Genomic DNA, 200616 nt, shown 5'->3' with positions numbered 1-200616 from the left:
GAATCTGAAATAAGTAGGCTTGACTCACGTCGCGCCCGGATTTCCGTTATTTCATGACCAACATGCTGAAATCATTGGAATTTCTACTAACATTACAGACGCGTTACAACGCGACTCGTGTAATTCTGCCGCTTTGCCGATTCGGCATTGTCCAAGTGCTTGGACGCAAAGAAAAACCCCGCCGGAATCGCCCGGCGGGGTCGTCCAAACGGTGGATTTCGTCGATCAGCCGAGCGCGAGGACGCGCTTGGTAAGCCGCGAGAACTTCCGCGACGCGGTGTTCTTGTGCAGAACGCCCTTGGCCACGCCGCGTGCCAATTCCGGCTGCATCGCCTTCAGCGCCGTTTCGGCCGCCGACTTGTCGCCCGATTCGAGCGCGCTCTCGACGCGCTTCACGAAGGTACGGATGCGGCTGACGCGCGCACCGTTGATTTCGGCGCGGCGGTCGTTGCGGCGGATGCGCTTCTTGGCTTGCGGCGTGTTCGCCATGAATCTTCGTTCCTGTTTTCAATGCGAAAAGAGGCGCGGATTTCCGTCCCACGCCTCGGGAAAGCGCGGCCCATAGCGAGGGCGAGCGATTCGGTCAACTCGAACCCGCGCAAAACGGCCCGTTCAGCGCTGACAGGCGGCGCAATAAAAGGTCGACCGACCGCCATCGACCCGCCGCAGCACGGGCGCACCGCACTGGCAGGCCAGCCCTTCCCGCCCATAGACCCGCCATTCCTTCGAGAAATACCCAAGTTCTCCATCGGGGCGCGCATAATCGCGCAGGGTCGATCCCCCGGCGCGAATCGCCGCCTCCAGCACCTCGCGGATCGCATCCACCAGCCGGGCAATCCGGGCGATCACAACACGGCCCGCCGCGCGGGTCGGTGCGATCCCGGCCATATGAAGCGCCTCGCACACATAGATATTGCCCAAGCCCGCCACGACGCGCTGGTCGAGCAACAAGGTCTTCACCGTCGCAACTCGCCCCGCAAACGCTGTGGCGAGATGCGCGGGGGTGAAATCGGAGCCGAGCGGCTCCGGCCCCAGCGCGGCAAAGGCTGGCCAGACCTCAATTTCCGCGCTGGGGACCAGATCAACCGAGCCGAAACGGCGCGGATCGTTGAGCGCGAGTCGCCGCCCGGCTCCGGTCTCGATCAGGAGATGATCGTGGGTCAGCAATTCCGACGGATCGATGCGCCAGCGCCCCGACATGCCGAGGTGAAAGATCATCGTGTCGCCCCGATCAGTGTCGATCAGGCCATATTTGGCGCGGCGCCCCAGCGCGGTCACGGTCGCGCCGGTCAACCGCTGCCCCAGATCGACGGGCATCGGGCGGCGCAAATCCGGTCGGCGTAGCTGGACGCGCGCGATTCGCTGCCCCAGCAAGGCGGGGGTCAGGCCGCGCACGGTCGTCTCGACTTCGGGAAGTTCGGGCATTTTGTCCCGCTAAGCGGGCTTTGCCCCGTCCACAAGGGCGGCTAAGGGCGTGGGCATGACCGACACTGTTTCCTTCGGCTATGAAGAGGTTGCCCCCGACGAGAAGACCCGCCGCGTCGGCGGCGTCTTTTCCAGCGTCGCCGCGCGCTATGACGTGATGAACGACGCCATGTCCGGCGGGCTGCACCGCATCTGGAAGGATGTGTTCGTCCGCCGGGTGAAACCGCGCGAGGGCGAGGCGATCCTCGACATGGCGGGCGGCACCGGCGACATCGCCTTCCGCATGGCCGAGCATGGCGCCGCAGTGACGGTAGCCGACATCAATCCGGACATGCTGGCGGTCGGCATCGAGCGCGCGGCCAAGCGCGGGATCGACGGTCTGGTCTGGAGCGAGGCGAATGCGGAAGTGCTGCAATGGCCCGACCGCTTCTTCGACGCCTATACGATCGCGTTCGGCATCCGCAACGTGACCGATATTCCCCAGGCGTTGCGCGAGGCGCATCGCGTGCTGCGGCGGGGCGGACGGTTCTTCTGCCTCGAATTCTCGACGACCTTGTGGCCGGGATTCGCGGACGTGTACGACGCCTATTCGCATCATCTCGTGCCGAAGCTCGGCCAGGCGCTGGCGGGCGACGCCGACAGCTATCGCTACCTCGTCGAATCGATCCGCCGCTTTCCCGACATGCCGACGTTTGAGGGGATGATCCGCGACGCGGGCTTCGTCCAGACGCGGGTCGAACCGATGCTGGGCGGACTGGTGGCGATCCATAGCGGCTGGAAGATTTGACCGCTCCCGCCGTTCATCTCTGGCGCCTGCTCAAATGGGGCCGCACGCTGGCGCGCCATGGCGCGCTGCGGGGTATCGAGCGCGACCGCAACACGCCCGCCCCGGTGCGTCGCCTCGCACGGGTCGCCCGGTTCGGCGCGCGCGTGCCCACCGTGCCGCGCTATGCCGATGCGCTTCAGGCAATCGGCCCGGCGGCGATCAAGCTCGGTCAGACGCTCGCCACCCGCCCCGATCTGATCGGCGAGGAGGCGACGCATGACCTGATGCGATTGCAGGACGCGCTGCCGCCGGTGCCGTTCGCGATCATCCGCGACGCGATGGAAGCGAGCTTCGGTCGCCCGCTCGACACCCTGTTCAGCGAAATCGAGGAGGTGCCGATCGGCGCAGCCTCGATCGCGCAGGTCCACCGTGCCACCACGCTCGACGGCAAGCGCGTCGCGGTGAAGGTGCTGCGCCCGGGGATCGAGGCCGAATTTGCGCGCGCCATCGACACCTATGAATGGGCGGCGGCGCAGGTCGAGGGGATGGGCGGCGAAGCGTCGCGCCTGCGCCCGCGCCTCGTCATCGAAACCTTCAAACGCTGGACCGCGCGCGAGCTGGACTTGCGGCGCGAGGCGGCGTCGGCGTCGGAACTTTCCGAATCGATGGAGGCGGAGCCCGATTTCACGATCCCAGCGATCGACTGGCAACGGACCACGGGCCGGGTCATGACGCTGGAATGGATCGACGGAATCAAGCTGTCGGATCGCGACGCGCTGATCGCAGCGGGGCATGATACCGAGAAGCTGGCGCACACATTGGTCCGCGCGTTCCTGCGCCAGGCGATCTCGGAAGGATTCTTCCACGCCGACATGCATCAGGGCAATTTGTTCGCGCTGCCCGGCGACCGGATCGCGGCGATCGATTTCGGCATCATGGGGCGGATCGACAGGCGTGCGCGGGTGTGGCTGGCGGAGATCCTCTACGGCCTGATCACCGGCAATTACCGCCGTGTTGCCGAGATTCATTTCGAGGCGGGATATGTCCCTCCGCACCATAATGTCGCCGAGTTCGCGACGGCATTGCGCGCCGTGGGCGAGCCCATGCGCGGCCTGCCGGTAAAAGACATGTCGGTCGGCATGATGCTCGACAGCCTGTTCAACATCACCCGCGATTTCGACATGCAGACCCAGCCGCATCTGTTGCTGCTGCAAAAGACGATGGTGATGGTCGAGGGCGTCGCGACGCGGCTGCACCCCGACATCAATCTATGGGACAGCGCCGCGCCGTTCGTGCGCGAGTGGATCCGCACCGAATTGGGGCCGGAGGCGTTCCTCGCTGACCGGATATCCGAGGACCTCAAGACGATCGCGCGCCTGCCCAAGTTGCTGCGCAATATCGAGCGGCACTTCCCCGATCCGGGCGGCGCCCCCCCAGCCCCGCCGCTGCGCGAGATTCAGGTGGTGCGCGTGGGCGGCGGCTGGCGCTATGGGGTCGTGGCGATACTGGCCGCAGGTGCGGGCATCGCGGCAACACTTTTGCTTGCCTGACAACCAAGCAGGGCAGCGCTAGGGAGGCAGGATGACGCGCACCCCGCTCTGGCTTGCCGCCCCCAGCCGGTTCGCGGCATCCTCGCCCAGCCACGCGCGGATCGCGCTTGGCATGGTCGCGCTGCTGATCCTGGGCGCGCTGACCGTGTTGTTCCTGCCACTGCCCGCCCCCGACGCCACCGGCGCGGGCGCGGATCGGCAGACCGATGTCGCGCTGTACGAATCGATCGTCGCGGCGGTCGCGCATGGCGAGGATTATTATCGTGCCGCCGCCGACGCGCTGCGCATGGGGGGCTATCCGCTGCGCCCGTTCCTCACCTTCCGTCTACCCGGCCTCGCGACCGTTCAGGGGGCGGTGCCGCCCGCCGCGATGCTGGCGTTGCTCTATGCACTCGCGGCGATGGCCGCATGGCTGTGGTACCGCCGCATCGCGGAGGCATTGCCGCGTTGGCCAGCGCGGGTTGCGGCACTGATCCTGCTGGCGGCGGGAATGCTGGCTTTCATCCAACCCGGGCTGATCGCGTTTCACGAGATCTGGGCGGGGCTGCTGGTCGCGATCAGCCTGGCATTGCGCCGCCCCGGGCGTTGGGTGGAAGCCGCCGCGATCGGCGCCATCGCGATGCTGATCCGCGAAACCGCCGCGCTCTATGCGGTGGTGATGGCGGCGTTGGCCTTTGCCGAGGGGCATCGGCGCGAGGCGGCGGGCTGGGGCGCGGCGCTGGGGGTTTTCGCGCTCGCACTTCTCGCCCATGCGATGGCGGTGCATGGCGTCACCGGGCCGCTCGACGCTGCGTCGCCAGGCTGGGCTGGGCTGAACGGCTTCGGGTTGTTCGTGCGTGCCATGACGCTGGCGACTGGGCTTCAACTGCTGCCGCCCGCGCTCGCGGCGATCCTGGTGGCACTGGCGCTGCTCGGCTGGGCGAGCTGGCGCGATCCGCTGGCGCTGCGCGCGCTCGCCACCTTTTGCGCCTATGCGCTGGTCATCAGCCTGTTTGCACGGGTCGACACCTTCTACTGGGGGCTGATCATCGCCCCCGCGTTTCTGATCGGCCTCACCTTCGCGCCCGATGCCCTGCGCGACCTGTGGGTCCGCGCTCTCGACAGGCGGCGGGTGCGCGTGCAGAGGATCGAATCATGAAGCGCATCCTGCTCATCGTCGGTGGTGGCATTGCGGCCTATAAGGCGTGCGAGCTGATCCGCCTGATCCGCAACGCGGGGCATTCGGTTACCTGTGTGCTTACCGCAGGCGGCCAGCATTTCGTGACTCCGATGACGCTCGCAGCCCTTTCGGAGAACCAGGTCTATACAACGTTGTGGGACCTCAAGGACGAGGCGGAGATGGGCCATATCCAGCTCAGCCGCAACGCCGATCTGGTGGTCGTCGCGCCCGCGACGGCGGACCTGATCGCGAAGATGGCGGGGGGACAGGCGGACGATCTTGCCACCACATTGCTGCTCGCGACCGACAAGCCGGTGCTTGCCGCGCCCGCTATGAACGTGCGGATGTGGCATCACGCCGCGACGCAGCGCAATGTCGCGACGCTGCGGACCGACGGCGTCTCCGTGATGGCGCCCGACGAAGGGCCGATGGCCTGCGGCGAGTATGGCCCGGGCCGGTTGCCCGAACCCGAGGCGATCCTGCGCGCGATCGAGGAAGCGCTGGCACCTTCAGCGGGTCGTCTGAAGGGCAAGCACATTCTGGTCACCGCGGGGCCGACGCATGAGCCGATCGATCCGGTGCGCTACATCGCCAACCGGTCCTCGGGGAAACAGGGCTATGAAATCGCGCATGCGCTCGCGGCACTGGGCGCGCGGGTAACGTTGGTATCCGGCCCGGTCGCGCTGGCGCCTCCGGCCGGGGTGACGCGCGTCGCGGTCGAAACCGCGCGGGAGATGCAGGCGGCGGTCGATGCCGCGCTGCCCGCCGATGCGGCAGTGATGGTCGCCGCCGTGGCCGACTGGCGCCTGGGCGATGCGGCGGAGCAGAAGATCAAGAAAGGCGAGGCCGCACCGCAACTCGCATTGGTCGAGAACCCGGACATCCTCGCCGGACTCGCGAAGAGTTCGCAGCGTCCGCGCCTGCTGATCGGATTCGCCGCCGAAACCGAACGGGTGGTCGAACATGCCGTCGCGAAACGGACTCGCAAGGGCGCAGACTGGATTGTCGCCAATGATGTTTCGGGCGATGTGATGGGGGGCGATGCCAATACCATATATCTTGTCACCGCGACGGGGGTCGAAAGCTGGGAGACACTGCCCAAGCCGGACGTCGCCCGGCGCCTTGCGGAGCGGATCGCCGATGCGCTCTAGCCTGATCCTGCTCGGCGCGCTGCTGCTGGCCGGGTGCGCCGCCACCAGCGCTGCGCCCCCGGCCCCGCAGTTGTTCGCCGAAAGCTATGGCGCCAAACCGCGCAATGCGGAAACGCTGTACGTGATCGTTCATGGCGACGGCATGGCGGGAACCTCGACCGACCTTGCGGAATTCGCACGCGCGCTCGCCGCGTCGGAGCCGCGCAGCGCCGTCGTCCGCCTGCTGCGCCCCGGCTATGCCGACGAGCAGGGCAACCAGTCGCCGGGGCTGCGCGGCGCGGGGACCGGGGACGACTATACCCCCGACCGAATCGCGCAGGTCGCCCAGAGCATCGCCGCGCTCAAGGCCCGCCATCGCCGCGCCCGCGTCGTCGCGATCGGTGAGGGCGGCGGGGCGGCGGTGGTCGCCAATCTTGCCGGGCTGCGTCCCAATCTGATCGACGGGATGGTGCTCGTCTCCTGCCCCTGTTCCTTGCCCGAATGGCGCCGGTACATGGCCGGGCGCGCCAAGCCCGCGCAGCCGTGGCGCGAAAAGGTCGCCAGCCTCGATCCGCTCCAGACTGCGGGCGGCATTGCGCCGGATCTGCGCGCCGCGCTGGTCAGCGGGGCCGAGGACAAGACCGTGCCCGCCCGCTTCGCCCGCGCCTATGCCGAAGCGCTGAGCCTTCGCGGCATCGCCACCGATTTCCGCATCCTGCCGCAACAGGGCAGCCAGATCCTGGACGATCCGCAGGTGATCGAGGCGACCCGCCGCCTTGCCGCAGCATTGCCGAGGAAGGTGTCGTGAGCACCCCGATCACGATCCGCCTGATGCGCCTGCCCCATGGCGAGGGGCTGCCGCTGCCCGCCTATGCCACGGCGGGCGCGGCGGGGATGGATGTCGTCGCGGCTGAGGAACTGGTGCTCCTGCCGGGTGCGCGTCATGCCGTCGCCACCGGCTTCGCCATCGCGATTCCGCCCGGCTATGAAGTTCAGGTCCGCCCGCGATCGGGCCTTGCGCTCAAACATGGCATCACCTGTCTCAACACGCCGGGCACGATCGACGAAGACTATCGGGGCGAGGTGAAGGTAATCCTTGCCAATCTGGGCGACCAGCCCTTCGCAATCGCGCGCGGTGAGCGGATCGCGCAACTCGTCCCCGCCCCGGTCCAGCGTGCGGTGTTCGACACGGTCGCGACGCTGGACGAGACCGCGCGGGGTGCTGGCGGCTTCGGATCGACGGGGCGGTGATGCCGGGCGCATTGATCCCCCTGCTGCTGCTCGCCGGGCAGGCGGCCATCGAGCCGCAGGACTCACCCGAGCCGCCCGAGCCGCCGGCAAAGGCCGCTCCCGCGATAGACTGGACGACCTTGCCCGACCTCCCCTATCGCACGGCCCCGCAAATGACCCCCGCGATGCACGACTGGGCGCGCGGCCAGGTGCGTGCGCGCAAATGCCGCGCGCGGCGGCTGGTCGATGGACGTCCCGCCGTTCGGGTCGAGGTCGCGGTGCTGGTTCATTCGGAGGACGGGGTACGCGCCACCATTCCGCGCGCGATCGGTTGCCCCAGCATCGAACAATATGCCGCGGGGCTGGTCGCGGGATTCTCCCGCAATAACCTGACCCAGCGCACCGCCGCGCCCGGCGCCGCCTGGTACCGCGCCACGGTGACCTTCGCCTGGCGGCAATGAGTTTTTCCGACGAAGAACTCGAACGCTATGCCCGCCATATCGTGCTGCCCGAGATCGGCGGGGCGGGACAGGCGGCGCTGAAGGCGGCACGGGTGCTGGTGGTGGGGGCGGGCGGGATCGGGTCGCCTGCGCTGCAGTATCTGGCGGCGGCGGGGGTGGGGCAGATTGAGGTCGTGGACGACGACCGGGTGGACCTGTCCAACCTTCAACGGCAGACGATCTTCGGAACCGAAGATGCCGGACGGGCAAAAGCCGTGGCGGCATTGGCACGGGTCGAAGCGATCAATCCGCACATCAAGGTGATTGCGCGGCAGGTCCGGCTCGATGGCGGGAATGTCGACGACCATGTCGGCGGCAACGACGTCATTCTGGACGGCACCGATAATTTCGAGACCCGCCTGCGCGTCGCAGACGCAGCGTTGCGTCATCGCGTGCCGCTGGTCAGCGCGGCAGTCGGACGGTTCGAAGGGCAACTCGGCGTGTTCCGCGGGTGGGAGGCGGACAAGCCCTGCTACCGCTGCTTTGTCGGCGCCGATCCGGAAACCGCCGGGATCAATTGCGCCGAACAGGGCGTGTTGGGCGCGCTCACCGGGATCATGGGCAGCCTCGCAGCGCTGGAAGTGATCCGCGCGATCCATCCGTTCGGGGAGGACAGCGCGGGCAAGTTGCTGCTCGTTGACACGCTGGCGCTGCGCTTCCGCACGCTGACCCTGCCCAAGGACCCGGGATGCACCACATGCGCGGGCTGACGCTGATCGTCGCGACAAGCAATGTCGAGCGGTTCCGCGCCGCCGTCGCACTCGCCTGCGCCCATGCGGCGCTGGGCGGGCGGACGCGGGTCTATGCGCATGAGGGAGCGGTGCCCTTGCTGATCTCCGGCGCCGATCCCGGCGATGCCGCCCTGTCCGCACGCGGCCTCGCCACCCGCGTGCAGCTGCTCGCCGAAGCGCGCGAGGCAGGAGTCGCGCTGATCGCCTGCCAGACCGGGCTTGCGGCGAGCGGCGTTCCGTTCGACCTGTTGCCCGCCGGGGTCGAGCCGGGCGGGCTGATCTCATTGCTTGCCGAACTGGGCGAAGATCGGCTGGTCGCCTTTTGACCGCTAGTCCGCGGGAAACGCCTGGCGCTTGCCACCGGCCTTGTGAACGACGCCGTGGCGCATCACGAACTCGACCTGCTCCATGCGCTTCACATCGTCGAGCGGGCTGCCCGAAACGGCAATGATATCGGCATCCTTGCCCGGTGCGATGCTTCCGATCGTCGATGCACGGCCCAGCGCCTCGGCGGCGCCGATGGTCGCCGCCTCCAACGCGCGGGCGGGGCTCATCCCCGCCTTCACCATCAGCGCAAATTCCTGCGCATTGTCGCCATGGGCCGAGACGCCGCTGTCGGTGCCGAATGCGACCTTCACCCCCGCCGCATACGCCTTGCTGTGGCTGGCAAAGGCGGCGGCGGCGGCTTCCTCAGCCTTGGGGATCACCGCGGGCGGCAGCAGCCCCTTGCGCGCCTGATCCAGCGCGGCGGCGGGCGCCATCATCGTCGGCACCAGCCAGGTCCCGTTGGCCTTCATCATGCGGATCGCCTCATCGTCGAGGAACGAGCCATGGTCGATCGTATCGACGCCCGCCGCGATCGCCGCCTTGGTGCCCGCCGCAGCATGGCTGTGCGTCGCGACCTTGCGACCGAGGCCGTGCGACGTCTCGACGATCGCCTTCATCTCGTCGTCGGTCATCGCGCGGCCAAGCCCGCCCGACACGTTGGAGAGCACGCCGCCGGTGGACATATATTTGATGACCTGCGCGCCCAGCGCGATCTGCTGTCGCACCGCGCGGCGGCAGTCGTCCGGGCCGTCGCAGGTGTTGATCTGATGCTTGTGGATTGCGTCGGCGAAAATCTCCGCAACGCCGTTGCTGCCATCGGCATGTCCGCCCGAGACCGAGATCGAATTGCCTGCATTGACGATGGTCGGCCCCGCAATCACCCCCCGCTCGACGCCCTCGCGCAGCGCCCGCATCCCGCGCGCGTTGCCGCCCAGATCGCGCACGGTGGTGAACCCCGCCTCCAGCGTGACGCGGGCATTGCCCACCGCGTGCATCATGTCGTCCGCGTCATCGGTGGTCAGTGCGGTCAGCCGCGCGCGCAGCGGATCGCCGCCAATGCCCCAGAGGTGGACGTGCATGTCGATCAGCCCCGGCATCACGAACCGGTCCCTGAGATCGATCAGTTCCGCCCCACCCTCCGGCACGATAAAGCCATCGCGCACCTCGACGATCTTGCCGTCACGCACGATGATCGTGCTCGCCCCGCGCGGAGCCTCGCCCGGCTTGGCGAGCAGGGTACCGGCGTGAATATATTTGACGCTCGCCGCGACCGCCGGCGCCGGTGAGGCGGTCTGTGCGGCAAGCGGCGTGGCGGCCAGCAACGCGATGGTGACGGCGGCGATTCGGCGCATGAAACTCTCCCCTGTTGGCCCCAGCCTATGCGGCAAATCGGGGGAACGCTAGCCGCCCGGCTGGGTGATCGAGGGTGGGTCGCTCGCGGGGAAGCTGTCCTCCAGCTCGGCGTCGAGCTCAGCCTCTTGGCGATTTCGCGCAACGCTGGCGTTCATCCGTTCGATCTGCTCGGGCGTCGCCTCGCTCTGGTGCTGCGCCTTCCAATGCGCATAAGGCATCCCATAAATCGCCTCACGCGCGGCATCGCGATCGAGCGACCCGCCGCTCGCCTCGCTCACCCAATCGGACAGACAGTTGCGGCAAAAGCCAGCAAGGCCCATGAGTTCGATATTCTCGGCATCGGTACGGTGCCGCAAATGGCGCACCAGCCGTCGGAACGCCTGTGCCGCGATGCGATCGTCGATTTTGTCCAGCGTTGTCACGATTGCGCCTCCACGGTTGAATAGCCAGCATTTGGCGTTAGTGACCAGCACGCACAAGGCATGGAGATTTCCGCGATGACAAAGGCAATGGCACCGCGATCGCGCAAGGTGCGCGTGCTGGCCACGCTCGGCCCCGCCAGCAATACGCCCGAGATGATCGCAGCGCTCCACAGCGCGGGTGCCGACGCCTTTCGCATCAACATGAGCCATGGCGATCAGGAGTCGAAAATCCCGGTGATCGAGGCGATCCGCGCACTCGAAAAATCCACCGGCCGCCCGATCACCATCCTCGCGGATCTTCAGGGGCCCAAGCTGCGCGTCGGCAAGTTCGCCGATGGCAAGGTGATGCTGGAGACGGGCGCAACCTTCCGGCTGGACCGGGACAAGACACCGGGAGACGCCACCCGCGTCGAACTCCCGCATCGCGAGATTTTCGAGGCGGTGACCGAGGGCGCCCGGCTGCTGCTCGACGACGGCAAGATGGTGCTGCGCGTCACCGGATATGGCGCCGACTGGATCGACACGCGGGTCGAGGTCGGTGGCGCGCTGTCCAACTCAAAGGGGCTGAACGTCCCCGACATGATTCTGCCGCTCGCGGCGCTCACCGAAAAGGATCGTAGCGACCTCGCCTTTGCCGTCGCCCAGAAGGTCGACTGGATTGCCCTCTCTTTCGTCCAACGGCCCGAGGATCTGGCCGAGGCGCGTCGCCTGATCGGCGGCCAGACGGCGTTGCTCGCCAAGATCGAGAAGCCGAGCGCGGTCGCCCGGCTGGAGGAGATCGTCGAGGCGTGCGACGGCGTGATGGTCGCGCGCGGCGATCTGGGCGTCGAACTGCCGCCGCAGAATGTGCCGCCGATGCAGAAGCGAATCGTGGAGACCGCGCGCCGCATGGGCCGCCCGGTGATCGTGGCGACGCAGATGCTCGAATCGATGATCACCTCGCCTTCCCCCACCCGCGCCGAGGTCTCCGACGTCGCCACGGCGGTTTATGACGGCGCCGATGCGATCATGCTGTCGGCGGAAAGCGCGGCGGGCCAATGGCCGGTCGAATCGGTGACGATGATGGACGCCATCGCCGATTCGGTGGAGCGCGATCCTGCCCATGGCGACCGCGTCCACTTCACCGTGATGCACCCCGACCCGACCACTGCCGACGCGCTGGCGGAGGCGGCCAAGTCGATTGCGGCGAACGTGTCGGCAAGCGGGATCATCTGCTTCACCATGTCCGGCTCCACCGCCCGCCGCATCGCCCGCGAGCGCCCGTCAGTGCCGATCCTGGTGCTGACCCCCAAGATCGAGACCGCGCGGCGCATGGGTCTGCTGTGGGGCACCCATGCCGTCCACACCCGCGACGTCGACTCGTTCGAGGACATGGTCGCCAAGGCCAAGCGCATGGCGATGCGCCACGGCATCGCCAAGGGCGGCGACCGGGTGGTCGTGTGCGCCGGTGTCCCCTTCGGCACGCCGGGATCCACCAACGTGCTGCATGTCGTGACGATCGTCGGGGATGAGCTTAAGGGGCGGAGTTAAGCGGGCAGGAGCCCGGCGTCGATCAGTGCGCGCCGGGTGTCGTCCACATCGCTGAACAGCACCGACCGAATCCCCAGCGCCTCCGCTCCCGCGACGTTCGCGGCATTGTCGTCGACGAACACCGCTTCGCCCGGCTCGAGTCCGAATCGGGCGAGCGCAAGATTGTAGATTGCGGGATCGGGCTTCACGCGTTTCTCGTCGCCCGACACCACGACGTCGCGAAAGCGGTCGAACAGCTGCGGCCATTCGGCGCGGAAGGGCGGCCAGAATTCATGGCTGAAATTGGTGATGGCGAACAGCGGCACACCCGCCGCGTCGAGATCCTCGACCAGCGCGTGCATCCCCGCCACCGGGCCGCCGACGCTATCGTTGAAGCGCGGCCCCCAGGCGGCGATCAGCTCTGCATGCTGGGGGTAGCGCGCGGTGAGTTCCGCCGAGGTCTCGGCGAAATCGCGCCCGGCATCATGCTGGAAATGCCAGTCGAGCGTGACGACTTCATCCAGAAACGCCGCGAGCGCCCGATCGTCTCCGATCAGGCGCTCGTAGAGAAACCGCGGATGCCAGTGGAACAGGACGTTGCCGATATCGAAGATAACGGCCCGAACGGCTCCCATGGTCGCCGAATCAGCCCTGGCGGGCCTTGAAGCGACGCTGGGTCTTGTTGATGACGTACACGCGTCCGCGACGGCGGATCACGCGATTGTCGCGGTGACGCCCCTTGAGCGACTTAAGGCTGTTCACGATCTTCATGACCGATTCTCTACTATCTCGAATTGTGGCGGGTGCCGGAAAAGAGGCGATCGCCTAGAGGGGAAGGGCCGCCAAGTCAAGGAATGCTTGGCAACGGAACCGACATCCCCGTAACGATGTTCAAACGTTGTGCCGTGGCGTCTGCACGGCAGGAGGATGTGTCCGATGAAGACCCGTGCGTTGCTTGCCCTCACCCTTTCCGCCGCCGCGCTGGCGGGTTGTTCGACCACCATGGGCGGCCGCGCCGCACCGGTCGATGTGACGCGATACCATTTGTCCCAGCCAATTCCCGCAGGAACGGTCGCCGTTCAGCCCGCGCCTTCCGGCGCATCTGGCCCTGAAGCGCAACTCTATATCGACGCGGTTGCGGCGACGATGGGCGGCATGGGGTTCACCCCGATCGACACCGCGGCAACCGCGGATTATCTCGCCACGGTCGAATTTCGCCGTACCGATCGCGGCCAGGTCCGCACCCGCCCCCCCGTCACCATCGGCCTTGGCGGAGGCAGCTATGGCGGCAATGTCGGCGTGGGTGGCGGCGCCAGCGTCGGCATCGGCAGCAAAACCAAGACCGTCTATGCCTCCGAATTGTCGGTCCAGTTGCGGCGTCGCGGCGACAATACCGTGATCTGGGAAGGCAAGGCGATGACCGAGACGCTCGGCGCCGCCGACGGAACCCAGCCGACCGACACCGCGACGCGCCTGTCCGATGCGCTGTTCAAGGGCTTTCCCGGCCAGTCGGGGATCACTATCACGGTGAAATGAGCATCCAACTGAACGCCGCATTCGACAGCGGCAATATTCGCCTGATCGACATCGACGGGGACACCGTCGATGTCGAGATCGTCGCCGATCACCAGTCAGATTTCTTCCAATGGTTTCACTTTCGCGTTTCGGGCGCGAAGGGGCGGACGCTGACCTTTCGGATCGTCAATGCGGGCAAGGCAGCCTATGCCTTCGGCTGGCCCGGCTATCGGGCGCGGGTCAGCACTGATCGCGCCGCATGGCGCCTGACCGATGGCAACTATGCCGATGGCGTATTCAGCTTCAGCCACAGCTTCGATGGCGATGTCGCATGGTTCGCCTATTTCGCGCCCTATTCGATGGAGCGCCACGCCGACCTGATCGCACGCATGGCGGCAAAGCCCGGGGTGAGCCACCGCGAGTTGGGCCAGACTCTCGACGGGCGGGCGATGGACCTGCTGACGCTGGGCGACGGACCCAAGCAGGTGTGGCTCTATGCCCGCCAGCATCCCGGCGAATCGATGGCGGAGTGGTGGGCAGAAGGGGCGCTGGAGAAGCTGACCGACCCGGACGACGCTGCGGCGCAAGCGCTGCGGGCCAAGGCGACCTTCCACGTCATTCCCAACATGAACCCGGACGGCAGCTTCCGTGGCCATCTGCGCACCAATGCAGCGGGGGTGAACCTCAACCGCGAATGGCACACGCCGACGATGGAGAGGAGCCCCGAAGTGTTCCTCGTCCGCGCGGCGATGGACGAGACTGGCGTCGATTTCGCGATGGACGTACATGGCGACGAGGCGATCCCGGCCAACTTCCTCGCCGGGTTCGAGGGGATTCCCGGTTGGACCGATGAACTGGGCGAGAAATACTACGCGTTCGGTCGCAAGCTCGCCGCGACGACGCCGCTGTTCCAGCTCGAAAAGGGCTATGAGAAATCAGCGCCTGGGCAGGCAAATCTGTCTATGTCAACCAACCAGCTCGCCGAGCGGTTCGGCGCAGTGTCGATGACGCTGGAAATGCCGTTCAAGGATCACGATCCCAGCCCGGAGCCCGAATTCGGCTGGTCGCCCGATCGCTGCAAGGCTCTGGCCCATGCGTGCCTGGACACGCTGGCGGGCATGATCGACGAGATTTGATGCGATGGTAATCCGCACCGGGGGCCTCGACGACCCTCAGGTGATCGCGCTGCTTGAACTTCACGCGCGCGAGATGTCGGACCATTCGCCCCCGGGTACTTGCCATTTCCTCGACCTGTCGGGACTCAAGACCCCCGACATCACGTTCCTCAGCGCCTGGGATGGCAATGCTCTGCTCGGCGTGGGCGCGCTCAAGCAACTCGATCCGCTGACCGGCGAGGTAAAGTCGATGCGAACCGTGAAGACGGCCCAGGGCCGGGGGGTTGGCGCGGCAATGCTCGATCATATCGCCATGCTTGCCCGACAGCGTGGCTATACCGCCCTCAAGCTCGAGACCGGCACCGGCCCGTTGTTCGAGGCGGCGCATGGGCTGTATCGCCGCTATGGATTCACGCCCTGCCCGCCCTTTGCGGGCTATGTCGAAACCGAGTTCAACCGCTTTTACGGGATGCCGCTGAACGTCGCTTGATCGGCGCCCGGCACTTCCGGTATTGCGCCGCAACATGAGCGATCCGCTGATTCCCGCGCCCACCGGCGAACCCGTCCGCCTGAAGCCGCTGCCGCTGCTGATCTTCAGTTCGCGCTGGCTGCAGCTGCCGCTCTATGTCGGGCTAATCGTCGCGCAGTGCGTGTATGTATTTCTGTTCATCAAGGAACTCACCCACCTCGTCCAGCACGCCTGGGAATTCACCGAGCAACAAATCATGCTCGTCGTGCTGGGGCTGATCGATGTGGTGATGATTTCCAACCTGCTCGTGATGGTGATCGTCGGCGGCTATGAGACGTTCGTATCGCGCCTCGGCCTCAAGGGCCATCCCGACCAGCCCGAATGGCTGAGTCACGTCAATGCGGGCGTGCTGAAGGTGAAGCTGGCGATGGCGATCATCGGCATTTCGTCGATCCACCTGCTGCGCACCTTCATCGAAGCGGGGGCACTGGGTACGCCGAGCGGTCGCGTCACCGAAGCGGGCGTGTTGTGGCAAACGATCATCCACATGGCATTCATCGCATCGGCGATCGGTATTGCCTGGGTCGATCGCATGACCCAGACGAGGCACTGAAGACCCTATTCCTCAGTTCCAATAGTCGAGCATGTCGGCGGTGATCCAGCCGAAGACATAGTTGAGATAGAAGAGCGCGAAGAACGTCGTTCCGACGACCGTAGTCCACAGCGCGATGCGCCCGGCCTGGAACCGCTGCGGCGCGCTCTCGGCCTGTCCCTTGACCAGCGTCTCCCCCGCCTCGACGCTGGTGCGTGCGTGGAAGGGGAGCACCAGAAACAGCGACAGGAACCAGAACAGGAAATAGATTGCGAGCGCACTGAACCAGTTCATTGCATCACACCTCGATCAGCATCACGTCCATGACCGGCTTCTTCCCGGTATAGCGCACCGCGACGCGCCGGGCGGCAAGCCGGATCGCCTCGCGCAGCTTGTCGCGGTCGCCGCCGCGTGCCTCGCCCATCACTTTGGCCACCGCGGCGCTGGCATCGGCGATCAGGCGATCGCGATCCTCTTCGGCTGGAACGCCCTGAATGGTCACCTCGGGTTGGCCCGCCAGCTTGCCGTTACCCTTGATCGCCACGGCGACCGACATCTGACCATAAAGGCCGAGCTTGCGCCGCTCGTTCATCGTGCTGCCGTCGGCGGGCAAGATCACGTCGCCATCGAGCACCAGCCGGCCTGCCGGCGCGTTGCCGATCTTTTTCGGCTTGCCCGGCGCCAGGCGGATGATCTCGCCGTTGTTCTGGACGACCGCATTGGGGATGCCATGCGCCCGCCCAAACCGCGCTTGCTCCGCGATATGGCGCATCTCGCCATGGACGGGGACGAGGATGTCGGGCCGGATCCAGTCATACATTGCCGCCAGTTCGGGGCGACCCGGATGGCCGGAGACATGGACGAACGCCTGACGATCGGTGATCATCTCGACCCCCTTGCCCGCCAATATGTTCATGATCCGGCCGATCGCCATTTCATTGCCGGGAATCTGCTTGGACGAGAAGACGACGGTGTCGCCCGATTCGAGTTTCAGCTGATGCGTGTCATCGGCGATGCGGGCGAGCGCGGCGCGCGGTTCGCCCTGCCCGCCGGTGGCGATGATCATCACCTTGTCGCGGGGCAGTTTCATCGCGGTTTCGAAATCGACCGTTTCGGGGAAATCGCGCAGATAACCGGTGGCCTTGGCAACACGCAGGATTCGGTCGAGCGAGCGGCCCGCGACGCACATCGCGCGGCCGGTGTCCTTCGCAACCTCACCCAGCGTCTGCAACCGCGCAGCGTTGGAGGCAAAGGTGGTGACGAGGACGCGGCCCTTAATGCCCGCAACGACTTCGTCCAGCCCCTCACGCACCGCAGATTCGGAGCCAGACGCCTCCGGGTTGAAGACGTTGGTCGAATCGCACACCAGTGCCAACACGCCTTCGTCACCGACTGCGGTGAGTTCCTCGGCGGTGGAGGCGGAGCCCATGACGGGCGTGTCGTCGATCTTCCAGTCACCGGTGTGGAACACGCGGCCATAAGGCGTGTCGATCAGCACCGCGTTACCCTCGGGAATCGAATGCGCGAGCGGAAGGTAGCGGATGCCGAACGGACCAACGTCGAACGGCTCCTCCTCGCGAACCACGTTCAGCTCGATGCGGTCGGCAATACCTTCCTCTTCCAGCTTGCCGTGGATCAGCCCCGCAGTGAACGGCGTGGCATAGAGCGGCACGCCCAGATCGCCCGCCAGATAGGGCAGCGCGCCGATATGATCCTCATGCCCATGGGTCAGCACGATGCCGAGCAGGTCATCCAGCCGCTCTTCGATAAACTGAAGGTCGGGCAGGATCAGGTCGATGCCGGGATAGTCGGGCGTGCCAAAGATCACGCCGCAATCGACCATGATCCACTTGCCGTGGCAGCCATAGAGATTGACGTTCATGCCAATTTCGCCCGAACCGCCGAGCGCGAGGAAGAGGAGTTCTTTACCGGGGGTCATCTGGTCTTTCGTCATAATATGCCGTCGTCACCCCGGCCTCGTGCCGGGGTCCACCGGGAGGCAAGCACAAGACAAGAGGCTTCAAGGGCCGGGCGTAGGGACAAGTGGACCCCGGCACAAGGCCGGGGTGACAGCCGGGGATCAGCGCAGCGACCGCTCCCACAGCATCGCCAGCCCCTGAATCGTCAGGTCCGGCTCGATCACGTCGAACACATCGGTCTGCTTTTCGAACAGCACCGCGAGGCCGCCAGTCGCGATCACCTTTACCGGACGGCCGATCTCTGCCTTCATGCGCGCGACCAGTCCCTCGATCATCGCGATATAGCCCCAGTAAATTCCGATATGCATCTGATCGACCGTGTTGCGGCCGATGACACTGGTATTGGCCGGAGCCTCGATCGCGATGCGCGGCAGCTTGGCTGCGGCCGTGACCAACGCGTCGAGTGACAGGTTGATGCCAGGCGCGATGATGCCGCCCTTGTAGGCGCCGGTATAGTCCGCAACATCGAAGGTAGCGGCCGTGCCGAAATCGATGATGATGAGATCACCGGGATGATTGGCGTGCGCGGCAATAATGTTGAGCGCTCGGTCGGCGCCGACGCTTTGGGGCTCTTCCACATCCAGCGCAATCGGCCAACCGTCGCGGCCGGCGACCAGCGGGGTGCAGCCGAAATATTTCTGCGAGAGCACTTCCAGATTGTGGAGGGCGCGCGGGACAACGGTGCCGATGACGACGCCGGTAACGACGCCGCGCTCATAGCCCTCAAGCGTCAGCAACTGGCTCAGCCAGACCGCATATTCGTCGGCGGTGCGGCGCGGATCGGTGGCGATGCGCCAGCGCGCCTTGACCTCGCGCCCTTCGACGAGCGCAAAGACGACGTTGGTGTTGCCGGCATCGATCGCGAGCAGCATGAGTTGGTCCTTCAGATCAGGAAGACGTCGCCGGCATGAATGACATGCCGCGACCCATCGGCCAAGCGCAGGATCAGTGCGCCATCGCCGGTCAGGCCGTCGAACAGACCTTCATGACGGGTTCCGTCGGGCAAGCGCGCGGTGAGTGCGGTGCCGCTCGGATGGGCGCGGTCGAGCCAGCGTTGGCGCACCGGCTCCAGCCCCTCGCCGCGCCAGCGTGAGAGCCAGCGCGCGAAGCTCTCCGCCAGCACGTCCGCGAAGGTCGCGACATTGACCGCAATCCCCTGCGCCGCAAGGCTGGTCGCCGGTCGATCGGGCAGCTCGGGATGGTGGGTCAGATTGACGCCAATGCCCACCACGACCGCATCCCCGGCGCGCTCGAGCAGCACGCCCGACAGCTTCGCGCCGTCGATCAGCAGATCGTTGGGCCATTTGATCGTCACCCCGCGTGGCAGAAACACGCGCACAGCCTCTTCCAGCGCTACGACCGTCATCAACGCCAATGTAGGCGCAGGCGGATCGGTTGGCCGCAAGCAGACGAGCGTGCTGCCGTAGAAATTGCCGGCCGGCGAGTCCCACGCCCTGCCCTGTCGTCCTTTGCCCGCCGTCTGGCGCTCGGCGCGCAGCCAGCTGCCCTCCGGGGCGCCCGCCACGGCGAGCGCAAGCATGTCGGCATTGGTCGAGCCCGTTTCCGGGATGGTGCGGATCAGAACAGAACCTGTGCTGCCGCCATCGACCATGCGCCCAGTGCCGGTATCAGCAGATAGCCGAGCGGCGAGACGAACACGGCGGCGGCGGCGATCAAACCGCCCTCGAGCGCGCTGCCGTCCCGGGCATATTCGGGTGCGGGCTCGTCGAAATACATCGTCTTGACGATCTTGAGATAATAATAGGCGCCAATGACCGACGCCGCGATACCGATCGCTGCCAGGGCGAACAGGTCGGCCTTTACCGCCGCCTCGAACACCGCGAACTTGGCCCAGAAGCCGAACAGCGGCGGGATGCCCGCGAGGCTGAACATGAAGATCGCGAGTGCTGCGGCCAGCGCCGGGCGGGTGCGGGACAGGCCCGACAGGCTGGCGATCGTCTCGACCGGCTGGCCATCCGCCCCCCGCATCTGGAGCACGACGATGAAGCTGCCCAGCGTCATGACGACATAGATCGTCATATAGGTCAGCACGCCGGCCACGCCCTCGGCAGTGCCGGCGGCAAGTCCGATCAGCGCGAAGCCGACATTGTTGATCGAGGAATAGGCGAGCAGCCGCTTGATATTGGTCTGCCCGATCGCCGCGACCGCGCCGAGCACGATCGAGGCGAGCGCGGCAAAGATCACGATCTGGCGCCAGTCGCTGGTCACCGGCCCCATCGCGTCGATCGCGACGCGCACCAAGAGCGCAACGGCCGCAACCTTGGGCGCGCTGGCGAAGAAGGTCGTGACCGGCGTCGGCGCACCTTCGTACACGTCGGGCGTCCACATGTGGAACGGCACCGCCGACATCTTGAACGCCAGCCCGGCGAAGACGAACACCAGGCCGAATAGCAGGCCGGTATTGCTGCCCGCCGCATAGGCCGCAGCGATATCGCCGAACACCGTGGTGCCGCTGAATCCGTACATTAGGCTGATACCGTAAAGCAGGATGCCCGACGCGAGCGAGCCGAGGATGAAGTATTTCAGGCCCGCTTCCGCCGAACGCTCGTCACGGCGCATGAAGCTCGCCAGCACATAGGCGGCAAGGCTCTGGAGCTCCAGGCCGACATAGAGCGTTAGCAGGTCGTTCGCCGACACCATCATCCCCATGCCCGCCGTCGCAAAGAGGATCAGGACTGGATATTCCGGGCGCAGATCCTCGCCGCTGGTCTTCGCGAAGAAGCGCGGGGCGATGACGATCGATACTGCCGCGGCGAAGAAGATCAGCACCTTGGCGAAAGCCGCGAACAGATCGGCGCGGTAGAGGCCGTCGAAGGCGGTGCCACCGGCCGAGGCCGGGCCGAGCAGCGCGATTCCGCCGCCGATCAGCACCGCGACCGAAACCCAGCTGATCGCGCGGGTCACGGCCTGACCGCCCCAGGCGGCGACCATCAGCAGCGCCAAACCGCCCAGCGAAAGGACGATCTCGGGCAGGACCATCGAAAGTTGTGCGGCGTAGTCCATCAGTGTGCCGCTCCGTGCTCGGCGGATTTATGCTCTTCGGCATGCGCGGCCTCGGCCGCTGCCGGATTGCCGGGGGTCGGCTGGCTATCACCCGCCGGACGTGCGCGCTCGATCCGGGCGAGCAGTGTCGCGACATCGGCGCGCATCGGGGCGAGGAAGCTCTCGGGGTACACGCCCATCCACAACACCACCGCCGCGATCGGCGCCAGCAGCGCCATTTCGCGCTTGCTGAGGTCCGGCATCGCCTTGACGTCGTCCTTGACGAGGTCGCCGAATACGACCCGACGATAGAGGTAGAGCATATAGCCCGCGCCCAGGATGATGCCGGTGGTCGCGATCAGCGTCGCCAGCGTCGAGACCTGATAGGTGCCCATCAGCGCCAGCAATTCGCCAACGAAGTTGCTGGTACCCGGAAGACCGATAGAGGCCATGGTGAACAGCATGAACAGGATCGCGTATTTGGGCATGTTGATCGCCAGGCCGCCATAGCGGTCAATCTCGCGGGTATGCAGGCGGTCGTAGATCACGCCGACACACAGGAACAGCGCGCCCGACACCAGGCCGTGACCCAGCATCACCATCATCGCGCCCTCGATCCCCTGCCGGTTGAAGGTGAACAGGCCGAGCGTCACGATCGCCATATGGGCGACGGACGAATAGGCGATCAGCTTCTTCATGTCGTTCTGCACCAGCGCGATCAGGCTGGTGACCACCACCGCGATGCAGGACAGGCCGAAGACGAGCCAGATCAGCTGCGCCGATGCTTCGGGGAACATCGGCAGGCTGAAGCGCAGGAAGCCATAGCCGCCGAGCTTCAGCAGCACGCCCGCCAGGATCACCGACCCTGCGGTCGGCGCCTGCACGTGCGCGTCGGGAAGCCAGGTGTGGACCGGCCACATCGGCATCTTGACCGCGAAGGAGGCGAAGAAGGCCAGCCACAGCCAGGTCTGCACCCCGTCAGGGAAGTCATATTCCATCAGTTCGGGGATGTAGGTCGTGCCTGCGGTGATGCTCATATACATCATCGCGATCAGCATCAGCAGCGAGCCGAGCAGCGTGTAGAGGAAGAATTTGTACGACGCGTAGATGCGGTTCGCCCCGCCCCAGATGCCGATGATCAGGAACATCGGGATCAGGCCGGCTTCGAAGAACATGTAGAACAGGAAGATATCCTGCGCCGCGAAGGTGCCGATCATCAGCACTTCGGTGATCAGGAACGCCGCCATATATTCGGGCACGCGCTTCTCGATCGCGGTCCAGCTGGCGCCGATGCAGATCGGCATCAGGAACACGCTGAGCAGGATCAGCAGCAGCGCGAACCCGTCGATGCCCAGCGCCCATGCGAAGCGGCCGAAGATCGGGGCATATTCGACGAACTGCCATTGCGGGCCGCCAATCTCGAAATTCGCCCACAGGACGCCGCCAAGGACGAGATCGACCAGCGTCGCGCCGAGCGCGATCCAGCGCGCCTGATTGGCACCGACGAACAGACAGGCCAGCGCCGCAACCAGCGGCACGATCAGCATGATGGAGAGAAGGCCGCTCATCGCGTGATCACCCAGGTAACGGCTGCGGTCAGGCCGATCAGCATGACGAACGCATAGCTATAGACATATCCCGACTGGAGCCTGCCCGAGAGGACGCTGCCGAATTTCACCGCCGCGGCGGAGCCGTTCGGGCCGAACCGGTCGATCAGCCCCTCGTCACCCCGCTTCCAGAACAGGCGGCCGAACCAGAAAGCGGGCTTCACGAACAGCACATTGTACAGCTCGTCGAAATACCATTTGTTCAGCAGGAACTTGTAGAGCAGCCCGAAGGTCGCGGTGAAGCGCGCGGGGATGGTCGGCTTCCAGATGTAGGCGACAAAGGCGCCGAACAGACCGAGCAGCATGACGATGGTCGCCGACAGTTTCACCCAATCCGGCACGTCGTGCATCGCATGGGCGAGATGCTCGTCGAACGCGACCGCGCCCTTCCAGAAGATTTCTCCCGCTTCGGGCTGGATGAAATAGTGGTTGAACGCGAAGCCCGCGAACACCGCGCCGATCGACAGGACGATCAGCGGGATCATCATCGGCAGCGGGCTTTCGTGCGGACGATAGCCGCCGGTGCCGTCCTGCACTTCATGCGCGCTCGCGCCATGGGTGTGCGGTTCGTGGCCCGCATCTTCCTGCGCAGGCGGGTTATCAGCATCCGCGACCGCATGGCCGTGCGCATCGTCGTGATGATGCGCGTCGTGGCCATGTGAATCGTGCAAAGCGTGCTGAATATGTTCCGACTGGGTCCAACGCGGCTTGCCCCAGAAGGTCAGGAACATCAGCCGCCACGAGTAGAAGCTGGTCAGCAGCGCGGCGAACACGCCGGTCCAGAAGGCCGCAACGCCTCCACCGCCAGCGGCATAGGCCGCCTCAAGAATCGCGTCCTTCGAGTGGAAGCCCGCAAACCCGGCATGGAACCAGTAGACGCCGACGCCGGTGATTGCGAGCGTGCCCGCCATCATCGTCCAGAAAGTGACCGGGATGTGCTTCCGCAGGCCGCCATAATAGCGCATGTCCTGCTCATGGTGCATCGCGTGGATCACCGAACCCGCGCCCAGGAACAGCAGGGCCTTGAAGAAGGCGTGGGTGAACAGGTGGAACATCGCCGCGCCGTACATGCCGACGCCCGCAGCGAAGAACATATAGCCGAGCTGCGAACAGGTCGAATAGGCGATGACGCGCTTGATGTCGGTCTGCGTCGTTCCAACGGTCGCCGCGAACAGGCAGGTCGCGGCGCCGACAAAAGTGACAAAACCGAGCGCGATCGGTGCCTGCTCGAACAGCGGCGACAGGCGGCACACCATGAACACGCCCGCGGTGACCATCGTCGCCGCATGGATCAGCGCCGACACCGGGGTCGGACCCTCCATCGCGTCCGGCAACCAGGTGTGCAGGCCGAGCTGCGCCGACTTGCCCATCGCGCCAACGAACAGCAGCAGGCACAGCACTGTCAGCGTGTCGACGCGATAGCCGAGGAAGCCGATCGTGCTGCCCGCATAGCCGGGCGCGGCTTCGAGGATGTCGGGGATCGAGATCGTCCCGAACACCAGGAACACGCCGAAAATGCCGAGCATAAAGCCGAGATCGCCGACGCGGTTGACCACAAACGCCTTGATCGCGGCGGCGTTGGCTGACGGCTTCTTGAACCAGAAACCGATGAGCAGATAGGACGCCAGGCCCACGCCTTCCCAGCCGAAGAACATCTGAAGCAGATTGTCGGCGGTCACCAGCATCAGCATGGCGAAGGTGAAGAGCGAGAGATACGCGAAGAAGCGCGGCTGGTCCGGATCCTCGTCCATATAGCCCCAGCTATAGAGGTGGACGAGCGCCGAAACGCTGGTGACCACGACGAGCATCACGGCAGTCAGGCTGTCGACACGCAGCGCCCAGCTGACGTCAAGGTCGCCCGAGCGCATCCATGTCAGCACCTGAATCACCTGCGGCTCGCTGGCACCGGTCATAAAGCCGATGAAGACCGGCCAGCTTAGCGCAGCAGCGATCAGCAGCGCCCCGGTGGTGGCGATCTTCGGGAAAGCGATCCCGAACGCGCGGTTGGAAAAGCCCGCGACGATCGCTGCCAGCAGCGGCAGGAAAACGATGAAATGGATCGAAGACATCAGCCCTTCATCCGATTGACGTCGTCGACCGAGATCGTGCCGCGGCCGCGGAAGTAGATGACGAGGATGGCGAGGCCGATCGCGGCCTCACCCGCCGCAACGGTCAGCACGAACATCGCGAACACCTGCCCCACCAGATCGCCGAGATAGGACGAGAAGGCGACGAGGTTGAGGTTCACGCTCAGCAGGATCAGTTCGATCGCCATCAGGATGACGATGATGTTCTTGCGGTTCATGAAGATGCCGAGCACCCCCATGGTGAACAGGATCGCGCTGACGACGAGGTAATGCGTGAGGCCGATCACAGTGCAACACTCCGAACAAGTTCGTCACCCCAGCGAACGCTGGGGTCTTGTGCGGCAGGCGCAGCCTTCAACATCTGGAGACCCCAGCTTTCGCTGGGGTGACGGCTGTTGTGGATCACAGCTCCACCCCCTGCCCGACGGGCTGATTGACGTTGCGGATGGCGTCCTTCTGACGCCGGTTGATCTGGCGCCAGACATTCTGGTTCTGGACGCCGCCGCGCTTGCGGTGGGTCAGCACGATCGCGCCGACCATGGCGACGAGCAGGATGAAGCCCGCCGCCTCGAACAGATAGAGATAGCGGCTGTAGAGCAGCAGCCCGATCGCCTCGACATTGGGGACCTGGCCCAGCGCGGTGTCGGTCGGAGCGATGCGGTTGGCAAGGTCGATCTTGCCTGCGCTCCAGGCGGCGACGCCGATGACGATCTCCGCCGCAAGCGCGATCGCGATGGCTAGGCCGAACAGCGCATAGCGCACGAACCCGGCGCGCAGCTCGGCAAAGTCGATGTCGAGCATCATCACGACGAACAGGAACAGCACCGCGACCGCGCCGACATAGACGATGACCAGCAGCATCGCGATGAACTCCGCCCCCGCCAGCACCATCAGGCCGGCGGCGTTGAAGAAGGCGAGGATCAGCCACAGCACCGAATGAACGGGATTGCGGGCGGTAATCGTCATCGCGGCGGAGAGGATCACCACCCCGGCGAAGAGATAGAAGGCGATTGCCTGGATCATGGCTTAGACTTTAGCCCCCAAACCCCGTTCGGGCTGAGCCTGTCGAAGCCCAGCCGCAGTCGCTGAAGATACCGCCCTTCGACAAGCTCAGGGCAAACGGAGGTGATTCCGAAATTCATGGCGCGCTTAACGATAGGGTGCATCGGCGGCAAGGTTCGCGGCGATCGCGCGTTCCCAGCGGTCGCCGTTCGCGAGCAGCTTTTCCTTGCTGTAGATCAGCTCCTCACGGGTTTCGGTCGCGAATTCGAAGTTCGGCCCCTCGACGATCGCATCGACCGGGCAAGCCTCGGCGCACAGGCCGCAATAGATGCACTTGGTCATGTCGATGTCGTAGCGGGTGGTACGGCGGCTGCCGTCCTCACGCGGCTCCGCCTCGATCGTGATCGCCAGCGCCGGGCAGATCGCCTCGCACAGCTTGCACGCGATGCAGCGCTCTTCGCCATTGGGATAACGGCGCAGCGCGTGCTCGCCGCGGAAGCGGGGCGAGATCGGGTTCTTCTCGTACGGATAGTTGATCGTCGCCTTGGGCTTGAAGAAATATTTCAGCGTGAGGGCATGCGCCTTCACGAATTCCCACAGGGTGAACGAACGGACGAGTTGGGCGACGCTCATTATTTCTGCTCTTTCAGCCATGGCAACATGGATGGGCTAAAACCGTTATACACCATGCACATTCCACCAAATTGGTCGCGTTCCATTTTCGATTGCGTGGGAATGAAAAAGACGGTCGATATCCAAATATCGCGATCACCTTCATACCACATCGCGAAGTGCACCTTTCGCGCATCCGCACTGGAAAGGTCTACGGTGACAAGTTTTTTCTTATCCCTTTCACTTACAGAAATCGCTGTCGGCGTAAGAGATCCAAAAACATTTGGAGTATTAAGCACCTCTACCGATCGGCCTTGGGCCCCTTCACCTTCAGCGACAGCGAGGTTTAATGTCAGAACCTGATTTTCGTCTTTCAGATTTTTCGCGCTGAAATCTTCGCTCGACCAGTAATGGCAAGAGAATAGCTTGCGCGGATCAATGTCCGCTTGGCCCGCAACCGCCGCGAGCGTGAGCGCGAGCATTGCGCTCACAGCCCCACCCGCTGAATCATCAGCCAGCCCGACACCGCGAACACGAAGAACAGCGACAGCGGCAGGAAGATCTTCCAGCCCAGGCGCATCAGCTGGTCGTAGCGGTAGCGCGGGACGGTCGCCTTGATCCACGAGAAGATGAAGAAGAAGACGAGGATCTTGATGAACAGCCAGATGATGCCCGGCACCGCATAGAGCGGCGCCCAGTCGATCGGGGGCAGGTAGCCGCCCCAGAACAGCACCGCGTTGAGCGTGCACATCAGGATCACGTTGGCATATTCGCCGAGCCAGTAGAGCGCGAACGCCATCGACGAATATTCGGTCTGATAGCCCGCGACCAGCTCGCTCTCCGCCTCGGTCAGGTCGAACGGCGCGCGCGCGGTTTCGGCGAGCGCGGAGATCAGGAACACCACCGCCATCGGGAACAGCAGCGGGTTGAAGCCGAACCCGTTGAAGATGCCGAGCACATGCCCCTGCTGCGCGTTGACGATGCCCGACAGGTTGAACGTCCCCGCCCAAAGCACCACCGCGATCAGCACGAAACCGATCGACACTTCATAACTGACCATCTGCGCCGCCGCGCGGATCGCCGAGTAGAAGGGGTATTTGGAGTTCGACGCCCAGCCGGCGAGGATCACGCCATACACGCCCAGCGACGACGCCGCGAGGATGTAGAGCAGGCCGACATTGATGTTCGACAGCACCACGCCCGCCTGGAACGGAATCACCGCCCACACGATCAGCGCGACGGTGAAGGTGATGATCGGCGCGAGCAGGAACAGCCCCTTGTTCGCGCTCGACGGGATGATGGTTTCCTGAAGGAAGACCTTCAGGCCGTCCGCGAACGACTGGAGCAGGCCGAGCGGGCCGACGACGTTGGGACCACGCCGCAGCGCGATCGCCGCCCAGATCTTGCGATCGGCATAGATGATCATGGCGACGGCCAGCATCAGCGGCAGCGCGATCAGCAGGATGCCCGCGATCGTCGCGACGAACCACGCCCATTCGAAGGACATGCCGAGGGATTGGAAGAAAGCGGTCACTCTGCAGCCCCCTGCGATTTCACATCGCGCCACTGGTCAATCCGCCAGAGCAGCGCAGCGCCGAACAACGGCCATGCCATGGCGAGGCACGCGTTACCGAACCCTACCAACAGCGAGAGCGGCTTCATTTCAGGATAGCTGCCCATCGCCCCAGCCTCCCCGAATAGCGGGAATGCTGCTGCCAATGTCGCTACGAATGCGATCAGCGCGACGACGAACAGGATCACCGATGCGGAGCGCATCGACCAGAGATACGGGCTCATTCCGCTGCCTCCGCGAAATCCTTGCCGTGGACCAGTTCCGCCGAGCAGCGCTGCATCGTCGGCGATGCGCGGCAGATGGCGTTGGTGAGGTAGAAGTCGGCGATCGGATACGCGACCTCCCCTTCCCCCTTGGCGTCCAGCGCGGGCGGGTTCCAGTCGAAGCTGGCGAGCCCTTCGCTACCCAGCGCCGGCACTTCGGCGGCCATCGCCGCGCGCAGTTCACCAAAGCTGTCGAACGGGAGCGTCTTGCCCATCACTTCGGACAGCGCGCGCAGGATCGTCCAGTCCTCACGCGCGTCGCCGGGGGCCGAAACTGCCTTCTCGCTGCGCTGGACCCGGCCTTCCAGATTGACATAGGTGCCATGCTTTTCGGCGTAGCTCGCGCCTGGCAGGATCACGTCCGCCGCATGCGCACCCTTATCGCCATGATGGCCGATATAGACGTTGAAGCTGTTGGCGAAGGTGGCGAAATCCACTTCGTCCGCACCGAGGAAGAAGGTCAGCTTCGGCTCTGCCGCAACGATGTCGGCAATGCCGCCCTTCGACGCAAAGCCCAGCATCAGCCCGCCCATGCGGCTCGCCGCCATGTGCAGCACGTTGAAGCCGTTCCAGCCCTCACGCACCAGATCGAGCGACTTGGCCAGCGCCAGTGCCGCGCCATGCCCGTTCTTGAGCGCCGCACCGCCGACGATGACCATCGGGCGCTTGGCATCCTTGAACGCATCCGCCGCCGCCTGCGGCAGCTTGCCGAGCAGGCCGAGGTCGTTGCCGAGCCAGGTGGTCTTGTAGGTCAGGTCGGTTTCCGGCCCGATCGCGAAGACCTTGGCGCCCTTCTTGATCGCCTTGCGCACGCGGGTGTTCACCAGCGGCGCTTCCCAGCGCAGGTTCGTGCCGACGAGCAGGATCACGTCCGCCGTCTCGACGCCCGCGATGGTGGTGTTGAAATTCACCGCCGACAGCGACGACGTGTCATACGCCATGCCGGTCTGGCGCCCTTCGAGCAGGGTCGAGCCGAACGACTGGACCAGCTTCTTGGCGGCAAAGATCGTCTCGCAATCGAGCAGGTCGCCATGGATCGCGGCGACCTTGTCCCCTGCGCCCTTGGCCGCGACGGCGATGGCGGCGAACGCCTCGTCCCAGGTCGATTCGACCAGCTTGCCGTCCTTGCGGACATAAGGCTTGTCGAGCCGACGGAAGCTGAGGCCGTCGACATGGTGGCGCGTCTTGTCGTGCGCCCATTCCTCGTTCACGTCTTCGTTGATGCGCGGCAGCACGCGCAGCACGCCGCGCCCGCGGCTGTCGATGCGGATGTTGGTGCCGACCGCGTCCATCACGTCGATCGCGAGCGTCTTCTTGAGCTCCCACGGACGCGCCTCGAACGCATAGGGCTTCGAGGTCAGCGCGCCGACCGGGCACAGGTCGACGACATTGCCCGACAGTTCGGACGTCACCGCCTGTTCGAGATAGCTGGTGATCTGCATATTCTCGCCGCGATAGATCGCGCCGATTTCCTCCACGCCCGCAACCTCTTCGGCGAAGCGGACGCAACGGGTGCACTGGATGCAGCGGGTCATCACCGTCTTGACGATGGGACCCATATATTTCTCGGTCACCGCACGCTTGTTCTCGGTGTAGCGGCTGTGCCCGCGACCATAGGCGATCGACTGGTCCTGCAGGTCGCACTCGCCGCCCTGATCGCAGATCGGGCAGTCGAGCGGGTGGTTGATCAGCAGGAACTCCATCACGCCTTCGCGCGCGGCCTTCACCATCGCGCTGTCGGTGCGGACCTCCTGATTGTCGGCGGCGGGCAGCGCACATGACGCTTGAGGCTTGGGGGGCCCGGGCTTCACCTCGACCAGACACATGCGGCAATTGCCGGCGATGCTGAGCCGCTCGTGATAGCAGAAACGCGGAATCTCCTTGCCCGCCGCCTCACACGCCTGAAGGACGGTGGCGCCAGCGGGGACTTCGACTTCGATCCCGTCAACGGTCAGTTTCGGCATTACGACGCAACCTTGTCGCTCGGATCATGGATCCGGTGAAAATAGGCCTCGGCGAAGCTCGCGCGAAGCGTAACGAGATTGGCACGAACCGTCGCGCCGTTAATGAGGCAGGTGCCGAGCACTTGGGCCAGCGCTTGGAAGGCGACCGTTTCCTCTTTCGATGTCGGCTTGGTCCGCAATAACTCCAGCACGGGCACCGGCTGAGTCTCGACCAGACACGTCGCCATCGTATCGACAGACGCCGACCGCCCGGTCATCGCGTACCAGGGGCGATCATAACCTTCGGCCATCGGCAACGCCACTGGGGGGGCGGCCTTTTTGTCGAGGAAGCCGTCCTTACGGAGCGATGCTTCGGCGACCGACCCACGCTGGAGAGCCCGGCTGGATGCGACGGCGAAAATGTCGGTCCAGGCATCCGCGAATCCCACATAGTCGCAATCGACCATGCGAAAGACCTCTTGCGCCGCCTTTTCCTCCTCGATCGGGTCGAGCGTCCTCAGCCAGCGTCGTACCGCGCGATCGCGCTTGAACACGATGCAACTGGCAAGCTTATGCTGCGCCCGGATCGCCTCGTCGATCGGCCCCTTCTCACCGGGTTGCGTCCGGCTTCCCAGCCGCGAACCCGTCGGCGGGTCCTGCGCCGCAGCTGCCGCGGCTGCCGTGGCTGCCGTGGCTGCCGCCATCGAGGCAGCGGAGATCGCGACGACAAGCGCCCGCGATGCACCGGTGCGCAGGCAGCTGCCAGCGCGCCGACGCGCGTCCAGATAGTTGGATCGGATCCAGACCAGTGCTCGCATCAACCCGGCCCAGCTCCGGCACCGACCGCTCCGTTACGATGCAGATACAACCCCTCGGCCATCAAGCCGCGGAGCAATTCGCGATCGAAGCCCAGTTTCGCGCCCTTGGGCGTGCAGCCGGCGATGGCGGGCATCACCTTGCGCAGCGCCTCGCGCTCGGCGTTCGAATTCAGATCGGCGCGTACCAGCATGTCGGCTCCCACTGGGTCGCGCATCGCGGCGCAGCGGGTGACATCGTAGCTCGCCAGCTTCTCGTCGCCACTCCCCTGGAACGCGGCGTGTTCGCCCTCCGGCGCAGCGGGTGCGGCGGAATATTCGGCGAGATACAGCTGCTCGGCCAGCGCGCCACGCAGCGACGCCGCCTTCATCTTCAGCTTGCCGCCGTCGCCCGCGGGGCCGCGCAGGCACGCGCTGCGCTCCTTCGCCATGCGGCGCATCGCCGCGTCGGCCTCCTTGCCTTCCGGTGCCATCGCCAGGAAGGCGCGAGCCTCCGCCTTGTCGCCCCGCACCACGCAGGCGGCGAATTGCTGCATGATGCGATAGGTGCGCGGATCGGTCGATTGCGCGGCGGGCGGGGCCGAAAGCGCGATGGCGAGTGCGAGAATCATCATCGGGTCTCCGTCAGGCCGGCCAAAGATCGGGGATCAGGCTGATCACGTCGCGATACAGCGCGCGGGCGATGCCGTCGCGCAGCTCCGTCCGGCTGGCGGTAAAGGCCGCACCCGCATCGACGCAACCCGGGACGAGCGGCAGGACGACATCCATCGCCTTCGCCTCGCTCTTCGTGCCCTTACGCGCCCGCACCAGCCGCACGGCGGCGTGCAGATCGCGTGCGACGACGCAGCGGCCGACCGCATCGGCGGCAGGCCAACCCGAAGTCTCACGCCGCAGCCCCTCTGCCTTCGCCTGGGTCAGCGAGGCGGCGGGCAGCGCGCGGAAGGGATATTTGGCATAGTCGGTGCGCAGCAGTTGCGACGACATGTCGGCGAGCAGCACGTCGAGCCCGGCACCATCGGTCGCAGCGCCGCACGCCGTCAGCACCGGCCGCGCGCGTTCGAGCGCAGGCTGGAACTCGGGCGAACCCGGCGCCGCCTTCATCAGGGCGCGCGTGGCGTCCCCGCCGCGTGCGAGTACGCAACCGGCGGGATCAGCCGGAGACGCCGCGAGCGCCATCGATGCCAATATGAGCAACATCATGAGTTGGTCTCCCCTGCCGATCGATACAGCGCTTCCGCCAGCAACCCGGTCAGCACCGGACGCGACACCGCGAACTGCTGACCGGCTCCAAGACAGTTCGCCATCCGGTCATTCATAGCCTGAAATGCGTCGAGCGACGCTTTACTCCCTGCGGGCGACAACACCACAAGGCGCGCTTCGTTCGAAGCCGAGCGCGTAACGCAGTTCGCAAACCGATATGCGGCGGCAAACCACTGCTGACGTGCCAATGGAGCACCAGTGCCATCCACCGATACGGGAGGAGCCTCACTGATACCAGGATCACGCGTCGCGAACTGCGCCCGATACAATGCAACGAACAGCGCGCCTCTCAGCGGCGGCACGCCGGTCTGACCGATTGGAACCGCGCCTGTTCGACGCTGTGGCTCGCACCGATGCTTCAACAGCGCGGCTATCGCCTGATCGGAACGCTTCAGGTTGAGGATTTGCGAAGCTGCGACGACATCTGTCGTTCGCTTCTGACGCAGACATTCGAAAACGCCGACCAAATACTCCTGAGCACGATCATCCGCCAAAGGTTGCGCGTCCTCGACCTTGCCGACAGCCCCACGCGGCGGAAGTTCTGGCAGGGTCGTACTGTCGAGCGGAGGAGGCGACGGCATAAAGTCGCCCGGCTCCTGCGCCATCGCGGCCAGAGATATCAAGGCGATCGAAAGGATCACTCGGCCGCTTCCTGCATCGGTTCCAGTCCGCCGCCTTGCTTCTCAAGGATGCGTCGCTCCATCTCCGGGCGGAAATGCTTGATCAGGCCCTGAATCGGCCAGGCCGCTGCGTCGCCGAGCGCGCAGATGGTGTGGCCTTCGACCTGCTTGGTGACGTTGTAGAGCGTGTCGATCTCGCTGATGTCCGCGTCGCCGGTGCGCATCCGCTCCATCACGCGCCACATCCAGCCGGTGCCCTCGCGGCACGGGGTGCACTGGCCGCAGCTTTCATGCTTGTAGAAATAGCTGATGCGGCTGATCGCGCCGACGATGTCGGTGGACTTGTCCATCACGATCACGGCAGCGGTGCCGAGGCCCGAGCCGAGCGACTTGAGCCCATCGAAATCCATCGGCGCGTCCATGATCTCCGCCGCCGGGACGAGGGGGACAGACGAGCCGCCGGGGATCACCGCGAGGAGGTTGTCCCAGCCGCCGCGGATGCCGCCGCAGTGCTTTTCGATCAGCTCGCGGAACGGGATCGACATGCTCTCCTCGACCACGCACGGCTTTTCGACATGGCCGCTGATCTGGAAGAGCTTGGTGCCCTTGTTGTTCTCACGGCCGAAGCTCGCGAACCATTCGGGCGAGCGGCGCAGGATCGTCGGCGCGACCGCGATCGATTCGACGTTGTTGACCGTGGTCGGGCAGCCATAAAGGCCCGCACCCGCCGGAAAGGGGGGCTTGAGCCGCGGCTGCCCCTTCTTGCCCTCCAGGCTCTCGATCATCGCGGTCTCTTCGCCGCAGATGTACGCGCCGGCACCGCGGTGGCAGAAGACGTCGAAATCATAGCCCGAGCCGCAGGCATTCTTGCCCAGCAGGCCCTTGGCGTAGGCCTCCTCGATCGCCGCGAACAGCGTCTGCGCCTCGCGGATATATTCGCCGCGAATGTAGATGTACGCCGCCCGTGCGCGCATCGCGAAGCCAGCGACCAGCGCGCCTTCGAGCAACAGATGCGGGTCGTGGCGGATGATCTCGCGGTCCTTACACGATCCGGGCTCGGATTCGTCGGCGTTGATCACCAGGAAGCTCGGCCGCTCGGGTGTCGGGTTCTTGGGCATGAACGACCATTTCATGCCGGTCGGGAACCCCGCCCCGCCGCGCCCGCGCAGGCCCGACGCCTTGATCTTCTCGATGATCGTGTCGGGGCCGAGGTCGAGCAGCGCCTTGGTGTTGTCCCACGCGCCGCGCGCAATCGCAGCGTCGAGGTTCCATGGCTGATAGCCGTAGAGGTTGGTGAAGATGCGGTCCTTGTCAGCGAGCATGACGGACTCCGCAGGAAGCCATCACCCCAGCGAAAGCTGGGGTCTGGTGCGGCAAGCGCGCAGTTTGAAACTGGGAGACCCCAGCTTTCGCTGGGGTAACGGAAATACGGGTCACTTCGGGCCCCCGATACGCTTGTTATCCTTGACCGCGAGATAGATCGCGACGCCCGCGCCGATGACGAGCAGCGGGACGAACAGCTTCGCGGCGAGCTTCAGCGCCCAGATCGCGACGACGATGCCACCGATGATGGCGAGGATCGTGAAGATCGTGTTCTTGCTCATGCCTTGTGCTCCGGATCAGAGGCGGTGGACTCACTCGACGGCAACAGGCGCATCGCGCCGAACAGGATCGCGAGGATCAGCCACACGATCCAATTCCCGCCCTGCACGAACTTCAGGATCGCGAGCAGGAGGAAGATGATGCCGATGACGGGCAGGCTTTTGCGGACGGGTTCAGGCATCACCATTCCCCCCGATAGTCGTGGTTCTCGGACACCATCGCGGTCAGCGTCGTCGGCCCGCCCAGCGGCTCGACGGTGTGACGGCCCGGCTCCTGCGTCCCCGCCTTGGGGCTCTCGCCCCGCGCCAGCGCATCGAGGATCGCGGCGGTGCGATCATAGTCGAGGTCTTCGAAATTATCGTCGTTGATCTGGACCATCGGCGCCGACGCGCAATTGCCCATGCACTCGACCTCGGTCAGCGTGAACAGCCCGTCAGGCGTCGTCTTGCCCCTGGCCATGCCGCGATTCTTGCACGCGGCGAACACCTCATCCGATCCGCGCAGCCAGCACGGCGTCGTGCCGCACACCTGCACATGATATTTGCCGACCGGATGCAGGTTGAACATGGTGTAGAAGGTCGCGACCTCGAGCACGCGGATCACCGCCAGGTCGAGTTCGCGCGCGACGAATTCGATCACCGGGATCGGCAGCCACCCCTGCGTATCCGTCTCCGCCCCGACCTGACGCTGCGCCAGGTCGAGATAGGGGATGGTGCAGCTCATCTGCCGCCCCTCGGGATAGCGCGCGCGGATGGTCGCGGCCTTGGCGGCATTCTCTGCCGTCCAGGCGAAATTGCCCCAGCGTGCGCGGAGTTCAGGAGTGTCTTCGATTGCTTGTGCGTCAGCCATTATTCACCGCTTCCAAGCTTTCTTCGCGAATTAACTTCTCATCGATCGATCGGATCAGTTCGTTCATTGCTCTAAATTCACTAGCCATATCGAGGAACTCTGGTCGAGAATTGTCTCGGCCCTCACGGCCGATCAATTTTGAAAATCCCTCACTAAAATAGAGCTCTTTAAAACGCTCTCCAAAAAAACTCAGAACGTCACGCGCTTCAAATGCCCCCGCCCTATAAAACGCATAGATGCTCTCAAATATTATGGCGTAGTCCCTCAATGCAACAAGTTGCTCTTCCCCGATTTTTGTGAAATCCGCGCCTTTCATAATGAGAACCCTAATTGAAGCATAGCGCTCCAAGTTCTCATTTATATCGTGTATGAACTCTGCCCGCCCGATCTTGATTGCGCGCCGCTGCTGGAAGATAAGCACGATAAGGGATCCCGCAGCCGCCACGGCGGTAACTAACGCTGCGATCACCGCGACACTCGACGCGCTCACCGGTCACACTCCCCGAACACGATATCCATCGCGCCAAGGATCGCCGTCGTGTCCGCCAGCATGTGCCCGCGCGACATGAAGTCCATTGCCTGGAGATGACTGAACGCGGTCGGGCGGATCTTGCAGCGATAGGGTTTGTTCGACCCGTCGCTAACCATGTAGATGCCAAACTCGCCCTTGGGGCTTTCGGTCGCGACATAGACTTCGCCCGCGGGGACGTGGAAGCCCTCGGTATAGAGTTTGAAATGATGGATCAGCGCTTCCATCGACTGCTTCATCTCGGCGCGCTTGGGCGGCACCACCTTGCGATCGAGCGAGGCGATCGGGCCGCCGGGCATCTCGTTCAGGCACTGTTTCATGATGCGCGCGGACTGATAGACTTCCTCGACGCGGACCATAAAGCGGTCATAGCAGTCGCCGCGCGTGCCGACCGGGATTTCGAAATCCATGCGGTCATACACGTCATAGGGCTGCGACTTGCGCAGGTCCCACGGGATGCCGGCGGCGCGGATCATCGGGCCGGAAAAGCCCCATTTCACCGCGTCGTCGCGGCTGACGATCGCGATGTCGACATTGCGCTGCTTGAAGATGCGGTTTTCCGCGACCAGGCTGATCGCGTCGCCGAACAGCTGCGGCAGGCGCGTGTCGAGCCAGTCGCCGATATCGGTCAGCAACTTGAGCGGCACATCCTGATGCACGCCGCCGGGACGCAGGTAATTATGGTGCATCCGCGCGCCGGACATGCGCTCGAAAAAGTTGAGGCAATCCTCGCGCAGCTCGAACATCCACAGGTTCGGCGTCATCGCGCCGACGTCCATGACGTGCGCGCCGAGGTTGAGCATGTGGTTGCAGATGCGGGTCAGCTCGGCGAAGAACACACGCAGATACTGCGCGCGCACCGGAACCTCCAGGTCGAGCAGCTTCTCCACCGCGAGCACGAAGCTGTGCTCCATCGCCAGCGGCGAGCAATAATCGAGGCGGTCCATATAGGGAAGCGCCTGAGTGTAAGTCTTGTATTCGATCAGCTTTTCGGTGCCGCGATGGAGCAGGCCGACATGCGGGTCGATCCGCTCGATGATCTCGCCGTCCAGCTCCATGACAAGGCGCAGCACGCCGTGCGCCGCGGGATGTTGGGGGCCGAAGTTGATCGTATAGTTGGCAATTTCGGTGTCGCCCACGCTGGGATCGCTCGCATCGGTGCGCCCGGCGATTTCTTCGAGATAGTCAGCCATTACGCTTCACCCTCCCCCTTCGGCTTGCGCGGGGCGCGGGGCTTGCGGGGCTTTTTCGCATCGGCCTGGGGCACGTCGGGATTGGCGGGCTCGGGCCCAGCCTCCGGCGTCGCCTTGCCGATACCGGTATCCTCGACGCTCTCGGTCGTCTTGGGCTTGCGGACGCGCGCCTTGACGGGTTTTACCGAGTCATCGGCTTCCTTGACCTCTTCGGCGCTCGCCGGCGTCGGGGCACCCTTTGCCTCGGGAACGGCGGGCTTTTCCTCAGCCTTGGGCGCAGGGGCCGGAGCGGGCGCTGGCGCCGGGGCCGGAGCCGCCTTCTCGTCGCCCGGCAGCACATATTGCGCGCCTTCCCACGGGCTCATGAAATCGAAATTGCGGAAATCCTGCGCCAGCTGAACCGGCTCATAGACGACGCGCTTGTCGGCTTCAGAATAGCGCAGCTCGACGAACCCGGAGAGCGGGAAATCCTTGCGCTGCGGATGCCCGCGAAAGCCGTAATCGGTGAGGATGCGACGCAGGTCCTCATTCCCCTCGAACAGTACCCCGTACATGTCGTACACCTCGCGCTCGAGCCAGCCGGCGACCGGCCAGATCGACGTTACCGACGGCACCGGCTGCACCTCGTCCGTGGTCACGCGCACGCGGATGCGGTGGTTGCGGGTATAGCTGAGCAGCATGTAGCAGACGTCGAACCGCTCGGCCCGCTCGGGATAATCGACCCCGGCGATCTCCATCAGCGCCTGATATTGCAGCATAGCGCCATCGCGCAGCGCGATCATCGCCTCCGGCAAACGCGCACGATCGACGGTCAGATTGACCTCGCCGACCAGATCGGTCGCCTCGACCAGCATGTCGCCGAGCGCCGCCTGCGCCGCCGCGATCACGCCGTCATTGGCGGCATATTTGGGAGCCGGGGCCTTCACCGGGTCACCGTGCCGATGCGGCGGATCTTCCGCTGGAGCTGCATCACGCCGTAGAGCAGCGCCTCGGCGGTCGGCGGGCACCCCGGGACATAGATGTCGACCGGCACGATCCGGTCGCACCCGCGCACGACGCTGTAGCTATAATGGTAATAGCCGCCGCCATTGGCGCAGCTGCCCATCGAGATGACGTATTTCGGCTCCGACATCTGGTCGTAGACGCGGCGGAGCGCCGGGGCCATCTTGTTACACAGCGTGCCGGCAACGATCATCACGTCGCTCTGACGCGGGGACGCGCGCGGGGCGGCACCGAACCGCTCCATGTCGTAGCGCGGCATGTTCACATGGATCATCTCGACCGCGCAGCAGGCAAGGCCGAAGGTCATCCACCACAGCGAGCCGGTGCGCGCCCACTGGAACAACTCCTCGGTCGAGGTGACGAGGAAGCCCTTGTCACCCAGCTCACCGTTGAGGTCGTTGAAGAACTGCTGGTCCGGCTGGACAACGGCACCCGCGCCAGGCGCCGCCATCGGCTGCCCCTGCGCATTCAGGATCGGAGAAGTCTGGTTCACGATACTCATTCCCAATCCAGCGCGCCGACCTTCCACGCATAGGCGAGGCCAAGGCCGAGTTCGGCGATGAAGATCATCATGCTGATCCACGCGGCCCATCCAAGGTCGAACACCGTGACGGCCCAGGGGAAGAGGAAGGCAGCCTCAAGATCGAAGATGATGAACAGGATCGCGACGAGGTAGAAGCGCACGTCAAACTGGCTGCGCGAATCCTCGAACGCGGGAAAGCCGCATTCATATTCGGTGAGCTTTTCCGGCGTCGGCTGATGCGCGCCGGTGAAGCGGGCCGCGATCATGGGCAGGAAGACAAAGGCGCTCGACAGCACCAGCGCCACCCCCAGGAACAGCAGGATCGGCAGATATTCGATAAGGTCGACCAAGACGGCCCCTCGCGGTTGCGGAATCTAGGGGTCGCTTTAGGCCGATGGCTGGGGGGCATCAAGGGCGGAAACCCTTGAGAATCACTCGCAACAAATAGCGCTTGAGTCATGCGTTCGGCCGATTGCCGACGGCGATCCGCCCCACTAACCTCATGCTTGATTCACACGGGGGATTTCATTGATGCTACGCACTTTCGCGCTCGCCGCGGCCCTGGCCCTAACGACGGTTGCCACAGCATCACCGGCAATCGCCCAGAACGTCACCGCCGACGCCAAGGTGATTTCCGCGATCCTGCGCGAGCAGAATTTCTGGGCGACGATCGAGGCGGACAAGCAGGGCGATCCGCTGATCCAGGCCACGTTCGAGCAGGGGACCAAGTTCAGGATCTATTTCTACGGGTGCGAGAAGAATGCGAACTGCACCTCGATCCAGTTTGTCGCCGCCTTCACCGACACCAAGGCGGGCGCGGCCGAGATGGTCAAATGGAACACCGAATACCGCTTCGCCCGCGCCTATCTCGATTCGGATGGCGACGCCGTGCTCGAGATGGACCTGAATCTGGACGAAGGCGGGATCAGCAAGGCACTGTTCGTCGATCACCTCGACCTATGGGACGCAATCCTGGGCCACTATAGCGACCTGCTGTATCCGGAAGAAACGAAAGACCCCGCGCCCGCAAAGATCTGACGTCGGCGCTACGGGACTAGCGCAGCGAACTCGCAAGCAGCTTGTGCAGCTTCGAATGCAGCCCGTCGTTCGCGGCGAGGATCTCGCCCTTGGCCTGCGCATTGTCGGTGCCGCGGAAATCGGTGACGAAGCCGCCCGATTCCTTGACCAGCAGGATGCCCGCCGCGGTATCCCACGGCTTGAGACCGCTTTCCCAGAAGCCGTCATAGCGCCCCGCCGCCACCCAGGCGAGGTCGAGCGCAGCCGATCCGAAGCGACGGATGCCGACAACTTCGGGCGCGATCGCGCCGAAGATGCGGCTCCATTCCGCGAAATTTCCATGGCCAAGAAACGGGATGCCGGTTGCGATCAGCGCATCGGCGAGGTCGCGGCGCGAAGAGACGCGCAGCCGCTGGTCCTGTACCCAGGCGCCGCGGCCCTTTTCGGCCCAGAAGCTCTCATCGGTCAGCGGCTGATAGACATAGCCATGGGTGATCTCGGGCTTGCCCTGGCTGCCGTGCGGGTCCTCGACGGCGATCGACATGCAGAAATGCGGAATGCCGTGAAGGAAGTTGGTGGTGCCGTCGAGCGGATCGATGATCCAGCGCGGCTTGTCCGGATCGCCCGCAATCTGCCCGCGCTCCTCGACCAGGAACCCCCAATCGGGCCGCGCCTTGCGCAGTTCCTCGATCAGCGTGTCCTCGGCGCGCTTGTCGGCCATCGACACGAAGTCGGCCGGCCCCTTGCGGCTGACCTGCAGCTGCTGGACCTCGTTGAAATCGCGCCGCAGCCGCGGCCCCGCCTTGCGCGCGGCACGCTCGATGACGGTGATGAGGCCGGAATGGGAAACCATATTTTTCTTTCTAGCCCTCTCCCCTCCGGGGAGAGGGTTGGGAGAGGGGCAATCACGAAGGCGGGGCCAGTTTTTCAGCCCCCTCTCCCCGACCCTCTCCCCGCAAGCGGGGAGAGGGAGAGCATCAATCTGCGCGCTTGACGTAGGTCTGCTCGTACACATCGACGACGATGCGGGTGCCCGCGCCGATATGTGGCGGAACCATGATGCGCACGCCATTGTCGAGGATCGCGGGCTTGTAGCTGGACGAGGCGGTCTGCCCCTTCACCACTGCGTCGGCCTCGACAATCGTCGCTTCGATCGTGTCGGGCAGCTGGACGCTGATCGCTTCCTCGTCATACAGCTCCATCACCACATCCATGCCGTCTTGGAGGAACGCGGCGGCGTCGCCCAGCAGATCGCGGGGGAGCGTGGTCTGATCATAGGTTTCCTTGTCCATGAAGACGAGCATGTCGCCCTCGGGATAGAGAAACTGGAAATCCTTGGTATCGAGACGAATGCGCTCGACCGTCTCGGCAGAGCGGAAGCGGACGTTGTTCTTGCGGCCGTCGCGCAGGTTCTTCATCTCGACCTGCATATAGGCGCCGCCCTTGCCCGGCTGGGTGTGCTGGATTTTCACCGCGCGCCAGATGCCGCCTTCATATTCGATGATGTTGCCGGGACGGATGTCCACGCCGCTGATCTTCATGGGGATCGCCTATCAGTGCTGAGAAAGAACAGGCGGCGCCCTTAGCGGGCTGCGCGCGATCCGGCAAGCAGCGGATACGGGTCGACCGGAGTACCCTGATGCCAGCGCTCGCCGGACGACATCCGCGCGACCCCGAAATGCAGGTGATAATTCCCCGGCCCGGCATTGCCGGTGTCGCCGACATAGCCAAGCGAGTCGCCCGCGCGGAGATCCCGCCCCTCGGCGATGCCCGGCGCATAGCCCGCGAGATGCGCGTAATAATAGATCCACGCCCCATCGACCGAGCGCTGATAGAGGGTGATCCCGCCCCCACCGTGCGAATAGAACAGCTTCTCGACCCGGCCGTCTGCTGCGGCGATCACCGGTGCGTTGGCGGGGGCGATGATGTCCAATCCCTGATGGGTGCGCATTCCGCCTCCGCGTGGCTCGCCCCAGTTGCGACGTAGTGCCCCGCGATCCACCCCGGCTACGGGCACGATCAACCGCGCAGCGGAGGCCGTGGCCACGGGGGTCGCGACAGGAGGGGGTTTCAGGGTCGGCTGGGCGGCGGCGGTGTTCGGCTCAACCACCCGGATCGTCGCGAGGAGAAAGGCAAGCGCCGCGACCGCGCAGCCCGCCAATGTCCACAGCGCGATTCGCAGCGTGTTCATTCCTGAAAGATCACCGGCGTTCCCGGCGCCACCATCAGCGCCAGCCGGGCCGCATCCCAGTTGGTCAGGCGGACACAGCCATGACTTTCGCTCCGACCGATATTCTGCGGCTCCGGCGTGCCATGGATGCCATAATGTTCCTTGCTGAGGTCGATCCAGACCACCCCGACCGGGCTGTTGGGGCCAGGGGGAAGCAGCGCATCGGGCTTCCTGTCGCTGACGTCCCAGAATAGCTTGGGATTGTAATGAAATTCGGGATTGGTCGCGACGCCATTCACCTTCCACCCGCCGATCGGCAGGGGATCGCGCTTGCTTCCTACCGTGACGTTGAACTGGGCGGCCAGTTTTCCGTCCTGCCCGAACACGCGCAGCACCTTGTCCGACTTGTCGACCACCACCCGGTTCGCCTTGGGCTGCACCGCGTTGACGTTCAGATCGGTCAGCGTCTTGCGCCATTCAGGCTTCAGATCGGCGGGATAAGCGCGCGATGCGGGCAGCGCATTGGGGAATTCTACCGGGACGCCTGGTGCCAACCGCGTGTCGGGGCTGTTCAGTTCGATCAGCACTTCGGGCGTAGTGTGGAACATCTCCGCCAGCTTCTCCAGCGCGCTGCGATATCCCATGGTCTTGAGCTTCGCCTGAGCCTGCACATCCTTGGGCCAGGGCCGGACAAACGGTCCGGACAGCGCGTCGGCGGTGAGACGCAGCGTGCGGGTCGGGCGGATCGCGCGATGCGGATGCAACGCCTGCAACGTCCGCGTATCGACCTTGCCGGTGACGGGAAGGCCCCGCGAAAGCTGAAATCCTTTCAGAGCGGAGGTGAGTCCGGCACCTTCGCGTCCGTCCAGCGGCCCGGGGGGAAAGCCAAGATGGTCCAGGATGACCTGAACATGGAGAATGTCGTTGCTGAGCGCCGGTTGCTTTGCCCCCTCCTTCTGCGAATCGGGCGCCTGCGCCTGCCCCGGCGCGATCATTCCCGCGGCCAGTATCGCTGCTCCAACCCAACCCACCACACTGCCACGCACACGCACTCTCCGCTTTGGTACAGAGGGACAACGAGCCAATGCGCTCACGGGTTGCGCGGTCAATACCGATCGCGCAACCGTGTCACCGTCGCAGCAGGGTGGTCCGCGGTGATCGGAACCCCATCCTCGCCGCATTCCTCCTCGATCGCGTGGCGGATTTTCTCGATCTCCGTATCGCTGCGATGCTCGATCCCAATGAATTCGTTGCGCGCCTCGGCGACGGCCCGGATTAGTTCGTCCAGTTTAGCCTGCATTGCTGCGGCATCGCGATTCTGCGAATTCTGGATCAGGAAAACCATCAGGAAGGTCACAATGGTGGTCGAGGTATTCACCACCAGTTGCCAGGTGTCGGAATAACCGAACAGCGGACCCGTGACGCCCCAGATCAGAATGGCGGCGAACGCGAGCACGAATGCCACCGGTTGCCCGACAAAAGCGGAGATGCGTCCTGCCACGATCGTGAATAGCCGATCCAGCACCGCCCGATCCCTACCCGCTCCTGGCCAGGACGCCGTGAAACCGTCGCACCGCTTCGGCCTCGTCATCGGACCAGATGCTGCCGCTTATCGCCAGGAAATCCGCGCCCGCGGCGACCAGTTCGGCAGCATTGGCCGGGGTGATCCCGCCGATCGCGACACAGGGGATTTCGAACACCGTCGTCCACCATGACAGGATCGCCGGGTCGGGAAGGTGATGCGTTTCCTTGGTCGCGGTCGGGAAAAAGGCGCCGAACGCGACATAATCTGCGCCCGCCTCACCCGCTTCCATCGCAAGATGGCGGCTGTCGTGACAGGTGACGCCGATCTGCGCTGCGGGGCCAAGCACAGCGCGGGCTTCGCGGGGATCACCATCGCCCTGCCCCAGATGCACGCCATCGGCGCCCAGCCGTTTGGCGAGGCTGATGCTGTCGTTGACGATGAACGCCACCTCGCGGTCGGCACAAATGCGCTGAAGCGGCTCGGCGAGCCGGGCCGCTTCATGCTGGTCGACGTCCTTGACCCGGAACTGGAAGGCGGCGACTGGTCCTGCATCAAGGGCGCGGGCCAGCCGGTCAGGAAAATCGCCTCCCATCGCGAGCGGCGAGATCAGATACAGTTGGCAGGGCGGCCGCTTGTCGTCGCGCTTGAACTGCGCGGCGAATTCGGGGCCGAGCGGGGGCAGGTCCTCTTCATCCATGCCGCGCTGATAGGACGGCTCGCGGCGAACGGGAAGCTTCTGCGTGCGCGACCTCAGCGCATCCCCGCCAGTATCTCCGCCTGTCGGGTCGCCACCGCGTCGAGCCGGATGCGCGTATCGCGCAACTGATTGATCAGCGGCTGGAGTTGGGGCAGCGTTACCGCTCCACCGGTCAGCCGCTTCGACGTGGCCCGCATTGCGCCCGCATAGCTGCGCGCGATGGCAAAGGATTCGCGATACAGGCTCTCCATCGCTACCGATTTGTCGAGCATCGCCCGCGCGCTCACGCCTTCGGCATCCGCGCCCAATTCGCTCCGCAGCGTCATCGCCGCGGCCTGACTCGCATCCACCGATGCAAGGCCGCGATCGATCACACCATCCATCTCCTCGGCCAGTTTAGCGAGATCGGTCGCAAGCGTGGCGTCGGGCTGCCCGCGCACCATGCGCTCGGTCGTCGTGAACAACCGCATCCCCGATCGATAGAAAATCTGGTCGAACATCAGCGAATGGCGCGCTGGGTCACCCGCTTCCATCGTCGCGACGAAGGCGCCGGTCATCGCCGCCTGCGCTCGAAACAGGGTGCGCGCCGAACCGAGCATCTTCATGACTGCCGCGTCTCCGGCCTCGGGATCCTTGCTGCCGATCGCGCGGATAAGCGGTCGGAAACTTGTCACGAGTTCCGTGACTTGATCGAGCATCCGGACCATTTCGGCGTGGACCCGCGCCGGTTGAGCCTCCGCGTCGAGTTCGATCCGTTCGAATCGAAACTCCGGCATCGCCGTCAGTCGTACCTTCGCTGCCGCAACCGCCCGCTCGGCGTCGTCCAAAAACGGGAGGAATTGCGCCTCGGCTGCGGCTGGCGTAGGTCGCGCCACCGCCGTCTGCCAAGCCGGTCCCAACTCCCGCAGCGCTCTCAGCGCGGGTTCGATCGCGCCGTCGAGTTCGAGCAGCCATTTGCCATAGGCGATCAGCTCGGCATGAGTAGCCTCGGCCTCGCCCCCGCCACCTTCAGGTGCGACGCTCTTCTCGTCGCCGCGATCTGCAGCCGCCGCCGACAGGGGCAGCGCCAGCAGGCACAGCCCTAGGATCAACTTCTTCAGCACGAGATCCCCGACTCGTCAATTCACGCGATACCCTGTTGCGTATGCTGTCGAAGGTCGAGCGAAATCTCAGGCCGTAACGGCGACCTTGTCGGTCGAGGCGCAGTGAATGTCGTCGATCGCCCGGGCAAGCGAAGCATCGAATTCGGCGTCGCTCATGCCGTGGCGCAGATCTTCGAGCAGGGCGCGGCTGAAGCTCGCGATCATGCCGCGGTTCTTCGCAAGCTCCGCGCAAGCCTCGGGACGCTTGTAGCCGCCGGAGAGCGCGACGACGCGCAGCACCTTCGGGTGGTCGACGAGCGGATCAAACAGGCCCGGAGTCGCGGGGATTGACAGCTTGAGCATGACCTGCTGCCCCTCGGGCAGTTCATCGAGCGCCTTGAGGATCTCGTCGCGCAGGATCGCATCGGCCTCGGCGCGTTCGGGCGACTTGATGTTCACCTCGGGCTCGATGATCGGCATCATGCCGTGACTGAGCACCTGAACCCCCACCTCGAACTGCTGCTTCACCACAGCGGCGATGCCGTCGCGGTTGGCGAGATTAACGACCGAACGTTCCTTGGTGCCGAAGACGCCCAGCGCCTTCGCCCTGGTCAGCAGCGCGTCGAGATCGGGCATCGGCTTCATCAACTGGACGCCGCTCGCCTCGTCCTCCAGCCCTTTGTCGATCTTGATGAACGGGACGACGCCGCGCTCGATCAGCGCCTGGGGCGTTGGCTTGCCGTCGACTTGTCCGTCCATCGTGCGTTCGAACAGGATCGCGCCGATCACCTTTTCGCCGGTGAAACAGGGCGAGGTGATGATGCGGCTGCGCATCTGGTGGATGAGGCCGAACATCTCCTCGTCAGTCGCCCAAGCATCGTCCGAGACACCATAGCCAGCGAGCGCCTTGGGGGTCGAACCGCCGGACTGGTCGAGTGCGGCGATGAAGCCGTTTCCGGCGGCGATCTTGGCGGTCATCTCGGCGGTGTTCATGGCTGACATCCCTGTTCCGACAGTTTGTTGCGCGGCCTATTGCAGTGCGGAAAGGCGCTGAAAAGCCTGACAACGCTGGCCAATCCGGCGAAAAAACGACGCGGCCAAGATTGACGATGGCAGGAGATTGGAAGAACCTCGGGACCAGGGGGACATATGACCATAAGACGCGATATCATCCTTCGCCTATTGGGGCTTCCACTCGCCTTGCTGTCGATCAGTGCTGCGCCATTGAAGGAGCCTGTGGTCGATCAGCCCGCCCCACCGTTTGAACTGACTCTGATCGACGGTACCAAGGTCGATCTCTCCGGGCTGCGCGGCCAGGTGGTCGTCATCAATTTCTGGGCGACCTGGTGCGTTCCGTGCAAACGCGAACTCCCGTTGCTCGACACCTATTACCGGCTGCAGAAAAAGAACGGACTGCGCGTCTTTGCGGTTACGACCGAGACGTCGCTCCCGCTCAGGAAGCTGAAGCCGGTCTTCGCGGTGATGACGATCGAGTCGGCGCGGCGGATCAAGGGGCCCTATGGTCCGATCAAAAATGCCGTTCCCAGCAATTTCGTGATCGATCGCGCCGGCCGGCTTCGGTACGCCAAGGCCGGATCGTTCGACCTCGACGATCTCAACCGCATCCTCATTCCGCTGCTGAACGAGCCCGCGCCGACCTCCTGACCGATCAGGCGGAGAGCGCGGCCACGCCCGGCAGCTCCTTGCCCTCCATCCATTCGAGGAACGCGCCACCGGCGGTCGAGACGAAGGTCATGTCGCCCGATACCCCGGCCTGGTTGAGCGCGGCGACGGTGTCCCCGCCGCCGGCGACCGAGACCAGCGAGCCTTCCTTGGTCAGCGCCGCGACGGTATGGGCGAGCGCCATGGTGGCGGTGTCGAACGGCTTGGTCTCGAACGCGCCGAGCGGGCCGTTCCACACAAGCGTGCGGCAATTCTTGAGCACGTCCGCCAGCGCCTCGCTCGCCGCCGGGCCGATGTCGAGGATCATCTCGTCGGCGGCGACTTCATGGACGTTGCAGGTGCGCAGGGACAGCGGGTTGGCGGCGAATTCCTTCGACACCACCACGTCATAGGGCAGGTGGATCGTGCAGTTCGCCTTTTCGGCGGCCTCGAAGATCTCCTCGGCAGTGCCGGTCAGCTCATGCTCGCACAGCGACTTGCCGACATTCACGCCGCGTGCGGCGAGAAAGGTGTTGGCCATGCCGCCGCCGATGATCAGGTGATCGACCTTGCCGACCATCGCCTTGAGCACATCGAGCTTGGTAGAGACCTTGGCCCCGCCGACGACTGCGGCGACGGGATGGTCGGGATTGCCCAGCGCCTTGTCGAGTGCGTCGAGTTCGGCCTCCATCTGGCGTCCGGCAAAGGCAGGGAGACGGTGGGCCAGTCCCTCGGTCGAGGCATGGGCGCGGTGCGCGGCGGAGAAGGCGTCGTTGACATAGAGGTCACCGAGCGCGGCGAAGCGGTCGATCGTCGCGGGATCGTTCTTTTCCTCACCGCCGAAGAAGCGGGTGTTTTCGAGCAGGCCGATATCGCCGGGCTGGAGCGTCGCCACCGACTCGGTGTCGCCCTCCCAGTCGATATAGCGGACCTCACGACCGAGGACCTGGCTGAACGGGCGGGCAAGCTGCGCGGTCGAATGCTCGGGGCTCGGCACCTTGGGACGGCCGAAATGGGCGAGGATCAGGACGATCGCGCCCCTGTCGGCCAGTTCGGCGACAGTCTGTACCGCGGCGCGGAAGCGGTTGTCGTCGGTGACGGCGCCGTCGGCCATCGGCACGTTCAGATCCTCGCGCACCAGAACGCGCTTGCCGGCGATGTCGCCCATATCGTCGAGGGTCTTCAAAGTTCGCGTCATTGTTCGATCCTGATTGGGTCACCCACGGCGATCTCGCCGGGCCGGATGACCATGGTGAGCACGCCGCCGCGCCAGTCGGGCGTCAGCGCGGCGCGGAGTCCTTCGGCGAGCGCTTCCATCCGCTCGCAGGGATTGGTTTCGTCGCGCACCTCGAGCACGACATCGGCGCCGATGTGCAGCCGGGCGCCGACGATCTGGGGCAGGTCCAGCCCCTCGACCAGCAAATTGGCGCGGCGCTGTTCCCACGGGATCGAATGGCCGATCTCGGCCATCGCGGCGTCCCAGTCGCCTGCTTCCATCAGGCTGACCTGGCGCTTGTACGGCTTGCCCTTCATCGCGCCGCGAAAGTCGCCGGCGATGCCGCCTTCGAGCGTTACGCGGACGTGGTCGATCGTCTCCATCGGGCCTTTGGAGAAGGCATGGCGGGCGATGCCTGCGATGCGGCCGGTCATGTGATCTCCCCGGTTGAGCGGGTAGTGAGATACCCGTTCCGGACAAGTCGGACGTTTTTGCGCATGTGTAAGGGCGTGTCCGGCTGATAGCCGAAGGTGCCGGTCGTGGTCGGAAAGGCGCGTGGGCTGTTCATCCCTTAATCCTAGCGCAGGCGGACGCCTGTAGGAAAGCCGGTCAGACCTCCCCCTTCGTCATTCCCGCGAAAGCGGGAATCCATCTCCTCGCCGCTCCGCCATGGCGACAGTGCGGGAGTTGGGCCCCCGCTTTCGCGGGGGTGACGACTTATGGGATTGGCTCAGCCCAGCTTCGCCATGACGCCGGCGGTGTCGACCATGCGGTTGGAGAAGCCCCATTCATTGTCGTACCAGCTGACCACGCGGACCAGCTTGCCGTCGATCACGGCGGTCTCGAGGCTGTCGATGGTCGAGGACGCAGGGGTGTGGACGATGTCGATCGAGACCAAAGGCTCGTCGGTATAGTCGAGCACGCCCTTGAGCGGACCGCTTTCCGACGCGGCCTTGAGGATCGAATTGACCTCTTCCTTGGTCGTGTCGCGCTTCGGCGTGAAGGTCAGGTCGATCAGCGAGCCGTCGGGCACGGGCACGCGCACCGATGAACCGTCGAGCTTGCCCTTGAGCTCGGGCAGCACCTCACCCACCGCGCGCGCGGCGCCGGTGGTGGTCGGGATCATGCTCATCGCCGCAGCGCGGGCGCGGCGCATGTCGCCATGAATCTGGTCGAGGATCTTCTGGTCGTTGGTATAGGCGTGGATCGTGGTCATCAGGCCACGTTCGATCCCGATGCTGTCGTTCAGCACCTTGGCGACGGGCGCGAGGCAGTTGGTGGTGCACGACGCGTTCGAGACGATCGTGTGCCCGGCCTCGAGCTTGTCATGGTTGACGCCATAGACGACGGTCAGGTCGACATTCTTGCCCGGCGCCGAGATCAGCACCTTCTTCGCGCCCGCATCGATATGCTTCTGCGCGCTTTCGCGATCGGTGAAGAAGCCGGTGCATTCGAGCACGAGATCGACGCCATTGGCGGCGTGGGGCAGGTTCGCGGGATCGCGCTCCTTGGTCACCTTGATGCGCTTGCCGTCGATGACGAGATCGTCGCCATCGGCGGAGACGTCACCGGGGTAGCGGCCATGGACGCTGTCGCGGCTGAACAGCCAGGCATTCGACTTGGCATCGGCCAGATCGTTGATCGTCACCAGTTCCAGCCCGCTGTCGGGACGCTCCAGGATGGCGCGCGCCACCAAGCGTCCGATGCGTCCGAACCCGTTGATCGCAACCTTCGTCATCAGTGTCTCCTAGGCGTTTAGCTGTTCGATGATCTGCGGGACGATCGCGTCGGCGGTCAGCCCGAAATGCTTGTAGAGATCCTCCGCCGGGCCCGACGCGCCGAAGCTGTCGAGGCCGAAGCGCAGGCCGTCGAGGCCGGTATAGCGTTCCCAGCCGAGCGTCGTGCCGGCCTCGATCGAGACCTTGAGGACGTTCGCGGGCAGCAGGTCGGCACGATAGGCGGCGTCCTGTGCATCGAAGCGTTCCCAGCTGGGCATGGAGACGACATCGGCACCGATGCCCTGTGCTTCAAGGGCATCGCGCACCTGTACCGCGATCTCGACTTCCGAGCCGGTCGCGACCAGCACGACGCGGCGCGCGGCGCCGGCCAAGCGCAGGCGATATGCGCCCTTGGCACACAGATTCTCCGACGCCTCGGTGCGCAGCTGGGGCAGGTTCTGGCGGGTCAGCGCGAGCAGCGACGGGCCGTCGGCGCGTTCCAGCGACAGCGCCCAGCATTCGGCGGTTTCGACCGCGTCGCACGGGCGATAGACGTCGAGTCCGGGGATCAGGCGCAGGCTGGTGACATGCTCGACCGGCTGGTGGGTCGGGCCGTCTTCGCCGAGGCCGATGCTGTCATGCGTCATCACATAGACGACGCGCGCCTGCTGCAGCGCCGACAGGCGGATCGCGGGGCGGCAATAATCGGAGAAGACGAGGAAGGTGCCGCCATAGGGGATCACGCCCCCGTGCAGCGCCATGCCGTTCATCGCCGCGGCCATGCCGAATTCGCGGATACCGTAATAGACGTAGCGGCCGCCATAATTGTCGGCGGTGAGCGCGCCCAGATCCTTGGTCAGCGTGTTGTTCGAGCCGGTGAGGTCGGCCGAACCGCCGATCGTGCCGGGGAGCGCGGCGTTGATCGCCTCCAGCGCCATTTCCGACGATTTGCGCGTCGCAACCTTGACGGGATTGGCGATCAGATTGGCGATATAGGCGTCGAGGAAGCCGGGGGTCACCGTGTCGAGCGCCTTGAACTGATCAGCGACCGGGGCGAAGCGGGCTTCCCAGGCGGTGCGGACGTCGCGGCCCTTGCCGCCGACGGCGCTCCACGCGTCGCGAATGTCCTGCGGGATCTCGAACGGGGCGTGCGGCCAGCCCAGCGCTTCGCGCGCGGCGGCGACCTCGTCCTTGCCCAGCGGCGAGCCATGGACCTTGCTGGTCCCGCCCTTGTTCGGGGCGCCCTTGCCGATCACGGTCTTGCAGCGGATCAGCGAGGGACGCGGATCGGCCAGCGCTGCGTCGATCGCCGCCTTGATGCTCGCCTCGTCATGCCCGTCGCACGCGGCGACGTGCCAGCCGGTGGCGGTGTAGCGCGCGGGGATGTCCTCGCTCGACGAGAGCGACACCTTGCCGTCGATGGTGATGTCGTTGTCGTCCCACAGCACGATCATGCGGCCGAGCTTGAGGTGCCCGGCAAGCCCGATCGCCTCATGGTTGATGCCCTCCATCAGGCAGCCATCGCCCGCGATCACCCAGGTGCGGTGATCGACGACATCGTCGCCGAAGCGCGCGTTGAGGTGGCGTTCGGCGATCGCCATGCCGACGGCCATCGCCAGCCCCTGACCCAGCGGGCCGGTGGTGCATTCGACGCCAGGAAGCTCGAAATTCTCGGGGTGGCCGGCGCACGGGCTGCCGACCTGGCGAAACGCCTTGATATCCTCGAGCGTCGGGCGGGCATAGCCGGTGAGGTGCAGCAGCGAATAGATCAGCATCGAGCCGTGGCCGGCCGACAGCACGAAGCGGTCGCGGTCGGCCCAGTGCGGATCGCTGGGATCGAATTTGAGATAGTCGCCGAACAGGACGGTGGCGACATCGGCCATGCCCATCGGCATGCCGGGATGCCCCGAATTGGCGGCCTCGACCGCGTCCATCGAGAGGGCGCGGATGGCGTTCGCGCGGTCGCTGAAAGAAACGGTCACGGCAGGTCCCCTTTCGGGCCTGTGCGCTGCGATCGAAATCCCGCCACGGCCCGGCGAATCGAATGTGGCGTGCCAATGGGGCGCGCTGGCGCGCACGTCAACCGGGCGGGGTTGCAGGTCGGGTAAAGCCACCCTATCCCCCCGCCATGGCGGATGCGGCACCTTCCGCGCTCGACCGGATCGAGCGCGCGCTTACGCGGATCGAGGCAGCGGCGGCGCGCCGTGCCTTTGATGCCGAACGGCTGGAACACAAACATGCGGCGCTGCGCGGCAAGGTCGAGGAGGCGATTGCCGCGCTCGATTCGCTGATCGCGCAGGAAGACACGGACTGATGGGCCAGGTGACACTGACGGTCGCGGGACGCAGCCACAGCATCGCCTGTCGCGACGGCGAGGAGCTGCATCTCGAACGGCTCGGCGCGCTGCTCGAACGCCATTCCGAGACCGCGGTGCGCGCGTCGGGCGGGCTGAGCGGGGAGCGGACGATGTTCTTTCTGGCGCTGATCCTGGCCGACCTGCTCGACGAGGCGGAGCGCAATCCGCCGGGCGGGGTGTCGCCGGTGCTGCTCGACAATTTGGCGGACCGGCTGGAGGCGGTGGCGGCGACGCTGGAGCAATAACGAAAATTGCGCAGTTCTTGTTATTGGGCTATATGCCCGGTGAGGAGAACGCACATGAATGTATCGATCGGTGAACGCTGGGAAGGCTTTGTCACGGATATCGTCAAATCGGGCCGCTATGGGTCGGCGAGCGAGGTCGTGCGCGAAGGATTAAGGCTGGTCGAGGAGCGCGAGTCGAGGCTCGCCGCGCTGCGCGATACGCTGAATGCGTCGATCGAACGGGGCGGCCAACATAGTCCCGACGATGTTCGTCAATCCGTCGAGGCGGCGCTGGATGAGTGGGAAACCAATCGCGCGGGCCGCTAGATGCGGCAGCTGACCTATACGAGCGCGGCCCGGCAGAATCTGCTGGAGATCGCTTTGGGCATCGCCGAACGCAGCGGTAGTCGAGAGACCGGAAACGCTTTCGTGGCCAAGTTGGAAGCGCGTTGCGAAAGGTTGGCCGCGTTACCTGGGTTCCTCGGCACTATGCGACCCGAATTACGCCACGGCATTCGGTCGATCGTTTACAATAACTATCTGATCTTTTTTCATTATGTCGGTGAGAGGATCGAGGTGGTCAATGTCCTGCCCGGACGCCGCAATCTAGACCTGCTGTTTCAGGTCGACGACCCTGAACCCCATTGATCCATCGGCACCGCGCGCCTAGATTGAGGACGGCGGGTACTGCCCGGTGCGAGCTTTAGCGATTATCCCTGAGGCGATTCATCATCCATGGGGGCTGTCCCTGCTCAGACCCTGGTCTGTAGCACATGGTCCCCACCTGACGTAAACGGCGTCAGAGGATATTCAAGCAACGGCCCATGGTGGTCCCGCCAACGAATTTTGTCAGCGAGGCTGAAGCGGCACCGGCCCGCAACCGCTTCGCACAATGCGAAGCGGATATGGCTGACGACAAACGGACCCTGCGCGCCCGGATGCGCGCGCTGCGCGACGAGTTCGCGATGACGATCGGCGGCACGATCGAGCCGCCGCCCGCCCTGCTGGCGCGCTTCCGACCGGGCGTGACCGTCTCGACCTATGTCCCCCTGGGCAGCGAAGCCGATCCCACTGCGATCGCTTGGGCGGCGCGCGAGGCGGGGTGCACCATCGTCCTCCCGCACGTGACAAGCCGCGAATCGCCGGTCCGTTTCTTCGCCTGGGAGCCCGACCATGCCCTGATCGATGGGCCGCTCGGCCTGCGCCAGCCCGCCGATGACGGGCCGGAAAGCGACCCCGACATCGTGCTCACCCCCCTGCTCGCCTTTGACGATGCGTTGAACCGGCTCGGCCAGGGTGCCGGCCATTATGACCGGGTGTTCGAGCGGCTGCCCGATGCCTGGCGGATCGGAATCGCCTGGTCGGTCCAGCGTGTCGAAGGGCTGGCGACCGATCCCTGGGACGTGCCGCTGCACGGCGTCGTCACCGAAGCGGGTGCGATCGGCGAGGCTGCGGAATGACCCCCTCCTGGCGCAAGCCCGTCGGCGCGTTCGCGATCATCGCGCTGATCGTCATCTGGTGCGTCGCGGTGGCGAGCCTTTCAGCCATCGTCGGCGAGTGGCCGGTGCTCGTTCAGCTCGTCTTTTACGTCGTTGCGGGGATCGTCTGGATTTTCCCGCTCAAGCCGTTGCTGCGCTGGATGGAGACCGGCCGCTGGTGGTTGCCGCGCGACTGACACGCTTCGCACACCGCTCCGACCTCGGCCCGGAGCGCCACGCACTACGGGCCCCGAACCCCGAGCGGGGGTCGAGGCCCGCCAGGATCAGGAGTCGACCCGAACCTGCCGCTTGAGGCACTCGAAATAGCGATTATCGGCTGCGTCGCCGCACGCGCTGTCGCCATTGCAGGCGGCGATTTCCATCGTGTGGATCGCTTCGCACTGGCCGTAGAACGCGCTCGCGGAGGTGGTTCCCACGGCCAGGCTTCCGAACGCTGCCAATGCCAGAATAGCCATCTTCTTCATTGCGTGTCTCCTCGTCCCGAAAAAGCTCGGGAACGAGAGACAAACAAGTCAGGCGAAGACAGTCAATTTGGGTAAGGCCCATAACCGAGCAGATTTCGGGATCGGCATTACAGGTACGGGACCCCGTAGTAGGCGTAGACTTCCTGCCCATAAGCGCGGTCGTAACTCGGCTCGCCGCCTTCATTGTCGTAATAGGGTGCGTTTTCGAGCTTTTCCTTGCTCAGCGCGACCACATAGCCGCCCTTGTCCGGATCATAGGTCAGCGCCTTCCACGGCACCGGATAATGGCGGTGGCCAAGGCCGAACAGGCCGCCGAACGCCATCACGGCATATTCGGCATGGCCCGATACCTTGTCGACCATGAAGCGCTCGACCGAACCCAGCTTCTCGCCTGACGGGTCATAGACGGTCGTGCCTTCGACCCGGTCGGAGGCGATCAGGGGGTTGGGGCTGTCCACTGTCGTGTTCATCGCATCTCTCCTTATTTGGGGTGATAGCTGGTCAACGCATGAGCGCCGCGCTTGTGCCGAACCGGATCGGGCCGTAGCAGTTGAGACCATGCGTATTCTGTCCCTCGCAGCCTTGCTGCTCGCCACCGCCGCCCCTGCCCCGCTGCTCGCCCAGCAGGCCAAGGTCGCTCCGATCCTCACCTCGCCCGAGGCCAGGGACGCATGGACCTATGCCCGACCGGCCGAGGCGCGGGTGACCCATGTCGACCTCGACCTGAATGTCGATTTCGAGACGAAGACGATCGACGGCACCGCGACACTCGACGTGCTCGCCGCGAAGGGTGTCAGGGAGATCGTGCTCGACACGCTCGACCTCGACATCAAGAGCGTGAGCGATCAGGCTTACCGGCCGCTGCCCTTTACGGTTGGCAAGAAGGACCCGCAGCTCGGCAGCCCGCTGACGATCCAGCTGAACGGTGCGCAGAAGGTCCGCATCCGCTATGTTTCCGCGCCGGGCGCGCGTGCGCTGCAATGGCTGACGCCCGAGCAGACGCTGGGCAAGAAGATGCCGTTCCTGTTCAGCCAGGGGCAGGCGATCAACAACCGCAGCTGGATCCCGACGCAGGACAGCCCGGGCATCCGCCAGACCTGGTCGGCGGCAATCACCGTGCCGGACGGCTTCGTGCCGGTGATGAGCGCGCAGAAGGTGGGGCCGGCGGAGGGCGAACTCGTTCCGCATTACCGGCGCACCTTCCGCTTCGCGATGGAGAACCCGGTTCCGCCCTATCTGATCGCGATCGCGGTCGGTGATCTCAAATTCAAGGAAACCGGCCCGCGCAGCGGGGTGTGGGCCGAGGCGGGAATGCTCGACGCGGCGGCGGAGGAATTCGCCGATGTCGAAAAGATGATCGATGCGGCGCAGGCGCTGTACGGCCCCTATCGCTGGGGCCGGTACGACATGCTGGTGCTGCCCCCGTCCTTCCCGTTCGGGGGGATGGAGAACCCCAATCTGACCTTCTTCACCCCGACGATCATCACCGGCGACAAGTCGAACACCGACGTGCTCGCGCACGAGCTGGCGCATAGCTGGTCGGGCAATCTGGTCACCAACGCGACCTGGGCGGACAGCTGGCTCAACGAGGGGTTCACCACCTATTTCGAGAACCGGATCATGGAGGCGCTGTACGGCAAGGAGCGCGCCGCGATCTATGCCGACCTCGATTATGCCGGGATGGTGCGCGACGTGAAAAACGCGGGCGGCGACACCGCGCCCGCGACGCGGCTGCACGGCGATCTGGGCGGTAGCGCGGGGCAGCTGGATTATCTCAAGGGCAGCACCTTCCTGCGCACCATCGAATATGCCGTCGGACGCGAACGCTGGGACGCCTATCTGCGCGGTTATTTCGACCGCCATGCCTTTCAGCCGCAGACCAGCGCGGGGTTCCTGGCGGACCTGCGCACGCACCTTATCAAGGGCGACACCCAGGAAGGTCGGGCGCTGGAGGCGAAGCTTCAGCTCGATCGCTGGGTGTTCGAGCCGGGTATCCCGGCGAACGCGGTCCATGTGAAGTCGGACACGCTGGCCAAGGTCGATGCGCAGCTTGCGGCCTTCAATGCGGGCGGCCCGGCATCGGCGATCGACACGGCAGGCTGGCAGACCCAGCAGTGGAAGCGGCTGCTCGACAATCTGCCGCGCCAGCAGAGCGCGGCGCGGCTTGCCGAATTCGATGCGGCGCTGGGGCTGACCCGGTCGAAGAGCGCCTATGTCCAGTCGGCCTGGTTCGATCTGGCCATCGCCAACCGTTACGAACCCGTCATCCCGGCGGTGGAGGGCTATCTGACCCGCGTCGGCCGCAATCTGCTGGTGACTCCGCTCTATCGCGGGCTGAAGGCGCAGGGTGAATGGGGCGAGCCGATCGCTCGGCGGATCTTTGCGAAGGCGAAGCCGGGATATCATCCGGTGACGGTCGGCGCGGTAACGCGGATATTGGAGGCGAAGTAACCTGCGCTTCTGCGAAAGCAGGAGCCCAGTGCCGCATAGGGAAGCGCGTGGAACCCTGGGCTCCTGCTTTCGCAGGAGAACCGGTTAGAGCGCGCGCTTGCCCCTGGTCCGTCCGGTCAGGTGAAAGCCGAAGCAGCGGTCGCAGCGATAGGGGCGCAACGCGATATCGGCGGCGCGCGCGGCCGCGACCGCCTCCCCTTCATCCGCAAATCGCCGTTTGCGGCGGCAGACGCTCAGCCGCGTAGTGCGTGCCACGCCAGCCACAGCCACGCGGCGATCAGCGCGGTGCCGCCGATCGGGGTGATCGCGCCGAGCCAGCGCGGCGCGCCGAGCGCCATCAGATAGAGGCTGCCGGCAAAGATCGCCGCGCCCGCGACGAAAAGCCAGCCCGGCCCCTTCGCGCCCATCTGCACCGCGACGAGGGCCGCAACCGCATGAATCAGCTGATAAGTGCCGCCCGTGCGCAGCCATTCGGCGGCCTTGCCCTCGGCGCCATGCGCGCCGAACGCACCCGCGCCGACCGCGATGGCACCCGACAGGGCGGCAGCAGCGAGCAGAACGTTCATCCGCACTCGCTCCCGGTTGCAGGCTTGCCCTCAAGCGGTTCCGGCTTCGGCTTTTCGCGGCCTGCGGAGAAGCCCAGTTCGGGCTGGCCGATGATCGTTTCGCGCGCGGCGATCAGGCTGCCCGCTTCATGCTGGATGCGCAGCCGCTCCTTGTCGCGGCGGCGGTAAAGATCCTCGGTGCGATCGATCTCTTCCAGGTCCACGCCGACCGCCTCCATCGCGCGGCGCGACATGAGGATCGCGGATTCGAGCACTTCGCGGACGACCCCGGTGGCCGGCGATCCCTTGAGCTTGAGGAGCGCGCGGCGATCATAGGCGCGCACGAAGATAGCAGCGCGCGGAAAGGCTTCATGCACCGCCTCGACCAGCTCGGGCTCGATCTTGTCGCCGTCGAGGCAGAACAGGATCAGTTCGGCATCGCCCGCGCCCGCCTGCCGCAGCATGTCGATGCGGGTGCCATCGCCATAATAGACCTTGGCGCCGAACTGCCCCGCCACATCGATCATCTCGATATCGGTGTCGATCAGCGTGACGGCGATGCCCTGGGCGTTGAGCATCTGGCCAACCGTCTGGCCGAACCGGCCATAGCCGATGATCAGCGCGCTCGACCCGTCGGCCACCGGCCCGTCGCGCTCGCCCGGCGCCGCCACCGAGTCGGCACGGAACCGCTTGGTGAACATCATCAGGAACGGCGTGGTCGCCATCGAGATGGTGACGACCGCGCTGAAAACGCTCACCGCCTCCGGGGCGATCAGCAGCGCGTTCTGCGCCTGGGCGAACAGCACGAAACCGAACTCGCCGCCCTGGCTGAGCAGCAGACCGAGGCCCAGTGCCTGTCGCCAGCCCTCGCGAAACGCCATGGCGAGGCCCATGATGACGATGGTCTTGGTCGCGATCAGCGCCACCGCCATGCCGAGCACGAAGAGCGGGCGCTCGGCGATGGCGCTCAGGTCCAGCATCATGCCGACCGAGAGGAAGAACAGGCCGAGAAGGATCGAGCGGAACGGCTCGATATCCGCCTCCAGCTCGTGCCGGTACGGGCTGTCGGCCAGCATCACGCCCGCGATGAACGCACCCAGCGCGGTGGACAGGCCGAGCGACTGCATCAGCGCGGCGCTCGCCACCACGGTGAACAGCCCGGCGAAGACGAACAACTCGCGCTCGCCCCAATTGCCGATCAGCTTGAACAGCGGGCGCAGCACATAGCGCCCGGCCAGCACCAGCCCGACGATCGCCGCGACCGTGTAGATGGCGAGCAGCCAGCCCGGAGGCCCCTCCGCATCCGCCGGATTGCGGCTGAGGATCGCGATGATCGTGATGAGCGGGACGATCGAGATGTCCTGAAAGAGCAGGGTCGAAAAGGCACGCTCGCCGAACGGGGTGCGCAACCGCCCGGCGCTTTGCAGCATCGGGAGCACCTGCGCGGTTGAGGAGAGCGCAAGCGGCAGGCCGAGCGCGAGCGCCGCCGAGACCGAGAAATTCGCGCCGAAGCCGATCACGACGCTGAGCGCGAGCCCGCACAACACGACCTGAAGCAGGCCGAAGCCGAAAATGTCGCGCTTCATCCGCCACAATCGCGACGGGCTGAGTTCCAGGCCGACGAGGAACAGCAGCAGGGCGATGCCGAATTCGGCGATGCCCATCTTGGTTTCGGCTTCGCCGACTAGGTTGAGCAACTGCGGGCCGACCAGCGCGCCCGCGACCAGATAGCCCAGCGTGGCGCCCAGCCCCATCCGGCGGAAGATGAGAACGAACAGCAGCGCGAAGCCGAGCAGCGGCGCGCCCTCCGCGACGAAGCTGTGGGCGGCGCTGTGTTCCATCAGGCGGCGTCCTCATGCCGGGCGAGCGCCTGCGCCACCGCTTCCGCCACCGCCTCGAAGGCGAGGCGGATCGAGGGATGGCGGGCGCTGTGCGGGAGTGCGGGGGCGAAAATATCGAGTTCGGGCCAGTCAGGCGGGGCGTCGCGCTCCCCCGCCAGCCAGGCGGCGAGAGCGTCGCGGGCGGCGGCGAGTTCCGCCAGCGAACGCCCGACCGCATGTGCGCCCATCAGCGACGCCGATGCCTGGCCCAGCGCGCAGGCGCGGACCTGCATCCCGAGCGCGGACACCCGCCCGGCCTGGTCGAGCGCGACATCCACCGTCACGCGGCTGCCGCACACGGGTGAACGCTTCTCGGCGCTTGCCATCGGATCGGGCAGCCGTTCGTGATGAGGGATGGTGGCAGCAAGCCGCAGAATCCGGGTGTTGTAAAGCGGCGCGGTCATTCCCCGGAGATAGCCTCTCCCGACCCATTCGCAAGCGCGTCGGCATCGCTGTCGTTGCCGAATACCGGTTCGCCCCGCCGCCGCCGGTCGACGAACTCGGCGATGCTGGCGCTGGTAGCGTTGAGCAGCGGATAGGTGCGCGCCTGAGTCATCCATTCGGGCCGCCGCGCCGGGCCACCGCTGACCGTGTCCACCACCAAGGTGACGAGGAGGAAGACGAGGCTGACCAGAATCAGTCCCTTGATCCCGCCAAAGCCGAAACCGAGCGCGCGATCGATCGGGCCGAGAAAGCCGGTCCGCGTCCGCGAGCCGATCGCGTTGGCGATCATCCGCCCGCCGAAATAGGTGATCCCGCCGATCAGCGCGAAAGCGAGCACGGCGGCGCCCTGCACCGTTCCCACCGGCTCCGCCAGCGCAGCCGCGACCGGGGTGTGGAACAGCCGCACAGCCGCAACGACGAACAGCCACGCCATCAGCGACAGGACTTCGGTGACGAAGCCGCGCATGAACCCCATCACCGCCGCCGCACCGACCGCCAGCAGCACCAATATGTCGATCGCGGTCAGTCCCATATCCGTCCCGTGCTCATCCCGACCGGCTTGTAGCCGCCCCGGCACGCGCGGCGAAGATGGATTCGGCGACGATACGTGCCAAAATCGGAGGCGGATGAATCTGCGATGCCTTGGCTGTGCCATCTCCCCCGCCTAGATGGCGGACATGCCGATGCTTCGCCGCTTGTTCATTCTCGCCTTCTGGGCGGCACTGGTCTTCGCCTTCGTCATGGCTTCGCTGCCCAAACCTCCGCCCGTGCCCGGCGATCCGGGCGACAAGGTCCAGCATATCATTGCTTTCGTCACACTGACCCTTCTCGCGCGATTTGCCTATCCGCGCGCGAATCCGATCGCATTGCTCCTCGCCTTTACGGGTTTTGGCGCTGCGATCGAGTTCGTGCAGATGATTCCGGCGCTCGGGCGCGATGCGGCGCTTGACGATTGGGGCGCCGACGTTGCCGCGTCCGCTATCACCTTGCTGATCCTGGAACCGCTGCGCCGCCTGTTCGCGCGGCGAAGCCGGTCAGCGCCCCAGCATGTGATCGACGAACCCGCCTAGATTGCGAAAGCCCGACAGGGCGACATTGCCCTCCTTCGCCTGAGCCGCCGGCGCCAGCGCGCGCGCGAAGCCGAGCTTGCCCGCCTCTTTCAGCCGCAGCGCGCCATGCGCGACCGGCCGCACCTCGCCCGACAGCGCCACCTCGCCGAAGGCGACCATGTCGGTCGCCACCGGGCGTTCGGACAGGGCGGAGACGAGCGCAGCGGCGACGGCGAGGTCGGCGGCGGGATCCTGAACCCGATAGCCGCCGGCGATGTTGAGATAGACTTCGCTGGTCGCGAAGCTCAGGCCGCAACGCGCCTCCAGCACCGCGAGGATCATCGCCAGCCGCCCGCTGTCCCAACCGACGACTGCGCGGCGCGGGGTAGCGCCAGAAGCGAGCCGGACGACGAGCGCCTGAATCTCGACCAGTACGGGGCGCGTGCCCTCCAGCGCGGGGAACACCACCGTCCCGCTGACGCTTTCGTCACGGCTGGTGAGGAACAGCGAGGAGGGGTTGCCGACTTCGGTCAGCCCCTCGGTCTGCATCGCGAAGACGCCGATCTCGTCGGTACCGCCGAAGCGGTTCTTGACCGCGCGCAGGATGCGATACTGGTGGCTGCGCTCGCCCTCGAACGCCAGCACGGTATCGACCATATGTTCGAGCACGCGCGGACCCGCCAGGCTACCGTCCTTGGTGACATGGCCGACCAGCACCACCGCGGTGCCGCGTTCCTTGGCGAAGCGGATCAGTTCCTGCGACGCAGCGCGCACCTGGCTGACCGTACCGGGGGCGCCCTCGATCAGGTCGCTGTGCATCGTCTGGATCGAATCGATCACCAGCAGGTCGGGCGGAGTCGCGCCGCCGAGCGTCGTCAGGATATCGCGCACGCTGGTCGCCGAGGCGAGCTGGACCGGCGCGTTGCCGAGGCCGAGGCGGCGGGCGCGCAGCCGCACCTGGTCCGCCGCCTCCTCGCCCGAGACATAAGCGACGCCCTTGCCCGCCAGCGCCATCTTCGCCGCCGCCTGAAGCAGCAGCGTCGACTTGCCGATGCCGGGATCGCCGCCGATCAGCGTCGCCGACGCCTCGACGAAGCCGCCGCCCAGCGCACGGTCGAGCTCGGCGATGCCGGTGCTCATTCGCGCGGGCAGCGGGACATCGGCGTCGAGCCCCGACATCAGGATCATCCGCCCGCCGCCCTGAAGGTTATGCTTGGCCTGAAAAGGCGTGACGACCGCGCCGGAATCCTCGACCAAAGTGTTCCATTCACCGCAATCGGCGCATTGCCCCGCCCATTGCGCGGTCAAGGAGCCGCAGGACTGACAGACGTAACGCTTCTTGGGTTTGGCCATGGCGCGATTTAGCAGGAACGATTAGGGAACATCAAGCCTTTGCGGTGACCATGAGGCCACGCTGCACGGCGGGGCGCGCAAGACCACGCTCCAGCCAGCCGGCGACGTTGGCGAAGTCATCATATCCCACCAGATCGCGCGCTTCGTAGAAGCCGATCAGGTTGCGGACCCAGCCGAGCGAGGCGATGTCGGCGATCGAATAGTCGCCCATGATCCAATCGCGATGCGCCAGCCGCGCATCAAGTACGCCGAGCAACCGCTTCGATTCATCGACATAGCGCTGGAGCGGGCGCTTATCCGTAATCTCGCGCCCGGCGAATTTGTGGAAATAGCCGAGCTGGCCGAACATCGGACCGAGGCCTCCCATCTGCCACATCACCCAGCCGATCGTCTCGTAGCGCTGGTCTGGGTCGAGGAACTGGCCGCTCTTGTCGGCGAGGTAGATCAGGATCGCGCCACTTTCGAACAGCGCGAGCGGGCGGCCGTTGGGGCCATCGGGATCGAGGATCGCGGGAATCTTGCCGTTGGGATTGAGGCTGAGGAATTCGGGGCTCTTCTGATCGTCCGTCGCGAAATCGACGAGATGCGCCTCATAGGGCAGGCCGGTCTCTTCCAGCATGATGCCCGCCTTCACGCCATTGGGGGTATTCAACGAATAGAGCTGGATGCGGTCGGGATGCCGGGCGGGCCAGCGCGTGGTGATGGGAAAATCGGACAGGTCGGTCATGCGGGAAACTCCTGTAGGGTTGCGGCACCGGCCCGCTCCCCCACCCGACCACCCATTGAAGATACCTTGTGGGTGGCCGGGTGGGGGAGCGGACCGGTGCCGCCATCCGGCGCAGCCGGATCAGACATCGACTGCGACATAGGAATGCCGCATTCGCATCGCTATGGGCCGATGAATGAACCCGACCGACCTTCGCGTGGCGCTGTTCAGCGGCAATTATAACTATGTCCGCGACGGCGCGAACCAGGCGCTCAACAAGCTGGTGCGCCACCTGCTCGATGCGGGGGTGAAGGTGCGCGTCTATTCGCCGACGGTGGAAAAGCCGGCATTCGAGCCGGAGGGCGATCTGGTGAGCGTGCCCGCCCTGCCCGTCCCGGGCGGACGCGGAGAATACAAGATCGCGCTCGGCCTGCCGCGTGCGCCGCGCGCGGATCTGGAGGCGTTCGCGCCCAACCTCGTCCATGTTTCGGCGCCAGAATTTCTGGGCCATGCCGCCGTCGCCTGGGCGCGCAAGCGCGGCATTCCCACCGTCGCCTCGCTGCACACGCGGTTCGAGACCTATCCGCGCTATTACGGGCTAGGGTTCGTCGAGCCGTGGCTGATCCGCCGCCTGACGCGTTTCTACAACAAGTTCGACCGGGTTATGGTCCCCGGCCAGTCGATCGCCGACCTGATCGCAGGATGGGGTGTCACGACGCCGATCGGCATCTGGTCGCGCGGGGTGGATCATGCGCGCTTCAATCCCGAGCGCCGCGATCTCCACTGGCGGCGCGGGCTGGGTATCGCCGACGATGTCCCGGCGATCGGTTTTCTCGGGCGGCTGGTGCTGGAGAAGGGGCTCGACATCTTTGCCGAGGTGGCGCGCGAGCTGACCCGCCGCGGCGTGCCGCACAAGATATTGGTGGTGGGGGAAGGCCCCGCGCGCGACTGGTTCGCAAGCCAGGTGCCCGACGCGATCTTCACCGGATTCCAGTCGGGCGATGCGCTCGGCCGCGCGGTCGCGTCGATGGACGTCTTCTTCAACCCGTCGGTCACCGAAACCTTCGGCAACGTCACGTCCGAGGCGATGGCCTGCGCCGTGCCGGTGGTCGCCGCGCGCGCGACCGGGGCAATGGATCTGGTGGTCGAGGGCGAGACCGGGTTCCTGGTCCCCCCGCGCGACGTAACCGCCTATGCCGATGCGATCGAGCGGCTGGCGCGCGATGCGGCGATGCGGCGGGCGTTCGGGGCCGCAGGGCATAGTCGGATGCAGGCGCAGCTCTGGCCGCAGGTCAATCAGGCGGTGCTCGACACCTATCTGGACCTGACCGCCGAACCGACTCGGTAGGAAATAGGGCGCCGCAGGGTCCCGCGACGCCCCATCGCCTCAGCAGCTGCAGCCAAAGCCCTTCTGGATGATCTGCTGCCCCGCGACCGAAACGGTCACCTCGACCCCGCACGGGATGCCCCATTTGGTGCAGATGTCGAGGCACGCCTGCGCCGCGGTGCCATTGGGAATCCAGGACGGCACCGGCAGACACACGCTGCCGATCCCGAGCGGGAGGTTGAGGCACACCTGGCCATTGGTCACCGTCACGCTGATGCACTGCGCGCTGACCTTGAGCTGTCCGTCGGCGAGCGGCGTTTCGTGGCTGATCGTTTCGGCGCGGAGCGACTGGCCGTGGCGTTGCGCCGCTTCCAACGCCTGATCGATAACCTTCGCATCGAATTCGGGAAGTCCCGCTTTCGCTTCCATAGTATCTCTCCTGTTGAATGCCGGAATATCGGCGGAGAGATATTACGCTTTTGGCACGAAATACCCGAAATGATTATCAGTAATAGCCGCATGTTAGAAAATCCGATTTGGATTAACATAAATCCAAATCGGATTTAACCTAATGGTTATGACCAACTATACTGTAACGCACCTTCCCGGAACGCGAAACGATCGACATGGCGCTCGACCGCCCCTTTCAGCCCCTCCAGCTGTCCGTCCGCGCTGGCATCGATCCGGATCGCCAGCCCGTCCGGCCGCGCATCCAGCGTGACCAGCCCGTCACCGGGCCAGTCCGCGCCGCGCGCATCCTTCGGAAACACGATTGTGCCGTGATCGGCATCGAACGCGACCTTCAGATTATGTTCCCAATGTTTGCACAGTTGCTGGAGATATCGGCTCGCCTTGTCGGTCGCGGCAAAGCCCGTCGCGCTGACTGCCATGATCAAATCCGCTCCACCTTGCGCGCCGCGGCGTCGATGATGTCGACGATCGCATGGGCGGTCTCCTGATCGACGTCGTCGTCGTTCAGCCGCTGCATGACCGCCATTTTGAGATTGCCCATCGCGCGGCGCACCGGGCTTCGGTCGCTCTTCTCGCGCTGGGTACCGAGTTCGGCGAGACGGCCCATCAGCTGCGCCACCTCCTCGGCATTCTCGGCGAGATGCGCTTCGCCCGCGGGCGTGATGGCATAGAGCTTCTTCGCACCCTCGGCCGCCTGTTCGGCGATATGATCCATGTCGGCGAGCAGGGTGAGCGTGGGATAGACCACGCCGGGGCTGGGCGCATAGGCGCCGCCGGTGCGCTCTTCGATCTCGCGGATCAGGTCATAGCCGTGCCGCGGCTTGTCGGCGATCAGCGCAAGCAGGACGAGGCGCAGCTCGTCGCCCGCGAACACGCGACGTCGACCCCGGCCGCCGCCGCGCCCCTCGCCCCCGCGCATGTCCCATTCGACCGTGAACGGACCCCAGGAGCCTCGGCCACGGCCGCCGTGCAATCCGTGCGGACCATGTCCGCGATGATGTCCTCGAAACATTTTCAATCCTTCATATTCGAGTCGTGATGGGTCTAAGATATATCTTAAATGCATTTTGACAAGCCCCTTCGCGACGGCATGTGAAGTTCCTATATCGTTCCGCATGGCCGACCTTTTCGGCGGACCCGAGTCCGCCGCCCCTACGCACGAAGTGCACGCATCCGCCCCGCTCGCCGACCGGCTGCGCCCGACGCGGCTGGATGAGGTGGTCGGGCAGGATCATCTGACCGGACCCGATGGCGCGATCGGGCGGATGGTCGCGGCGGGGAAGCTCTCCTCGATCATCCTGTGGGGACCGCCCGGCACGGGCAAGACCACGACCGCGCGGCTGCTGGCCGATGCCGTGGGTCTGCGTTTCGTCGCGATCAGCGCGGTGTTTTCGGGCGTCGCGGACCTGAAGAAGCTGTTCGCCGAGGCGAAAGATCATGCGCGGGCCGGTCGCCGCACCCTGTTGTTCGTGGACGAAATCCATCGCTTCAACCGCGCCCAGCAGGACGGTTTCCTGCCCTTTGTCGAGGACGGCACCGTCACCCTGGTCGGAGCGACCACCGAAAATCCCAGCTTCGAACTCAACGCCGCGCTGCTCAGCCGCGCGCAGGTGCTGATCCTGCGCCGCCTCGATCACCGGGCGCTCAGCCAGCTGCTCGACCGCGCCGAAGCGGTCGAGGAGCGGCCCCTGCCCCTCACTCCCGAAGCACGCGACGCGCTGGTCGCCAGCGCCGATGGCGACGGGCGGTTCCTGCTCAATCAGGCGGAGACGTTGTTCTCGGTCAGCTTCGACACGCCGCTCGATCCGGCGGGGCTGTCGGCGTTCCTTCAGCGGCGTGTGGCGGTGTACGACAAGGATCGCGAGGGGCATTACAACCTGATCTCCGCGCTGCACAAATCGCTGCGCGGGTCGGACCCTCAGGCAGCGCTCTATTATCTCGCGCGGATGCTGGTGGCGGGCGAGGAACCGCTCTATGTGCTGCGCCGGATCGTACGCTTCGCGAGCGAGGATATCGGCCTCGCCGATCCCCAGGCGCTGGTCCAATGCCTCGCCGCCAAGGATGCCTATGACTTTCTGGGATCGCCAGAGGGCGAACTCGCGATCGTCCAGGCGTGCCTCTATTGCGCGACAGCGCCCAAGTCGAATGCCGCATACATGGCGATGAAATCGGCCTGGCGTTCGGCGAAGGAGACCGGGTCGCTGATGCCGCCGCAAAATATCCTGAACGCCCCGACCAAGCTGATGAAGGAGATCGGCTATGGGAAGGGCTATGCCTATGACCATGATGCCGAGGGCGGGTTCAGCGGAGCCAATTACTGGCCCGAAGAGATGAGCCCGCAGACCTTCTACACCCCCACCGACCGGGGGATGGAGAAGCGCATCGCCGAGCGGCTGGCATGGTGGGACGAACGGCGCGGGCAGGCCAAATAGACAGCAGTTGACGCTCTCCGTTTAGGATTATACCGTCCTGATCGGAAAACAGCCCGGCACCCGCGCGCCTTTCGGCGTGTCGTCCGACGGGCCACGAACGAGGGCGATCGATGAAACTGACTGTCGCGCGGGAGAGCCTGCCGCTCAACGCGCCCTTCCGGATCGCCGGCCATGTGTTCGAGACGTCGGACGTCGTCACCGTCCTGCTGGAGGATGGCGCCGCGCGCGGTCGCGGGGAGGCGAGCGGCGTCTATTATCTGGGCGACGATGTCGACCATATGCTGACCGCGCTGGACGCGGCGCGCGGCGCGATCGAAGGGGGAATCGATCGCGCCGCGTTGCGCGACCTGATGCCTGCTGGCGGCGCGCGCAACGCGGTCGATGCGGCGCTGTGGGAGCTTGAGGCGGATCGTGCGGGGGTGCCCGTCTGGCAACGCGCCGGGATCGCCGCGCCAAAGCCGGTGGTCACCACCTTCACCCTGGGCGCCGATGAACCGGACGCGATGGCACAGGCCGCGCGCGGCTGGGCCGATGCGCGGGCGATCAAGGTCAAGCTGACCGGCGAGGATGCACTGGACGCCGACCGCGTCCGCGCGATCCGCGCCGCGCGGCCCGATGTGTGGCTGGGAGTCGATGCCAATCAGGGCTATACGATCGACCGGCTCGACACGCTGGTCGCGGTGCTGGTGGAGGCGCGGGTCGCGCTGCTCGAACAGCCGCTGGCGCGCGGGCGCGAGGCGGATCTCGACGGCTATCGCGCGCCGATCCCGATCGCCGGGGACGAGAGCATCCTGACGCTCGACGATGTCGGTGGCGCCAAAGGCCGGTTCGACGTCATCAACATCAAGCTCGACAAATGCGGCGGGCTGACCGAGGCGCTGATGATGGCGGAGCGCGCCGAACAGCTTGGCCTGGGCGTGATGGTCGGCAATATGGTCGGCACCAGCCTGGCGATGGCCCCCGCTTTCGTGCTGGCCCAGCGATGCGGCATCGTCGATCTCGACGGCCCGACCTTCCTCAAGGCGGATCGCACCCCCGCCATCGTCTATCGCGACGGCACCGTGTGGTGCGACGACAGCGTCTGGGGTCCACGCGTGCCGGGCATAGCGCGCTAGCGCCACGCTGTGGGAGGGGGTGCAACAGCATTGCCTCGCCCCGCCACGCTGCTATTGACCGGACAAGGCCCCGATGGGGAACTCCGATCCTGATCGGAAATCTTGTCAGCAGTCCCGGATGATCGCTCGTTATGCCCGATACCCCCACCCTCGGTAATTTCCTGCGGCGCCTGCGCGGGCAGGAGGGCTGGACGCTCAAGCAGATGAGCGAGCGGACCGGCATCCCGGTTTCGACCCTGTCGAAGATCGAGCATAACCGGCTGACGCTCACCTATGACAAGCTGCTCCAGTTGGCGCAGCGGCTGGGCCTGCGCATGTCGGAACTGTTCGCGGAAAGCAGCGAGCCGGTGGATCAGCCCGTCACCGCGCGGCGCAGCGTCGGCCGCATCGACCGCGCGGTGCGGGTCGAGACGGCGAATTACGACTATTTCTACATGAATACCGAGCTGCGCCGGAAGCGGATGATCCCGATCGTCACCAAGATCCGGGCGCGCACGGTCGAGGAATTCGGCGAACTGGTCCGCCATTCGGGCGAGGAATTCATCTACGTCCTCGAGGGCGCGATCGAGGTGCATACCGAATTCTACGACCCCGTGGTGCTGCACGAGGGGGAGTCGATCTACATCGATTCGAACATGGGCCACGCCTATATCGCCGCCGAGGGCTGCACCGAGGCGATGGTGCTGGGCGTGTGCTCCAGCGCCGAGGAACGGCTGATGGAATCGCTGATGCACCTGCAAGGGCAGGAAGTGGTGGAGCTGAACGGCGAGCGGCGGTCGAAGTCGGCGTTGTAGGGGCAGGCCGGGGGCCGGTGTCGCGGATGACCGGTATCGGCTCGACCGCTGAATGGCGGATATTGGGTGGTGAGCGGACGTTCGCCTGCTCTCTGATACTATGTCAGAGGGAATATCTCAGTGTCCAACGGGATAGTTAGCAGCGGCTCCAGCCTGTTTTTGAAACAGGCGTAATGAGCAGTCCTACTTTCCTCTCGGTCGCTCAAGTCCCGGTGTATCCATGGGCTATCGAAGGTCAGGCGCAGCGCATCTTTCTCGCTAACGTCAACAATCCGATCACAGAAACAACATGCGTGATTGTTCAACATGGGCGGTCCTAACAAGCGGCCTTATAGAACCGAGATTGCCTCTGCTGAACGATGTCCGCAATGGGTCGTAAGCCGACGGGCAGCTTTCCTTCTTGGTCACCCCGGCCTTGTGCCGGGGTCCACCGGGAAGCGAGCGCGAAGCAAGAGGCTTGCGCGCCGGGCGTGAGGCGAAGTGGACCCCGGCACGGGGCCAGGGTGACAAATGGGAGGTGGCGCGCGGTGCGCCCCTTCCACCCAAAGCGCGCCTTCAGCCCCCCGCCTTAGCCTGTGCCTCCGACACCACGCGCAGGATGTTGCCGCCCCACATCTTGGCCAGGTCTTCGTCCGAATAGCCCGCCGCCTTGAGCCGCTGCGTCACCTTGGGCAGTGCGGAGATGTCCTCCAGGCCCGGAAGGCCGCCGCCGCCGTCCCAGTCGCCGCTGAAGCAGACATGGTCGGGGCCCGCGACCTTCACGACGTGCAGCACCATCGCCATGTAGTTCTCGAAATCGGCGCCCCAGAGCGGCTGGGTCTTGTCGAGCTCGCGCCACTTCTTCGCCAGCGCGACCTGTTCCGCAGGCGACAGGGTCGCGATCTGTTCGTACTGCGCGAACAATGCGCCGCGCTCGCCGTCGAGATTGAGTTCGGAGAGGAAGATGGTGCTGATGCACATCGCCCCGCCGCTCTCCGCCAGCTTGCGGATGCGCGCATCGTCGAGGTTGCGGGGGTGCTCGTACGCCGCCCGGCCGCTGGAGTGCGACAGGATGATCGGCGCGCGGGAGAGTTCGACCATCTGGTCGAACGCGGCATCCGAGGCGTGGCTGGCGTCGATCACGATTCCGAGGCGGTTCATCTCCGCGACCCACTGCCGACCCAAGGGGCTGAGCCCATTCCAGCGTGGCGTATCGGTCGATGAATCGGCGAACTGGTTGTTCTTGCCGTGGACCGGCCCGGCCATGCGCACGCCGCGCTTGTGGAACTCGGCGAGCAGCGACAGGTCTTCGCCCAGCGGATAGCTGTTCTCGATCGACTTGAACGCGATCAGCTTGCCCTCGCGATTGAGGCGGCGCGCGTCCTGCGCGGTCAGCGCCGGGGCGATGCGGTTCGGGAATTGCGCGATCGTGCTGTCGATCACATCGGATCGCCTGCGAGCAAAGGCCAGCGCGTCGGCATAGCCCTTCGCGGTCAACGGCCCCTGATCGGTGTAGATCGCGAAGAACCCGCCATCGAGCGCGCCCTCCTCCATCCGCACCAAATCGACCTGGACGATATCGGTCGCGGGATCGTGGCGCGCGCCAAAGTCCCAGCCGGGACGCCCGAAGTGCATCGCCGTATCGATATGCGTGTCGAGCACGAGCAGACTCTTGTGCAACGCTGCCGCATCCCTGGCCGGGGGCGCGGAGGTGGTGGCGCAGGCGCCGAGCAACAACAGCGCGAGGGTCGGGAAACGCTTCATTTGTCCACTCCCACCGGACGCAGGTCGAGGTCCTGATAATTATAGCTGAAGTCGGCGATCGGGCTTTCGGGCTTCATCGACACGCGGGCGACCTTGCCGTCGGCGTCGAGCGCGAAGGTGACATAGGCGGGTTCGAGCGCCGCGTCGTCGAAGCGGGTGACGAAGGAGTCATATTGCCAGTGCACCAGCCTCCCCTTCATCGCCGGGGTGGTGGTGAAATCGATGGTCAGGCCGCCATCCTTGCCTTTGGCCACCACGACATCGCCATACCAGGCGTCGCGATAGGTGCCGACATAGCGGTCGAGCGCCAACGATGGGCCGACCTTGGCGGGCGTGGCACGGGTCGTGGCGAGCGCCGCCTTGGCACCCGACACGCGCTGTTCGATGAAGGTGTCGAAGCGCCCGGGCCAGTCCTGATCGGGCGCGTCGAGATAATGATCGACCAGCGTCTGGATCACGCCGCGCAGCAGCGCCGTTTCCTCGGCGTTGACTACCCCGGCGATGCCGACCTGCTGATCGGGGAGCAGGATGACATAGGCGATCGCACCGAACACCGCGCCGCCATGCGCGATCACGCGCACGCCGCGATAGTCGGTCACGTTCCAGCCGAGCCCGTAGCTGCTGAACTTGGGCGTCAGCGGCGCGAGCGAGGGCGGCATCTGTGCGATCGGCATCGGCGTCACGCCCTTCCACATCTCCGCCGCCTGTGCCGCAGTGAACAGCCGCCCGCCGCCAGGCAATGCCCCCTGCCCCAGCTGGATCTGCAGCCAGCGGGCAAGGTCGTTGGCGCTGAGCGCCAGGCCGCCCGCGGGCAGCGCCGCACGGCCAAGCTCCACGCCGCGTTCGTCGAGCATCGAGATCGGCCCGTCGCCGCGCACCGCACCACCGACCCGGCCATGGGGATGCGCGCGATTGGGGTTGGCGAGCCGGGTTTCGTAGGTCGCGGTTGCGCTGGTCATGCCGCCCGCAGCGAACACATCCTGCGCCATGAAGTCTTCCCAACTCTTGCCGCTGACTTCTTCGATCAGCTGTCCGGCGACGGCGTAGAGGATGTTGTCATAGGCATAGCCCGATCGGAAGCTGCTGGCGGGCTTGATATGGGCAAGGCGCTTGACCGTCTCCTTGCGCGACAGGCTACCGCGCGGGACGTAGAGCAGGTCGCCCGCGCCAAGGCCGAGGCCGCTGCGGTGAACGAGCAGATCGCGGATCGTGATCTCGCGCGTGACCCAGGGGTCGTACATGCGGAACCAGGGCATGTGATCGATCACCCGGTCGTCCCACTTGATCTTGCCGCGATCGACCAGAATGGCGAGCGCGGCGGCGGTGAACGCCTTGCCGGTCGATCCGGTCTGGAAGATCGTGTCGGCATCGACCTGTTGCGCGCCGTCGAGCTTGGTCGTGCCCCAACCCCTGGCCAGCGCGACCTCGCCCTGTTCCACCACCGCGAGCGCGATGCCGGGCGCGCCGCTCCGCTGCCGCAGCGTTTCGACCCGATCCTCAAACCCCTTGGGCAATTCCGCCGCAGCGGGCAAAGCGGTGGCGAGCAGCAGCGCCGGGAGCGCAGCGAGCATTCGGATCATGCAGAAATCTCCACTTCGGGCCGCGCGCGCAGGATGCGGGCGACGCCCAGGGTCATCAGCGGCAGCACGAACACCGCCAAGATCGCGAAAGCGAGCAGCCGGTACCCGCTCCCGATCAGCGCGACGAGACCGAAGCGGCTCGCGACGAAGATGCAGCCGAGCAGGAGCGCGAGTGCGATCGCTGCGCGCGCACGGGTGCCGAGGGCGACGCCACGCTTCGCCTGCCACACGCCCGAAACGCGCTCATTCACCGCGTGGACGATCCCTGTCCCCGTCTCCAGCAGCGCGGCGAAGATCATCGCCTGGAACGCGATACGGAAGGCAGGGATATTCATCTGGTCGAGCAGGAAGCCCGACGGCAGCGTCTCGTCCCCGATCGCCGGATAAAAGGCGATCATGCAGAGGAAGAATCCGAGCGCGGGCAGCATCGCCAGCGGCCCGGCGATGGCGCCTGCGATCAGCGCGTCGCGACGGCTGGTCAGATGCGCCGCCATCGGCAGCACCACCGCCGCCGCGATGAGGTTATAGCCCGCATAGGCGACGCCCCCGATCGCCCAGCCATCACTCGGCACCGGGGTCGCCAGATTGTCCGCGATCCGGTCCCCGAACAGCGACAAGCCGATCACCACGAACAGGGCATAGACGAGATAGAGGAGCATCGAGGCATATTTGAACAGGCGCTCGACCGATCCGGTTCCAAAGCTCGCCACCGCCGCGATCGTGCCCGCCAGGATCAGCGTGCCGACAATCGTAGGCGCGCCGAAACTCGCCCCGATCTCGCCCGCTGCCGCGCCGATTACCGCGAGGATCAGCACCAGCAGCAGGACATAGACGATCTCGAACGCGATCCAGCCCGGCCCCAGCAACCGCTGGAAAAAGCTGCGATAGTCATAGCTGCGGGTGAGATGCGCGAATGCAAAGGTCGCGGCGCAGACCGCGCTCCAGATCGCCATCGCCAGCACCATGCCCCACAGCCCGCCCTGCGGACCGCTTGGCACGAAGAATTCCGCCAGCTCCCGTCCCGTCGCATAGCCGCCGCCGATCACCACGCCCTTGAACGCGAGGCCCGGCAGCAGGAAGCGCTGGAACCGGGTCGACGCGGCGGGCGATGCGGTCATCCGAGGCAGCTCGACACCAGCGCGTCGAATGCGGGCCCACGGCGCACCGGATCGGCAACCGGGAGACCCAGCCGCTCGCTCTCACGCGCCATCAGCGCTTCGGCCTCCGCCGGGTCGAGCGCGGAGGTGTTGAAGGCGAAGCCGCCACAGCGGATCGCCGGATTGGTCCGGCGCCCAAGCGCGATCGTCAACTCCACAATCTCTTCGATGCTCGCCACGCTATAGCCTGCGGTTCCCAACATGACGGTGCGCCCCGGCTCGTGGCAGACCACGAACACATCGGGCTGGCTGCCGTGCAGCAGGCCGAGCGATACCGCTGCATAGGCAGGGTGCGCCAGCGATCCCTGTCCCTCGATGATGTCCCAATGGTCGTCGGGTGCGTCCGGCGAAAGAATTTCGGCCGCGCCTGCTTCGAAATCGGAGACAACCGCATCCATCGGAATGCCCCCGCCCGCGATCATGATCCCGGTCTGGCCGCTCGCGCGGAAGTCGGTATCCACCCCGCGTGCCGTGAAGGCGGCGGCCAGCGCGAGCGCGGTATATTTCTTGCCCAATGCGCAGTCGGTGCCGACGGTCAGCAGCCGCTTGCCGCTGCGCTTGCGCCCGGTCGCGATCGGGATGTCGGCGGGCGGCACCCGCACGTCGAACAGCCGCCGTCCCAGCCGCTGCGCTGCCGCCGCGACCTCCGGCATGTCGGCGAGCCGCATGTGCATTCCCGCGATCAGGTCCAGCCCCGCCTCCAGCGCCTCGATCAGCGACGCGCGCCAGGCCGGGGGGATGACCCCGCCCTGGTTCGCGACGCCGATGACCATCGCCCGCGCCCCCTGCGCTCGCGCCTCGGCCGGGGTCATTGCGGTCAGGCCGGTGGAGACGGTCGCGCCGGTCAGCCGCAGCTCACCGACGCATTTGTCCGGCGCCCAGTCGCGCAGGCCAAAAGCGGTCTTGGCAAATCCCGGTTCCGCCGTGTCGCCGAGAAACAGCAGATAGGGTTGCGACAGGACGGGACTTTCGGTCAACGGACCGACAGGGGCGTTCATGAGCGATGCTTTCACCAACGGATCAGAAGGATAGTTCGAACGCCACGCCCAGCGTGCGCGGCTGAATCGGGGTGATCTGGATGAAGCTCGGGTCGCCCAGCCCGTCGGTCAACAACGCGCGCGAAAGCTCGCCCTGGTTGTTGAAGAGGTTGCGGGCATAGGCGCGTAGCTTCCAATGCTCGCCGATGCTGAGCGCCGCATTGAGATCGACCGAGGTATAGGGTCGCGCCTCGACCGCCAGCGGGTCGCTCTCGACCGAGGAGAGGCGACCGCTTGCGTGGCGCAGACCGGCCCCGACATCGCCGCGCAAATTGCCGCCCAGGTCGAACCCATAGTCGATCCGCATGGCACCGCTGAACTCCGGCACGGCGGGCAGCCGGTCGCCATCGGCGCCGCTGATCTCCGGTACGTCCTCCGAGAGATGCGCGTCGGTATATGAGCCGGTCAGGCTCACCGTCAGCCCGCGGGTCGGCCGCAGCAGCAGCGAGCCTTCGAATCCCTTGCTGACCGCCCGGCCGCCATTGGCATTGCCGCTGACGCCGCCAAATGCCCGGACGACCTGGATATCCCTCCAGTCCATGTAGAAGGCAGCGACGTCGATCGTCACCATCCGGCCCGCCAGATCGGCCTTGAACCCGACTTCATAGTTGGTGAGCGAATCCGAATCGACGCTGGGCGGCACGTCGAGGACAATCACGTTCGGGCCGCCGGGGCGATAGCCGCTGGCGACGCGGGCATAGAGCATCGCGTCGTCGTTCAGGTGGAATTGCGGGCTGATGCTGTAGGTAAAGACATCCTCGTTCGATGCGCCGGGATCGTCCGCCGGAGCAACGATCGCGCCTTCGCTGATCTGACGGAAAGTCTGCTCGTTGCGCGCCCAGCGCACGCCGCCGCTCAGGTGGAAGCGGTCGCTGAACCGCACCGTCGCGTTACCGAACAGCGCATATTCCTTGTACGTCGCGGGCAGCGCGATCGTGGCGAGCGGATCGAGCCCCGGGATCGCGGCGCCGTCCATGTCGAACGACCGCACGATCTGATTGTTGCTGCTGTCCTCATGCGTGTAGAAGGCGCCAACCAGCCATTCGACCATGCCGCCACCGGGCGATGCAAGACGAAATTCCTGGGTGAATTTGTCGAGACCCAGCGCGATTTCGAACGGCGTGATGCCGGGATCGACCGCTCCGCCGGTCAGCAGGGGAAAGAGCACGCCGAAAGAGTAGCTGGCATCCTGATCCTGCACCGCCGTGCGCCGGCTCCAGGTCGTCGCGGAGGTCAGGACCGCGCCGCCGAAATCATAGTCGATCGTCCCCGCATAAAATTCCAGATCGGTCGTGAACGGTTCGGCCACGAAATTATTGTAGCTGCTGCCATCCCCCAGGCGACGGCCCGTCAGATCGGCGGCATAGATCCCGTTGCCATCGGCATCGATCGACTGCCAGATACCGCTGAGCTTGACGCTCAGCGCTTCGCTCGGCTGGAACAGCACCGCCACACGGCCGCCGACCTGCTCGAAGCTGTTCTGATCGTCCAGCGCGGGATTGTTGACGCTGTTCGCATAGCCGGGCGTGCGACGCATCGAGAAGCTGGCCGACACGCCGATCTTGTCGGCCACGACCGGGGCGTTGACCATCACATTGCCGGCCCAGCCCAGTTCCCCCGCGCCGTCGATACCGAACGCCTCCACGCCACCGCGGACGCTGAACCGCGTGGTGCTGGGCGATACCGTCACATATTTCAGCAGCCCGCCGATCGAGCTTGCCCCATAGAGCGTCCCCTGCGGGCCGCGCAGCACTTCGACGCGTTCGATGTCATAGGGCAGCAGATCGAGCGAGAAGGCGCCCGCGCGGTTATAGATGCTGCTCGATCCGACCGGTGCGTCGTCCAGATACATACCGACCGTCTGTGCACCGCTCAGCGGGGCGACGCCGCGCAACGTGACCGTCGACTGGCCCGGCGTGCCCGCGCTGGAGATCTGCATTCCCGGCACATAACCCGCATAGTCAGCCAGCGATGCCGCCCCCTGCTCGACCAGTTGCTCGCCCCCGACGACGCTGATCGAGACCGGCACGTCGAGGATATTCTCCTCGCGCTTCTGCGCGGTGACGACGATCTCGTCCCGATCGACCGCTACGCCCGTGTCGCCATCCTGTGCGAATGCCGATGCGGGAAGCACCAGCGCTGCGGCGGCGGTCGAGAGGGACAACAGGATGTGGGTAGGAATCGCTTTCCGAGTCATAGTGGAGCTCCCTGAACCTGGCCTTGTCACACGGTCCGATCCGCGCGCGGCTTTTTCTGATTGGGATAGTGTTATCCCAATCAGGCGTTTGTCAATCTTGATTTGGTATTTTATGGGCGCGGGTTTGTGTCCCGCGCCCAATGTCCGGTCAGTATCCGGCGCCGAAGCTCACCAGCTTGTAAACCAGCGCCACCCACAGGAGGATGAACGCCGCGAGCGTCAGCAACACCGCCCACAGTTTCGAGAACCAACTGCGCTTGCCCTTGAACGCCAGCCAGACGTTCCACGCCGCAGCCCCCAGCAGGCCGAAAAAGCCCAGCGTGCCGACGACCTGCAACAAGAGGATCAGCCAGTCATTCTTGCCATGGGATTCGAAATTCTCGATCCCCATGACCACGATCAGCCAGCCGATCAGCACCAGCAGCACCAGCCAGGCGAGGCCGCGCACCAACCGGAATGCGGTGCGCGCACGTCCGGTCAGTGCGAGCTGGGCGCCATAACGGCGACGGGCGATCCACCCCGCCGGCCAGGCGATCGCCGTCAGCACCAGCACCGCCAGCGCAAACAGCAATGCCGGGATCAGCCAGGTACCGGTCGCATACCAGGGCGTGCGGTCCCACACCATGAAGGGCGATACCATGCCAAAGGTCCAGCGCACGATCTGTCCGTCGCGCACTTCGGCAACCAGCCGCTCCTTGCCATAGGCGTCCTGCCAGACGAACGGCTCGACCTCGATCCATTTGCGCTGTCCGCCGCCGATCGAGGGAACCCCCGCGACGACCGGTCGCCCGTCCGCATCGAGGCCGATCTTTTCCTCGCCCAGCAGATAGACGAAGGACGCAAAGCTCGATGCGACCCGGCGACTGTTGGACCAGCCACCGACCAGCATCTTCGCATGGTCCTTTGCCGTCGCCAGTTCCACCGGCGGCTTGGCATTGGGGTCGGGCAGGTAGCGATCGGCGAACCCGTCGACCAACGCGCTGCGCACCGCGCCCGGTGCGCCGTCCTTGCCCTGGCTGTTGACCGAGATGAATATACCGATTTTCTCCGCCGGGAAAATCTTCAGGTCGGTATGGAAATAGACGGTGTCGCCGCCATGACCCACCGCGCGGCGGCCATTGACCCACTCCTCGTAAAAGCCGAGCGCCATCTGGTTGGCGCCCTTCACGCTCATATTCTGCGCGGTCAGCATCTGCTTCGTCGTCGCGGGCTCGAGAAGCGGCGCGCCGTCGTTGAGATAGGCCAGCATGAACTTCGCCATTGCCGCGCCGCTCGCGGACATCGCGCCTGCCGGGGCCATGCCGATGATCTCGAACCGCTGGGCCTTGCCCGATCCCAGTTCATAGCCCTGCGACATGAACGGTTTGAGCTTGTCGGGCAGCGGCTGGCGGAAGCTGGCATATTGCATTCCCAGCCGCCCGAAGATGTTGCGCTCGACATAATCGTCAAACGACTGGCCCGACACGCGCTCGACGACATATCCCGCCAGCGCGGTCGCATAGTTTGAATAAGCGGGCGTGGTGCCCGGCTGATAGATCCGCTCGGGGATCCGCTCCTTCAGGATATCGCCCAGCGGCTTGAGCTGGACATCAAATGCCAGCAGCCCCTTGATGATCTCCTCGAACCCGGCCGTATGCGTCATGATCTGGCGCATCGTGATCGGCTTGCCGTCATAGGGCGGGATGGTGAAATCGAGATATTTGTTCACATCCTCATCGAGGTCGATCTTCCCCGCCTCGACCTGCTGCATCACCGCAGTCCAGGTGAACAGTTTCGAGGTCGAACCGGGCCGGAACAGCGTCGTTTCGGGATCGACCGGCGTGCGCTTCGCGACATCCGAATAGCCGAACCCGCGCTGGGTCAGCACCGCGCCGTCCTTGACGACGACCACCACCGCGCCGGCGATATCCCCGCGCGCGAGCGCATAGGGCATATAGCCGTCGAGCCAGGTGTCGACATCGCTCTTGGTCAGCCGGTCGAGTCCTGCCGGAGCGGCGGGAGACGCGGTCTCCTCCACCGGCACCGATGCCGGGTTCGGCACCAGCGGCGCCTGTTGCGTCGATGCCGGTATCGCGACGGTCAGCGCGAGCAGTGCCGCCACCGCGAGTTTTATCTTATGTTTCCACATGGAGACTTGTCCCCCTTCCCCTTGGCCGATAGCCGTGCAATTCGCTGTCCCGCGCGCAAGGCCGCTTGCCCCGCCCTACGGTGAATCGTCCTGATTGGAGGATGATGATCCTATTTAGAGAATTGTCAAATCCCATGTAGAATGGCGCCCGGTGCAGCGCGGCTGGGTCAGGCGAAGCGAACCCGCACGGTGCGAACGCTGACGATCGACCGCATCTTGTTGCCGATGATCTCCGCCCGATGCGCATCGATCCCGCCGACGGTGATCGACGCGCGGACGCTGCGCGGCAGCGTATCGACGCGCAGCGCGTGGACCAGCCGGTCCTGTTGCGCGAACAGCCCGACCAGACGGCACAGGAGTTGCGGACAGCGGCCCGCGGTCACGACGAAGGTCGCCGTGCCGACGTCATTGCTCCCGGCCATGTCAGGCCGCCAGGCCGGGCTGTCGAACGCTGTTGGCGATGATCGAACGGGCCAGCGTATCGGCGGCGACATGCGGCGCGAGCCGGTTTGCCGCCGCGAAATCCAGCACTTCGGCCAGCCGTTCGCCGACCCGCTCGACCCGCGCGCGCGCTTCGTCGGCACCCCAGCCGAGATGCTCGGCCGCGACATTGATGATGCCGCCCGCGTTGACGACATAGTCGGGCGCATAGAGGATGCCGCGCTCGGCCAGCGCGACGCCCTGTGCCGGAGTCGCAAGCTGGTTGTTCGCCGCGCCGCAGACCACCGCCGCGCGCAACCGGCGGACCGACTCCGCATCGATCGCGCCGCCCAGCGCGCAGGGGGCGAAGACTTCGGCATGGGCGTTGAACAGGCCGTCGGAGGACAATATGGTCGCGCCGAACCGCTCCGCCGCCTGCGCGGCCACCGCTGCGCGCGGTTCGGCGACGATCAGCGTCGCGCCCGCTGCGTGGAGCAGCTCGCACAGTGCGAAGCCGACATGGCCGAGCCCCTGCACCGCGACGGTGACGTCGCCCAGCGTCGCGCCCAGCTGGCGCTCGACTGCGACCTCCATCGCGCGGAACACGCCCAGCGCGGTCCAGGGTGACGGATCTCCACCCGCCGCGCCCTGCCCCGCCGGAAGCCCGGCGACGTGGCGCGTGGTATCGGCAACGCACACCATGTCCGCAACGCTGGTGCCGACATCCTCTGCGGTCACATACCGCCCGCCCAGCGAATTGACCGCCCGGCCGAACGCCCGGAACAGTGCCGGGCGGTCGAACGCCCCTTCCGGCCGCCGAATCACCGCCTTGCCCCCGCCCAGCGGCAGCCCGGCAAGCGCATTCTTGTAGCTCATCCCCTCCGCCAACCGCATCGCATCGGTGACCGCTTCCGCATCGGACGCATAAGTGTGAAAACGACAGCCCCCGGCGGCGGGGCCCAGGCCGGTCGAATGGATGACGATGACCCCCGACAGGCCCGAGTCCGGGTCGTCGAGGCGCAACACCTCCTCGGGCGGCATGGGGGTGGCTTGGTCGAGCATGAACGGGGCCCCTTGAACGCGATATGTCTCCAGAATAATCGGGTGACAGCGAAATTTCTGACCTGATTCTTCTGTAAAGCACTCGATCGCGCTAAATCTGACCGCCATTTCCTCGGATAAAGGTCAAATCATGTCGGAACCGCTGGACGCCTATGACCGCAAGATCCTCCGCGCGCTTCAGGAGGACGCCGCACAATCGACCGCGGCGATCGCCGAAGCGGTGGGGCTGTCCGCCTCGCCCTGCTGGCGCCGGATCGACCGGCTGGAGCGCGACGGCTATATCAAGGGCCGGGTCGCGCTGCTCGACCGACGCAAGATCGGCCTCAACGCCCAGGTCTTCGCGCTGGTGAAGCTCAACGCGCATGGCCGCGCCAATCTCGACGAATTTTCCGCCTCGATCCATGAACTGCCCGAAGTGCTCGAATGCTATGTGCTGATGGGGACGGTCGATTTCATGCTGCGCGTGGTCGCCGCAGACATCGAGGCCTATGAACGCTTCTTCTTCGAAAAACTCTCGCGCCTGCCGGGCGTGCAGGAAATCAACTCCACGGTCGCGCTGTCGGAGATCAAGTCCACCACCGCGCTGCCGGTGTGAACATCGTTGCGCTCCCGCATAACCGATGTTAGCCAATCTACAATCGATTGCGGATCAACGCAGGCGCTCTGGCGCGACATATCGGCGGGGAGAGGTTCATATGCGCACCAGATTATTGATCGCGCAGTTCGTGTTGATCGCCGCGTTGTTCCTGATCCCGGGCCAGTCGCGCGCGCAGGACCGCTGGGTCAGCGCCTGGGGGACCGCGCAGCAGCTTGCGCCCACCCCGCCACCGCGCCTGCCGCCCCGCGATGCCGACAAGGATGCACCTGCGCCGCCCGCGCCTCCCCCGCCGCCGCCCCAGATTCCGCCGACCCCGGCGACGCTTGAAGACCAGACCGTCCGGATGACCGTCCGGCCGACGATCGGCGGCGGGACGGTCAGGCTGCAATTCTCCAACGCCATTGGCGGCGAGCCGTTGACGATCGGGCGCGCCCGGCTGGCGAAGAGCACCGGGGGCAGCGCCACGGCGCCGGGCAGTGATCGGCCGCTCAGCTTTGGCGGACGACCGGCGGTGGTCATCCAGCCGGGCGCGGTCGCAATCAGCGACCCGGTCGCGACCGATGTCGCGCCGTTCGAACTCCTGGCGGTGTCCATCCACCTTCCCGGCAAGACGGCGGTCAACACGCTGCATCCGCTTGGACTGCGCACCACCTATATCGCGAAGGGCGATCGCACCGCCGACGCCGCGCTCGGCGACGCGGAGACGAACCGATCCTATTTCTGGCTGACCGGGGTCGAAGTGCTGGCGCCGGGCGACGCGGGGACGATCGTCGCGTTCGGGGATTCGATCACCGATGGCTTTGCGACCACCCCCGGCGCGGCACGCGCCTGGCCCGACCTGCTTGCCCAGCGGCTGCAGCGCGATCCGCGCACGCGAACGCTGTCGGTCATCAATATGGGGATTTCGGGCAATCGCGTCCGGCGCGACGGGGCAGGCCTTTCCGCGCTTGCGCGGTTCGACCGGGATGTCCTTGCGCGGCCCGGGGTGCGCTGGGTGATCCTGCTGGAGGGGATCAACGACATCAATTTCGCGGCGATCCCCAATATGCCGTCGAGCGAGGCGGTGACCGCCGACGAGCTGATCGCCGCCTATACGCAGTTCATCGATCGCGCGCATCTGCACGGCATCAAGGTGATGGGCGGGACGATCACGCCGACCGAAGGGCTGTGGCTCTACAGCGAAAAGACGGAGGCGATCCGTCAGGCGGTCAACCGCTGGATCCGCGAGAGCGGCACGTTCGACGCCGTGGTCGATTTCGATGCCGCCGTGCGCGATCCCGCGCGCCCCACCCGCCTGAACCCGCGCTTCGACCCCGGCGATCATGTCCATCCCAATGATGCGGGCAATGCGGCGATGGCCGAGGCGATCGACATCGCGCGCTTCGCAGCGCGCTGACGCCGCTGCAACCTGGGGACGGCGCGTTGCAAAGCGGGCGCGCCGACCCTATCCCGCAACCGCCCCCTAGTGGAGATTTGGACTTGGCCGGCAAGATCCGCACCATCTATGACCTGGCCGAGTTGGCGGGCGTTTCCGCAGCGACCGTCTCGCGCGCGCTGGCGGGCAAGTCGATGGTCAACTCCAAGACATCGGAACGCATCCGCAAACTTGCCGAACAGCATGATTTTCGCCCGAGCGCGCTGGCCCGCAACCTGCGCACGAAACAGCGCGGCGCGATCGGCGTCGTGGTGCCGCTGGGCCATGATCGCGGTCAGCATCTTTCCGACCCGTTTTTCATGACGCTGATCGGCTATCTTGCCGACGAACTGAGCGAGCGGGGGTTCGACCTCATGCTCTCCCGCGTCATTCCCAATCAGGACAATTGGCTGTCGCGGCTGATCGATGCCGATCGCGTCGACGGGTTCATCGTGATCGGCCAGTCGGACCAATCGCAGGTGCTGGACCGGATCGCCGCCGATTATCTGCCGCTGGTCGCCTGGGGCGGGTTCGTTCAGGGGCAGATCCATTGTTCGGTCGGCACCGACAATTTCCTGGGCGGGCGGATGGCGACCCAGCATCTGATCGACCGCGGATGCCGCAAGATCGCGTTCCTCGGCAACACCCAGGCGATCGAGCCGTCGCTGCGCCTGGAGGGCGCGAAGGCGGCGATCGCGGCGCGGGATGACATCATGCTGGTCGATGCGCCGACCCATTTCGCATCGGAGGTCAGCGGATCGGACATCGACGCGTTCCTCGACGATTCCGGCATCCTGCCCGATGGCATCTTTGCCGCGTCGGACCTGATCGCGCTGACCGCCATCCAGGTGCTGGCGACGCGCGGCCTGTCGGTGCCGGGGGACGTCAAGGTCGTCGGCTATGACGACCTTTACCTAGCCCGGACCAGCGCACCTCCGCTCTCGACGGTGCGTCAGAATCTCGCCGCAGGTGCGACGCATCTGGTCGACAGCCTGATGAAGCGCATCGCGGGCGAGGCCACGGGATCGACCATCCTGAACCCCGAACTGATCGTCCGCGAGTCCAGCTGACAGGGTCAGGGCTGGCCCGTCCGACATCTCGCGGATTGACTTGCAATCGATTGCTAATAGGATGTCGCCATAACGGACGCAGGTCCGGGGCGAACGATAACCGGCGGGAGAGACTGTGATGCGGGCAAGGATTTCGGCACTCTGTGGAGCGGCGCTGCTTATCGTCGCCTTTGCGCCGGGAGCGGCGATTGCGCAAATCCAGGGACCGCCCCCTGTGCAGCTCACCGCGGAGGACGAGGCCAAGCTGGAGCCGATCGCCCCGGAACTGCGTGCAGGTGCCCGCATGGCGCTGGGCTTTTCCAAAATGATGGGCACGATCAACGAGAAGATGGTGCTCGAGTCGCGCAAGCGCGGCGGCGGTCCGCCCGTCCCTCCCCGTCACGCCGATGTGCCTGTGACCGAGCAGATGATCCCGGGGCCGAATGGCGGGCCGCAGGTCAAGCTGTTCGTCATCAACGCCAAACCGGGAACCAGTCGACCCGGCATCGTTCACACCCATGGCGGTGGCTATATCCTCGGCACCGCCGCGACCGATGTCCGGCGGCTTCAGGAGATGGCTCGCGAGCTCGACGCGGTGATCGTCAGTGTCGAATATCGGCTGGCCCCGGAAACGACGTTCGAAGGTTCGATCGAGGATAATTATGCGGGGTTGCGCTGGATGGTCGCCAATGCCGCGACCTTGGGACTCGACCGCAGCCGCATCGCGGTGACCGGGGAAAGCGCGGGCGGCGGCCATGCGGCCCTGCTCGCCATCACCGCGCGCGATCGTGGCGAGATCCCCATCGCCTTCCAGGCACTGGTCTATCCGATGCTGGACGACCGCACCGGCGGGGCGGTGAAGATGCCCGCGCATATCGCCACGGTCGGGTGGAGCGGATCGGAAAACCAATATGGCTGGAAGGCGTTTCTGGGCCAGGAGCCGGGCACCGACACGGTCCCCGCGCGGGCCGTCCCTGCACGGACCCCCAGTCTTGCCGGGCTGCCCCCCGCCTTCATCCAGGTCGGGGGCGTCGATCTCTTCGTCAGCGAGGATATCGACTATGCCCGTCGACTGAACGAGGCCGGGGTGCCGACCGAGTTGCAGGTGATCCCCGGCGCCTATCATGGCTTTGACCAGCTGTCGGCGGACTCGCCCCAGGCGAAGCAATTTACGCGCGCCAAGATCGAGGCACTGCGTCGCGCCTTCGCCCGCCCAGCAGGCTAGGCCGAGGGCAGCAAACGATTGCGGAACTGAACCCAGATTTCGCTGTGAGGTGAGCGTTTGCGCAGCGGCGTTGCCCTTGACGATAGCCGACACAATATTTATGCAATCGATTGAAAATATAACCGGGGAGAGGAAAATGAAGCATATTCGCACGACCGTTGCGTCCATCGCGGTCGCGAGCGTCCTGACAGCGGTCCCGGCATTCGCCCAGACCGCACCGACCGAGCAGGAGGCCGAGGCGCCAGCCGCATCAGCTGTTCAGGAAGTCGTCGTGACCGCGCAAAAGGGTGGCGCGCAGGCGCTCCAGGAAGTGCCGCTTGCGATCCAGGCGTTCGACGGCGAGGAGCTGAAAGAGCGCAACATCTCGACCATCGGCGATCTCGTGTCGAGCGTGCCCGGCGCCTTCGAGGGCTTTCGCCAGTCCAACGGTTCGCGCTTCTACAATCTGCGCGGCAGCGTGACGCAGAATGGCGACTCGCCGATCGGCTATTATCTCGACGACGCACCCTTCATCGTCACCAATTTCGGCATCGCGCCACCGGTTCGCTTCATCGACATCGACCGGGTGGAGGTGCTGCGCGGCCCACAGGGCACGCTCTATGGCCAGGGCTCCTCGGGAGGCGTCTTCATCTTCCGCACCCGCGACCCCGATCTCAACGATTTCGACTATGCGTTCGAGGCAGAGGCATCGCAGACCCGCGGCGCCGATGGATTGAACTATGGCGCCGCCGCCGCACTTTCGGTCCCGATTATCAAGGATATGCTGGCGGTGCGCGTCAGCGGCGGCTTCTCTCGCGATGCGGGCTGGGCCGATGCCTATTATGGCGCGTTCGACGGCACGCCCGACGAGACCGGCGTCAACGCCGCCAAGAATGACGATATCCGCGTCGTCGCGCTGTTCCGTCCCGCCGAAAACGTCAATATCCGCGCGCAATATTGGAATTTCCGCCCGCGTCAGGACTTCACCGGCTTCACCGCATCGGTCAAACCGCCCTATTTCGAGAACACCGCCGGGCAGGACGGCTTTTCGAACGGCGACTTCACCCTCTACAGCCTGACCGGAACCGTCGATTTCAGCGCGTTCAGCATCACCAGCGCGACGAGCTATCTGGAAGGGCAGTTCGGGATCAACATCCCGCTCTCGCCCGCAGGCTCCTTCTCCAGCCAGTTCCTGCCCAAGATGTTCGCGCAGGAAGTGCGCGTAAACTCGAACGGCAGCGGCCCGTTCAAATGGGTGATCGGCGGTTCCTATCAGGACGGATCGGGTCCGCAGGAAAATGCGCTGACCCTGCCCGGGCTGGTCATCGATGCCGACAATGACACGCTGACCGAAAATTACGCCGTCTTCGGCGAGGTCAGCTATGAGCTGTTCGACGGCAAGCTGGTCCCGCTCGTCGGCCTGCGCCAATATCATGACGATCGCGCCTTCGCCGACAGCACCGGCAAGGTTCCGACCAAGGAGGACGTCACCACCTGGCGCCTCAACCTGTCCTATCTGCCGACCGACGATCTGACGATGTTCATCTCGGCCGCGACCGGCTTCCGCCCCGGCATCGTCCAGTCGCGGGTGCAGGTTCAGTCGGTGGAGATGGCAGGCGTTCCGACCAGCGTCGCGCTGGAGCCCGAATCCACGAAAAACTACGAATTCGGCGTGAAATGGCGCACGGCGGATCGCGCATTGTCGGTTGGTCTCAACCTCTATCAGCTCGAATATACCAACCTGCAGACCTCGGTCACCGGCGGCATTCAGGACGTCAACGGCTTCGCCAATTTCGGGGATGCGACGACCAAGGGCATCGATATCGAGCTGCACTGGCGCACCCCGCTCAAGGGATTCAACCTTGGCTTTGTCGGCAATTTCAACGACAGCAAATACGACCGGATCAATCCCGTCGTGGCGGCCGCCCAGCCGCTGCTGAAACCGGGATCACGGCTGACCAACACCCTGTCGAACAATTTCCGCATCGACGCGGGCTACAACCGCGACATCTCGAACGACGCCAATATCTTCGGCAATCTCTCGCTCAGCCATAGCGGCGACCGGTTGCAGAACAACGGCATCACCGCGCCGTCCTACAACGTCATGGCCCTGACCCTGGGCGTGCGGTACGGCGATTATGAGCTTGCGCTGATCGGCAACAACCTGACCGACGAGCGCGGGCCGACCTTTGTCGGCACCAACGGCCCATTGTCGGGATCGGGGCCGACGCCGCGTACGATCGGCCTGCGTTTCCGGGTTACGCCCTGACCCGGCATCGACCGACGGCAAGAGCGGGGGGCATTGCGCCTCCCGCTTTTTCCGTCTCCGGTCCATTGCGTATCAGAGCTGGCGCGCTGCCCGGCCGAATTTGAGTGGAGAGCAGGATGCAGGATCAGGCCGGACGGGACGGCGCAGCGACGCTGCTCAAGGCGCTTGTATTCCTGATGTTCGCGATGTTCGCGATGACCACCGACTCGGTCGGCACGGTCATTCCCGAAGTGATCCGCGAGTTCGAGCTTGGTCTTACTGCAGGCGGATCGTTCCAGTACGCGACGATGGCGGGGATCGGCATTTCAGCCATTGCGCTCGGCTTCCTTGCCGACCGGATCGGGCGCAAGGCGACGATCCTGATCGGCCTCGTCCTGTTCGGGCTCAGCTCCGCGCTGTTCGCGGCGGGGCATAGCTTCCTGTTTTTCACCACCCTGTTGTTCGTATCGGGGCTGGGCATCGGCATCTTCAAGTCCGGGGCGCTGGCGCTGATCGGCGACCTGTCGCGCTCGACCGGCGAACATGCGCGGACGATGAACCTGATCGAGGGGTTTTTCGGCGTCGGCGCGATCCTGGGACCGGGCATCGTCGCGTACATGCTGCTCAACGGGGCGAGCTGGAAATGGGTGTATCTGATCGCCGCGATGCTCTGCGCGCTGCTGGTCCTGGGATCGGCGGTTGCCCGTTTCCCAAGGCCGATCATCACCCGTGCCGAGCCGGTTCGCGCGAGCGAGGCGATCCGCATGGCGGGCGACCCGCCCGCGCGCTTCTTTGGGACCGCGCTGATGCTCTATGTCGGTGCGGAGGCGGCCATCTATGTCTGGGCGCCGACCTATCTTGCCGATTATTCGGGGTCGTGGCTGTGGCTGGCGGCCTATGTGGTCTCGATCTTCTTCGTCCTGCGTGCGGCGGGGCGGTTCCTGGGCGTATGGCTGCTCTCGCGCTTCGACTGGGCGAGCGTGATCTTCGTATGCAGTGCGGCGATGGCGGCCTTGTTCTGGGTCGCCGTGATTGGCGGGCGCGAGGTCGCGATCTTCGCACTTCCCGCGACCGGCCTGTTCATGTCGGTGCTGTATCCGACGATCAATTCGACCGGGATCAGTTGTTACGACAAGGGACGTCACGGCTCGATTGCGGGGCTGTTGCTGTTCTTCACCTGCATCAGCGCGGTGTTCGCGCCGATGGCGATGGGCGCGCTGGGCGAATGGCTGTCCGACAGCACCTACAGCATTCTGCTCGGCGCCCTGTTCGCCACCCTCCTCACGCTATTGTGCGGCTGGAACCGGTCGCGCGCACCCTTTGCGGCGTTGCTCGTGCAGCGAGACGCCGATGACTATCGCGGCTGATCGCCGGGCAGGATCAGTTCAGATGCCGGTCGAGCCATGCCGCGAACAGCGTCGGCCACTGGCCGCACGGCTTGTCCGCCGGACCGACGCCGAAGCCGTGGCCGCCCTCCTCGAACAAATGGCTCTCCACCGGGCGCCCGGCGGCCTGCATCGCGCGCATCATGATAAAGCTGTTTTCGGCGGGCACGGCGGTGTCGTCGAGGGCGTGAACGATGAACAGCGGCGGCGTCCGGGCGGTGACATGTTGCGCGGGCGAGCGGCGCGCGATCGCCTGGGCATCGGGATTGGTGCCGAGCAGCCGCATTGCCGATTCAGCGTGGGTGACGGGCGCGGTCACGCTGATGACCGGATAGATCAGCGCCATCGCTGCGGGCCGGGCGTCCAGCGCGTCGACCGCGTCGCGGGGAGCGTACACCTTCTCGGCAAAGCCGGTGGCCAGTGTCGCGCCGAGATGGCCGCCCGCCGAAAAGCCGACCGCGGCGACGCTGGCGGGATCATAGCCGAACCGATCGGCATTGGCGCGGATCACGCGGATCGCGCGCTGCGCATCCTGAAGCGGCACGTCGGGGCGATCACTCCAGCCTTCGTCGGGCAGGCGATAGGTGAGGACGAATACCGTATAGCCGCGTTCGGTCATCGCGCGGGCGACATCGACGCCCTCGTTGAGAATCGAGACGAAAGTGTAGGCGCCGCCGGGGATCGACAGCAATGCGCGGCCATTGGATTTGGCGGGGCGAAACACGCGCAGCATCGGGCGATCGATGTTCCGGACCATGATGTCGGGCCAGCCCTCCGGCAGCGGCTTTGCCTGATAGCCACCGCCCGGCGTGCCGTCCGGCCACAGCGGAATCTGCTCGGCGTCGATCCATGCCCGGGGCATCGGCGGCAGCTTGGGGAAGGTTTGCGCCGCAGCCGTGGCGCCGAGCGTGGCCAGCCCGACGGCGCCGGAAAGAAGTGCCCTGCGCCCGATCGGAGCGCCGATGTCGATCGTGCCGGAAGCCATGGAATTTCCTCTCTCTTCTCTGCGCCTTTTGTTGGTCGGAGAGATATGCGCCGTTGCCTTCGCCAAATTCAAGTTTAATCTACAATCGATTGCGAGCGCACATTCTCAGAAAGTCGCTTCGCCAGGATGGAGATATATGTTGAGGTTTCACAAGGCCATGCGCGGGACCGGGCGCAATGGGGCCGTTGGCACCACACTGAACCGGCGGACCGCGCATTGACCGCCGAAGCTGAATCGGCCGATCGGATGGTCGGCGGGGGAACCGTCACGGCATGGACCCCGGCACAGGTACGCGGCATTGACACCGGCATGGCAGACGCCGCGCCGGTAATCCGCGAGGATCAGGTCGTGCCGGTCGCGGACGATCTCGCGATCTGGGACGCCTGGCCGGTGCAGGACGCCAATGGCGATGTCGCGCTTCTGCCCGGCGGCGCGACGCTGTGGATGGCTTTGGGCACCCCGCCCTTTGCCGACCCGGAGGAGCGTCACGGCCATGCGCGCATCCATCTGATCGCGCAGGACCGCAACGGGTGGCGCCATCTGGGACCGGCAATGCCCGATGGATTTTCGCCGGGTAGTCGCGAATGGTCGGGATCGGCGTTGCTGGCCGCGGACGGGACGACGCTGACGCTGTTCTTCACCGCGACCGGACGGCGGGGCGAGACCGCGCCGACCTTTGAACAGAGACTGTTTCAGGCGCGGGCGACCTTGTCCGCCGGACCTGACGGCCATCGCCTGACCGACTGGCGCGAACTGCGCGAGATGATCGTTCGCGATCCGGCGCATTATATGGCGAGCGATGCCGGAACCGGTCGTGTCGGGACGATCAAGGCGTTCCGCGATCCGGCATGGTTTCGCGACCCGCGCGACGGACGCCATCACATCTTCTTTGCCGGATCGCTCGCCGACACCCACTCTGCCTTCAATGGCTGCATCGGCTGGGCGGTTGCGCGCGACGCCGCGCTCGACGATTGGGCGTTGCAGCCGCCGCTGATCGCCGCAGAGGGGGTGAACAACGAACTCGAACGGCCGCATGTCGTGCTCCATGACGGGCTTTATTATCTGTTCTGGTCGACCCAGCGCCATGTCTTCGATCCCGACGGGCCGGTAGGTCCGACCGGCTTGTACGGCATGGTTTCCGATCGGCTGGACGGCGGCTGGCGGCCGCTCAACGGCACCGGGCTGGTGTTCGCCAACCCGGCGGCGGCACCCAAGCAAGCCTATAGCTGGCTGGTATTGCCCGACTTGCGCGTCACCAGCTTCATCGATGCCTGGGGCAGCGACGGCGCCGATGCCAATGCGAACCGCTTCGGCGCCACCTTCGCCCCCATGCTGCACCTGACGCTACAGGGCGATCGCGCCGGATTGTCGGGCGCGCCATGAGCGATACCGGCCGCTATGCCGGTGTCGAGCTGGGCGGGACCAAGAGTGTCGCCGTGCTCGCCCAGGGGGACCGGATCGTCGATCGCCATGTGGTGGTGACGGGCGAACCGCGCGTGACGCTGTCGGCGCTGCGTTCGATCCTGGACGAATGGACCGGACAGACGCCGTTGGCCGGGCTGGGAATCGCATCCTTCGGCCCGATCCGCCTCGATCGCGCCGCGCCGGACTTCGGCCGGATGCTCCCGACGCCGAAACCGGGCTGGGGCGGCGCGGCGATCCTGGACCCGCTGGCGCGGGATCTGGGCTGTCCGGTCGCGATCGATACCGACGTCAACGCCGCCGCGCTGGCCGAATATCGCTGGGGCGCGGGCGCGGGCTGCGACAGCCTGTGCTACATCACCATCGGCACCGGGCTTGGCGGCGGGCTGCTGATCGCTGGGCGACCAGTACACGGCGCGCTGCATCCCGAAATCGGCCATCTGCGCCTGCGCCGCGTGCCGGGCGATTCCTTTGCCGGCGCCTGTCCATTTCATGGCGACTGTGTCGAGGGGCTGGTTTCAGGTCCCGCGCTGGCCAAGCGATTTGGAGCCGATCCCGCCAATGTGCCGGACGATCATCCGATCTGGCGGGACGTAGCGTCAGACATCGCCGAATTGTGCGCCACGATCCTGCTGACGGTATCGGCGCAGCGTATCCTGTTCGGCGGAAGCGTCGCACTGTCGCGCCCATTCCTGCTGCCCTGGGTGCGCGACCATGTCGTGGAGCGGATCGCGGGGTATCTGCCGTTCGTCGATGACATGAGCGGCCGAGACGTCATCAAGCCAGCGACACTCGGCACCGAAGCGGGGCCGCTGGGCGCCATCGCATTGGCCCAGGCCGCTCGGAGCTAAAGAGCCTCACGCTGTTCCCCGGCGAAGGCCGGGGTCCAGTTATAAGCGGCTTTCAGGCTTCGGGATGCCGCCTTGTGTTCGTGGCGACTGGGTCCCGGTCTGCGCCGGGGACCAGCCTGAACGCGGTTTCGCTCCGCGCGAACCGGGTGACTTCTACTCGGCTTCGGTCTTTTCGATCAGGTCGAGCAGCCCGTCGACGATCGCGGTTTCAGCGCATCCGGGCTTGAGCCGGGAGGATACCACCTCGAACGTGTTGTAGCCGAACGCCGCGTCGTTCGGGATATAGCCGGACCCCGCGATGCCGTTGGTCAGCGTCGTCATCATGCTGTGCTTGAAAGGCGATTCGCGCTTGAACCGCTGCGCGATGGTCGTGAACACCTCAGCATCCACGCCGCCGATGACCGTATCGCCGATCCGCAGCAGGCTGAGGCGAATGGAGACGGGATCGGCATCCTCATAGATGCCCGGATAGCCCGCACGCCCCTTGTCGAGGCGCTTGCGGCCCGGGCAGGTGACGCTCGTCTGCGCGCCGCTGATCCGCGCGTCGGTTACCGGCCGTTCGAGGCTGGCGCGCGAGACGTGGAGAACTTCCTCACCCAGCATCTGTCCCATCGACAGCACCATGCGCTTCTGCTGGTCCATGAGCATCGCGACCTTGGGATTGCTGCGGTCCATGCCGGTGCCGCCCGGCGGCATCGCATTACTGATATCTTCGCCGCGCTTGGCATAGTCGGCGGTGCGGATGGCGCGCAGTTCATAGGTCTGGTTGAAATAGATCGGGTTCTGATCGCCCGCCGCGCCGTTCGAATAGACCGCGACCGCGCCGTCGCCGAGCGATTCCTCGATATAGTTGGACGCGGCGCCGGGCAGGTCCGCGCTGACCAGGTCGAGATTGCCCGTCAGCACCGCGTGGACGCCGTAATTGTAATAGACGGCGATCGGCTTCCCCTCCGGCGTTTCGAAGCGGACGACCGCCACGGTTTTGTCGGAAACGCCCTCATAATTCGGACCTTCCCACCAGCGCTGCGTCTTGGGATCGATGATGTTGCGGTTCACGTTGATGTAGGAGACGCCGGTGCCATAGGCCATTTGCGCCTTGCGCATCCCGCTGGCGGCCTTGCGGATCGCGTCGAAAATCTGCGCCTCATACGCCGCACCACGCATCCACGGCGCGCTATGGGTGTGGGTCGCGGTCAGCAGCAGCTGGCTGACCGGAATCTTCAGCTCGCGCGCGGCGCGTTCGCTCACCTTCTGCCAGGTTTCGGTGCCGATCGCACCCGCATCCACGCTCACCATCGCCGCCCGCGACGCGCCGTCATCGACCACGATGGCACGCACATTGATGGGATCGAGCACGCCCAGCATGTTCTTGGGCAGATCCGCGGCGGCAGGCGTGATATCGACCTTTGCGGCGCCGACCTTGAGGGTCTGCGCATAGGCAGACGTCGCCGTGCACATCAACGTCGCGGCGAATGCGAGACTGACCGTATATTTCATGTTCAACTTCCCGACTGGCGGCCTGCGCCGATCGCGCTGGCCCTGTAGAATGATGTGTTCCGAAGCCTGGATCGCGGATCAGGGTGTGAATGCGACGCCACATTGCAAATCGACGCGCTCTGTTCGCGCTGCGGGCATAACCGCCTCTCCTTGCTCCAATTGATTTCCACAATCGATTGCAGCACTGGCTACGCGGTTTTCCGCGCTTTGGCAACGGCGGTTCGAGAGCCCTCTCGGACCGCGCCGTTCGAGGCGTGAGCGAAGCGCGTTGATCGCAAGATTGAAAGGTGGCGGAGAGGGTGGGATTCGAACCCACGTTACGGTTCCCCGTAAACCGCATTTCGAGTGCGGCGCGATCGACCACTCTGCCACCTCTCCGCGAGGGGTCCGGTAGGCATCGAAATGCCGCTCCGACCGGTCGAGCGGGCGCCTCTATACCAGCCGGTGCGGCGGCGCAAGCGGCTTGCCGCACTCTTCTTGTGCCGAGCGCAGGACACACTAGATTGAACCCATGACCCGTCCTTCCGCACCGCTCGATCTGTCGATCTCCGGCGTTCCGGTACCGGCCGTTGCCCATGCCCGCTTCAATCTGGGCGATGTGGTGCGGCACCGGCTGTTCGATTTCCGCGGGGTGATCTTCGACATCGACCCCGTCTTTGCCAATACCGACGAATGGTATGAGGCGATTCCTGAGGATATCCGTCCGCGCAAGGACCAGCCCTTCTACCACCTGCTCGCAGAAAATGCCGAGTCGAGCTATGTCGCCTATGTCAGTCAGCAGAACCTGGTCGTCGATGACAGCGACGAGCCGATCGAGCATCCCGCGATCCACGGATTGTTCGATCAGCTGAGTGGCGGGCGGTATCAGCTGAAAAACGAGCACCGGCATTAGATTTGTCTGAGAACGCTGACGCGTTCTGCGGCACCGGCCCGCTCCCCCACCCGGCCACCCATTCCAGAATATCCTGCCGATGGGTGGCCGGGTGGGGGAGCGGGCCGGTGCCGCCTTCCGGACAAAAGCCCGACAAAGGTTGACTTCGCCGGGCGAATCCCATAACCGCGCCGTTCCTCCCGCCGGGCTTGTCCTGCGCGGGCACATGCTTTTGAAATTGAGATGAGGCCCATGTTCGCTATCGTGCGCACGGGCGGCAAGCAGTATCGCGTTGCCGCAGGAGACAAGATCGTCGTCGAGAAGCTCGACGGCGAAGCCGGTTCGACGATCACCCTGGGTGACGTGCTGCTCGCTGGCGAAGGTTCGGATCTGAAGTCGACCGACGGGCTGACCGTCTCGGCCGAGATCATCGCGCAGGCGAAGGGCGAGAAGGTCATCGTCTTCAAGAAGCGCCGTCGGCATAACTATCGCCGCAAGAACGGCCATCGCCAGAACCACACCATCCTGAAGATCACCGCGATCGGTGCGCAGGAAACCAAGAAGAAGGCCGCCAAGGCCAAGGCGACCGAGGGCGACGCCCCGGCAGCCGCTGAAGCGTAAGGAGTAACGCGAAATGGCACATAAAAAGGCAGGCGGCTCTTCGCGTAACGGCCGCGATTCGGAATCGAAGCGCCTTGGCGTGAAAAAGTTCGGTGGCCAGGTGGCAATCGCCGGCAACATCCTCGTGCGTCAGCGCGGCACCCGTTTCTATCCGGGCGCCAATGTCGGCATCGGCCGCGATCACACGCTGTTCGCGCTGACCGACGGTCGCGTGCGATTCCACGACGGCAAGCTCGGCCGCAAATTCTGTTCGGTAGACATGATTGCGGAAGCAGCGGAATAAGCTGGGCAACCATCCGGGTTGCCCGCCAGGGTGACCCGGGTCTCCAGCAGGAGACCGCAAAAGGGAGACGGGTCACCCCGGTCTCCCTTTTTTATTGCTCCCTCCCCACCCCAACTGTCGTGCTGCGGTCATCAATCCGCGGCATCGGCGGGTCCGCGAGGAGAGTAACATGTTCGCACGTACACAGCGGCTGATGCTGCGGCCCGGCTGGGCCGAGGACGCCCCCGATCTCGCCCGTGCGATTGCCTTTGAAGAGGTGGTCCGCAACCTGGGCCGGGCCCCCTGGCCCTACGCGCTGGGTGACGCCAAGGCGTTCCTGGCCGATCAGGCGAGCGTGGCGAGCGGTTCGGGCGCCAGCTTCCTGATCTGCGCCTTCGACCATGGCGTCAGCCGCATCGTCGGCGGAATCGGCTTTGGTCCCTATGACGATGAGCCGCACGAATTCGGATATTGGATCACCCCCGACGCGTGGGGACGTGGCTTTGCGACCGAGGCAGGCCGCGCGGTGATCGATATCGCGCGCACGCTACGCGTCCCGCGCCTGTCAGCGGGCCATTATGTCGACAACCCCGCATCGGGCCGGGTGCTGCGCAAGCTGGGCTTCCAGCCGACAGGCCGGGTCGTCCCGCGTTACGCGCGCGGACGCGGAGGCGATGTGCAGTGCGTCGAATATGAACAGCGGCTCGACGGGTCCGATGTCGGCACCGACCCGTGCGACGGGCGAATGGCGGCCTGAGGCGGGGCGGATCGGACGGAGCCAGTTACGCTACACGGCTCCGTCCGAAACATGTAATCTCAGTTGGCGGGGGTCGCCTCGCGTCGCACCGGCTCCGGCGCGGTTTCCCAGCCGCCGCCCAGTGCCTTGAACAGCGCCACCTGTGCCTCCGCCAGGGCTGCGTTGGACTGGGCGAGCGTGGCGCGTGCCGAAGCGCGCTCACGCTCGGCATCGATCCGTTGGAGCAGGCTGTCGCGCCCTGCTTCGAACCGCAGGACCGCAATCCGCGCAGCGTTGGTCGCGGCGGTGTCCGCACGGCGCAACGCGACGTTGCGCTCGATCTCGCCGGAATAGCGCGCCAGCGCCTGCTCGACCTCGCGCAGCGCAGTCAGCACCGTGCCGTCAAAGGCGGCGAGCGAAGCCTCTGCCCCCGCTTCCGCCTGACGCACCCGGGCACGCGCGGCGGTGAGATTGGGGAAGTTCCAGCTGAGCAACGGCCCGAGCGAGAAGTTGAACGACGAGCTCTTGCCGAGATCGTCAAGGCTCTGTGCGCCAAGCGAAACCGATCCCAGCAGCTGGATCGAGGGATAGAGTGCGGCGGTCGCCACCCCCACCCGCGCCGTATCGGCGGCAAGCTGGCGTTCGGCCTGACGCACATCGGGTCGACGGGCGAGCAGCGCCTGCCCGTCGCCGACCGGGATCAGCGCCGACACGCCCGGCGGCGTCGCACACTGGTCCGCCTGTGCGTCCAGCTCGGCCGGGGGACGGCCGGTCAACGTCGCCAGCGCATAGAGCGCCGCGCGACGCTCTGCCTCGAACGCCGGAACCTGTGCCCGCGCATTCTCCGCCAGCACCCGTGCCTGATCGACATCGCGGATCGTCCCGCGTCCTGCATCGAACAGCCGCTGGGTCACATCGAGCGTACGGCTTTGCAGCTGCACCGTTTCCCGCGCCACCGCAGCCTGCGCGGCAAAGCCACAGGCCGAAGCATAGGTCCGCGCTGTCTCCGCCGCGACCGCCACACGGGCGGCGTCAAGCGCCGCCTGCGCCGCGTCCACATCGCCGCGCGCCGCCTCGATCGAGCGGCTGACCCGGCCGAACAGGTCGATTTCGTAGGAGGCGTCGAGTCCGACCTGGAAAAAGTCGCCCTCCACTCCGTCCACGCCTGCGGGCAAGCTGCCCTGAACGCTCTCCGCGCCGGTGCGCGAGCGGGTATAGCCCGCGCTTGTGCTGGTTCCCGGCAGCCGTGCCCCGCGCGATTCGGACAGGATCGCTCGTGCGCGCTTGAGATTCGCCGACGCCTGACGGATGTCGGTGTTGTGGGCCAGCGCCTCCACCACCAGCCGGTCGAGCGTGGGATCGGCGAACAGCCGCCACCATTCGCCTTCGACCGCGCCCGGCGACACTTTGGTCATGCCCGGGTCGACGAACGCGGCGGCCGCAGCGGGCGGCGTCTGGGGCCGTTCATAGGTCGGGCCGACCGAACAGCCCGCCAGCAGCGCCGCAGTCAGGAGGGATAGGCGCTTCATTCTGCGGGCTCCGTCACGGGATCATGGGGTTTGCTGCGAAAGCGCGCGGTCTGGGCGGTGGCCCAGATACCGAACTTACGGCTGATGACGTAGAAGGCCGGGGTGAACAGCAGGCCGAAGATCGTCACGCCGATCATGCCGAAGAACACCGCGACACCCAGCGCCTGACGCAGCTCCGCGGCCGCTCCGCTCGCGATCACCAGCGGCAGCACGCCGAGGATGAAGGCGATCGAGGTCATGATGATCGGCCGCATCCGCTGGCTTGCCGCGTGCTTGGCGGCCTCGAACATGTCCATGCCCTCCTCCTCGTTCTGGCGGGCGAATTCAACGATCAGGATCGCGTTCTTCGCCGCCAGGCCGATCAGCACGACCAGTCCGATCTGGGTCAGGATATTATTGTCCATCCCCATCACGTTGACGCCAAGGATCGCGGCGAGCAGGCACATCGGCACGATCAGGATCACCGCCAGCGGCAGCACCAGGCTTTCATAGAGGGCGGCGAGCAGGAGGAAGACGAACACCACCGCCAAGGCAAAGGCGATGACGCCGGTATTGCCCGCCGAACGCTGCTCGAGCGCCAGTTCGGTCCATTCGAAGCTCATCCCCTGTGGCAGGGTCTGGGCGGCAAGTTGCTCCATCGAATCGAGCGTCTGGCCGGTCGAATAGCCGGGTTTGGAGTCGCCCTGGAGCTCGGCGGCGGGATAGAGGTTGTACCGCACCACGCGATATGGCCCGCTGTCGTTGTTGAGCGTCATCACCGAACTCATCGGCACCATTTCGCCCGATGCCGACCGCGTCTTCAGCCCCTGAATGTCGGTGGCGTCGTCGCGATAGGGCGCGTCGGCCTGCGCCGTCACGCGGAAGGTGCGTCCGAGATAGTTGAAGTCGTTGACATAGGAGGAGCCGAGATACGCACCCAGCGTCGAGAAGACGTTGGATACCGGAACGCCCATCCGCTCCGCCCGCTCGCGGTCGACATCCGCGGTCAGCCGCGGCGTGCCGGTGTTGAACAGGGTGAAGGCGCCTGCGACGCTTTCCTGCTGATTGGCACCCATCATCATCCCGAACGCCGCCTGCGCCAGCGCCTGATAGCCCAGCCCTTCACGGTCCTGGATCATCATCTTGAACCCGCCGCCGGTGCCGATTCCGGGAACCGGAGGCGGTGCGATCACCAGAATGTCGCCGCCCTTGATGCCGCCCAGCGCGCCGTATAGCGATTGCTGGATCTCGTCCGCGCTCTTGTCGCGGTCGGCATGGGGTGCGAGGCCGAAGAACAGCACGCCGGTATTGGGCGCGGTCGAGAAGCTCGCGCCATCCAGACCCGCAAAGCCCACCACATATTTGACGCCGGGCAGCTTGCGGGCGGCAACAATGGCCTCCTGTACCACCGCGTCGGTGCGGTTGAGCGACGAGCCCGGCGGCAACTGCACCGCACCGATCAGATAGCCTTGATCCTGTGGCGGGATGAAGCCCGAAGGGGTGGAGGTAAACCGCCAGCCGGCAACAAGGATCAGCGCGACATAGACCACGCCGACGACCATTAGCATCCGTACCAGCCGGGCGGTCAGCTTGCCGTAATTCTCCGACAGCCGGTTGAAGCCGCGGTTGAATGCCGCCCCTGCCCGTCCCGGCAGCCCGCGCCAGCCGGGAGCCGGCTCGCTGTCATGTCCCTTGTGCTTCAGCACCAGCGCGCACAGCGCGGGCGAGAGGGTGAGCGACACGAAGGCCGAGATGACCGTCGCCGAGGCGATGGTGATCGCGAACTGCTGGTAGAAGGCGCCCGAGATGCCCGGAATGAACATGGTCGGGATAAACACGCCGGTCAGCACCAGGCTGATCGCGATGATCGCGCCCGACACCTCGTCCATCGTCTTGTGTGCGGCCTCCTTGGGACTGAGCCCCTCGTCCTCCATCAATCGCTCGACATTCTCGACCACGACGATCGCGTCGTCGACGACGATGCCGATGGCAAGGACGAGGCCGAACAGCGAGAGCGTGTTGAGCGAATAGCCGAACGCCAGCAGCACCGCGAACGCGCCGATCAACGAGATCGGGATCGCCACGATCGGAATCACCGCCGCGCGCCAGCTCTGCAGGAAGATAATGACGACGAGGACGACGAGCACCAGCGCTTCGATCAGCGTATGCTCGACCGCGGTGATCGACTCGGCGATATATTCGGTCGGGTTATAGTCGATCGAATATTTCATGCCCGGCGGGAAGTCCTTCGACAGGCTGTCCAGCTCTGCCTTCACCGCATCCGCCGTCGCCAGCGCGTTCGAGCCGGGCAGCTGGAAGATGCCCATGCCGACGGCACGCTTGTCGTTGAGATAGCCGTTGAAGTTATAGTCCTGCGCGCCCAGTTCGATCCGCGCGACATCGCGCAGATGGGTCAGGCGGCCGGTCGCATCGCGCTTGATCACGATCGCGCCGAATTCATCGGTGGTCGTCAAACGCCCCTTGGTCTGAACACCCAGTTCGAATGCGGGGCTGACATCGCCATAGGGAGGCGCGCCGACGGTGCCCGCCGCGACCTGAACATTCTGGCCCCGGATGGCGTTCACCACCTCGTCCACGGTCATATCGCGCGCGGCGGCAAGACCGGGGTCGATCCAGATGCGCATATTATAGTCGCGCCCGCCAAATGCCTGCGCCTGACCGACGCCCGGAATGCGCGCGATGCGGTCCTGGACCTGCAGCGTGACGTAGTTGGAGATATACTGGATATCGAGGCTCTCGTCGGGCGAGGTGAAGAACGCGACCATCAGGAAGTCGGGCGAGTTCTTGTTCACCGTCACGCCGATGCGCCGGACGTCCTCTGGCAGGCGCGGTTCGGCCGTCGCGACCTTGTTCTGGACCAGCACCTGCGCCTGATCGACATCGGTGCCCTGTTTGAACGCGACGGTGATCTGCGTCTGGCCGTTCCCGGTCGAGGACGACGTCATGTAGAGCATGTTGTCGACGCCGTTGATCGCCTGTTCGATCGGCGCGGCGACGGTTTCCGCCAGCGTTTCCGCGCTCGCGCCCGGATAGGTGGCGGTCACCACCACCGTCGGCGGTGCGATATTGGGATATTGCGCGATCGGCAGCGACGGATAGGCGACGGCACCGACGATCACGATCAGGATCGAGAGTACCGCCGCAAAGATCGGCCGCTCGATGAAGAAATGCGGGAATTTCATGTGATGCGCCCCTTACTGGACGGTCGCCTGGCCCGAAGCCGGCGGATCGATGGGGCGCGTGGGGGCTGCCTGTTTGGTGGCGTCCGGCTTGATCGCCCCCTGTTTGGGAGTGACCGGCGCACCCGGCTGAAGCCTGCCCACGCCGGTGATGATGACGCGATCGGTGGGGGCAAGGCCATCGCGGACGATCCGCAGCCCTTCGGCCTTGGCCCCGACCTCGATGACGCGCGGCGTCGCCTTATTCTCCTTGCTCACCACATAGACGAGGCGGCGGGTCTGGTCGGTGACGATCGCCTCATCCGGGATCAGCATCGCGCGATAGCTGCCGGAACCCAGCAGGCGGGCGCGCCCGAACATGCCGGGGGTCAGGAAGCCGGTCGGATTGGGGACGACGGCGTGCGCGCGGATCGTTCCCGAATTGGGATCCACCGCATTGTCGAGAAACGCCATCCGGCCATTCCAGCGATATTCATTCTCGTCGGCGAGCTGAATCTGCACCGGGTTTGCGGTATCGCGCGAGGAACCACGCTCGCCGCGCTGATCCTGGCGCAAATTCTTGAGATAGAAGGCTTCGGCGCCCTCGAATTCGAACCAGATCGGGTTGAGCGAGACGACACGGGTCAGCACCGTCTGACCTTCGGCGACGAAATCGCCGATGCTGACCTTGCGGTCCGAAACACGGCCACTGAACGGCGCGCGGACGGTGGTGAAGCCCAGGTTGAGCATCGCCTGAGACGCCGCCGCGCGACCCGCGGCGAGATCGGCGGCGGCGCTACGCTCGGCCGCGACGTTCGATTCCAGTTCCTCCGCGCTCACCGCCTGCGCCTTGGCCAGTTCCCGGCTGCGGGCGGTGACCTGCCGGGCATTGCTCAGCGCAGCCTCGGCCCGGGCGATCTGGGCGTTCGCCTGCATCAGCTGCGCGCGGTAGGGGCGCGGATCGATGGTGAAGAGCGGCTGGCCCTTGCGGACATCCTGCCCGTCGCGGAAATGAACGGCGGTGATGACACCGTTGACCCGGGCGCGCAGTTCGACATCCTCGGGCGCGACGAAACGGCCGGTATAATCGTCCCAGTCGACAACCTCGCGCTGGAGCGGCGTCGCCACCATGACTTCGGGCGGGGGGGGCGCGGCAGGCGGCTGGCCGCCTCCACATGCACTCAACGCCGCCAGAGCCACGAAGCCAGCCAGGACACGCATAATCGTCTTTCCCCTTATTGCGGTGCAGCAATTGGGGAGCGGCGAAAGCGGTTTCAACCCCGCAACGGATAATTTCTGATATTTTCCGTTCAGTAATTCAAAACGCGCTCAGGCCGTAGCGGTACCGGCGGGTAGAATGGCCGCTTCATAGTCGCTCTCCGCCTTGCGGATCAGCGCGCGATCATCGTGATTCCAGGGGTGGAACCCGGGCAGGAAATAGCTGAACCAGGCCGGGATCATCCGTGTAACGATGCCGGGCGAGACGAGCAGATATTTTGCCAGCATCGTTTTCGCACGCCAGCCGGTCACCCCATCCTGCGCCATCAGCTCGAGCGTCCCCTCGATCCGGTGTTTCCAGAAGGTGCCGGTAATCAACAGCATTGTCAGCGACTTGATCTTCCACCGTTTCCAGCGGCTCATGCCGCGCGTGGCATGGAAATAGGTGTCATAGGCGACACCCTTATGCTCGATCTCCTCGAGCGCATGCCAGCGCCACAGGTCGGCATTCTCCGGATCGGCGCCCTCCAGATGCGTCGGATTGCGCAGCAGTTCGGACGCGAGGATCGCAGTATAATGTTCGAGGGCCATGGTCGCGGCGAGCTGGACGATCTTCGGGCGCGAACGCGCGATCTCCAGCACCTGGTCGACCCGGGCCTCCAGACGCGTAATGTCATAGCCATGGTCCAGCACGCGCTTGTTGAACGCGACATGCTCGCGGCTGTGCACCACTTCCTGCACGGTAAACGCCTTGATCTCGCGCGCCAGCTTCGCGTCCACCCCGTTGCGAAACGCCTTCACGCTTTCGATGAAATAGGCTTCGCCCTTGGGAAAGGTCACCGACAGCGCGTTGTAGAATGCGGTCGCGGCTACATCGCCGTTCAGCCACAGACGGTCCTGCCGCTGCCCGCGCCCGAACCGGCGGTCGCGCGGCGTGATGGTGAGGTCAGCGGGAGTCTTTGCGTTCGACATGGTTTTGCTCCAAGGCATTTGCGATGATAGCTACGCCTTACTTACACAAATGTCAATAACGCCCATCACCGAGCGCAGACGTCTGAGCCCCGAAGAATCGCGCGATGCCGCGCTGGAAGCGGCGCGTGCGCTGCTGATCGAAGCGGGACCGCAGGCGGTGACCCTCAAGGCCGTCGCCGCGCGCATCGGGCGGACGCACGCGAACCTGCTCCACCATTTCGGATCGGCGGCAGGGCTTCAGCGCGCGCTCGCCCGTAGCCTCGCCGAAACGGTCTGCTCGCGCATCGTGGGCCTGATCCAGGAAGCCCGCGCCGACGAAACGGCGCGGACCGAGGACAAGCCCCGCCAGGTCGTCGATCTTGCGTTTGACGCCTTTGACAAATCGGGCGCGGGCGCACTGGCCAGCTGGATGATCCTGTCGGGCAACGAGGATGCGCTCGACCCGATCCTTGAGGTGATCCACGGACTTGTCGACCAGATTTCCGCTGTCGAGGGCGAGGATAGCGGCGCGGTGTTGCGCGAGGATACACTCGCGCTCGTTCTGATGGCGATGGGCGACGCGCTGCTCGGCGAACCTCTTGCCCGCTCGCTCGACCTTCCCCGCGGCGCCGCGCGTGAGATCGCGCTGCGCCAACTTACCGGATCCCCACGCTTCCTGAAAATGTGGGGCCAGGACAGCTGACATGCATTTTCTCGACCAGGCAAAGATCTTCATCAAATCGGGCTGGGGCGGCGGCGGCGCCGTTGGATTCCGGCGTGAGAAGTACATCGAATATGGCGGTCCCGATGGCGGCGACGGCGGCAAGGGCGGCGACATCATCTTCGAGGCGGTCCCGGGCCTCAACACGCTGATCGACTTTCGCTACACCCAGCATTTCCGCGCCCAGCGCGGCCATGGCGGGTCGGGCGGCAACAAGACTGGCGCGGGCGGCGATGATCTCGTCATCAAGGTGCCGGTCGGCACGCAGATTCTCGCCGATGACGAGGAACGCACTTTGCTCGCTGACCTGACCGAGGAAGGGCAGCGCATCGTCTTTTTGAAGGGTGGCGATGGCGGGCGCGGCAATGCCAGCTACAAGACCAGCACCAACCGCACTCCGCGCCAGCACGGCACCGGCTGGCCGGGCGAGGAAATGTTCGTGTGGCTGCGCCTCAAGCTGCTCGCGGATGCCGGTCTCGTCGGCCTGCCCAATGCCGGCAAGTCCACCTTCATCAACGCGGTGACCAACGCCCAGGCGAAGGTCGGCGCCTATGCCTTCACCACCACCCGCCCCCAGCTGGGCGTGGTGCGGCACAAGGGCAATGAGTTCGTGATCGCCGACATCCCCGGCCTGATCGAGGGTGCGGCGGAGGGTGCCGGGATCGGCGACCGGTTCCTCGGTCATATCGAGCGGTGCAAGGTCCTGCTGCATCTGGTCGATGCGAATGACGAAGATGTCGCCACCAGCTATCGCATCGTCCGCGACGAGCTCGACGCCTATGGCGCGGGCCTGCTCGACAAAAAGATCATCGTCGCGCTCAACAAGATCGACATGCTCGACGACGAACTGATCGCCGCCCTCTCCGCCGAACTGGAAGAGGCCAGCGGCACCGAGGTGATCCCGATCAGCGGCGCGAGCGGGGTCGGCGTCGACTGGGTGCTCGACAAGCTGCTCGAAGCGATCGGCCCGGACCATGCGCGGGTGAGCGACGACGATGATGGCGAGGAAGTGGTGGAGTGGTCGCCGCTCTGAACAGGCAGGCCGGATCGTTTTGCTGATTAACGTCCCGCTAACAATCCCCCATGACGAGATTTTCGCGCGCGATTGACTGGCGCTTCCGCGCGGATCGCATAGAGTGGGCGCATGTTGCTTCGCCTGACGCCGTTCGCCCTTCTCGCCATCGCAATACCTGGAGCCGCGCATGCGCAGGAGCGCGAGCCGCTGCGCACCCGCATTTATCTCGGCCCGCAGCTGTCGCCCAAGACGCCCGGCGCCAAGGACCTGTCCTTCGGCCCCTTTTTCGACGTGTCGCGGGCGCGCGGCGACGATCCGTTCGATTTCGAGGCCCCGGATGAGAGTTTCGGCTTTCCGGTCGCCGACGCGGGCGGGATCGAGTTCGGTCCGGCACTCGGCTTCAAGGGCAAGCGCAAGGCCGCCGATATCGGCGTGCCGCTTCACGAAGTCGGTTTCAGTTTCGAGATCGGCGCATTCGCCCAGACCTATCTCGCGCCTGAACTGCGAATCCGGGCCGAGGGACGCAAGGCGGTGAGCGGGCATCGCGGCTGGGTCGGCGAAGTCGGTGCCGACTATGTCGCGCGCGAAGGCGACGACTGGCTGTTCTCGATTGGCCCGCGCGTCACCCTCGCCGACGCCGAATATCACCGCGCCTGGTACGGGATTACCCCGGCGGACAGCGTTGCGTCGGGGCTTGCCACCTTTCGGCCCGGCGGCGGGGTGGAAGCGGTGGGCATCAGCGCAGGCTATCTGCGCCAGCTCACGCCATCGCTGGGGTTCGCCGCTTATGCCCGCTACGACCGGCTGGTCGGGGACGCCGCCAAGTCGCCCTATGTCCGTGCGGCGGGGTCGCGCAGCCAGCCCTCACTGGGACTGGCGCTGAGCTACACGTTCGCCAGGCGATAGGGGTCAGCGCTCGGCCTTTGTATCCCCGCGACGCTCAAGGCGCGCGATCATGCGCTTCATCTCGGCGATTTCGCGTCGTTGCGCCGCGATAATCTCGTCCGCAAGCTTGCGCACCTCCGGATCCCGAATCTGCGCCCGCTCACTGGTCATAATCGCAATCGAGTGATGCGGAATCATTGCCTTCATATAGCTGACATCGTCCACCGTCTGTTGACTTCGGACTGCCCAGAGCGATCCCGAAAAGACGATCGCCGCGACGACCAGGATCGCGAGGTTCGTCCGGCGATCCTTGTACATGCCCCACATGAAGCCGAGCATGACCACCGCCATCACCGCGCCCATCAGCAACGCCATCCAGACGCGCGTCTGGCTGAACGTTACATGCGCAAGCGCATAGGTGTTCAGGTACATGAGTCCGAACATAACCACGGTAGAGGTGGCGATCATGGCGACAAATCGGGAATAGCGCATGGCGGGACTCCTTTCGAAGGAGCAACCTCCCGTCGCGCGAGCGGGTTCCCGTGGACCGTGCTTCTCCGCTTCCCAGAGCACCCGGCTCGACTATATGCGGCAAACCATGCATCTTTTCCCGCCCGCCTCCTGCCCTCGGCTCGTCGTCAAGATCGGTTCGGCGCTGCTCGTCGATGGTGATGGCGCCATCCGCCGGGACTGGCTGGAGGGCATCGCCGCCGACATCGCCGCGCGGTTGGGGGCGGGGCAGCAGGTTGCGGTTGTGTCCTCCGGCGCGATCGCGCTTGGGGCACGGCGGCTGAACCTGCCCAAGGGCGGTCGCGCCAGCCTTGAGGACGCGCAGGCGGCCGCCGCGACGGGGCAGATCGCATTGAGCCAGGTCTGGGCCGAAATGCTTGCCGCCAATGACCTCACCGCCGCGCAGATGCTCGTCACGCTCGACGATCTGGAAGATCGCCGCCGCTATCTCAACGCCGCGGCGACGCTCGGACGGCTGCTCAGTCTTGGCGTCGTGCCGATCATCAACGAGAATGACAGCGTCGCGACCGCCGAAATCCGCTTCGGCGACAATGACCGGCTCGCCGCGCGCGTGGCGCAGGCCGCGGACGCGCACGGGGTCGTGCTGCTCAGCGACGTCGACGGGCTGTACGATCGCAACCCCGCCCTCCCCGACGCGGTCCATATCCCGGTCGTCGATCGGATCGACGGGCGGATCGAGGGGATGGCCGATCGCGGTTCCGCGTCGGGCATGGGATCGGGCGGGATGGTATCGAAGATCGAGGCCGCGCGGATCGCGGCGAGCGCGGGGGTCAGCCTCGCCATCGCGAGCGGACGGATCGACCGCCCGCTATCGACCGATGCGCGCCACACCATCTTCCTCCCGGAAAAACGAACGCGCGCACGCAAGGCCTGGCTCGCCGGGCGGCTGACCGCGAAGGGCAGCATCACCATCGATGCCGGGGCGGCACTGGCGCTGACCGAGGGTCGCAGTCTGCTTGCGATCGGCGCGACGGGCGTGCGCGGCATGTTCTTTCGCGGCGATCTCGTCACGATCGAGGGGCCGAACGGGCCGATCGCGCGCGGTCTCTCGGAATATGACGCCGCCGATGCGCAGGCGATCCTCGGCACGCGCAGCGAGGATCAGGGCGCGTTGCTCGGCTATGCGCCCCGCGCCGCGCTCGTGCATCGCGACCATCTGGTGATGCTGTGACGCTGACGCTCGCCCTCACCGGCGCGACCGGCTTTGTCGGCAAGGCGACGGTCGATCATGCGCTGGCACGTGGCCATCATGTCCGCGCGCTGACCCGGCGCGACCAGCCGGCACGGGACGGCGTAAGCTGGATTTCCGGCAATCTCGACAGCGAGGACGCGCTCGCCCGGCTCGCCAGCGGCGCCGATGCGGTGATTCACATCGCCGGTGTGGTCAACGCCCCCAGCCCGGCCGGGTTCATCACCGGCAATGTCCACGGCACCGCGCGCATGGCCGCTGCCGCTGCGTCGGTGGGGGTGCGCCGCTTCGTTCATTTGTCGTCCTTGTCCGCGCGCGAGCCGCATCTGTCGAACTATGGCCGGTCGAAGGAGCGGGCCGAGGATGAAGTGCGCAAATCCGGGCTCGACTGGACGATGATCCGGCCGCCGGGCGTCTATGGCCCCGGCGACATGGAGATGCGCGACGTCTTCCGGATGGCGAAGCTGGGGTTCGTCATACTCCCGCCGGCGGGGCGAATCTCGCTGATCCACGTCCACGATCTCGCACGATTGCTGGTCGCGATGGCGGAGAGCGATCCGGGTCGACACATCTATGAGTGCGACGACGGGGTCGATGGCGGCTATTCGCACGCGGAGTTCGCCCGGCTGGTCGGAGCAGCGGTCGGGCGCCGTCCGGTCGCGCTGCATGTTCCGCGCGCGCTGCTGCACCTGGCGGGACGTGCCGACCGGTTCCTGCGCGATGCCAACGCCAAGCTGACGCCGGACCGCGCCGCCTATCTTTCCCATCCCGACTGGACCGCCCGCCCGCTGGAGCGACCGCCGGTCGCGCTATGGGCGCCGCAGATCGCGACGCCCGACGGCCTTAGCCAGACCGCCGACTGGTACCGATCGCAGAGACTGCTTTAGCCTCAGGCCGCCGCTTCCTCGACGAACAGCGCCTTCAGGTCCTTTTTCAGGATCTTGCCGTTCGCATTTCTCGGCAGCGTCTCCGCGACGAAGCGGATCGCCACCGGCGTCTTGAAGATCGCCAGCCGCTCGCGCACCCAGGCCTGGAGTTCGGCCTCGGTTGCGTGCATCCCCGGCGCCAGATGCACCACCGCGGCAGGTTCCTCGCCCAGCGTCTTGTGCGGGATACCGATCAGCGCGCAGTCGGTGACCGCGGGGTGGGCATAGAGGACGTCCTCGACCTCGGACGAGTAGATATTCTCGCCGCCGCGGATGATCATGTCCTTGGCGCGGTCGACGATGTAGAGAAAGCCCTCCTCGTCCAGCTTCGCCAGATCGCCGGTGCGGACCCAGCCGTCGCGGAAGCATTGGGCGGTTTCCTCGGGCTTGTTCCAATAGCCCTTCACGATCATCGGCCCCTTGGCCCACAGTTCGCCCACCTCGCCGACGGGGAGTTCGCGCTCGCCCTCAGGGTCCATGATCTTGAGATCGGCGACCGGAACAGGCGGCCCGGCACTGGTCGGGCGGTTGAGATAATCCTCGCTCGAATGGCTGGTCACGGTGGCCATCGTCTCGGTCATGCCCCAGCCATTGCCGGGCAGCGCGCCGAATTCGGTGTAGATGCGTTTGACCAATTCTGGTGCCGAGGGCGCACCGCCATAAGCGATCGCCTCCAGGCTGGAGAGGTCGTATTTGTGGCGGTCGGGGTGCTCCAGAATCTGCCAGGCGATGGTCGGAACGCCGCCGGTCAGATTGACCTTCTCGCGCTGGATGATCTCCATCGCCTCCACCGGGTCCCATTTGCGCATGAAGACGACCGTGTTGCCCGCAGCCACCGTGCCCATCAGGCTCGCGGAGCAGGCCGTGACATGGAACAGCGGGATGACGAGCAGGCCGGTCTTGGGCTGCGGCTCGGGCGGCATCTCGCCGCGCCTGAGATATGAGCGCGCCGCGCCATAGCCGCCGGACATGATATTGGTGGTGAGGTTGCGATGCGTGCCAAGCGCGCCCTTGGGCGAACCGGTCGTGCCGCTGGTGTAGAAGATCGTCGCATCATCCTCCGGCCCCAGCGTCGGATCGGCGGGGAGCGGCACATCGGACAGCGACGCCCAGTCGTTCGGCGCGCCGATCAGATCCTCGAGCTTGTCGACGCCCTCGGGCAGATCGCTGTCCCAGCGGCTGACGATGGTGCGTTGAAGATCGGGCAGGTCGGGCAGCCGCTTCTGTAACCGGGCAAAACGCTCGCCGTCGAGGAACAGGATCTTCGACCCGGAATCGCGCAGCCCATAGTCGAGTTCGCGCCCGGTCCACCAGGCGTTGAGCGGGACCAGGATCGCACCGATGCTGACCGCGGCAAAGAAGATCACCGGCCATTCGGGCGTGTTGCGCATCGCCAGCGCGACGCGGTCGCCCTTTTGCACTCCCATCTCGCGCAGTTTCGTCGCGAGATGCGCGACGGCGCGATAATTCGCCTCGAACGTGACGCGCTCATCCTCATGGATCGTGAACAGCCGGTCGCCATAGGCCCGCGACATCTGGATCAACGCCGCGAGGTGCGGCGGCGCGTTCTTCCACACCCGCGTCTTCACGCCGCGAATCTCGATCTCCTCCATTTCCAGCTTCTGCCCCGGCGCTGTCATCAGCGCCTGTGCCTGGGCGAGCGACATTTTGGGCCATGATGGGTCGAGCGGGATGATCGGTTCGGACGTCACGGGCGCATCTCTCCAGCTATCATTCTTGGCTTAGTTGAATGTCCGGTTTGGCGATTCCGCCGCCCCGATTTACAGATCATTCTTGATTCATCCGTCGCGCAACGCAATAGGGAAGCGACGGAAACAGGATCAGGTCGGAATAAGGATTCGAATTAGGGGTATGGATTCCACCCGTTTCGCAACGCCCACAGAGGCTGGTTTCGACGCCGAGCGCCTTTGCATGATCGACGCCTTTGTGAAGGCACGGTATCTCGACTCCGGAAAACTGCCCAACGCCCAGCTGTTGATCGCCCGTGACGGACGCATTGCGCATTTCAGCCATCAGGGCGCCGCGCGCGAGGGCGGCGCCAGCGTGGACGAGACGTCGATCTATCGCATCGCATCGATGACCAAGCCGGTAACATCGATCGCGTTCATGCAGTTGGTAGAGGCCGGGCATGTCGCGCTCGACACGCCGGTCCATCACGTGCTGCCCGAATTCAAGGGGCTGGGTGTCTATAATGGCGGCGGCGGCGGGGTGCCGTTCGTCACCAGGCCGACCAATGAGCCGATGCGAATGGTGGACCTGCTGCGCCACACCTCGGGCCTCACTTACGGCTTCCAGAATCGCGGCAATGTGGATGCGGCCTATCGCGAACAGCGGATCGAAGGCTGGCACGGCCATCTTGATCTGGACGGCTTCGTCGCCGCGCTGGGCAAGCTGCCGCTCGAATTCTCGCCCGGCGAGGGCTGGAACTATTCCGTCTCGACCGATGTGCTCGGCGCCGTGGTCGAACGTGTGTCGGGAAAGAAGCTCGATCGCTATTTCGAGGAGCATATCTTCGCGCCGCTCGCCATGCACGACACCGGGTTCGCCGTTCCGCCGGAGAAGGTCGATCGCCTGACCGACTGCTACACCTTCAAGGCGGGCGAGGGTCGGGTTATGTATGACCGCGGCGCGGAATCCGCCTGGAGCCGGATGCCTAAATTGCTCTCGGGCGGCGGCGGGCTGGCCTCGACCGCGCTCGACTATCACCGCTTCTGCGCGATGCTGCTGAACGGCGGCACGCTGGACGGGGCGCGGATCATCGGGCGCAAGACGCTCGATCTGATGACGATGAACCATTTGCCCGGCGGAAAAGATCTGTCGGCGTTGTCGCAATCGCTGTTCAGCGAGACGCAGAATGCCGGGACCGGCTTTGGCCTGGGCTTTGCGGTGAATATCGATGTCGCCCGGTCGATGATCCCGGGATCGGTCGGCGAGTTTTACTGGGGCGGCATGTTTTCGACCGCCTTTTTCGTCGATCCGGTGGAGCGGATCACGATGGTGTTCATGACCCAGCTTTCGCCATCGGGGATGTACCCGATCCGGCGCGAGCTGAAGACGATGATCTATTCGGCCCTCGCATGATGCGCTGCGCCGAAACCCATTTCATCGTCACCCCGCGCGAACGCGGGGGCCGATCTCCTAACTGTGCCCCTTGGTGCAGCGGCGGGAGATGGGTCCCCGCGTTCGCGGGGATGACGATCTAGATTGCAGGAGAGAGTTCAATGACTTCCCCCATCACCACCGAACGCCAAGGCGATATCCTCGTCATCACGTCCAACAACCCGCCGGTGAACGCGCTCGGCGCAGCGGTGCGGCAGGGGCTGGATGCGGCGATCAAGGAACTGAATGACGACGACAGCCTGAAAGCCGCGGTGATCCGCTGCGAAGGCCGCACCTTCTTTGCCGGGGCCGACATCACCGAATTCGGCAAGCCGATGCAGGAACCCGGCCTGCCGACCGTGGTCGATACGATCGAGGCGAGCGAGAAGCCGGTGGTCGCGGCGGTCCACGGCACTGCGCTAGGCGGCGGGTGCGAGGTTGCGCTCGCCTGCCATTACCGCATCGCCGTGCCCTCGGCGAAGTTCGGCCTGCCTGAAGTAAAGCTCGGCATCCTGCCCGGCGCCGGCGGGACGCAGCGGCTGCCGCGCGTGGCGGGCGTCCAGTTCGCACTTGAACTGGCGGCGAAGGGCGATCCGGTGTCGGCCAAGGCAGCGCAGGCGGCGGGGCTGGTCGATCGGCTGGCGGGTGAGGACAGCCTGACCGCCGATGCCATCGCCTATGCGCGGAAGATGGCGGACGCGCGTCCCCTGCCCCGCGCCAGCGAGAAGCCGGTGACCGTCGAACCGGGCGTGTTCGACGACTTCCGCAAGGCCAATGCCAAGCGGATGCGCGGCTTCGATGCTCCCGCCGAAATCATCGCGGTGATCGAGGAGACGGTCGGCAAACCCTATGCCGAGGGCGTCCAGCGCGAGCGCAACGGTTTCATGAAGCTCATCATGGGGACGCAGAGCGCGGCGATGCGCCACATCTTCTTCGCCGAGCGCAAGGCGGCCAAGATCGACGACGTGCCCGAAGATACGCAGCTGCGCCCGATCAAACGCGTCGGCGTGATCGGTGCAGGCACGATGGGCGGCGGCATCAGCATGAACTTCCTGTCCGCGGGCATCCCCGTGACGATCGTCGAGATGGCGCAGGACGCGCTCGACCGCGGCACCGGGGTGATGCGCAAGAATTACGAAGGCAGCGCCGCCAAGGGCCGGATGACCGCCGAACAGGTCGAGGGGGCGATGGGCCTGCTCAAGCCGACGCTCAACTTCGACGACCTGTCCGAATGCGACCTCATCATCGAGGCCGTGTACGAAAATATGGACGTGAAGAAGGAGATTTTCGGCAAGCTCGATACGATCGCCAAGCCCGGCGCGATCCTGGCGTCGAACACCAGCTATCTCAACATCGACGAGATTGCGAGCGCCACCAATCGGCCGGGCGATGTGGTGGGGATGCACTTTTTCTCGCCTGCCAATGTCATGAAATTGCTGGAGATCGTGCGCGGCGCGAAGACCGACAAGGATGTGCTTGCGACCGTCATGGACGTGGCCAAGAAGATCAAAAAGGTCGCGGTGGTCGCTGGCGTTTGCTACGGCTTTATCGGCAACCGGATGCTGATGCCGCGCCAGATCGAGGCGAACAAGCTGTTGATGGAAGGCGCCAGCCCGCAACAGATCGACAAGGTCCATGTCGAATTCGGTATGCCGATGGGGCCGTTCCAGATGGGCGATCTGGCCGGCGTCGATATCGGATGGCACCGCGACCCCAATCGGGTTGAGAGCATCCGCGACCAGCTGTGCGCCGAGGGCCGCTGGGGCCAGAAAAAAGGCGCTGGCTTTTACGATTATGACGAAAAGCGCAATCCGTCTCCCAGCCCGCGCGTTGCCGAAATCATCGCCGAATGGCGCGAAAAGACGGGCACGCCGCAGCATGACGTGACCGACGAGGAGATCGTCGAACGCACACTCTACACGATGGTGAATGAGGGCGCGAAGATCCTGCAGGAAGGGATGGCCCAGCGCGCGTCGGACATCGATGTGGTGTGGATCTACGGCTATGGCTGGCCGGTCTATCGCGGCGGTCCGATGTTCTGGGCGGACACGGTCGGGCTGAAGACCGTGGTCGCGGGGCTGGAGAAGCACGGCTTCGAGGTCGCGCAGTTGCTCAGGGACAAGGTCGAAAAGGGCGAGCGGTTCAATTGAACAAATCCTCCCCGAAACGGGGAGGGGGACCAGCCGCAGGCTGGTGGAGGGGGCCCGAGGCGAGGATTTCCGGTGCCTCGAGCCCCCTCCGCCACCGCCTTTGGCGGCGGTCCCCCTCCCCGTCCCGGGAGGAATGGGAGAGGAAATATGAGCGATCTGGAACAATTCCGCGCCGAAACCCGCGCCTGGCTTGAGGCGAATGTTCCTGCGTCGATGCGCGAACCGATGCGCGGGGAGGGCGATGCGAACTGGGGCGGGCGCAAGGCCGATTACAGCAAGAATCCCGACCAGAAGCTCTATATGGACCGCATGGCCGAACGCGGCTGGACCGTGCCCGACTGGCCCAAAGCCTATGGCGGCGGCGGGCTGTCGGCGGCGGAAGCAAAGATCCTGCGCGAGGAGATGGCGCGGCTGAAATGCCGCAATCCGCTCAATTCGTTCGGCATCTCGATGCTCGGCCCGGCGCTGCTGAAATACGGGACCGAGGAGCAGAAGCTCGAACATCTGCCCAGGATCGCGCGCGGTGAAATCCGCTGGTGCCAGGGTTATTCGGAACCCAATGCGGGCAGCGACCTGGCCGGGCTGCAGACCAGCGCGGTCAGCGACGGGGACGATTACATCGTCAACGGGCAAAAAGTGTGGACCAGCTATGCCGACAGGGCCGACTGGATCTTCTGCCTGGTCCGCACGAGCAAGGAGAGCAAGCAGGGCGGGATCAGCTTCCTGTTGTTCGACATGGACTCGCCGGGCGTGTCGACCAAGCCGATCCTGCTGATCAGCGGCTATTCGCCGTTCTGCGAGACGTTCTTCGATAACGTCCGTGTACCCAAGAAGAACCGGGTGCATGACGAGAACAAGGGCTGGGACGTTGCCAAATATCTGCTCGGCCATGAGCGTGAGATGATCTCCGGCATGGGCCTGGCCTCTCCCGGCGGCAACCCGCTGATCGAAGGGGCGATCGCGACGATCGGGCTGGACGCGCAGAGCCGCCTCGCCGACCCGATCCTGCGCGCGCAACTCGCGCTGTTCGAGGTACGGTCAAAGGCGTTCTCGGCGATGTCGGAGCGGTTCATTGACCAGCTGAAGGCCGGACAGGCGCACCCCGCCCAGCCATCGATGATGAAATATTACGGCACCGAGCTGAACAAGGACCGCCACGAACTGATCATGGCGAGCGGCGGGTCGGACACGCTGGAATGGGAAAGCGAGCGCTCCAACGGCGGCGCCAAGCCGCGCGCGTGGCTGCGCACCAAGGCGAACTCGATCGAGGGCGGGACCAGCGAGGTTCAGCTCAACATCATCGCCAAGCGGATCCTGGAGCTGCCGTCGTGAACAAAGCCCTCTCCCCTTCAGGGGAGAGGGTTGGGAGAGGGGCAGTCGGATAAAATCAACGGGCCGGAGAAGGAGAGACTGCCCCTCTCCCCGGCCCTCTCCCCTGAAGGGGAGAGGGAGAAAGTGATGCCACTCTACCTCAACGACGAACAGACCATGCTCCGCGAGAGCGCGCAGCAATTCGTGAGCGAAGCCGCCCCGGTCAGCCATATGCGCGCGCTGCGCGACGCCAACGACGCGACCGGCTTTTCCCGCGACCTGTGGAAGCAGTTTGCCGAAATGGGCTTTACCGGCATCCTGATCCCGGAGGCCGATGGCGGTCTGGGCCTCGGCCATGTCGAGGCGGGGGTGGTGCTGGAGGAGATCGGGCGCAACCTCTCCCCCTCCCCCTTTCTCACCACCGCGGTCGCGGCGGTCGCGGCACTCAACGGCACGGCGCAGCGCGAGCGCTGGTTCCCCGGCATCCTCGCGGGTGAAACGGTGGCCGCGCTGGCGATCGACGAGCGCGCCAAGCATGGCGACGCGATCGGCATGAAGGCCGAACGCTCGGGCAACGGCTTCAAGCTGACCGGCGCCAAGCAGTTCGTCGCGCACGGCCATGTCGCCGACCTGCTCATCGTCGCCGCGCGCACCGCCGGGTCGCCCGAGGATCATGATGGCGTGACGTTGTTCGCGGTATCGAAGGACGCGGCGAACCTCACCGCCGACCCGCAGCGGCTCGCCGATGCCAGCCTCGCCGCGCGCATGACCTTCGACGGCGTCGCGGTCGATGCCGATGCGGTGATCGGGGAAGTCGATGGCGGCCGCGCGGTGCTCAACGCATTGCTCGGCGCGGGACGCACGGGTGCTGCGGCGGAAATGCTCGGCGTCGGCGGCGGCGCGATGGACATGACGGTCCAGTATCTCAAGGAGCGCAAGCAGTTCGGCGTGCTGATCGGCAGCTTCCAGGCGCTCCAGCATCGCGCCGCCCACCTCTATTCCGAACTGGAGGTCGCCCGCGCCGCAGTGCTCAAGGCACAGCAACTGCTCGACGCGGGCGACGCCAAGGCGGACGAAGCGGTGTCGGTCGCCAAGGCGATGGCCGGCATGGCCTCGACGCTGGCGGTGCAGGAAGGCGTGCAGATGCATGGCGGCATCGGCATGACCGACGAATATGATATCGGCTTCTACATGAAGCGCGGGCGCGTGCTGGCGGAGTTGTTCGGGGATACCAACTATCACGCCGACGCCCTGGCGCGGGCGGCGGGGTATTGACGATCTATAGCCCCTCCCCTTCAGGGGAGGGGTTGGGGTGGGGCCTCTCCTCTTGGCCACCGGTCTCGATGAGATTGAGACTCCCCACCCCCAACCCCTCCCCTGAAGGGGAGGGGCTTAAGGAGGAAGAATGACCGAACAACGCGCCGAAACCGCCGCCGAACAGGTGACCCAACTCGTCACCCTCCTCGACGTCGAAACCATCGATGTCGACCTGTATCGCGGCGCGCGCCAGCCCGGCGGGGTCGGGCGCGTGTTCGGCGGGCAGGTGATCGCACAGGCGCTGCAGGCGGCGCAGCGATCGGTCGAGGGCAAGGACGCGCATTCGCTCCACGCCTATTTCATGCGCCCGGGCAATGAGGATTTCCCGATCATCTACCGCGTCGTGCGCGATTATGACGGGGGCAGTTTCGCCAATCGCCGCGTGATCGCGCTGCAACAGGGCGCACCGATCCTCAACATGATCGCGTCGTTCCAGCGGCCCGAGGATGGCCTGTCGCATCAGGCCGACATGCCCGACGTGCCAGGCCCCGACGACCTGCGGTCCGAGTTCGACCTGCGCGAGGAAATCCGCGACCATGTGCCGGAGAAGTTCCGCCCCTTCTTCCTGCGCCCGCGCCCGATCGAAATCCGCCCCTGCTCCCCGCGCAACTGGTTCAAGCCCGAAAAGCGCGAACCGGTGCAGCATAGCTGGTTCCGCACCGCCGCCGCCCTGCCCGACGATCCCGCGCTGCACCGCGCGGTACTGTCCTACGCCAGCGACATGATGCTGCTCGGCACCGCGACGATGCCCCACGGCGTCAACTGGATGACGCGCGGGTTGCAGAGCGCGAGCCTGGACCACGCGGTGTGGCTTCACGAGCCGCTGCGCGCCGACGAGTGGCTGCTCTACACCACCGACAGCCCCTGGGCCGGCCATGCGCGCGGGTTCAATCGCGGGCGCATCTACAGCCGTGACGGGCGACTGGTGGCGAGCGTCGCGCAGGAAGGGCTGATGCGGATGCGCGAGGGGTGAGCTATTCCTCCCCCAGCTTGCCTGGGGGAGGTGGCAGCGCGCAGCGCTGACGGAGGGGCCGCCGCTGCAAGCGGCGGAATTTTGCCGAGCTGTTCAACGGCCGTCTGCGCGGCCGCCCCTCCACCGCCTTCGGCGGTCCCCCTCCCCTGCTCCGCAGGGGAGGAATTGGAGCACTCACTCCTTCGGGCGGATCACATAGGCTGCGGGGAGATAGAGGAATACCTCGCTCAGGCTGGCCCGCGACCATTCGACGGGGCGGTCCAGCCCGCGCACCTCGACGCCATAATCGGGTCCGAACCGGGCGGCGGTGGCGGCCGCGTCTGCGGCGATCATCTCGATGATCTTCTGGCGATACTGATCGGGGTTCAGCACCGACAGCGTCAGATCGCCGACTGTCTCCATCTGGGCGCGGCCCGTGGGCGGTACCGCCTTGATGAATTTGGAGATGCGCTCCAGCGCCGCCTTGGCATCGATACCAGGTTCCAGCTTTGCCTTCACGATGAAGCTGGTGCGTTCGGAATCGGGGCGGCGGTCCTTGCTCAGCGTCAGGTTGCCGTAATTTTCCAGCGTCAGCGCTTCGACTACATAATCGCCCGTGGCCAGTTCGACGCCATATTGTCTGGCGCGCTCGATCGCGCTCTTCACCATCGCGTAGATTTCCTTGCGCCGCAGCGCCTCGTCGCGCGTGTCGCCGGTGATCGCAACCCGCTGGACCGCGAAGTCCGCAGTGCGCCGCAGCGTGATGATCGGAAGCGAAGTGCCTTGAAACCCGTCGCGATTGGCCGATGCGCGCGACGCGCTGACCACCACCTCCTGCGCGGGGGCAGGCATCGCCATTCCGGCGATCAATGCCGCCGCCATGAATGCTCGAACTGCTCGCATCGCTTCCTCCGATGAACCCTGTGCGTGCAGTCTTGCCCCGGCAGCCATTCGGGTCAACGCACTGTCAGGAGTCGTCAGACTCGCGTTCGTCGTCATTCGCGTCGGGCATCCGGAACACGACCTTGGTCACGCAGCCGCGCGCACCGCCGGGCGAACCCTCTGCCTGTGCCGCCGCAACGATGTGGCGCGCAGTCGCGCCGAACTGTTCCGCCGGCTCACTCGCCAGCACCTTGACGTTGCCGGTGGCGCCCCAGGGGGCAAGGTCGAAGCCGATAATTGCCCAGCCCTCGATCGCACGGCGGCTGAATGGGCGCGGATAGGTCAGTCGGGGCGGACGGGTCCATTTGACCGTGTCGGGGCAGGTCGCGTCATCCATACGGAACGTCTCGGTGCCGGGCGAAACCGGCGCCGCAACCGGCTCCGTCGCCCCGAGCACGCTGGGCAGCGTACAGCCAGTGCGCGGATTGGCCCCGGCAAAACGGGTCCGGCGCGCCGCATCGAGTGCCGCTGCGTCCAGCGCGCCATTGCCGCTGCTGGTGCGGATCGCCAGCCGGGTCGGCACGCCCTCGGCGTCGATGTCGAACCCCACGACGCTATAGGCCCGCACTCCCGGCTCGCGCGGCAGGCTCTTCTTGTCCGGAAAGGCGCGCAGCAAAATCTGGGGCGGACGCGCGCCATCGCAGTTCAGCTTGCGGACCCGCGCCAACAGGGTGGGCCATACGGAACCGCTGTCGACTGCGGTACGTAACGCGGCGACACGGTACAGATCCGTGGCATCGGCCCTGTCGAACGGCTGGGTGCGTGGTGTGAAGACCAGGCTGCACTGCGTCCCGGCCCGCCCTGCGGCAAACCGCCACAGGCTGAGCGCAGGTGCGAGGTCGCCGACCGGTACGAAGGCATAGGGTGCCCCGGTCACCGCCTGTTGCACGATCCCCGTCGGGCGCCCATCCTGATCGATGGTGAAGCGCATTTCGACCGCGCGGGGCGGGTTCGCACCGATGCTCGCCACTTCCGTAAAGGGCGAGATGGTGGTGAGCGGCGCAACCGCGCGCTCGCCGCAGCGCACCTCTCCCGCGATGAAATCGACGAGATGGGGTCCATAGAGAGACGACGACCCGGGAACCACGACCACCGGTGGCGGTGCGGGGGGCGCTGGCGGGGCGACGACAGCCTGCACCGCGACGGCGGCAAAATAGCTCAACATGAGCGGAGCGTCGCGCGTTTGCGTTACCGGATCAAGACATTACACCGCCGTCTTGCCATACTCTTGCCGCGTCACCGGGTGGCTGGATGACAGCCCGCCATCCACCGCCAGCGCCTGGCCGTTGACGTAGCTCGCGTCGTCGGAGGCGAGGAACAGCGCGGCGCGGGCCAGTTCCTCCGCCTGCGCACCGCGACGCAGCGGGTTCAACCGGCCGACGCGGTCCATCTTCCCCGCCTCGCGCGCGTAATCGAAGGTCGGCTTGGTCATGCCGGTCTCGGTGAGGCCCGGGCAGAGCGCGTTGACGCGGACATTCGACCCCGACAGTTGCTGCGCGGCGACCGCGGCGAGGTTGATGACCCCCGCCTTGGACGCCGAATAAGCCGGACTGCCCGCGCCCGACCGGATGCCCGCGACGCTGGCGGTGAGGACGATCGCGCCCTTGCCCCGCTCGGCGATGCGCGGTGCACCGTGCTTGATCGCCAGCAGCGGTCCGATCAGGTTCACGCGCAGCACCTCCGCGATCAGTTCGGGCGTGGTGTCGAAGATGTTCGCCATCCCGCCCGAAATCCCGGCATTGGCGAAGAGGATGTCGAGCCCGCCATATTCGGCGACCGCCAGATCGACCGTCGCGATCACGTCGGGCTCGCTGCCCGCATCCATGCGGATCGCCTTGGCCGTCCCGCCGGCCGCAGCGATCCGCGCGACGGTCTCGTCCGCGCCCTCGCTATTGTCGGCGACGATCACCCGCCCCCCTTCAGCGGCGAACAGGATCGCGGCGGCACGCCCGATACCGCTGCCCGCGCCGGTGACGATGATCGATTTGTCGGTGAAGCGTGCCATCAGATCGTCACCCCGCCATCGATCACCAACGCCTGTCCGGTGGTGTAGCGCCCCGCTGCCGAAGCAAGGAACACGACGCCGCCGGCAATATCCTCCGGCTCGCCCAGGCGCCGCAGCGGGGTCTGTTTGTTCACCCGTGCCTCGGCCTCCGGGTTCTCCCACAGCGCGCGGGCAAAGTCGGTCTTGATCAGCCCCGGCGCGATGCAGTTCACGCGGACATTGTCGGGGCCATATTCGACCGCATAGTTGCGCGCGAGCTGGAAGTCCGCCGCCTTGGACACATTATACGCCCCGATCACCGGCGACCCGCGCAGGCCCCCGATCGAGGAAATGATGACGATCGCGCCATCCTTGCGCGCGCGCATTTCGGGCGCGACCATCTGGATCAGCCAGTGGTTGGACAGGACATTGTTGTCGAGGATCTTGCGAAACTGCTCATCGGCAATGTCCGCCAGCGGCCCGTAATAGGGATTGGACGCGGCGTTGCAGACGAGGATGTCGATCCGCCCGAACACGCGGCGAGTTTCATCCACCAGATGCTGGAGCGCGTCCTTGTGCGAGATGCTCGCCGCAATGGCGATGGCGGTGCCGTCGCCATGTTTCGCGTTGATCGCCGCCGCAACCTCGTCGCACGCATCCTGATTGCGGCTGGAGATCACCACCCGCGCCCCCTGATCGGCGAGCGCTTCGGCGCTTGCTCTTCCGATCCCGCGCGAGGATCCGGTGACGATGGCGACCTTCCCGGTCAGGTCGAACAGGCTCATCTACTTCTCCCTCTCCCCTTCAGAGGAGAGGGCCGGGGAGAGGGGCATATCGTTGCGCCCTGCCCTTGCCCTACTGCCCCTCTCCGAACCCTCTCCCCTGAAGGGGAGAGGGCTTTGTTGATTAGGCCCCCGCCTTGCGCGCAAAGTCCCACGCACTCGCCGCCAGCCCGGGCACCCGCGCCGCAGTCTCCTCGGCGTGTGCATTGCTGGCATTGCCGTCGAGCAGGCGGCGCTTGATCCCCTGGACGATGCTCATCAGCCGGAACTGGCCGAAGGCGAAATACCAATTGAGGTCGGGAATACCGTCGCGCCCGGTCGCGGCGCAGTAGCGATCGACCATCGCCTCCACCGTTGGAATGCCCGTCTCCGCCCCAGTAATGCCGCCGATGCCCGACGCGCCATTGGCCGGGATCATCCAGTTCATCAGCAGGTACGAAAAATCCGCCATCGGATCGCCCAGCGTCGACAGCTCCCAGTCGAGCACCGCCTTCACGCGCGGCTGCTCGGCGTCGAAGATCATATTGTCGATGCGATAATCGCCATGGACGATGCTCGTCCGCGTCTGCGGCGGCAAGGTGCGCGGCAGCCATTCGATCAGCTTCTCGACATCCTCCAGATCGTCGGTCTGGGCGAGCCGATACTGCTTGGTCCAGCGCCCCACCTGCCGCTCGAAATAGCTGCCCGGCTTGCCGTAATCCCCCAGCCCCGCCGCGACGTAATCCGTCTCGTGCAACTGCGCCAATCGGTCGCAAATCTCGTAATAGATCGCGGTGCGCTGTTCCGGCGTCTTGTCGGGCAGCGCCCCGTCCCAATAGGTCGCCCCCTCGACCAGCTCCATGATGTAGAAGGCCGATCCGACCACCCCGTCATCCTCGCAAAGCCCATAGGGACGCGCGACCGGGAAGCCGGTGGGATGCAGCCCCGCGATCAACCGATATTCGCGATCCACCGCGTGCGCCGAGGGCAGCAGCGGCCCGAACGGCTTGCGGCGCAGGACATAGGCGCCGCTCGCCGCGTCGATGCGATAGGTGGGATTGCTCTGCCCGCCGGGGAATTTGGCGTAGCTCAGCGGGGCTTCGAAACCCGCGACATTGGCCTCCATCCACGCGGTGAGCCTCTCGACGTCAAGGTCGTCGACCTGCTCCATCGGCTGCCCGCCGCGATGTCCCGCCGGCGGGCTCATGCGAACTCGATCACGGAGCGGACCGCGTCCCCCTGGCGCAGATTGTCGAACGCATGGTTGATGTCCTCCAGCTTGATCCGCTCGGCGACCATCGTGTCGAGGTCGAGCAGCCCGTCGAGATACATCTGGACCAGGCGCGGCAGATCGATCGGGAATTGCATCGACCCGGCCAGCGAGCCCTGCAGCTTCTTGCCCGACAGGAAGGTCGGCCCGGGAATGCTGACCGACTGGCCCGGCGCGATCATGCCGAGGATCGTCGCGGTGCCCCCTCGGCGCAGCACGTGCCACGCGGTCTCCGCCGTCTGCGGCCGCCCGACCGCCTCGATCGCGTAGTTCACGCCGCCATCGGTGAGCTTGAGCACCTGCTTGACCAGATCGGGCGCCATGGCGTCGAGATCATGCGTCGCGCCCATTTTCCGCGCCAGCGCGCGTTTCTCCGCCACCGGATCGATCGCGATGATCTTGCCCGCGCCCGCAATCTTGGCGGCGTTGATCGCGGCAAGCCCGATGCCGCCACAGCCGATCACCGCGACCGTCTCGCCCGGCGTCACCTTGCTGTCGCGAAAGATCGACCCCGCCCCGGTCATCACCGCACAGCCGAGCAGCGCCGCACGATCGAGCGGCATATCCTTGCTGATCGCGACACAGGCATGTTCGTGGATCAGCATCTGTTCGGCGAATGCCGACAGATTGAGGAAATGGTTGACCGGCGTGCCGTCGGCGAGGGTCAGCTTGGGCGCCGCGTCGGCGGGGCGACGGGTGGAATTGTCTATACAAAGCGACGGACGGCCCGACACGCAAAATTCGCACGCGCCGCAGAACACGGTGAAGAAAGTGATGACATGGTCGCCGGGCTTGAGCCGCGTGACCTCGCTCCCCACCGCCTCGACCACGCCCGCCGCCTCATGCCCCGGCACAGTCGGCATGGCGTGCGGATAGGCGCCATCGACGAAATGCAGGTCCGACCGGCACACGCCGCACGCGGCGGTCCGCACCAGCACCTCGCGCGGGCCGGGCCTGTCGATGCGGATGTCGTGGATTTCGAGCGGCTTGCCCGCCTCGAACAACACTGCTGCCTTCACTGAAACTCCCTCTTTTAAGCCCCTCCCCTTCAGGGGAGGGGTTGGGGTGGGGCCTATCCTCGCAGCCGCCGGTCTCGGTGAGACTTACACGCCCCACCCCCAACCCCTCCCCTGAAGGGGAGGGGCTTTAAGGATTACCGCGTCACCGCCATATCGCCGCTGCTCGGGCGGTCGGCCTTGAACTCGCCATATTTCCCGAACTCCGACCGCGCGATGGCGCGGTTGTGCACCTCGTCCGGCCCGTCGGCAAAGCGCAGCGTCCGCATCGAGGCCCAGGCGCTCGCCAGCGGCGTATCGCCCGACACGCCGGCCCCGCCGAACGCCTGGATCGCATCGTCGAGGATCTGCAGCGTCATGCGCGGCCCCATCGCCTTGATCATCGCGATCTCGCCCTGCGCCGACTTGTTGCCCGCCTTGTCCATCATGTCCGCAGCCTTCAGGCACAGCAGGCGCATCATCTCGAGGTTCGAGCGCGCTTCGGCCACCCGCTGTTCCCAGATCGAATGGTCGGCGATGCGCTTGCCGAAGGCGATGCGGCTCAGCAGCCGCTTGCACATCAGCTCCAGCGCCATCTCGGCGACGCCGATCGAGCGCATGCAATGGTGGATACGCCCCGGCCCCAGGCGGCCCTGGGCGATCTCGAATCCGCGCCCTTCGCCCAGCAGGATATTCTCGACCGGCACCCGAACATTCTCCAGCACGACCTCGCCATGGCCATGCGGGGCATGGTCATACCCAAACACCGAAAGCATCCGTTCGATCTTGACCCCCGGCGCATCCATCGGAACCAGAATCTGGCTCTGTTGCGCGTGGCGGGAGGCATCGGGGTTGGTCTTGCCCATCACGATCGCGACGGCACAGCGCGGATCGCCGACACCCGAGGACCACCATTTGCGACCGTTGATGACATAATGATCACCATCGCGGACCATTGACGTCTGAATATTGGTCGCGTCGGACGAGGCGACGTCCGGCTCGGTCATCAGGAAGGCCGACCGGATCTGGCCATCCATCAGGGGTTTAAGCCAGCGATCCTTGTGTTCGCGCGTGCCGTAACGATGCAGCACCTCCATATTGCCGGTGTCGGGCGCGGAACAGTTGAATACCTCGCTTGCCCATCCGGCGCGGCCCATTTCCTCGGCGCACAGGGCATATTCAAGGTTGGTGAGTTGCGTCCCCTCAAATTCGAAGCTGTCGTCGACATGGGTCTGGCCCGAATGCGGCGGCATGAAGAAATTCCACAGCCCCTGCGCGCGTGCGACCGGCTTCAGCTCCTCGATCACCGGCAGCACCTTCCAGCGCTCGCCCTCGCGCACCTGGCGGTGATAGTCATCCTGGCGCGGCGTGATATGCTGGTCGATGAACCCGCGCACGCGGTCGCGGAAATAGGTTTCGCGCTCGGTCAGCGTGAAGTCCATGCGGCCTCTCCTCTCAATCCGGTTTCGACTCGGATTAGGCCATACCCGATATTCGGTAAAGTGGGGGCGGCCGCATTTTTCGGTTACGGTTCCCGACCGATGACGCACAGGCGCTTTAGGACTGTTTCTTCGAATCAAAGCTGCTAATCTGAGGCGATGGAGCTTGAAGAGGCGGTGCCGGGAGAGGCACGGGGGGAAACGAAACGGTTCCGCGCGAAGCGCGACGCGATCCTCGCGGCGGCAGCGGACGTGATCAACGAACAGAGCGCGAAGGGCATGACCTTCGCCGATGTCGCGCAGCGCGTCGGACTCAACACCACCAGCGTCACCTATTATTTCAAGCGCAAGGAAGACCTTGCTGCTGCTGCGTTTGAGGTCACGCTCGACCGACTCGACGCGATGCTCGACGAGGCGCATCAGGAGGGCACGCCCGAGACGCGTGTCGCGCGTTATCTGTCGATCAACATGGAGCGGCTCGCGCGCATCCATCGCGGCGAGGAAAAGGCATTCGCCATCCTCTCCGACCTGCGCGCGATGGAGGGCGAGATGCGTGCCCGGCTGATGCAGCGCTGGCAACAGATCTTCCGCAAGACCCGCGCCTTGTGGGGCACGGATGGGAGCCGCGCACAGACCGACCTGCGCGGCGGGCGGGCGCATGTGCTGCTCGAGAATACCTTCTGGCTCCCCGCCTGGCTGGTCCGGTACGAGCTTGACGAATATCCGCGCGTCGAAAGCCGGTTGATGGACGTGTTTCGGCACGGGATCGCCGCCGATGGCGCGGCGTGGCGGCCGCAGATGCTCGATCTGACGCATGAAGAAGCGGAGCCGGGCCGCGAGGCGTTCCTGCTCGCCGCCACCCGCCTCATCAACGAACTCGGCTATCGCGGCGCATCGGTTCAGAAGATCGCGAGCGAGCTCAACGTCACCAAGGGTAGTTTCTACCACCATCTCGACGCCAAGGACGAGCTGGTGATCGAATGCTATCGCCGCAGCTTCGACATCATTGCCGACGCCCAGCGGCTGGCCGAGGATGGGCCGGGCGACCACTGGCATAAGCTGACCAGCATCGTCGCGACCTTGCTGGAGGTGCAATTCTCCGAACGCGGGCCGCTGCTGCGCACCACCGCGCTCACCGGCCTGCCGCCGCGCGTTCGCAATGCGCTGATCGACCGGTCGAACCGCATCGCGCGCCGCTATGCCGGGATGCTTTCGGACGGCATCGCCGAGGGGTCGATCCGCCCGATCGACCCGCTGGTCGCCAGCCAGACGATGATGGCGATGCAGAACGCCGCGTTCGACATGCGCAAATGGGCAGGAACGATGCCGCGCGACAAGGCGATCGCCTTTTACGCCTCCACCATCGTGTTCGGCCTGTTCGACGATCGCGTGCTGGAGTTTTGAGCCGAGCCTAGATTGTCGCGCGCGCCAGCCAGGCCATGACGTTACGCACGAAGCGCTGGTCGTCGGCGACCTGGAGTCCCACCTTCGCGCCCGACTGCATCTGTTGCGCGGTGAACATCGCGGCCTCACCCGCAATCACGACACGCCCCTTGCCGAGTTCCAGTGCGACGGCCTGGGCACGCCCACCCACCCGCTGTCCCGGCACGCTTTCCCCGCGCCGCAGGGCATCGACCTGGGGTGGCCCCGCGACCTCAAGCGCATCGTCTGGCAACGTCAGCAGCGCTGTCGCCCCTGCGGGCACCGAAAGCGACTGGCCGGTAAAGGTTTCGACCCGCCGGACGCGCCCGCCCGGCCCGGGTCCAGTGATGATCGGGTGCGCGCCAAGCAGCCGACCGGAAAAGGCGATCCGCGACGTGACCTTGCCGTCCTGACGCACCGCTACATAGCCATTTCCCATCTCCACACCGAACGCGGCGGCAAGCGGCGTTGTGGCGGTTCCAAATGGCGCGTGATCGGCGATCAGCAGCAACGATCCGCCCTGCTCCACCCAGCCCCGGATCGCAGCGATTTCCGCAGTTGCGTAGCGCTGGCGCGCATTGGCGATGACGAGGATCGCCGTGCCTGCGAGCGATGTCGCCGTGACAGCTTCGGTCAGTGCGCGCGGGCGATAGCCATCGGCGCGCACCAGCGTCGCGAACGGCGCATAACGCCCTTCGACCGTATGGAAATTTTGATGCGCACCATCGATCGCGACGACCGGCCCCTCTCCCGCAAAGGCAGGCGCGGCGATCTTCGGGTCATAGTCGGACAGCGCCACCTGCTGCGCGGCGGCCATGGGGGTTACGAAGAGCAGAGTCGGAACGAGGACTCGTGACATTAGATGCATCGGGATCACTCGGCCGGTTGCTGACGGCTCAGTCCTAGCTCGGGCCATTCGGTGCGCCAAGCGCGACCGGCAAGCCTAGGCCGCCGCCCCCCGCTTCAGCCACACCCCCGCGCGCCAGTAATGAAACAGCGCCCATGGCGTCGCCGCGGCGAAGGTCAGCATCGCCAGACGCAGCGCCTCGGCATCGCCATAAGCGGGCTTGAGCGCGTCGGAGATCACCCCGATCATCGTCGGACCAAGGCCAAGGCCGATCAGGTTGATGACCAGCAACGTCACCGCCGCCCAGAGCGCGCGCATCCGCAGCGGTGCGAGCCCCTGGATCAGCGCGAAAGTGGGGCCGAGATAGGAATTGATGAGCAGCAGCGAGAGCCAGTAGATCGGGATCGCGATCCAGGGATCCGACGAAGCGAAAAAGAGGAAGGATAGCGGCAGCCCGACCCCCTTCATCACCAGCACGAGCCAGGCCTGGCTGTGCAGCCCCCAGCGCTCCGCCGCCCTGTTCGCGAGCCACCCGCCCAGCACCGCCGACAGCGTACCGCACACCGCACCCACGGGGGCCACGATCGACGCGATCTGAAGCTTGTCGAGGCCGATGGTGCGGATCAGGAAGCTGGGACCAAAGGCGGTATGGCCATAGCCGATCAGCGAGGTGATGGTGACGCCCATCACCAGATGCACCGCTGCGCGGCTGGCAAAGAGCGAGCGGAATCCGTCGGCAAAGCCGGGCATCGCGCCATGCGCGGCGGGGGCGTGGCTGGGGTCGGAGAGGCCGCGGCGCGGCTCGACCACGAACAACTTGATGATGATCGCGAGCAGAATGCCGGGAACGCCGACCGCGAACATCGCGACCCGCCAGCCGAAGAAATGGGCGAGCGTGCCGCCGATCATCGTCCCGCCCGCAGCGCCCAGCACGACACCGAGCGAGTAGATTCCCATCGCCCCCGCGCGCTTTTCGGGCGGGTAGAGATCGGCGATGATCGAATGGCTGGGCGGGCTCGATCCCGCCTCGCCGATGCCGACACCGATGCGCGCGAGGAGCAGCTGGACGAAATTCTGCGCCAGCCCGCAGACCGCAGTCATCGCGCTCCACAGCGCCAGCGCGATCGCGATGATGTTGACGCGATTGCCCCGATCCGCGAGCCGCGCCACCGGCAGGCCCAGCGTTGCGTAGAAGATCGCAAAGGCGAATCCCGCGAGCAGCCCCAGCTGGGTATCCGACAGCAACAGTTCCGCGCGGATGTCCTCCTGAAGGATCGCGAGGATCTGCCGGTCCATATAGCTGAAGAAATAGGCGCAGGTGAGGAGGAACAGCGTCGGACCGCGCCGGGCGATTGCGCGAGCATCGGCAGGGGAAGAGGCCGGGATCGTCGCCATACGCATCACTCCATCACGCGGGCGGGCGCCCGTTCACATAAAAGCGGGGCCTCGCCGCGTTCCCCGCGCGGCGAGGCCCCGTCAGGACCGCCTTCAGAATTTGGCAGAAACGCCCACCTTGAAGCTGCGGCCCAAGGGGTTCCCGACAAAGGGCTCGTAATTATAGTCCTCGCGGGCGAAGGGCGGGTCCTGGTCGAACAGATTGTAAACGCTGCCGGACAGGGTCACGCTTTCGGTAATCGCGAACTGGATCGTGAAATCCACCGTGGTGAAGCTGTCGATATTCGCCCCGTCGGTCACCCGCGCGCCGCCCAGCGCCGGATTGGGGCCATAGACGCCCGCCGTGGTCGTATAGGCGCGCTGATCGTACAGCCCGTCGATATAGGTGGCGGTCAGCCGTGCATCGACCGGACCCGTGCCCAGCTCCAGATAGGCCTGCCCCTTCCATTCCGGCACCGGATAGAGCGTGGTCTGATAGTTGAGCAGGCCGACCCCGTCATAGCCTGGCTGAACCAGCGTTCCTTCGACGAAGATATCGCTGATCCGGTTCTGCAACGTATAGGTCACGCTGCCGCCGATGCCGAAACGCGTATCGCTGCCGAACAGATCGTTCGAGCGATAGCCGACCACCGCATCGATGCCTTCATTGGTGATCGACGCGCCATTCTGGTTGAACGTCTTGACCCGCGAAATAGCAGTACGCGTCGTCGTCGCGTCGCACGGGCCGGTCGAGAAGGTGAAGCGCGACGCGAGGCCCGCATTCGTGGCGCAGGTATTGCCCCCGGTGCTGGGGAACAGGGTGTTGACCATCGAGATCAGCGGATCGCTGACGATCACATCCTCGATATCGTAGCGATAATAATCGAGGCTGGCGCTGAAGCCACCGGCGTTGAGCAAAATGCCGCCGCCATAGTTTTTGGAACTTTCCGGCACCAGGTTCGGGTTGCCGAACACGTCGATCGGGCGGAAGGTCGTATCGATGATCTGGAGCGCGGTGATCGATCCCGGTGCCAGCTGGTTGAGCGTCGGCGCGCGGAACGTCGTTCCGAAGCCGCCGCGCAGCGCCAGCCAGTCGGTCACCTGCCAGCGCGCGCGGATCTGCGGATCAAAGGTGGATCCCGTCGCGCCGCCATAATCCTCGAACCGTGCGGCCACCTGGATGTTGAGCGTGTCGAACACCGGCAGCTGCAACTCACCATAGACCGCCCAGACGTCGCCCTGGAGATCATAGTCGAGATTGGTGCCGAGGAAGCCCAGCGCACCGGCGGGTGCGCGACCGCCCGCACAGGCCGTCGGATCGGTGTTGCCGTTCAGCGGCGATTCGCGGCAGGGATTCTGCGCCAGATTGTTGTTCGCACCATAGCGGCCGGAGATGGACTGATCGCGATATTGCGCGCCGACACCGAATTGCACCTCCCCACCGGGCAGCGAAATGCCGGTGCCGCCGCTCAGCGACCCTTCCGCAACGAACAGGTTCGTGTCGACCTTGGTATTCGATCGGACGAAAAACCAATCGGTCAGCTCGGCGGTGTTCCTCGGGCCGTTCGCCACCGGGTTGGTATCGCCCGTAGCCGCGTTCACCGACACCGCATTGCCGAATGGGTTGAACCACAGACAGCCATTGGCGCCCGGCGTCGATCCCGTGCAGTTCGGCCCGCCAAAGCCCAGCAGCGCCCGCTGGACGCGATCGCCATAGGAGTCGTAGCCGTCGATATAGCGGTAGTAATTGTGATAGGTCAGGTTGAGGTTGTAGTTCAGCCCATCGGCGACCTCACCACGCAGTTCGGCGGTCAGGCGGGTCGACTCGCTCTTGCGCATACCGCGCGCCGAACCCGGTTCGGATTCGTCGCCCAAAGTCGAAGGATTTCCGCCGAGCAGATAGGGGCGGAACAACAATGTCGGGAACAGCACGCCCGCACCCGCCGGAGTTGGGTTGGCCGCGCGATAGGCGGCGAGACCCGGATTGGCGCTGGGCACGAAAAAGCCGGCGTTGAGCAGCGCCCCGAACGGCGCCCAGGGCGTGCCCGCTATCGCCACCGACGATGGCGGCTGGGTCAGCAGATAGGAGGGCGACGTCAGGTAATGCGGGACGGTCGTCCGGCCATAAAGGGCGGTGACCTGGAACGTCGTCGATGGCGCAACGTCCCATTCGAAATCGACAAATGCCTGGCCGCGCTTTTCAAGCTCGACCAGATTGTCATAGACCGAATATTGGTTGTAGCAGCGCGCATCGGCGCCGACATAGCCGCCGAGCGGCGCGCAGGCGGTGTCGGCGACGATCCCCGACACCGGCGATCCGGTCGCGCCCAGGAACAGGAAGTTTGCGGGGTTGCCGCCACCGGTCCACCCGCCCTGGGGGTTTTCTTCATAGGGACGGATCGCCCAGTCGCGTTCCTTGGCCATCAGCTGGCCGCGTTTCTGGAAGCCCGCCGCGAACAGCACGCGGAAATTGTCACCGACATGGCCATAGCTGATCGACGCGTCGACATCGCCGTCCGACCCGTCGATGAAGCGCCAGCTGCCGGCGACGTTGAACCCGCGCTGGTTGGTGCGGGTGATGAAGTTCACCACGCCCGCAATCGCCTCCGACCCATAGGTCGCCGCCGCGCCATCCTTGAGCACTTCGACGCGGCCGATCGCGGCCTGGGGCAACAGGTTGATATCGACCGCCGGCACGCCGTTGCCCGAGGTCGCGAGCCGCTTCGAGTTGAGCAGCACCAGCGTGCGCTGCGGGCTGAGGCCGCGCAAATTCACCGTGGCGATACCCTCTGCGCCCTGCGAGCGGCTGTCGAACTGGTTGGCATCGCCCAGCGACGCGCTCGAACTTGGCAGCGCCTTGACCAGATCGAGCGTTGAAGGGTTGCCCTGCTTGGCCAGTTCCTCGGCGCCGATCACATCGACCGGCAGCGCCGCATCCTCGGGCGTACCGGCGATCAACGATCCGGTGATGACGATTTCGGTTTCTTCGGAGTCCTGCGCAAAGGCTGGCGAAAGCCCCCCGATCGCCAGCGCGGAGACACCGCACGCCACCAAAAGCTGCTTCTTCATAGATCCCACTCCCGTTCGGCCGAAACGCTCTGCGGTTCCATACCGTAAACTCGAATAGATCGATTCTCATAGCTTGGGTCAAGAGGACAAAACCGTTGCGAAACGCCACCTATCCGTAGCTGTAACATGGAAGTCACGCCTGGTTTGAAGGCGAGGCAATCGTTAGCGGGTATGCTAAACCATTATTCTAAACTGTGCGATTATCTGCCGCAGATGCGAGAAAGGCTCGATCAGTACCAATAATCCTTCCCCGCAAGGGGGAAGTAGGACATGGCTTCCGATCAGACTCTGCCGCGCATTCCTCCCCTGCCCCGCAGGGGAGGTGGCATCGCGCAGCGATGACGGAGGGGCCGCCGCGCAGACGGCGGATTTTTGTCGAGATGCTGAATTTTGCCGAACTGCCCCGGCCGTCTACGCGGCCGCCCCTCCACCACTCGCTTCGCGAGCGGTCCCCCTCCCCTGAGCAAGCTCAGGGGAGGAATGGGGAACGACCCTAAAACCCGCTCAGCCGCGCGAACCGTTCGCGGTGAAAGGCGGTATTGCCCCAGAGTTGTTCCAGCACCCGCATCCGCTTGAGGTAAAAGCCAGCATCATATTCGTCGGTCATGCCGATGCCGCCATGCAGCTGGATCAGCTCCCGGCTCATCAGATGACCTACCTCGTTCGCCTTGGCCTTGGCGAGCGAGGCCGCCTGGCGGGTGTCCCCCCCGCGATCGATTGCGGACAACCCCGCCTCGACGGCGGAACGCATGAGTTCGATGTCGCTGAACAAATTGGCCATGCGATGCTGCAGCGCCTGAAAGGTCGCGAGTACCTGTCCAAACTGCACCCGCTGTTTGAGATAGGCCAGCGTGGTGTCGAACGCCTGCCCGGCCATGCCGAGCATCTCGGCCGCGGCGAGCACCGCAGCGCGATCGAGCACCGCCTCCAGCAGATCGGCACCTCCGGAAGCGAGCTTGTCGGCAGGCGCGCCGTCGAACGTCATCTGCGCATGGCTGCGGAAATCGACGAGATGGCGGCGATCCACAGACACGCCCTCCCCCGCCGCGACAAGATAGAGGCCATCGGTCGCGGCCACCACGAACAGTCCTGCGCTGTCGCCCTCGGCAACGAATGCCTTCGTACCGCTCAGCTTTCCGTCCTCAACCTTGGCCGTGATCACCGAAGGATCATGGCGCGGCCCTTCGTCAACGGCGAGCGTCGCGACCAGTTCGCCACTCGCGATGCGGGGCAGATAGGCGTCCTTTTGCGCGTCGTTCCCGCCCAGCAGGATCGCCGACGCCGCGACTGCGGATGCCGCGATCGGGCTGGCGGCCATGGTCTTGCCCAGTTCCTCGATCACCAGCCCCAGGCTCAGCCAGCCGAAATCGCTGCCACCGTGCGCCTCGGGGATGATCACCCCGGTCCAGCCCATTTCGGCCATCGTCGCATAGGCGGCGGGGTCGTAACCCGTCGCGGTATTGGCATCGCGGATCTTGCGCCACGCGGTGACCGGGCTCTCGTTGCTCGCCCAGTCGCGCGCCATGTCGCGCAGCATCGTCTGTTCTTCGGTCAGAACGGCCATCTCAAACTCCCTCTCCCCTTCAGGGGAGAGGGCCGGGGAGAGGGGCAGTCTCTCATCGCCGGCCCTTGCATTTGTGGTTACGGACTGCCCCTCTCCCAACCCTCTCCCCTGAAGGGGAGAGGGCTATGTTACTGATGATCCAGCATCCCCAGGATGCGCTTGGCGATCACATTGTTCTGGATTTCGGTCGACCCGCCATAAATGGTCGTCGCCTTGCCGAAGAGCCACGCGCGCACGCCCTGAATCTCCTGCGGGGTGAAGCCTTCACCCTCCCAGCCCAGACCCTGAAGCCCCTGGATCTCGATCATCAGCTCGGCGCGCTCCTGCCCCAGCTTGGTGCCGACGGTCTTGAGGATCGACGAGACTTCGGACACGCCGCCCACCGCCTTGCTCTCCGCCTGCACGCGCATCGCGGTGAGCAGGAAGGCGCGCCAGTCCATCTCGAACTTGGCGATCCGCGCGCGCAGATCGGGGTCGGCGACGCGGCCCTGATCGTCCGCGCCGACATATTTCTTGGCGATGTCGGCCAAAGATGGCCCGGACACGCGGAAGGCGGAACCGCCACCCGACAAATTGGTGCGCTCATGCTGGAGCAGGCGCTTGCCGATCGTCCAGCCCTGCCCTTCCTCGCCGACGCGGTTTTCCTTGGGCACCTTCACATTGGTGAAGAAGGTTTCGCAAAAGGGCGACATGCCGCTGATCATCTGGATCGGCTTCACCTCGACCCCGGGCGAATCCATGTCGATCAACAGGAAGGTGATGCCGCCCTGTTTCTGCGTCTTGTCGGTGCGGACGATCGCGAAGCATTTGTGCGCCCATTGCCCGCCGCTGGTCCAGGTCTTCTGCCCGTTGACCAGATAATGGTCGCCCTTGTCCTCGGCAAAGGTCTGGAGGTTGGCGAGGTCGGAACCTGCGTTCGGCTCGCTATAGCCCTGGCACCAGCGCACTTCGCCCTTGGCAATCGCGGGGATATGCTCGCGCTTCTGCGCCTCATTGCCATATTCCAGCAGCGTCGGGCCGAACATCATCACGCCCATCCCGCCGATGGGGTTCCACGCACCCGCGCGGGCCATTTCCTCCTGAAGGACCTTTGCCTGTGCGCGGGAAAGGCCACCGCCGCCATATTCGGCGGGCCAGGTCGGGACGCCCCACCCCTTCTCGCCCATCGCCTTGCGCCAGGCGGCCTGTTCGGGGGCCTCCTGCGTCGGCCCCTCTACCGCGGACATCGAATTGTCCTTGCCCTTGAGCGAAGCCGGGAAGTTCGCCGCGAGCCACTCGCGCACTTCCGCCCGGAACGCCTCGAGCGAGTCTGCCCCGGTTTCGGGCTCGGCCAGCGTTGCCATCAAAAATACTCCTCAACCAGCGCCAGCGGCGCTATCATATTTTGAATGTGCGGTATGGACCGAGTCGCGTCAATCCCTGTTCAGCGCGCCGGGCCGAGCAGCGCCGAATTGTCCATCTCGACCGCCCGGGCCTCCGCTTCGCGCGCCTGCAGCGCCGCGACATTGGCTTCGTGCTTCGCCTTGGTAATCGGGTAAAAGAGCAGGATCAGCGCGCCGAGCGTCCACAGCCCGATCGAACATGGGATGTAATGGATGACGAGGCTGCGGATCGCCTCGTCGCTCACCGTCCCGGGCGCAGGTTTGGCGGGGAAATCGGACCAGACCAGCAACCGCCCGGCAAGGAAGATGCCGATCGCGGTCGAACATTGCTGCATGAAGCTGGCGGCCGAGAAGAAGATCCCCGCCTCGTGCCGCCCGGTCTTGAGCGCGCTGTCCTCGACCACGTCGGCCAGCATCGAACTGGTGTTGATGAGCGAGATCGCGACCATTGCGCCATAGAGCGCGCCGATCGCGAACAATGTCGGCACCAGCCACGGATCGCCCGGGGCGAAGAACCAGCCATTATAGGCAAGGAACAACGGGGTCAGGCCGATCGACACGCCCACCACCGCAAAGAGCATCGAGCTGGTCCGCTTGCCGAGCCATGCGGACATGACCGGCGCGAGCGGCGCGGCGATGGTCGCGGCGACGAAGCTGTCGATGGTCAGGATCGCGACCTGCGTTGCGCCCAATTCGTAGAGATAGGTGAGGAAAAACAGCGTCGTCGCGCTGTACAGTCCGATCGCCGAATATTTGAGCACGCCAAAGCCGAAGATCGAGAGGAATGCGCGGTTGCGCAGCGCCGATCCCATCTCGCGCAGATGCCCCATCAGCTTGAGCGGCTCGGCCCGGACGGGCGCCTGGCGGAGATAGGGGATGCGGTTATGGGTGCCGATCCCACAGATCAGGATCGCGGCAAGAATCGTCACTCCGCCCGCCATGGCAAAGCCCGGATAGCCCGCCGGATTGAGCTGGCCGCGCGGATATTCGGGAGTCGCGGCGAAGAAGGTGGTGAGACAGATCGCGGTAAACAGATAGGTGCCCGCATAGCCGAACCACCAGCGCAGCGAGAACAGCCGGGTGCGTTCGCGATAATCCTGGGTCAGTTCCGGCGTCATCGCCGAAGTGTTGATCTCGAACGCGCTGATCGACACGCGGGTGAGCGAGGCGGTAGCGAAGATCCATATGCCCATCTGGAAATCGCTCATCCCCTGCGGCGGGAACCAGGCGAGCAGGAAGAAAAAGGCGGTGGGGAACGCCGCGCCATAGATGAACGGGTGACGCCGTCCCCAGCGGCTGCGCGTCATGTCCGACCAGCGGCCGATCAGCGGATCGGCGACCGCATCGACCAGCAGGGTCAGCGCGACCGCGGCGGAAACGATACCCGCAGGCACGCCGATGATCTGGCTGTAGAAGAACAGCAGATAGGTGGTGAAGGCAGCGTTCTTGATGCCGTTGGCGATCGCGCCCGACCCATAGCTGACCCGGGTACGCAGCGTGATCGGCGGAACGCCCGTCGCTCCTGCTGCAGACGTGCCGGTCACCGACCCGGCTTCATGGAGCGTTGTCGCCATCCTCATCCTCCTCGACCGTCTCGCGCGGTCGATTTCGAACTTGCGGTATGCATCGCATCACGTCAAGCGCGTCATGTGGTGGCGTGCCCCGGCGCATCCGGTGCGATCGCTCCCCGGTTGCGCGTCAGCGGGCGCACCCCATTTGTGGCGCCAACCTGACGGAGATGCCGATCATGATCGACCTGCACTATTGGCCGACGCCGAATGGCCACAAGATCACGCTGTTTCTGGAGGAGGCTGGCCTCCCCTACACCATCCATCCGGTTAACATGGGCCAGGGCGAGCAGTTCAAGCCCGATTTCCTGAAGATCGCGCCCAACAACCGGATGCCCGCGATCGTCGATCACGAACCCGCAGATGGCGGCGAGCCGATCAGCGTGTTCGAGAGCGGGGCGATCCTGCTCTATCTCGCCAACAAGATCGGCCGCTTTTTCGGTCCCGAACAGCGCGACAAGATCGTCCAGATGCAATGGCTGATGTGGCAGATGGGCGGGCTGGGGCCGATGGCGGGGCAGAACCACCATTTCAACCGCTATGCGCCCGAGCAGATTCCGTACGCCCAGAAGCGCTATATCGACGAGACCAACCGGCTGTACGGCGTGCTCGACCGGCAGCTGGCAGGCAAGCCGTTTGTCGGAGGCGAGGCGTATTCGATCGCGGACATGGCGATCTATCCGTGGATCGTCCCGTATGAGGCGCAGGGTCAGAACCTGGATGATTTCGCGCATGTGAAGCGCTGGTTCGAGGCGGTCGGCGCGCGGCCGGGGACGGTGCGGGCCTATGCCAAGGGCGAAGAGGTGCGCCCGGGCAATCCGGCAATGACCGACGAACAGAAGAAGGTGTTGTTCGGACAGACTGCGGCGGTGACGAAGGGGTAAGCGCCTTGGTCGGTCGCGGTTAAAGGGCCTCGTTCACGGCGTTCTCCTCTCCACTCCCTGGAAGGGAGGGGAGATTTGCTGCCTCAGCTCTTCCCAGGCCTTCGCGATAGTCCGACATCCAGGTGCGCGCCGGCGTCCAGTAGCAGCACCTCGCCGGTAATCACGCGGCTGGCGGGGTCGAGCAGATTGACGATCGGGCCGGCGATATCCTCGGCATGGGCGGCCATCGCCATCGGCGTCTGGCTGGCGATCAACGCCTCGAACTTGTCGAAGGCTTCGGGGGCCATGCGCTCGCTGAACCAGCCGGTGCCGACATAGCCCGGCGCGACGGCGTTGACGCGGATCGCGGGGGCGAGGACGCGGGCGAGGCTCTTGGTCATGGTCGCCAGCGCGCCCTTTGACGCGGCATAGGCGACCGAGGAGCCGTTGCCGAACACGCCCGCGACCGAGGCGATGTTGACCACCGCGCTCGCTGGCCCGGTGCGCATGGCGGGGGCGCAGGCGCGGATCATCTGGAACGGGGCGACGGTGTTGAGACGGTAGATGTCGAGGAAATCGTCCGCCGACAGCGCTTCCAAGTCTTCGTGATTGGCGAATTTGGTCTTGCCGGCGTTGTTGACCAACAGGTCGATGCGGCCGAACGCGTCGTGCGCGGCAGCGGCGAGCGCGCGACACTGAGCGTCATCGGCAATGTCGGCCTGAACCGCGATCGACCCGTTTCCGACTTCCGCCGCCAGCGCCTCCGCCGCGTCGCGGCTGGTGGCGTAGTTGATGACGCAGCGCACGCCGCGCTCCGCCAGCCGCCGCACCACCGCCGCGCCGATCCCGGTGCCGCCGCCGGTGACGATGGCGGCCATCCCCTCCATGCTCATGCTTTTGCGCTTTCCCGGGCGGTGACGCGGCGGTGCCAGTCGTTGAGGCGGGCATGTTCCTCGGCGATCGTCAGGCCGATGAACGTGCCGAAATCGATGGTGGTGAGCAGGAGAATGTCGGCCATGGTGTAGCGTTCGCCCGCGACGAACGGGGTTTCGCCGAGCGCGTCGTCGAACAGCGCGTGCGCGCGGGCGACGAGCGTGCGGTTGCTTTCGCCGAAGCCCTTATACTGGTGGGGCACGACCCGCGCGGTGAAGGGGTGGGTGTGGACCCAGATCATGCCGGTGGGGACCATCAGCCGCAGTTCGACGCGGCGGCTCCACATCTCGATCTGCGCGATTTCGGTCGGGGTAGTCCCGAACAAGGGGGGTTCGGGGTGCAGCGCCTCAAGATAGCGACAGATCGCGACGCTTTCGGACAGGCAGGTCCCGTCATCCAGCTTGAGCGCGGGGGTCTGGCCGAGCGGGTTTACGCCCTTGAACTCTTCGCTCTTGTGCTCGCCCTTCAGGATCGAGACATCCCGCGTCGGCAGGTCGATCCCCTTTTCGGCGGCAAAGATGCGGACGCGGCGGGGATTGGGGGCGGGCATCGCCGAATCATAAAACAGCATCAACCTCTCCTCATCACTTTTCGAAGATCGCGTATGGCAGCCAATGGCGGTTTCGCATAGCAGTTGATCCGAATCGAGGAGTTGGGATGCAGACAGCGACGGAGATCCTGGCCCGGTCGTTCGGGACCTTACCCGAGCTTATCGCCGCCCATGCGCGCAACCAAGCGAACAAGCTGGCGGTAGTGCATGGCGACGAGGCACTAAGCTATGCGCAGATCGACGCGCGGATGGACGCGATTGCGGCGGCGTTGCAGCGCGATGGGCTAGCCAAGGGGCAAGCAGTAGCGATCGTCGGGGCGATGAGCGTCGACTATGCTGCGGTGTTTCTGGGCGCGATCCGTGCGGGCGGGGCTCCTGCGCCGATTGCGCCCTCCTCTACCGGGGATCAGATGGCGGCGATGATCGCGGATAGCGGCGCGGGGGTGGTGTTCCTCGATGCCGATGCTGTGGCAACGCTGGGCGACCGCACGGTGGCGGCGCGGCGGGTGCTGCTGGACGCTGAGGCGTTGGGTGCGTGGCTCGCGGATGTCGGTGCGCCCTCCCCCGTCGAACTGCTGCCCGAGGATCCGTTCAACATCATCTATTCTAGCGGAACGACGGGCACGCCCAAAGGGATCGTCCAGCCCCATGCGATGCGTTGGGAACATATCGCGCGCGGCGATGCGGCCGGCTTTGCCGATGCGGTGACGATGATCGCGACGCCGCTCTATTCCAACACGACCTTGGTCAGCTTTATCCCGACGCTTGCCTGGGGCGGCACTGTCGTGCTGCTGGGCAAGTTCGACGCGCGCGGCTTTCTGGAAGCGGCGGAGCGGCATCAGGCCACGCACGCGATGCTGGTGCCGGTGCAATATCAACGGATCATGGCGCTGCCCGATTTCGATGCGTTCGACCTGTCGAGCTTTCGGCTGAAGACCTGCACCAGCGCGCCCTTTTCCGCCGCGCTGAAGGCCGATGTCGTGGCGCGCTGGCCGGGGCTGCTGGTCGAATATTATGGGATGACGGAGGGGGGCGGCACCTGCATCCTCAATGCGAGCGCGCATCCCGACAAGCTGCACACGGTGGGCCAGCCCGCGCCGGGGCATGACATCCGCCTGATCGACGAGGACGGGCGCGAGGTGGCGCGGGGCGAGATGGGCGAAGTCGTCGGGCGTAGCGGGGCGATGATGTCGGGCTATCACGGACGCAAACGGGCGACGTCGGAGGCGGAATGGTTCGATGCGCAGGGTAATCGCTTCATCCGCCATGGCGATGTCGGACGGTTCGACGCGGACGGCTTCCTGATTCTGATGGACCGCAAGAAGGACCTGATCATCTCCGGGGGGTTCAACATCTATCCGAGCGATCTGGAGGCGGAGTTGCGCCAGCATCCCGGCGTGCGCGATTGCGCGGTGGTGGGGGTGCCGTCGGAGCAATGGGGGGAGACGCCGGTCGGCTTCTATGTCCCCGCCGACGCGACCCCGGCGGGTGAGATCCTGGCGGCGGTCAATGCGACCTTGGGCAAGACCCAACGGCTGGCCGATCTGGTCGCGATCGACGACTTGCCGCGCAGCGCGATCGGCAAGGTGCTGAAACGCGAATTGCGCGACCTTTATGTGGAGAAGACCCCGGCATGACTTCGCTTCCGCAATTGCTGGCCGATGCGGTGCCGACCGAGAGCGGCTTTACCACCAAGATTCCGTCCAACTGGTTGCAGGGGCGGACGGCCTATGGCGGGCTGTCGTCGGCGCTGGCGCTGGCGGCTGCGAAGCAGGTCGAGCCGGACCTGCCGCCGCTGCGGTCGGCGCAGGTGGCGTTTGTCGGACCGCTGGCGGGGCCGGTGAGCGTGACCGCGACCAAGCTGCGGCGGGGGCGCAATGCGGCATTTGTCCAGGCGGACATCGTGAGCGAGGCGGGGCTGGGGCTGCGCACGACCTTCGTGTTCATGGCGCAGCTTCCGTCTGCGATCGATCATGACGGCACCGCCTCCGCGCGCCATGCGCCGCCGCCCGCCGATGCCGAACTCTACACCGGTCCCAAGGAGTTTTTCACCGGCAATTTCAACTTTTTCGACCTGAAGGCCGAGGCCGGGCCGACGCAGTGGCTGCGCTGGGGGCGGCTGATCGACCGCGCCGGGCTGGACCCGGAAATCGAACTGATGGCGATGGGCGATGCGCTGCCCCCCGCAGCGTTCAAGCTGTTCGCGAAGATGACGCCGCTGTCGTCGCTGACCTGGCAGGTCAATATCCTTCAGCCTGCGCCGGTGACGCAGGATGGCTGGTGGCTGCTGGCGGCGGAAACCGACAGCGCGCGCGGTGGCTATTCGAGCCAGACGATGCGGATGTGGGCGGCGGACGGGACGCTGGTGGCGGAGGGGATGCAGGGAGTGGCGATTTTCGGGTAGCTTTCAATTCCTCCCCTGCCCAGCAGGGGAGGTGGCATTGCGCAGCAATGGCGGAGGGGCCGCCGCGAAGACGGCGGAATTTTGCCGAGCTGCTCACGGCTGTCTGCGCAGCCGCCCCTCCACCACCCGCTTCGCGGGCGGTCCCCCTCTCCTGAGCGAGCTCAGGGGAGGAATAGCGTGCCCCACGACACACTTTGCGACAACTTCCTGTCGCGCTGACAAATGGCTGCGACAGGCGGCGTTCAGAAGGGGCACATAGCGGCTGCCCCTTGCCGCCTGACAGGAGCCACCGATGAAACAGTTTCTTACTGCAGCGGCGATCGGCGCCATGCTGACCGCAGGCGTCGCGATCGCGACCCAGACCCAGACCCCCGCCCCGCCCAAGGCGCCGATCACCAAGGCGCAAATGCTGGCGCGCGCCGATGCGCGGTTCGATCGTCTCGACACCAACAAGGATGGCCAGTTGAGCGCCGAAGAGCGCAAGGCCGGAATGGCCGCCGCACGCAAGGCTATGGCCGAGCGCAAGGGCGGCGAGTTGCAGGACTTCATGCCCGGCGGCCGTCGCGGCGGCGGCGATATGGGCGAACGGATGATGACGCGCGTCGACACCAATGGCGACGGGCTGATCAGCAAGGCCGAAAACCGTGCAATGGTCGAGGCGCGCTTTGCCCGGATGGACGCCGACAAGGATGGCACAATCGAGGCGGGCGAAGGCCGCAAGGCCATGGGTAAAGTCGGTTGGGGCAAGCGCGGCGAAGGTCGCGGCAAGCCCAGAGCGATGCGCGGCGGGCGCGGCGGCGGCATGATGATGGCCGACGCCAACAAGGACGGGGTCATCACCCGCGCCGAATTCGACGCGATGTCGGCCCAGCGCTTCGCCAAGCTCGACACCAATAGCGACGGCCGGATCGACGCCGCCGAGATGCAAGCGCAACGCGACAAGGCGCGCGAGAAGATGAAGACGATGCGCGAGCGTCGCGGAAACACGCCGCCCCCGCCCTCCCCCCAGGGCGAGTGACGGCGATGCCGGGCGGGACCGACGACCTCCTCCGTGCCCGCCCGGCACTTCCCGCGCGGGCGGAATCTGCTAATTCCGGCGAGATGACTGCCGAGACCCCGCATTTGCTGCTCGTCGATGACGAGCGCTCGATCCGCGAGCCGCTCGCGCAATATCTCACCAAACAGGGGTTTCGCGTAACCCAGGTCGGCGATGCGGAGGCGGCGCGCGCGCGCCTTTCGGCCTATTCGATCGACCTGGTCGTGCTCGACATCATGATGCCGGGCGAAGATGGCCTGAGCCTGTGCCGCCATATCCGCGCGACCAGCGAAACGCCGGTTATCCTGCTCACCGCGAAGAGCGAGGAAACCGACCGCATCGTCGGGCTGGAAATGGGCGCGGACGATTATGTCGTGAAGCCCTTCTCCCCCCGCGAACTCGCCGCGCGGATCAAGGTGGTGCTGCGCCGGATGCAGGCGGGTGGCACACGCCAGCACGCGCCCGAAAGCGGCAGCTATGCTTTTTCGGGCTGGGTGCTCAAGACCGGCGAGCGCGCGCTCGTGGATCGCGACGGCGTGTCGGTACCGCTGTCGACCGGTGAGTATAACCTTCTGCTCGCGCTGGTGATGCGGCCGCGCGCGGTGCTTACCCGCGACCAGCTGCTCGACCTGACCCAAGGGCGCGAGGCGGCGGCGTTCGACCGCGCGATCGACAATCAGGTCAGCCGGTTGCGCAAGAAGATCGAGCCGGATGCCAAGAACCCCAGCCTCATCAAAACCGTGTGGGGCGGCGGCTACACGCTGGCGAGCGACGTGACGCGGCTGTGACGCGGCGATGAGGCGGTTCCTGCCCCGCAGCCTGACCGGGCAGATCGCGCTGATGGTCGCGCTGGCGCTGTTCGTCGCGCAGGCGATCAACTTTGCGTTGTTGCTGCGCGAGCGGCGGTCGCTGCGGTTCGAGCAGGTGACCGCCCCCGCCATCACGCGGGTGGTGGATGCCGCTGAGCGAATCCGCGACGGCCGCTTCCGCGAACCGCCCGACCAGCGCCGGGCGCGGCTGCGGCTCGAGCCTCGCAACCCGATCCCGCCCGGGCTGCGCCGCAAGCCCGACGTTGAGGACGGAATACGGCAGGCACTGGCGGAAGCGGGCATTCAGGCCGGTGCGATCGTGACCGGGCTCGACCGCATCTCCGAAACCGACCCGCGGTTCGTCCGGATGAACGCGTTGCGCGCACAGCGGATGAAGCGACTGGGCGGTGAACTGATCGTCGCCGTCGAACTGCCCGGGCGGGGCTGGCTGGTGCTCAAGTCAGGCTGGCCGTTCAGCGACCGCGACATCATCTGGCGCCTGATCCTTCAGACCCTGATCATCTACGCGATTGTGCTGGTGCCGGTGTTGTGGCTCGGCCACCGTGTCGCGCGACCGCTACGCTCGCTCGCCGCTGCGGCGCGCGATTTCAGCCCCGCCACCGCCTCGTCCCCGATCGAGGAACGCGGGCCGGGGGATGTGCGCGCGGTGATCGCTGCCTACAATCTGATGAGCAGCCGCGTCACCGCGATGCTGGACGAAAAGGACCAGATGCTGGGCGCGATCGGACATGACCTGCGCACCCCGCTGGCCGCGCTGCGCGTGCGGATCGAGTCGGTCGAGGATGACGAGGATCGTGCGCGCATGGCCGACACGATCGACGAGATGAACCGCACGCTCGACGACATTCTTAGCCTCGCGCGGCTGGGCCGACCGAGCGAGGCGCCGACCGAGACCGACCTGTCGGCGCTGATCGATGCGGTTGTGGACGATTTCCGCGACCTCGGCCATCCCGTCGACTATGAGGACGGCAACCGCCTCATCCTGCGCATCCGCCCTTCGCTGATGCGCCGCGCGGTGCGCAACCTGATCGAGAATGCGGTGAAATATGCCGATGGCGCCGAAGTGACGCTGCGCCACGACGCGGTCGGCGTGCGGATCGAGGTCGCCGATCGCGGCCCGGGCATTCCGGCGGAGCAGATTGCGGCGGTGTTCGACCCCTTCACCCGGCTTGATCCATCGCGCAACCGCACCACCGGCGGCGTGGGCCTGGGCCTGACGCTGGCGCGAGCGATCGTGCGCGAGGCGGGAGGCGACATCACGCTGGCGAACCGCGAGGGCGGCGGGCTGTGCGCGACGATCATGCTGCCGGGGCGGTGACGCCGCCTGCTCGACAGGGTAAGTCGACGGCATGACCGAGACTCTACCCGAAACACGTGAAGATCAGGCCGAAAAGGCCGAGCGACAGGCGATGCGTCGCCGCTGGCTGACGATCGGCGAACTGGTTGCGGTCGCGGGCGTGGTGATCGCGGGGCTGACCTTGTGGAATGGCTGGTCCGAACGCCGCGATGCCGCCGCTACGCGCGCTGCCGAACAGGCGGCGGCGCGGGCGGAGGCCGAGGCGACCCGCCGCCGCGTCGGGCTGATCGCGACCGATGCCGGCGGCGATACGCTGGCGTTCAAGGGGGTCGAATGCGCGCTGCAGGCGACCGACATCCGCTTTCCCCCTGCGCTGGGAGTCGAATCGCAATTTACGGTGACGGTGCATGTCTTCCAGGCCGCCTGGATTGCCAAGCCCTTATTGGCGCTGACCGATGGCGGCCCCGATCGGCGGCGCGGTCGCCTGCCCGTCCTGATCGAAAGTCGCTGTGACGGGGCGGGCGGCCCGCGGGTGGAACGGGCGATTTACGATCTGGTGTGGGAGATCGAACCGGGCGTGTTCGGCCGATCCCTGAAACTGCGCGGGCTGATCCTGCGCGAGGATCGGGTCGGCAAGGATGCGGGTGCCCGGCTGAATGCGCTATGGGCGAAGCCGGGGGCGCAGCCGGGCGGGTAGATCGGGCGGCATAGCATCGCCTTGAACTCACGGGTGGTTTTCAGCTTTGGATTGACAGGCCCGCGCCCGCGCCTGACGAACGGCATCAGGGGGACATGGCGTGAGCGGGTTTGAGTTCATCTTTTCGCTGTTCGGGCTGATCCTGGGCCTCGCCCTGGCCGAGGGGCTGGGCGGGTTGACGCGGGCGATCAAGGCGCGGGGGATCCGGACGATCGGCTGGTCGACCGGGCTGCTGGGCCTGTTCGTGTCGTGCGATGTCGTGACGTTCTGGATGTATGGCTGGGCGATGCGCGACCAGTTGCCGCTGAGCTGGCCGGTGATGTTCGGCGGGTTTCTGGTGACGGCGGTCTATTATGTCGCGGCGTCGTTGGTGTTCCCCGATGCGGTCGATCGCGACAGCGACCTCGACGCGCATTTCGAGCGCAATTACCGCACGGTGATGGGGGCGCTGCTGTTCTGCAATGCGGTGCTGATCGGGCTGGTGTTCTGGCTGCTGTCCCCGGCGCTGGATCTGCGCAGTGCGATCCTGAGCCTGTCGTTCTTCCCGGTCAGCCTGATCGCGATTTTCGTGCGCAAGCGGCCGGTGGTGATCGCGTGCCTGCTCTGGCTGATCGCGCTCTATCCGCTCTCGGCGGTGTGGCATTAACATGTCGGCTGCGCCGAAGCGGCACCGGCCTGCTTAAAAACCAAAACGGGCCGGGGTTTCCCCCGGCCCGTTTCGTCTGGTCAGATGATCGGATCGATCAGCCGACGATTTCTTCCGGCTTGAAGAAATAGGCGATTTCGATCGCGGCATTTTCTTCGCTGTCCGAACCGTGGACGGTGTTTGCTTCGATCGATTCGGCCAGCTCGGCGCGGATCGTGCCCGGCTCGGCATTGGCCGGGTTGGTCGCGCCCATGATGTCGCGGTTGCGCTGCATGGCGTTCTCGCCCTCGAGCACCTGCACGACGACCGGGCCGGAGATCATGAATTCGACCAGCTCGCCGAAGAAGGGGCGCTCCTTGTGCACCGCGTAGAAGCCCTCGGCCTGTTCGCGGGTCATGTGGATGCGCTTGCTGGCGACGACTCGCAGGCCGGCCTCCTCAAGCATCTTGGTGACCGCGCCGGTCAGGTTGCGGCGGGTGGCATCGGGCTTGATGATCGAAAAGGTACGGGTCACGGCCATGGCCATGCGGCTCCTGTCATATGGGGAATGGGATTGCGCGCGCCTCTAGTCGGGTGCGGGCGTGGTGGCAAGGCCGTTCAATCCTCCCCGGCACGGGGAGGTGGCAGCGCGTAGCGCTGACGGAGGGGGCCCGAGGCAACGGACTCCCTTGCCTCGGGCCCCTCCACCACCGCCTGCGGCGGCGGTCCCCCTCCCCGTTCCGGGGAGGATTTTTCACGCCGCCTGTGCCCAGCGGCCGTTTTCGTCCTGTTTCCAGTAGCGGCGCTCGACGCTGTCGCGGTCGGCGAGTCCCTTCCACGCGATCCGCGCCGCACCGATGCTGTCTTCGCCGAAAAAGTGGAAGGCGCGGTCGAAGGCGAGCGCCGCGTCGCGCCATTCGCCGTCGATCAGCGCGACGTGGCGCGCGCCATTGGCGGGGGCCACCGCTTCGCCGATCAGGACGGGCTGAAGGCTGTCATTCCCGGCCCCGGCCTGGGCGTGCGGCAGGAAGCTTTCGGGACGAAAGCTCCACAGCAGCTGGTCGATCCGGCGGCGCTGCTCGGCGTCGGCCGATACGATCAGCAGCCGCTGGCCGCTTTCCACCACCTTCACCGCGATCCCCGGGAGCGCACGCTCCAGCGGGGTCGCGGTGAGGTGGTAGAAATCGACCTGCATAAGCGCCGCTCAGCCCTCGAAATTGTCGCGGACGAAGCGGTCGAGCAGGCGCACGCCATAGCCGGTTGCGCCCTTGTCATAGTTCGGCCCCGCCTTGTCGGCCCAGACCATGCCCGCGATGTCGAGATGCGCCCAGCGTATGCCGGGTTCCACGAAGCGCTGGATGAACTGCGCGGCCGTAATCGACCCCGCGCCGCGGGGTCCGACATTCTTCATGTCGGCGATCTGGCTGTCGATCAGCTTGTTGTAGGCGTCGCCGAGCGGGAACCGCCACAGATGATCGCCGGTCGCGCGGCCCGCCGTCAGCAATTGTTCGGCAAGGCCATCGTCGTTCGAGAACAGGCCGCCATGCTCGTTGCCCAGCGCGATGATCATCGCCCCGGTCAGCGTCGCGAGATCGACGATCGTCTTGGGACCGTGGGTTTTCTGAACCCAGGTGATCGCGTCACACAGGACGAGGCGTCCCTCCGCGTCGGTGTTGATGACCTCGATCGTCTGGCCCGACATTGACGTGACGACGTCGCCCGGACGCTGGGCATTGCCGTCGGGCATATTCTCGACGAGGCCGCACACGCCGATCACGTTGACCTTGGCCTTGCGCAGCGCGAGCGCCTTCATCGCGCCGGCGACGGCACCGGCGCCGCCCATGTCCCACTTCATGTCTTCCATGCCGGCGGCCGGCTTGATCGAGATGCCGCCGGTGTCGAACGTCACGCCCTTGCCGACGAATGCGACATCGACGTCACCCGCATCCTTGCCGTTCCAGCGCATCGCCAGCAGACGGCCGTCGCGACGCGAACCCTGCGCCACGCCGAGCAGCGCGCCCATGCCCAGCTTCTCCATGTCCGCGCGGTCGAGCACGGTGATCTCGACCCCGAGATCGGCGAGGTGGCGGCAACGCTCGACGAAGCTCTCGGGGTAGAGGATGTTGGGCGGCTCAGACACGAGCGTGCGGGTCAGTTCCATGCCCTCGGTCACCGCCGCGAGCGCCGTCCAGGCATCCTCGCTGCCTTCGGGCGCGCCAGCGAGCACCAGCGTATCGAGCGTCCGCTTCTGCTTTTCGGTCAATTTGGTGCGATAGGCATCATGGCGCCAGCCGCGCTGCTTTGCGGCGGCCGCGAAGCGAGCCACGGCGCGCACGGTGGGGGCACCGCCCAGCGCAGCGAAATCGACCGTGATCGCGGTGACGCCGGAAGTCAGGAAGCGCGCGGTCAGCGCACCGCCCGCGCGCTCGTAATCGGCCTCGCCCCCGGCACCGACGCCGAGCAGCAACACGCGATCCGCGCCATCCTTCCCCGGCACGAATATTTCGGCGATCGACCCGACCTCGCCCTCGAACCGGCCCGAACGCGCGGCATCGCGCACCAGCGCGAGCGTGGCATCGTCGAGCGTGCCGCCGGGCATCCGGTCCAGCCCGTCCTTTTCGACCGGGAGCGCGAGCACCGCGGCATCGGCGGGGCGGGCGGCGGAAAATGTTACCTGCATGAAGCTTCCTGTTCCTGTGGATCACCGCTTATGGCGAGTCGGCCCTATCTAGGGAAGCGGATGCGATGGGGCAAAGCCCGGCAGCGGCGGGTGGCGATTGCGAAGCGACGCGTGCGGTGCGATAGGGCCAAGGAACGGATTGGTTCGGCCCTGCGCGGGGCAGTGTTTGTACAAGGGGTAGAAGGACGTCGTGACGCGCAAGGCTCTGCTGCTCGCCGGGATCGTGCCGCTCGCGCTGTGCCTCGCGCCCGGCGCCGCCGCGCTGGGGGCGCAGGATTTGCAGGACCGTGCGGTCGAGCCGCCGCCGCCCTCCGAAACCCCGTTGCCCGACGATCCCAACCAGATCCAGTTCTCCGCCGATCTCGCCGAATATGATTCCAGCGGCGATGTCGTGACAGTCACCGGCGATGTCCGCCTGTTCCGCGACGGCAACCGCCTGCGCGCCGACAAGGTGGTGTGGAACCGCAAGACCGGGCAGGTGATCGCTGAGGGCGACATTGCGGTGACCAATCCGGAGGGCGACACCGCCTATGGCGACCGGATCGAACTGACCGATTCGCTCAGAGATGGCATGATCGACAATATGCTCGTCGTGCTCGAACAGGGCGGGCGGATCGCCGCCGAGCGCGGCACGCGCGACGATGGCGGCGTGATCCGCGTCGATCGCGCTGCGTACACGCCCTGCGCCGTCGTCGATTCAGGCAATTGTCCCAAGGAACCGTCGTGGAAGATCACTGCGGTGCGTGTGGTCTATGATCCGGCGAAGCAGCGCATCCGCTATACCGGCGCGCGCGTCTCGCTGTTCGGGATCGCGTCGCTGCCGCTGCCGGTCTTCTCGCATTCGGTTGGCACCGACAATGCCAGCGGCCTGCTCGCGCCCGAAATTCGCTATGACTCGGTCAACGGATTCGAAGTGGCGCTGCCCTATTATTTCGACCTTGGCGCCAGCAAGGGTCTGACGGTCACCCCGCATATCTTCACCGGCGCGCTGCCGATGGTGCAGGCCGAATATCGGCAGTTGCTGGAGCGGGGGGCGTTTCGCATCACCGGATACGGCACCTATAGCCGCCGCAGCGACGATTTCGTTTCGCCCACCCCGGACGTATCGAGCGAGAATGCGTTTCGCGGTTATATCGACGCCGCCGGACGCTTCCAGTTCGATCCGAACTGGAGCGCGAGCGGGTCGGTTCGCCTTGCCAGCGACCGCACCTTCCTGCGCCGCTATGATATTTCGAGCGACGACCGGCTGCGCAACAATGTCCGCGTCGAGCGGATCGATCGCGATTCCTATTTCTCGATCAATGGCTGGTTCGTCCAGACGCTGCGCCCCACCGAAAATCAGGGGCTTCAGCCGGTCGCGCTGCCCGAGATCGACTATCGCCTGCGCTTCGGCCAGAATCTGATCCCCGGCGGCCGGTTCGAGCTTCAGGCGAACAGCCTCGCCATCAGCCGGGGACAGGGGCAGGATACGCAGCGCGCCTTCACGTCGCTGCGCTACGATCTGCGCAAGCTGACCTCCTGGGGACAGGAGGTCACGCTGACCGCCTATGGCCGCGGCGACCTCTACAACACGCAGGACACGCTCGCGACGACGGTCGCGAGCTATCGCGGGCTGGAGGGGTTTCGCGCCCGTGCGATCGGCGCGCTCGCGCTCGACCTTAAATGGCCGCTGATCGGCGAGGCGTTCGGCGGCACCCAGCGGGTCACCCCGCGCTTCCAGATCGTCGCCGCGCCGAAGCTTGAGAATTTCGACGTTCCCAACGAGGACGCACGCTCGGTCGATCTGGAGGATTCGAACCTCTTCGCGCTCAACCGATTCCCCGGATATGACCGATTCGAGGATTCGACCCGCTTCACCTTCGGCCTCGATTATGCGCTGTACCTGCCCGGCCTGTCGGTCGAGGCCAATGTCGGGCAGAGCTATCGCCTTACCTCGCGCCCCGCGATCCTTCCCGACGGGACCGGACTTGACGGGCGGCTGTCCGACATCGTCGGCCGCACGGTTGTACGGTATCGCGACTTTGTCGCGTTCACCCATCGTTACCGGCTGGACAAGGACAATCTGGCGATCCGGCGCAACGAGATCGACGCCACGGTCGGATCGCGCGAAACTTTCGTCACACTCGGCTATCTGCGCCTCAACCGCAATATCAGCTTCGCGCTGGAGGATTTGCAGGATCGGGAAGAGGCGCGGGTCGGCGCGCGGGTGCAGATTTCGCGCTTTTGGTCCGCCTTTGGCTCCGCCGTGATCGACCTCACCGACAAGGAGGAAGACCCAACCTCGCTTGCCGACGGCTTCGAGCCGATCCGCCACCGGCTGGGCGTGGAATATGAGGATGACTGTATCCGCCTGGGTCTCACCTGGCGTCGCGACTATCAGTCGACCGGCGACGCGCGGCGGGGCAGTTCGTACCTGTTCACGCTGGCGCTCAAGAATTTGGGACGCTAGTTTCGGTCAGGGTACCGGCGCACTGGTGCGGCCACGAAATTCATGTAAGCCCCAGTTCAGGCACAATTGACGATTAGACGGCGTCCGTTCGCAAAATCGGATTCGTTTCAGGCACAGGTGAAGATGACCTCGAAAGTCGCGCGTTTCGGCCGTTACTCGGCTCTCTTATTCGGTATCGCAGCCAGCACCGCGATCGGCGCCCAGACGGTGGCCGACAGCGAAGTGCCGTCGACCGCCAATTTGAATCTGCCGCAGAATTTGCAGCTGTTCGCCAAGGCCGATCCCAATATCCGCAAGCCCACAGCGATCGTGAATGGCTATGTCATCACGCGCACCGATGTGGAGCATCGCGTCAACCTGTTCATGGCGTTGAATCAGCTCAAGCTGACACCGGAAGAGCAGAATCAGCTGCGCCTTCAGGTGCTTCGGCTGCTGACCGACGAAACGATCCAGATCCAGGAAGCCAAGGCGAAGGATGTCAGCATCCCCGCCGAACAGATCGAGCGCAGCTTCGCGGGCATCGCGCGGCGCTACAATCGCTCGCCTGACGAGATGCGCACCTGGCTGCGCGAGATCGGATCGTCGGAACGCTCGTTCAAGCGGCAGATCGAGGGCGAACTGGCGTGGCAGAGCCTGATCCGCCGCACCATCGGCCCGTTCGTCAATGTCGGCGACGAGGAAGTGAATGCGATCATCGCACGCCTCGAAGCCGCCAAGGGCACCGAGGAATTCCAGCTGCGCGAGATCTATATCTCCGCCACGCCCGAACGCGCGGGTGAGGTGTTCCAGGCGATGCAGCAGATGATCCAGCAGATGCAGCAGGGTCGCCCGTTCGAATATTTCGCGCAATTCTCCGAAGCGACCACGCGCGCCCAGGGCGGCGACCTTGGCTGGGTGCGCGCCGAAATGCTCCCTGCCCCCCTCGCTCAGGCGGCGCAGCAGATGCAGGTCGGTCAGGTCGCCGGGCCGGTCGAGGTTCCGGGCGGCTTTTCGATCCTGTATCTCGTCGACAAGCGCCAGGTTCTGATGGCGGACCCGCGCGACGCGCAGCTCAGCCTGCGTCAGATCACCGTCAAATTCCCGCCGGGGATTACCCCGGCGCAGGCGCAGGCACGGGTCGCCGAGTTCGCCGGCGTGCTCAAATCCACCAACGGGTGCGGCGCGGTGGGCGAGGCGGCCGAGACGCTGGGCGCCGAAGTGGTCGATAATGACTCGGTTCGCGCACGCGATCTTCCGCCCCAGCTCCAGGACATCGTGCTCGGCCTTCAGATCGGCCAGGCGACCCCACCGTTCGGATCGCCGACCGAAGGGGTACGCGCGCTGGTGCTGTGCGGTCGCGACGAGGCGCAGGCATCGAACCAGCCTTCGCCCGATGCGGTACGCGACGAGATCGAGGAGCGGCGCACCAATTTGCGCGCCCAGCGCTTGCTGCGCGATCTGCGCCGCGACGCGATCATCGAGTATCGCTGAGCGATGAGCAACGCCCTGCGCCCGCTCGCGGTCGCGATGGGCGATCCTGCCGGCATCGGTCCGGAGATCGTCGGCAAGGCATGGGCAAACCGCGCGCTCCACACGCTCGCCCCCTTCTTCGCGGTCGGGGATCCTGCGGCCGTCGAGCGCGTATGGAATGGGCCGGTCGCGCGGATCGACAGCCCGGACGAGGCGGCCCGGGCATTCGAGACGGCGCTGCCCGTCCTGACCGTCGCCTGTTCGGGCGACATCGTCCCCGGTACGCCTGACATCGAAGGCGCGCGCTGCGCACTCGACAGCCTGGAGCTTGCCACCGGTCTTGCCCGGTCGGGCGCGGCGGGCGGGTTGGTGACCGGCCCGGTATCCAAGGCGCAGCTGTACCGGATCGGCTTCACCCATCCGGGCCAGACCGAATTCGTCGCCGAACGCTGCGGAATCGCTCATGCCAATGCGGTGATGATGCTCGCCGGGCCCACGCTGCGGGTGGTGCCGGTGACGACGCACATCCCGCTGATCGAGGTGGCGCCATCGATCAGCGTCGGTCTGGTGCTGGCCAAGGCGCGGGCAACCGCGCGTGGTCTCGCCCGCAACTTCGGCATCGCCGCGCCACGCCTCGCCTTTGCAGGCCTCAATCCCCATGCCGGCGAAGGTGGCGCAATCGGACGCGAGGAGATCGACATCCTGATCCCCGCGATCGAACAACTGCGCAGCGAGGGGATCGACGCCGCCGGGCCGTTCGCCGCCGACACGATGTTCCACGCCCGCGCGCGCGCCACCTATGACGCGGCGATCTGCCTCTATCACGATCAGGCGCTGGTACCGCTCAAGACGCTGCATTTCGACGAGGGCGTTAACCTGACCCTGGGATTGCCGATCGTCCGCACCTCCCCCGATCACGGCACCGCATTCGGCATCGCCGGGACCGATCAGGCCGAGCCGGGGGCGATGATCGCGGCGATCCGCATGGCCGCGCAGGCGGCGGAATATCGCGCTCAGTACGACGCGACTTCGGCGTGACCTCCCTTCCCCCGCTGCGTGAGGTCATCCGCAGGCACGGTCTCTCCGCCAGCAAGGCACTGGGTCAGAATTTCCTGTTCGATTCGCAGTTGCTCGATCGGATCGCACGCGTTCCCGGCGACCTGAGTGGGCAGGAGGTGTTCGAGGTCGGCCCCGGCCCCGGCGGACTCACCCGCGCGTTGCTCGGCGCGGGGGCACAGGTAACCGCAGTGGAGCGCGACCGGCGCTGCATCCCCGCGCTGGCGGAACTGGGCGACGCCTTTCCCGGCCAGTTACGGGTGATCGAGGGGGATGCGCTGGAGGTGGACGCCCCGGCGCTGTTCGCAGGCAAGCCGCACATCGCGTCCAACCTGCCCTATAATGTCGGCACCGCATTGCTGGTCGGCTGGCTGTCGGCGGACTGGGAGCCGTGGTGGGCGAGCCTGACGCTGATGTTCCAGAAGGAAGTCGCCGAGCGGATCGTCGCGGCGCCGGGCACCGATCATTATGGCCGCCTCGCCGTCCTCGCCCAGTGGCGCAGCAGCGCGCGGATCGCGATGCCGGTCCACCGCAGCGCCTTCACCCCGCCGCCCAAGGTGATGTCGGCGGTGGTCCATATCGTTCCGGGCGACGAGCCGCCTGGTGTGCAATTCCGCGTGCTGGAAAAACTGACCGCCGCCGCATTCGGCCAGCGGCGCAAGATGCTGCGGCAGAGTTTGAAGGGCGTTCCGGGCGCGGTCGAGACGGCGGAAGCGCTGGGCATCGATCCGACCCGCCGCGCGGAGACGGTGAGCGTCGCGGAGTTTGTGCGCCTGGCGCGGGCACTGTCAAACTAAATCCTCCCCGGAACGGGGAGGGGGACCGCGACGCGAAGCGGCGTGGTGCAGGGGGCGCGAGGCCGTGGAATCCCTTGCCTCGGGCCCCCTCCACCAGCCTGCGGCTGGTCCCCCTCCCCGTTCCGGGGAGGATTTTTGCTAGTTTTTCTTCTCTTCGGCCTTGGGCGGCGGGACGACCTGCGCGGTGGCGGTCGCGGGCGGGTCCTTGGCGATTGCGACGGCGAGGCGGGTGGCGTCGGCGCAAGGTGCCGCACAGCGTCTTCACCCGGGCGAAATTCTCCTTGGCACGTTCGACGGCGCCCTTCTGCACGATCGCCTCGCCCTGCCCGCGCAGCGCGAAGAGGCCGTTGGGTTGCCCGACCGGTCCGCCGAACGAGAGCGCAGCCACACCCGCACAGCCTCACGCAGCGGAATCGCGTTGGCGGTCATGCGGGGGAATCTGGCTTTGGGTTATTTCTTTCCGAAAATGCCCGAAGCCATGCCCGTCAGGTCGTTGAGCGGATTGCCGTCGCCATCGCGATCCAGCATTCCCATGATCCCGCCCGCACCATCCTGCTGCAGCATCGTCGCGAAACGGCCGAGCGAACCTTCGCCGCCGATCTGGGCGATGATTTCCTGCAGCTTGTCGACGGGAAGCCCGGTCGCGGCAGCGGCCCCCTCAGCGGTGTCGCCCTGCATCTGGTGATGTTTCGCCAGCGCCTGAATCGCCGATTCGACATGTTCGGGGGAGAGGCCGACCTTGGCCGCCAGATTGGCGACGCCCTCATTTCCAGTGATTTGGCCCAGAATGCTGTCGAAAATGCTCATGTCCGCCACTCCTTGAGGGGAAAGCCCGACGGACAGGCTAGCCGAGGGGATAGAGGGCGTCGAGATGCGCCACCACCGCCGCGAGGCCATCGTCACCGGCGATCGCGAGGTCGATCGGGCGCCCGCCAAGCCGGTCGTCATGCGTGTTGAGAAAGGCGACGACCGCCTCGCTGTCGCGCAGCCGCTCCCATGCGAGCGTCGCGGCCCGCCCCTGCCGCGCGGCGGCCTCCGGAGACAGGCGCGGCTTGTCACTGTGCCGCCGGAACTGACGGGTACGGGGTTTCTCGGTCTCTGGCGTGGGGGCTGCGGTTGCGGGGGTCAAAACGCCGCACTCATCAGCATCGTGTCCGCGCCATGCGCGGCACGAAGCGCGCCGATCCGCTGGGCATAGCCCCGCGCGAGATCGCGGTGCGAGCGTCGCGCACACAGGCAATCGGCAGCCTCGGCGCGCATCAGCGATACCTGATGGCGATAAAGAAGGTAGTTGAGGTCCATTGTGCAAGCGCCCCGAATCGTAAGCGGGAGCGCGTAGAATCTCTCAGTCGCCGGCGCCTACGGAACGATGTGCCGACGATCATTTCCATATAGGGTCGCGGCGCGAAATAACCATGGCCGCATCCGCCGACCTGTCCGTCGGCGGATGCGCACGGCCCGGTCAGGCGGGTTCGGTCGCCCGGGGCGCAGCCTGCCGCACCCCTTCATCGACATGGCTTTCGAACTGCGCGAAATTGGCAACGAATTCATCGACCAGTTTCGCTGCGGTCGCGTCATAAGCGGTCTTGTCCGCCCAGGCCGCGCGCGGATCGAGCATGTTGGGATCGACTCCCGCCACCTCGACCGGAACCATGAAGCCGAAATTGGGATCCTCACGGAACGCAGCCGATTTCAGGCTGCCGTCGAGCGCAGCATTGAGCAGCGCGCGGGTGACGCGGATCGGCATCCGCTTGATCCCCGGCATCGTCGCCTTGCCGCCGCTCCAGCCGGTGTTGACCAGCCAGCAATCGACGCCGCCCTTGGCGATCCGCTCCTTGAGCAAATTGCCATAGACCGACGGGTGGCGCGGCATGAACGGCGCGCCGAAACAGGTCGAGAAGGTCGCGGTCGGCTCGGTCACGCCGATCTCGGTCCCGGCGACACGCGCGGTATAGCCCGAGAGGAAGTGATACATCGCCTGTTCCGGCGTCAGCTTCGCGATCGGCGGCAGCACACCATAGGCGTCGGCGGTGAGGAAGATGATGTTGCGGGGTACCGGTCCCAGATTGTCCTTCGACGCATTGGGAATGAAATCGAGCGGGTAGGAACCTCGGCTATTCTCCGCCAGGCTGTTGTCGTCGAAGTCGAGTTCGCGCGTCTCCTCCTCCATCACGACATTTTCGAGAATCGTGCCGAAGCGCTTGGTGGTCGCGAAAATCTCCGGCTCAGCCTCGGCCGACAGGTTGATCATCTTGGCGTAGCAGCCGCCCTCGAAATTGAAGACCGCGGTATCGGACCAGCCATGTTCGTCATCGCCGATCAGCGTGCGGCTGGCATCGGCGCTCAGCGTCGTCTTGCCCGTCCCCGACAGGCCGAAGAACACCGCCGTGTCCCCGTTCGGGCCGATATTGGCCGAACAATGCATCGGCATGATGCCCTTTGGCGGGAGCAGATAGTTGAGCAGGCCGAACACGCTCTTCTTCATCTCGCCGGCATAGGCGGTGCCGCCGATCAGGATCAGCTTTTCGGTCAAATTGACCGCGATCACCGTCTCGCTGCGGCAGCCATGTTTGGCCGGATCGGCGCGGAAGCTCGGCAGGTCGATGATGGTGTATTCGGCGACGAAATCCTTCAGCTCATGCGCCTCGGGGCGGACCAACAGGGTGCGGATGAACTGGCTGTGCCAGGCATATTCGGTAACCACCCGCACCTTGACGCGATGCTCGGGCTGCGACCCGCCATAGAGGTCCTGGACGAACAAAATGTCCTTGGTGCCAAGGTACGCGAGGAAATCAGCCTTGAGCGCCGCGAAATGCTCGGGCGTCATCCCGACATTGGTGCTGCCCCACCACACGCTATTCTCGGTCTCGGCATCGCGGACGATGAACTTGTCCTTGGCGCTGCGACCGGTGTGCTTGCCGGTTTCGACGACCAGCGGCCCGTCCTTGGCGAGCCTGCCCTCGTCCCGCTTCACCGCATGTTCGACCAATTGCGCAGGCAGCAGGTTCCAGTGAATGGTGGCCCCTGCCCCGACGCCCAGCGCGTCGAGGCCGATTTTCGGCGTGCGATCCGTCACGTCTCTCTCCTCGTCGCAGTCCGCCGCAGCGGCCGCATTCCTATGCATTGAGTCGCGCATAGGCAGCGGCGAAAAGGGGGGTCAACAACAGTAACCGGTGTCAAATGGAGGCTAACCCTCTATTTTTGGCTGACAACGCTGACCTGTTGCCGACATGCGGCGCGGACCCGACACAGCCCCATTTCTGCGCCCCGTTGAGCCCCGCCCCGCATTCCGCTAGTCACACGCCATGACCGCAACGATCGCGCTCGTCGATGACGACCGGAACATCCTGACCTCCGTGTCGATCGCGCTACAGGCCGAGGGCTTTGTGACGCGCGTTTACTCCGATGGCGAGGCGGCGCTGAAGGCGCTGGTCGATAATCCGCCCGATTTGGCGGTGCTCGACGTCAAGATGCCGAAGATGGACGGGCTGGAGCTGCTGCGCCGGCTGCGCGAAAAGAGCCAGATCCCGGTGATCTTCCTCACCAGCAAGGACGACGAGCTGGACGAGGCGCTGGGGTTGGCGATGGGGGCGGACGACTATATCGCCAAGCCGTTCAGCCAGCGGCTGCTGATCGCCCGTATCCGCGCGATCCTGCGCCGCACCGAGGCGCTCGCCGCGCCCGTCGGCGAGGAGCCGGCGCAGGAGGTCCAGCCGGTGCTCGAACGCGGGCCGCTGACGATGGACCCGGCGCGGCACAAGGTGACGTGGAAGGGCGACACTGTGACGCTCACCGTCACCGAGTTCATGATCCTCGAAACGCTCGCCCAACGGCCCGGCATCGTCAAGACGCGCAACCAGCTGATGGACGCGGCCTATCAGGACGACATCTATGTCGATGACCGCACCATCGACAGCCATATCAAGCGGGTGCGGCGCAAATTCCGGCAGGTCGATCCCGAATTCGACGCGATCGAGACCCTTTATGGCGCCGGATATCGCTTCTCCGACGAATAAGCCCGCCGCCTCGCGCGACGAGCGGGATCTGGCGCTGCGCTGGTCGGCGCGGCTCAGCCTCACGCCGCGCATCCTGGCGGTCAACATCTTCGCGCTGGCGATGCTGGCCGGAGGGTTCTTCTATCTCGACAGCTATCGCGCGCGGATCGTCGACAGCCGCGTCGCCCAGGCGAGCCGCGAGGCGACGCTGATCGCGCAGGCGATCGCCTCTACGCCAAAGATCGATCGCGACGCGCTGATCCTGCGCCTTGCGCGGACCAGCGGCAGCCGCATTCGCATCTATGACCGCGCCGGTCGCGTACAGCTCGATACGCGCGCGATGGGGCTTGCCAATGTCGTGCTGCGCGATCCCGACAAGGACCCGTGGAACCAGACCGCCGCGCGCTTCCTCGACGCGGTGATCGACAAGGTGGCGGGCGCCGACCGCGTCTCGCAATTCCGCGAACGCGCTCCCGACAAGGGGCTGGAGTGGCCGGACCTGCGCACCGCTTTCGATACCGGCGCAACGACCGCGAGCGTGTGGCGCGCGCCCGACCGCACCCCGGTCATTACCGCTGCCGCCCCGTTCGGCCCCGACGGCGCGGTGTTCACCACCGTCAATGCGCGCGACATCACCCAGACGGTGCGGGTCGAGCGGTTCCGCCTCGGCGTGGTGCTGGGGGTCGCGGTCGGCCTGTCGATCTTCCTGTCGTTGTTCCTGGCGCGGACCATCGTGCGGCCACTGCGTCGGCTTGCGCGCGCAGCAGTGCGGGTACGCCTTGGCCGCGCGCGCGAAGTGGTGGTGCCGCGCCTGCCCGAACGCCGCGACGAGATCGGCCATCTCGCGCGCTCGCTCTCCGACATGAGCCTCGCGCTGCGCGCGCGGATCGACGCGACCGAAGCCTTTGCCGCCGATCTGACGCACGAGCTGAAAAACCCGCTCGCCTCGCTGCGCTCCGCGGTGGACAGCCTTGCCGCTATCCGCGACCCCGCACTTCAGGAGCAATTGCTGGCGGTGGTGCGCGACGATGTGCTGCGGCTCGACCGGCTCATCAGCGACATTTCCGAAGCGTCGCGGCTCGACGCGCAGCTCTCCCGCGCCAAATTCGATCCCATCGATCTCGCCGCAATGATCGCCGGACTGATCGCGCAGCATGAGACGCGCGGGGTCGAACGCGGCGTGCGGCTTCGCTTCGACCGTCCGGTCGATATGCTGCCGATGGTGATGGGCGAAGGTGCGCGGCTGGAGCGGGTGTTCGAAAATCTGATCGACAACGCCATCTCCTTCTCGCCCGAAGGCGGAACGGTCGCGCTCTCGCTCGCAGTGCGCGGCGACATGCTGGAGGCGCGAGTCGAGGACGAAGGCCCCGGCGTACCGGAAGAGGCGCGCGAGGCGATCTTCCGCCGCTTCCACTCGGTCCGTCCCGAAAGCGAGGAATTCGGCAAGCATTCGGGACTAGGGCTTGCGATCGCGCGGACCATCGTCGAAGGCCATCAGGGCTCGCTCGGGGTGGAATCGCGCGAGGACCGGATGCACGGCGCGCGATTCGTGGTGCGCTTGCCGCTGGTGCAACCTGCGTGACTTATCGGAGGCTATAAGAGACCCGTGGCGATCCTTTCCTCCGAAACGCTCCATGCGACCAGCGTCGCGATCGATGGCCGCGCCGTGCTGATCGAGGGCCGCTCGGGCGAGGGCAAGTCCGATCTGGCGCTGCGCCTGATCGATCGCGGCGCGCTGCTCGTCGCGGACGATTACACGATCTGCGCGCGCACCGACGGCGTGCTCCATGCCTGCGCCCCGGCGACCATCGCGGGGAAGATCGAGGTGCGCGGGATCGGCGTCGTCCCGATGCCCCATGCCGATCGCACACCGGTCGCGCTGATCGTCTCGATCGTCGAAACGCCACCACGTATGCCCGAGGCGCCACGCACCCGCCGGATCGCCGGCGTGGATGTGCCCGAAGTCGTCCTTCCCGCGCTCGAGCCTTCCGCGCCGATCAAGGTCGAGCTGGCGCTGCGGCACCTTGTGGCGCCCTCCACATGAGCAAGCGGCGACCCAAGCAGATTTTGCTCGTCACCGGCATGTCGGGTGCGGGCAAGTCGACCGTGTTGCGCACGCTGGAGGATCTGGGCTGGGAGGTGGTCGACAACCTGCCCCTTCTCCTCCTCAATCGCCTGCTCGACACCGAGCCGCCCGAGGGCAGCGACGGCGACGACCGCCCGCTCGCCTTCGGCATCGGCACCCGCACCCGCGCCTTCGACGCCGACAGCATCGTGCGCCGCATCAAGAAGCTGCGCGACGAGCGCGGCTATGACATGGGAACATTGTTCCTCGACTGTTCGGGCGCTGAACTGGAACGGCGCTATTCGGAAACGCGCCGTCGCCATCCTCTCGCGCTCGACCGCCCGGCGAGCGACGGCATTACCCGGGAGCGCGACCTGCTCCAGCCGCTGCGCCGCTGGGCGAACCGCGTGATCGACACCAGCAACCTCTCGTCCAACGACCTCGCCCAGCAAATTCGCAAGACGTTCTCCGGTCCCGGCCTTGGCGAAACGGTCCTGTCCATCATGTCGTTCGGCTTTGCGCGCAGCATCCCGGCGGGCGCCGACCTTGTCTTCGACATGCGGTTTTTGCGTAATCCACACTGGGTCGAGTCGCTGCGCCCGGGGACCGGGAAGGACCCGGATGTGGCCGCCTATGTCGCGGGCGACCCCGCCTATGATGAGGCGCTGGAGCGGATCGAGGGACTGATCGAATTGCTGCTTCCGCGCTATCAGGCGGAGGGAAAATCCTATGTTACCATCGCCTTCGGCTGTACCGGGGGGAGACACCGGTCGGTTCACGTCGCCGAACGGGTCGCTGCCCGGTTGCACGCGGCAGGATTTTCGCCCACGGTGACGCATCGTGACTTGCAGACCGCGCCGCAGGACTCGCTAGAAGGCCCGCCAGGTGCAAGATGAACCGCATGGGACAAGCGTAAAGACATGATTGGACTGGTACTCGTGACGCACGGGCGGCTCGCGGAGGAGTTCGTCGTCGCGATGGAGCATGTCGTCGGACGGCAGGAGCGGATCGCCACGATCGCGATCGGCCCCGATGACGATATGGAGGGCCGCCGCGCCGACATCGCCAAGGCGATCATCGCGGTCGATGGCGGCCGCGGCGTCATCGTGCTGACCGACCTGTTCGGCGGAACGCCGTCGAACCTCGCCATCTCGCTGATGGAAGCGGGCAAGGTCGAGGTGATTGCGGGCATCAACCTGCCGATGCTGATTCGCCTGGGCGGGGCGCGCAAGACGATGAAGGTGACCGAGGCGGTCGCCGCTGCGCGCGAGGCGGGGCGCAAATACATCACCGTCGCATCCGAAGTGCTGGGCGAGGCTGCCGCTTGAGCCGCGTCAGCCGGACCGTCCTGATCGGTAACCGCCGCGGGCTGCACGCGCGTGCCAGCGCCAAGTTCGTCACCCTCGCCTCGACCCAGCCGGTCGAGCTGACGGTCGAGAAAGACGGCAATTGCGTCACCGGCACATCGATCATGGGGCTGATGATGCTGGGCGCCGCGATGGGCGATACGATCACGATCAGCGCGGCGGGCGACGGCGCCGAGAACGCGGTGCTCAAGCTGGTCGAACTGGTCGAGGATCGCTTCGGCGAGGATTGAGTCGGTGCGCGAAATAACCGCCTTTTCCAATCCGCTGGTCAAGCGGGTCCGATCCTTACGCGACAAGAAGCATCGCCGCGACGAGGGGCTGTTTCTGGCCGAGGGGCTGCGCATCCTGACCGAGGCGCGCGAGGCGGGGCATCTGCCCGCCTATCTGTTCTTCGCCAAGGGGCATGACACGCACCCGCTGGCACAGCAACTGATCGCCGCGACGGAGGTCGCAGGCGGCGAGGTGATCCAGACCGACAGCGACATCCTCTCCAAATTGTCGGGCAAGGACAATCCGGGCGCGGTGGTAGGTGTCTATGCCGAACTGCCCACCGATCTCGCCCGCATCGATCGCACCGCAGCGCCGATCTGGCTCGTCGCGGAGCGGCTGCGCGATCCAGGCAATCTCGGCACCATATTGCGCACCGCCGATGCGGTCGGCGCCGGCGGATTGATCCTGATCGACAAGTGCGTCGATCCGTTCAGCGTCGAGGCGGTACGCGCCAGCATGGGGGCGCTGTTCACGATTCCGATCGCCCGCGCGCCGTGGGAGGAATTTCATGACTGGCTGCGCGGCGGCCCCGGGCAGTTGGTCGGCCTGGCGCTGGAAGGCGCGGTCGATTATCGCGCGCCCGATTTCGCCGCGCCTGTGTTCCTGCTGACCGGAAACGAGGCGCAGGGGCTGCCCCCCGCCTATGCGCAGGCGTGCGATCTGCGCGTCAAAATTCCGATGCTGGGCAAGGCCGACAGCCTCAACGCCGCCGTCGCGACCGCCGTGATGGCCTATACCGTGCTCGACCGAATCCGTCCGTTGGACTGACCGCCCGACCGTTGCACAATCGCAACACGGGCAAACCGCTTCGTGCCGAGTCCGGAACCAAATCCGGATTCCGAGCGTCGAACCGGTCAAGTCTGGAGACGAAACGATGTTTTACGACACGACCCCCTTCACCGCGGCCAATAGCGGCTATCGCATTGCCTTTCGCCCGGGCGAACAGAATGTCTGCCCCGGATGCGGCCAGTCGCACTGGTCGATCGGGCGAATGACGGCCGAATGCGCCTTTTGCGCCACGGCGCTGCCGATCAACAATGGCGGCAGCTTTGGCGCCGGATCGTTCCGGGTCAGCGAGAAAGCCAAGCCGCTCGCGGCGTAACGGGCGGCAGGCGCTTTGACCCCCGTCACCGCCGCGCTATGGCGGGGCCATGACATCGGCCCCGCTCACTTTCTATAATTCGCTCACCCGCACGCTCGAACCGTTCGTGCCGATCGACCCCGCGAGGGGCGTGCGCGTCTATTCGTGCGGGCCGACCGTCTATAGCGACCCGCATCTCGGCAATCTGCGCGCCTATGTCTTTACCGACACGCTCAGCCGCGTGCTGCGGTGGAAGGGACACCGCCTTACTCACGTCCTCAACATCACCGATGTCGGCCATCTGACGTCGGACGCGGATGAAGGCGAGGACAAGATGGAAGCGGCTGCGAAGAAGCGCGGGATGAGCGCGTGGGACATCTCCCGCCATTATGCCGATGTGTTTCGCCGCAACCTGCGCGACCTTAACATCCGCACGCCCGATCACATGCCGCTGGCCACCGATTACGTCGAGAAGATGATCGACTTCGCCAAGGGCTTTGCCGAAGCGAACTGCTACCAGCTCGACAGCGGCCTGTATTTCGACAGCTCGACCGTGCCGGATTACGGAAAGCTGTCGGGCGGGCAGGACGATGCCGGAGAAGGCCGGATCGAGAACGTCGAGGGCAAGCGCCACCCGCAGGATTTCGCGATCTGGCGCACCACCCCGCCGGGCGAGAGCCGCCAGATGGAGTGGGATTCGCCCTGGGGCCGCGGCGCGCCGGGCTGGCACCTCGAATGTTCGGTGATGAGCGCCGAGCTGCTCGGCCTGCCCTTCGACATCCACACCGGCGGGATCGACCATCGCGAAATCCATCACGTCAACGAGATCGCGCAGAACCAGGCGCATTGCCGCTGCGGCGATTCCGGCGCGAAGATCTGGATGCACAATAATTTCCTGGTCGATCGCGGCGGCAAGATGTCGAAGTCGAAGGGCGGGATCGCCACGCTCGACGCATTGGTGGCGAAGGGCGTCCACCCCCTCGCCTATCGCCTGATGTGCCTGTCGGCGCACTACCGGTCCGAGCTAGAATTCAGCGGCGAGAACCTGGTCGCTGCGCTGGTTCGCCTGCGTCGTCTCGTCCTTGCCGCCGAAAAGTTTCGGGCGGCGGACGGCAAGGGCGGCGGCGATGCCGGAACCTATCTCGAACGCCTCGATACGGCGGTGTCGGACGACCTCAACACCCCCCGGGCACTACCGTTGCTGGAAGAATTGCTGGCCGACAAGAAGCTAGGGCAGGAAGCGCGGCTGATGACGCTCGCCCAGTTCGATGAAGTGCTGGGGCTGGACCTGCTCCACCTTTCGCGCGCCGACCTGCGCGTCCGGCCCAGCGACGCGATGGTGACAGAGGCAGAGATCGAAACCCGCCTCGCGCAACGCAAGGAAGCGCGCGCTGCAAAGGATTTCGCCCGATCCGACGCGATCCGCGACGAGCTGCTCGGCGCGGGCGTCGAGGTGATGGACGGCGACCCGCTGGGATGGGACTGGAAGGTCGAACTTTGAAGGCCGTTCTCCCCGCGCTGGCCCGCCCGCTGATCGAATCCGGCCTGCCCGATGGGATCGAGCCGCATTGGTTCGCGAGCCGCGAGGAGGCAATGGCGCTGATCGCCGATGCCGATATCGGCTGGGTCGATATGCAGCGCCCCGGCTGGACCGGGGAGATCGCGGCGGCGGGAACGCGGCTCAAATGGCTCTCGACCATCTATGCCGGGATCGACGGTTTCGACACGGCGCTGCTGCGCGAGCGTGGCACGATCCTGACCAACGGCACCGGCATCAACGCCATCGCGGTCGCCGAATATGCGGTGATGGGAATGCTCGCCGCCGCCAAGCGGTTCGACCAGGTCGTCCGCATGGCCGACCGCCGCGAATGGCCGGGCGATGCGCCAGGCAAGGTCGAGCTGTTCGAAACCCGCGCGCTGGTGATCGGCTATGGCACGATCGGGCGGATGGTCGGCGATCGGCTGGCGGCGTTCGGGGTCGCGGTGACCGGCGTCACCCGCTCCGGCCGCAGCGCCACGCTGACCCCCGATCAGTGGCGCGCGCGACTCGGCGACTTTGACTGGATCATTCTCGCCGCCCCGTCGACCGACGCCACCGCAGCGATGATCGGCGCGGATGAACTGGCAGCGATGAAGCCCGGCGCCTGGCTGGTCAACATCGCGCGCGGCGACATGGTCGACCAGCCCGCGCTCATCGAAGCGCTGGAACAGCGCCGCATCGCCGGCGCCTTCCTCGACGTGGTGACGCCCGAACCGCTCCCCGCCGATCACCCGCTCTGGACCGCGCCCAATGTCATCCACTCGATGCACCTCTCCGGCCGCTCGCAGACGAAGATGTTCATGCGCGCCGCTTCACTGTTCCTGGAGAATGCGAGGGCGTTCGTGGCGGGCGCGCCGATGAAGAATGTCGTCGATCTCGACGCAGGGTACTGACCCGGCTAAGCCCGCCGCATCATGATCCTCGTCATCGACAATTACGACAGCTTCACCTGGAACCTCGTCCATTACCTGATGGAGCTGGGCGCAGAGGTGAAGGTCGTTCGCAACGACGCCCTGACCGCGCAGGAGGCAATCGCCAGCAACGCACAGGCCTTCCTGCTCTCCCCCGGTCCCTGCACCCCGAACGAGGCGGGAATCAGCCTCGATCTCGTCGCCGCCTGTGCCGATGCGGGCAAGCCTTTGCTCGGCGTGTGCCTGGGCCACCAGTCGATCGGCCAGCATTTCGGCGGAAAGGTCGTGCGCGGCGGGCTGATGCACGGCAAGACCAGCCCGGTCAGCCATGACGGCACCGGCCTGTTCGAAGGGCTGCCCAGCCCCTTCACCGCTACCCGATACCATTCGCTGATCGTCACCGACATTCCCGACGCTTTGCTGGTCAACGCGACCGCAGAAGATGGCAGCGTCATGGCCTTCCGCCACCGCGAGCTGCCGATTCACTCGGTCCAGTTCCACCCCGAGAGCATCGCCACCGAACACGGCCACGCGATGCTGGCGAATTTCCTGAAGATCGCCGGCATCGACGCCGCGGTTCCCGCCTGAGGGATGCGGCGCGCGCCCCGATTACTTCGGAGACTCAACGTCCTCGCCCGCCGCTATGGCGATCGGGACATGATCTGGCGGCGGCGCATCGCCATTCTGGGCGGCGCGATCCTGATCGGGCTGGTCGCCCTGCTCTTCGCCAGCCTTGCGGATGCGGCGGCGAACCTGTTCCACGCGATGGTGCAGACGGCATGGTGGATCCCGCTGCTGATCACCCCCGCGGGCTTCGCGGGCTTTGCCTGGGCGACCAGCCGCTTCGCGCCGCTCGCGCGCGGATCGGGCATTCCGCAGGTGATCGCCGCCGCGCGCGATCCCGAGCGCGGGATGCGCGGCCTCGTCTCGGCGCGTACTGCCATCGTCAAATTCTTCCTGACCATCGGCACGCTGACCTTCGGCGCATCGGTCGGACGCGAGGGGCCGACGGTCCAGATCGCGGCGAGCATCATGGGCTATGCGCATCGCCTGATGGGCATACCGCTGCGCGCATCGGTGTTCATCGCGGGTGGCGCGGCGGGGGTCGCGGCGGCGTTCAACACGCCGCTGGCCGGGGTCGCCTTCGCGATCGAGGAACTCGCCGCCGCCTATGAGCAGCGGATGACCCTGCTGGTGATGGCGGCGGTGCTGATCGCAGGCATGGTGAGTCTCGGCATTGCGGGGGACTATGTCTATTTCGGCGTGATGCGGCAGACGCTGCACATCAGCCAGGCGCTGGTCGCCGCACCGGTCGCAGGCGTGTTCGGCGGGATCATGGGCGGGCTGTTCGCGCGGCTGATGCTGGGGGCCGGGACGACGCTGTGGCGCCCGTTCGCAACGCTTCGCGCGCGGCCAGTGGTGCTGGCGACCGTATGCGGCATGTTGGTCGCACTGGTCGGCGTCGTCAGCGGGCTGACCTGGGGCACCGGGTATGAAACCGCCAATGCGGTGATCGCGGGCGACGACGTCCCGCTCTGGTTTGGCGCCGCCAAGTTCGTGACGACGCTCGCCACCGCAGTTTCCGGTCTGCCCGGCGGCATCTTCGCGCCCTCGCTATCGGTCGGCGCCGGGATCGGCGACATGCTGCGCAGCGTGTTCCCGAGCTATCCGCCCGGCGCGATCGTGCTGCTCGGCATGGTCGCCTATTTCACCGGCGTGGTCCGCGCGCCGCTTACCGCGGTCATCATCATTTCCGAGACGACGGCCAGCCGGGGGCTGATGATGCCGCTGCTCGCCACCGCGCTGATCGCCGATTTTGCGGCGCAGCTGGTGTGCAAGGAACGGCTCTACCACGCCCTGGCGGAGCGGTTCGCGGGCGGGGCCACAGCCAAGGCGTGAGCGTCACGCTTGGCGGCGGGGTAGCAGGATTTGCTCGACTCCCCGGCCCGGCCCCGGAATAGAGGCGCGGTGACCAGCTTCAGCCTCCTCCCCGACCCCGCCACCCCGCTTGCGCGCGAATCCGCAGCACAGGCGTTCGCCGATATCCTTGACGGCAGCGCAGCCGAGGAAGAGATCGAGGCCTTCCTGATCGCGCTGTCCGATCGCGGCGAGACGAGCATCGAGATCGCCGAGGCCGGCACGGGCGATGCGGGCACGGGTAATCCCCGTCAGCGCCCCCGCCAATGCGATCGATGTCTGCGGCACTGGCGGCGACGGACACCATACGCTCAACGTGTCCACCGCGGTCGCGATCGTCGTCGCGGCGGCGGGCGTGCCGGTTGCCAAACATGGCAATCGCGCCGCCTCCTCCAGATCGGGCGCAGCCGATACGCTCGAAGCGCTCGGCCTCGACCTCGACCGCGCCGCCGCGAATGCCGAGGCACATCTGGGCGATCTCGGCATCGCCTTTCTCTTCGCCGCCAGGCACCATCCGGCGATGGGCGCGCGTCGCCCCGATCCGCAAACGCATCGGGCGGCGGACGATCTTCAACCTGATGGGTCCGCTCGCCAATCCGGCGGGGGTGCAGCGCCAGCTGATCGGCATCGCCCGGCCCGACTACGCCCCGGTCTATGCCGAGGCGCTGCAGCAGCTCGGCATCAAGGGCGCGGCGATCGTTGCGGGCGAGGAAGGACTGGACGAATTGTCGCCCGAGGGAGCGAGCAGAATCGTGAGCATCGGCGATGTCAGCCTGCCCGCGCGCATCACCCCCGCCGATGCCGGATTGCAGGCTCATCCCCTCACCGCGCTGCGTGGGGGCGAGGCGCGCGAGAATGCAGCGGCGCTGCGCCGCCTCCTCGATGGCGAGCACGGGGCCTATCGCGACGCCGTGCTGCTTAACGCCGCTGCCGCCTTGGTCGTCGCAGGCGAGACCGCCGATTTGCGCGAAGGCGCCGAGGAAGCCGCCGAAGTGATCGAAAAGGGGCTTGCCAAGACGCTGCTCGACTGCTGGATCGCTGCGGCATGAGCACGATGCTGGACACGATCCTGGAAACCAAGCGCGACGAGGTCGCCGCGCGCAAGGCCGCCAATTCGCTGAGCGACGTTCAGGCGCTGGCGATGGCGCAGACTCCGCCGCGCGGCTTCCGCGCCGCGCTGGATGCCAAGGCGGCGAGCGGCTACGGCCTGATCGCCGAGGTCAAGAAGGCGTCCCCGTCGCGCGGGCTGATCCGAACCGATTTCAATCCCGTTTCCCATGCCCGCGACTATCAGGCCGGGGGCGCCGCGTGCCTGTCGGTGCTGACCGACCTGACCTATTTCCAGGGCCATGAATCCTATCTCGTCGCCGCGCGCGCCGCGGTTACTCTCCCGGTGATTCGCAAGGATTTCATGGTCGATCCCTGGCAGGTGCTGGAATCGCGCGCGATCGGGGCCGACGCGATCCTAATCATCGTCGCCGCGCTGGAAGATGCGCAGATGGCGGAGATCGAGGATGCGGCGATCGGCCTGGACATGGATGTGCTGGTCGAGGTGCATGACGAAGCCGAAATGGAACGGGCGCTGGCGCTCCAGTCGCGCTTGATCGGCGTCAACAACCGCAACCTCAAGGATTTCAGCGTCTCGTTCGATCGCACCTACGAGCTGGTCGGCCGCGCGCCGCAGGGCTGCACCTTTGTCGCCGAGAGCGGCCTCACCAGTCGCGAGGATCTCGATGCGATGGCCGAACGCGGCGTCCGCTGCTTCCTGATCGGCGAAGCGCTGATGCGCCAAGCGGATATCGAAGCGGCGACCCGGGCGATGGTGGGGTGAGCGACCTCACCCATATCGACGAAGCCGGTGCGGCGCGCATGGTCGATGTCGGAGGCAAGGTGGAGACGCAGCGTGAAGCCGTCGCCACGGGCCGCATCGCAATGTCGATGGAGGCCGCCGCCGCGATCCGTGACGGGCTGGTGAAGAAAGGCGACGTGCTCGCCACCGCGCGGATCGCGGGGATCATGGCCGCGAAGAAGACCAGCGACCTGATCCCGCTCTGCCACCCGCTCGCGCTGACCAAGGTGACGCTCGACCTTGTGCCGGATGAGAGCGGCGTTACCGCCACTGCCACCGTCGCGCTGACCGGCCGGACCGGGGTGGAGATGGAGGCACTCACCGCCGTGTCCGTTGCCTTGCTCACTGTCTATGACATGGCCAAGGCGATCGACCGGAGCATGGAGATCGGCGGCATCCGCCTGATCGAGAAGCGCGGGGGCAAGTCCGGCGACTGGCACGCGGATAAGCCCGAGGGCGAGGGTTAATTTCCTGTCCACCTCAATCGCTTAGCGAATCTTGATTGCACGGGGCGCAATCCTGTCCCGTTCAGTTGTGGGGCATTATGTCGGTTTCGGCACGTTCAACCATTTTCTCGCTCTCGGGCGGGCTCGATTCCGTGCCCGTTGGCAAGCCCGAGGAGTCATCGCGCGCCCGGCTTATCGGTGGCGAAGCGGGGGAACGCGATTGCTTCGTCCACCGCCTGACCTCCGAAGGCGCGATGCTGTCGGTGAACGGTCCGGTGGCGCATGGCGATCGGGCCACGATCGAATTGCCGTTCGGGCTCGCGGTGGAAGGCGCGATCGTCGGCGATGATCCCGCCGCCCTCGCATTTCGCTTCGACGCGCCGATGGATGTGGTGGGAGCGCTTGCCCGCTGCCTCGCCGCCCTGCCCGCCGAGCGCCGCCAGATGCCGCGGATCGAATTGCGCCAGCGGCTGTGTATCCGTCACGCCGGGCAGGTGGATTTTGCCTGGACGCGCAACCTCTCCCCCGCCGGGCTGGGCGTCGAGACGCGCACGCAGCTGCATGTCGGCGAGGCGGTTGAACTGACGCTGGACGGACTGCGCCCGATTCAGGGTGAAATCCGCTGGACCGAGCAGGGACAGGCAGGCATCGCCTTTTTCGAGGAGATTGGCTGGCAGGTGCTGATGCCCTGGCTGCGTCAGGTCGCCGATCGCCGCCCGCCCGCCACGCGCGATTCCTACACGTCGCCCTCGCCGCTCGGCGCCGTCAAGAATGCGCTCAAGCTGGAGGTGGCGAGCCATGTCCGGTCGGGAAGCAGCTGGTGGAACGCGCAGGTCCTCTCCCTCAGCAACGCGCTGGTCGAATTCGAAAGCGATACCGAATTCGCCCCGCTCTCCGGCCTGTGGTTGTCGCTGCCCGAGATTGGCGGCTGGCCGATCCGGGTGATCGAATGCCACGGGACACGCCATGTCGCCGAATTCCGCCTGCCCCTGCGTCCGCATGAAATGGCGCGGCTGAGCGAGGTTGCACGTCCGCGCTGATGCTCGACCCGACGCGGTACCGCCGCTAATCGGAAAGTGATGGCAGAACTGATTTCTATCGCGCAAGCGCAACAACGCCTGTTCGCGCTGGCCGATCCGGTCGCGGTGGAGCAGGTCCCGCTGCGCGAGGCCGCAGGGCGCTGGGCGGCCGAGCCTGTCGCGGCGCTGCGCACCCAGCCCGAACTGCCGCTTTCGGCGATGGACGGCTATGCGATCCGCTTCGCCGATCTGCCCGGCCCGTGGCGGCTGATCGGCGAAAGCGCGGCGGGGCGCCCCTTTGCAGGAGTGATCCGCCCGGGGGACGCGGCGCGCATCTTCACCGGCGCCGCCCTGCCCGATGGTGCGGATACGATCCTGATCCAGGAAGAGGCGCGACGCGACGGCACGCGGCTGTTGCGCGACGGCGCAGGACCGCCTGTCGCGGGGGCACATGTCCGCGTGGCCGGACTGGATTTCCGCGACGGGGACCCGCTGATCGCGCCCGGCGAACACCTCACCCCCGCGCGCATCGCGCTCGCTGCCATCGCGGGCCATGCCATCCTTCCGGTCCACCGCCGCATCCGGGTCGCCATCGCCGCGACGGGGGACGAGTTGCGCCCGCCCGGCGCCCCGCTCGCCCCCGGCCAGCTTCCCGAAAGCAACGGCGCGATGCTCGCCGCGATGCTGGCGCCGCTTCCGGTCGATCTGATCGACCTCGGCATCCTGCCCGATCGGATCGACGCGCTGACCGCCGCCTTTGCTGCGGTCGATGCCGATCTGCTGGTCACAACCGGCGGGGCGTCGGTCGGCGATCACGATCTCGTCCGCCCCGCGCTTGAAGCGACGGGCGCGAAAATTGATTTCTGGCGCGTCGCGGTGCGGCCGGGCAAACCGATCATGGCTGGCAGGATGCGCGACACCGTCGTGATCGGCCTGCCCGGCAATCCGGTCTCCGCGCATGTCACCGCCCTGCTCTTTGTCCTCCCGATGGTCGCGCATCTGTCAGGCGCCGCCGATCCGCTGCCCCGCACGCGTAGCGCGACGCTTGGTCATGATCTCCCGCCGGGTGGCCCGCGGGCCGATCATCTGCGCGCCGTTCATCGCGACGGACGCGTTCACGTGGCACAGGTTCAGGACAGCTCGATGCTCCGCACGCTCGCCGCATCCGACTGCCTGATCGTGCGTCCTCCACATGTTCCCGCGTCCAGCGCGGGCGACTCGGTGGAAATCCTCGATCTTTTCTGAAGCGGTCGCTTGACGGGGCGTGGAACAAGGCGTAAACGTTCCATGTCTGTTCTGGATGGAGGACGTCCTATGCTTACGAAGAAGCAGCATGAGCTGATCTGCTTCATCGCCGACCGGCTGGCCGAGACCGGCGTCTCGCCCTCATTCGAGGAGATGAAGGACGCGCTCGACCTGAAGTCGAAGTCCGGCGTCCACCGCCTGATCTCCGCATTGGAGGAGCGCGGCTTTCTGCGCCGCCTGCCCAATCGCGCGCGCGCGCTCGAAGTGGTCAAGATGCCCGAGCGTGGCGATGCGAAGAAGCCCGCTACCAAGTCCAACGTGGTCGCAATGCCGCGCCCGGCGCCGCAGCCCGCCAATGATGTGGTCGAAATCCCGCTCCATGGCCGCATCGCCGCCGGCGTGCCGATCGAGGCGCTGGAGGGATCGACGATGCTCCCCGTCCCGGCAGCCCTGCTTGGCTCGGGCGAACATTATGCGCTGGAAGTCGCGGGGGATTCGATGGTCGAGGCCGGGATTTTCGACGGCGACTATGCGCTGATCCGCCGCCAGGACACGGCGCGCGATGGCGAGATCGTGGTCGCGCTGATCGAGGATATGGAAGCGACGCTGAAATATTTCCGCACCGAAGGCAGCATGGTCCGCCTCGATCCGGCGAACCGCAGCTACGACCCCCAGCGCTACCGCCCCGATCAGGTGCGCGTGCAGGGCCGGCTGGCCGGCCTGCTGCGGCGGTACTGAGGCGAGCGATAGCCCCTCCCTTTGGGGGAGGGGTGGGGGGGCAAGGGCCAACGCCAGCCGTTTGCCCTGAGCCTGTCGAAGGGCGTAGCGACACCTTAGGAGACCAGCGATGACCCTGACCGGTGGATGCCATTGCGGCGCGGTGCGCTACCAGATCGAGGGCGAGCCGATGCATGGCGGGCAGGCGCTGTGCCATTGCACCGATTGCCGCCGCTGCGCGGGTGCCCCGATGGTCGGCTGGGCGATGTATCCCGAAGATGCGCTGAGCGTGACGCAAGGGACGCCGCGCGAATATGCCTCGTCCGAAACCGGCCGCCGCTGGTTCTGTGAGACCTGCGGCACCGGCCTGTTTTATCGCAATGCCGTGAACCTGCCCGGACTCGTCGATATCCAGGCATCGACCCTTGACGATCCCGATGCGGTCCCGGCCGCCGCCCATATCCAGGTCGCCGATCGCGTCGGCTGGATGAAGGATGCGCACGGCCTTCCGGAGTTCGAGCGGTTTCCGGGCGGGGCATAGCCCGCGACTGTTCGATCGCTGTGACCGCGTCCGCACCGGGGAACCTACACGCCTCCGGCCCGGAGCGGTCCAGCGAACGATAGCGCCGGGACTTCTTCGCACCGATCCGCATCACACAGGCCAGGCTTCACCTGAGGCGTCGAAGCCAGCGCCGCATACGTCGGATCAGCAGTCGGGGAAGCCATTCCCGGGCCATGCTCGCGGAAGAGCGCTTTTCGCTGTCCGCGACGAACCGATAGAATGGCGGCTTCGCATCGAAAAAAATCTCGCGCGCGATATGAAGTTCCACATGCTGGAACAGCCCGGCGGACACGGCAATCTCGGGTCCGTCCTGGGGGCGGTGAAAGATGTGGGTTCCGCACCGTCCGCAAAAGCCGCGCTCGGCAAAGGCGGACGACCGATAGACGACGAGCGCATCGCCGCTGACGGTCGCTCCGGGAGCCTGGAGCGACATCCACGGTCCGCTATTCCACCTCAGGCAACTCGCGCAGTGACAGACACCGACATCGCACATCGCGCGCGGCAGACGAACGGAAACGGCACCGCACAAACATGCTCCGCTCCGCTCGTCCGTCCCCATCGCCCGCGCCATTCCAAGATACCCCCGGCCGATCGATAAGTCGGGACTTACCGCGTCTGCGGGGCCAGAGTCAGCCTGCTTCCGCCGCGGGCATCAGCGCATCGTCCTTCGCATTGGCCCGCTGCGCCGCCTCGCGGCCCTGCACCCGCGCGACAAACGCCACGAACGCGTCGCGCTTGGGAATCGTGCCGAACTGCGTTCCCCAGGAGAGATGCGCGCCGACATACAGGTCCGCCGCGGTGAAGTGATCCGCCGCCAGCCAGCCGTCGCCCGCCGCCTTCACCGCCGCCTCCAGCGTATCGATCGTCCGGTCGAAATTGCCGAAGCCCAGCATCCCCTGTTTCTGCGGGTCGGCGCCCGCGTCCCAACCCATCGCCTTGCTCGTCACCGCCTGTTCAAGCGGCCCGGCGGCGAAGAACAGCCAGCGATAATAGGCGCCCCGCGCCTCGACCGGCGGCGCCAGCCTTGCGGCGGGAAAGGCATCGGCGAGATAGGCGCAGATCGCCGCGCATTCGGTGACGACGACCCCGTCATGGTCGATTGTCGGCACCTTCCCCATCGGGTTCACCGCCAGAAATTCGGGCGATTTGTTCGCCCAATCTACGACGACTGTTTCATAATCGGCGCCGCTTTCCTCCAGCATCCAGCGGGCGATCCGCCCGCGCGACATGGGGTTGGTATAGAGCGTGAGCGTCATGGTCTTCCCTCCGAGTCGGGCAGGAACAGAGTAGGAACGATTGCCCTGCGCGGGTCAACCCCGCATCACAGCGTCTTGAATGTCTCCAGCAACCGGTTCCACGCCTTCTCGGCCTGGACCTGATTGTACACCTGGCTGTCAGGGGGGCACCAGCCGTGCATCGCGCCCTCATAGACCTCGATCTCGGCGGGAAGCCCGGCATCGGCGAATGCCTTGCGCACCAGCTCCTTCTCCTGCGGATTGCGCTTGTCGTCATTCTCCGCGACCGCGACCAGGAAGCGTGCCTTCATCTTGGGCACCAGCAAATGCGGGCTATCCGGCTTGTCAGTGGCCAGCCCGCCGCCATGGAAGGACGCCCCGCCCTTCACCCGGCCGGGCAGCGCCGCCGCGGTGCGCATCGTGAACGGGCCGCCCATGCAATAGCCGGTGGTTCCGACGCCGCGCTTCACATCGACCTCGGCCTGTTCATCGAGCCAGCCGATATAGGCCGCCGCGTCGCTGACCACCGCCTCGGGCGTCAGCAGCGCCCGCCATGGCCCGATCTTCGCGCGCACTGCGGGGTCGGCATAGCTTTCGCCCGGCTGGAGAAACTGACCCTTCACCGACCGGTAAAAGGGATTGACCGTCAGCACCGCATAGCCCGATTGCGCCAGCCGCTCGCCCATCTGGCGGAAGGCGGGGCGAATTCCCATCACGTCGGGCCACACCAGAACCGCCGGATGCTTGCCACTGCTCGGGGCGGCGAAATAGCCGTCTGCGGTGCCATGGGGCGTCGCGAACGTTACATCGCGGCCCTTAACCTCCTTGGCGTTGGCGGGCGCGGGCAGCAGGGCGGCAAGCCCGGCCGCGCCGGCCATCGCGCCGAACTCGCGCCGGGTCACGCCCTTCAGGAACTTCTCGTTATCGGCGTTGGTCAGATCATCGCACATCGCGTCGCTCTCCAGAATCGCGTCCCCGGCGGCGCAACGCTATCCCAGAGTCAGTTTCAGTTACACTGAAACCGCGCGGCACCGGCCCGCTCCCCCACCCGGCCACCCAAGCAGAGTATCCTAGATGGGTGGCCGGGTGGGGGAGCGGGCCGGTGCCGCTTCGGCGAAGCCGAACACTAGGTCTTCGCGCGAAACCACCACACTCCGTCGCGCACGTCGCGCGTCGCCCGTCCCTCGACCTCCAGCCGCCGCAGATGGGCCAGCGTCTCGCCGCTGGCGAGGCCGAGCATGTCGCCCTCGATCCTGCGCCGGAACATCCGCCCGAAACAATCGACCGCGCGGCGCGGTTCGGTGAGATGCGCATGGAGAATGTCGAGCCGCTTCAGATGCTCGTCGCGCAGCGCGGCGAGGCGGACATGCAGGCCGGTGAACGGCTCGCCATGGGCGGGCAGCACCAGCAGATCTGCGGGCAACTCCATCAGCCGGTCGATCGATGCCAGCCATTCGCCCAGCGGATCGGCTTCGGGCTCGCTCACCCCCAGCGATACGTTGGAGCTGATCCGCGGCAGCACCTGATCCCCGGCGATCAGCACGCCGTCGGCAGCGTTCCACAGACAAGCGTGCTCCGGGCAATGCCCCGATCCCACCACCACCTGCCATGTCGCGTCGCCGATCGCGAGCCGATCGCCATCGACGATCCGGCGATAGCCCAAAGGCAGCGGCGCGATCATCCGCCGCATCCGTCCAAAGCCCTTGCCGGACGCCTCGGCGATCTGTGCACCGTCCCACCCGGCGGCACGCCAGAATGCGATCTGCTCGTCCGGCACAGCGTCGCGGGCATCGGCGGTCAGCACGCGGATGGTCAGCCATTCGCCGCGCGTCATCCAGATCCGGGCGTCGAACTTGCGCGCCAGCCATCCGGCTAGCCCGGTGTGATCGGGATGGAAATGGGTACAGATCACCCGCCCCGGCGGCCGCTTCGCGAGCGGCTGCGCGTCGAAAAGCGCGCGCCATGCATCGACCGATGGATCGACGTTGAGGCCGGTATCGACGATCGTCGTCGTATCGCCATCGGCGAGCAGCCAACAATTGATATGGTCGAGCGGCCCCGCCATCGGGATGCGAACCCAGTCCACTCCACGCGCCACCGAAATCGCTTCCCCGACAGCGGGGGTACGTCCACCCAGCGGATAGGTCAGCCCGCGATGGCTGGTCGCGACGAAGCTCTCGTCCTGGCTCAGCGAAGCATCGGGTGAAAATGCGGGTTCGGCCATACCCGAACCATTGACGGCGCGGGACCCGCTTGTCGAGTCCACGCGCCGTTGGGATACCGTAACACCGAAAATCGGTGTGCGGTCAGCTCTTGAACAGGGTGTCGCGATCGTAATCGACCGCCGGTCCGCCCTCGCGCGACGCCGCCTCGCGCTCGGCACGCAACTGCTCGAGCAGCGCCTCGCGGTCGCCCTCCAGCCGTGCGTCGACGACTGGCGCCTCGATCCCTGCGGCCTTCGCCGCCTTCGCCACCGCCGCGTCCAGTTCGCGCTGGCTGGTCAGGCCCAGCGTCACCGGATCCTTCGGCACGATGTTGGCGATGTTCCAATGGGTGCGGTCGCGGATCGCGGCGATGGTCGTGCGGGTGGTGCCGATCAGCTTGCCGATCGCGCCGTCGCTGATCTCGGGATGGTTGCGGATGATCCAGGCGATGCCGTCGGGCTTGTCCTGACGCTTGCTTACCGGCGTGTAGCGCGGCCCCTTTGTGCGGCGCACCTGATCGGGGCCCTTGCTCATCTTCAGGCGGTAATCGGGGTCTGCCTGGCCCTTTTCGATTTCCTCCATCGTCAGCTCATGCGCGCGGACCGGATCGCGCCCGGTCAGCTTGGTCGCGGCGGTGTCGTCCGCGATCGCCTGAACCTCCAGAATGTGAAGGCCACAGAATTCGGCGATCTGATCGAACGAGAGCGCGGTATTGTCGACCAGCCAGGAAGCGGTCGCGTGCGGCATCAGCGGCTGGGCCACGTCAAAGTCTCCAGAAACAATAAGGGCCGCCCTCACCGGGCGGCCGATCACAGCACGTGATTTACGCGCATGGGGGTCGCGAGGCAAGCCTTTTGGCCCCATCGCCGCCGCCGGTTGCCCTGCCCGGCAAGGGAACCTAGACTCGGCTCGGGCGTCCTGACGCGCACCAACCGAAGAGTTTCAGAGAGGAGCATTCATGAAACGAGTCTTTCTTCCCCTCGCCGCAGTTGCGGCGCTCGGCCTCGCCGCATGTAGCGACAAGGCGCAAAACGAGACTGCCGAGGCCGCCGAAGCGATTGGCGCCGATGCGAATGCGACGATGAGCGAGGCCGCCGACGACGTCGAAGCCGCGACCGACAGCGCGCTGGGCGCCGCCGAAAACGCCGCCGACAGCACCGGCGATGCGATCGAGCAAGAGGCGTCGGATGTCGGCAACGCCGCCGACGCCGCCGAGGACGAACTCGACAAGTAAATCCGGCCGGGGTCGCCCGCCGGGCGGCCCCGACCAGCCCTGGGGGGGCCATGCGCGCTTATCTGATGCTGCCGCTGCTCGCGCTTGCGGCCTGCAATGCCACCGACGACACGACCGGCGTCACCGCCGGGGAAGCCGCCGAACTCAACCAGGCCGCCGACACGCTCGACATCAACGCCACCGATCCGGATCCGCAGGACGCCGACTCCACGCCCGAATGACGGGACGCGCCGGACCCGCTTGACGACGCTCGCGGGCGGTGAAAGCCTCGTGCGTGCGCGTTGTGCGCGTCCGGAGGCCGTGATGAACCAAGTCGCTGCGTATCGCGATCGGGGCTATGCCATCGTTCGGGGCGTTTTCTCAAAAGACGAAATCAAACGGATCGGCGAAGCAATCGATGCCGTCCATGCCGAGGGGGTCGCGCATGGCCGCCCGTTCCGCCACGGCAACCTGTTCTACAACGTCCGCGCTGGCGAGGACGGCACGCCGATCGTGCCGATGGTACAATGGCCGTCCTATCACAACCGGGTGCTCGATTCGGTGCGCCTCGACCCGCGCTGGCTCGACCTGCTCGCCCCGCTGATCGGGACCGACCTCAAGCAGATCATCAACCAGCTTCACTGGAAGGCGCCGGGGTCGAAGGGAGATTTCGCCTGGCATCAGGATTCGCGTTTCCGCAAACCCGATGCGGCCTATCGCAACCTGGGGGAGTCCTACATCCAGACCGGCCTCGCGATCGATCAACACACCCGGGCGAGCGGGGCGATGCGGATGATCCCCAACAGCCACCGCGCCGGTCCGCTCGCGCTCGACACCTCGACCGAGGTGCTGGGGACCGAGATGAGCGACGACTGGCTGCGCGACGCCGGGATCGACCCCGCCGATGTGATCGATCTGGAGATGGAACCGGGCGATATCGCGATGTGGAACCCCTATCTGGTCCATGGATCGGGTCGGAACAGTGCCGATCACCAACGCCGCCTCTACATCAACGGCTATGTCCGCGCGCAGGATTGCGACCGCGGCGAATGGGCATTCCGCGACGGCAAGCCGGTCCCGCTCGGCCCGGAGCCCGTGCTGGTCCATTACGAGGCGCTGCACGAAAATCCCGAACCGCATTATGTTTAGAATCGCGCTCAGCTGCGCTGAAGCGGCACCGGCCCGCTCCCCCACCCGGCCACCCATAGAATACACTGTCGTTGGGTGGCCGGATGGGGGAGCGGGCCGGTACCGCCTTGCTAAATCGGCATAGCGCGATGCGCCTGCGCCAGTTCGAGATTTTCCACGCGGTCTATGTCCATGGGACGATCAGCGCGGCGGCGCGCGCGCTCGGCGTGTCGCAGCCATCGGTGTCGAAGACGCTGCACCATGCCGAGGACAATCTCGGCTTTCGCCTGTTCCAGCTGTCACGCGGGCGACTGGTCCCGACCGACGAGGCACATGCACTGATGCGCGAGGCGGGCGACGTGTTCGACCGGCTGAATACGCTGCAACAAACCGCGCGCAACCTCTCGCATTCGGGCGGCGGGCATATCCGGCTCGGTATCGTCCCCAGCCTCGCGCTCGACATCGTGCCCCAGGCGATGGCGCAGTTCCGCCGCGACTGGCCGCGCGTGACGTTCGAGGTGCATACCCATCATCACGACGATCTCGTCCGATCGCTGATCGAGCGCGAACTCGATCTCGCCATCGCCTATACCCCGCCCCCGCATCCGCGTCTGACCCGTCAGGTGCTGGCCGAGGGCGAACTGGTGGTTCAATTCCCGGAAGGCGAATTTCCCAACCCCGGTCCGCGCTTCCCGCTGGAGCTGCTCGCCGACCGCGACGTGATCGGCGTCGCCGCCGCCGGGCCGATCGGCGCCGTGCTGACCGAGGCGGCGCGCACGCGCGGCATCGCGTTCCGTGAATCGGTGTCGGTACAGACGTTCTTCATCGCTGCGCGGCTCGCCCAGCTTGAGCGCGGGATTACCGTGATCGACGAATTCACCGCCCGCGCCTGGCGCGCACCAGGCTTTACCGCGCTGCCCACCAACCCGCCGCTGCGCTTCACCATTTCCTGGGCGACGCTGGAGGAGCGCCAGCCGTCTCGCGCCGCGCGCCAGTTCCTGCGCACGCTCGAGCAGGTTCTGGTCGAGAATCGCGAAAAAGCATAGACTGAAGTTATACCCATCGACGGATTCGACGATTTTCTTGCGCCCGGCGCACGATAGCTTCTCCGAACGCGCCGCGATTGACATTCTCGTGCACCGCGCGTCGGGGGAGACAGGTTCTGATTACGCGCCGCACTATTGCGAAGGACCGGACATGACCGCGTCTCAGGACGTGATCGTGCTGGGCGCTGGCGTGGTCGGCATGGCGACCGCGCTGACGCTTGCCGATCGCGGTCATCGCGTGACGGTGATCGATGCGGCGCAGGGACCCGGCCTCGGCACCTCCTTCGCCAATGGCGCGCAGCTCAGCTATGCCTATACCGATGCGCTGGCGAGCCCCGCCACCGTGGCGCAAGTGCCGCGCCTTTTGCTCGGTCTCGACAACGCGTTGCGCTTTCACCTGCGTCTCGATCCCGATTTCCTGATGTGGAGCCTCGCCTTTCTGCGCAACGGATCGGCAGCACGGTTCCGCCGCAACACGATCGCTGGCCTCGAACTTGCCGCCCGGTCGCGGGTTGCGCTTCAGGCGCTGACGGCGCGCCACGGCCTCGACTACGGCCATGGCGTTCCCGGCAAGATTCACCTCTACCGCTCGCACGCCTCGTTAACGATGGCGCGCGAGATGATGGCGCTCAAACAATCGAACGGCATCGCCCAGACCTTGCTCGACCCCGATGGCGCGGTCGCGCTCGAACCGATGCTGGCGCCGGTGCGCGGTGCGATCGTCGGCGCGCTCCACACTGCGGGCGAGGAGGTGGGCGATCCGCACCGCTTCTGCGTAAGCGCGCATGAAGCACTGATGCGCGCAGGCGGCAGCGCCTGTTTCGACACTGAGGTCGCGACGCTTTCGGCCAATGGTGCGCGTCCGGCGATCGTTACGCGCGACGGCAGCCGGATTGCTGCCGACCGGATCGTGATTGCCGCCGGGGTCGATGCGCCGCGCCTGTCACGCCAGCTGGGCGTGCGGCTGCCGGTGCAGCCGATGAAGGGCTATTCGATCACCGCGCCGCCCGGCGCTGCGGCGCCCAGCGTCAGCATCACCGATGTTGCCAACCGCGTCGTCTTCGCCCGGCTGGGCAACCGGATGCGGATTGCGGGCCTTGCAGAATTGGGCAATCGGGACACGCGCGTCGATCCCAAGCGGCTCGGGGCGTTGGTCGAAAGCGCGCGCGCTGCACTGCCCGATGCGGCAGATTATGACGCGATCGAATCGAGCTGGGCGGGTCTGCGCCCGATGACGCCCGATTCGCTGCCGATCACGCGGACCATCGCGCCCGGCGTGATCGCGAACAGCGGCCATGGTGCGCTGGGCTGGACCTATGCCGCGGGCTCGGCAGAGCGCGTCGCCGAACTGGTCGAGGAGAGAGGCTGAAGGCGCACAGACGTCCGGCCAAATACAACTGGGACTTCAGGGAAGGGTAGACACATGAAAACAATCCGGATTGCCAGCTTGATGGGGAGCATCTCGCTCCTAGCCACCGCCACCGCCGCCATGGCGCAGGACTTGCCGCAGACTGCGGACTCCGCCCAGCCACCGGCCGAGGAAGAAGTCGTCATCATCGGCTCGCAGATCAAGGGCGCCGACGTCGCGGGGGCACTGCCTACCGTCGTCCTCAATGAGGAGGATATCGCCGCGGTCGCCGCGACCAGCGGTGACGACCTGTTTCGCGCCATTCCCCAGGCGGGCGACGTCGCCTTCAACGAAAGCCGCGATGCGGGCGGCATCAACGATGCGCGCGGCGATACCGCATCGATCAACCTGCGCGCGCTGGGCACCGGCAACACGCTGGTTCTGCTCAACGGCCGTCGCATGGTCCTGCACCCCGGCACCCAGAGCGAGAATCTGGTGCCGGTGCAGAGCGTCAACACGAATGCCATCCCGGTGATGGGCGTCCGCCGTCTCGAAGTGCTGCTCGACGGCGCCGCCGCGATTTACGGCTCGGACGCCGTCGCGGGCGTCATCAACACCGTGCTCAAGGACAATGTGAAGGGGGTGCGCACCACCGGCGAACTCAGCTTCACCGACAATTCGGGCCAGCTCGAATATGAGTTCGCGTTCGAGGCGGGCCACAGCTTCAACGGTGGCATGTCGAACATCTCGCTGTTCGGCTCGTACAACCACCGCGACCCGCTGTTCGCGCGCGAGCGCCGCAATTCGCGCTCGGCCGACATGCGCCCGCTGTTCGCCGGGACCCAATGGGAAGGCGACAGCGATTTCGACAACACCTCGGTCGACGGCATGTGGGGCGAATTCTATCGCCTGACCAACAGCTATGCCCGCTCGACCACCGTCGCGCGCGTCAACGGCACCGCGCTGACCAGCAGCGGCGCCTTCCACATTCAGCCGGACACCAATGACGGCTGCATCGCACCCACCCAATATGCCGGGACCTGCTGGGACAACAGCACGTTGTCCACGCTGTCGACCGACAACAATCTAAAATATGACGTCAATACCGAACGCTCGATCCTGGGCCGCAACGATCGCATCAACCTGTTCGGTTTCTTCAACCATGATTTCGGCACCGGCATCGAACTGTTCGCGGAGGCCGGCTGGTATCGCGCGGACTTCGAAACCTATCGCGACCAGGAAACGCCGCTCTCCAACCAGCGGCTGATCATCCCGGCGAATGGCTATTGGAACCCGTTCGGCCCGGTCGGCAGCCCCAACCGCATCCCCGGCCTGACCGGCGTGTCCGACAGCGGAGTGCCGATCGAACTCAATGACTATCGTCCCGTCGATGCCGGGCCGATGCGGATCAATGTGCGCAACGACACGCTCCGCTTCGTCGGCGGCGCGCGCGGCGAGTTGCTGGGCATCGATTTCGATTCGGCGCTGCTCTATTCGCGCGCGCGCACCAACGACACCATGTACCAGCCGAGCATGACGCTGTTCCAGGAAGTGCTCTCGCGCACCGACGCCAGCGCCTATAACCCGTTCAACGGCGGCGATCCCCTCAACCCGGGCCGTTATGACAGCACGGGCAATCCGCAGAGCGTGATCGACGAGTTCATGGTCGATGTCTCCCGCATCAGTACGACCGAGCTGATGATGGCGGATCTGAAACTGTCCAAGAACGACCTCTTCACCCTGCCCGGCGGTCGCGTCGGCATGGCGACGGGCGTCGAGTTCCGCCGCGAAACCTTTGCCGACGACCGCGATGACCGGCTCGACGGCACCGTGTTCTTCACCGCTCTGGACGGGTCGAGCAACGGCTCCGACGTCATGGGCGCCAGCCCGACACCCGACAGCTCCGGCGCGCGCAACACCGTGTCGGCCTATCTGGAGTTTGCGGTGCCTTTGGTCGCGCCCGACATGAACGTGCCGCTGATCCGCTCGCTCGACCTGCAGCTTGCCGGCCGGATGGAGGCGTATCAGGGCTTCAACACCGTCGCCAAGCCGAAGGTGGCGCTGTCCTGGTATCCCTTTGCCAACTTCCAGCTGCGCGGCAGCTGGTCGCAGGGCTTCCGCGCGCCGAACCTGCCGCAGCTGTTCGAAAACGGCATTCAGCGCGCCAACAGCCGCACCGACTGGATCCGCTGCGAAGCCGATCTGCGCGCCGGACGCATCGCGAACTTCGACGATTGCGCCCAGGGCCAGTCGATCGTGTCGAACCGTTCGGGCAGCCAGGATCTTCGTCCTGAAGAATCCGACAACCTGTCGCTCGGCGCCACCTATCAGCTCAACATGGGCGGCGCGGGCCGCCTGACGCTGACCGCCGATTATTGGGAAATCCGTCAGAAGGACGTGATCGGCATCTTCGGTGACAGCAACGCCCTGATCCTGGACTATCTGCTCCGGCTCCAGGGCTCGTCCAACCCGAACGTCCAGCGCGTCGCCCCGTCGGCGCAGGACATTCTCGACTTTGCCGGGACCGGCATCGAACCGGTGGGCGACGTCATCCAGGTGATCGACAACTACACCAACCTCACGCCCCGCACGGTGCGCGGCTTCGACCTCGGCCTCTATTACCAGCTCCGCAACACCGGCATCGGCAATTTCACGCTCCGCGTGAACGCCGCGCGGCTGCTGGAATTCTATCAGGTCCCCGGCCCGCTTCAGCAAGCGCTGCTCGACGGGCAGGCGTCGGGCGCGATCGACCCGACGATCAACATCGTCGGCGCGGAAGACCTGATCGAGGAGAATGGCCGTCCCAAATGGCGCGGGACCGCCAGCCTCACCTGGCGCTATGGCCAGTTCGGCGCGGGCTGGTACACCAGCTATGTCGGCCCCGTGAACGACACCTCCGCCTCACTGGCTGACGGCACCCGCTTCCGCGTCGACGATCACATGATCCACAGCCTGTATCTTCAGGTCGATGCCGAGGGCGGCCTGCTCGACAATACCCGGTTGCGGATCGGCGCACGGAATATCTTCAACCGCCTCGCGCCGCTCGCGGACAGCAGCAACGGCTATATCGGCGACCTCTACAGCAATCGCGGTCGCCAGGTGTATTTCCAGCTGACCAAGAAGTTCTGATGCGCCTCGCCGTCCGCGTTCTGGCGGCGCCGCTCCTGCTCATCCCCCTTGGGGCTGGGCAGGACCCGGCGACCGCCCCCCGCACGATCGATCTGGTCATCACCAATGGCCAGGTCATCGACGGAACCGGCACCCCTGCGGAGGTGGCGGAGATCGGCGTGGACGGCGACCGCATCCTCTATATCGGCCAGCGTCCGCGCGGGATCACCGCGCGGCGCACCATCGATGCGCGGGGCCTCACCGTCACCCCGGGCTTCATCGATCCGCACACGCATAGCGGCCCCGACGCCCGCGCGCCCGATGCAGCAAGGCGCCAACTCGCCAACCATTTGCTGCAAGGCGTGACCAGCATCGCCATAGGCAATGACGGCGGCGGAGAGGCTGACATCGCCGGCCTGTTCGCGCGCCTCACCGCCAACCCGACCGGCCCCAATGTCGCCAGCTTCACCGGCTTCGGCACGATCCGGCTGCAAGTCGTCGGCAACCGCGACCGCGCGCCCACAGCCGCAGAGCTGGAAACCATGAAGGCTCACACCGCCCGCGCCATGTGCGATGGTGCGCTCGGCCTGTCCGCCGGACTCTATTATGCGCCGCAAAGCTTTGCGCAGACGCAAGAGGTCGCCGCGCTCGCCGCAATCGCCGGTCGCCACGACGGCATCTACGAAACCCATTTGCGCGACGAGGGCAGCGCCAGCATCGGCCTGATCCCCGCAATCGACGAAGCGATCGCCATCGCCCGCAATGGCGGGCTTCCGCTCCACATCGCCCACATCAAGGCGCTCGGCGCGGACGTCCAGGGCATGGCCCCGAAAGTCATCGCCCATATCGCCACGGCGCAGAAATCCGGCGTCGCCATCACTGCGGACCAATATCCCTGGGAAGCCTCCAGCACCTCGCTCGCCGCCGCGCTCGTTCCCCGCTGGGCGCAGGACGGCGGGGCGCCCGCGATGGTCGCGAACCTCAGGACTCTCACCCCCCGCTTGCGCACCGGCATGGCCGAGCAACTGCGTATCCGCGGCGGCGCCAACGCGATCCTGCTGGTGCGCGGGCCGTACAAAGGCCTGCGGCTCGACGCCCTCGCTACGCGGTGGAAGCTCGCCCCTCTCGACGCCGCCGCGCGAATCCTGATCGCCGATCCCGGCGCCAGCATCGCCAGCTTCAACATGACCGAGCAGGACATCGACGCGTTCGCTCGGCAACCCTGGGTCGTCACGTCTTCGGACGCCACCAACGGCCACCCGCGGCGCATGGGCAGCTTCGCCCGCGGCTGGCGCCTGTTCGTCCGCGACAAGAAGCTGATGACCCCCGAACGCTTCGTGCAGCGCTCGTCGGCACAGACTGCCGCGATCCTCGGCCTGCCCGATCGCGGCATCCTCGCCCCCGGCAAGTTCGCGGACATCGCGATTCTCGATTCCGCCAGCTACGCCGAACGCGCCACCTATGACCGGCCCGACATACCAAGCACGGGCGTCCGCTATGTGCTGGTCAACGGCCGCCTTGCCGTGGACAAGGGCAAGCTGACCGGCGCCCTCGCCGGACGCCCGCTGGCCAAACCGCGCCAACCCGAATGGAATTGCCCCGCATGACCGATACGATCGCTCCCGACACACCCGAGACCCCCGAACGACGCGGCCCCGTCCGCCGCGCATTCGGCTGGTGGTTCGGCATCTCCCTGTGGAAGCGCATCCTCGCCGCCCTCGTCCTCGGTGCGGCGGTGGGCGTCGCCTGGGGTGAGGGCGCGACGTCCATCGGCTGGATCGGTACCGCATTCGTCCGGCTGATCCGGATGCTCGTCGTGCCGCTCGTCTTTCTGACGATCGCGTCGGGCGTCGCCGCGCTCGCCGATCCGAAGCGGCTCGGCAGCATCGGCGTCAAGACGCTGGCGATGTACGTCTTCACCACCGCACTCGCCGTCACCACCGGCCTGGTCGTCGCGACGTTGATCGCACCGGGCCTCGGCGCCAGCTTCGCGGGCGCGATCCCCAAGGCGATGGGCACCCCGCCCGATACTGCGCAGATGTTCATGGAGATCATTCCCGACAATCCGATCGGTGCGATGGCTGAGGGCAAGACGCTCGCGGTGATCTTCTTCGCGATTCTGGTCGGCGCGGGCGTGATCGCAGCTGGCAAGGGCGCCGAACCGGTCCGCCAGTTTCTCAACGCCGGGTCGGAGGTCATGCTCCGCATCGTCGGCTTCGTCATGGAAACCGCGCCCTTCGGCGTGTTCGCGCTGATCGCGGTGGTGATGGGCACCACCGGCCCGTCCAGCTTCATCGCGGTGCTCAAGCTCGGCCTGTGCGTCGTGGTCGGGTCGGCGATCGTCACGCTGCTGGTCCACGGCCTGATCGTGGTGCGCCTGATGGCCTGGCTCTCGCCGCTCCCCTTCTTCCGCGGCATCGCCGATGCGATCATGGTGGGCTTCTCGACCTCGTCGAGCTCCGCCACCCTCCCCGTCGCAATCCGCGTGGCGGAGCGCAACCTCGGCGTCTCGCCCCCGGTCGCCTCGACCGTGCTGCCATTGGGCGCCACCATCGGCATGGACGGCGCGGCGATGTATGTCGCGATGCTGACGCTCTTCTCCGCCCAGGCGTTCGGCGTCGACCTGTCGATGGCCGACTATCTGGTGATCGCCGCCACGACGACGATCGTCGCGATGGGCGTCGCACCCGTTCCCTCGGGATCGCTCTTCGTGCTCGCCGCCGTGCTCCACGCGATCGGCATCACGCCCGAGCAGACCGCGATCGTCGTCGGCTTCATCCTGCCGTTCGACCGCATTCTCGACATGATTCGCACCATTCCCAACGTCACCTCCGACCTCTCGATCGCCACCGCCGTCGCGCGGTGGGAGGGGGAGATGGACGTGGCGCGCTACACTTCGGCCGATGATGTCTGAGTCTTTCCACGTCACCCCCGCGAAAGCGGGGGCCCATCTCCCGCACTGTCCAGCTTCCGGCGGATTCGGGAAATGGGTCCCCGCTTTCGCGGGGATGACGAATTGATGATCGCCACTCGATGAAACGGACCCGCCTTATGTTCCTGCGTAACCTCACCCTCGCCCTCGCCGCTTTCGCCCTCGCGCTTCCCGCGCCGGTGCTGGCCCAGAGCAAGCACCTCCTCGAATATCCCTCGATCCACTCGCCCGTCGTCGGCACACGCGGGATGGTGGTCAGCCAGAACGAGATGGCGAGCGAGGTCGGCGCGCAGATCCTGCGCGACGGCGGCAATGCGGTCGACGCGGCGGTTGCGGTCGGCTTCGCGCTCGCCGTCACCCTTCCCCGCGCCGGCAATATTGGCGGCGACGGCTTCATGACCGTTTACGACGCCAAATCGAAACAGGTCCGCGTCATCGATTTCCGCAGCGTCGCCCCGCGCGCCGCGACCCCGGCGATGTTCGTCGACAATCGCGGCAAGGAGCGCGCCATCGCATCCTATGGCTATATGGCGCCCGCCGTCCCCGGCACCGTCGCCGGCCTCGAACATGCGCACAAGAAATGGGGCAAGCTGCCCTGGGCAAAGGTCGTTGAGCCCGCCCTCCGTCTCGCCCGCGACGGCGTCAAGCTCTCCGCCGACGAGGCATTCGTCTTCGGCTGGGGTCGCGACCGCCTGTCCAAGAGCGCCTCGGGCAAGACCACCTTCTACAAGCCCGACGGGTCGCTCTACGCCAAGGACGAAGTGCTCAAGCAGCCCGAGCTCGCCTGGACGCTCGGCAAGATCGCCGCAGAGGGCGCGAAGGGCTTCTACACCGGCGAAGTCGCCCGCCGCATCGCAGCGGACATGAAGGCCAATGGCGGCATCGTCACCATGGCCGATCTCGCCGCCTACAAGCCGGTCGAGCGCGATCCGCTGGTCGGCACCTATCGCGGCTATCGCGTCTATACCCCGCCCCCTGCCAGCGCGGGCGGCGCGACGCTGCTCAACATGCTCAACATCCTCGAGCGGTTCGACATGAAGGCGCTCGGACAGGGCAGCGCCGCCTCGCTCCACATCCTCGCCGAGACGATGAAGCTCGCCTATGTCGATCGCTATCGCGTGCTGGGCGACCCCGCCTTCGTCACCGCCCCGGTCAACGGCTTCATCTCAAAGGGCTATGCCGCCGAGCGCGCCAAGCTGATCGATCCCGAACGCGCGCGCCCCGCCGCGCAGGTCGCGCCGGGCGACCCGCTGCAATATGAAAGCCCCTCGACCACGCATTTCTCGGTCGCCGACAGCGCAGGCAACGTCGTCTCGACCACCTACACGCTCGGCTCGGACTTCGGCTCGGGCGTGATGATCGCGGGCACTGGCATCCTGCTCAACAACCAGATGAACAATTTCAGCCACGAACAGGCATGGGAGGCGCAGCGCACCGGCACCCCGCCCCCGCTCAACGCGCTCGCCCCGGGCAAGCGGATGCTCTCCACCCAGATGCCGACTTTGGTGTTCAAGGACGACAAGCCGTGGATCGTCACCGGCACGCCGGGCGGGAGCACCATCCCGACCACGGTGGTCCAGGTCATCGTCAACATGATCGACTATGGCCTCAACGTCGACGAGGCGACGCACAAGCCGCGTATCTATCAGGGAACGACCACATCGCTGCGTGTCGAGCCCAATTTCAACCCGGACACGGTTGCGGCGCTCGAGGCAAAGGGCCATCGCATCACTTCGGACGAAACCATGGGGAGCGCCCAGTCGATCATGCTCAGCGGGGACCTGTTCCTCGGTGCAGCCGACCCGCGTCGCCCCGGTGCAAAGGCGATCGAACCATGAAGCTGACCCGTTCCACCCTGTTGCTCGCGCTCACGGCGACTGCACTCACCGCCTGCGCCCCGCGCGGCGCGGTCGATACCGCCGCACCCGCGCCCGTCACGACAGCCCCGGAACAGCGTCAGGCCTTCGTCGCCGCCGCCCACCCGCTCGCGGTCGAGGCGGGGCTGGACGTCCTGCGCAACGGCGGCAGCGCGGTCGATGCCGCCGTCGCGATCCAGGCGATGCTGAGCCTCGTCGAACCGCAAAGTTCGGGCGTCGGCGGCGGCGCCTTCATGGTCCGCTACGATGCGAAGACCAAGGGCGTCACCGTCTATGACGGCCGCGAGACTGCGCCTGCGGGCGCGACGCCGGACATGTTCATCGGACCCGACGGCAAGCCGCTCGGTTTTCGCACCGCTGTCCTCTCCGGTCGCGCCACCGGCGTTCCCGGCGTCGTCCGGATGCTCGCGCTCGCCCAGAAAAAGCACGGCAAGCTCGCCTGGCGCGATCTGTTCGCCGATGCCGAGCGCACCGCGACCAACGGCTTCACCGTCACCGCGCGCCTCGGCCGCTTCATCAATTCCAGCGGTCCGCAGGCGAACACCCCGGATTCGCTCGCCTATTTCCGCAATGCGGACGGCAGCAAGACCAAGGCCGGCGACACGCTTCGCAACCCCGCCTATGCCGCCTTCCTCCGCCGCCTCGCAACGCAGGGGCCGGACGCAATGTACAAAGGCGAAACCGCCCGCCGCATCGTCGCCCGCGTTCGCGAAGGCGATCTCGCCAGCTCGATGACCGAAGCGGACCTCGCCACCTACAAGCCGGTCGTGCGCGACGGCCTCTGCAACCCCTATCGCGCCTACATCCTCTGCGCGCCCCCGCCCCCGTCCTCAGGCGTCGGCCTGCTTCAGCTGATGGCGATGATCGAACGTACCGATATCGGGTCGCGCGGCCCGAACGACCCCGTCGCCTGGGTCAAATATGCCGAGGCGAGCCGGCTGATGTATGCCGATCGCGACGCCTATGTCGGCGACGTCGCGACCGTACCGGTCAAGGGAATGCTCGATCCCGCCTATGTCGCCAGCCGCGCCGCGCTGATCGGCGATCGCGCGGGTCCCGCGCCACAGGCGGGGACGCCCCCCGGCGCCGTCACCGCCCGGATCGACGCCACCAACGAAGTCCCCGGCACCTCGCACTTCGTCGTCATCGATGGCGAGGGCAATGCGGTGTCGATGACCACCACGGTCGAAAGTTTCTTCGGCACCGGCCGGATGGTCGACGGCTTTTTCCTCAACAACCAGATGACCGACTTCTCCTTCGTGCCGAAGGGGCCGAATGTCATCGCTCCCGGCAAGCGGCCGCGCTCGTCGATGGTCCCGACCGTTATCCTGCGCCAGGATCGCAGCCTCGCGGGCGCGATCGGTTCGCCCGGCGGCAATGCGATCCTGGGCTATGTGTCCAAGGCTCTGGTCGGCATGATCGACTGGAAGCTCCCGGTCGCCGACGCCATCGCGCTGCCCAACCTGATCGCGCGCGGCAGCAGCTTCAACGGTGAGGCGGACAAATTCTCTCCCGAACTGCGCGCCGCAATGGCGGAGCGCGGCGTCACCGTGCGCGGCGGCACCGGCGAGGATTCAGGACTCCACGGCGTCATGATCCGCGACGGCAGGTTCGACGGCGGCGCCGACCCCCGCCGCGACGGCGTCGCCAAGACCATCACTTTGCCGACAAGGAAGTAAGATGCGCCACCTGCTCGCCCCCATAGCGCTCACCGCCGCAATCGCCCTCGCCGCCCCCGCGACTGCGCAAGAGGTGCAGATCGAGGACGTCAAATTCCTCAGCCGCGACGGCAAGACGCAGGTAAAAGGCTATCTCTTCAAACCCGCAAACGCCCCCGAGAAACTGCCCGCCGTGGTCATGCTCCATGGCCGCAGCGGTGCCTATTCCAGCCTCGCCAAGGGCAAGTACGACGCCTCCACCCTGTCGGCGCGGCACAAGATGTGGGGCAAGCTGCTGGCACAGAATGGCTATGCCGCGCTGATGGTCGATGATTTCGGGCCGATGGGCTATCCCGACGGCTTCGGGCGCTTCACCTATGGCGATCGCCCCGCCGCGCTCAACGAAGTGACGATGCGACCGCTCCATGCCTATGGCGCGCTGCGCTATCTCCAGACCCGGCCCGATATTATCGCCAACCGGGTCGCGCTGATGGGCTGGTCGAACGGCGGCAGCGCCACGCTCGCCGCGATGGCCGACGACAAGCCGGGCGACATGCGCAAGATCGGCTTCGCGATCGGCATCCCGCTCTATCCCGGCTGCGGCCTGAAGAACGCGTTCGCCAAGGGCTACAAGCCCTATCACCCGGTCCGCGTCTTCATGGGCAGCGGCGACGAGGAAGTCTCGCCCACCTTGTGCGAACGCTTCGTCTCGCGCAGCAAGGCCAAGGGCGGCGACATCACCATCCGCATGTTCAAGGACGCGACCCACAGCTACGACACCCCGATCAGGTCGCGCCAGTCGGTCCCGGCCAACGCCGAAGCCAAGGCCGCGACCGAAACCGAAATCCTCGCGATCCTGGCCGAGCGGCTGAAGCAGTAACGCATTCCTCCCCCAGCTCGCTGGGGGAGGTGGCAGCGCGCAGCGCTGACGGAGGGGCCGCCCCGCAGAGGGCGGTATTTTGCCGAGCTGCTTACGGCTGTCTGCGCAGCCGCCCTCCACCACCGCCTAAGGCGGCGGTCCCCCTCCCCTGAGCAAGCTCAGGGGAGGATTTTCGACTCACTCCCCTTGCCCCCACCCCCGGCCATAGGCCAAAGCCCCCGGCAATGACCGCCCGCATCGACATGGGACTCGACACGCGCGGCAACCCGGTTGCCGTCGATCTGGAGGAGTTGCTCGCCACCCGTCTGCTCGTCCAGGGCAATTCGGGATCGGGAAAGTCGCACCTGCTCCGCCGCCTGCTCGAGGGGAGCGCGGGCCTCGTCCAGCAGGTGGTGATCGATCCAGAGGGGGATTTCGTCAGCCTCGCCGACGCGTTCGGCCATATTGCCGTCGACGCCGCCGAGTACAGCCTGCCCGAACTCGCCCGCCTCGCCGCGCGCGTGCGCGAGCACCGCGCCAGCGTCGTCCTCAACCTTGAGGGGCTGGAGATCGACGGCCAGATGCGCGCCGCCGCCGCATTCCTCTCCGCGCTGTTCGATGCCCCGCGCGAACATTGGTACCCGGTGCTCACCGTGGTGGACGAGGCGCAGCTCTTCGCCCCCGCTGCGGCAGGTGAGGTGACCGAGGAAGCCCGCCGCACCTCGCTCGCGGCGATGACCAACCTGATGTGCCGCGGTCGCAAGCGCGGCCTTGCCGGCGTGATCGCCACTCAGCGCCTCGCCAAGCTCGCCAAGAATGTTGCCGCCGAAGCGTCCAACTTCCTGATGGGTCGCACCTTTCTCGACATTGACATGGCGCGTGCCGCCGACCTGCTCGGCATGGATCGCAAACAGGCGGACACGATCCGCGATCTCGCGCGCGGCGAGTTCCTCGCGCTCGGTCCCGCCATTACGCGTCGCCCGATCAGCGTGAAGATCGGCGCGGTCGAGACCGGTTCGCGCGCGGTCAGCCCCAAGCTGACCCCGCTCCCCACCGCCCCGACCGAAGACATGCGCGACATGCTCTTCGCCCCCGCGGCGGAGGACGAGGCACCGCCCCCGCCGCCGCCCGCGCCCGTGCCGATGGCCGATCTGATGCGCGCGGTCGCCACCCCCGCACCGCCACCGGTCCCCGACATGCCGGTGCTGGAAGAAGGCGAGCAGGAAGACATTCGCCAGTCGATCCTCGCCGAAATCGGCGGCGAGGACAGCCGCGCCCCGCTAGCGACGATCTTTCAGGACTATGGCGTGCGCTGCAAGATGCGCGGGGTCGATCCCGGCATGGATCTCGGTCAGTTCCGCTCCGCGCTCGCGCTGGCACGCGCAGGCATCACCGACACGACCGGCTGGGACGATGCACTCACCCTCGCCGCATCGCTGCCCGAGGAGATGCTCGCGCCCTTCCTCGGCATCGCCAAGGCAGCCCGTATGGGCGAACCCTGCCCCTCAGACGCACGCATCGCCGCGCTCTACGGCACCAGCTCTCTGGGCCGCGCCAAGCGGATGATGGCGCATATCGAGGAAAAGGGCCTGATCGTCGCGCGCACCGACCTGTCGGGCAAACGCAGCGTCAGCCTGCCGCATCTCGGCTGGACCACCGCCCCGTCCTGGCCCGATCCCGCCAAGCCGCCGCCGGTCGGCCGCGCCGCCGTGCGCGCCGCGGAGCGCGCGCGCAACGGCTATGGCTGAGGCCCGTTAGCGGCGGGCGATCACCGCGATCCGATCGGCAAGCTCATTGTCCCGCACCACCAGCGAATCGCGCGACCAATTGCCGACAAAGGTGGTGCTGTCCTTGAACCCGGGCGACAGCCACGCCTTGTTGCGCTCGATCACCAAGCCTGCCGAGCTGTGCTTCGCTCCCTCGGGCGCGACCGCGATGATCGTGCCGTAATTGTCCTTGGCCGGCCCCTGTTCGAACGCATTGCCCGCGATCCGCCCGGTCGCACCGTTCGACAGGTCGATCGCATAATTGGTGTTGCGCCCCATGCTGTCGTCGAAGCTCGAATCGAGAATTTCGACGCGCGGCGCGCGCACCTTCACATAATGGCCGCCGGTGCCGCGTTCGAAGCGCGATTCGACCACGCGCAGGCTCCCGTAATTGCCGATATAGATGGCGTGCGCGCCGTTGCCGGTCGGATCCTTGCCCAGCCCGGCAAAGGTCGATCGCTCGATCACGATGGTGCCGCGCGGGTCGCTCGCGGTCAGGATGCCGCACTGGCCGTCGATGAACATCGCATTGGAGACGTGGAGGTTGCCGGTCTCAAGCCGGATGCCCGCGCCGTTGCCGTCCTCGACCAGCGTGCGCATGAAGACGATGCCGTCCACCCGTGCCGCGCGGCCGCGCAGGACCAGGGTCGCCTTGCCCTCGCAGATCGCGCGGTCGAACACGGCCTTGCCCGGCACCTGCGCGACATAGGCAATCTCGCCCGCCTCCTGCACCGCGCACTCGCCATAGCGGCCGGGGGCGATCCGAATCGTCCCGCGCCCCTCGCCGATCGATGCAACCGCCTCCTGTAAGCTCGCGAAGGATCGCCCGCCCTCGACGGTGAACGGCCCCTGCTGCGCCTGCGGCACGGCGGGAGCGGTGGTGGCCAGCAGGGCGGCGGCAAGTGCGATCAGGCGCATAAAAAAGCTCCGGCGGTTTGCCGGAGCTTATGAATGCAGACCGTTAAGAAGCCCCTCCCCTTTGCGGGAAGGGACTCAGCTCGGGTCAGGCGTCGGCGGTTTCCTTCACCAGCGCCGCCTTGATCGCGTCGATGAAGGCGGGGATGTCGTCGGGGTTACGGCTGGTGATCAGATTGCCGTCGACCACCACTTCCTCGTCGACCACGTCGGCGCCGGCATTCTCCATGTCGGTCCGCACGCTCGGCCAGCCGGTCGCGCGCTTGCCGTCGAGCACATCGGCCTCGACCAGCAGCCACGGCGCGTGGCAGATCGCCGCGACGGTCTTTCCGTCGTCGAAGAATTCCTGCACCAGATCGACGGTGGTTTCGTCCATGCGCAGCTTGTCCGGATTGCCGACGCCGCCCGGCAGGACCAGCGCGTCATAATCTTCGGTGTCGACATCCTCGACGGTCATGTCGGGGGTGATCGTCGCACCCTTCTCGCCGCCCTTCTCGCCCTGGATCGGGTCGGGCTTGAGCGAGGCAAGCGTCACCTTCACCCCGGCATCGATCAGCGCCTGTCGCGGCTTCATCAGTTCGGACTCCTCGAATCCGTCGGTCGCGATCATCAGGACACGCGCGTTCGAAAGCTCGGCCATCTTCAGTCTCCTGTCTGTGGATATGCCCTCTCAACAGGTGCCGCGTTCACATGTTCCGGAACGATGCGACGGGCCGCGCATTCATCCGCCATGACGAGGCCGGAATGAGCAAGAGACTGCGATTTTGCGACGATGGCGCACCGGGGATCACCCGTCGCCTCATTCGCGGCAAATGGGGTTATTGGGATGCGAAGGGAAAGCGCATCACCGATCGCGACGAGATCGACCGGCTGAACGCCGTCGGCTTGCCTCCAGCCTATCGCGACGCCTGGTTCTGCCCGCACCCAAATGGCCACCTCCAGGCGACCGGCATCGACGATCGCGGGCGCAAGCAATATCGCTACCACCCCGAGTTCCGCGCCGCGCAGGAGGCCGCCAAATATGATCGCTGCGCCGACTTCGGCCACCGCCTGCCCAGGCTGCGCGCCCGGATCGAGGCCGATCTGCGCAAGCGCGCACTGAGCCGCGAGCGCGCGGTTGCCGCGGTCGTGCGGTTGCTCGATCTCGGCCATGTCCGCATCGGCAACGAAGGCTATGCAAAGGCGAACAAGAGCTTCGGCGCGACGACGCTGCGCAAGCGTCATGCGACGCTGAGCGGCCGGTCGCTCAAGCTTCAGTATCGCGCGAAGTCCGGCAAGATCCGCGAATTGCGGATTACCGACGGCAGTCTGATCGGTTTCGTCAAAAAGTGCCAGGACCTGCCCGGCCAGCATCTGTTCGGCTGGCTCGATGAGGCGGGGGAGGCGCATCCCGTGACATCGACCGACGTCAACCTTTACATCCGCGAAGCGATGGGCGCCGATTTCACTGCCAAGCATTTCCGCACCTGGGGCGCGAGCGTGATCGCGTTCGAGACGCTGGCCGGTGCGGACGGATATGTCGGGCTGAAGACGATGCTCGAACCTGTAACGCGGGCGTTGGGCAACACACCCGCCATCGCGCGCAAATCCTATGTTCACCCCGACCTGATCGCCCTGACCAAGGATCGTGCAGCGCAGGAGCTGTTCCGCGAGACGCTGTGCTTGCCCCGCACGACCCATTATCTGACCCGCGCCGAGCGGGGGCTGATCGCCTTTCTCGAGAGCGGCGGGATTACCGCCAAAGCTGCCTGAAGGAACTTCATGACCGTCACCAATAGCGCCGCCGCGGCCGAGCAGGCCGCCACCGACACCGGCAACGCGATGGAGGCACAGACCCGTGCCTTCTTCGTCGATGCCGCAATCTGGGTCCAGACCCATTGGCTCCAGATCCTGATCGCCACCAGCATCGCGGTCGGCATCGTCCTGCTGCTCTACTGGCTGCGCAGCTGGGGCACGAAGCTCTGCCAACGGTCCGATGGACCCATGGGCTGGGGCACGATCCTCGGCCGCGCGGTGTCGCGTACGGGCAGCTTCTTCATCGTGATGATGTCGGTGCGGCTCGTCTCCAACTATGCCGCGCCGCCCGAGATGCTCGAAAAGACCATCGCCTTCCTCTTCACCGTGGCGGTCGTGTTCCAGGGGGCCGTGTGGGCGCGCGAGATCATTCTGGGCGCGATCGAGAAACGGACGGCGGCGGAAAACTATCATGGAGAGGCGCTGCTCTCAGCGCTCGGCCTGATCCGCCTGCTCGTCACCGTAGCGCTGTTCGCGATCGCCCTGGTGGTGGTGCTCGACAATCTCGGCGTCAACGTCACCGGCCTTGTCGCAGGTCTCGGCGTCGGCGGCATCGCCATCGGCCTTGCCGCACAGGGCATCTTCGCCGACCTGTTCGCCGCGCTCGCGATCATCTTCGATCGCCCATTCCGGCGCGGCGACAAGGTCATGTACGACCAGACCGTCGGCGTGGTCGAGGAAATCGGACTCAAATCCACCCGCGTGCGCTCGTTCGACGGCGAGGTGCGGATCATCGCCAACAAGCAGCTGCTCGACAAGGAGATCCAGAACATCTCCAACCGCGATCATATCCGCATCAAGCTGCCGGTCGGCGTCGCCTATGAAACTCCGCCCGAGCAGCTCGAAGCGCTGCCCGACATGCTGACCGGCATCGTCGAGGAAGCGGGTGGGACGATCGCGCGCGCGAGCTTCGAGGGGCTCGGCGCCAGTTCGGTCGATTTCTTTCTGTGGTTCGACATTCCCGGCGACGACTGGCCGACGGCGCACAAGGTGCGCGATGCGGTCATCATCGGCATCCTGCGCCGCTTCGCCGCGGAGGGCATCTCGATTCCGTTCCCGACGCAAACCACCTACACCGCCGACCCGCAGGGCAAGCTGATCCTCCCTTATCCCCAGGTCCAACCGGTGATGCGCGTCGACAAGGAACAAGGGGAACGCTGATTCGACCGCCCGAATCCCATTTTCGAAGATCGGGTTTGGCACCCTCGGCGCACTTTCCCTTACGGAAGCGGCAAATTTCACGCATGGAGTAGGCGCCCCCCTTGCCGATGGCGGGGGGTTGCGCCTAGATGCGCGCACGAGGATGCCGCAGGGAGCCGTCATGGCCGATACCGACACGCAGGAAACCGTCACCATCCAGGAACTCGCCGCACGCACCGGTGAGGAGCGCGTGTCCGAATGGGTCGAGGTGACGCAGGCGATGATCGACAAATTCGCCGATGCGACCGGCGACCACCAGTTCATCCATGTCGATCCCGCCCGCGCGGCGATGACCCCGTTCGGCGGCACCATTGCGCATGGTTTCCTGACCCTGTCGCTGATGCCGATGCTCGGCCAGCGCACGCCCCAACCCAGGATCGCGGGCATGAAAATGGGCGTGAACTATGGGGGCAACAAGGTCCGTTTCCTGACCCCGGTACGCTCGGGCAGCCGCGTGCGCGGCCGCTTCACCACCATCGAACTGGTCGAAAAACGCCCCGGCCAGTGGCAGCAGACGGTCGAATTCACCATCGAGATCGAGGGGGCAGGACAAGCCTGCCCTGGTCGCCGAATGGATCAGCCAGATTTTCGTGTGATTTAAGCGTCGAGAAGGACCCCAAATATGCGTTCAGCCGTCATCGTTTCCACCGCCCGCACCCCGATCGGCCGCGCCTATCGCGGTGCGTTCAACGCGCTTCCTTCCCAGACCCTCGCCGCGAAATCGATCGAGGCCGCGGTGCAGCGCGCCGGGATCGACGGCGCCGAGGTCCAGGATGTCGTCTTCGGCGCCGCGCTCCAGCAGGGGCATCAGGCGGGCAATATCGCACGTCAGGCGCTGCTCCGCGCTGGCCTGCCGACCAGCGTCGCGGGCATGTCGGTCGACCGTCAATGCGCCAGCGGCCTGATGGCGATCGCCACCGCGGCCAAGCAGATCGTCGTCGACAATATGGACATCGCCATCGGCGGCGGTGTCGAGAGCATCAGCCTGGTCCAGACCCCGCAGATGCGCGTCGCGATGGATCCCGAACTGCTGGCGATGCACAATGACGTGTACATGCCGATGCTCCAGACCGCCGAGGTGGTTGCCGCGCGCTATAACATCAGCCGCGAGGTGCAGGACGAATATGGTTTCCAGTCGCAGCAGCGCACCGCCGCCGCACAGGCCGCGGGCAAGTTCGACGACGAGATCATCCCCGTCACCGCGACGATGAACGTCGTCAACAAGGAGACGAAGGAAGTCACGCAAAAGGAAGTGACGCTGACCAAGGACGAGGGCAACCGCCCCGAGACCACGCTGGAGGGGCTCCAGTCGCTCCAGCCGGTCGTCCCGAACGGCACCGTCACCGCCGGCAATGCCAGCCAGCTTTCGGACGGCTCCTCGGCCAGCGTGCTGATGGAGGAAAAGCTCGCCGAGAAGCGCGGCCTGACCCCGCTCGGCCGCTATGTCGGCATGGCGGTCGCGGGCACCAAGCCCGACGAGATGGGTATCGGCCCGGTCTATGCGATCCCCGCCCTGCTCGACCGGTTCAACCTCAAGATGGACGATATCGGCCTGTGGGAGCTCAATGAAGCGTTCGCGGTGCAGGTCCTCTACTGCCGCGACAAGCTCGGCATTCCCAACGATCTGCTCAACGTCAATGGCGGCTCGATCTCGATCGGCCATCCCTATGGCATGACCGGCGCGCGCTGCACCGGCCACGCGCTGATCGAGGGCAAGCGTCGCGGCGCAAAGTACGTCGTCGTGACGATGTGCGTGGGTGGCGGCATGGGCGCCGCCGGCCTGTTCGAAGTTTTGTAAGGGCCTGCGATCTCGCCGCTCCGTCCTACCGGATGGGGCGGCGGTTCATCGCAGCGCGGGCGATCAGCCCCGCACGACGCCCGTTTCGCTGAACGGTCGCGGCTCGACCGGCGGCACGACGCTGTCGTTGAGCGCGCATTGCCAGATGCCGATATCGACCCAGCGCCCTTCCTTGAACCCGATCTCGCGCAGCTGACCGGCACGGCGAAAGCCGACCTGTTCGTGCGTCTTGATCGACTGGTCGTTGGGGAGCGAGATCACCCCGATCGCCTGGGTAAAGCCCTGCGCGCGCAACGTGTGCATCAGCGCTTCGTAGAGCAGCCGTCCGACGCCCTGCCCCTGCACCGCACCCGCGACATAGACCGAAGTCTCGACGACATAGCGATAGGCCGCCCGCTCGCGGAACTTGGTCGCATAGGCATAGCCCAGCACCCCGCGCCCCTCGCTGTTGGTCGCGACGATCCACGGATACAGCCCGTCCGAAGCCTCCATCCGCCCCCGCATCGCGCGGGCGTCGGGCGGATCGAATTCGAAACTGACGGTCCCGGTCAGCACATAGGGCGCATAGATCGCCGCGATCGCTGCCGCATCGCCTGGCTCGGCCGCGCGAAGCTGAATCACAGGCTCAGCTTCGTCATAGGCCCAGCTTCGCCACCACCAGATCGATCAGCCGCGCGTCCGCCGCGCCGGTGCCGCCCAGGCCCGGTCCAAAGGCCGCGCATTCGAGGCAGCGTGCCTGCATCGACGACGCGCCCGCGATCCGGCGCGCATCGCCCAAAGCCTGGGCGAACACCGCACGCCGCTCCACCGCGATCCGGGCATAGAGATCGCCGCCGCTCTCGGGCGCAGCCTCTTCCTCCTCGTCGCCGCTGTCGCGGAAGAAGCCTGCAATCAGCTGGTCGAACCAGCCCGGCTCCTTTTCCAGATAGACCGCATGGGTCTTGGCCGGGTCGAGCTTGGCGCGCTTTGCCGCTTCGGCGATCGCATCGTCGATGTTGCCGAACCGGTCGACCAGCCCCAGCTGGCGGGCGGTACCGCCGTCCCAGACGCGGCCCTGGCCGATCTCGTCCACCCGCTGCGGCGTCATCTTGCGCGACTGGGCGACCAGGCCGATGAAGCGGCGATAGCCGTCCTCGATCCCGGCCTGAAGCACCCGATCGAGCGTCTCGTTGGTACCGCCCAGCACGTCCGGCTGGCCGGTCAGTGGCGTGGTCTTCACCCCGTCCGTCGTCACCCCGATCTTGGCGAGCGTATTCTCGAAGGTCGGAATGACCCCGAAAATGCCGATCGATCCGGTGATCGTGTTGGGCTGGGCAAAGATCACGTCGGCAGGCGTCGAGACCCAATAGCCGCCGCTGGCGGCCAGGCTGCCCATCGACACGACGACCGGCAGCTTCTGCGCCTTCGCCTGCAGGATCGCCTGGCGGATATGTTCGGAGGCAAGCGCCGACCCGCCGGGCGAATCGACCCGCACGACCAGCGCCTTCAGCTTCTTCTCGGCCAGCCCCTTGAGCAGCAGGCCGGAAATGGTGTCCCCTGCCGCCGTGCCCGGACCCGCCTTGCCGTCGACGATCTCGCCCGCAACGGTGATCACGCCGATCGCGTCGCCGGTCTTGGCGACCGGATTGGCCTCCAGCCAGTTGGCGAGCTTGATCGACTTGAAGCTGCCCGCAGGCTTGCCGCTGTCGACGCCGGCAATCTCCGCGACCCGCTTGCCGAACGCCAGCCGGTCGCCGACCTTGTCGACCATGCCAAGCTGCTGATTCATCTTGGTGAAGTCGCCCTGCGTCGCGGCGACCGCTTCCGCCGGAGTGGTCAGCAGCGGCTCGATCCGCGCCTTGGGCCGTGCGGTCTTCACCGCGTCCTTCCACTGTTCGAAGATCGCGCCGTACAGCGCCTCGTTCGCCTGACGCGCCTCGGGCGATTGCTGAGTCTGGGTATAGGGTTCGACCGCCGATTTGAACTTGCCGACCTTATAGACGTGCGTGGTGACGCCCAGCTTGTCGATCAGCCCCTTGTAATAGAGGCGCGATCCGCCGGGACCGGTAAAGATCGTGCCGCCCATCGGGTGGACCCAGATCTCGCTGGCATTGGCCGCAAGCAGGTACGAGCTGTCCGAATAGCCCGTGGCATAGGCGAGCACCGGCTTCTTCGCATCGCGCACGCGGCGGATCGCCTCGCCCACTTCCTCGATCGCGGCGGGATAGCCGCCCATGAACCGGTCGAGATCGAGCACCACGACCTTGACGCGCGCATCGTCCTTCGCCTTGTCCAGCGCGCGGATCAGGTCGCGCATCCGGTACTCGCGGGGCATTTCGCCGCCGCCGATGCTGGCAAAGGGATCGGGCTGCGCCGGTTGCTCGACGATCGTGCCGTCAATCGCCAGCACCAGCGCGCCGTCCTTGACTGCGGCGGGGTTGGGCTTGGCCGAGAGCAGCGCGAACAGCGCCCCAAAGAAGAACAGCATGAACAGCAGGACCAGGGCATCCTTGATGCCGACCAGCAGCTTCCATGCGCCGCGTACCAGTTTCACGTTCGTCTTCTCCGAAATGCCCCGGGCAATTGACACACAGGTAGGGCGTGAGGGCAAGCGAGTAAAGCCGCTGTGTTAAGGGAGTGATACAGGAACCGGCAGGCGCTATTCCCCGCCTTGGTCGCCGACGCGACAGTCGGGACCGAAAACGATGCGATCCGCCTCATGGGTCCCGCTGATGGAACTCATGGCATAGCTCGACGAGCCTATGGTTACGTTCGTCTGGCCAGAGAATATGGGCAATCCCGTGGCATGGTTCCGTACATGAGCATATGCGCTCGCACTCGATGTGCGCATCGGTGGCGCAACCACGCCCTCGTCGGCGTCGATCAGGTTGGTGGTGCTGTTCGCCGCAAGCACCCATCCGCCTGCAGAAACTTGGCGCGCATCGGCATTGTACCAGCGTAAATAGACCACGACCGGAAAAGCGCATCTGTTGCGATAAGCGAAAATCTTGGGGCGCCAGCCGTCCCATGTATCCTTGAGCGGTTCGTCACAATAGGCCCAGCGACCGAGGAAGCCGCCAGAGGTGAACTGAAATTGAAAATCGCCCTCTGGCACCCCGCTCGAACATGAGCGGATGAACATGGCGGGGGAGCGCCGCCATCGACCGGTAAGCACGTTTCCGTTTAGCGTACCGGTGAGCGTTCCCGAGCCACCATTGTAACTTCCGCCGGCTTCGGTAACCCGCACCGGACCATAATCGCTCCCATAAACGCCAGAATATGGAGAGGAGACCGTCGGCGACGGCGACACGGCATCGGGCATCGCCATCGAGTCGTCGATGGCCATGGGCTCTTCGCCCGGCGCCATTTCGTCCTCATCGACCCCCTCTGCGGGGGC

The 200616-nt window shown here is 65.8% G+C and carries 201 protein-coding genes, 1 tRNA gene and 2 pseudogenes (1 of these 204 cut by a window edge); 98 read left to right on the top strand and 106 right to left on the bottom strand.

Features of this window, described 5'->3' with window-relative positions; translation table 11 throughout:
- Window positions 1–225: 225 nt before the first annotated feature.
- Window positions 226–489, bottom strand: coding sequence for a 30S ribosomal protein S20 (gene rpsT / locus FPZ54_RS19685; RefSeq protein ID WP_145849486.1), 264 nt, complete (start codon window positions 487–489; stop codon window positions 226–228).
- A 123-nt stretch (window positions 490–612) separates the two neighbouring features.
- On the bottom strand, window positions 613–1425 hold the full coding sequence (gene mutM, locus FPZ54_RS19680; RefSeq protein ID WP_145849485.1) for a bifunctional DNA-formamidopyrimidine glycosylase/DNA-(apurinic or apyrimidinic site) lyase: 813 nt from the start codon (window positions 1423–1425) through the stop codon (window positions 613–615).
- 55 nt (window positions 1426–1480) lie between these two features.
- Here mutM and FPZ54_RS19675 point away from each other — a divergent pair, with 55 nt between their 5' ends.
- Genes FPZ54_RS19675 through FPZ54_RS19635 form a run of 9 tightly spaced genes read left to right on the top strand, consistent with a single transcriptional unit; the run spans window position 1481 to window position 8817 of the window.
- The gene (locus FPZ54_RS19675) at window positions 1481–2212 is read left to right on the top strand and encodes a class I SAM-dependent methyltransferase (RefSeq protein WP_145849484.1); all 732 of its coding nucleotides are present in this window, start codon (window positions 1481–1483) and stop codon (window positions 2210–2212) included.
- Window positions 2209–3741, top strand: coding sequence for a 2-polyprenylphenol 6-hydroxylase (gene ubiB / locus FPZ54_RS19670; RefSeq protein ID WP_145849483.1), 1533 nt, complete (start codon window positions 2209–2211; stop codon window positions 3739–3741). Before FPZ54_RS19675 ends, ubiB begins: the two co-directional genes overlap by 4 nt.
- Window positions 3742–3772: 31 nt before the next feature.
- A complete protein-coding gene (locus FPZ54_RS19665; protein ID WP_145849482.1) occupies window positions 3773–4879 on the top strand; it encodes a hypothetical protein in 1107 nt (368 codons plus the stop codon).
- Window positions 4876–6051, top strand: coding sequence for a bifunctional phosphopantothenoylcysteine decarboxylase/phosphopantothenate--cysteine ligase CoaBC (gene coaBC, locus FPZ54_RS19660; RefSeq protein WP_145849481.1), 1176 nt, complete (start codon window positions 4876–4878; stop codon window positions 6049–6051). Before FPZ54_RS19665 ends, coaBC begins: the two co-directional genes overlap by 4 nt.
- Window positions 6041–6838, top strand: a complete 798-nt coding sequence (locus FPZ54_RS19655) for an alpha/beta hydrolase family protein (RefSeq protein WP_145849480.1) — start codon at window positions 6041–6043, stop codon at window positions 6836–6838. The genes coaBC and FPZ54_RS19655 overlap by 11 nt, the downstream gene beginning before the upstream one ends.
- Window positions 6835–7281 carry a dUTP diphosphatase gene (gene dut / locus FPZ54_RS19650; RefSeq protein WP_145849479.1) on the top strand — a complete coding sequence of 149 codons (447 nt, stop codon included), beginning with the start codon at window positions 6835–6837 and terminating at the stop codon, window positions 7279–7281. The genes FPZ54_RS19655 and dut overlap by 4 nt, the downstream gene beginning before the upstream one ends.
- The gene (locus FPZ54_RS19645; protein WP_239019648.1) at window positions 7281–7721 is read left to right on the top strand and encodes a hypothetical protein; all 441 of its coding nucleotides are present in this window, start codon (window positions 7281–7283) and stop codon (window positions 7719–7721) included. The genes dut and FPZ54_RS19645 overlap by 1 nt, the downstream gene beginning before the upstream one ends.
- On the top strand, window positions 7718–8470 hold the full coding sequence (locus FPZ54_RS19640; protein ID WP_145849478.1) for a HesA/MoeB/ThiF family protein: 753 nt from the start codon (window positions 7718–7720) through the stop codon (window positions 8468–8470). The genes FPZ54_RS19645 and FPZ54_RS19640 overlap by 4 nt, the downstream gene beginning before the upstream one ends.
- Window positions 8458–8817: a DsrE family protein gene (locus FPZ54_RS19635; RefSeq protein ID WP_145850080.1), complete on the top strand. Its 360-nt coding sequence runs from the start codon at window positions 8458–8460 to the stop codon at window positions 8815–8817. Before FPZ54_RS19640 ends, FPZ54_RS19635 begins: the two co-directional genes overlap by 13 nt.
- Before the next feature lie 3 nt (window positions 8818–8820).
- Here the strand turns inward: FPZ54_RS19635 and FPZ54_RS19630 are convergent, their stop codons facing one another.
- Together FPZ54_RS19630 and FPZ54_RS19625 are read right to left on the bottom strand one after the other, a co-directional pair.
- Window positions 8821–10170 carry a metal-dependent hydrolase family protein gene (locus FPZ54_RS19630; protein ID WP_145849477.1) on the bottom strand — a complete coding sequence of 450 codons (1350 nt, stop codon included), beginning with the start codon at window positions 10168–10170 and terminating at the stop codon, window positions 8821–8823.
- A gap of 48 nt (window positions 10171–10218) precedes the next feature.
- Window positions 10219–10593 carry a DUF1244 domain-containing protein gene (locus tag FPZ54_RS19625; RefSeq protein ID WP_145849476.1) on the bottom strand — a complete coding sequence of 125 codons (375 nt, stop codon included), beginning with the start codon at window positions 10591–10593 and terminating at the stop codon, window positions 10219–10221.
- Between the two features lie 75 nt (window positions 10594–10668).
- Between FPZ54_RS19625 and pyk the strand changes: the two genes are divergently transcribed.
- Window positions 10669–12123, top strand: a complete 1455-nt coding sequence (pyk, locus tag FPZ54_RS19620) for a pyruvate kinase (protein WP_145849475.1) — start codon at window positions 10669–10671, stop codon at window positions 12121–12123.
- Here the strand turns inward: pyk and FPZ54_RS19615 are convergent.
- Complete coding sequence (locus FPZ54_RS19615; RefSeq protein ID WP_145849474.1) at window positions 12120–12737, bottom strand: HAD family hydrolase; 618 nt, start codon at window positions 12735–12737, stop codon at window positions 12120–12122. The two genes, pyk and FPZ54_RS19615, sit on opposite strands and share 4 nt — an antisense overlap.
- A 10-nt stretch (window positions 12738–12747) precedes the next feature.
- Window positions 12748–12873, bottom strand: coding sequence for a type B 50S ribosomal protein L36 (gene ykgO, locus FPZ54_RS19610; RefSeq protein WP_066575973.1), 126 nt, complete (start codon window positions 12871–12873; stop codon window positions 12748–12750).
- A 165-nt stretch (window positions 12874–13038) separates the two neighbouring features.
- On the opposite strand from ykgO, the gene FPZ54_RS19605 reads away from it, so the two are divergent.
- From FPZ54_RS19605 to FPZ54_RS19590, 4 genes are read left to right on the top strand one after another with little or no spacing between them, the layout of a single operon-like run.
- Window positions 13039–13638, top strand: coding sequence for a DUF4136 domain-containing protein (locus FPZ54_RS19605; RefSeq protein ID WP_145849473.1), 600 nt, complete (start codon window positions 13039–13041; stop codon window positions 13636–13638).
- Window positions 13635–14753, top strand: coding sequence for a M14 family metallopeptidase (locus FPZ54_RS19600; RefSeq protein WP_145849472.1), 1119 nt, complete (start codon window positions 13635–13637; stop codon window positions 14751–14753). The genes FPZ54_RS19605 and FPZ54_RS19600 overlap by 4 nt, the downstream gene beginning before the upstream one ends.
- A gap of 4 nt (window positions 14754–14757) precedes the next feature.
- Window positions 14758–15222 (top strand): GNAT family N-acetyltransferase, encoded by a 465-nt coding sequence (locus FPZ54_RS19595; RefSeq protein ID WP_145849471.1) that lies wholly within the window; start codon window positions 14758–14760, stop codon window positions 15220–15222.
- 34 nt (window positions 15223–15256) lie between these two features.
- A complete protein-coding gene (locus tag FPZ54_RS19590; RefSeq protein ID WP_145849470.1) occupies window positions 15257–15814 on the top strand; it encodes a TIGR00645 family protein in 558 nt (185 codons plus the stop codon).
- Between the two features lie 12 nt (window positions 15815–15826).
- On the opposite strand, the gene FPZ54_RS19585 is transcribed toward FPZ54_RS19590, so the two are convergent.
- The 27 genes from FPZ54_RS19585 to ndhC all read right to left on the bottom strand — a co-directional run bounded on the left by FPZ54_RS19585 (window position 15827) and on the right by ndhC (window position 38605).
- Window positions 15827–16087 (bottom strand): DUF1467 family protein, encoded by a 261-nt coding sequence (locus tag FPZ54_RS19585; protein ID WP_145849469.1) that lies wholly within the window; start codon window positions 16085–16087, stop codon window positions 15827–15829.
- A gap of 4 nt (window positions 16088–16091) precedes the next feature.
- Window positions 16092–17732 carry a ribonuclease J gene (locus tag FPZ54_RS19580; RefSeq protein WP_145850079.1) on the bottom strand — a complete coding sequence of 547 codons (1641 nt, stop codon included), beginning with the start codon at window positions 17730–17732 and terminating at the stop codon, window positions 16092–16094.
- 141 nt (window positions 17733–17873) lie between these two features.
- On the bottom strand, window positions 17874–18644 hold the full coding sequence (locus FPZ54_RS19575) for a type III pantothenate kinase (protein ID WP_145849468.1): 771 nt from the start codon (window positions 18642–18644) through the stop codon (window positions 17874–17876).
- Window positions 18645–18655: 11 nt separating this feature from the next.
- Window positions 18656–19384 carry a biotin--[acetyl-CoA-carboxylase] ligase gene (locus FPZ54_RS19570; protein ID WP_186456850.1) on the bottom strand — a complete coding sequence of 243 codons (729 nt, stop codon included), beginning with the start codon at window positions 19382–19384 and terminating at the stop codon, window positions 18656–18658.
- Window positions 19351–20796, bottom strand: coding sequence for an NADH-quinone oxidoreductase subunit NuoN (gene nuoN / locus FPZ54_RS19565; RefSeq protein ID WP_145849467.1), 1446 nt, complete (start codon window positions 20794–20796; stop codon window positions 19351–19353). The genes FPZ54_RS19570 and nuoN overlap by 34 nt, the downstream gene beginning before the upstream one ends.
- On the bottom strand, window positions 20796–22343 hold the full coding sequence (locus tag FPZ54_RS19560) for an NADH-quinone oxidoreductase subunit M (protein WP_145849466.1): 1548 nt from the start codon (window positions 22341–22343) through the stop codon (window positions 20796–20798). The genes nuoN and FPZ54_RS19560 overlap by 1 nt, the downstream gene beginning before the upstream one ends.
- Window positions 22340–24451 (bottom strand): NADH-quinone oxidoreductase subunit L, encoded by a 2112-nt coding sequence (gene nuoL / locus FPZ54_RS19555; protein WP_145849465.1) that lies wholly within the window; start codon window positions 24449–24451, stop codon window positions 22340–22342. The genes FPZ54_RS19560 and nuoL overlap by 4 nt, the downstream gene beginning before the upstream one ends.
- Entirely contained in the window at window positions 24451–24756 is a 306-nt protein-coding gene (nuoK, locus tag FPZ54_RS19550) for an NADH-quinone oxidoreductase subunit NuoK (protein WP_145849464.1), read from the bottom strand. The genes nuoL and nuoK overlap by 1 nt, the downstream gene beginning before the upstream one ends.
- 115 nt (window positions 24757–24871) lie before the next feature.
- Window positions 24872–25492 (bottom strand): NADH-quinone oxidoreductase subunit J, encoded by a 621-nt coding sequence (locus FPZ54_RS19545; RefSeq protein ID WP_145849463.1) that lies wholly within the window; start codon window positions 25490–25492, stop codon window positions 24872–24874.
- Between the two features lie 126 nt (window positions 25493–25618).
- Window positions 25619–26104: an NADH-quinone oxidoreductase subunit NuoI gene (nuoI, locus tag FPZ54_RS19540; RefSeq protein WP_145849462.1), complete on the bottom strand. Its 486-nt coding sequence runs from the start codon at window positions 26102–26104 to the stop codon at window positions 25619–25621.
- Window positions 26104–26574, bottom strand: coding sequence for a hypothetical protein (locus FPZ54_RS19535; RefSeq protein WP_186456849.1), 471 nt, complete (start codon window positions 26572–26574; stop codon window positions 26104–26106). The genes nuoI and FPZ54_RS19535 overlap by 1 nt, the downstream gene beginning before the upstream one ends.
- Window positions 26571–27617 carry an NADH-quinone oxidoreductase subunit NuoH gene (gene nuoH / locus FPZ54_RS19530; RefSeq protein WP_145849460.1) on the bottom strand — a complete coding sequence of 349 codons (1047 nt, stop codon included), beginning with the start codon at window positions 27615–27617 and terminating at the stop codon, window positions 26571–26573. Before nuoH ends, FPZ54_RS19535 begins: the two co-directional genes overlap by 4 nt.
- Window positions 27614–27880 carry a hypothetical protein gene (locus FPZ54_RS19525; RefSeq protein ID WP_145849459.1) on the bottom strand — a complete coding sequence of 89 codons (267 nt, stop codon included), beginning with the start codon at window positions 27878–27880 and terminating at the stop codon, window positions 27614–27616. Before FPZ54_RS19525 ends, nuoH begins: the two co-directional genes overlap by 4 nt.
- On the bottom strand, window positions 27877–29883 hold the full coding sequence (gene nuoG / locus FPZ54_RS19520; protein WP_145849458.1) for an NADH-quinone oxidoreductase subunit NuoG: 2007 nt from the start codon (window positions 29881–29883) through the stop codon (window positions 27877–27879). The genes FPZ54_RS19525 and nuoG overlap by 4 nt, the downstream gene beginning before the upstream one ends.
- A complete protein-coding gene (locus FPZ54_RS19515) occupies window positions 29883–30680 on the bottom strand; it encodes a hypothetical protein (RefSeq protein WP_145849457.1) in 798 nt (265 codons plus the stop codon). Before FPZ54_RS19515 ends, nuoG begins: the two co-directional genes overlap by 1 nt.
- On the bottom strand, window positions 30680–31291 hold the full coding sequence (locus FPZ54_RS19510; RefSeq protein WP_145849456.1) for a hypothetical protein: 612 nt from the start codon (window positions 31289–31291) through the stop codon (window positions 30680–30682). The genes FPZ54_RS19515 and FPZ54_RS19510 overlap by 1 nt, the downstream gene beginning before the upstream one ends.
- 10 nt (window positions 31292–31301) lie before the next feature.
- Complete coding sequence (locus FPZ54_RS19505; RefSeq protein WP_145849455.1) at window positions 31302–31877, bottom strand: hypothetical protein; 576 nt, start codon at window positions 31875–31877, stop codon at window positions 31302–31304.
- The gene (locus FPZ54_RS19500) at window positions 31874–32578 is read right to left on the bottom strand and encodes a hypothetical protein (protein WP_145849454.1); all 705 of its coding nucleotides are present in this window, start codon (window positions 32576–32578) and stop codon (window positions 31874–31876) included. The genes FPZ54_RS19505 and FPZ54_RS19500 overlap by 4 nt, the downstream gene beginning before the upstream one ends.
- On the bottom strand, window positions 32575–33879 hold the full coding sequence (nuoF, locus tag FPZ54_RS19495) for an NADH-quinone oxidoreductase subunit NuoF (RefSeq protein WP_145849453.1): 1305 nt from the start codon (window positions 33877–33879) through the stop codon (window positions 32575–32577). The genes FPZ54_RS19500 and nuoF overlap by 4 nt, the downstream gene beginning before the upstream one ends.
- 111 nt (window positions 33880–33990) lie before the next feature.
- Complete coding sequence (locus FPZ54_RS20005) at window positions 33991–34161, bottom strand: hypothetical protein (RefSeq protein WP_186456848.1); 171 nt, start codon at window positions 34159–34161, stop codon at window positions 33991–33993.
- Complete coding sequence (locus FPZ54_RS19490; protein ID WP_145849452.1) at window positions 34158–34340, bottom strand: hypothetical protein; 183 nt, start codon at window positions 34338–34340, stop codon at window positions 34158–34160. Before FPZ54_RS19490 ends, FPZ54_RS20005 begins: the two co-directional genes overlap by 4 nt.
- Window positions 34340–35008, bottom strand: coding sequence for a complex I 24 kDa subunit family protein (locus tag FPZ54_RS19485; RefSeq protein ID WP_145849451.1), 669 nt, complete (start codon window positions 35006–35008; stop codon window positions 34340–34342). Before FPZ54_RS19485 ends, FPZ54_RS19490 begins: the two co-directional genes overlap by 1 nt.
- Window positions 35001–35498 carry a hypothetical protein gene (locus FPZ54_RS19480; RefSeq protein ID WP_145849450.1) on the bottom strand — a complete coding sequence of 166 codons (498 nt, stop codon included), beginning with the start codon at window positions 35496–35498 and terminating at the stop codon, window positions 35001–35003. The genes FPZ54_RS19485 and FPZ54_RS19480 overlap by 8 nt, the downstream gene beginning before the upstream one ends.
- Window positions 35495–36730, bottom strand: a complete 1236-nt coding sequence (locus FPZ54_RS19475) for an NADH-quinone oxidoreductase subunit D (protein WP_145849449.1) — start codon at window positions 36728–36730, stop codon at window positions 35495–35497. Before FPZ54_RS19475 ends, FPZ54_RS19480 begins: the two co-directional genes overlap by 4 nt.
- Window positions 36730–37656, bottom strand: a complete 927-nt coding sequence (locus tag FPZ54_RS19470; protein WP_145849448.1) for an NADH-quinone oxidoreductase subunit C — start codon at window positions 37654–37656, stop codon at window positions 36730–36732. The genes FPZ54_RS19475 and FPZ54_RS19470 overlap by 1 nt, the downstream gene beginning before the upstream one ends.
- Window positions 37653–38183, bottom strand: a complete 531-nt coding sequence (locus FPZ54_RS19465; RefSeq protein WP_145850075.1) for a NuoB/complex I 20 kDa subunit family protein — start codon at window positions 38181–38183, stop codon at window positions 37653–37655. The genes FPZ54_RS19470 and FPZ54_RS19465 overlap by 4 nt, the downstream gene beginning before the upstream one ends.
- A 47-nt stretch (window positions 38184–38230) precedes the next feature.
- The gene (ndhC, locus tag FPZ54_RS19460) at window positions 38231–38605 is read right to left on the bottom strand and encodes an NADH-quinone oxidoreductase subunit A (protein ID WP_145849447.1); all 375 of its coding nucleotides are present in this window, start codon (window positions 38603–38605) and stop codon (window positions 38231–38233) included.
- 181 nt (window positions 38606–38786) lie between these two features.
- Here ndhC and FPZ54_RS19455 point away from each other — a divergent pair, with 181 nt between their 5' ends.
- Window positions 38787–39293, top strand: coding sequence for a YbjN domain-containing protein (locus FPZ54_RS19455; RefSeq protein ID WP_145849446.1), 507 nt, complete (start codon window positions 38787–38789; stop codon window positions 39291–39293).
- A 16-nt stretch (window positions 39294–39309) separates the two neighbouring features.
- Here FPZ54_RS19455 and FPZ54_RS19450 read toward each other — a convergent pair whose 3' ends face one another.
- The 8 genes from FPZ54_RS19450 to FPZ54_RS19415 all read right to left on the bottom strand — a co-directional run bounded on the left by FPZ54_RS19450 (window position 39310) and on the right by FPZ54_RS19415 (window position 45739).
- Window positions 39310–40125, bottom strand: coding sequence for an inositol monophosphatase family protein (locus tag FPZ54_RS19450; protein WP_145849445.1), 816 nt, complete (start codon window positions 40123–40125; stop codon window positions 39310–39312).
- A 124-nt stretch (window positions 40126–40249) separates the two neighbouring features.
- Window positions 40250–40813, bottom strand: a complete 564-nt coding sequence (gene efp / locus FPZ54_RS19445) for an elongation factor P (protein ID WP_145849444.1) — start codon at window positions 40811–40813, stop codon at window positions 40250–40252.
- A 41-nt stretch (window positions 40814–40854) separates the two neighbouring features.
- Complete coding sequence (locus FPZ54_RS19440) at window positions 40855–41463, bottom strand: murein hydrolase activator EnvC family protein (RefSeq protein WP_145849443.1); 609 nt, start codon at window positions 41461–41463, stop codon at window positions 40855–40857.
- Window positions 41460–42437, bottom strand: coding sequence for a L,D-transpeptidase family protein (locus FPZ54_RS19435; protein WP_145849442.1), 978 nt, complete (start codon window positions 42435–42437; stop codon window positions 41460–41462). The genes FPZ54_RS19440 and FPZ54_RS19435 overlap by 4 nt, the downstream gene beginning before the upstream one ends.
- Before the next feature lie 110 nt (window positions 42438–42547).
- Window positions 42548–42964 (bottom strand): low affinity iron permease family protein, encoded by a 417-nt coding sequence (locus FPZ54_RS19430; RefSeq protein ID WP_145850073.1) that lies wholly within the window; start codon window positions 42962–42964, stop codon window positions 42548–42550.
- Between the two features lie 13 nt (window positions 42965–42977).
- Window positions 42978–43664, bottom strand: coding sequence for a thiamine phosphate synthase (gene thiE, locus FPZ54_RS19425; protein ID WP_145849441.1), 687 nt, complete (start codon window positions 43662–43664; stop codon window positions 42978–42980).
- Between the two features lie 53 nt (window positions 43665–43717).
- The gene (locus tag FPZ54_RS19420) at window positions 43718–44767 is read right to left on the bottom strand and encodes a hypothetical protein (RefSeq protein ID WP_145849440.1); all 1050 of its coding nucleotides are present in this window, start codon (window positions 44765–44767) and stop codon (window positions 43718–43720) included.
- Between the two features lie 66 nt (window positions 44768–44833).
- Window positions 44834–45739, bottom strand: coding sequence for a fructose bisphosphate aldolase (locus FPZ54_RS19415; RefSeq protein WP_145849439.1), 906 nt, complete (start codon window positions 45737–45739; stop codon window positions 44834–44836).
- A 156-nt stretch (window positions 45740–45895) separates the two neighbouring features.
- On the opposite strand from FPZ54_RS19415, the gene FPZ54_RS19410 reads away from it, so the two are divergent.
- On the top strand, window positions 45896–46411 hold the full coding sequence (locus tag FPZ54_RS19410; protein ID WP_186456846.1) for a TlpA family protein disulfide reductase: 516 nt from the start codon (window positions 45896–45898) through the stop codon (window positions 46409–46411).
- Window positions 46412–46415: 4 nt separating this feature from the next.
- Here FPZ54_RS19410 and FPZ54_RS19405 read toward each other — a convergent pair whose 3' ends face one another.
- The 4 genes from FPZ54_RS19405 to tkt form a co-directional block, all read right to left on the bottom strand.
- Window positions 46416–47606, bottom strand: a complete 1191-nt coding sequence (locus FPZ54_RS19405; RefSeq protein WP_145849438.1) for a phosphoglycerate kinase — start codon at window positions 47604–47606, stop codon at window positions 46416–46418.
- Window positions 47603–48058, bottom strand: coding sequence for an MOSC domain-containing protein (locus FPZ54_RS19400; protein WP_145849437.1), 456 nt, complete (start codon window positions 48056–48058; stop codon window positions 47603–47605). Before FPZ54_RS19400 ends, FPZ54_RS19405 begins: the two co-directional genes overlap by 4 nt.
- Window positions 48059–48354: 296 nt before the next feature.
- Window positions 48355–49365, bottom strand: coding sequence for a type I glyceraldehyde-3-phosphate dehydrogenase (gap, locus tag FPZ54_RS19395; protein WP_145849436.1), 1011 nt, complete (start codon window positions 49363–49365; stop codon window positions 48355–48357).
- Window positions 49366–49371: 6 nt separating this feature from the next.
- Window positions 49372–51324 carry a transketolase gene (gene tkt, locus FPZ54_RS19390; RefSeq protein ID WP_145849435.1) on the bottom strand — a complete coding sequence of 651 codons (1953 nt, stop codon included), beginning with the start codon at window positions 51322–51324 and terminating at the stop codon, window positions 49372–49374.
- A gap of 62 nt (window positions 51325–51386) precedes the next feature.
- Here tkt and FPZ54_RS19385 point away from each other — a divergent pair, with 62 nt between their 5' ends.
- The 6 genes from FPZ54_RS19385 (at window position 51387) to FPZ54_RS19360 (ending at window position 53597) form a co-directional block, all read left to right on the top strand.
- Window positions 51387–51656 (top strand): hypothetical protein, encoded by a 270-nt coding sequence (locus FPZ54_RS19385; RefSeq protein WP_239019647.1) that lies wholly within the window; start codon window positions 51387–51389, stop codon window positions 51654–51656.
- Window positions 51656–51943, top strand: a complete 288-nt coding sequence (zapA, locus tag FPZ54_RS19380; RefSeq protein WP_145849433.1) for a cell division protein ZapA — start codon at window positions 51656–51658, stop codon at window positions 51941–51943. The genes FPZ54_RS19385 and zapA overlap by 1 nt, the downstream gene beginning before the upstream one ends.
- A gap of 54 nt (window positions 51944–51997) precedes the next feature.
- Window positions 51998–52249, top strand: coding sequence for a type II toxin-antitoxin system ParD family antitoxin (locus FPZ54_RS19375; RefSeq protein ID WP_145849432.1), 252 nt, complete (start codon window positions 51998–52000; stop codon window positions 52247–52249).
- Window positions 52250–52570 (top strand): type II toxin-antitoxin system RelE/ParE family toxin, encoded by a 321-nt coding sequence (locus FPZ54_RS19370; protein ID WP_145849431.1) that lies wholly within the window; start codon window positions 52250–52252, stop codon window positions 52568–52570.
- A 257-nt stretch (window positions 52571–52827) separates the two neighbouring features.
- Window positions 52828–53382 carry a 5-formyltetrahydrofolate cyclo-ligase gene (locus tag FPZ54_RS19365; protein WP_145849430.1) on the top strand — a complete coding sequence of 185 codons (555 nt, stop codon included), beginning with the start codon at window positions 52828–52830 and terminating at the stop codon, window positions 53380–53382.
- Complete coding sequence (locus FPZ54_RS19360; protein ID WP_145849429.1) at window positions 53379–53597, top strand: DUF2842 domain-containing protein; 219 nt, start codon at window positions 53379–53381, stop codon at window positions 53595–53597. The genes FPZ54_RS19365 and FPZ54_RS19360 overlap by 4 nt, the downstream gene beginning before the upstream one ends.
- An 87-nt stretch (window positions 53598–53684) precedes the next feature.
- Here FPZ54_RS19360 and FPZ54_RS19355 read toward each other — a convergent pair whose 3' ends face one another.
- Window positions 53685–53885, bottom strand: a complete 201-nt coding sequence (locus FPZ54_RS19355; RefSeq protein ID WP_145849428.1) for a hypothetical protein — start codon at window positions 53883–53885, stop codon at window positions 53685–53687.
- A 107-nt stretch (window positions 53886–53992) separates the two neighbouring features.
- Window positions 53993–54355, bottom strand: coding sequence for a PRC-barrel domain-containing protein (locus FPZ54_RS19350; RefSeq protein WP_145849427.1), 363 nt, complete (start codon window positions 54353–54355; stop codon window positions 53993–53995).
- Between the two features lie 88 nt (window positions 54356–54443).
- Here FPZ54_RS19350 and FPZ54_RS19345 point away from each other — a divergent pair, with 88 nt between their 5' ends.
- Window positions 54444–56336: a M1 family metallopeptidase gene (locus tag FPZ54_RS19345; RefSeq protein WP_145849426.1), complete on the top strand. Its 1893-nt coding sequence runs from the start codon at window positions 54444–54446 to the stop codon at window positions 56334–56336.
- 84 nt (window positions 56337–56420) lie between these two features.
- Here the strand turns inward: FPZ54_RS19345 and FPZ54_RS20000 are convergent, their stop codons facing one another.
- The 5 genes from FPZ54_RS20000 to FPZ54_RS19325 are packed head-to-tail and all read right to left on the bottom strand — an operon-like array spanning window position 56421 to window position 59737.
- Complete coding sequence (locus FPZ54_RS20000; RefSeq protein ID WP_186456845.1) at window positions 56421–56591, bottom strand: hypothetical protein; 171 nt, start codon at window positions 56589–56591, stop codon at window positions 56421–56423.
- Window positions 56570–56902 (bottom strand): DUF423 domain-containing protein, encoded by a 333-nt coding sequence (locus FPZ54_RS19340; RefSeq protein WP_145849425.1) that lies wholly within the window; start codon window positions 56900–56902, stop codon window positions 56570–56572. Before FPZ54_RS19340 ends, FPZ54_RS20000 begins: the two co-directional genes overlap by 22 nt.
- The gene (locus FPZ54_RS19335; RefSeq protein WP_145849424.1) at window positions 56899–58722 is read right to left on the bottom strand and encodes a cation:proton antiporter domain-containing protein; all 1824 of its coding nucleotides are present in this window, start codon (window positions 58720–58722) and stop codon (window positions 56899–56901) included. The genes FPZ54_RS19340 and FPZ54_RS19335 overlap by 4 nt, the downstream gene beginning before the upstream one ends.
- Window positions 58722–59165: an iron-sulfur cluster assembly scaffold protein gene (locus FPZ54_RS19330; RefSeq protein WP_145849423.1), complete on the bottom strand. Its 444-nt coding sequence runs from the start codon at window positions 59163–59165 to the stop codon at window positions 58722–58724. The genes FPZ54_RS19335 and FPZ54_RS19330 overlap by 1 nt, the downstream gene beginning before the upstream one ends.
- Window positions 59162–59737: a CvpA family protein gene (locus FPZ54_RS19325; protein ID WP_145849422.1), complete on the bottom strand. Its 576-nt coding sequence runs from the start codon at window positions 59735–59737 to the stop codon at window positions 59162–59164. Before FPZ54_RS19325 ends, FPZ54_RS19330 begins: the two co-directional genes overlap by 4 nt.
- Window positions 59738–59882: 145 nt before the next feature.
- On the opposite strand from FPZ54_RS19325, the gene FPZ54_RS19320 reads away from it, so the two are divergent.
- On the top strand, window positions 59883–60275 hold the full coding sequence (locus FPZ54_RS19320; protein WP_145849421.1) for a hypothetical protein: 393 nt from the start codon (window positions 59883–59885) through the stop codon (window positions 60273–60275).
- Here FPZ54_RS19320 and radA read toward each other — a convergent pair.
- Window positions 60240–61607 (bottom strand): DNA repair protein RadA, encoded by a 1368-nt coding sequence (gene radA, locus FPZ54_RS19315; RefSeq protein WP_145849420.1) that lies wholly within the window; start codon window positions 61605–61607, stop codon window positions 60240–60242. The two genes, FPZ54_RS19320 and radA, sit on opposite strands and share 36 nt — an antisense overlap.
- 31 nt (window positions 61608–61638) lie before the next feature.
- Window positions 61639–62334, bottom strand: coding sequence for a glutathione S-transferase N-terminal domain-containing protein (locus tag FPZ54_RS19310; RefSeq protein WP_145849419.1), 696 nt, complete (start codon window positions 62332–62334; stop codon window positions 61639–61641).
- Window positions 62335–62509: 175 nt separating this feature from the next.
- Here FPZ54_RS19310 and FPZ54_RS19305 point away from each other — a divergent pair, with 175 nt between their 5' ends.
- The gene (locus tag FPZ54_RS19305) at window positions 62510–63661 is read left to right on the top strand and encodes a glycosyltransferase family 4 protein (RefSeq protein ID WP_145849418.1); all 1152 of its coding nucleotides are present in this window, start codon (window positions 62510–62512) and stop codon (window positions 63659–63661) included.
- 39 nt (window positions 63662–63700) lie between these two features.
- Here the strand turns inward: FPZ54_RS19305 and FPZ54_RS19300 are convergent, their stop codons facing one another.
- The 3 genes from FPZ54_RS19300 to FPZ54_RS19290 all read right to left on the bottom strand — a co-directional run bounded on the left by FPZ54_RS19300 (window position 63701) and on the right by FPZ54_RS19290 (window position 65030).
- Complete coding sequence (locus FPZ54_RS19300; protein WP_145849417.1) at window positions 63701–64069, bottom strand: hypothetical protein; 369 nt, start codon at window positions 64067–64069, stop codon at window positions 63701–63703.
- A gap of 146 nt (window positions 64070–64215) precedes the next feature.
- Entirely contained in the window at window positions 64216–64530 is a 315-nt protein-coding gene (locus FPZ54_RS19295; protein ID WP_145849416.1) for a DUF2218 domain-containing protein, read from the bottom strand.
- A gap of 2 nt (window positions 64531–64532) precedes the next feature.
- A complete protein-coding gene (locus FPZ54_RS19290; protein ID WP_239019646.1) occupies window positions 64533–65030 on the bottom strand; it encodes a PadR family transcriptional regulator in 498 nt (165 codons plus the stop codon).
- 196 nt (window positions 65031–65226) lie between these two features.
- On the opposite strand from FPZ54_RS19290, the gene FPZ54_RS19285 reads away from it, so the two are divergent.
- From FPZ54_RS19285 to FPZ54_RS19275, 3 genes are all read left to right on the top strand, one after another.
- Window positions 65227–66543 (top strand): replication-associated recombination protein A, encoded by a 1317-nt coding sequence (locus FPZ54_RS19285; RefSeq protein WP_145849414.1) that lies wholly within the window; start codon window positions 65227–65229, stop codon window positions 66541–66543.
- 110 nt (window positions 66544–66653) lie between these two features.
- Window positions 66654–67658 carry a dipeptide epimerase gene (locus FPZ54_RS19280; RefSeq protein WP_145849413.1) on the top strand — a complete coding sequence of 335 codons (1005 nt, stop codon included), beginning with the start codon at window positions 66654–66656 and terminating at the stop codon, window positions 67656–67658.
- 131 nt (window positions 67659–67789) lie between these two features.
- On the top strand, window positions 67790–68452 hold the full coding sequence (locus FPZ54_RS19275; protein WP_145849412.1) for a helix-turn-helix domain-containing protein: 663 nt from the start codon (window positions 67790–67792) through the stop codon (window positions 68450–68452).
- Window positions 68453–69007: 555 nt separating this feature from the next.
- Here the strand turns inward: FPZ54_RS19275 and FPZ54_RS19270 are convergent.
- The 8 genes from FPZ54_RS19270 to FPZ54_RS19235 all read right to left on the bottom strand — a co-directional run bounded on the left by FPZ54_RS19270 (window position 69008) and on the right by FPZ54_RS19235 (window position 79776).
- Window positions 69008–70195 carry a dipeptidase gene (locus tag FPZ54_RS19270; protein WP_145849411.1) on the bottom strand — a complete coding sequence of 396 codons (1188 nt, stop codon included), beginning with the start codon at window positions 70193–70195 and terminating at the stop codon, window positions 69008–69010.
- Entirely contained in the window at window positions 70192–71775 is a 1584-nt protein-coding gene (locus FPZ54_RS19265; RefSeq protein WP_145849410.1) for a serine hydrolase, read from the bottom strand. Before FPZ54_RS19265 ends, FPZ54_RS19270 begins: the two co-directional genes overlap by 4 nt.
- Window positions 71772–72893, bottom strand: coding sequence for a YkvI family membrane protein (locus FPZ54_RS19260; protein ID WP_145849409.1), 1122 nt, complete (start codon window positions 72891–72893; stop codon window positions 71772–71774). Before FPZ54_RS19260 ends, FPZ54_RS19265 begins: the two co-directional genes overlap by 4 nt.
- The gene (locus FPZ54_RS19255; RefSeq protein ID WP_145850068.1) at window positions 72890–73930 is read right to left on the bottom strand and encodes an N-acetyltransferase DgcN family protein; all 1041 of its coding nucleotides are present in this window, start codon (window positions 73928–73930) and stop codon (window positions 72890–72892) included. The genes FPZ54_RS19260 and FPZ54_RS19255 overlap by 4 nt, the downstream gene beginning before the upstream one ends.
- Before the next feature lie 22 nt (window positions 73931–73952).
- Window positions 73953–76166, bottom strand: a complete 2214-nt coding sequence (locus FPZ54_RS19250) for a TonB-dependent receptor (RefSeq protein WP_145849408.1) — start codon at window positions 76164–76166, stop codon at window positions 73953–73955.
- A gap of 148 nt (window positions 76167–76314) precedes the next feature.
- Window positions 76315–78294 carry a serine hydrolase gene (locus FPZ54_RS19245; RefSeq protein ID WP_145849407.1) on the bottom strand — a complete coding sequence of 660 codons (1980 nt, stop codon included), beginning with the start codon at window positions 78292–78294 and terminating at the stop codon, window positions 76315–76317.
- 167 nt (window positions 78295–78461) lie between these two features.
- The gene (locus FPZ54_RS19240; RefSeq protein WP_145849406.1) at window positions 78462–78716 is read right to left on the bottom strand and encodes a hypothetical protein; all 255 of its coding nucleotides are present in this window, start codon (window positions 78714–78716) and stop codon (window positions 78462–78464) included.
- Between the two features lies 1 nt (window position 78717).
- Window positions 78718–79776, bottom strand: a complete 1059-nt coding sequence (locus FPZ54_RS19235; protein ID WP_145849405.1) for a Glu/Leu/Phe/Val family dehydrogenase — start codon at window positions 79774–79776, stop codon at window positions 78718–78720.
- Between the two features lie 130 nt (window positions 79777–79906).
- Here FPZ54_RS19235 and FPZ54_RS19230 point away from each other — a divergent pair, with 130 nt between their 5' ends.
- From FPZ54_RS19230 to FPZ54_RS19205, 6 genes are all read left to right on the top strand, one after another.
- Complete coding sequence (locus tag FPZ54_RS19230; RefSeq protein ID WP_145849404.1) at window positions 79907–80371, top strand: Lrp/AsnC family transcriptional regulator; 465 nt, start codon at window positions 79907–79909, stop codon at window positions 80369–80371.
- Between the two features lie 100 nt (window positions 80372–80471).
- Window positions 80472–81770, top strand: a complete 1299-nt coding sequence (locus FPZ54_RS19225; protein WP_145849403.1) for an SGNH/GDSL hydrolase family protein — start codon at window positions 80472–80474, stop codon at window positions 81768–81770.
- Between the two features lie 83 nt (window positions 81771–81853).
- Window positions 81854–82858, top strand: a complete 1005-nt coding sequence (locus tag FPZ54_RS19220; RefSeq protein ID WP_239019645.1) for a LacI family DNA-binding transcriptional regulator — start codon at window positions 81854–81856, stop codon at window positions 82856–82858.
- 118 nt (window positions 82859–82976) lie between these two features.
- Window positions 82977–84062 carry an alpha/beta hydrolase gene (locus FPZ54_RS19215; RefSeq protein ID WP_145849402.1) on the top strand — a complete coding sequence of 362 codons (1086 nt, stop codon included), beginning with the start codon at window positions 82977–82979 and terminating at the stop codon, window positions 84060–84062.
- A 136-nt stretch (window positions 84063–84198) separates the two neighbouring features.
- Window positions 84199–86310: a TonB-dependent receptor gene (locus tag FPZ54_RS19210; protein WP_145849401.1), complete on the top strand. Its 2112-nt coding sequence runs from the start codon at window positions 84199–84201 to the stop codon at window positions 86308–86310.
- A 116-nt stretch (window positions 86311–86426) separates the two neighbouring features.
- Entirely contained in the window at window positions 86427–87656 is a 1230-nt protein-coding gene (locus FPZ54_RS19205; protein ID WP_145849400.1) for an MFS transporter, read from the top strand.
- A 13-nt stretch (window positions 87657–87669) separates the two neighbouring features.
- Here the strand turns inward: FPZ54_RS19205 and FPZ54_RS19200 are convergent, their stop codons facing one another.
- Complete coding sequence (locus FPZ54_RS19200; RefSeq protein ID WP_145849399.1) at window positions 87670–88659, bottom strand: alpha/beta hydrolase; 990 nt, start codon at window positions 88657–88659, stop codon at window positions 87670–87672.
- Window positions 88660–88875: 216 nt separating this feature from the next.
- Between FPZ54_RS19200 and FPZ54_RS19195 the strand changes: the two genes are divergently transcribed.
- On the top strand, window positions 88876–90042 hold the full coding sequence (locus FPZ54_RS19195) for a glycoside hydrolase family 68 protein (RefSeq protein WP_239019644.1): 1167 nt from the start codon (window positions 88876–88878) through the stop codon (window positions 90040–90042).
- Window positions 90039–90932, top strand: a complete 894-nt coding sequence (locus FPZ54_RS19190; protein WP_145849398.1) for an ROK family protein — start codon at window positions 90039–90041, stop codon at window positions 90930–90932. Before FPZ54_RS19195 ends, FPZ54_RS19190 begins: the two co-directional genes overlap by 4 nt.
- Window positions 90933–91085: 153 nt before the next feature.
- Here the strand turns inward: FPZ54_RS19190 and FPZ54_RS19185 are convergent, their stop codons facing one another.
- Both FPZ54_RS19185 and FPZ54_RS19180 read right to left on the bottom strand, forming a co-directional pair.
- Window positions 91086–92429 carry a neutral/alkaline non-lysosomal ceramidase N-terminal domain-containing protein gene (locus FPZ54_RS19185; RefSeq protein WP_145849397.1) on the bottom strand — a complete coding sequence of 448 codons (1344 nt, stop codon included), beginning with the start codon at window positions 92427–92429 and terminating at the stop codon, window positions 91086–91088.
- Between the two features lie 288 nt (window positions 92430–92717).
- Window positions 92718–92807, bottom strand: a tRNA-Ser gene (locus FPZ54_RS19180).
- A 133-nt stretch (window positions 92808–92940) separates the two neighbouring features.
- Here FPZ54_RS19180 and hspQ point away from each other — a divergent pair.
- From hspQ to FPZ54_RS19160, 4 genes are all read left to right on the top strand, one after another.
- The gene (hspQ, locus tag FPZ54_RS19175) at window positions 92941–93321 is read left to right on the top strand and encodes a heat shock protein HspQ (protein ID WP_145849396.1); all 381 of its coding nucleotides are present in this window, start codon (window positions 92941–92943) and stop codon (window positions 93319–93321) included.
- A gap of 231 nt (window positions 93322–93552) precedes the next feature.
- Complete coding sequence (gene rplU / locus FPZ54_RS19170; protein ID WP_145850063.1) at window positions 93553–93921, top strand: 50S ribosomal protein L21; 369 nt, start codon at window positions 93553–93555, stop codon at window positions 93919–93921.
- Between the two features lie 13 nt (window positions 93922–93934).
- Window positions 93935–94204: a 50S ribosomal protein L27 gene (gene rpmA / locus FPZ54_RS19165; protein ID WP_145849395.1), complete on the top strand. Its 270-nt coding sequence runs from the start codon at window positions 93935–93937 to the stop codon at window positions 94202–94204.
- Window positions 94205–94373: 169 nt separating this feature from the next.
- Window positions 94374–94940 (top strand): GNAT family N-acetyltransferase, encoded by a 567-nt coding sequence (locus FPZ54_RS19160; protein ID WP_145849394.1) that lies wholly within the window; start codon window positions 94374–94376, stop codon window positions 94938–94940.
- A gap of 59 nt (window positions 94941–94999) precedes the next feature.
- Here FPZ54_RS19160 and FPZ54_RS19155 read toward each other — a convergent pair whose 3' ends face one another.
- The 4 genes from FPZ54_RS19155 to FPZ54_RS19140 form a co-directional block, all read right to left on the bottom strand.
- On the bottom strand, window positions 95000–96448 hold the full coding sequence (locus tag FPZ54_RS19155) for an efflux transporter outer membrane subunit (RefSeq protein ID WP_145849393.1): 1449 nt from the start codon (window positions 96446–96448) through the stop codon (window positions 95000–95002).
- Window positions 96445–99630, bottom strand: coding sequence for an efflux RND transporter permease subunit (locus tag FPZ54_RS19150; protein WP_145849392.1), 3186 nt, complete (start codon window positions 99628–99630; stop codon window positions 96445–96447). The genes FPZ54_RS19155 and FPZ54_RS19150 overlap by 4 nt, the downstream gene beginning before the upstream one ends.
- A 12-nt stretch (window positions 99631–99642) precedes the next feature.
- Window positions 99643–100827, bottom strand: a complete 1185-nt coding sequence (locus FPZ54_RS19145) for an efflux RND transporter periplasmic adaptor subunit (RefSeq protein WP_145849391.1) — start codon at window positions 100825–100827, stop codon at window positions 99643–99645.
- A 108-nt stretch (window positions 100828–100935) separates the two neighbouring features.
- Window positions 100936–101796 (bottom strand): metal-dependent hydrolase, encoded by an 861-nt coding sequence (locus FPZ54_RS19140; protein ID WP_145849390.1) that lies wholly within the window; start codon window positions 101794–101796, stop codon window positions 100936–100938.
- 49 nt (window positions 101797–101845) lie between these two features.
- Here FPZ54_RS19140 and FPZ54_RS19135 point away from each other — a divergent pair, with 49 nt between their 5' ends.
- The 3 genes from FPZ54_RS19135 (at window position 101846) to FPZ54_RS19125 (ending at window position 104417) form a co-directional block, all read left to right on the top strand.
- Window positions 101846–102478: a TetR/AcrR family transcriptional regulator gene (locus FPZ54_RS19135; protein ID WP_145849389.1), complete on the top strand. Its 633-nt coding sequence runs from the start codon at window positions 101846–101848 to the stop codon at window positions 102476–102478.
- A gap of 1 nt (window position 102479) precedes the next feature.
- Window positions 102480–103529: a GTPase ObgE gene (gene obgE / locus FPZ54_RS19130; protein ID WP_145849388.1), complete on the top strand. Its 1050-nt coding sequence runs from the start codon at window positions 102480–102482 to the stop codon at window positions 103527–103529.
- A 111-nt stretch (window positions 103530–103640) separates the two neighbouring features.
- Window positions 103641–104417, top strand: coding sequence for a MipA/OmpV family protein (locus FPZ54_RS19125; protein WP_145849387.1), 777 nt, complete (start codon window positions 103641–103643; stop codon window positions 104415–104417).
- Window positions 104418–104420: 3 nt separating this feature from the next.
- On the opposite strand, the gene FPZ54_RS19120 is transcribed toward FPZ54_RS19125, so the two are convergent.
- Window positions 104421–104888: a DUF305 domain-containing protein gene (locus FPZ54_RS19120; protein ID WP_145849386.1), complete on the bottom strand. Its 468-nt coding sequence runs from the start codon at window positions 104886–104888 to the stop codon at window positions 104421–104423.
- 106 nt (window positions 104889–104994) lie between these two features.
- On the opposite strand from FPZ54_RS19120, the gene proB reads away from it, so the two are divergent.
- Window positions 104995–106098 (top strand): glutamate 5-kinase, encoded by a 1104-nt coding sequence (proB, locus tag FPZ54_RS19115; protein ID WP_145849385.1) that lies wholly within the window; start codon window positions 104995–104997, stop codon window positions 106096–106098.
- A 2-nt stretch (window positions 106099–106100) separates the two neighbouring features.
- Window positions 106101–107003 (top strand): NAD-dependent epimerase/dehydratase family protein, encoded by a 903-nt coding sequence (locus FPZ54_RS19110; RefSeq protein WP_145850061.1) that lies wholly within the window; start codon window positions 106101–106103, stop codon window positions 107001–107003.
- Window positions 107004–107005: 2 nt separating this feature from the next.
- Here the strand turns inward: FPZ54_RS19110 and FPZ54_RS19105 are convergent, their stop codons facing one another.
- Window positions 107006–108709: a class I adenylate-forming enzyme family protein gene (locus FPZ54_RS19105; protein WP_145850059.1), complete on the bottom strand. Its 1704-nt coding sequence runs from the start codon at window positions 108707–108709 to the stop codon at window positions 107006–107008.
- Between the two features lie 265 nt (window positions 108710–108974).
- Here FPZ54_RS19105 and FPZ54_RS19100 point away from each other — a divergent pair, with 265 nt between their 5' ends.
- The 5 genes from FPZ54_RS19100 to FPZ54_RS19080 all read left to right on the top strand — a co-directional run bounded on the left by FPZ54_RS19100 (window position 108975) and on the right by FPZ54_RS19080 (window position 115913).
- Window positions 108975–110144 carry a serine hydrolase domain-containing protein gene (locus tag FPZ54_RS19100; protein ID WP_422396550.1) on the top strand — a complete coding sequence of 390 codons (1170 nt, stop codon included), beginning with the start codon at window positions 108975–108977 and terminating at the stop codon, window positions 110142–110144.
- 140 nt (window positions 110145–110284) lie between these two features.
- Window positions 110285–112312, top strand: coding sequence for a 3-hydroxyacyl-CoA dehydrogenase NAD-binding domain-containing protein (locus tag FPZ54_RS19095; protein WP_145849383.1), 2028 nt, complete (start codon window positions 110285–110287; stop codon window positions 112310–112312).
- A gap of 147 nt (window positions 112313–112459) precedes the next feature.
- A complete protein-coding gene (locus tag FPZ54_RS19090) occupies window positions 112460–113644 on the top strand; it encodes an acyl-CoA dehydrogenase family protein (RefSeq protein WP_145849382.1) in 1185 nt (394 codons plus the stop codon).
- Between the two features lie 126 nt (window positions 113645–113770).
- On the top strand, window positions 113771–114898 hold the full coding sequence (locus FPZ54_RS19085; protein ID WP_145849381.1) for an acyl-CoA dehydrogenase family protein: 1128 nt from the start codon (window positions 113771–113773) through the stop codon (window positions 114896–114898).
- Window positions 114899–115028: 130 nt separating this feature from the next.
- On the top strand, window positions 115029–115913 hold the full coding sequence (locus FPZ54_RS19080) for an acyl-CoA thioesterase (protein ID WP_145849380.1): 885 nt from the start codon (window positions 115029–115031) through the stop codon (window positions 115911–115913).
- Between the two features lie 174 nt (window positions 115914–116087).
- On the opposite strand, the gene FPZ54_RS19075 is transcribed toward FPZ54_RS19080, so the two are convergent.
- The 7 genes from FPZ54_RS19075 to FPZ54_RS19045 all read right to left on the bottom strand — a co-directional run bounded on the left by FPZ54_RS19075 (window position 116088) and on the right by FPZ54_RS19045 (window position 123286).
- Window positions 116088–116795, bottom strand: a complete 708-nt coding sequence (locus FPZ54_RS19075) for a TonB-dependent receptor (RefSeq protein WP_145849379.1) — start codon at window positions 116793–116795, stop codon at window positions 116088–116090.
- Window positions 116796–116859: 64 nt separating this feature from the next.
- Window positions 116860–117999 carry a TonB family protein gene (locus tag FPZ54_RS19070; RefSeq protein WP_145849378.1) on the bottom strand — a complete coding sequence of 380 codons (1140 nt, stop codon included), beginning with the start codon at window positions 117997–117999 and terminating at the stop codon, window positions 116860–116862.
- A gap of 39 nt (window positions 118000–118038) precedes the next feature.
- Entirely contained in the window at window positions 118039–118839 is an 801-nt protein-coding gene (locus tag FPZ54_RS19065) for an SDR family NAD(P)-dependent oxidoreductase (RefSeq protein WP_145849377.1), read from the bottom strand.
- Window positions 118839–119603, bottom strand: a complete 765-nt coding sequence (locus FPZ54_RS19060; protein WP_145849376.1) for an SDR family NAD(P)-dependent oxidoreductase — start codon at window positions 119601–119603, stop codon at window positions 118839–118841. The genes FPZ54_RS19065 and FPZ54_RS19060 overlap by 1 nt, the downstream gene beginning before the upstream one ends.
- A 121-nt stretch (window positions 119604–119724) precedes the next feature.
- Window positions 119725–120786: a phosphotransferase family protein gene (locus tag FPZ54_RS19055; protein WP_422396549.1), complete on the bottom strand. Its 1062-nt coding sequence runs from the start codon at window positions 120784–120786 to the stop codon at window positions 119725–119727.
- Window positions 120783–121868 carry a Zn-dependent alcohol dehydrogenase gene (locus FPZ54_RS19050; RefSeq protein ID WP_145849375.1) on the bottom strand — a complete coding sequence of 362 codons (1086 nt, stop codon included), beginning with the start codon at window positions 121866–121868 and terminating at the stop codon, window positions 120783–120785. The genes FPZ54_RS19055 and FPZ54_RS19050 overlap by 4 nt, the downstream gene beginning before the upstream one ends.
- Window positions 121869–122002: 134 nt before the next feature.
- Window positions 122003–123286, bottom strand: coding sequence for an acyl-CoA dehydrogenase family protein (locus tag FPZ54_RS19045; protein ID WP_145849374.1), 1284 nt, complete (start codon window positions 123284–123286; stop codon window positions 122003–122005).
- A gap of 156 nt (window positions 123287–123442) precedes the next feature.
- Here FPZ54_RS19045 and FPZ54_RS19040 point away from each other — a divergent pair, with 156 nt between their 5' ends.
- Window positions 123443–124687, top strand: coding sequence for a TetR/AcrR family transcriptional regulator (locus FPZ54_RS19040; RefSeq protein ID WP_145849373.1), 1245 nt, complete (start codon window positions 123443–123445; stop codon window positions 124685–124687).
- 7 nt (window positions 124688–124694) lie between these two features.
- On the opposite strand, the gene FPZ54_RS19035 is transcribed toward FPZ54_RS19040, so the two are convergent.
- The 6 genes from FPZ54_RS19035 to FPZ54_RS19010 form a co-directional block, all read right to left on the bottom strand.
- Window positions 124695–125522, bottom strand: coding sequence for a DUF4350 domain-containing protein (locus FPZ54_RS19035; protein WP_145849372.1), 828 nt, complete (start codon window positions 125520–125522; stop codon window positions 124695–124697).
- Window positions 125523–125648: 126 nt separating this feature from the next.
- Window positions 125649–126947, bottom strand: coding sequence for a spinster family MFS transporter (locus FPZ54_RS19030; RefSeq protein WP_145849371.1), 1299 nt, complete (start codon window positions 126945–126947; stop codon window positions 125649–125651).
- A gap of 93 nt (window positions 126948–127040) precedes the next feature.
- Entirely contained in the window at window positions 127041–129995 is a 2955-nt protein-coding gene (locus tag FPZ54_RS19025) for a TonB-dependent receptor domain-containing protein (RefSeq protein ID WP_145849370.1), read from the bottom strand.
- Between the two features lie 493 nt (window positions 129996–130488).
- Window positions 130489–131559 (bottom strand): acyl-CoA dehydrogenase family protein, encoded by a 1071-nt coding sequence (locus FPZ54_RS19020; RefSeq protein ID WP_145849369.1) that lies wholly within the window; start codon window positions 131557–131559, stop codon window positions 130489–130491.
- Between the two features lie 128 nt (window positions 131560–131687).
- Window positions 131688–132902 (bottom strand): acyl-CoA dehydrogenase family protein, encoded by a 1215-nt coding sequence (locus FPZ54_RS19015; RefSeq protein ID WP_145849368.1) that lies wholly within the window; start codon window positions 132900–132902, stop codon window positions 131688–131690.
- Window positions 132903–132982: 80 nt separating this feature from the next.
- Window positions 132983–134515, bottom strand: a complete 1533-nt coding sequence (locus FPZ54_RS19010) for an MFS transporter (protein WP_145849367.1) — start codon at window positions 134513–134515, stop codon at window positions 132983–132985.
- A gap of 173 nt (window positions 134516–134688) precedes the next feature.
- Here FPZ54_RS19010 and FPZ54_RS19005 point away from each other — a divergent pair, with 173 nt between their 5' ends.
- A complete protein-coding gene (locus FPZ54_RS19005; RefSeq protein WP_145849366.1) occupies window positions 134689–135393 on the top strand; it encodes a glutathione binding-like protein in 705 nt (234 codons plus the stop codon).
- An 83-nt stretch (window positions 135394–135476) separates the two neighbouring features.
- Here FPZ54_RS19005 and FPZ54_RS19000 read toward each other — a convergent pair whose 3' ends face one another.
- Together FPZ54_RS19000 and FPZ54_RS18995 are read right to left on the bottom strand one after the other, a co-directional pair.
- Window positions 135477–136265 carry an SDR family NAD(P)-dependent oxidoreductase gene (locus FPZ54_RS19000; RefSeq protein ID WP_145849365.1) on the bottom strand — a complete coding sequence of 263 codons (789 nt, stop codon included), beginning with the start codon at window positions 136263–136265 and terminating at the stop codon, window positions 135477–135479.
- Window positions 136262–136876, bottom strand: coding sequence for a glutathione S-transferase family protein (locus tag FPZ54_RS18995; protein WP_145849364.1), 615 nt, complete (start codon window positions 136874–136876; stop codon window positions 136262–136264). Before FPZ54_RS18995 ends, FPZ54_RS19000 begins: the two co-directional genes overlap by 4 nt.
- Window positions 136877–136962: 86 nt before the next feature.
- Here FPZ54_RS18995 and FPZ54_RS18990 point away from each other — a divergent pair, with 86 nt between their 5' ends.
- The 7 genes from FPZ54_RS18990 to FPZ54_RS18960 all read left to right on the top strand — a co-directional run bounded on the left by FPZ54_RS18990 (window position 136963) and on the right by FPZ54_RS18960 (window position 143765).
- Window positions 136963–138492 (top strand): class I adenylate-forming enzyme family protein, encoded by a 1530-nt coding sequence (locus FPZ54_RS18990; protein ID WP_145849363.1) that lies wholly within the window; start codon window positions 136963–136965, stop codon window positions 138490–138492.
- Window positions 138489–139259 (top strand): thioesterase family protein, encoded by a 771-nt coding sequence (locus tag FPZ54_RS18985; RefSeq protein WP_145849362.1) that lies wholly within the window; start codon window positions 138489–138491, stop codon window positions 139257–139259. Before FPZ54_RS18990 ends, FPZ54_RS18985 begins: the two co-directional genes overlap by 4 nt.
- Before the next feature lie 292 nt (window positions 139260–139551).
- Complete coding sequence (locus FPZ54_RS18980; RefSeq protein ID WP_145849361.1) at window positions 139552–140277, top strand: hypothetical protein; 726 nt, start codon at window positions 139552–139554, stop codon at window positions 140275–140277.
- 83 nt (window positions 140278–140360) lie between these two features.
- Window positions 140361–141083 carry a response regulator gene (locus FPZ54_RS18975; protein ID WP_145849360.1) on the top strand — a complete coding sequence of 241 codons (723 nt, stop codon included), beginning with the start codon at window positions 140361–140363 and terminating at the stop codon, window positions 141081–141083.
- 7 nt (window positions 141084–141090) lie between these two features.
- Entirely contained in the window at window positions 141091–142443 is a 1353-nt protein-coding gene (locus FPZ54_RS18970) for a sensor histidine kinase (RefSeq protein ID WP_145849359.1), read from the top strand.
- A gap of 31 nt (window positions 142444–142474) precedes the next feature.
- Entirely contained in the window at window positions 142475–143119 is a 645-nt protein-coding gene (locus FPZ54_RS18965; RefSeq protein WP_145849358.1) for a hypothetical protein, read from the top strand.
- A gap of 100 nt (window positions 143120–143219) precedes the next feature.
- Window positions 143220–143765 (top strand): hypothetical protein, encoded by a 546-nt coding sequence (locus FPZ54_RS18960; protein WP_145849357.1) that lies wholly within the window; start codon window positions 143220–143222, stop codon window positions 143763–143765.
- A 97-nt stretch (window positions 143766–143862) separates the two neighbouring features.
- Here the strand turns inward: FPZ54_RS18960 and ndk are convergent, their stop codons facing one another.
- The 3 genes from ndk to FPZ54_RS18945 form a co-directional block, all read right to left on the bottom strand.
- Window positions 143863–144285 carry a nucleoside-diphosphate kinase gene (ndk, locus tag FPZ54_RS18955; protein WP_066664385.1) on the bottom strand — a complete coding sequence of 141 codons (423 nt, stop codon included), beginning with the start codon at window positions 144283–144285 and terminating at the stop codon, window positions 143863–143865.
- A 213-nt stretch (window positions 144286–144498) separates the two neighbouring features.
- Window positions 144499–144939: a DNA polymerase III subunit chi gene (locus FPZ54_RS18950; RefSeq protein ID WP_145849356.1), complete on the bottom strand. Its 441-nt coding sequence runs from the start codon at window positions 144937–144939 to the stop codon at window positions 144499–144501.
- 9 nt (window positions 144940–144948) lie between these two features.
- Window positions 144949–146424: a leucyl aminopeptidase gene (locus FPZ54_RS18945; protein ID WP_145849355.1), complete on the bottom strand. Its 1476-nt coding sequence runs from the start codon at window positions 146422–146424 to the stop codon at window positions 144949–144951.
- A 190-nt stretch (window positions 146425–146614) separates the two neighbouring features.
- Here FPZ54_RS18945 and FPZ54_RS18940 point away from each other — a divergent pair, with 190 nt between their 5' ends.
- The 4 genes from FPZ54_RS18940 (at window position 146615) to rsmA (ending at window position 152175) form a co-directional block, all read left to right on the top strand.
- Window positions 146615–148873 carry an LPS-assembly protein LptD gene (locus FPZ54_RS18940; protein WP_422396548.1) on the top strand — a complete coding sequence of 753 codons (2259 nt, stop codon included), beginning with the start codon at window positions 146615–146617 and terminating at the stop codon, window positions 148871–148873.
- 123 nt (window positions 148874–148996) lie between these two features.
- Window positions 148997–150343, top strand: coding sequence for a peptidylprolyl isomerase (locus FPZ54_RS18935; protein WP_145849354.1), 1347 nt, complete (start codon window positions 148997–148999; stop codon window positions 150341–150343).
- A gap of 3 nt (window positions 150344–150346) precedes the next feature.
- Window positions 150347–151360 carry a 4-hydroxythreonine-4-phosphate dehydrogenase PdxA gene (pdxA, locus tag FPZ54_RS18930; protein WP_145849353.1) on the top strand — a complete coding sequence of 338 codons (1014 nt, stop codon included), beginning with the start codon at window positions 150347–150349 and terminating at the stop codon, window positions 151358–151360.
- Entirely contained in the window at window positions 151357–152175 is an 819-nt protein-coding gene (gene rsmA / locus FPZ54_RS18925) for a 16S rRNA (adenine(1518)-N(6)/adenine(1519)-N(6))-dimethyltransferase RsmA (RefSeq protein ID WP_145849352.1), read from the top strand. The genes pdxA and rsmA overlap by 4 nt, the downstream gene beginning before the upstream one ends.
- A 450-nt stretch (window positions 152176–152625) precedes the next feature.
- On the opposite strand, the gene FPZ54_RS18920 is transcribed toward rsmA, so the two are convergent.
- The 4 genes from FPZ54_RS18920 to FPZ54_RS18910 form a co-directional block, all read right to left on the bottom strand.
- Window positions 152626–152982, bottom strand: coding sequence for a hypothetical protein (locus FPZ54_RS18920; RefSeq protein ID WP_145849351.1), 357 nt, complete (start codon window positions 152980–152982; stop codon window positions 152626–152628).
- A 37-nt stretch (window positions 152983–153019) separates the two neighbouring features.
- The gene (locus FPZ54_RS18915) at window positions 153020–153304 is read right to left on the bottom strand and encodes an antitoxin Xre/MbcA/ParS toxin-binding domain-containing protein (RefSeq protein ID WP_145849350.1); all 285 of its coding nucleotides are present in this window, start codon (window positions 153302–153304) and stop codon (window positions 153020–153022) included.
- Window positions 153301–153477, bottom strand: coding sequence for a hypothetical protein (locus FPZ54_RS19995; RefSeq protein ID WP_186456844.1), 177 nt, complete (start codon window positions 153475–153477; stop codon window positions 153301–153303). The genes FPZ54_RS18915 and FPZ54_RS19995 overlap by 4 nt, the downstream gene beginning before the upstream one ends.
- A gap of 160 nt (window positions 153478–153637) precedes the next feature.
- A complete protein-coding gene (locus tag FPZ54_RS18910; RefSeq protein WP_239019643.1) occupies window positions 153638–155251 on the bottom strand; it encodes a phosphoenolpyruvate carboxykinase in 1614 nt (537 codons plus the stop codon).
- Between the two features lie 229 nt (window positions 155252–155480).
- Between FPZ54_RS18910 and FPZ54_RS18905 the strand changes: the two genes are divergently transcribed.
- The 19 genes and pseudogenes from FPZ54_RS18905 to FPZ54_RS18815 all read left to right on the top strand — a co-directional run bounded on the left by FPZ54_RS18905 (window position 155481) and on the right by FPZ54_RS18815 (window position 171138).
- The gene (locus FPZ54_RS18905) at window positions 155481–156191 is read left to right on the top strand and encodes a response regulator transcription factor (RefSeq protein ID WP_145849348.1); all 711 of its coding nucleotides are present in this window, start codon (window positions 155481–155483) and stop codon (window positions 156189–156191) included.
- Entirely contained in the window at window positions 156160–157752 is a 1593-nt protein-coding gene (locus FPZ54_RS18900) for a sensor histidine kinase (protein WP_145849347.1), read from the top strand. The genes FPZ54_RS18905 and FPZ54_RS18900 overlap by 32 nt, the downstream gene beginning before the upstream one ends.
- A gap of 24 nt (window positions 157753–157776) precedes the next feature.
- Window positions 157777–158214, top strand: coding sequence for an HPr kinase/phosphorylase (locus tag FPZ54_RS18895; protein ID WP_422396547.1), 438 nt, complete (start codon window positions 157777–157779; stop codon window positions 158212–158214).
- Window positions 158211–159131 carry an RNase adapter RapZ gene (gene rapZ / locus FPZ54_RS18890; protein WP_145849346.1) on the top strand — a complete coding sequence of 307 codons (921 nt, stop codon included), beginning with the start codon at window positions 158211–158213 and terminating at the stop codon, window positions 159129–159131. Before FPZ54_RS18895 ends, rapZ begins: the two co-directional genes overlap by 4 nt.
- Before the next feature lie 24 nt (window positions 159132–159155).
- On the top strand, window positions 159156–159563 hold the full coding sequence (locus tag FPZ54_RS18885; RefSeq protein WP_145849345.1) for a PTS sugar transporter subunit IIA: 408 nt from the start codon (window positions 159156–159158) through the stop codon (window positions 159561–159563).
- On the top strand, window positions 159560–159832 hold the full coding sequence (locus tag FPZ54_RS18880) for an HPr family phosphocarrier protein (protein ID WP_145849344.1): 273 nt from the start codon (window positions 159560–159562) through the stop codon (window positions 159830–159832). The genes FPZ54_RS18885 and FPZ54_RS18880 overlap by 4 nt, the downstream gene beginning before the upstream one ends.
- 4 nt (window positions 159833–159836) lie before the next feature.
- The gene (locus FPZ54_RS18875; RefSeq protein ID WP_145849343.1) at window positions 159837–160640 is read left to right on the top strand and encodes a TrmH family RNA methyltransferase; all 804 of its coding nucleotides are present in this window, start codon (window positions 159837–159839) and stop codon (window positions 160638–160640) included.
- Between the two features lie 106 nt (window positions 160641–160746).
- A complete protein-coding gene (locus FPZ54_RS18870; RefSeq protein WP_145849342.1) occupies window positions 160747–160974 on the top strand; it encodes a hypothetical protein in 228 nt (75 codons plus the stop codon).
- A 49-nt stretch (window positions 160975–161023) separates the two neighbouring features.
- Window positions 161024–162454 carry a cysteine--tRNA ligase gene (cysS, locus tag FPZ54_RS18865; RefSeq protein WP_145849341.1) on the top strand — a complete coding sequence of 477 codons (1431 nt, stop codon included), beginning with the start codon at window positions 161024–161026 and terminating at the stop codon, window positions 162452–162454.
- The gene (locus FPZ54_RS18860; RefSeq protein WP_145849340.1) at window positions 162451–163386 is read left to right on the top strand and encodes a D-2-hydroxyacid dehydrogenase; all 936 of its coding nucleotides are present in this window, start codon (window positions 162451–162453) and stop codon (window positions 163384–163386) included. The genes cysS and FPZ54_RS18860 overlap by 4 nt, the downstream gene beginning before the upstream one ends.
- A gap of 21 nt (window positions 163387–163407) precedes the next feature.
- Window positions 163408–163992, top strand: coding sequence for an anthranilate synthase component II (locus tag FPZ54_RS18855; protein ID WP_145849339.1), 585 nt, complete (start codon window positions 163408–163410; stop codon window positions 163990–163992).
- A gap of 69 nt (window positions 163993–164061) precedes the next feature.
- Window positions 164062–165303, top strand: a complete 1242-nt coding sequence (locus tag FPZ54_RS18850) for a chloride channel protein (RefSeq protein WP_145850052.1) — start codon at window positions 164062–164064, stop codon at window positions 165301–165303.
- Window positions 165304–165372: 69 nt separating this feature from the next.
- Window positions 165373–166370, top strand: a pseudogene (gene trpD, locus FPZ54_RS18845) (anthranilate phosphoribosyltransferase).
- Window positions 166367–167152 carry an indole-3-glycerol phosphate synthase TrpC gene (gene trpC / locus FPZ54_RS18840; protein ID WP_145849338.1) on the top strand — a complete coding sequence of 262 codons (786 nt, stop codon included), beginning with the start codon at window positions 166367–166369 and terminating at the stop codon, window positions 167150–167152. The pseudogene trpD and the gene trpC overlap by 4 nt, the downstream one beginning before the upstream one ends.
- Window positions 167149–167637: a cyclic pyranopterin monophosphate synthase MoaC gene (gene moaC, locus FPZ54_RS18835; RefSeq protein ID WP_145849337.1), complete on the top strand. Its 489-nt coding sequence runs from the start codon at window positions 167149–167151 to the stop codon at window positions 167635–167637. Before trpC ends, moaC begins: the two co-directional genes overlap by 4 nt.
- 131 nt (window positions 167638–167768) lie before the next feature.
- Entirely contained in the window at window positions 167769–168656 is an 888-nt protein-coding gene (locus FPZ54_RS18830) for a PilZ domain-containing protein (protein ID WP_186456843.1), read from the top strand.
- Window positions 168657–168695: 39 nt separating this feature from the next.
- On the top strand, window positions 168696–169880 hold the full coding sequence (locus FPZ54_RS18825; protein ID WP_145849335.1) for a molybdopterin molybdotransferase MoeA: 1185 nt from the start codon (window positions 168696–168698) through the stop codon (window positions 169878–169880).
- Between the two features lie 69 nt (window positions 169881–169949).
- The gene (gene lexA, locus FPZ54_RS18820; protein ID WP_145849334.1) at window positions 169950–170618 is read left to right on the top strand and encodes a transcriptional repressor LexA; all 669 of its coding nucleotides are present in this window, start codon (window positions 169950–169952) and stop codon (window positions 170616–170618) included.
- Window positions 170619–170727: 109 nt separating this feature from the next.
- Window positions 170728–171138 carry a GFA family protein gene (locus FPZ54_RS18815; RefSeq protein WP_145849333.1) on the top strand — a complete coding sequence of 137 codons (411 nt, stop codon included), beginning with the start codon at window positions 170728–170730 and terminating at the stop codon, window positions 171136–171138.
- Window positions 171139–171265: 127 nt separating this feature from the next.
- Here the strand turns inward: FPZ54_RS18815 and FPZ54_RS18810 are convergent, their stop codons facing one another.
- The 5 genes from FPZ54_RS18810 to FPZ54_RS18790 form a co-directional block, all read right to left on the bottom strand.
- Window positions 171266–171718 (bottom strand): GFA family protein, encoded by a 453-nt coding sequence (locus tag FPZ54_RS18810; RefSeq protein ID WP_479685471.1) that lies wholly within the window; start codon window positions 171716–171718, stop codon window positions 171266–171268.
- A 70-nt stretch (window positions 171719–171788) separates the two neighbouring features.
- Window positions 171789–172415: a glutathione S-transferase family protein gene (locus FPZ54_RS18805; RefSeq protein WP_145849331.1), complete on the bottom strand. Its 627-nt coding sequence runs from the start codon at window positions 172413–172415 to the stop codon at window positions 171789–171791.
- Window positions 172416–172480: 65 nt separating this feature from the next.
- Window positions 172481–173344: a dienelactone hydrolase family protein gene (locus tag FPZ54_RS18800; protein WP_145849330.1), complete on the bottom strand. Its 864-nt coding sequence runs from the start codon at window positions 173342–173344 to the stop codon at window positions 172481–172483.
- Between the two features lie 176 nt (window positions 173345–173520).
- A complete protein-coding gene (locus FPZ54_RS18795) occupies window positions 173521–174618 on the bottom strand; it encodes an MBL fold metallo-hydrolase (protein ID WP_145849329.1) in 1098 nt (365 codons plus the stop codon).
- Window positions 174619–174700: 82 nt separating this feature from the next.
- A complete protein-coding gene (locus tag FPZ54_RS18790; RefSeq protein WP_145850050.1) occupies window positions 174701–175345 on the bottom strand; it encodes a DUF1013 domain-containing protein in 645 nt (214 codons plus the stop codon).
- Between the two features lie 211 nt (window positions 175346–175556).
- Between FPZ54_RS18790 and FPZ54_RS18785 the strand changes: the two genes are divergently transcribed.
- The 12 genes from FPZ54_RS18785 (at window position 175557) to FPZ54_RS18735 (ending at window position 191515) form a co-directional block, all read left to right on the top strand.
- Window positions 175557–175832 (top strand): hypothetical protein, encoded by a 276-nt coding sequence (locus tag FPZ54_RS18785; RefSeq protein WP_145849328.1) that lies wholly within the window; start codon window positions 175557–175559, stop codon window positions 175830–175832.
- A gap of 50 nt (window positions 175833–175882) precedes the next feature.
- Window positions 175883–176053, top strand: coding sequence for a hypothetical protein (locus tag FPZ54_RS19990; RefSeq protein WP_186456841.1), 171 nt, complete (start codon window positions 175883–175885; stop codon window positions 176051–176053).
- A gap of 82 nt (window positions 176054–176135) precedes the next feature.
- Window positions 176136–176960, top strand: a complete 825-nt coding sequence (locus tag FPZ54_RS18780) for a phytanoyl-CoA dioxygenase family protein (RefSeq protein WP_186456840.1) — start codon at window positions 176136–176138, stop codon at window positions 176958–176960.
- A gap of 128 nt (window positions 176961–177088) precedes the next feature.
- Window positions 177089–177985, top strand: coding sequence for a LysR family transcriptional regulator (locus FPZ54_RS18775; protein ID WP_186456839.1), 897 nt, complete (start codon window positions 177089–177091; stop codon window positions 177983–177985).
- 151 nt (window positions 177986–178136) lie between these two features.
- Complete coding sequence (locus FPZ54_RS18770) at window positions 178137–179354, top strand: FAD-dependent oxidoreductase (RefSeq protein WP_145849325.1); 1218 nt, start codon at window positions 178137–178139, stop codon at window positions 179352–179354.
- 54 nt (window positions 179355–179408) lie between these two features.
- Window positions 179409–182462: a TonB-dependent receptor domain-containing protein gene (locus FPZ54_RS18765; RefSeq protein WP_145849324.1), complete on the top strand. Its 3054-nt coding sequence runs from the start codon at window positions 179409–179411 to the stop codon at window positions 182460–182462.
- Window positions 182462–184048, top strand: coding sequence for an N-acyl-D-amino-acid deacylase family protein (locus tag FPZ54_RS18760; RefSeq protein WP_145849323.1), 1587 nt, complete (start codon window positions 182462–182464; stop codon window positions 184046–184048). Before FPZ54_RS18765 ends, FPZ54_RS18760 begins: the two co-directional genes overlap by 1 nt.
- Window positions 184045–185355 carry a dicarboxylate/amino acid:cation symporter gene (locus FPZ54_RS18755; protein WP_145849322.1) on the top strand — a complete coding sequence of 437 codons (1311 nt, stop codon included), beginning with the start codon at window positions 184045–184047 and terminating at the stop codon, window positions 185353–185355. Before FPZ54_RS18760 ends, FPZ54_RS18755 begins: the two co-directional genes overlap by 4 nt.
- Window positions 185356–185474: 119 nt before the next feature.
- Window positions 185475–187211 carry a gamma-glutamyltransferase gene (ggt, locus tag FPZ54_RS18750; protein WP_239019641.1) on the top strand — a complete coding sequence of 579 codons (1737 nt, stop codon included), beginning with the start codon at window positions 185475–185477 and terminating at the stop codon, window positions 187209–187211.
- A complete protein-coding gene (locus tag FPZ54_RS18745; protein ID WP_145849321.1) occupies window positions 187208–188929 on the top strand; it encodes a gamma-glutamyltransferase family protein in 1722 nt (573 codons plus the stop codon). The genes ggt and FPZ54_RS18745 overlap by 4 nt, the downstream gene beginning before the upstream one ends.
- 1 nt (window position 188930) lies before the next feature.
- Entirely contained in the window at window positions 188931–189788 is an 858-nt protein-coding gene (locus tag FPZ54_RS18740; protein ID WP_145849320.1) for a dienelactone hydrolase family protein, read from the top strand.
- A gap of 224 nt (window positions 189789–190012) precedes the next feature.
- A complete protein-coding gene (locus FPZ54_RS18735) occupies window positions 190013–191515 on the top strand; it encodes a helicase HerA domain-containing protein (RefSeq protein WP_145849319.1) in 1503 nt (500 codons plus the stop codon).
- Window positions 191516–191521: 6 nt separating this feature from the next.
- Here the strand turns inward: FPZ54_RS18735 and FPZ54_RS18730 are convergent, their stop codons facing one another.
- Together FPZ54_RS18730 and FPZ54_RS18725 are read right to left on the bottom strand one after the other, a co-directional pair.
- Window positions 191522–192451, bottom strand: coding sequence for a right-handed parallel beta-helix repeat-containing protein (locus tag FPZ54_RS18730; protein ID WP_145849318.1), 930 nt, complete (start codon window positions 192449–192451; stop codon window positions 191522–191524).
- Between the two features lie 85 nt (window positions 192452–192536).
- Window positions 192537–193088, bottom strand: a complete 552-nt coding sequence (locus FPZ54_RS18725) for a type 1 glutamine amidotransferase domain-containing protein (RefSeq protein WP_145849317.1) — start codon at window positions 193086–193088, stop codon at window positions 192537–192539.
- 104 nt (window positions 193089–193192) lie between these two features.
- Between FPZ54_RS18725 and FPZ54_RS18720 the strand changes: the two genes are divergently transcribed.
- The 4 genes and pseudogenes from FPZ54_RS18720 (at window position 193193) to FPZ54_RS18705 (ending at window position 197240) form a co-directional block, all read left to right on the top strand.
- Window positions 193193–194200 (top strand): DNA topoisomerase IB, encoded by a 1008-nt coding sequence (locus FPZ54_RS18720; protein ID WP_145849316.1) that lies wholly within the window; start codon window positions 193193–193195, stop codon window positions 194198–194200.
- Window positions 194201–194209: 9 nt separating this feature from the next.
- Window positions 194210–195403: a mechanosensitive ion channel family protein gene (locus FPZ54_RS18715; protein ID WP_145849315.1), complete on the top strand. Its 1194-nt coding sequence runs from the start codon at window positions 194210–194212 to the stop codon at window positions 195401–195403.
- Between the two features lie 160 nt (window positions 195404–195563).
- A pseudogene (locus FPZ54_RS18710) lies at window positions 195564–196038 on the top strand (MaoC family dehydratase).
- Window positions 196039–196064: 26 nt separating this feature from the next.
- On the top strand, window positions 196065–197240 hold the full coding sequence (locus FPZ54_RS18705) for an acetyl-CoA C-acyltransferase (protein WP_145849314.1): 1176 nt from the start codon (window positions 196065–196067) through the stop codon (window positions 197238–197240).
- Window positions 197241–197303: 63 nt separating this feature from the next.
- On the opposite strand, the gene FPZ54_RS18700 is transcribed toward FPZ54_RS18705, so the two are convergent.
- From FPZ54_RS18700 to FPZ54_RS18690, 3 genes are all read right to left on the bottom strand, one after another.
- On the bottom strand, window positions 197304–197861 hold the full coding sequence (locus FPZ54_RS18700) for a GNAT family N-acetyltransferase (protein WP_145849313.1): 558 nt from the start codon (window positions 197859–197861) through the stop codon (window positions 197304–197306).
- A gap of 13 nt (window positions 197862–197874) precedes the next feature.
- Window positions 197875–199773 carry a signal peptide peptidase SppA gene (gene sppA / locus FPZ54_RS18695; RefSeq protein ID WP_145849312.1) on the bottom strand — a complete coding sequence of 633 codons (1899 nt, stop codon included), beginning with the start codon at window positions 199771–199773 and terminating at the stop codon, window positions 197875–197877.
- Window positions 199774–199878: 105 nt separating this feature from the next.
- On the bottom strand, window positions 199879–200616 hold the 3' portion of the coding sequence (locus tag FPZ54_RS18690; protein WP_145849311.1) for a hypothetical protein. It continues 228 nt past the right edge of the window; only the last 738 of its 966 coding nucleotides appear in the window; its start codon lies beyond the right edge, outside the window — the gene reads right to left on this strand; its stop codon occupies window positions 199879–199881.

The sequence above is a fragment of the Sphingomonas suaedae genome, assembly GCF_007833215.1.
GTDB classification, from domain to species: Bacteria; Pseudomonadota; Alphaproteobacteria; order Sphingomonadales; family Sphingomonadaceae; genus Sphingomonas; species Sphingomonas suaedae.
The sequence above is the reverse complement of the archived record's forward strand: the minus strand, read 5'-3'. Positions and strand labels throughout refer to the sequence as shown.

Bases quoted from the DNA above. Each gene is read 5' to 3' on its own strand.
- rpsT (WP_145849486.1), bottom strand. From the start codon at position 489: ATGGCGAACACGCCGCAAGCCAAGAAGCGCATCCGCCGCAACGACCGC.
- mutM (WP_145849485.1), bottom strand. From the start codon at position 1,425: ATGCCCGAACTTCCCGAAGTCGAGACGACCGTGCGCGGCCTGACCCCC.
- FPZ54_RS19675 (WP_145849484.1), top strand. From the start codon at position 1,481: ATGACCGACACTGTTTCCTTCGGCTATGAAGAGGTTGCCCCCGACGAG.
- FPZ54_RS19665 (WP_145849482.1), top strand. From the start codon at position 3,773: ATGACGCGCACCCCGCTCTGGCTTGCCGCCCCCAGCCGGTTCGCGGCA.
- coaBC (WP_145849481.1), top strand. From the start codon at position 4,876: ATGAAGCGCATCCTGCTCATCGTCGGTGGTGGCATTGCGGCCTATAAG.
- FPZ54_RS19655 (WP_145849480.1), top strand. From the start codon at position 6,041: ATGCGCTCTAGCCTGATCCTGCTCGGCGCGCTGCTGCTGGCCGGGTGC.
- FPZ54_RS19645 (WP_239019648.1), top strand. From the start codon at position 7,281: ATGCCGGGCGCATTGATCCCCCTGCTGCTGCTCGCCGGGCAGGCGGCC.
- FPZ54_RS19640 (WP_145849478.1), top strand. From the start codon at position 7,718: ATGAGTTTTTCCGACGAAGAACTCGAACGCTATGCCCGCCATATCGTG.
- FPZ54_RS19635 (WP_145850080.1), top strand. From the start codon at position 8,458: ATGCGCGGGCTGACGCTGATCGTCGCGACAAGCAATGTCGAGCGGTTC.
- FPZ54_RS19630 (WP_145849477.1), bottom strand. From the start codon at position 10,170: ATGCGCCGAATCGCCGCCGTCACCATCGCGTTGCTGGCCGCCACGCCG.
- pyk (WP_145849475.1), top strand. From the start codon at position 10,669: ATGACAAAGGCAATGGCACCGCGATCGCGCAAGGTGCGCGTGCTGGCC.
- FPZ54_RS19615 (WP_145849474.1), bottom strand. From the start codon at position 12,737: ATGGGAGCCGTTCGGGCCGTTATCTTCGATATCGGCAACGTCCTGTTC.
- ykgO (WP_066575973.1), bottom strand. From the start codon at position 12,873: ATGAAGATCGTGAACAGCCTTAAGTCGCTCAAGGGGCGTCACCGCGAC.
- FPZ54_RS19605 (WP_145849473.1), top strand. From the start codon at position 13,039: ATGAAGACCCGTGCGTTGCTTGCCCTCACCCTTTCCGCCGCCGCGCTG.
- FPZ54_RS19600 (WP_145849472.1), top strand. From the start codon at position 13,635: ATGAGCATCCAACTGAACGCCGCATTCGACAGCGGCAATATTCGCCTG.
- FPZ54_RS19595 (WP_145849471.1), top strand. From the start codon at position 14,758: ATGGTAATCCGCACCGGGGGCCTCGACGACCCTCAGGTGATCGCGCTG.
- FPZ54_RS19590 (WP_145849470.1), top strand. From the start codon at position 15,257: ATGAGCGATCCGCTGATTCCCGCGCCCACCGGCGAACCCGTCCGCCTG.
- FPZ54_RS19585 (WP_145849469.1), bottom strand. From the start codon at position 16,087: ATGAACTGGTTCAGTGCGCTCGCAATCTATTTCCTGTTCTGGTTCCTG.
- FPZ54_RS19580 (WP_145850079.1), bottom strand. From the start codon at position 17,732: ATGACCCCCGGTAAAGAACTCCTCTTCCTCGCGCTCGGCGGTTCGGGC.
- FPZ54_RS19575 (WP_145849468.1), bottom strand. From the start codon at position 18,644: ATGCTGCTCGCGATCGATGCCGGCAACACCAACGTCGTCTTTGCGCTC.
- FPZ54_RS19570 (WP_186456850.1), bottom strand. From the start codon at position 19,384: ATGGTCGATGGCGGCAGCACAGGTTCTGTTCTGATCCGCACCATCCCG.
- nuoN (WP_145849467.1), bottom strand. From the start codon at position 20,796: ATGGACTACGCCGCACAACTTTCGATGGTCCTGCCCGAGATCGTCCTT.
- FPZ54_RS19560 (WP_145849466.1), bottom strand. From the start codon at position 22,343: ATGAGCGGCCTTCTCTCCATCATGCTGATCGTGCCGCTGGTTGCGGCG.
- nuoL (WP_145849465.1), bottom strand. From the start codon at position 24,451: ATGTCTTCGATCCATTTCATCGTTTTCCTGCCGCTGCTGGCAGCGATC.
- FPZ54_RS19545 (WP_145849463.1), bottom strand. From the start codon at position 25,492: ATGATCCAGGCAATCGCCTTCTATCTCTTCGCCGGGGTGGTGATCCTC.
- nuoI (WP_145849462.1), bottom strand. From the start codon at position 26,104: ATGAGCGTCGCCCAACTCGTCCGTTCGTTCACCCTGTGGGAATTCGTG.
- FPZ54_RS19525 (WP_145849459.1), bottom strand. From the start codon at position 27,880: ATGAGCCCGTATCTCTGGTCGATGCGCTCCGCATCGGTGATCCTGTTC.
- nuoG (WP_145849458.1), bottom strand. From the start codon at position 29,883: ATGCCGAAACTGACCGTTGACGGGATCGAAGTCGAAGTCCCCGCTGGC.
- FPZ54_RS19515 (WP_145849457.1), bottom strand. From the start codon at position 30,680: ATGCGAGCACTGGTCTGGATCCGATCCAACTATCTGGACGCGCGTCGG.
- FPZ54_RS19510 (WP_145849456.1), bottom strand. From the start codon at position 31,291: ATGATGATTCTCGCACTCGCCATCGCGCTTTCGGCCCCGCCCGCCGCG.
- FPZ54_RS19505 (WP_145849455.1), bottom strand. From the start codon at position 31,877: ATGATGTTGCTCATATTGGCATCGATGGCGCTCGCGGCGTCTCCGGCT.
- nuoF (WP_145849453.1), bottom strand. From the start codon at position 33,879: ATGCTCGCTGACAAGGACCGCATCTTCACCAACCTCTACGGCTATCAG.
- FPZ54_RS20005 (WP_186456848.1), bottom strand. From the start codon at position 34,161: ATGAGCAAGAACACGATCTTCACGATCCTCGCCATCATCGGTGGCATC.
- FPZ54_RS19490 (WP_145849452.1), bottom strand. From the start codon at position 34,340: ATGCCTGAACCCGTCCGCAAAAGCCTGCCCGTCATCGGCATCATCTTC.
- FPZ54_RS19485 (WP_145849451.1), bottom strand. From the start codon at position 35,008: ATGGCTGACGCACAAGCAATCGAAGACACTCCTGAACTCCGCGCACGC.
- FPZ54_RS19475 (WP_145849449.1), bottom strand. From the start codon at position 36,730: ATGGCTGACTATCTCGAAGAAATCGCCGGGCGCACCGATGCGAGCGAT.
- FPZ54_RS19465 (WP_145850075.1), bottom strand. From the start codon at position 38,183: ATGGCGGCGCCTGGCGCGGGTGCCGTTGTCCAGCCGGACCAGCAGTTC.
- FPZ54_RS19455 (WP_145849446.1), top strand. From the start codon at position 38,787: ATGCTACGCACTTTCGCGCTCGCCGCGGCCCTGGCCCTAACGACGGTT.
- FPZ54_RS19450 (WP_145849445.1), bottom strand. From the start codon at position 40,125: ATGGTTTCCCATTCCGGCCTCATCACCGTCATCGAGCGTGCCGCGCGC.
- efp (WP_145849444.1), bottom strand. From the start codon at position 40,813: ATGAAGATCAGCGGCGTGGACATCCGTCCCGGCAACATCATCGAATAT.
- FPZ54_RS19440 (WP_145849443.1), bottom strand. From the start codon at position 41,463: ATGAACACGCTGCGAATCGCGCTGTGGACATTGGCGGGCTGCGCGGTC.
- FPZ54_RS19435 (WP_145849442.1), bottom strand. From the start codon at position 42,437: ATGATCGCGCCGGGGCAGGCGCAGGCGCCCGATTCGCAGAAGGAGGGG.
- thiE (WP_145849441.1), bottom strand. From the start codon at position 43,664: ATGGATGAAGAGGACCTGCCCCCGCTCGGCCCCGAATTCGCCGCGCAG.
- FPZ54_RS19415 (WP_145849439.1), bottom strand. From the start codon at position 45,739: ATGAACACCGCCGAGATGACCGCCAAGATCGCCGCCGGAAACGGCTTC.
- FPZ54_RS19410 (WP_186456846.1), top strand. From the start codon at position 45,896: ATGACCATAAGACGCGATATCATCCTTCGCCTATTGGGGCTTCCACTC.
- FPZ54_RS19405 (WP_145849438.1), bottom strand. From the start codon at position 47,606: ATGACGCGAACTTTGAAGACCCTCGACGATATGGGCGACATCGCCGGC.
- FPZ54_RS19400 (WP_145849437.1), bottom strand. From the start codon at position 48,058: ATGACCGGCCGCATCGCAGGCATCGCCCGCCATGCCTTCTCCAAAGGC.
- FPZ54_RS19385 (WP_239019647.1), top strand. From the start codon at position 51,387: ATGTGGCGTGCCAATGGGGCGCGCTGGCGCGCACGTCAACCGGGCGGG.
- zapA (WP_145849433.1), top strand. From the start codon at position 51,656: ATGGGCCAGGTGACACTGACGGTCGCGGGACGCAGCCACAGCATCGCC.
- FPZ54_RS19375 (WP_145849432.1), top strand. From the start codon at position 51,998: ATGAATGTATCGATCGGTGAACGCTGGGAAGGCTTTGTCACGGATATC.
- FPZ54_RS19370 (WP_145849431.1), top strand. From the start codon at position 52,250: ATGCGGCAGCTGACCTATACGAGCGCGGCCCGGCAGAATCTGCTGGAG.
- FPZ54_RS19365 (WP_145849430.1), top strand. From the start codon at position 52,828: ATGGCTGACGACAAACGGACCCTGCGCGCCCGGATGCGCGCGCTGCGC.
- FPZ54_RS19360 (WP_145849429.1), top strand. From the start codon at position 53,379: ATGACCCCCTCCTGGCGCAAGCCCGTCGGCGCGTTCGCGATCATCGCG.
- FPZ54_RS19355 (WP_145849428.1), bottom strand. From the start codon at position 53,885: ATGAAGAAGATGGCTATTCTGGCATTGGCAGCGTTCGGAAGCCTGGCC.
- FPZ54_RS19350 (WP_145849427.1), bottom strand. From the start codon at position 54,355: ATGAACACGACAGTGGACAGCCCCAACCCCCTGATCGCCTCCGACCGG.
- FPZ54_RS19345 (WP_145849426.1), top strand. From the start codon at position 54,444: ATGCGTATTCTGTCCCTCGCAGCCTTGCTGCTCGCCACCGCCGCCCCT.
- FPZ54_RS19340 (WP_145849425.1), bottom strand. From the start codon at position 56,902: ATGAACGTTCTGCTCGCTGCTGCCGCCCTGTCGGGTGCCATCGCGGTC.
- FPZ54_RS19335 (WP_145849424.1), bottom strand. From the start codon at position 58,722: ATGGAACACAGCGCCGCCCACAGCTTCGTCGCGGAGGGCGCGCCGCTG.
- FPZ54_RS19330 (WP_145849423.1), bottom strand. From the start codon at position 59,165: ATGACCGCGCCGCTTTACAACACCCGGATTCTGCGGCTTGCTGCCACC.
- FPZ54_RS19325 (WP_145849422.1), bottom strand. From the start codon at position 59,737: ATGGGACTGACCGCGATCGACATATTGGTGCTGCTGGCGGTCGGTGCG.
- FPZ54_RS19320 (WP_145849421.1), top strand. From the start codon at position 59,883: ATGCCGATGCTTCGCCGCTTGTTCATTCTCGCCTTCTGGGCGGCACTG.
- radA (WP_145849420.1), bottom strand. From the start codon at position 61,607: ATGGCCAAACCCAAGAAGCGTTACGTCTGTCAGTCCTGCGGCTCCTTG.
- FPZ54_RS19310 (WP_145849419.1), bottom strand. From the start codon at position 62,334: ATGACCGACCTGTCCGATTTTCCCATCACCACGCGCTGGCCCGCCCGG.
- FPZ54_RS19305 (WP_145849418.1), top strand. From the start codon at position 62,510: ATGAACCCGACCGACCTTCGCGTGGCGCTGTTCAGCGGCAATTATAAC.
- FPZ54_RS19300 (WP_145849417.1), bottom strand. From the start codon at position 64,069: ATGGAAGCGAAAGCGGGACTTCCCGAATTCGATGCGAAGGTTATCGAT.
- FPZ54_RS19295 (WP_145849416.1), bottom strand. From the start codon at position 64,530: ATGGCAGTCAGCGCGACGGGCTTTGCCGCGACCGACAAGGCGAGCCGA.
- FPZ54_RS19290 (WP_239019646.1), bottom strand. From the start codon at position 65,030: ATGCGCGGGGGCGAGGGGCGCGGCGGCGGCCGGGGTCGACGTCGCGTG.
- FPZ54_RS19285 (WP_145849414.1), top strand. From the start codon at position 65,227: ATGGCCGACCTTTTCGGCGGACCCGAGTCCGCCGCCCCTACGCACGAA.
- FPZ54_RS19280 (WP_145849413.1), top strand. From the start codon at position 66,654: ATGAAACTGACTGTCGCGCGGGAGAGCCTGCCGCTCAACGCGCCCTTC.
- FPZ54_RS19275 (WP_145849412.1), top strand. From the start codon at position 67,790: ATGCCCGATACCCCCACCCTCGGTAATTTCCTGCGGCGCCTGCGCGGG.
- FPZ54_RS19270 (WP_145849411.1), bottom strand. From the start codon at position 70,195: ATGAAGCGTTTCCCGACCCTCGCGCTGTTGTTGCTCGGCGCCTGCGCC.
- FPZ54_RS19265 (WP_145849410.1), bottom strand. From the start codon at position 71,775: ATGATCCGAATGCTCGCTGCGCTCCCGGCGCTGCTGCTCGCCACCGCT.
- FPZ54_RS19260 (WP_145849409.1), bottom strand. From the start codon at position 72,893: ATGACCGCATCGCCCGCCGCGTCGACCCGGTTCCAGCGCTTCCTGCTG.
- FPZ54_RS19255 (WP_145850068.1), bottom strand. From the start codon at position 73,930: ATGAACGCCCCTGTCGGTCCGTTGACCGAAAGTCCCGTCCTGTCGCAA.
- FPZ54_RS19250 (WP_145849408.1), bottom strand. From the start codon at position 76,166: ATGACTCGGAAAGCGATTCCTACCCACATCCTGTTGTCCCTCTCGACC.
- FPZ54_RS19245 (WP_145849407.1), bottom strand. From the start codon at position 78,294: ATGTGGAAACATAAGATAAAACTCGCGGTGGCGGCACTGCTCGCGCTG.
- FPZ54_RS19240 (WP_145849406.1), bottom strand. From the start codon at position 78,716: ATGGCCGGGAGCAATGACGTCGGCACGGCGACCTTCGTCGTGACCGCG.
- FPZ54_RS19235 (WP_145849405.1), bottom strand. From the start codon at position 79,776: ATGCTCGACCAAGCCACCCCCATGCCGCCCGAGGAGGTGTTGCGCCTC.
- FPZ54_RS19230 (WP_145849404.1), top strand. From the start codon at position 79,907: ATGTCGGAACCGCTGGACGCCTATGACCGCAAGATCCTCCGCGCGCTT.
- FPZ54_RS19225 (WP_145849403.1), top strand. From the start codon at position 80,472: ATGCGCACCAGATTATTGATCGCGCAGTTCGTGTTGATCGCCGCGTTG.
- FPZ54_RS19215 (WP_145849402.1), top strand. From the start codon at position 82,977: ATGCGGGCAAGGATTTCGGCACTCTGTGGAGCGGCGCTGCTTATCGTC.
- FPZ54_RS19210 (WP_145849401.1), top strand. From the start codon at position 84,199: ATGAAGCATATTCGCACGACCGTTGCGTCCATCGCGGTCGCGAGCGTC.
- FPZ54_RS19205 (WP_145849400.1), top strand. From the start codon at position 86,427: ATGCAGGATCAGGCCGGACGGGACGGCGCAGCGACGCTGCTCAAGGCG.
- FPZ54_RS19200 (WP_145849399.1), bottom strand. From the start codon at position 88,659: ATGGCTTCCGGCACGATCGACATCGGCGCTCCGATCGGGCGCAGGGCA.
- FPZ54_RS19190 (WP_145849398.1), top strand. From the start codon at position 90,039: ATGAGCGATACCGGCCGCTATGCCGGTGTCGAGCTGGGCGGGACCAAG.
- FPZ54_RS19185 (WP_145849397.1), bottom strand. From the start codon at position 92,429: ATGAAATATACGGTCAGTCTCGCATTCGCCGCGACGTTGATGTGCACG.
- hspQ (WP_145849396.1), top strand. From the start codon at position 92,941: ATGACCCGTCCTTCCGCACCGCTCGATCTGTCGATCTCCGGCGTTCCG.
- rplU (WP_145850063.1), top strand. From the start codon at position 93,553: ATGTTCGCTATCGTGCGCACGGGCGGCAAGCAGTATCGCGTTGCCGCA.
- rpmA (WP_145849395.1), top strand. From the start codon at position 93,935: ATGGCACATAAAAAGGCAGGCGGCTCTTCGCGTAACGGCCGCGATTCG.
- FPZ54_RS19160 (WP_145849394.1), top strand. From the start codon at position 94,374: ATGTTCGCACGTACACAGCGGCTGATGCTGCGGCCCGGCTGGGCCGAG.
- FPZ54_RS19155 (WP_145849393.1), bottom strand. From the start codon at position 96,448: ATGAAGCGCCTATCCCTCCTGACTGCGGCGCTGCTGGCGGGCTGTTCG.
- FPZ54_RS19150 (WP_145849392.1), bottom strand. From the start codon at position 99,630: ATGAAATTCCCGCATTTCTTCATCGAGCGGCCGATCTTTGCGGCGGTA.
- FPZ54_RS19145 (WP_145849391.1), bottom strand. From the start codon at position 100,827: ATGCGTGTCCTGGCTGGCTTCGTGGCTCTGGCGGCGTTGAGTGCATGT.
- FPZ54_RS19140 (WP_145849390.1), bottom strand. From the start codon at position 101,796: ATGTCGAACGCAAAGACTCCCGCTGACCTCACCATCACGCCGCGCGAC.
- FPZ54_RS19135 (WP_145849389.1), top strand. From the start codon at position 101,846: ATGTCAATAACGCCCATCACCGAGCGCAGACGTCTGAGCCCCGAAGAA.
- obgE (WP_145849388.1), top strand. From the start codon at position 102,480: ATGCATTTTCTCGACCAGGCAAAGATCTTCATCAAATCGGGCTGGGGC.
- FPZ54_RS19125 (WP_145849387.1), top strand. From the start codon at position 103,641: ATGTTGCTTCGCCTGACGCCGTTCGCCCTTCTCGCCATCGCAATACCT.
- FPZ54_RS19120 (WP_145849386.1), bottom strand. From the start codon at position 104,888: ATGCGCTATTCCCGATTTGTCGCCATGATCGCCACCTCTACCGTGGTT.
- proB (WP_145849385.1), top strand. From the start codon at position 104,995: ATGCATCTTTTCCCGCCCGCCTCCTGCCCTCGGCTCGTCGTCAAGATC.
- FPZ54_RS19105 (WP_145850059.1), bottom strand. From the start codon at position 108,709: ATGTCGCTCGCCCAGGCACAGGCGCTGATGACAGCGCCGGGGCAGAAG.
- FPZ54_RS19100 (WP_422396550.1), top strand. From the start codon at position 108,975: ATGATCGACGCCTTTGTGAAGGCACGGTATCTCGACTCCGGAAAACTG.
- FPZ54_RS19095 (WP_145849383.1), top strand. From the start codon at position 110,285: ATGACTTCCCCCATCACCACCGAACGCCAAGGCGATATCCTCGTCATC.
- FPZ54_RS19090 (WP_145849382.1), top strand. From the start codon at position 112,460: ATGAGCGATCTGGAACAATTCCGCGCCGAAACCCGCGCCTGGCTTGAG.
- FPZ54_RS19085 (WP_145849381.1), top strand. From the start codon at position 113,771: ATGCCACTCTACCTCAACGACGAACAGACCATGCTCCGCGAGAGCGCG.
- FPZ54_RS19080 (WP_145849380.1), top strand. From the start codon at position 115,029: ATGACCGAACAACGCGCCGAAACCGCCGCCGAACAGGTGACCCAACTC.
- FPZ54_RS19075 (WP_145849379.1), bottom strand. From the start codon at position 116,795: ATGCGAGCAGTTCGAGCATTCATGGCGGCGGCATTGATCGCCGGAATG.
- FPZ54_RS19070 (WP_145849378.1), bottom strand. From the start codon at position 117,999: ATGTTGAGCTATTTTGCCGCCGTCGCGGTGCAGGCTGTCGTCGCCCCG.
- FPZ54_RS19065 (WP_145849377.1), bottom strand. From the start codon at position 118,839: ATGGCACGCTTCACCGACAAATCGATCATCGTCACCGGCGCGGGCAGC.
- FPZ54_RS19060 (WP_145849376.1), bottom strand. From the start codon at position 119,603: ATGAGCCTGTTCGACCTGACCGGGAAGGTCGCCATCGTCACCGGATCC.
- FPZ54_RS19055 (WP_422396549.1), bottom strand. From the start codon at position 120,786: ATGAGCCCGCCGGCGGGACATCGCGGCGGGCAGCCGATGGAGCAGGTC.
- FPZ54_RS19045 (WP_145849374.1), bottom strand. From the start codon at position 123,286: ATGGACTTCACGCTGACCGAGCGCGAAACCTATTTCCGCGACCGCGTG.
- FPZ54_RS19040 (WP_145849373.1), top strand. From the start codon at position 123,443: ATGGAGCTTGAAGAGGCGGTGCCGGGAGAGGCACGGGGGGAAACGAAA.
- FPZ54_RS19035 (WP_145849372.1), bottom strand. From the start codon at position 125,522: ATGGCCGCCGCGCAGCAGGTGGCGCTGTCCGACTATGACCCGAAGATC.
- FPZ54_RS19030 (WP_145849371.1), bottom strand. From the start codon at position 126,947: ATGGCGACGATCCCGGCCTCTTCCCCTGCCGATGCTCGCGCAATCGCC.
- FPZ54_RS19025 (WP_145849370.1), bottom strand. From the start codon at position 129,995: ATGAAGAAGCAGCTTTTGGTGGCGTGCGGTGTCTCCGCGCTGGCGATC.
- FPZ54_RS19020 (WP_145849369.1), bottom strand. From the start codon at position 131,559: ATGGCCGTTCTGACCGAAGAACAGACGATGCTGCGCGACATGGCGCGC.
- FPZ54_RS19015 (WP_145849368.1), bottom strand. From the start codon at position 132,902: ATGGCAACGCTGGCCGAGCCCGAAACCGGGGCAGACTCGCTCGAGGCG.
- FPZ54_RS19010 (WP_145849367.1), bottom strand. From the start codon at position 134,515: ATGGCGACAACGCTCCATGAAGCCGGGTCGGTGACCGGCACGTCTGCA.
- FPZ54_RS19005 (WP_145849366.1), top strand. From the start codon at position 134,689: ATGATCGACCTGCACTATTGGCCGACGCCGAATGGCCACAAGATCACG.
- FPZ54_RS19000 (WP_145849365.1), bottom strand. From the start codon at position 136,265: ATGAGCATGGAGGGGATGGCCGCCATCGTCACCGGCGGCGGCACCGGG.
- FPZ54_RS18995 (WP_145849364.1), bottom strand. From the start codon at position 136,876: ATGCTGTTTTATGATTCGGCGATGCCCGCCCCCAATCCCCGCCGCGTC.
- FPZ54_RS18990 (WP_145849363.1), top strand. From the start codon at position 136,963: ATGCAGACAGCGACGGAGATCCTGGCCCGGTCGTTCGGGACCTTACCC.
- FPZ54_RS18985 (WP_145849362.1), top strand. From the start codon at position 138,489: ATGACTTCGCTTCCGCAATTGCTGGCCGATGCGGTGCCGACCGAGAGC.
- FPZ54_RS18980 (WP_145849361.1), top strand. From the start codon at position 139,552: ATGAAACAGTTTCTTACTGCAGCGGCGATCGGCGCCATGCTGACCGCA.
- FPZ54_RS18975 (WP_145849360.1), top strand. From the start codon at position 140,361: ATGACTGCCGAGACCCCGCATTTGCTGCTCGTCGATGACGAGCGCTCG.
- FPZ54_RS18970 (WP_145849359.1), top strand. From the start codon at position 141,091: ATGAGGCGGTTCCTGCCCCGCAGCCTGACCGGGCAGATCGCGCTGATG.
- FPZ54_RS18965 (WP_145849358.1), top strand. From the start codon at position 142,475: ATGACCGAGACTCTACCCGAAACACGTGAAGATCAGGCCGAAAAGGCC.
- ndk (WP_066664385.1), bottom strand. From the start codon at position 144,285: ATGGCCGTGACCCGTACCTTTTCGATCATCAAGCCCGATGCCACCCGC.
- FPZ54_RS18950 (WP_145849356.1), bottom strand. From the start codon at position 144,939: ATGCAGGTCGATTTCTACCACCTCACCGCGACCCCGCTGGAGCGTGCG.
- FPZ54_RS18945 (WP_145849355.1), bottom strand. From the start codon at position 146,424: ATGCAGGTAACATTTTCCGCCGCCCGCCCCGCCGATGCCGCGGTGCTC.
- FPZ54_RS18935 (WP_145849354.1), top strand. From the start codon at position 148,997: ATGACCTCGAAAGTCGCGCGTTTCGGCCGTTACTCGGCTCTCTTATTC.
- pdxA (WP_145849353.1), top strand. From the start codon at position 150,347: ATGAGCAACGCCCTGCGCCCGCTCGCGGTCGCGATGGGCGATCCTGCC.
- FPZ54_RS18920 (WP_145849351.1), bottom strand. From the start codon at position 152,982: ATGAGCATTTTCGACAGCATTCTGGGCCAAATCACTGGAAATGAGGGC.
- FPZ54_RS19995 (WP_186456844.1), bottom strand. From the start codon at position 153,477: ATGGACCTCAACTACCTTCTTTATCGCCATCAGGTATCGCTGATGCGC.
- FPZ54_RS18905 (WP_145849348.1), top strand. From the start codon at position 155,481: ATGACCGCAACGATCGCGCTCGTCGATGACGACCGGAACATCCTGACC.
- FPZ54_RS18900 (WP_145849347.1), top strand. From the start codon at position 156,160: ATGGCGCCGGATATCGCTTCTCCGACGAATAAGCCCGCCGCCTCGCGC.
- rapZ (WP_145849346.1), top strand. From the start codon at position 158,211: ATGAGCAAGCGGCGACCCAAGCAGATTTTGCTCGTCACCGGCATGTCG.
- FPZ54_RS18885 (WP_145849345.1), top strand. From the start codon at position 159,156: ATGATTGGACTGGTACTCGTGACGCACGGGCGGCTCGCGGAGGAGTTC.
- FPZ54_RS18870 (WP_145849342.1), top strand. From the start codon at position 160,747: ATGTTTTACGACACGACCCCCTTCACCGCGGCCAATAGCGGCTATCGC.
- cysS (WP_145849341.1), top strand. From the start codon at position 161,024: ATGACATCGGCCCCGCTCACTTTCTATAATTCGCTCACCCGCACGCTC.
- FPZ54_RS18855 (WP_145849339.1), top strand. From the start codon at position 163,408: ATGATCCTCGTCATCGACAATTACGACAGCTTCACCTGGAACCTCGTC.
- FPZ54_RS18850 (WP_145850052.1), top strand. From the start codon at position 164,062: ATGATCTGGCGGCGGCGCATCGCCATTCTGGGCGGCGCGATCCTGATC.
- trpC (WP_145849338.1), top strand. From the start codon at position 166,367: ATGAGCACGATGCTGGACACGATCCTGGAAACCAAGCGCGACGAGGTC.
- FPZ54_RS18825 (WP_145849335.1), top strand. From the start codon at position 168,696: ATGGCAGAACTGATTTCTATCGCGCAAGCGCAACAACGCCTGTTCGCG.
- lexA (WP_145849334.1), top strand. From the start codon at position 169,950: ATGCTTACGAAGAAGCAGCATGAGCTGATCTGCTTCATCGCCGACCGG.
- FPZ54_RS18815 (WP_145849333.1), top strand. From the start codon at position 170,728: ATGACCCTGACCGGTGGATGCCATTGCGGCGCGGTGCGCTACCAGATC.
- FPZ54_RS18810 (WP_479685471.1), bottom strand. From the start codon at position 171,718: ATGGGGACGGACGAGCGGAGCGGAGCATGTTTGTGCGGTGCCGTTTCC.
- FPZ54_RS18805 (WP_145849331.1), bottom strand. From the start codon at position 172,415: ATGACGCTCACGCTCTATACCAACCCCATGTCGCGCGGGCGGATCGCC.
- FPZ54_RS18800 (WP_145849330.1), bottom strand. From the start codon at position 173,344: ATGTGCGATGATCTGACCAACGCCGATAACGAGAAGTTCCTGAAGGGC.
- FPZ54_RS18795 (WP_145849329.1), bottom strand. From the start codon at position 174,618: ATGGCCGAACCCGCATTTTCACCCGATGCTTCGCTGAGCCAGGACGAG.
- FPZ54_RS18790 (WP_145850050.1), bottom strand. From the start codon at position 175,345: ATGCCGCACGCGACCGCTTCCTGGCTGGTCGACAATACCGCGCTCTCG.
- FPZ54_RS18785 (WP_145849328.1), top strand. From the start codon at position 175,557: ATGAAACGAGTCTTTCTTCCCCTCGCCGCAGTTGCGGCGCTCGGCCTC.
- FPZ54_RS19990 (WP_186456841.1), top strand. From the start codon at position 175,883: ATGCGCGCTTATCTGATGCTGCCGCTGCTCGCGCTTGCGGCCTGCAAT.
- FPZ54_RS18780 (WP_186456840.1), top strand. From the start codon at position 176,136: ATGAACCAAGTCGCTGCGTATCGCGATCGGGGCTATGCCATCGTTCGG.
- FPZ54_RS18775 (WP_186456839.1), top strand. From the start codon at position 177,089: ATGCGCCTGCGCCAGTTCGAGATTTTCCACGCGGTCTATGTCCATGGG.
- FPZ54_RS18770 (WP_145849325.1), top strand. From the start codon at position 178,137: ATGACCGCGTCTCAGGACGTGATCGTGCTGGGCGCTGGCGTGGTCGGC.
- FPZ54_RS18765 (WP_145849324.1), top strand. From the start codon at position 179,409: ATGAAAACAATCCGGATTGCCAGCTTGATGGGGAGCATCTCGCTCCTA.
- FPZ54_RS18760 (WP_145849323.1), top strand. From the start codon at position 182,462: ATGCGCCTCGCCGTCCGCGTTCTGGCGGCGCCGCTCCTGCTCATCCCC.
- FPZ54_RS18755 (WP_145849322.1), top strand. From the start codon at position 184,045: ATGACCGATACGATCGCTCCCGACACACCCGAGACCCCCGAACGACGC.
- ggt (WP_239019641.1), top strand. From the start codon at position 185,475: ATGAAACGGACCCGCCTTATGTTCCTGCGTAACCTCACCCTCGCCCTC.
- FPZ54_RS18745 (WP_145849321.1), top strand. From the start codon at position 187,208: ATGAAGCTGACCCGTTCCACCCTGTTGCTCGCGCTCACGGCGACTGCA.
- FPZ54_RS18740 (WP_145849320.1), top strand. From the start codon at position 188,931: ATGCGCCACCTGCTCGCCCCCATAGCGCTCACCGCCGCAATCGCCCTC.
- FPZ54_RS18735 (WP_145849319.1), top strand. From the start codon at position 190,013: ATGACCGCCCGCATCGACATGGGACTCGACACGCGCGGCAACCCGGTT.
- FPZ54_RS18730 (WP_145849318.1), bottom strand. From the start codon at position 192,451: ATGCGCCTGATCGCACTTGCCGCCGCCCTGCTGGCCACCACCGCTCCC.
- FPZ54_RS18725 (WP_145849317.1), bottom strand. From the start codon at position 193,088: ATGGCCGAGCTTTCGAACGCGCGTGTCCTGATGATCGCGACCGACGGA.
- FPZ54_RS18720 (WP_145849316.1), top strand. From the start codon at position 193,193: ATGAGCAAGAGACTGCGATTTTGCGACGATGGCGCACCGGGGATCACC.
- FPZ54_RS18715 (WP_145849315.1), top strand. From the start codon at position 194,210: ATGACCGTCACCAATAGCGCCGCCGCGGCCGAGCAGGCCGCCACCGAC.
- FPZ54_RS18705 (WP_145849314.1), top strand. From the start codon at position 196,065: ATGCGTTCAGCCGTCATCGTTTCCACCGCCCGCACCCCGATCGGCCGC.